The 230037-nt window shown below is 59.8% G+C and carries 211 protein-coding genes and 2 pseudogenes (1 of these 213 only partly in view); 126 read left to right on the top strand and 87 right to left on the bottom strand.

Going from position 1 to position 230037, the window contains the following annotated elements; translation table 11 throughout:
* Together DTA24_RS16725 and DTA24_RS16720 are read left to right on the top strand one after the other, a co-directional pair.
* Positions 1-1131 carry the 3' portion of a M20 aminoacylase family protein gene (locus DTA24_RS16725; RefSeq protein WP_008805236.1) on the top strand. 39 nt of this gene lie to the left of the window's left edge, so 1131 of the gene's 1170 nt are visible here — the last part of the coding sequence; the start codon falls outside the window, past its left edge; the stop codon is at positions 1129-1131.
* A 25-nt stretch (positions 1132-1156) separates the two neighbouring features.
* Entirely contained in the window at positions 1157-2548 is a 1392-nt protein-coding gene (locus DTA24_RS16720; RefSeq protein ID WP_123836969.1) for an MFS transporter, read from the top strand.
* Here the strand turns inward: DTA24_RS16720 and pspF are convergent.
* Positions 2539-3528 carry a phage shock protein operon transcriptional activator gene (gene pspF, locus DTA24_RS16715; protein WP_162893558.1) on the bottom strand — a complete coding sequence of 330 codons (990 nt, stop codon included), beginning with the start codon at positions 3526-3528 and terminating at the stop codon, positions 2539-2541. The genes DTA24_RS16720 and pspF overlap by 10 nt on opposite strands.
* 152 nt (positions 3529-3680) lie before the next feature.
* Here pspF and pspA point away from each other — a divergent pair, with 152 nt between their 5' ends.
* The 8 genes from pspA to DTA24_RS16675 all read left to right on the top strand — a co-directional run bounded on the left by pspA (position 3681) and on the right by DTA24_RS16675 (position 10715).
* Positions 3681-4349 (top strand): phage shock protein PspA, encoded by a 669-nt coding sequence (gene pspA / locus DTA24_RS16710; RefSeq protein WP_004203910.1) that lies wholly within the window; start codon positions 3681-3683, stop codon positions 4347-4349.
* A gap of 55 nt (positions 4350-4404) precedes the next feature.
* A complete protein-coding gene (gene pspB, locus DTA24_RS16705; RefSeq protein ID WP_002901911.1) occupies positions 4405-4629 on the top strand; it encodes an envelope stress response membrane protein PspB in 225 nt (74 codons plus the stop codon).
* The gene (gene pspC / locus DTA24_RS16700; protein ID WP_123836968.1) at positions 4629-4988 is read left to right on the top strand and encodes an envelope stress response membrane protein PspC; all 360 of its coding nucleotides are present in this window, start codon (positions 4629-4631) and stop codon (positions 4986-4988) included. The genes pspB and pspC overlap by 1 nt, the downstream gene beginning before the upstream one ends.
* A gap of 28 nt (positions 4989-5016) precedes the next feature.
* Complete coding sequence (pspD, locus tag DTA24_RS16695; protein ID WP_002901915.1) at positions 5017-5235, top strand: phage shock protein PspD; 219 nt, start codon at positions 5017-5019, stop codon at positions 5233-5235.
* A gap of 102 nt (positions 5236-5337) precedes the next feature.
* Positions 5338-6735: a YcjX family protein gene (locus DTA24_RS16690; protein ID WP_023297458.1), complete on the top strand. Its 1398-nt coding sequence runs from the start codon at positions 5338-5340 to the stop codon at positions 6733-6735.
* Entirely contained in the window at positions 6732-7793 is a 1062-nt protein-coding gene (locus DTA24_RS16685) for a YcjF family protein (RefSeq protein ID WP_008805232.1), read from the top strand. Before DTA24_RS16690 ends, DTA24_RS16685 begins: the two co-directional genes overlap by 4 nt.
* Positions 7794-8020: 227 nt before the next feature.
* Positions 8021-9562, top strand: coding sequence for a transcriptional regulator TyrR (tyrR, locus tag DTA24_RS16680; RefSeq protein WP_012542019.1), 1542 nt, complete (start codon positions 8021-8023; stop codon positions 9560-9562).
* 100 nt (positions 9563-9662) lie between these two features.
* The gene (locus DTA24_RS16675; protein WP_008805230.1) at positions 9663-10715 is read left to right on the top strand and encodes an AbrB family transcriptional regulator; all 1053 of its coding nucleotides are present in this window, start codon (positions 9663-9665) and stop codon (positions 10713-10715) included.
* Between the two features lie 71 nt (positions 10716-10786).
* Here DTA24_RS16675 and tpx read toward each other — a convergent pair whose 3' ends face one another.
* The gene (gene tpx / locus DTA24_RS16670) at positions 10787-11293 is read right to left on the bottom strand and encodes a thiol peroxidase (protein WP_008805229.1); all 507 of its coding nucleotides are present in this window, start codon (positions 11291-11293) and stop codon (positions 10787-10789) included.
* A 102-nt stretch (positions 11294-11395) separates the two neighbouring features.
* On the opposite strand from tpx, the gene ycjG reads away from it, so the two are divergent.
* Positions 11396-12361 (top strand): L-Ala-D/L-Glu epimerase, encoded by a 966-nt coding sequence (gene ycjG, locus DTA24_RS16665; RefSeq protein WP_123836967.1) that lies wholly within the window; start codon positions 11396-11398, stop codon positions 12359-12361.
* Here the strand turns inward: ycjG and mpaA are convergent.
* Positions 12358-13065, bottom strand: coding sequence for a murein tripeptide amidase MpaA (gene mpaA / locus DTA24_RS16660; protein WP_008805227.1), 708 nt, complete (start codon positions 13063-13065; stop codon positions 12358-12360). The genes ycjG and mpaA overlap by 4 nt on opposite strands.
* Before the next feature lie 72 nt (positions 13066-13137).
* On the opposite strand from mpaA, the gene DTA24_RS28270 reads away from it, so the two are divergent.
* Positions 13138-13254, top strand: coding sequence for a hypothetical protein (locus DTA24_RS28270; RefSeq protein ID WP_012542015.1), 117 nt, complete (start codon positions 13138-13140; stop codon positions 13252-13254).
* Positions 13251-14867 carry a peptide ABC transporter substrate-binding protein gene (locus DTA24_RS16655; RefSeq protein ID WP_008805226.1) on the top strand — a complete coding sequence of 539 codons (1617 nt, stop codon included), beginning with the start codon at positions 13251-13253 and terminating at the stop codon, positions 14865-14867. The genes DTA24_RS28270 and DTA24_RS16655 overlap by 4 nt, the downstream gene beginning before the upstream one ends.
* Positions 14868-14904: 37 nt before the next feature.
* Here DTA24_RS16655 and DTA24_RS16650 read toward each other — a convergent pair whose 3' ends face one another.
* From DTA24_RS16650 to DTA24_RS16635, 4 genes are read right to left on the bottom strand one after another with little or no spacing between them, the layout of a single operon-like run.
* Positions 14905-16311, bottom strand: a complete 1407-nt coding sequence (locus DTA24_RS16650) for an MmgE/PrpD family protein (protein WP_123836966.1) — start codon at positions 16309-16311, stop codon at positions 14905-14907.
* 6 nt (positions 16312-16317) lie between these two features.
* Complete coding sequence (locus tag DTA24_RS16645) at positions 16318-16992, bottom strand: amino acid ABC transporter permease (protein ID WP_012542012.1); 675 nt, start codon at positions 16990-16992, stop codon at positions 16318-16320.
* On the bottom strand, positions 16992-17783 hold the full coding sequence (locus DTA24_RS16640; protein ID WP_044612817.1) for an amino acid ABC transporter ATP-binding protein: 792 nt from the start codon (positions 17781-17783) through the stop codon (positions 16992-16994). The genes DTA24_RS16645 and DTA24_RS16640 overlap by 1 nt, the downstream gene beginning before the upstream one ends.
* 5 nt (positions 17784-17788) lie before the next feature.
* On the bottom strand, positions 17789-18577 hold the full coding sequence (locus DTA24_RS16635; protein WP_016160850.1) for a substrate-binding periplasmic protein: 789 nt from the start codon (positions 18575-18577) through the stop codon (positions 17789-17791).
* A gap of 95 nt (positions 18578-18672) precedes the next feature.
* Between DTA24_RS16635 and DTA24_RS16630 the strand changes: the two genes are divergently transcribed.
* Positions 18673-19560 (top strand): LysR family transcriptional regulator, encoded by an 888-nt coding sequence (locus tag DTA24_RS16630; RefSeq protein ID WP_008805221.1) that lies wholly within the window; start codon positions 18673-18675, stop codon positions 19558-19560.
* Positions 19561-19732: 172 nt separating this feature from the next.
* Positions 19733-20677, top strand: a complete 945-nt coding sequence (locus tag DTA24_RS16625; RefSeq protein ID WP_012542009.1) for a LysR family transcriptional regulator — start codon at positions 19733-19735, stop codon at positions 20675-20677.
* On the opposite strand, the gene DTA24_RS16620 is transcribed toward DTA24_RS16625, so the two are convergent.
* Complete coding sequence (locus tag DTA24_RS16620) at positions 20674-21741, bottom strand: ABC transporter substrate-binding protein (RefSeq protein WP_063106101.1); 1068 nt, start codon at positions 21739-21741, stop codon at positions 20674-20676. The genes DTA24_RS16625 and DTA24_RS16620 overlap by 4 nt on opposite strands.
* Positions 21742-21964: 223 nt before the next feature.
* Here DTA24_RS16620 and DTA24_RS16615 point away from each other — a divergent pair, with 223 nt between their 5' ends.
* Genes DTA24_RS16615 through DTA24_RS16605 form a run of 3 tightly spaced genes read left to right on the top strand, consistent with a single transcriptional unit; the run spans position 21965 to position 26084 of the window.
* On the top strand, positions 21965-23533 hold the full coding sequence (locus DTA24_RS16615; protein ID WP_123837187.1) for an ABC transporter permease: 1569 nt from the start codon (positions 21965-21967) through the stop codon (positions 23531-23533).
* Positions 23530-24273, top strand: a complete 744-nt coding sequence (locus tag DTA24_RS16610; RefSeq protein ID WP_008805217.1) for an ABC transporter ATP-binding protein — start codon at positions 23530-23532, stop codon at positions 24271-24273. Before DTA24_RS16615 ends, DTA24_RS16610 begins: the two co-directional genes overlap by 4 nt.
* Before the next feature lie 23 nt (positions 24274-24296).
* Positions 24297-26084 carry an aryl-sulfate sulfotransferase gene (locus tag DTA24_RS16605; RefSeq protein ID WP_123836965.1) on the top strand — a complete coding sequence of 596 codons (1788 nt, stop codon included), beginning with the start codon at positions 24297-24299 and terminating at the stop codon, positions 26082-26084.
* A gap of 144 nt (positions 26085-26228) precedes the next feature.
* Here the strand turns inward: DTA24_RS16605 and DTA24_RS16600 are convergent, their stop codons facing one another.
* A complete protein-coding gene (locus tag DTA24_RS16600) occupies positions 26229-26615 on the bottom strand; it encodes a VOC family protein (protein WP_012968423.1) in 387 nt (128 codons plus the stop codon).
* Positions 26616-26946: 331 nt separating this feature from the next.
* Positions 26947-27831 (bottom strand): LysR family transcriptional regulator, encoded by an 885-nt coding sequence (locus DTA24_RS16595; RefSeq protein WP_023340007.1) that lies wholly within the window; start codon positions 27829-27831, stop codon positions 26947-26949.
* Between the two features lie 172 nt (positions 27832-28003).
* Here DTA24_RS16595 and DTA24_RS16590 point away from each other — a divergent pair, with 172 nt between their 5' ends.
* From DTA24_RS16590 to DTA24_RS16580, 3 genes are all read left to right on the top strand, one after another.
* Positions 28004-29140 carry an alpha/beta hydrolase gene (locus DTA24_RS16590; protein ID WP_032746716.1) on the top strand — a complete coding sequence of 379 codons (1137 nt, stop codon included), beginning with the start codon at positions 28004-28006 and terminating at the stop codon, positions 29138-29140.
* A 65-nt stretch (positions 29141-29205) separates the two neighbouring features.
* The gene (locus DTA24_RS16585; protein WP_123836964.1) at positions 29206-30408 is read left to right on the top strand and encodes an MFS transporter; all 1203 of its coding nucleotides are present in this window, start codon (positions 29206-29208) and stop codon (positions 30406-30408) included.
* Between the two features lie 78 nt (positions 30409-30486).
* Positions 30487-31356 carry an aldo/keto reductase gene (locus tag DTA24_RS16580; RefSeq protein ID WP_049139188.1) on the top strand — a complete coding sequence of 290 codons (870 nt, stop codon included), beginning with the start codon at positions 30487-30489 and terminating at the stop codon, positions 31354-31356.
* 24 nt (positions 31357-31380) lie between these two features.
* On the opposite strand, the gene DTA24_RS16575 is transcribed toward DTA24_RS16580, so the two are convergent.
* From DTA24_RS16575 to DTA24_RS16545, 7 genes are read right to left on the bottom strand one after another with little or no spacing between them, the layout of a single operon-like run.
* The gene (locus DTA24_RS16575) at positions 31381-33579 is read right to left on the bottom strand and encodes a glycoside hydrolase family 2 protein (protein ID WP_086893082.1); all 2199 of its coding nucleotides are present in this window, start codon (positions 33577-33579) and stop codon (positions 31381-31383) included.
* A complete protein-coding gene (locus DTA24_RS16570; protein ID WP_123836963.1) occupies positions 33569-36262 on the bottom strand; it encodes a response regulator in 2694 nt (897 codons plus the stop codon). Before DTA24_RS16570 ends, DTA24_RS16575 begins: the two co-directional genes overlap by 11 nt.
* A 2-nt stretch (positions 36263-36264) precedes the next feature.
* Positions 36265-36699, bottom strand: coding sequence for a globin (locus DTA24_RS16565; protein ID WP_117143473.1), 435 nt, complete (start codon positions 36697-36699; stop codon positions 36265-36267).
* Entirely contained in the window at positions 36696-38090 is a 1395-nt protein-coding gene (locus tag DTA24_RS16560; protein ID WP_049009835.1) for a DUF3131 domain-containing protein, read from the bottom strand. The genes DTA24_RS16565 and DTA24_RS16560 overlap by 4 nt, the downstream gene beginning before the upstream one ends.
* A complete protein-coding gene (locus DTA24_RS16555; protein WP_008805206.1) occupies positions 38075-39622 on the bottom strand; it encodes a DUF3131 domain-containing protein in 1548 nt (515 codons plus the stop codon). Before DTA24_RS16555 ends, DTA24_RS16560 begins: the two co-directional genes overlap by 16 nt.
* Entirely contained in the window at positions 39619-40950 is a 1332-nt protein-coding gene (locus DTA24_RS16550; protein ID WP_023297470.1) for a DUF3131 domain-containing protein, read from the bottom strand. The genes DTA24_RS16555 and DTA24_RS16550 overlap by 4 nt, the downstream gene beginning before the upstream one ends.
* Complete coding sequence (locus DTA24_RS16545) at positions 40947-42764, bottom strand: glycosyltransferase (RefSeq protein ID WP_048964659.1); 1818 nt, start codon at positions 42762-42764, stop codon at positions 40947-40949. The genes DTA24_RS16550 and DTA24_RS16545 overlap by 4 nt, the downstream gene beginning before the upstream one ends.
* A 276-nt stretch (positions 42765-43040) precedes the next feature.
* Between DTA24_RS16545 and opgC the strand changes: the two genes are divergently transcribed.
* The 5 genes from opgC to DTA24_RS16520 are packed head-to-tail and all read left to right on the top strand — an operon-like array spanning position 43041 to position 47182.
* Positions 43041-44258 carry an OpgC domain-containing protein gene (gene opgC, locus DTA24_RS16540; protein WP_012541994.1) on the top strand — a complete coding sequence of 406 codons (1218 nt, stop codon included), beginning with the start codon at positions 43041-43043 and terminating at the stop codon, positions 44256-44258.
* Between the two features lie 10 nt (positions 44259-44268).
* Positions 44269-45168, top strand: a complete 900-nt coding sequence (locus DTA24_RS16535) for a hypothetical protein (protein WP_023297472.1) — start codon at positions 44269-44271, stop codon at positions 45166-45168.
* Positions 45169-45176: 8 nt separating this feature from the next.
* Positions 45177-46391 carry a PP2C family protein-serine/threonine phosphatase gene (locus DTA24_RS16530; RefSeq protein WP_023340013.1) on the top strand — a complete coding sequence of 405 codons (1215 nt, stop codon included), beginning with the start codon at positions 45177-45179 and terminating at the stop codon, positions 46389-46391.
* Positions 46381-46719: an STAS domain-containing protein gene (locus DTA24_RS16525; protein ID WP_012541991.1), complete on the top strand. Its 339-nt coding sequence runs from the start codon at positions 46381-46383 to the stop codon at positions 46717-46719. Before DTA24_RS16530 ends, DTA24_RS16525 begins: the two co-directional genes overlap by 11 nt.
* Positions 46712-47182 (top strand): ATP-binding protein, encoded by a 471-nt coding sequence (locus tag DTA24_RS16520; RefSeq protein ID WP_039103190.1) that lies wholly within the window; start codon positions 46712-46714, stop codon positions 47180-47182. The genes DTA24_RS16525 and DTA24_RS16520 overlap by 8 nt, the downstream gene beginning before the upstream one ends.
* A gap of 53 nt (positions 47183-47235) precedes the next feature.
* Here the strand turns inward: DTA24_RS16520 and DTA24_RS16515 are convergent, their stop codons facing one another.
* Together DTA24_RS16515 and DTA24_RS16510 are read right to left on the bottom strand one after the other, a co-directional pair.
* The gene (locus tag DTA24_RS16515) at positions 47236-47424 is read right to left on the bottom strand and encodes a hypothetical protein (protein WP_008805199.1); all 189 of its coding nucleotides are present in this window, start codon (positions 47422-47424) and stop codon (positions 47236-47238) included.
* A 302-nt stretch (positions 47425-47726) separates the two neighbouring features.
* Positions 47727-48641: a LysR family transcriptional regulator gene (locus DTA24_RS16510; RefSeq protein ID WP_032735381.1), complete on the bottom strand. Its 915-nt coding sequence runs from the start codon at positions 48639-48641 to the stop codon at positions 47727-47729.
* Between the two features lie 108 nt (positions 48642-48749).
* Here DTA24_RS16510 and DTA24_RS16505 point away from each other — a divergent pair, with 108 nt between their 5' ends.
* Complete coding sequence (locus DTA24_RS16505) at positions 48750-49511, top strand: SDR family NAD(P)-dependent oxidoreductase (RefSeq protein ID WP_123836962.1); 762 nt, start codon at positions 48750-48752, stop codon at positions 49509-49511.
* Positions 49512-49668: 157 nt separating this feature from the next.
* Here DTA24_RS16505 and DTA24_RS16500 read toward each other — a convergent pair whose 3' ends face one another.
* Positions 49669-50235 carry a DJ-1/PfpI family protein gene (locus DTA24_RS16500; RefSeq protein WP_008805196.1) on the bottom strand — a complete coding sequence of 189 codons (567 nt, stop codon included), beginning with the start codon at positions 50233-50235 and terminating at the stop codon, positions 49669-49671.
* Between the two features lie 629 nt (positions 50236-50864).
* Between DTA24_RS16500 and tssB the strand changes: the two genes are divergently transcribed.
* The 23 genes from tssB to DTA24_RS16385 all read left to right on the top strand — a co-directional run bounded on the left by tssB (position 50865) and on the right by DTA24_RS16385 (position 79143).
* Positions 50865-51356 (top strand): type VI secretion system contractile sheath small subunit, encoded by a 492-nt coding sequence (gene tssB / locus DTA24_RS16495; RefSeq protein WP_110195087.1) that lies wholly within the window; start codon positions 50865-50867, stop codon positions 51354-51356.
* 42 nt (positions 51357-51398) lie between these two features.
* On the top strand, positions 51399-52943 hold the full coding sequence (gene tssC, locus DTA24_RS16490; protein WP_008805195.1) for a type VI secretion system contractile sheath large subunit: 1545 nt from the start codon (positions 51399-51401) through the stop codon (positions 52941-52943).
* A gap of 9 nt (positions 52944-52952) precedes the next feature.
* Positions 52953-54296 carry a type VI secretion system baseplate subunit TssK gene (gene tssK / locus DTA24_RS16485; RefSeq protein WP_164481342.1) on the top strand — a complete coding sequence of 448 codons (1344 nt, stop codon included), beginning with the start codon at positions 52953-52955 and terminating at the stop codon, positions 54294-54296.
* On the top strand, positions 54293-54982 hold the full coding sequence (tssL, locus tag DTA24_RS16480) for a type VI secretion system protein TssL, short form (RefSeq protein ID WP_117130573.1): 690 nt from the start codon (positions 54293-54295) through the stop codon (positions 54980-54982). Before tssK ends, tssL begins: the two co-directional genes overlap by 4 nt.
* Positions 54979-56682 (top strand): OmpA family protein, encoded by a 1704-nt coding sequence (locus DTA24_RS16475; RefSeq protein WP_023340017.1) that lies wholly within the window; start codon positions 54979-54981, stop codon positions 56680-56682. Before tssL ends, DTA24_RS16475 begins: the two co-directional genes overlap by 4 nt.
* A gap of 4 nt (positions 56683-56686) precedes the next feature.
* The gene (hcp, locus tag DTA24_RS16470) at positions 56687-57178 is read left to right on the top strand and encodes a type VI secretion system effector Hcp (protein ID WP_023340018.1); all 492 of its coding nucleotides are present in this window, start codon (positions 56687-56689) and stop codon (positions 57176-57178) included.
* Between the two features lie 265 nt (positions 57179-57443).
* Positions 57444-60098, top strand: a complete 2655-nt coding sequence (gene tssH, locus DTA24_RS16465) for a type VI secretion system ATPase TssH (protein ID WP_123836961.1) — start codon at positions 57444-57446, stop codon at positions 60096-60098.
* Between the two features lies 1 nt (position 60099).
* Entirely contained in the window at positions 60100-62469 is a 2370-nt protein-coding gene (locus tag DTA24_RS16460) for a type VI secretion system Vgr family protein (protein WP_164481369.1), read from the top strand.
* The gene (locus DTA24_RS16455; RefSeq protein ID WP_012541978.1) at positions 62470-63249 is read left to right on the top strand and encodes a DUF4123 domain-containing protein; all 780 of its coding nucleotides are present in this window, start codon (positions 62470-62472) and stop codon (positions 63247-63249) included.
* Between the two features lie 63 nt (positions 63250-63312).
* Positions 63313-63840: a T6SS immunity phospholipase A1-binding lipoprotein Tli1-KP gene (tli1, locus tag DTA24_RS16450; RefSeq protein ID WP_012541977.1), complete on the top strand. Its 528-nt coding sequence runs from the start codon at positions 63313-63315 to the stop codon at positions 63838-63840.
* 67 nt (positions 63841-63907) lie between these two features.
* Positions 63908-64438 (top strand): T6SS immunity phospholipase A1-binding lipoprotein Tli1-KP, encoded by a 531-nt coding sequence (gene tli1 / locus DTA24_RS16445; RefSeq protein WP_012541976.1) that lies wholly within the window; start codon positions 63908-63910, stop codon positions 64436-64438.
* Positions 64439-64505: 67 nt separating this feature from the next.
* Complete coding sequence (gene tli1, locus DTA24_RS16440; RefSeq protein WP_123836960.1) at positions 64506-65036, top strand: T6SS immunity phospholipase A1-binding lipoprotein Tli1-KP; 531 nt, start codon at positions 64506-64508, stop codon at positions 65034-65036.
* Positions 65037-65104: 68 nt separating this feature from the next.
* Positions 65105-65692, top strand: a complete 588-nt coding sequence (locus DTA24_RS16435; RefSeq protein WP_123836959.1) for a DUF3304 domain-containing protein — start codon at positions 65105-65107, stop codon at positions 65690-65692.
* A gap of 68 nt (positions 65693-65760) precedes the next feature.
* Positions 65761-66282, top strand: coding sequence for a T6SS immunity phospholipase A1-binding lipoprotein Tli1-KP (tli1, locus tag DTA24_RS16430; protein ID WP_012968404.1), 522 nt, complete (start codon positions 65761-65763; stop codon positions 66280-66282).
* Complete coding sequence (locus tag DTA24_RS28635; RefSeq protein WP_123836958.1) at positions 66270-68723, top strand: T6SS phospholipase effector Tle1-like catalytic domain-containing protein; 2454 nt, start codon at positions 66270-66272, stop codon at positions 68721-68723. Before tli1 (DTA24_RS16430) ends, DTA24_RS28635 begins: the two co-directional genes overlap by 13 nt.
* A gap of 20 nt (positions 68724-68743) precedes the next feature.
* Positions 68744-69001 (top strand): PAAR domain-containing protein, encoded by a 258-nt coding sequence (locus DTA24_RS16420; protein WP_002902252.1) that lies wholly within the window; start codon positions 68744-68746, stop codon positions 68999-69001.
* Entirely contained in the window at positions 68998-70137 is a 1140-nt protein-coding gene (locus DTA24_RS16415) for a hypothetical protein (RefSeq protein WP_123836957.1), read from the top strand. Before DTA24_RS16420 ends, DTA24_RS16415 begins: the two co-directional genes overlap by 4 nt.
* Entirely contained in the window at positions 70121-73549 is a 3429-nt protein-coding gene (locus tag DTA24_RS16410; RefSeq protein ID WP_123836956.1) for an ImcF-related family protein, read from the top strand. The genes DTA24_RS16415 and DTA24_RS16410 overlap by 17 nt, the downstream gene beginning before the upstream one ends.
* The gene (tssA, locus tag DTA24_RS16405; protein WP_044613367.1) at positions 73546-75138 is read left to right on the top strand and encodes a type VI secretion system protein TssA; all 1593 of its coding nucleotides are present in this window, start codon (positions 73546-73548) and stop codon (positions 75136-75138) included. The genes DTA24_RS16410 and tssA overlap by 4 nt, the downstream gene beginning before the upstream one ends.
* Before the next feature lie 79 nt (positions 75139-75217).
* Complete coding sequence (tssF, locus tag DTA24_RS16400) at positions 75218-76972, top strand: type VI secretion system baseplate subunit TssF (protein WP_110196345.1); 1755 nt, start codon at positions 75218-75220, stop codon at positions 76970-76972.
* On the top strand, positions 76936-78021 hold the full coding sequence (tssG, locus tag DTA24_RS16395) for a type VI secretion system baseplate subunit TssG (RefSeq protein WP_008805176.1): 1086 nt from the start codon (positions 76936-76938) through the stop codon (positions 78019-78021). Before tssF ends, tssG begins: the two co-directional genes overlap by 37 nt.
* Positions 77999-78541 (top strand): type VI secretion system lipoprotein TssJ, encoded by a 543-nt coding sequence (gene tssJ, locus DTA24_RS16390; protein ID WP_123836955.1) that lies wholly within the window; start codon positions 77999-78001, stop codon positions 78539-78541. The genes tssG and tssJ overlap by 23 nt, the downstream gene beginning before the upstream one ends.
* A gap of 107 nt (positions 78542-78648) precedes the next feature.
* Positions 78649-79143, top strand: a complete 495-nt coding sequence (locus DTA24_RS16385) for a hypothetical protein (protein ID WP_023340034.1) — start codon at positions 78649-78651, stop codon at positions 79141-79143.
* 66 nt (positions 79144-79209) lie between these two features.
* Here DTA24_RS16385 and bdcA read toward each other — a convergent pair whose 3' ends face one another.
* The gene (gene bdcA / locus DTA24_RS16380) at positions 79210-79923 is read right to left on the bottom strand and encodes an SDR family oxidoreductase (RefSeq protein ID WP_008805173.1); all 714 of its coding nucleotides are present in this window, start codon (positions 79921-79923) and stop codon (positions 79210-79212) included.
* A 73-nt stretch (positions 79924-79996) separates the two neighbouring features.
* Here bdcA and DTA24_RS16375 point away from each other — a divergent pair, with 73 nt between their 5' ends.
* Complete coding sequence (locus DTA24_RS16375; protein WP_048289886.1) at positions 79997-80590, top strand: TetR/AcrR family transcriptional regulator; 594 nt, start codon at positions 79997-79999, stop codon at positions 80588-80590.
* 4 nt (positions 80591-80594) lie between these two features.
* On the opposite strand, the gene DTA24_RS16370 is transcribed toward DTA24_RS16375, so the two are convergent.
* Entirely contained in the window at positions 80595-81350 is a 756-nt protein-coding gene (locus tag DTA24_RS16370) for an SDR family NAD(P)-dependent oxidoreductase (RefSeq protein WP_032735404.1), read from the bottom strand.
* Positions 81351-81508: 158 nt separating this feature from the next.
* Here DTA24_RS16370 and DTA24_RS16365 point away from each other — a divergent pair, with 158 nt between their 5' ends.
* Positions 81509-82387: an AraC family transcriptional regulator gene (locus tag DTA24_RS16365; RefSeq protein ID WP_012968392.1), complete on the top strand. Its 879-nt coding sequence runs from the start codon at positions 81509-81511 to the stop codon at positions 82385-82387.
* Between the two features lie 50 nt (positions 82388-82437).
* On the opposite strand, the gene DTA24_RS16360 is transcribed toward DTA24_RS16365, so the two are convergent.
* Together DTA24_RS16360 and DTA24_RS16355 are read right to left on the bottom strand one after the other, a co-directional pair.
* A complete protein-coding gene (locus DTA24_RS16360) occupies positions 82438-82644 on the bottom strand; it encodes a DUF1471 domain-containing protein (protein WP_004179576.1) in 207 nt (68 codons plus the stop codon).
* Between the two features lie 25 nt (positions 82645-82669).
* Positions 82670-83599: an aromatic alcohol reductase gene (locus DTA24_RS16355; protein WP_117139048.1), complete on the bottom strand. Its 930-nt coding sequence runs from the start codon at positions 83597-83599 to the stop codon at positions 82670-82672.
* Between the two features lie 138 nt (positions 83600-83737).
* On the opposite strand from DTA24_RS16355, the gene DTA24_RS16350 reads away from it, so the two are divergent.
* A complete protein-coding gene (locus DTA24_RS16350) occupies positions 83738-84643 on the top strand; it encodes a LysR family transcriptional regulator (RefSeq protein ID WP_046882205.1) in 906 nt (301 codons plus the stop codon).
* Between the two features lie 19 nt (positions 84644-84662).
* Here DTA24_RS16350 and DTA24_RS16345 read toward each other — a convergent pair whose 3' ends face one another.
* Positions 84663-85586 (bottom strand): LysR family transcriptional regulator, encoded by a 924-nt coding sequence (locus DTA24_RS16345; protein WP_123836954.1) that lies wholly within the window; start codon positions 85584-85586, stop codon positions 84663-84665.
* Between the two features lie 87 nt (positions 85587-85673).
* On the opposite strand from DTA24_RS16345, the gene DTA24_RS16340 reads away from it, so the two are divergent.
* Both DTA24_RS16340 and DTA24_RS16335 read left to right on the top strand, forming a co-directional pair.
* Entirely contained in the window at positions 85674-86543 is an 870-nt protein-coding gene (locus DTA24_RS16340) for an MBL fold metallo-hydrolase (protein ID WP_164481341.1), read from the top strand.
* Positions 86536-87447, top strand: coding sequence for an NmrA/HSCARG family protein (locus DTA24_RS16335; RefSeq protein WP_032732883.1), 912 nt, complete (start codon positions 86536-86538; stop codon positions 87445-87447). The genes DTA24_RS16340 and DTA24_RS16335 overlap by 8 nt, the downstream gene beginning before the upstream one ends.
* Positions 87448-87503: 56 nt before the next feature.
* On the opposite strand, the gene DTA24_RS16330 is transcribed toward DTA24_RS16335, so the two are convergent.
* Positions 87504-88052, bottom strand: coding sequence for a TetR/AcrR family transcriptional regulator (locus tag DTA24_RS16330; protein ID WP_101825104.1), 549 nt, complete (start codon positions 88050-88052; stop codon positions 87504-87506).
* Positions 88053-88140: 88 nt separating this feature from the next.
* On the opposite strand from DTA24_RS16330, the gene DTA24_RS16325 reads away from it, so the two are divergent.
* The gene (locus DTA24_RS16325) at positions 88141-89175 is read left to right on the top strand and encodes an NADP-dependent oxidoreductase (protein WP_096834745.1); all 1035 of its coding nucleotides are present in this window, start codon (positions 88141-88143) and stop codon (positions 89173-89175) included.
* 46 nt (positions 89176-89221) lie between these two features.
* Here DTA24_RS16325 and DTA24_RS16320 read toward each other — a convergent pair whose 3' ends face one another.
* Positions 89222-90397, bottom strand: coding sequence for an aminotransferase class I/II-fold pyridoxal phosphate-dependent enzyme (locus DTA24_RS16320; protein WP_123836953.1), 1176 nt, complete (start codon positions 90395-90397; stop codon positions 89222-89224).
* Between the two features lie 220 nt (positions 90398-90617).
* Between DTA24_RS16320 and DTA24_RS16315 the strand changes: the two genes are divergently transcribed.
* Genes DTA24_RS16315 through DTA24_RS16305 form a run of 3 tightly spaced genes read left to right on the top strand, consistent with a single transcriptional unit; the run spans position 90618 to position 93107 of the window.
* On the top strand, positions 90618-91424 hold the full coding sequence (locus DTA24_RS16315) for a MetQ/NlpA family ABC transporter substrate-binding protein (protein ID WP_012968382.1): 807 nt from the start codon (positions 90618-90620) through the stop codon (positions 91422-91424).
* An 8-nt stretch (positions 91425-91432) separates the two neighbouring features.
* Positions 91433-92446: a methionine ABC transporter ATP-binding protein gene (locus DTA24_RS16310; RefSeq protein ID WP_032733457.1), complete on the top strand. Its 1014-nt coding sequence runs from the start codon at positions 91433-91435 to the stop codon at positions 92444-92446.
* On the top strand, positions 92439-93107 hold the full coding sequence (locus DTA24_RS16305) for a methionine ABC transporter permease (protein WP_004892563.1): 669 nt from the start codon (positions 92439-92441) through the stop codon (positions 93105-93107). The genes DTA24_RS16310 and DTA24_RS16305 overlap by 8 nt, the downstream gene beginning before the upstream one ends.
* A 44-nt stretch (positions 93108-93151) precedes the next feature.
* Here the strand turns inward: DTA24_RS16305 and DTA24_RS16300 are convergent, their stop codons facing one another.
* The 3 genes from DTA24_RS16300 to DTA24_RS16290 form a co-directional block, all read right to left on the bottom strand.
* Positions 93152-94351 carry an amino acid aminotransferase gene (locus DTA24_RS16300; RefSeq protein ID WP_012968380.1) on the bottom strand — a complete coding sequence of 400 codons (1200 nt, stop codon included), beginning with the start codon at positions 94349-94351 and terminating at the stop codon, positions 93152-93154.
* Between the two features lie 38 nt (positions 94352-94389).
* Positions 94390-95004 (bottom strand): YitT family protein, encoded by a 615-nt coding sequence (locus DTA24_RS16295; RefSeq protein ID WP_002902402.1) that lies wholly within the window; start codon positions 95002-95004, stop codon positions 94390-94392.
* Positions 95005-95254: 250 nt separating this feature from the next.
* Positions 95255-95734, bottom strand: coding sequence for an Lrp/AsnC family transcriptional regulator (locus DTA24_RS16290; protein ID WP_008805158.1), 480 nt, complete (start codon positions 95732-95734; stop codon positions 95255-95257).
* A 334-nt stretch (positions 95735-96068) separates the two neighbouring features.
* Here DTA24_RS16290 and DTA24_RS16285 point away from each other — a divergent pair, with 334 nt between their 5' ends.
* Together DTA24_RS16285 and DTA24_RS16280 are read left to right on the top strand one after the other, a co-directional pair.
* A complete protein-coding gene (locus DTA24_RS16285; protein WP_008805157.1) occupies positions 96069-97445 on the top strand; it encodes an amino acid permease in 1377 nt (458 codons plus the stop codon).
* A gap of 235 nt (positions 97446-97680) precedes the next feature.
* The gene (locus DTA24_RS16280; RefSeq protein ID WP_023297497.1) at positions 97681-98430 is read left to right on the top strand and encodes a hypothetical protein; all 750 of its coding nucleotides are present in this window, start codon (positions 97681-97683) and stop codon (positions 98428-98430) included.
* A gap of 115 nt (positions 98431-98545) precedes the next feature.
* On the opposite strand, the gene DTA24_RS16275 is transcribed toward DTA24_RS16280, so the two are convergent.
* The 3 genes from DTA24_RS16275 to DTA24_RS16265 all read right to left on the bottom strand — a co-directional run bounded on the left by DTA24_RS16275 (position 98546) and on the right by DTA24_RS16265 (position 100801).
* Positions 98546-98740, bottom strand: a complete 195-nt coding sequence (locus DTA24_RS16275) for a hypothetical protein (RefSeq protein WP_008805155.1) — start codon at positions 98738-98740, stop codon at positions 98546-98548.
* A 236-nt stretch (positions 98741-98976) separates the two neighbouring features.
* A complete protein-coding gene (locus DTA24_RS16270; RefSeq protein WP_023297498.1) occupies positions 98977-100095 on the bottom strand; it encodes an oxidoreductase in 1119 nt (372 codons plus the stop codon).
* Positions 100058-100801, bottom strand: coding sequence for a DeoR/GlpR family DNA-binding transcription regulator (locus DTA24_RS16265; protein WP_012541956.1), 744 nt, complete (start codon positions 100799-100801; stop codon positions 100058-100060). Before DTA24_RS16265 ends, DTA24_RS16270 begins: the two co-directional genes overlap by 38 nt.
* Positions 100802-101079: 278 nt before the next feature.
* Between DTA24_RS16265 and zntB the strand changes: the two genes are divergently transcribed.
* The 3 genes from zntB (at position 101080) to dbpA (ending at position 103962) form a co-directional block, all read left to right on the top strand.
* Positions 101080-102063: a zinc transporter ZntB gene (gene zntB / locus DTA24_RS16255; RefSeq protein ID WP_008805152.1), complete on the top strand. Its 984-nt coding sequence runs from the start codon at positions 101080-101082 to the stop codon at positions 102061-102063.
* 334 nt (positions 102064-102397) lie between these two features.
* Positions 102398-102574 carry a hypothetical protein gene (locus tag DTA24_RS29010; protein ID WP_369707647.1) on the top strand — a complete coding sequence of 59 codons (177 nt, stop codon included), beginning with the start codon at positions 102398-102400 and terminating at the stop codon, positions 102572-102574.
* Positions 102575-102588: 14 nt separating this feature from the next.
* Positions 102589-103962, top strand: a complete 1374-nt coding sequence (gene dbpA / locus DTA24_RS16250; RefSeq protein ID WP_008805151.1) for an ATP-dependent RNA helicase DbpA — start codon at positions 102589-102591, stop codon at positions 103960-103962.
* Between the two features lie 45 nt (positions 103963-104007).
* Here the strand turns inward: dbpA and ttcA are convergent, their stop codons facing one another.
* The 5 genes from ttcA to nifJ all read right to left on the bottom strand — a co-directional run bounded on the left by ttcA (position 104008) and on the right by nifJ (position 111057).
* Positions 104008-104943 carry a tRNA 2-thiocytidine(32) synthetase TtcA gene (ttcA, locus tag DTA24_RS16245; protein WP_002902422.1) on the bottom strand — a complete coding sequence of 312 codons (936 nt, stop codon included), beginning with the start codon at positions 104941-104943 and terminating at the stop codon, positions 104008-104010.
* A gap of 231 nt (positions 104944-105174) precedes the next feature.
* Positions 105175-105609, bottom strand: a complete 435-nt coding sequence (gene uspF / locus DTA24_RS16240) for a universal stress protein UspF (protein WP_008805149.1) — start codon at positions 105607-105609, stop codon at positions 105175-105177.
* Positions 105610-105691: 82 nt separating this feature from the next.
* Complete coding sequence (locus tag DTA24_RS16235; RefSeq protein ID WP_008805148.1) at positions 105692-105904, bottom strand: KTSC domain-containing protein; 213 nt, start codon at positions 105902-105904, stop codon at positions 105692-105694.
* A gap of 142 nt (positions 105905-106046) precedes the next feature.
* A complete protein-coding gene (gene ompK37, locus DTA24_RS16230; protein WP_022066059.1) occupies positions 106047-107171 on the bottom strand; it encodes a porin OmpK37 in 1125 nt (374 codons plus the stop codon).
* 358 nt (positions 107172-107529) lie between these two features.
* On the bottom strand, positions 107530-111057 hold the full coding sequence (gene nifJ / locus DTA24_RS16225; protein ID WP_123836952.1) for a pyruvate:ferredoxin (flavodoxin) oxidoreductase: 3528 nt from the start codon (positions 111055-111057) through the stop codon (positions 107530-107532).
* Positions 111058-111419: 362 nt separating this feature from the next.
* On the opposite strand from nifJ, the gene DTA24_RS16215 reads away from it, so the two are divergent.
* The gene (locus DTA24_RS16215) at positions 111420-111683 is read left to right on the top strand and encodes a DUF333 domain-containing protein (protein WP_008805145.1); all 264 of its coding nucleotides are present in this window, start codon (positions 111420-111422) and stop codon (positions 111681-111683) included.
* Positions 111684-111728: 45 nt separating this feature from the next.
* Here DTA24_RS16215 and hslJ read toward each other — a convergent pair whose 3' ends face one another.
* The 3 genes from hslJ to DTA24_RS16200 all read right to left on the bottom strand — a co-directional run bounded on the left by hslJ (position 111729) and on the right by DTA24_RS16200 (position 113929).
* Entirely contained in the window at positions 111729-112169 is a 441-nt protein-coding gene (hslJ, locus tag DTA24_RS16210) for a heat shock protein HslJ (RefSeq protein WP_110196358.1), read from the bottom strand.
* 122 nt (positions 112170-112291) lie between these two features.
* Positions 112292-113281 (bottom strand): 2-hydroxyacid dehydrogenase, encoded by a 990-nt coding sequence (locus DTA24_RS16205; RefSeq protein WP_008805143.1) that lies wholly within the window; start codon positions 113279-113281, stop codon positions 112292-112294.
* A gap of 147 nt (positions 113282-113428) precedes the next feature.
* Positions 113429-113929: a DedA family protein gene (locus DTA24_RS16200; RefSeq protein WP_008805142.1), complete on the bottom strand. Its 501-nt coding sequence runs from the start codon at positions 113927-113929 to the stop codon at positions 113429-113431.
* Between the two features lie 206 nt (positions 113930-114135).
* Here DTA24_RS16200 and DTA24_RS16195 point away from each other — a divergent pair, with 206 nt between their 5' ends.
* Genes DTA24_RS16195 through DTA24_RS16185 form a run of 3 tightly spaced genes read left to right on the top strand, consistent with a single transcriptional unit; the run spans position 114136 to position 117288 of the window.
* Positions 114136-116775 (top strand): YdbH family protein, encoded by a 2640-nt coding sequence (locus tag DTA24_RS16195; RefSeq protein ID WP_123836951.1) that lies wholly within the window; start codon positions 114136-114138, stop codon positions 116773-116775.
* The gene (locus DTA24_RS16190; RefSeq protein ID WP_016160896.1) at positions 116772-116957 is read left to right on the top strand and encodes a YnbE family lipoprotein; all 186 of its coding nucleotides are present in this window, start codon (positions 116772-116774) and stop codon (positions 116955-116957) included. Before DTA24_RS16195 ends, DTA24_RS16190 begins: the two co-directional genes overlap by 4 nt.
* A gap of 7 nt (positions 116958-116964) precedes the next feature.
* Positions 116965-117288, top strand: a complete 324-nt coding sequence (locus DTA24_RS16185; RefSeq protein WP_012541948.1) for a YdbL family protein — start codon at positions 116965-116967, stop codon at positions 117286-117288.
* On the opposite strand, the gene feaR is transcribed toward DTA24_RS16185, so the two are convergent.
* On the bottom strand, positions 117289-118191 hold the full coding sequence (gene feaR, locus DTA24_RS16180; RefSeq protein WP_016160897.1) for a transcriptional regulator FeaR: 903 nt from the start codon (positions 118189-118191) through the stop codon (positions 117289-117291). It lies immediately after the preceding gene.
* 235 nt (positions 118192-118426) lie between these two features.
* Here feaR and DTA24_RS16175 point away from each other — a divergent pair, with 235 nt between their 5' ends.
* Together DTA24_RS16175 and DTA24_RS16170 are read left to right on the top strand one after the other, a co-directional pair.
* Positions 118427-119926, top strand: coding sequence for an aldehyde dehydrogenase family protein (locus DTA24_RS16175; protein WP_012541945.1), 1500 nt, complete (start codon positions 118427-118429; stop codon positions 119924-119926).
* Positions 119927-120050: 124 nt separating this feature from the next.
* The gene (locus DTA24_RS16170) at positions 120051-120941 is read left to right on the top strand and encodes an oxidoreductase (RefSeq protein WP_110193197.1); all 891 of its coding nucleotides are present in this window, start codon (positions 120051-120053) and stop codon (positions 120939-120941) included.
* 17 nt (positions 120942-120958) lie between these two features.
* Here the strand turns inward: DTA24_RS16170 and DTA24_RS16165 are convergent, their stop codons facing one another.
* The 4 genes from DTA24_RS16165 to DTA24_RS16150 are packed head-to-tail and all read right to left on the bottom strand — an operon-like array spanning position 120959 to position 124969.
* Positions 120959-121690: a class II aldolase and adducin N-terminal domain-containing protein gene (locus DTA24_RS16165; protein WP_004224462.1), complete on the bottom strand. Its 732-nt coding sequence runs from the start codon at positions 121688-121690 to the stop codon at positions 120959-120961.
* A gap of 5 nt (positions 121691-121695) precedes the next feature.
* A complete protein-coding gene (locus DTA24_RS16160; protein WP_123836950.1) occupies positions 121696-122526 on the bottom strand; it encodes an ABC transporter substrate-binding protein in 831 nt (276 codons plus the stop codon).
* A gap of 23 nt (positions 122527-122549) precedes the next feature.
* Positions 122550-123422: a phytanoyl-CoA dioxygenase family protein gene (locus tag DTA24_RS16155; RefSeq protein WP_004224469.1), complete on the bottom strand. Its 873-nt coding sequence runs from the start codon at positions 123420-123422 to the stop codon at positions 122550-122552.
* Between the two features lie 26 nt (positions 123423-123448).
* Positions 123449-124969, bottom strand: a complete 1521-nt coding sequence (locus DTA24_RS16150; RefSeq protein ID WP_004190429.1) for an amino acid ABC transporter permease/ATP-binding protein — start codon at positions 124967-124969, stop codon at positions 123449-123451.
* Positions 124970-125457: 488 nt separating this feature from the next.
* Between DTA24_RS16150 and DTA24_RS16145 the strand changes: the two genes are divergently transcribed.
* The 7 genes from DTA24_RS16145 (at position 125458) to DTA24_RS16115 (ending at position 131929) form a co-directional block, all read left to right on the top strand.
* Positions 125458-126372 carry a LysR substrate-binding domain-containing protein gene (locus DTA24_RS16145; RefSeq protein ID WP_004190428.1) on the top strand — a complete coding sequence of 305 codons (915 nt, stop codon included), beginning with the start codon at positions 125458-125460 and terminating at the stop codon, positions 126370-126372.
* 168 nt (positions 126373-126540) lie between these two features.
* A complete protein-coding gene (locus DTA24_RS16140) occupies positions 126541-127800 on the top strand; it encodes a flavin-containing monooxygenase (protein ID WP_049010036.1) in 1260 nt (419 codons plus the stop codon).
* 24 nt (positions 127801-127824) lie between these two features.
* Positions 127825-128259, top strand: coding sequence for a RidA family protein (locus DTA24_RS16135; protein ID WP_004190423.1), 435 nt, complete (start codon positions 127825-127827; stop codon positions 128257-128259).
* Positions 128256-128930: a DUF1028 domain-containing protein gene (locus DTA24_RS16130; RefSeq protein WP_008805132.1), complete on the top strand. Its 675-nt coding sequence runs from the start codon at positions 128256-128258 to the stop codon at positions 128928-128930. The genes DTA24_RS16135 and DTA24_RS16130 overlap by 4 nt, the downstream gene beginning before the upstream one ends.
* On the top strand, positions 128908-130080 hold the full coding sequence (argE, locus tag DTA24_RS16125) for an acetylornithine deacetylase (RefSeq protein ID WP_413773787.1): 1173 nt from the start codon (positions 128908-128910) through the stop codon (positions 130078-130080). The genes DTA24_RS16130 and argE overlap by 23 nt, the downstream gene beginning before the upstream one ends.
* A 24-nt stretch (positions 130081-130104) precedes the next feature.
* The gene (locus DTA24_RS16120; RefSeq protein WP_012541938.1) at positions 130105-130923 is read left to right on the top strand and encodes a phytanoyl-CoA dioxygenase family protein; all 819 of its coding nucleotides are present in this window, start codon (positions 130105-130107) and stop codon (positions 130921-130923) included.
* A gap of 22 nt (positions 130924-130945) precedes the next feature.
* Positions 130946-131929: a zinc-dependent alcohol dehydrogenase family protein gene (locus DTA24_RS16115; RefSeq protein ID WP_162535955.1), complete on the top strand. Its 984-nt coding sequence runs from the start codon at positions 130946-130948 to the stop codon at positions 131927-131929.
* A gap of 2 nt (positions 131930-131931) precedes the next feature.
* Here the strand turns inward: DTA24_RS16115 and tynA are convergent, their stop codons facing one another.
* Positions 131932-134199 carry a primary-amine oxidase gene (tynA, locus tag DTA24_RS16110; protein ID WP_123836948.1) on the bottom strand — a complete coding sequence of 756 codons (2268 nt, stop codon included), beginning with the start codon at positions 134197-134199 and terminating at the stop codon, positions 131932-131934.
* A 640-nt stretch (positions 134200-134839) separates the two neighbouring features.
* Positions 134840-136885 carry a phenylacetic acid degradation bifunctional protein PaaZ gene (gene paaZ / locus DTA24_RS16095; RefSeq protein WP_123836947.1) on the bottom strand — a complete coding sequence of 682 codons (2046 nt, stop codon included), beginning with the start codon at positions 136883-136885 and terminating at the stop codon, positions 134840-134842.
* A gap of 286 nt (positions 136886-137171) precedes the next feature.
* Between paaZ and paaA the strand changes: the two genes are divergently transcribed.
* From paaA to paaY, 13 genes are all read left to right on the top strand, one after another.
* Positions 137172-138101 carry a 1,2-phenylacetyl-CoA epoxidase subunit PaaA gene (gene paaA, locus DTA24_RS16090; RefSeq protein ID WP_004176377.1) on the top strand — a complete coding sequence of 310 codons (930 nt, stop codon included), beginning with the start codon at positions 137172-137174 and terminating at the stop codon, positions 138099-138101.
* 11 nt (positions 138102-138112) lie between these two features.
* The gene (gene paaB, locus DTA24_RS16085; RefSeq protein WP_004224492.1) at positions 138113-138400 is read left to right on the top strand and encodes a 1,2-phenylacetyl-CoA epoxidase subunit PaaB; all 288 of its coding nucleotides are present in this window, start codon (positions 138113-138115) and stop codon (positions 138398-138400) included.
* A gap of 7 nt (positions 138401-138407) precedes the next feature.
* The gene (paaC, locus tag DTA24_RS16080) at positions 138408-139163 is read left to right on the top strand and encodes a 1,2-phenylacetyl-CoA epoxidase subunit PaaC (RefSeq protein WP_123836946.1); all 756 of its coding nucleotides are present in this window, start codon (positions 138408-138410) and stop codon (positions 139161-139163) included.
* Between the two features lie 11 nt (positions 139164-139174).
* Entirely contained in the window at positions 139175-139672 is a 498-nt protein-coding gene (gene paaD / locus DTA24_RS16075; RefSeq protein ID WP_123836945.1) for a 1,2-phenylacetyl-CoA epoxidase subunit PaaD, read from the top strand.
* 7 nt (positions 139673-139679) lie between these two features.
* On the top strand, positions 139680-140750 hold the full coding sequence (gene paaE / locus DTA24_RS16070) for a 1,2-phenylacetyl-CoA epoxidase subunit PaaE (RefSeq protein WP_008805122.1): 1071 nt from the start codon (positions 139680-139682) through the stop codon (positions 140748-140750).
* Positions 140747-141514 carry a 2,3-dehydroadipyl-CoA hydratase PaaF gene (gene paaF, locus DTA24_RS16065; protein ID WP_109956336.1) on the top strand — a complete coding sequence of 256 codons (768 nt, stop codon included), beginning with the start codon at positions 140747-140749 and terminating at the stop codon, positions 141512-141514. The genes paaE and paaF overlap by 4 nt, the downstream gene beginning before the upstream one ends.
* Positions 141515-141516: 2 nt before the next feature.
* Positions 141517-142305, top strand: coding sequence for a 2-(1,2-epoxy-1,2-dihydrophenyl)acetyl-CoA isomerase PaaG (paaG, locus tag DTA24_RS16060; protein ID WP_123836944.1), 789 nt, complete (start codon positions 141517-141519; stop codon positions 142303-142305).
* The gene (locus tag DTA24_RS16055; protein WP_164481340.1) at positions 142306-143730 is read left to right on the top strand and encodes a 3-hydroxyacyl-CoA dehydrogenase; all 1425 of its coding nucleotides are present in this window, start codon (positions 142306-142308) and stop codon (positions 143728-143730) included. It begins immediately after the preceding gene.
* Positions 143720-144142 carry a hydroxyphenylacetyl-CoA thioesterase PaaI gene (gene paaI, locus DTA24_RS16050; RefSeq protein WP_012541929.1) on the top strand — a complete coding sequence of 141 codons (423 nt, stop codon included), beginning with the start codon at positions 143720-143722 and terminating at the stop codon, positions 144140-144142. The genes DTA24_RS16055 and paaI overlap by 11 nt, the downstream gene beginning before the upstream one ends.
* Complete coding sequence (gene pcaF / locus DTA24_RS16045; protein WP_123836943.1) at positions 144142-145347, top strand: 3-oxoadipyl-CoA thiolase; 1206 nt, start codon at positions 144142-144144, stop codon at positions 145345-145347. Before paaI ends, pcaF (DTA24_RS16045) begins: the two co-directional genes overlap by 1 nt.
* Before the next feature lie 26 nt (positions 145348-145373).
* Positions 145374-146690, top strand: a complete 1317-nt coding sequence (gene paaK / locus DTA24_RS16040) for a phenylacetate--CoA ligase PaaK (RefSeq protein ID WP_008805116.1) — start codon at positions 145374-145376, stop codon at positions 146688-146690.
* 99 nt (positions 146691-146789) lie between these two features.
* The gene (paaX, locus tag DTA24_RS16035) at positions 146790-147716 is read left to right on the top strand and encodes a phenylacetic acid degradation operon negative regulatory protein PaaX (RefSeq protein WP_162535956.1); all 927 of its coding nucleotides are present in this window, start codon (positions 146790-146792) and stop codon (positions 147714-147716) included.
* A 9-nt stretch (positions 147717-147725) separates the two neighbouring features.
* The gene (gene paaY, locus DTA24_RS16030; RefSeq protein WP_008805114.1) at positions 147726-148322 is read left to right on the top strand and encodes a phenylacetic acid degradation protein PaaY; all 597 of its coding nucleotides are present in this window, start codon (positions 147726-147728) and stop codon (positions 148320-148322) included.
* A gap of 32 nt (positions 148323-148354) precedes the next feature.
* Here paaY and nadS read toward each other — a convergent pair whose 3' ends face one another.
* The 3 genes from nadS to azoR all read right to left on the bottom strand — a co-directional run bounded on the left by nadS (position 148355) and on the right by azoR (position 149822).
* Positions 148355-148639: a NadS family protein gene (nadS, locus tag DTA24_RS16025; RefSeq protein ID WP_012541926.1), complete on the bottom strand. Its 285-nt coding sequence runs from the start codon at positions 148637-148639 to the stop codon at positions 148355-148357.
* A 1-nt stretch (position 148640) separates the two neighbouring features.
* Positions 148641-148973, bottom strand: a complete 333-nt coding sequence (locus DTA24_RS16020; RefSeq protein WP_016160915.1) for a type II toxin-antitoxin system RelE/ParE family toxin — start codon at positions 148971-148973, stop codon at positions 148641-148643.
* A gap of 243 nt (positions 148974-149216) precedes the next feature.
* Positions 149217-149822: an FMN-dependent NADH-azoreductase gene (gene azoR, locus DTA24_RS16015; RefSeq protein WP_002902889.1), complete on the bottom strand. Its 606-nt coding sequence runs from the start codon at positions 149820-149822 to the stop codon at positions 149217-149219.
* 203 nt (positions 149823-150025) lie between these two features.
* On the opposite strand from azoR, the gene hrpA reads away from it, so the two are divergent.
* Positions 150026-153928 carry an ATP-dependent RNA helicase HrpA gene (hrpA, locus tag DTA24_RS16010; RefSeq protein ID WP_023340060.1) on the top strand — a complete coding sequence of 1301 codons (3903 nt, stop codon included), beginning with the start codon at positions 150026-150028 and terminating at the stop codon, positions 153926-153928.
* Positions 153929-154169: 241 nt separating this feature from the next.
* A complete protein-coding gene (locus tag DTA24_RS16005; protein ID WP_227500903.1) occupies positions 154170-154970 on the top strand; it encodes a hypothetical protein in 801 nt (266 codons plus the stop codon).
* Between the two features lie 100 nt (positions 154971-155070).
* On the opposite strand, the gene DTA24_RS16000 is transcribed toward DTA24_RS16005, so the two are convergent.
* From DTA24_RS16000 to DTA24_RS15975, 6 genes and pseudogenes are all read right to left on the bottom strand, one after another.
* Complete coding sequence (locus tag DTA24_RS16000) at positions 155071-155730, bottom strand: O-methyltransferase (protein WP_012968357.1); 660 nt, start codon at positions 155728-155730, stop codon at positions 155071-155073.
* A 103-nt stretch (positions 155731-155833) separates the two neighbouring features.
* Positions 155834-157204, bottom strand: a complete 1371-nt coding sequence (locus DTA24_RS15995) for an efflux transporter outer membrane subunit (RefSeq protein ID WP_012968356.1) — start codon at positions 157202-157204, stop codon at positions 155834-155836.
* On the bottom strand, positions 157201-158286 hold the full coding sequence (locus tag DTA24_RS15990; RefSeq protein ID WP_008805107.1) for an HlyD family secretion protein: 1086 nt from the start codon (positions 158284-158286) through the stop codon (positions 157201-157203). The genes DTA24_RS15995 and DTA24_RS15990 overlap by 4 nt, the downstream gene beginning before the upstream one ends.
* Positions 158287-158314: 28 nt before the next feature.
* Positions 158315-159967, bottom strand: a pseudogene (locus DTA24_RS15985) (MFS transporter).
* The gene (locus tag DTA24_RS15980; RefSeq protein ID WP_008805105.1) at positions 159967-160398 is read right to left on the bottom strand and encodes a MarR family winged helix-turn-helix transcriptional regulator; all 432 of its coding nucleotides are present in this window, start codon (positions 160396-160398) and stop codon (positions 159967-159969) included. Before DTA24_RS15980 ends, DTA24_RS15985 begins: the two are co-directional and overlap by 1 nt.
* Before the next feature lie 137 nt (positions 160399-160535).
* Entirely contained in the window at positions 160536-161450 is a 915-nt protein-coding gene (locus tag DTA24_RS15975) for a LysR family transcriptional regulator (RefSeq protein WP_023322523.1), read from the bottom strand.
* A gap of 100 nt (positions 161451-161550) precedes the next feature.
* Between DTA24_RS15975 and DTA24_RS15970 the strand changes: the two genes are divergently transcribed.
* The 7 genes from DTA24_RS15970 (at position 161551) to DTA24_RS15940 (ending at position 169034) form a co-directional block, all read left to right on the top strand.
* Positions 161551-162549, top strand: a complete 999-nt coding sequence (locus DTA24_RS15970) for an aldo/keto reductase (protein ID WP_032732908.1) — start codon at positions 161551-161553, stop codon at positions 162547-162549.
* Between the two features lie 49 nt (positions 162550-162598).
* Positions 162599-163786, top strand: coding sequence for an MFS transporter (locus tag DTA24_RS15965; protein ID WP_008805102.1), 1188 nt, complete (start codon positions 162599-162601; stop codon positions 163784-163786).
* Complete coding sequence (locus DTA24_RS15960) at positions 163783-164847, top strand: aldo/keto reductase (RefSeq protein WP_008805101.1); 1065 nt, start codon at positions 163783-163785, stop codon at positions 164845-164847. Before DTA24_RS15965 ends, DTA24_RS15960 begins: the two co-directional genes overlap by 4 nt.
* 61 nt (positions 164848-164908) lie before the next feature.
* Positions 164909-166393, top strand: coding sequence for an FAD-dependent oxidoreductase (locus DTA24_RS15955; protein WP_046622571.1), 1485 nt, complete (start codon positions 164909-164911; stop codon positions 166391-166393).
* 2 nt (positions 166394-166395) lie between these two features.
* Positions 166396-167601: an acetyl-CoA C-acyltransferase gene (locus DTA24_RS15950; RefSeq protein ID WP_039103271.1), complete on the top strand. Its 1206-nt coding sequence runs from the start codon at positions 166396-166398 to the stop codon at positions 167599-167601.
* A 13-nt stretch (positions 167602-167614) separates the two neighbouring features.
* Positions 167615-168400 carry an AfsA-related hotdog domain-containing protein gene (locus tag DTA24_RS15945; protein WP_012541915.1) on the top strand — a complete coding sequence of 262 codons (786 nt, stop codon included), beginning with the start codon at positions 167615-167617 and terminating at the stop codon, positions 168398-168400.
* Positions 168381-169034, top strand: coding sequence for an HAD family hydrolase (locus DTA24_RS15940; protein WP_064160344.1), 654 nt, complete (start codon positions 168381-168383; stop codon positions 169032-169034). Before DTA24_RS15945 ends, DTA24_RS15940 begins: the two co-directional genes overlap by 20 nt.
* Before the next feature lie 64 nt (positions 169035-169098).
* Here DTA24_RS15940 and DTA24_RS15935 read toward each other — a convergent pair whose 3' ends face one another.
* Both DTA24_RS15935 and DTA24_RS28255 read right to left on the bottom strand, forming a co-directional pair.
* Entirely contained in the window at positions 169099-170373 is a 1275-nt protein-coding gene (locus tag DTA24_RS15935; RefSeq protein WP_008805096.1) for a Glu/Leu/Phe/Val family dehydrogenase, read from the bottom strand.
* Between the two features lie 212 nt (positions 170374-170585).
* Positions 170586-170732, bottom strand: a pseudogene (locus DTA24_RS28255) (hypothetical protein).
* A gap of 169 nt (positions 170733-170901) precedes the next feature.
* On the opposite strand from DTA24_RS28255, the gene DTA24_RS15930 reads away from it, so the two are divergent.
* From DTA24_RS15930 to DTA24_RS15905, 6 genes are read left to right on the top strand one after another with little or no spacing between them, the layout of a single operon-like run.
* On the top strand, positions 170902-172107 hold the full coding sequence (locus DTA24_RS15930; protein WP_012968351.1) for a bifunctional succinylornithine transaminase/acetylornithine transaminase: 1206 nt from the start codon (positions 170902-170904) through the stop codon (positions 172105-172107).
* Between the two features lie 18 nt (positions 172108-172125).
* Entirely contained in the window at positions 172126-173148 is a 1023-nt protein-coding gene (gene astA / locus DTA24_RS15925) for an arginine N-succinyltransferase (protein WP_164481339.1), read from the top strand.
* Positions 173139-174605 (top strand): succinylglutamate-semialdehyde dehydrogenase, encoded by a 1467-nt coding sequence (gene astD, locus DTA24_RS15920; RefSeq protein WP_123836941.1) that lies wholly within the window; start codon positions 173139-173141, stop codon positions 174603-174605. Before astA ends, astD begins: the two co-directional genes overlap by 10 nt.
* Before the next feature lie 21 nt (positions 174606-174626).
* Positions 174627-175967 (top strand): N-succinylarginine dihydrolase, encoded by a 1341-nt coding sequence (gene astB, locus DTA24_RS15915; RefSeq protein WP_004148240.1) that lies wholly within the window; start codon positions 174627-174629, stop codon positions 175965-175967.
* 10 nt (positions 175968-175977) lie between these two features.
* Complete coding sequence (astE, locus tag DTA24_RS15910) at positions 175978-176973, top strand: succinylglutamate desuccinylase (RefSeq protein ID WP_123836940.1); 996 nt, start codon at positions 175978-175980, stop codon at positions 176971-176973.
* 9 nt (positions 176974-176982) lie between these two features.
* A complete protein-coding gene (locus tag DTA24_RS15905; RefSeq protein ID WP_008805091.1) occupies positions 176983-178413 on the top strand; it encodes an amino acid permease in 1431 nt (476 codons plus the stop codon).
* Between the two features lie 1069 nt (positions 178414-179482).
* On the opposite strand, the gene DTA24_RS15900 is transcribed toward DTA24_RS15905, so the two are convergent.
* Positions 179483-180808: an MFS transporter gene (locus DTA24_RS15900; RefSeq protein WP_123836939.1), complete on the bottom strand. Its 1326-nt coding sequence runs from the start codon at positions 180806-180808 to the stop codon at positions 179483-179485.
* Between the two features lie 380 nt (positions 180809-181188).
* Between DTA24_RS15900 and DTA24_RS15895 the strand changes: the two genes are divergently transcribed.
* Positions 181189-181989 carry a YdcF family protein gene (locus DTA24_RS15895; protein ID WP_109909980.1) on the top strand — a complete coding sequence of 267 codons (801 nt, stop codon included), beginning with the start codon at positions 181189-181191 and terminating at the stop codon, positions 181987-181989.
* A gap of 61 nt (positions 181990-182050) precedes the next feature.
* On the opposite strand, the gene DTA24_RS28250 is transcribed toward DTA24_RS15895, so the two are convergent.
* The gene (locus DTA24_RS28250) at positions 182051-182188 is read right to left on the bottom strand and encodes a hypothetical protein (RefSeq protein ID WP_055323486.1); all 138 of its coding nucleotides are present in this window, start codon (positions 182186-182188) and stop codon (positions 182051-182053) included.
* Here DTA24_RS28250 and aldA point away from each other — a divergent pair.
* Positions 182187-183626: an aldehyde dehydrogenase gene (aldA, locus tag DTA24_RS15890; RefSeq protein ID WP_042947953.1), complete on the top strand. Its 1440-nt coding sequence runs from the start codon at positions 182187-182189 to the stop codon at positions 183624-183626. The genes DTA24_RS28250 and aldA overlap by 2 nt on opposite strands.
* Positions 183627-183674: 48 nt before the next feature.
* Here aldA and gap read toward each other — a convergent pair whose 3' ends face one another.
* Positions 183675-184673, bottom strand: coding sequence for a type I glyceraldehyde-3-phosphate dehydrogenase (gap, locus tag DTA24_RS15885; RefSeq protein WP_016160929.1), 999 nt, complete (start codon positions 184671-184673; stop codon positions 183675-183677).
* A 282-nt stretch (positions 184674-184955) separates the two neighbouring features.
* Here gap and DTA24_RS15880 point away from each other — a divergent pair, with 282 nt between their 5' ends.
* Positions 184956-185114, top strand: coding sequence for a YqaE/Pmp3 family membrane protein (locus DTA24_RS15880; RefSeq protein WP_002903230.1), 159 nt, complete (start codon positions 184956-184958; stop codon positions 185112-185114).
* 38 nt (positions 185115-185152) lie between these two features.
* Here the strand turns inward: DTA24_RS15880 and DTA24_RS15875 are convergent, their stop codons facing one another.
* The 4 genes from DTA24_RS15875 to DTA24_RS15860 form a co-directional block, all read right to left on the bottom strand.
* Complete coding sequence (locus DTA24_RS15875) at positions 185153-185545, bottom strand: DUF1398 domain-containing protein (RefSeq protein ID WP_008805086.1); 393 nt, start codon at positions 185543-185545, stop codon at positions 185153-185155.
* Between the two features lie 260 nt (positions 185546-185805).
* Positions 185806-186039, bottom strand: coding sequence for a sulfurtransferase-like selenium metabolism protein YedF (yedF, locus tag DTA24_RS15870; protein WP_022066006.1), 234 nt, complete (start codon positions 186037-186039; stop codon positions 185806-185808).
* Entirely contained in the window at positions 186036-187247 is a 1212-nt protein-coding gene (yedE, locus tag DTA24_RS15865; protein ID WP_012541906.1) for a selenium metabolism membrane protein YedE/FdhT, read from the bottom strand. Before yedE ends, yedF begins: the two co-directional genes overlap by 4 nt.
* 103 nt (positions 187248-187350) lie before the next feature.
* Positions 187351-187704 (bottom strand): DUF1304 domain-containing protein, encoded by a 354-nt coding sequence (locus DTA24_RS15860; RefSeq protein WP_022066007.1) that lies wholly within the window; start codon positions 187702-187704, stop codon positions 187351-187353.
* Between the two features lie 236 nt (positions 187705-187940).
* On the opposite strand from DTA24_RS15860, the gene DTA24_RS15855 reads away from it, so the two are divergent.
* Complete coding sequence (locus DTA24_RS15855) at positions 187941-188420, top strand: hypothetical protein (RefSeq protein WP_162493319.1); 480 nt, start codon at positions 187941-187943, stop codon at positions 188418-188420.
* Between the two features lie 69 nt (positions 188421-188489).
* Here DTA24_RS15855 and ydfZ read toward each other — a convergent pair whose 3' ends face one another.
* Positions 188490-188693 carry a putative selenium delivery protein YdfZ gene (gene ydfZ, locus DTA24_RS15850; RefSeq protein ID WP_004151566.1) on the bottom strand — a complete coding sequence of 68 codons (204 nt, stop codon included), beginning with the start codon at positions 188691-188693 and terminating at the stop codon, positions 188490-188492.
* Positions 188694-188992: 299 nt separating this feature from the next.
* Here ydfZ and DTA24_RS15840 point away from each other — a divergent pair, with 299 nt between their 5' ends.
* Positions 188993-190021 (top strand): CorA family divalent cation transporter, encoded by a 1029-nt coding sequence (locus DTA24_RS15840; protein ID WP_008805082.1) that lies wholly within the window; start codon positions 188993-188995, stop codon positions 190019-190021.
* A 13-nt stretch (positions 190022-190034) separates the two neighbouring features.
* Here DTA24_RS15840 and DTA24_RS15835 read toward each other — a convergent pair whose 3' ends face one another.
* Positions 190035-191207 (bottom strand): MalY/PatB family protein, encoded by a 1173-nt coding sequence (locus tag DTA24_RS15835; protein ID WP_012541902.1) that lies wholly within the window; start codon positions 191205-191207, stop codon positions 190035-190037.
* Between the two features lie 52 nt (positions 191208-191259).
* On the bottom strand, positions 191260-192852 hold the full coding sequence (malX, locus tag DTA24_RS15830) for a maltose/glucose-specific PTS transporter subunit IIBC (RefSeq protein ID WP_123836938.1): 1593 nt from the start codon (positions 192850-192852) through the stop codon (positions 191260-191262).
* 173 nt (positions 192853-193025) lie between these two features.
* Between malX and DTA24_RS15825 the strand changes: the two genes are divergently transcribed.
* On the top strand, positions 193026-194054 hold the full coding sequence (locus DTA24_RS15825; protein WP_008805079.1) for a Mal regulon transcriptional regulator MalI: 1029 nt from the start codon (positions 193026-193028) through the stop codon (positions 194052-194054).
* Between the two features lie 39 nt (positions 194055-194093).
* On the opposite strand, the gene DTA24_RS15820 is transcribed toward DTA24_RS15825, so the two are convergent.
* Both DTA24_RS15820 and manA read right to left on the bottom strand, forming a co-directional pair.
* Positions 194094-195653, bottom strand: coding sequence for a YdgA family protein (locus DTA24_RS15820; protein ID WP_117138221.1), 1560 nt, complete (start codon positions 195651-195653; stop codon positions 194094-194096).
* 87 nt (positions 195654-195740) lie between these two features.
* Positions 195741-196919, bottom strand: a complete 1179-nt coding sequence (gene manA, locus DTA24_RS15815; protein ID WP_008805077.1) for a mannose-6-phosphate isomerase — start codon at positions 196917-196919, stop codon at positions 195741-195743.
* A gap of 201 nt (positions 196920-197120) precedes the next feature.
* On the opposite strand from manA, the gene fumA reads away from it, so the two are divergent.
* Entirely contained in the window at positions 197121-198767 is a 1647-nt protein-coding gene (fumA, locus tag DTA24_RS15810; protein WP_043875365.1) for a class I fumarate hydratase FumA, read from the top strand.
* 337 nt (positions 198768-199104) lie between these two features.
* Positions 199105-200505, top strand: a complete 1401-nt coding sequence (gene fumC / locus DTA24_RS15805; RefSeq protein WP_012541897.1) for a class II fumarate hydratase — start codon at positions 199105-199107, stop codon at positions 200503-200505.
* Here fumC and tus read toward each other — a convergent pair.
* From tus to rstA, 5 genes are all read right to left on the bottom strand, one after another.
* The gene (tus, locus tag DTA24_RS15800; RefSeq protein ID WP_032735479.1) at positions 200495-201427 is read right to left on the bottom strand and encodes a DNA replication terminus site-binding protein; all 933 of its coding nucleotides are present in this window, start codon (positions 201425-201427) and stop codon (positions 200495-200497) included. The two genes, fumC and tus, sit on opposite strands and share 11 nt — an antisense overlap.
* A 74-nt stretch (positions 201428-201501) precedes the next feature.
* Positions 201502-202803, bottom strand: a complete 1302-nt coding sequence (gene rstB, locus DTA24_RS15795) for a two-component system sensor histidine kinase RstB (protein ID WP_008805073.1) — start codon at positions 202801-202803, stop codon at positions 201502-201504.
* Between the two features lie 240 nt (positions 202804-203043).
* Positions 203044-203418 (bottom strand): SDR family NAD(P)-dependent oxidoreductase, encoded by a 375-nt coding sequence (locus DTA24_RS15790; RefSeq protein ID WP_012968337.1) that lies wholly within the window; start codon positions 203416-203418, stop codon positions 203044-203046.
* A 244-nt stretch (positions 203419-203662) separates the two neighbouring features.
* Positions 203663-204025, bottom strand: a complete 363-nt coding sequence (locus DTA24_RS15785; RefSeq protein WP_008805071.1) for a hypothetical protein — start codon at positions 204023-204025, stop codon at positions 203663-203665.
* A gap of 252 nt (positions 204026-204277) precedes the next feature.
* Positions 204278-205000 (bottom strand): two-component system response regulator RstA, encoded by a 723-nt coding sequence (gene rstA, locus DTA24_RS15780; protein WP_008805070.1) that lies wholly within the window; start codon positions 204998-205000, stop codon positions 204278-204280.
* Positions 205001-205128: 128 nt separating this feature from the next.
* Between rstA and DTA24_RS15775 the strand changes: the two genes are divergently transcribed.
* The gene (locus tag DTA24_RS15775; protein WP_008805069.1) at positions 205129-205464 is read left to right on the top strand and encodes a GlpM family protein; all 336 of its coding nucleotides are present in this window, start codon (positions 205129-205131) and stop codon (positions 205462-205464) included.
* Here the strand turns inward: DTA24_RS15775 and folM are convergent.
* The 3 genes from folM to ydgH form a co-directional block, all read right to left on the bottom strand.
* Positions 205461-206183, bottom strand: a complete 723-nt coding sequence (gene folM, locus DTA24_RS15770; RefSeq protein ID WP_012541894.1) for a dihydromonapterin reductase — start codon at positions 206181-206183, stop codon at positions 205461-205463. The two genes, DTA24_RS15775 and folM, sit on opposite strands and share 4 nt — an antisense overlap.
* A 36-nt stretch (positions 206184-206219) precedes the next feature.
* The gene (locus tag DTA24_RS15765; RefSeq protein ID WP_008805067.1) at positions 206220-207602 is read right to left on the bottom strand and encodes an amino acid permease; all 1383 of its coding nucleotides are present in this window, start codon (positions 207600-207602) and stop codon (positions 206220-206222) included.
* Positions 207603-207779: 177 nt separating this feature from the next.
* Positions 207780-208730 carry a DUF1471 family protein YdgH gene (ydgH, locus tag DTA24_RS15755; RefSeq protein ID WP_008805066.1) on the bottom strand — a complete coding sequence of 317 codons (951 nt, stop codon included), beginning with the start codon at positions 208728-208730 and terminating at the stop codon, positions 207780-207782.
* 521 nt (positions 208731-209251) lie between these two features.
* Here ydgH and pntA point away from each other — a divergent pair.
* The 3 genes from pntA (at position 209252) to DTA24_RS15735 (ending at position 212517) form a co-directional block, all read left to right on the top strand.
* A complete protein-coding gene (gene pntA / locus DTA24_RS15745) occupies positions 209252-210781 on the top strand; it encodes a Re/Si-specific NAD(P)(+) transhydrogenase subunit alpha (protein WP_032700976.1) in 1530 nt (509 codons plus the stop codon).
* Between the two features lie 10 nt (positions 210782-210791).
* Positions 210792-212180 (top strand): Re/Si-specific NAD(P)(+) transhydrogenase subunit beta, encoded by a 1389-nt coding sequence (gene pntB / locus DTA24_RS15740; RefSeq protein WP_012541888.1) that lies wholly within the window; start codon positions 210792-210794, stop codon positions 212178-212180.
* 148 nt (positions 212181-212328) lie between these two features.
* Complete coding sequence (locus DTA24_RS15735) at positions 212329-212517, top strand: YdiH family protein (RefSeq protein ID WP_004887037.1); 189 nt, start codon at positions 212329-212331, stop codon at positions 212515-212517.
* A 117-nt stretch (positions 212518-212634) separates the two neighbouring features.
* Here DTA24_RS15735 and uspE read toward each other — a convergent pair whose 3' ends face one another.
* From uspE to ogt, 3 genes are all read right to left on the bottom strand, one after another.
* The gene (gene uspE, locus DTA24_RS15730) at positions 212635-213585 is read right to left on the bottom strand and encodes a universal stress protein UspE (protein WP_008805063.1); all 951 of its coding nucleotides are present in this window, start codon (positions 213583-213585) and stop codon (positions 212635-212637) included.
* Positions 213586-213723: 138 nt separating this feature from the next.
* On the bottom strand, positions 213724-214476 hold the full coding sequence (gene fnr, locus DTA24_RS15725; RefSeq protein WP_002903394.1) for a fumarate/nitrate reduction transcriptional regulator Fnr: 753 nt from the start codon (positions 214474-214476) through the stop codon (positions 213724-213726).
* 194 nt (positions 214477-214670) lie between these two features.
* The gene (gene ogt, locus DTA24_RS15720; RefSeq protein ID WP_123836937.1) at positions 214671-215186 is read right to left on the bottom strand and encodes a methylated-DNA--[protein]-cysteine S-methyltransferase; all 516 of its coding nucleotides are present in this window, start codon (positions 215184-215186) and stop codon (positions 214671-214673) included.
* Between the two features lie 257 nt (positions 215187-215443).
* Between ogt and DTA24_RS15715 the strand changes: the two genes are divergently transcribed.
* On the top strand, positions 215444-215602 hold the full coding sequence (locus tag DTA24_RS15715; protein WP_012541886.1) for a hypothetical protein: 159 nt from the start codon (positions 215444-215446) through the stop codon (positions 215600-215602).
* A gap of 32 nt (positions 215603-215634) precedes the next feature.
* On the opposite strand, the gene abgT is transcribed toward DTA24_RS15715, so the two are convergent.
* From abgT to DTA24_RS15700, 3 genes are all read right to left on the bottom strand, one after another.
* The gene (gene abgT, locus DTA24_RS15710) at positions 215635-217161 is read right to left on the bottom strand and encodes a p-aminobenzoyl-glutamate transporter (RefSeq protein WP_022065675.1); all 1527 of its coding nucleotides are present in this window, start codon (positions 217159-217161) and stop codon (positions 215635-215637) included.
* 123 nt (positions 217162-217284) lie between these two features.
* Positions 217285-218730, bottom strand: coding sequence for a M20 family metallopeptidase (locus tag DTA24_RS15705; RefSeq protein WP_117138220.1), 1446 nt, complete (start codon positions 218728-218730; stop codon positions 217285-217287).
* Entirely contained in the window at positions 218730-220040 is a 1311-nt protein-coding gene (locus tag DTA24_RS15700; RefSeq protein ID WP_032735491.1) for a M20 family metallo-hydrolase, read from the bottom strand. The genes DTA24_RS15705 and DTA24_RS15700 overlap by 1 nt, the downstream gene beginning before the upstream one ends.
* A gap of 166 nt (positions 220041-220206) precedes the next feature.
* On the opposite strand from DTA24_RS15700, the gene DTA24_RS15695 reads away from it, so the two are divergent.
* Entirely contained in the window at positions 220207-221115 is a 909-nt protein-coding gene (locus tag DTA24_RS15695; RefSeq protein WP_008805057.1) for a LysR family transcriptional regulator, read from the top strand.
* Between the two features lie 101 nt (positions 221116-221216).
* The gene (smrA, locus tag DTA24_RS15690) at positions 221217-221780 is read left to right on the top strand and encodes a DNA endonuclease SmrA (protein WP_008805056.1); all 564 of its coding nucleotides are present in this window, start codon (positions 221217-221219) and stop codon (positions 221778-221780) included.
* Here smrA and DTA24_RS15685 read toward each other — a convergent pair.
* Positions 221777-222583: an IclR family transcriptional regulator C-terminal domain-containing protein gene (locus tag DTA24_RS15685; RefSeq protein ID WP_049155794.1), complete on the bottom strand. Its 807-nt coding sequence runs from the start codon at positions 222581-222583 to the stop codon at positions 221777-221779. The two genes, smrA and DTA24_RS15685, sit on opposite strands and share 4 nt — an antisense overlap.
* A 169-nt stretch (positions 222584-222752) precedes the next feature.
* Between DTA24_RS15685 and DTA24_RS15680 the strand changes: the two genes are divergently transcribed.
* The 6 genes from DTA24_RS15680 to pcaC are packed head-to-tail and all read left to right on the top strand — an operon-like array spanning position 222753 to position 227817.
* The gene (locus DTA24_RS15680) at positions 222753-223439 is read left to right on the top strand and encodes a 3-oxoacid CoA-transferase subunit A (protein WP_008805054.1); all 687 of its coding nucleotides are present in this window, start codon (positions 222753-222755) and stop codon (positions 223437-223439) included.
* Positions 223440-223449: 10 nt separating this feature from the next.
* On the top strand, positions 223450-224106 hold the full coding sequence (locus tag DTA24_RS15675; RefSeq protein ID WP_012541879.1) for a 3-oxoacid CoA-transferase subunit B: 657 nt from the start codon (positions 223450-223452) through the stop codon (positions 224104-224106).
* Positions 224107-224116: 10 nt separating this feature from the next.
* Entirely contained in the window at positions 224117-225319 is a 1203-nt protein-coding gene (gene pcaF / locus DTA24_RS15670) for a 3-oxoadipyl-CoA thiolase (RefSeq protein ID WP_008805052.1), read from the top strand.
* A gap of 9 nt (positions 225320-225328) precedes the next feature.
* Positions 225329-226681, top strand: coding sequence for a 3-carboxy-cis,cis-muconate cycloisomerase (locus tag DTA24_RS15665; RefSeq protein WP_043875363.1), 1353 nt, complete (start codon positions 225329-225331; stop codon positions 226679-226681).
* Complete coding sequence (gene pcaD / locus DTA24_RS15660; RefSeq protein ID WP_123836936.1) at positions 226671-227438, top strand: 3-oxoadipate enol-lactonase; 768 nt, start codon at positions 226671-226673, stop codon at positions 227436-227438. Before DTA24_RS15665 ends, pcaD begins: the two co-directional genes overlap by 11 nt.
* A complete protein-coding gene (gene pcaC / locus DTA24_RS15655; RefSeq protein WP_008805049.1) occupies positions 227428-227817 on the top strand; it encodes a 4-carboxymuconolactone decarboxylase in 390 nt (129 codons plus the stop codon). The genes pcaD and pcaC overlap by 11 nt, the downstream gene beginning before the upstream one ends.
* Before the next feature lie 563 nt (positions 227818-228380).
* On the opposite strand, the gene DTA24_RS15645 is transcribed toward pcaC, so the two are convergent.
* Positions 228381-229997, bottom strand: coding sequence for a mechanosensitive ion channel family protein (locus tag DTA24_RS15645; RefSeq protein WP_012968328.1), 1617 nt, complete (start codon positions 229995-229997; stop codon positions 228381-228383).
* Positions 229998-230037: the final 40 nt, after the last annotated feature.

The following is a 230037-nucleotide window of genomic DNA, read 5'->3' as shown; positions in this document are numbered from 1 at the left end:
GCGCAATTTATTGCCCTGCGTCGCCAGTTCCACCAGCAGCCGGAGATCGGCTTTGAAGAACATCAAACCAGCAATGAGGTCGCTCGACTGCTTGGCGAGTGGGGATACGAGGTTCACCGCGGCCTGGCGGGCACCGGAGTGGTGGGCACGCTGCGCGTCGGCCACGGAAAAAAACGCCTCGGCCTGCGGGCGGATATGGATGCCCTGCCGATGCAGGAGCGGAGCGGGAAGCCGTGGGCAAGCCAGGTTGACGGGCGTTTCCACGGCTGCGGCCATGACGGGCACACCACCACGCTGCTCTACGCGGCTGAATATCTGGCGCGCACCCGCCAGTTTACCGGGACGCTGCAGCTGATTTTCCAGCCCGCGGAAGAGCTGTTGTACGGCGGGCGAGTGATGGTCGAGGACGGTCTGTTTGACCGGTTCCCCTGCGATGCCATCTTCGGCTTGCACAATATGCCGGGTCAGCCGCTGGGCAAGATCGGCCTGCGCGACGGGGCGATGATGGCCTCCTCCGATACGCTGCATATTGAGGTGAAAGGCGTTGGCGGCCACGGCGCGGTACCGGAGCATACCGTGGATGCCACGCTGGTCGCCTGCCATATCACCCTCGCGCTGCAGTCGATCGTCTCGCGGAATATCACCCCGTTCGAACCGGCGGTGGTCACCGTCGGCAGCATCCAGGCCGGACACGCGCCCAATATCATTAACGATCACGTGCTGATGAAGCTCACGGTGCGCACCCTCAATGAGCAGGTGCGCGAGACCGTGCTGCAGCGGATCCATGATATCGCCGTGGCTCAGGCGGAGAGCTTCAACGCCACGGCCACGCTGACGCACGTCAACGGCAGCCCGGTATTGCGTAACGATCCGGCGGCCAACGCGATGGTGCGGGAGGTGGCGACATCGCTGTTTGGCGCAGAGCAGGTGGGCGAGGTGAAGCCGTTTATGGGCAGTGAAGATTTTGCCTTCATGCTGGAACAGCACCCGCATGGCAGCTATTTCACCATCGGCGCTGGCGATGAGCCGGATCGCTGCATGGTCCATAACCCGGGCTATGACTTCAACGACGCGCTGTTGCTGACCGGGGCGGCGCTGTGGTGCGGTCTGGCGGAACACTATTTGCGTTAATCACCGGAAACAGGAGGGCCATGCGATGAGCACTGTCACCGTGAGCGACACCCCCTTTGTCGGCAGCGATCGCCTGCTGGTGGGGATTGTGCTAAGCGTTTTAACCTTCTGGCTGTTTGCCCAGTCGGTGATTAACGTGGTGCCGGCGATGAAAAGCAGTCTTGATATCTCCCTTGAAACCTTAACCCTGGCCGTCAGTCTCAGCGCGCTGTTCAGCGGCTGTTTCGTGGTCGCCAGCGGCGGCCTGGCGGACAAGTTTGGCCGGATGCGGATGACCACCCTCGGACTGGGGCTGAGTATCGTCGGCAGCGCCATGCTGGTGGTCGCTCAGGGGCCGGGGCTGTTCCTGGCCGGCCGGGTGCTGCAGGGGCTGTCGGCGGCGTGCATTATGCCGGCGACGCTGGCGCTGATTAAGACCTGGTATGAGGGGCGTGCGCGGCAGCGGGCGGTCAGCTTCTGGGTCATCGGCTCGTGGGGCGGCAGCGGTCTCTGTTCCTTCGTTGGCGGAGCCATTGCCACCGGGCTCGGCTGGCGCTGGATCTTCGTCTTCTCCATTGCCGTCGCTCTGCTGGCGCTGTTTTTGCTGCGCGGCACGCCGGAGAGCCGCAGCGCCAGCGCCAGCCAGCATAAGCTGGACGTCGGCGGTCTGCTGAGCCTGATTGCCGCGCTGGTGCTGGTGAATTTGTTTATCAGCAAGGGCCATGGCTGGGGATGGAGCAGTCCGCTGTCGTTGACCATGCTGGTCGGGGCGCTGGCGGCGGGGGCGGTATTTATCCGCAACGGCATGCGCAAAGGCGAGGCGGCGCTGATTGATTTTGCGCTGTTTCGTAACCGGGCCTACGGCGCGGCAGTGCTGTCGAACTTTCTGCTCAATGGGGCGATTGGCACCATGATGATCGCCAGCATCTGGCTGCAGCAGGGGCACCACCTGACGCCGCTGGAGAGCGGGATGATGACCCTCGGCTATCTGGTGACCGTCCTGGCGATGATCCGGGTGGGCGAGAAGCTGCTGCAGCGCTATGGCGCCCGGCTGCCGATGATGGCCGGGCCGGTGCTGACCGCGATTGCCATCGGCCTGATATCCTGCACTTTTCTCGATAAGGCGCTGTATATCGGGGTGGTGTTCGCCAGCAACGTGCTGTTTGGCCTCGGGCTGGGCTGCTACGCCACACCCTCAACGGATACGGCGGTGGCCAACGCGCCGGAGAACAAAATCGGCGTCGCCTCGGGGATCTACAAGATGGGCAGCTCGCTGGGCGGGGCGATGGGTATTTCCGTGACGGCGTCACTTTTCGCGCTGTTTTTGCCGCTGGGCATGGCCCATGCCGCCCAGTATGCCCTGTGGTTTAACGCCGTCTTATGCCTGGGGGCGATGGCGGTGAGCGCGCTGCTGCTGCCGCGCGCCTCTCACAGCTGATGTTTTTTCAGTAGCGCGCGGAGCTGGTGATAGGTTAACCCCAGCAGCTCCGCCGCCTGCTTCTGATGATACTTCGCCTGCTGCAGACTCCGCTGCAGCAGGCGTTTTTCCTGCTGGAGCTGAAAATCGCGCAGATCCAGCGGCAGAGCGGGCAGCTCGTCCCCGGACGCGGCCTCCGGCACGGAGGCCGCGGTCTGACGGAAAGGGTTGAGGATAATGGCGTCCAGCTCGTGCTCGCTGTCGCCGTGGCGATAGACCGAGCGCTCGACGACATTCTTCAGTTCACGAATATTCCCTGGCCAGCGGTAGCCGAGCAGCGTTGCGGTGGCACGTTCGCTGAAGCCGGGAAACAGCGGCAAACCGAGCTCGCGGCACATCTGAATGGCAAACTGGTTGGCGAGCAGCATGATGTCGCTCTGCCGTTCACGCAACGGGGGGAGCTGTACCACGTCGAAGGCCAGACGGTCGAGCAGGTCGGCGCGAAAATGGCCTTCCTCTACCATTTGCGGCAGATCGGCGTTGGTGGCGCACACCAGCCGGACGTTAACCTGCAGCGGCTGGCTACCACCTACGCGCTCCAGCTCGCCATATTCAATGACTCTTAATAGCTTCTCCTGCACCAGCATCGGCGCCGTCGCCAGCTCATCAAGAAATAACGTCCCGCCGTCGGCGCGCTCGAAGCGCCCGGGATGGCGCTTGCTGGCCCCGGTGAAGGCCCCGGCTTCGTGGCCGAATAGTTCCGAATCGAGCAAATTGTCGTTCAGCGCCGCGCAGTTCAGCGAGATAAACGGCCCCTGCCAGCGGCTGGAGAGGTAGTGGAGACGGTTAGCGATAAGCTCTTTCCCGGTGCCGCGCTCGCCGATGACCAGCACCGGCTTATCCAGCGGAGCCAGCCGGGAAACCTGTTCCAGCACCTCGAGAAAGCTGTTGGCCTCGCCCAGCAGATTATCCTTGTACTGCGCCATGATGAATTTCGCCATTAAGTAGTGTGATTAACCAGGTGACTGTAGCAATGCCCTGCACAATTCGCAACCACTCTGTTTAAAATCAATAAGATAAAAAGTTGGCACGTCATTTGTATTAGCTAAGCCACAGGTGAATGCCTGAAACCAGAACTATGAGGAATGAAATTATGGGTATTTTTTCTCGTTTTGCCGACATCGTGAACGCCAACATCAACTCCCTGCTGGAGAAAGCGGAGGACCCGCAAAAGCTGGTGCGTCTGATGATCCAGGAGATGGAAGACACGCTGGTGGAAGTGCGTTCCACGTCGGCCCGCGCGCTGGCGGAAAAGAAACAGCTGACCCGTCGTATTGAGCAGGCGGTCGCCCAGCAGGCGGAATGGCAGGAAAAAGCCGAGCTGGCGCTGCGTAAAGAGAAAGAGGATCTGGCCCGGGCGGCGCTGATCGAAAAGCAGAAGCTGACCGACCTTATCGCTCAACTTGATCATGAAGTGCAGCTGGTGGATGAAACGCTGGCGCGCATGAAGAAAGAGATTGGCGAGCTGGAGAACAAACTCAGCGAAACCCGCGCTCGTCAGCAGGCGCTAGCGCTGCGCCATCAGGCGGCGAGTTCGTCCCGCGATGTGCGTCGCCAGCTGGACAGCGGTAAACTGGATGAGGCGATGGCCCGCTTTGAATCCTTTGAGCGTCGCATCGATCAGATGGAAGCGGAAGCGGAGAGCCACCGCTTTGGCAAGCAGCAGACGCTGGATCAGCAGTTTGCCGAACTGAAAGCGGACGATGAAATCAGCGAGCAGCTGGCGGCGTTGAAAGCCAAAATGAATCAGTCCAACCAGTAAGTATGATTGCGCGGCGCGGCGTTGCGCCGCGGCTCACCCCCTGTAAGGAGTACACATGAGCATGCTTTTTCTCGCCATTCCGCTGACGCTGTTTGTGCTGTTTGTTCTGCCGGTCTGGCTGTGGCTGCACTACAACAATCGCGGCGCCAACGGCAGTCTGACGCAAAATGAGCAGCAACGGCTGCTGCAGTTGACCGATGACGCGAAGCGGATGCGCGAACGTATTCAGGCGCTGGAAGCGATCCTGGATGCTGAACATCCGAACTGGAGAGACAAATAATGGCCGGACTGGATCTGAATAAAAAACTGTGGCGTATCCCGCAGCGCGGGATGGTGAAGGGCGTTTGCGCGGGCATTGCTCAGCATCTTGATGTCCCGGTGAAGCTGGTGCGTCTGATTACCGTGCTGGCGATGATTTTCGGCCTCTTTTTCTTTGTCCTGGTGGCCTACATCATTTTGACTTTTGCTCTGGATCCGATGCCGGACAGTGAACTGTACGGTCACAAGGCGCCGAGCAATGGCGATCTGCTGGCCGCCGTGGATGCCGAACTGGCCTCCGGTGAACAGAGCCTGCGTGAAATGGAGCGGTATGTGACCTCCGACACCTTTACGCTGCGCAGCCGCTTTCGCCAGCTGTAAATCCTGTTTTTAACGAGTGAGGCAACGCATGAATAGCAAATGGCAACGCGCCGGGCAGCAGGTGAAGCCCGGTCTGAAAATCGTCGGTAAGCTGGCGCTGCTGACCGCGCTGCGTTACGGCCCGGCGGGCGTTGCCGGCTGGGCGGTCAAATCGGTCGCGCGTCGGCCGCTGAAAATGCTGCTGGCGGTGGCGCTGGAGCCGCTGCTCAGCCGGCTGGCCAACCGCGTCACGCGCGGGATGAAATAATGCCGCCGTGGGGAAGGCGCAAAAGGATTAACGTTGTCCTGCTTATCCCCGGCAGATAGCTTATGATGACGAGACATACCTTCAGGGCATAACGGACTGGCGATGAAGCGACTGAAAACTGAATTGAATGCGCTGGTCAACCGCGGGGTTGACCGGCATTTACGTCTGGCGGTGACCGGCCTGAGCCGGAGCGGTAAAACGGCGTTTATCACCGCGCTGGTCAATCAACTATTGAATATCCACACGGGCGCCCGCCTGCCGCTGCTGAGCGCCGCACGCGAAGAGCGGCTGCTCGGCGTCAAGCGCGTGCCGCAGCGGGACTTTGGCATTCCCCGATTCACCTACGACGAAGGGCTGGCCCAGCTTTACGGCCAGCCCCCCATGTGGCCAACCCCGACGCGCGGGGTGAGCGAGATCCGTCTCGCGCTGCGCTACCGTTCGAATGACTCCCTGCTGCGCCATTTTAAAGATACCTCCACGCTGTATCTGGAGATCGTCGACTATCCGGGCGAGTGGCTGCTCGACCTGCCGATGCTGGCACAGGATTATCTGAGCTGGTCACGACAGATGACCGGGCTCCTGCAGGGACAGCGTGCGGAGTGGTCGGCCCGCTGGCGGCAGCTGTGCGCCGGGCTGGATCCGCTGGCCCCTGCCGACGAGGCCCGTCTGGCAGACATCGCCGCCGCCTGGACGGACTATCTGCACGCCTGTAAGCGCGAAGGGTTGCACTTTATCCAGCCCGGGCGCTTTGTTCTGCCCGGTGAAATGGCGGGCGCGCCGGCGCTGCAGTTTTTCCCATGGCCTGACGTCGACGCCGTCGGCGAAGCCAAGCTGGCGCAGGCGGACAAACACAGCAACGCCGGCATGCTGCGCGAACGCTACAAATACTATTGCGAAAGGGTGGTGAAGGGGTTCTACAAAGAGCACTTCCTGCGCTTCGACCGGCAGATTGTGCTGGTGGACTGTCTGCAGCCGCTCAACAGCGGGCCGCAGGCTTTTAACGATATGCGTCTGGCATTGACCCAGCTGATGCAAAGTTTCCATTACGGGCAGCGCACCTTGTTTCGCCGGTTGTTTTCGCCGGTTATCGACAAGCTGCTGTTTGCCGCCACCAAAGCTGACCACGTCACGGTCGATCAGCACAGCAATATGGTGTCGCTCCTGCAGCAACTGATTCAGGACGCGTGGCAGAACGCCGCCTTTGAGGGGATCAGTATGGATTGCCTGGGGCTGGCGTCCATTCAGGCGACCCAGAGCGGGCTGATTGAGGTGAATGGCGAGAAAATTCCCGCCCTGCGTGGCGATCGGCTGAGCGATGGCCAGCCGTTGACCATCTATCCCGGCGAGGTGCCGGCGCGTCTGCCGGGCCAGGCCTTCTGGCAGCAGCAGGGATTTCAGTTTGAAAACTTTCGTCCGCAGGTCATGGATGTCGATCGGCCTTTGCCGCACATTCGCCTCGACGCGGCGCTGGAATTTTTGATTGGAGATAAACTGCGATGAGCGAACCGTTAAAACCGCGGATTGATTTTGATGGTCCGCTGCAAGCGGAAAAAATTCCGCCGCTGAAAAGCGCCCGCGCCTTCGACACCCTGGAGGCGGACAACTTCGCGCCAGCGCGGCTGGTGACCGGCGAAGAGGAAGAGGGAGCGGCGGAAGCGGTGGTGGAGTCGGTCCTGCGACCCAAACGCAGCCTGTGGCGGCGGATGGTCAGCGCCGGACTGGCGATCTTCGGCGTCAGCGTCGTGGCGCAAGGCGTGCAGTGGACGGCCAACGCCTGGCAGACCCAGGACTGGATTGCGCTGGGCGGCTGCGTCGCCGGGGCGCTGATCGTCGGGGCCGGCGTCGGATCGGTGGCCACCGAGTGGCGCCGTCTGTGGCGACTGCGCCAGCGCGCCCACGAACGCGATGAAGCGCGCGATATGCTGCACAGTCACGCGGTCGGTAAAGCCAAAGCCTTTTGTGAAAAGCTGGCGCAGCAGGCGGGTCTGGATCAGTCGCATCCGGCGCTGCAGCGCTGGTATGCCGCGATCCACGAAACGCAAAGCGACCGGGAAGTGGTGAGCCTTTATGCGCAGCTGGTGCAGCCGGTGCTTGATGCCCAGGCGCGGCGGGAAATCAGCCGTTCTGCGGCGGAGTCGACGCTGATGATTGCCGTCAGCCCGCTGGCGCTGGTGGATATGGCGTTTATCGCCTGGCGTAACCTGCGGCTGATCAACCGAATTGCCACGTTGTACGGCATTGAGCTCGGGTATTACAGCCGTCTGCGACTGTTTCGCCTGGTGTTGCTGAATATCGCTTTCGCTGGCGCCAGCGAACTGGTGCGCGAGGTGGGGATGGACTGGATGTCGCAGGATCTGGCGGCCCGGCTGTCGGCGCGCGCCGCACAGGGCATCGGCGCCGGACTGCTGACCGCCCGCCTCGGGATCAAGGCGATGGAGCTGTGCCGCCCGCTACCGTGGATCGCCGATGATAAACCGCGACTCGGCGATTTTCGTCGCGAGCTGATTGGGCAGTTGAAAGAGACCCTGCAGAAAAGCAAAACCAGTCCGGAGAAGTAACCTCCGCTCAGAGACATTGCCGGGCGGCGGCTTCGCCTTGCCCGGCCTACCGGGCAGGTTGGATCCCGGCTCGCCCAGGCGTTCATTTAACCACTGATCGCCTGACTTTACGGCACAACGCCCATTTTTCCGCCATGCTGTCAATAATTGTTGACAGTTAGCTTCCCGAAAACTCATTCCTGTCCTATTATTCTCCCGTCATTGGCACTTTTAGGGTGAACACTCCCATGCGTCTTGAAGTCTTTTGTGAAGACCGTCTCGGTCTGACTCGTGAATTGCTCGATTTGCTGGTGCTGCGCGGCATTGATCTACGTGGTATCGATATTGACCCTATAGGCCGAATTTACCTCAATTTTGCCGAACTGGAGTTCGCCACGTTCAGCAGCCTGATGGCAGAGATCCGCCGTATCGCCGGCGTGACAGACGTGCGCACCGTGCCGTGGATGCCGTCTGAGCGTGAACACCTGGCGCTCAGCGCGCTGCTGGTGGCGATGCCGGAGCCGGTGCTGTCGCTGGATACCAAAGGCAGGGTGGAACTGGCCAACCCCGCCAGCTGCCTGCTGTTTGGCCAAAGCCAGGCGAAGCTGCGCAACCATCCGGTGGCCCAGCTGATCGCCGATTTTAACGTTCAGCGCTGGCTGGAGAGCAGCCCGCAGGAGACGCATGCGGAGCATGTGGTGGTGAATGGACAGAACTATCTGCTGGAAGTGACCCCGGTCTATCTGGAAGGGGAGCATAACGAACGGGTGCTGACCGGCGCCGTAGCGATGCTGCGCTCAACCGTGCGCATGGGACGCCAGCTGCAGACCATGACCAGCCAGGACACCAGCGCCTTCAGCCAGATCCTCGCGGTGGGGCCGAAAATGCGCCACGTGGTGGAGCAAGCGCGCAAGCTGGCGATGCTCAGCGCGCCGCTGCTGATTGTCGGCGACACAGGTACCGGCAAAGATCTGCTGGCCCATGCCTGCCATCTGGCCAGCCCGCGGGCGGGCAAACCTTATCTGGCGCTCAACTGCGGCTCCATTCCCGAGGACGCGGTCGAGAGCGAGCTGTTTGGCGACGCGCTGCAGGGTAAGAAGGGCTTCTTCGAGCAGGCCAACGGCGGCTCGGTGCTGCTGGATGAAATTGGCGAGATGTCGCCGCGAATGCAGACTAAGCTGCTGCGCTTCCTCAACGACGGCACCTTCCGCCGAGTTGGCGAGGATCATGAAGTGCACGTCGATGTGCGGGTGATCTGCGCGACGCAGAAAAACCTGGTCGAACTGGTGCAGAAAGGGCTGTTCCGCGAAGATCTCTACTATCGCCTCAACGTCCTGACGCTGTATCTGCCGCCGCTGCGCGACTGCCCGCAGGACATTATGCCGCTGACGGAGCTGTTCGTGGCCCGCTTTGCTGATGAGCAGGGCGTCCCGCGGCCGAAGCTCTCCGCCGATCTCAGTACGGTGCTCACCCGCTACAGCTGGCCCGGCAACGTTCGCCAGTTGAAGAATGCTGTCTATCGCGCGCTGACCCAACTGGAGGGATTTGAGCTGCGTCCACAGGACATTCTGCTGCCGGACCATGACGTCGCGTCGCTGCCGGTGGGCGAGGAGGCCATGGAAGGGTCGCTGGACGACATCACCCGGCGCTTTGAGCGCTCGGTGCTGACCCAGCTCTATCGCAGCTACCCCAGCACCCGTAAGCTGGCGAAACGGCTGGGGGTGTCGCATACCGCCATCGCCAATAAACTGCGTGAATATGGTCTGAGTCAGAAAAAGGGCGACGAATAATCCCGCCAGGCCGGCGACCCACGTCGCCGGCATTCGGCCTGCAAAGCGGGCCAAACCTGTATATACTGGTTTTTTAATCCTTTTTCCGGGGTGGTGCATCTTGGCGTCGCGTCGCGCGATCGGGCACTGGCTGACATTGCTGCTGCTCTCTGTTCTCTTTTCCTCGCTGCTGTTACGCCTTCATTTGCCGGCAGCGCTACTGCTGGGGCCGCTGATCGCCGGTCTCATTTTGAGCCTGCGCGGGGTGAAGCTGAGCATCCCTCGTCCCTGTTATCTGGCGGCGCAGGCCATCGTCGGCTGCATGATCGCCCGGGCGATTAATCCCTCTGTTTTTGGCGTGCTGTTCAACAACTGGGCGCTGGTGCTGGCGATCCTGTTGACCACCCTGGCGATTAGCGGCCTCACCGGCTGGTTGCTGGTTCGCTACAGCGCGCTGCCGGGCGCCACCGGCGCCTGGGGAAGCTCTCCCGGCGGCGCGTCGGCAATGGTGGTGATGGCCCAGGAGTACGGGGCCGATGTGCGGCTGGTGGCGCTGATGCAGTATCTGCGGGTGCTGTTTGTCGTCGGCGCGGCGGCGCTGGTGGTGCGCTATGCGTTGGGCAATGAAGCGCAGGAAATGACTCAGGATATTGTCTGGTTTCCATCGTTGACCCTGAATTTCCCTTTCACGCTGCTGCTGACGGCGCTAGCCTGTTGGCTGGGCATGCGGCTGCGCATCCCCTCCGGGGCCATGCTGTTGCCGATGCTGCTCGGCGCGCTGGTCCAGGGCAGCGGCTGGATGATGCTGGAGCTGCCGGAGTGGCTGCTGGCGATGGCCTATGCGGTGCTGGGCTGGACGGTGGGGCTGCAGTTTAATAAAGCCATTTTTCTGCTGGCGCTGAAGACGCTGCCGCAGATTATCGCCTCTATTCTTGGGCTGATCCTGATGTGCGCCCTGATGGCCCTTGCCCTGACCCACATTCTGCAGATGGACTTTATGACCGCCTATCTGGCCACCAGCCCTGGCGGTCTGGACACGGTGGCGATTATCGCCGCCGGCACCCGGGCGGATATGTCGTTCATTATGGCGCTACAGACGTTGCGGCTGTTTACCATTTTACTGACCGGCCCGGCGATGGCGCGGGCTATCTCCCGCTATGCGCCACGGCAATAAAAAAGCCCCCGCAGTGCGGGGGCTGAGTACATAGATTGTCCGCGGGCGTGATGCGCCCGGGCACTCTGTTATCAGGCTTTCAGGGCGGCCAGCGCGGCGTCGTAGTCCGGCTCTTCGGTGATTTCATTCACCAGCTGGCTGTAGACGACCTGATCATTTTCATCGATAACGACCACGGCGCGAGCGGCCAGGCCAGCCAGCGGACCGGCGGCGATGGCGACACCGTAGTCAGCGAGGAACGACGCACCGCGCAGCGTGGAAAGGGTCACCACGTTGCTCAGGCCTTCCGCGCCGCAGAAGCGGGACTGGGCGAACGGCAGGTCAGCGGAAATGCACAGCACCACAGTGTTGTCCAGTTCAGCGGCCAGCTGGTTGAATTTACGCACTGATGCGGCACACACGCCGGTATCAATGCTCGGGAAAATATTCAGTACTTTACGTTTGCCGGCGTACTGGCTCAGCGCGACGTCAGAGAGATCTTTGGCGACCAGCGTAAACGGCTGCGCTTTAGCGCCTGCCTGCGGAATGGTGCCCTGAACAGAAACGGGGTTGCCCTGGAAATGCACGGTTTGTGACATGGTTATCTTCCTGTTTACATATAGTTAACGTCACGAGTAGTGTATGACATCCGCCAGCTACACGGCAAACCCTATTTAACATTGACCAGAGAGGACAAGGGAATGCGCAACGTGCGAGTGTATGAGGAAGCCTGGCCGCTACATACCCCTTTTGTGATCGCCCGCGGCAGCCGCAGCGAGGCAAAAGTGGTGGTGGTGGAACTGGAGGAGGACGGTGTGAAAGGGGTGGGCGAATGCACGCCTTATCCCCGCTATGGCGAGAGCATCGCTTCGGTCATGGCCCAGGTGATGGCGATCGGCGAGCAGCTGGAAGCGGGCCTCACCCGCGAACAGCTGCAGCGGCTGCTGCCGGCAGGCGCCGCGCGCAATGCCGTTGACTGCGCGCTGTGGGATCTGCAGGCGCGGCGCGAAGGCAAAACCTTGTCCCAGTTGCTGGGCGTGGCGTTGCCCAACCGGGTGATCACCGCCCAAACGGTGGTCATTGGTACGGCGGATCAGATGGCGGCCAGCGCCGCGGCGCTGTGGCAGAAAGGTGCCCAGCTGTTGAAAGTGAAGCTTGACGACCGGCTGATCAGCGAGCGGTTAATCGCTATCCGTCAGGCGGCGCCGGAGGCTACGCTGATTGTCGACGCCAATGAATCCTGGCACAGCGAGGGGCTGGCGGCGCGCTGTCAGCTGCTGGCGGACCTCGGCGTGGCGATGCTCGAGCAGCCGCTCCCGGCTGACGCCGATGCGGCGCTGGAAAACTTCGTTCATCCGTTACCGATTTGCGCCGACGAGAGCTGCCATACCCGGGAGAGCCTGCCGCGGCTGCGCGGGCGCTATGAGATGGTCAATATCAAACTGGATAAAACGGGCGGTCTGACCGAAGCGCTGGCTCTGGCCGGGGAGGCGGAACGGCAGGGGTATGCGCGGATGCTGGGCTGTATGCTCTGCACCTCGCGCGGGATCGCCGCCGCGCTCCCCCTGGTGCCGCTGGCGCGCTTCGCCGACCTCGACGGCCCGACATGGCTGGCGGTGGACGTTGAGCCGGCGCTGCGGTTCAGCACCGGCGTGCTTCATCTTTAAGCCTGCCAGCGCAGCAGATCGGTCATCGCCGGCAGGTAACGCTCCGTTGCCTCGTCGGCGGAGACCGGCGGGAACTCGGCGGTGATGCAGGGGAGCCCGATATCCGCGCACCAGCTGCCAAAGGAGCCCGGCGTGTCGTAGCCCACGCTGCCCACCAGCGGCAGGGAGAAGGCGTCGGCCAGCCAGTGCCCCAGCGGGCTGTGGCCCGGGTCTTCGATACAGGCCAGCGGATCGTGAAAGGAGACCACCCACGCCGGATGGATCTGGTGGATCAACTGACACAGGGCCTGGGTCTCCCGCTCCGAACCCGGCTGCTCGCCGGTCAACAGCACCACGTCGCGCTCCTCTGCCGCGCTGTTCCAGCGATAAACCGTTTCCCCTTGTTTCCAGTTAGCGGCCGGAAAGTTACGGTTGAGGTCAACGCCGCGGGCGTTGGCACGTAGCCCGAGCTGGCAGCCGTCAGGATTGACCGTCAGCACCACGTGGTGGCGGCGCAGCTCGGGTTTCAGAGTGCGCAGGGCGCAGGAGAGGGTCACAATCGACGAATTTTCATCACCGTGGGTGCCGGCAATAATCAGGCCGCTACGGCTGTCGGCCTGCGGCGCAGGAAACCACAGCAGCGGCGCGCCCAGTTCCGAGCTGCCGTACTGCCGGGTTCCCGGCGGAAAGTCGCCGCGCTGGGGGCGAGGGCGTGAAATAGACATAGGGCTTCCTGTGTGTCGTTATTATTGAGTGTTGGCGAAAAGCGTGTCGGGATCAAACCCATTCCCTGAGGCGTGAAATCCGACGACACATCAATTTTCTATCATATGTCGTTTGCAATTTCAGGTGATGAAACAAATAATTATCGCTCTGTTGGCGGTATTTTTTTCATTTTAAAGGGGATCTTATGAAGTATCCTGTCGCTTTGACATGCGGCGCGCTGTGGTTAGCCAGCGTATCTTCTTTGGCCTGGGCGGCGGACGTACCGCCGGGCACGGTACTGGCGGAAAAACAGCTGTTAGTACGCCATATCAAAGATGAACCCGCCTCGTTAGATCCCGCCAAAGCGGTGGGCCTGCCGGAAATCCAGGTGATCCGCGATCTGTTTGAAGGTTTAGTCAATCAGGATGCGAAAGGCAACCTGGTTCCAGGCGTGGCGACCCGCTGGCAGAGCAACGATAACCGTGTCTGGACCTTTACCCTGCGCGATGACGCGCGCTGGTCCGACGGCACGCCGGTTACCGCCGCGGATTTCGTCTATAGCTGGCAGCGTCTGGTGGATCCGAAAACCACTTCGCCGTTCGCCTGGTTCGCGGCGCTGGCGGGGATCGCCAACGCGCAGAACATTATCGACGGCAAAGCCGCGCCGGAGACCCTGGGGGTTACCGCCGTCGATGCCCACACTCTGCGGGTGCAGCTGGATAAACCACTGCCGTGGTTCAGCAACCTGACCGCCAGCTTTGCCTTCTACCCGGTACAGAAGGCGAATGTCGACAGCGGCGCGAACTGGACGCGGCCCGGCAGCCTGGTGGGCAACGGCGCCTATGTTCTGAAAGACCGTGTGGTCAATGAGAAGCTGGTGGTGGTGCCGAACACGCACTACTGGGATAACGCCAAAACGGTGATCCAGCAGGTCACCTTTGTGCCGATTAACCAGGAGTCCGCCGCCACCAAGCGCTATCTTGCAGGGGATATCGATATCACCGAGTCTTTCCCGAAAAATATGTACCAGAAACTGCTGAAGGATATTCCGGGGCAGGTGTATACCCCGCCGCAGCTGGGTACCTACTATTACGCTTTCAATACCCAAAAGGGGCCGACGGCGGATGAGCGGGTACGGCTGGCGCTGAGCATGACCATCGATCGCCGGGTGATGGCGGAGAAAGTACTGGGGACCGGGGAAAAACCGGCCTGGCGCTTCACGCCGGACGTGACGGCGGGCTTCACCCCCCAGCCGTCACAGTTTGAGAGCATGAGTCAGGCTGAGCTTAATGCCCAGGCGAAAGCCCTGCTGGCTGCCGCTGGCTATGGCCCGAATCGTCCGCTGAAGCTGACGCTGCTGTATAACACCTCTGAGAACCACCAGAAAATTGCCATCGCGGTGGCGTCGATGTGGAAGAAAAACCTCGGCGTGGAAGTGAAGCTGCAGAACCAGGAGTGGAAAACCTATATCGACAGCCGTAACACCGGCAATTTCGACGTGATCCGCGCTTCGTGGGTGGGGGACTACAACGAGCCGTCCACCTTCCTGTCGCTGCTGACCTCCACCCACAGCGGAAATATTTCGCGCTTTAACGATCCGGCGTACGACAAAATCCTCGCCCAGGCGGCGGTAGAGAATTCGGCCAAAGCGCGTAACGACGATTACAACGCGGCGGAAAAGATCATTATGGTCAAAGCGCCGATCGCGCCGATCTACCAGTACACTAACGGCCGGTTGATTAAGCCGTGGCTGAAAGGCTACCCGATCACCAACCCGGAAGATGTGGCCTACAGCCGTACCATGTATATCGTGAAGCACTAATCGGTCGAGGTTGCCTGACAATGTCAGGCAACCCTTGCTACGCCGGTAGCGAAAAGCCCATCAGGTCTGCCGAAGAGGAGTAATACCGAGCCGTTGCCTCCTCCATCACGCTCGTAAGCAGTTCGTTAACCTTTATCTTATGTCCGGGCAAATTTCGCCGCGCTTTGGCAATAATTTCCCCATCGCTAAGCGGCCGCTCGGCGCTGCCGAGGGGTTTGTAGCGTTCCTGCACTGCACATTCACCACGGCTGTTTGTGACCACAACGCGCGCGCCAGGCTGGCGTGCCGGACCGTTCATTCGTTGTGTAAATTCAGGTGTGACAGTGGCCGTGACTTTATCCGCCAGCGCCAGCAAGGCTGGGTTTTGCATATTGTCTTCAGTATACCAGTCGGCACCCGGCGCCAGGCCAGCGGCGATCGCTGCCAGCGTCCACGGCAGGCTGAACTGCGCGTCGGTCACCGTTTGCGGCCGATAGTCCATCATATCATTGACCAGGCGGGGGAAGCTTTGTACCTCAATGGTGCGGAGATCCGCAACAGACCAGCCGGTCTGCTGCATGATGCCCTCCATGCATTCCAGCGCGCAGGCCAGCCAGCGGCAGGCGGGATATCGCTTAAAGCTACCGTAGCCAGCGTACCAGTGACTGCCGAGCTCATCGGTCAACCTGTCTGGCGCGAACTGGTCGGAGCCAATCATCCGCCAGAAACCCTGTTCGCCATCGAGTACATCAAGGCTGCCGCTGAGGCCTTGCTGCGCCATGATCACCGCCTGCACGGCGGCTTGCGCGGCGGGCGCCACGGCATCTTTGAGCGACAACAGCGGCCGTTGTCGCCAGTTATACTGGTGCAGGCTGGGGAGCGGTGTTAACGCGGCGGCCAGGCCCACCGCGTGATGTAATTGCTCAGGGTTTAACCCCAACAACCGACCGGCCACCACGGCTGCGCCGATGGATTGATGCTGCGCCACGCCGTAGACCTGGCTGAAGCGTTCTGCCGAAGGCTGGATGGCGTGGATGAGCCGGTTATTCACCTCGAAACCGGCCGCCAGGGTGGTAATCAGCACGTCCTGAGCTACCGGCTCAGGATTGAGGTCAAGCGCAACCATCGCGGCGGCAACCAGTGTGGCCCCCGGATGGCCGAGCCCTTTGCCGTCGATCTCCACACCGTCATCGTGATCCAGGCCGTTTATCATGGCGGCGTTCGCGAACGCGGCCGCCAATGGGCTGAAACCGGACTCACCGAAGACGCTACAGTGACCGTTTCCACCAAATAGCCGGGAGGCGCGTATCATCGGTTCGCTGACCCGGTGGCCACTGGCCGCCCAACCGCAGGCGAGAGCATCCAGTAAATGCAGTCGAATTTTGCGCCGAACGGGAGCCGGGATAGCTGGCGCAGATAAGGTACTGGCAAAATTGACCAGCTGGCGTGTTGCGGAAATAGTCATGGTTACTCAACGTTTGAAGTAGCGGCTGCGGATCCGGCGCTCGGCATAGCTTGCCAGCAGTGACAGCGGAAGAATGGTGGCGACGAAAAACAGCGCCACAAAAGTCAGTGTCTCCAGAGGGCGGAAGGTGGCGGTACTCAGCCGTTGCCCTTGATAGAGGATCTCACCCGTTGCGATATAACTCGCCAGCACGGAATTCTTAACCGACATCACGCACTGGCTGACAAACGCCGGTAAAATTCGCAAAAAGGCTACCGGCGCGGTAATGCGAACTAATACTTTCAGCGGTGACATCCCCACCGACAGGCCCGCTTCGACCAGACCATGATCGACCGATTGCATACCAGAACGAAATATTTCAGCGAAAAATACGCTGCCATATAACGAGATGGCGAGGACACAGGTCAGATACGAGGAGAGGGTCAGGCCGAACAAAATGGGCAGACAGTAGTAGGCCCAGACAATCAGCACCAGAGGGGGGATTGAACGCACAATCTCAATCAATCCCTGGGTGGGTAAGCGGATTACCGCCCTGGACGCGCCGCGCAACGGGGCCAGCAGCGCTCCGCCAAGAATGCTTAACGTGACTGAGGCCAGTACAATTTTAAAGGTGGTCAATATCCCTTCCAGCAAAACCGCGTGATATTGCCACAGTATTGAGAAATCCCAGTGATATGACATTAGCGCAGCTCCTCTGCCGTTACGCCGGACAGCGTCATAAAGCGTCGGATAGGGGCATCGGGCGGCCGTGACCAGATCTCCTGAGGGGATGCTTCTTCCACCAGTTTGCCATTATCCATCAACAGCAGCCGACTACATACCTGCAGGGCAAAACGCATTTCATGGGTAACCACCAGCATGGTGGTGCCGCTGGCCGCCAGTTCGGAAATAACGGACAGCACCTCCCCGACAGATTCCGGATCGAGTGCGGAAGTGGGTTCGTCGAACAGGATCACTTGCGGCGCCATGGCCAGGGCGCGGGCGATAGATACCCGCTGCTGCTGACCGCCTGAAAGTTGAACCGGGAAGTCTCCGGCTTTTTCTTGCAGGCCCATACGTGTGAGCAGCGCCATGGCTTTTTCGATGGCTTTTTTACGCGGCACGCCCTGGACCTGTACCGGACCTTCAATAATATTCTGCAATACACTGCGATGTGGCCACAGATTAAAGTGCTGGAATACCATCGTCATTGAGGCACGCTGACGCGCTAATGTGCGCTGTGTGACCTGTTTTCTCTGCGCGCCGTGAAAGCCTATTTCTTCCTCACCCAGCCAGATATGCCCACTATCCGGAACTTCAAGCATGTTCAGGCAACGCAGCAGGGTGGATTTACCCGCGCCGCTGCGGCCAATGATGCCAATCACCTCCGAGGGACGAACCGCGAAAGAAACATCATCTATAATTTTATTACCTGAAAATGATTTGCTAAGCGCTTCAATTTTCAGTAACGGTAATAATGATTGTGGGTTCATCAGAGTTATTTCGCTGGGTGAGTATATTTCTGCCATATTTTTTTCAGCGTGCCGTCTTTATCCAGCTGTTCGAGCCGTCCATTCAGCCACGCCTGTAATTCCGGTCGTTCTTTACGCAGGCCCATATTGGTTGCCTGTTCTTTGACCGGCTGTGGAATAATCATCGTGCCCTGATGACGCTTTTGAATATATTGCGCCATCTGGATATCGTTAGTGACGATGGCATCCGCGCGGCCGCTCTCCATCTGGAGCTGCATGTTGTCGCTATCGGGAACGATAATCCACTGGGCTTTGTCCAGTTGAGGCTGCAGCAGCGTGACGGCTGCCGAGCCATCAATCGCGCTGAGCCTGGTCTGCGAAGTGTTGATGGTGTCCCAGCGCTGATATTTCTGCGTCTCTTTTTCCAGAGTCAGGACGCCCATCTGGTGCGAGCCCATAGGGCGGGTAAAGTCGACGGCTTTGGCCCTTTCTGGCGTATTATTAAAACCACCTAAAATATCGAAGCGGTTGGACTGTAAACCCGCGACGGCGGTGCCCCATTGCGTATCAACGTATTCAATCTTGATATCGGTGTTTTTAAATATCGCCTGCACAACATCCGGAACCAGCCCGGTCCACTGGTTGGTCAGCAGATCTTTCTGATACCACGGCGGTGCGTTGACCGCACCGACGCGGATCACATGGTCTGGCAGAATCGTATTGATTTCTTCCCCGGCCTGAGCAGGAGACTGGGCTAAGAACATCCCCGGTATAAGCAACAATATCGACATGAAGCGTGACGTGAAAAATTTCATTTTATGCCCCCTGGTGAATATAATTATGGATTCTATAACCCTGAGTGCATATTTTTTAAATGCATAATCAGCATATCGTTATCAGGAAAATGGCAATGACACCCAAGCAACTCGAGGTCTTTATCAGTATCGTTCAGCTAGGTTCAGTGACAGCGGCAGCGGCGCAGCTGGCCATGTCGCAGCCTTCGGTGAGTAAAAGCCTGGCGCTTATCGAGCAGCAGATGGGGTTCAGCCTGTTTGAGCGCTATCAAGGGAAGATGCAGCCAACCGCGGAAGCCAGAGCGCTGTATAAAGAGGCGCTGCGCGTGCATCAGGACCGGCTTCGTTTTGAACGTTTTGTTGATCACATCCGCCAGTATCGCGTTGGTCAGTTGCGGGTCTGTGCCACGCCTGCGCTGGCGCTGAATATATTGCCGCTGGCGGTGGCGCGTTTTCGGCAGAGCTTTCCGGATTATGGTGTGGTGGCGGATATGTGTCTCAACAATGAAATTGAGACGGCGGTTGAAGAAGGGCGTTACGATCTCGGTTTTCTGGTGAAACCCGGCTACGAACCAGAGGAGAACCCGTTGGCCATCTGCCGGGGTGAAATGGTGTGTGTGCTGCCCGGGCAGCATCCGCTGGCGCAGCAGACGGAAATCCATTGGCAGGATATCCCGACACGCGACCTGGTGTATATCACGACCGACGCGCGGCTGGTTGCCATGATTGCCGAAGAGGTGCCGGCGTTCCGCCAGCGCCAGGTGGCGGCGGTAGAAACCAACCGCTACAGCATGGCGATTAATCTTGTCAGACACGGCAACAACAGTATGACTATTGTTGACAGTTTTTCTCTACAGGGCGTCGACACCAGCGGTCTGGCGGTGCGGCCGTTCCGTCATGCGTTGCCGGTGTCTGTCGTGGCGGTGACGGATGGACATAGCACCCTGTCGCAGCCGGGCGAAGTGTTTGCGAAAGTGATGACGGAATTAATGGCTGAAACGTGAGATCAGCGTGAGGCTCTGTGGCTGGCCGCTCATGCAGGTTCATCACTATTCTGCAACGCGAACTTTCACCCCCAGTCACTGCGCGTTAACCCACCGGGAGTGGTGTCTGTGGTTTACCGCCAGGCCGCCTTCCAGTACTTTTGTTGAATAGTAGAGGGAAGGGAGCGGATCGATGCATCTGGATTTTCGCCAGTTACGCAATTTTGTGGCGCTAGTGGAGTACGGCAGTTTTAATCGTGCGGCGGAGGCGGTTTGCCTGTCGCAATCGGCGTTTAGCCGCAGCATTCAGGCGCTGGAGCAGAGTGTCGGTCATCCTTTATTCGACCGCCAGAGCAAGCTACCGACGCTCACGCTGCATGGGCAAAAGCTGCTGCCTTATGCGCGCCGTTTTCAGGAACTCAATATTGAGCTCAGTAGCCAGCTGCGTGAGGCGGACGATGCGCAAAATGGCGAGGTCGCTTTTGGCTGCGGCCCGGCTCCCGGCGCGAGGCTGATTCCGGCGGCCATCGGTGAGTTTCATCGTCTTTTGCCGCAGGCGAGGGTGCGTTTTCACATTGATAACTGGCTTGCTCTGCATCAGGCGCTTACCTCCCAGCACTATCCTTTTGTGGTCGCCGATAGCTGGCAGGCCGAGCTTGACCCGCAGTTACGCGTGCAGCCGCTTAGCCCACAACGCTGTTTCTTTGTCTGCCATGCCGAACATCCGCTGGCAAAACAGGGGACGATCTCGATTCAGGAGATGTTGCGCTACCCTTTTGCCGCCCCCTATTTGCCGCCGGGGGTACGCAAGGTACTGGCGACCCTCAGCCAGCAACAGGACTTTACGCCCGCGATCCAGTGCGACCATATTTACGCGCTGCTTTCCACTCTGGCGCAAACCCACGCGATAAGCTTCGCCAGCGAGGACGGCTTCGCGTTGTGCCAGCACAGCCATCGGCTGGTGAAACTGGAACTTAGCGATCTGCCAGATGAGTGGCGGCTAATGCAGACCCGGTTTGCCATTATCTCCCCGGTTCACGCGATTCAGCCGCCGCTGGTTGAGAGGCTGATTGAGATTATCCTCCACACCGACCGTCAGCATCAGCTTCAGCTGCTGGCGCAGGAGGAGGGGGATTAACCGGCGTTTTTCGCCTCACCTTTGGCATCGTACGGTGGCCAGCGGTTTTCCAGTTGCTGCGTTTTCAGCGCCTGCTCGACAAACTGGCCGTCCACCCACTGCTTAACGTCAAAAGCGCTGCGGATCAGACGACCCGATTTAGCCTGCTCGACGCTACTGCTGAAGCTGTCGGTCAGGAACGGGTCAATACGCGGTGAGGTGGTAAAGTTCAGATCCTGTGGCTGCAGCGCTTCCAGAAATAACGCCTTGGGGATCTGGCTTTGCTGCGCCATCTCGGCAGACCAGGCGTCTCGATTCGCCGGATCGCTGATTTCAGCGGCATTCTTCACCAGCACATTAACGATCTGCTGAGTCGCCTGCGGCCAGGTCTCGATAAACGTCTGCGTGCCGAGGAACCCCGCCTGAGTGGTGTTCTGGCGGCCTGAATCGCCGCTTTTAACCACCACATCAATTTTGTCGCCGCGTAGCGCCAGCAGGGAGACGCCTCCCCATACCGCATCGACGCGACCGGCCGCCAGCGCCGCTTTACCCGCGTTCCAGTCAAGGTTGATGACCTGCAAACTGCGCTCATTGAGGCCGGCGGTTTGCAGCGCCCGGTCAAAGGCCAGCTGGTCCGCCGTACCGCGATAGACCGCCACCCGTTTGCCTTTCAGGTCGGCCAGCGTTTTAATACCCGAGGCTTTGGTTACCGCGAGCCAGGATTCCGAGCCGCGGCTGCCCAGAAGCAGGCGTGTCGGCAGACCATTGGCCTTACCGATAATCGCCGCCAGATCGCCGAGGTAAACAAAATCAAGCTGTCGGTTGGCTAACGCTTCATTCACCGCCGGGCCTGCCCCCTTGAAAAACTGCCACTGTACTTCCACACCCTGCGGTTTAAACACCTCTTCCAGCTGATGGCGGATAAACGCCATGCCGACCGGCCCCTCAATAAAAGGTTGACTGCCGGCGCTCTGATCCGGCACGCCGATGCGAATGGTTCGTAGCGTCTCGGCTTGGGCGTTTACCGCCAGACCGATGACCGCGACCAATGCCATCAAGCTGCGGCTAAAAAATGCTTTCATCATAACGTATTGCTCCCTTGAGTTTTTTTCTCACCCTAAAGAGCCGGCGGGCCGTGTGTTAAATGCTTTTATTCGCCAAGCATGGGTGAAAAAAAGCTAAATCAGACGCCGCGTGCTCGCCAGGCTGAAATGCATTCGATGCATCGGGATTATTCGCCTTACGCAATAGCGGGGCAGCGTGAGTCACGTTTTCATAGCGGCATCACTTTCCGATGAGTGGACCGATATGTCGCAGATGATCTTAAGAACCGATGCCCCTGGCAGGCCGTGTTTCCGGCTTAACGGCTGGCCGTGGCTGCTGCCAGCGCTACTGTTGTTGCTGTGGTACATCGCCGCCCGCGAGGGATGGATGCCCGCGCAAATTTTGGCCGCCCCGTCGGTGGTTGCCGATACCGCATTGTCGCTGCTGAGCGGCGATCTGCTGGCGCAGTGGGGATTTAGTCTCCAGCATCTGGCGCTTGGCCTGCTGCTGGGCGCCATCGCCGGCACGCTGCTCGGGGCGCTGTTTGGCCTGGTGCCAGCGGCCGCGCAGCGGGTGGAACCGCTGTTCTACGCGCTGGCGCAAATTCCGACGCTCGGTTGGATCCCGCTATTGATGGTGCTGTTCGGGATTGATAACGGCCTCAAGCTGGCGGTTATCGTGAAAACCACTGTGGTGCCGATGACCATCAACACTCAGCAGGCGGTAGCCAGCGTGCCGCAGACCCTGAGCGAAGCCGGCAGGGTGATGAACTTCTCCCGCTGGCAGCGGCTGCGCTGGCTGGTGATCCCGGCAAGCCTGCCGGGCTGGTTTACCGGTCTGCGTCTGGCGCTTTCGCAGGCCTGGGTATCGCTTATCGTTGTCGAGCTGTTGGCTTCTTCCGAAGGTATTGGCTACCTGATGGTCTGGGGCCGCCAGCTGTTTCAACTGGATATCGTCTTTGTCACCATCGCGGTGGTTGGCCTGAGCGGCATGCTGATGGAGTGGGCGGCGAATCGGGCCTGTTCCCGACTGGTGTTCTGGCCGCAGCCAGCCGCCGGACGCCTGGCGTGGAAACCGCAGGCCAGCTGGTGGGCGTTACCGCTGCCGATAGTCCTGCTGGCGCTGTGGCAGCTGGCCAGCCAGTGGGGCTGGATTGATAGCGGATTATTCTCTTCGCCGCTGGCGGTGGCGGCACGTTTTGTTCAGGGGATCCTGAACGGAGAGCTGAGCGCCGCGATGCTGGCCAGTCTGGGGAGAGCGGTTGTCGGCGGCGCGCTGGGGATTGCCGGCGGTTTGCTCTGCGGACTGCTGCTGGCGCTGCGCCCACGCGCCGGACAAATTTTTACCCCCACGCTTAACGTGCTGCGCCATATTGCTCTGTTTGCCTGGCTGCCGCTGCTGACGGCATGGGTGGGTAACGATAACGGCGGCAAAATCGTCTTTATCGCGCTGGCGTCGTTCTTTCCTATGTTCTTCAGCACTCTGCAGGCGGTGCTTCAGCGAAACCCGCAACTCGATGAAGTCGCCAGGGTGCTGCGGCTGGGCGAATTCGCACGCCTGCGCCGGGTCATTCTTCCCGGTGCCGCGCCTGGGATCTTTGCCGGTCTGCGGCTGGCGCTGATTTACGCCTGGCTTGGCAATATCGGCGCGGAATATTTCATGTCCTCCGGCGTCGGGATCGGCAGCCTGATGATCAATGCCCAGCAGCTGCTGGATATGCCCACTATTCTCTGCGGCATGGTGCTGGTCGGTATCACCGGCGCGGCGCTGGATAAAGCCGGACGTTTACTGGAAATGCGCGCCACCCGCTGGCGTCAACAGGAGCAGTTATGACCTCTTCAACTCTGGTCTCTTTTCGCCACGTGCGTAAATCCTGGCAACAGGTGACGGCGCTACAGAATTTCAACCTGGATATCGCCGCCGGTGAACTGGTCGCGCTGGTGGGCAGCAGCGGCTGCGGTAAATCGACGCTGCTACGGATGCTGGTGGGCCTTGAGTCTGCCACCCAGGGGGATATTTGTATTAACGGCGAGCCGGTCACCGGCGTGGGCAAAGAGCGCGGCATTGTGTTTCAGGAGCCGCGCCTGTTCCCGTGGCTTAACGTGCTCGACAACGTGATGCTCGGTCTGGCGGATGAAAAGCTCACCCGGGCGACGAAGCGCCAGCGGGCACTGGAGATGCTGGCGCGCGTGCAGCTCAGCGAGTTCGCCAGCGCGCTGCCCGCGCAGCTTTCCGGCGGCATGGCCCAGCGGGTGGCTATTGCCCGCGGTCTGGTGGCCCGCCCGCAGATCCTGATGCTCGATGAGCCTTTCGGCGCGCTGGATGCCCTGACGCGTCACACCCTGCAGCAGGAACTTTTACAGATCCACCAAAGCGCGGGAACCACCACGTTACTGGTGACGCACGATGTGGAAGAGGCCGTCGCCCTGGCCGATCGCGTCGTCGTGCTCTCCCCGCGTCCGGGGCGGATACGAGAAATCGTGAACCTGGCGCTGCCTCATCCGCGCCAGCGTGATGATGACTCGTTTACCGCCGCCTGCCGCCACATTCGCAACCTGATTACTTCTGTCTGATTTTATTATTTAAGGAGCAACATATGGGACATCCTTCCGTTTACCCGACCAGCGCCACCCTTTACGATCCGCAGCGCGCCTGGAGCGGCTACACCCTTTTCCAGGCCACCGAACACGGCGCGGTACTGGTGGATATGAATGGTCACGTGGTGCGGGAATGGCCTGAACTGCATGGGTTTCCCAACAAAATTCTGCCCGGCGGCGCCATCCTTGGCCACAGCGGCGAGCGCGACCCGCGCTATGGCATGCAGGATATGCTCGATCTGATCCAGGTGGACTGGGAGGGCAACGTGACCTGGAAATTCGACCACTACGAACAGGTCAGCGACCCTGGCAATGAAACGCGTTGGATGGCGCGCGCTCATCACGACTATCAGCGAGCGGGTAACCCCGTCGGCTACTACGCGCCGGGGCTGGAGCCGCAGGTCGATGGCGGCAATACCCTGATCCTCGCCCACACCAATCTGGTGAATGAAGCGATCTCCGACAAGCTGCTGCTGGACGACACCATTATTGAAGTCGACTGGCAGGGCAATGTGGTCTGGGAGTGGCGCTGCAGCGACCATTTTCATGAGCTGGGCTTCGACGATGCGGCGCGCACCGCGCTGTACAATAACCCGAATATGCGCGCCAGCGGCGGCGGAATGGGCGACTGGATGCATATCAACTCGATGTCGGCGCTGGGGCCGAATAAATGGTATGACGCCGGCGATGCGCGCTTTCATCCCGACAACATTATCTGGGACGCCCGCGAATCCAATATTATCGCCATTATCGATAAGCAGAGCGGCAAAATAGTCTGGCAGCTCGGCCCGGACTACAGCAAACCGGAGCTGAAGCACATCGGCTGGATCATCGGCCAGCATCATGCGCATATGATCCCCCAGGGGTTGCCGGGCGCGGGCAATATCCTGATTTTCGACAACGGCGGTTGGGCCGGATACGGTGCGCCTAACCCGGCATCGGCGGATGGGGTGAAAAACGCCTGGCGCGATTATTCACGGATCCTTGAGATCAACCCGCTGACCCTCGATATTGAGTGGCGCTACTCGCCTTATGAAGCGGACCTGCCGCAGCCGACTGATTCATACCGCTTCTACAGCCCGTATATCAGCAATATGCAGCGCCTGGAAAATGGCAATACGTTGATTAACGAAGGTTCGAACGGCCGTATTTTTGAAGTGACCCGCGATCACGACATTGTCTGGGAATATATTTCGCCGTTCTGGGGCAAGACGCTGAATAATAATATGGTTTACCGCGCCTACCGCATTCCTTACGCGTGGATCCCGCAGCTTGCGCAACCGCAGGAGACGCCGATTGCGGCAGTTGATGTCCGCACTCTGCGTCAGCCGGGCGCGGCGGCGGCGGGCCCGGCGCAGAGCGTGGTGCGCGTGGCGGGCGTACAGCCGTACAGTAAAAGCGCCGATGCGCTGTGCGTCGCAACCGATAACGATACTCTGCGCCGCAGTCCGAAGCTGTTCCGCGTTGCGGAAAGCGCATTCCGGCCGATAAGCGCGGCGAGTGAACTGGAGGGTGAACGACCCGTGCTGCTGTTCGTTGGCGCGGAGCGCTGTGTGCACTGCCGTAAACTCTGGCAGCTACTGGCCCATGAAAAACTCAGCCAGCGGATTGCTCAGTTTGAAACGCGCTATCTGGATGCCGACCTGCATCAGGAACTGGCCAGCGACCTCGGCGTACGCGGCCTGCCGACGCTGCTGTTGATAACATCGGGGCAGCCGATATCGCGCGCACCGACGCAATACTCAGTGGAAAGTCTGCTCAACTGGTTGAACAGTGTCAGTTTGTGATGCTGCCCGGGTAAGAGGATAACTGTGGCGCTGCGGCTTGCAGCGCCAGTTTCTCCCTCTCTCCCTCTCTGGCTACAGCAGAAAGCGCACTTTTCTGGCAGTATGGCCGACTGATACCAGGTCCAACCCTCTGAAAGCGAAGCATCAGAAGATCTCATCTGCTGGGTTTTTGTCATGATGCTCAACGTATTCGGCAATCATGCCATCCGGATGCCGAACCAGCATGTTCCAGCCGGTGGGCACGGCCTTCACCGGATTGATAATCGTTGCTCCGGTGGAAGGCAGATGTTTCTCCCAGGCGGTAATGTCGTTGACCAGGAAAGTGGCCTCGGTGGCGCGAAAAGGCGCCAGGCTTTGCTCGGTTCCGCCGATTAAAAGCACTGAACCCACCTGCGCCAGTTTGAGATCGTATTCGGGATAGTCGAAACGCAACCTTGCCTTCTGCGCGATAAGGTTTTCATAAAACGAAACGGTCTCTTCAAAGCGGGTAATCAGCACGCATCGACGGACCAGGATATTGAGGACTTTCATTACGCCTCCTTCGCCATTGACTGAGAGTTAGCGTAGCAGCCCTGAGGTGGAAAGGAATGCTTAAGCGTTTTGGAGGTATTTCAACAACAGGCGTGGGTAGGCGAAGAAAAAGGGTTTGCGTAGCAGGGAAATATGCGTTTTTTTAACTCGTTACGAAGCGGTGCTGTATTATAACTTTATGATCACATAGGTAAGTCGCAAAATTGATACTGATATCAGATCATTTCCGCCTCGCCTAACAATTTGCATGGTTCGGAATTAAGCGAAAGCTCTGAGTTCAGACCCCTCCACCAACCGCTACCGGTGGTCTGCTGCCTGCAGGCAACCTCAGCTACATTCGCAATGTATCAATGACCGCTCTCAGCGCGGGCGACACATTGCGGTGCGGGTAATAGAGAAATGAACCTTCCAGACGCTGGCTATAACGCTGGAGCACCCGGATAAGTGTGCCCTGGGCTAGATCGTCGGTAATCAGCTCTTCCGGGACATAGGCCAGCCCCAGACCGAGCCTCGCCGCTTTGGCCTCCATATAGCTATCGGCGAAAGCCCACTGTCCCTGAGGCGGGTGGGCGATTTTTTTGCCATCCACATTAAGTTCCCAGGCGTAAAGGCTGCCGTCGCCGAACTGATAAGCGATGCAGGGGTGGGCGACTAAATCGGCGGGCGTTTGTGGAAAGCCGTAGCGGCGAAAATGTTCCGGGGTACCGACAACAGCCATCTCCATATCGGGCGAAATGCGTACCGCAATCATACCACTCCCGACTTCCGGGCCCAGACGCACGCCCGCATCGAATCGCTCCGCAATAATATCGACAAACCGGCTTTCGCTGATCAGTTCCAGTCTGATATCGGGATAGCGGTGTTTAAATACTGCCAGCTTCGGCAGCAGGACTTTATCAATGGCATGCTGGCTGGCATTGATGCGTACCGTACCGGAGGGCGTTTGACGATAGTGGGCCAGCGTGGCGAGTCCCATATCTAAGGCGTCGAAACCGGATTCGACATTGTGATAGAGCTGCTCACCCGCCTGAGTGAGCGACAACCGGCGGGTGGTGCGCACCAGAAGCTGAACGCCCAGCCGCTCTTCGAGTTCGCGAACCGCACGGCTTACCCCGGACTGCGCCAGGCCAAGTCGTTGCGCTGCGGCGGTAAAACTGCCTTCCCGCACCACCTGCATAAACAGATAAAGGTCATTATAGTTTTCCCGTTTCGCCATTCTCCTGCCTCGTCATCCACATGCCATTTAGAACAATATGGTATTAATCTTAGCATTTTTCACCCCCTAATAAGAACCATTACTGCTGGCTACACTAAGCGCACGACAACAAAGCACAGCAGCGTTGTCTACTGGAGACTTGCATTGATCACGTTTATTTAGGGGAATTTTGATGACGGTTTTCACCAAAAAACTGACAGCCGCGATACCCGCCATGCTGCTTTGCGCCTCATTAACTGGAGTCACAACGATGAGCTCTGCTGAGACAACTAACCCGAATGCGCCTGTTTCATTGATTGAAAAATGGGATAAAACGTTTGCTGAGAGTTCGAAAGTGGATCACCGTAAGGTGACCTTCCAGAACCGCTACGGGATAACCTTAGTTGGCGATCTCTACCTGCCGAAGGATCGCGGTGAACGCAAACTGGCAGCTATTGCCGTGAGCGGTCCCTTCGGCGCGGTAAAAGAGCAGTCCAGCGGCCTGTATGCCCAGACGCTGGCCGAACAGGGGTTTGTCACCCTGGCGTTTGACCCATCCTATACGGGCGAAAGCGGTGGCTACCCACGCAACATGGCCTCACCGGATATCAATACCGAGGATTTCAGTGCCGCGGTGGACTTTCTGGGCCTGCAAAAAGAGGTGGATCGCAACCGTATCGGTTTGCTCGGCATTTGCGGCTGGGGCGGTATGGCCCTAAACGACGCGGCGATGGATACCCGCGTCAAAGCGGTGGCGACCAGCGTCATGTATGACATGAGCCGCGCGATGGGTCATGGGGTAGGCGATGGCAAAGACCGCTACACGACAGCCGACCGCCGAGCGGTACTGCAGTACTTGAACGCGCAGCGCTGGAAGGATGCGGCAAACGGCACTTCCGCCCCCGGTGGGCATGACATATATGTTGATGAGAAAGGCAACGTCAGCGCTGCCGATCGTATTTTGCCGGAAACCTTGCCCGCCAACCCCAATCCGGTCCTGAAAGAGTTCTTCGATTATTACCGTATGCCGCGAGGTTTCCATGCGCGTTCGGTTAATTCAACCGGGGCTTGGAATGCGACGATGCCGCTGTCGTTTATGAATATGCCGCTGCTGAGTTACGCCAGCGAAGTGACTATTCCGACGCTTATTGTGACCGGCGAACAAGCCCATTCACGCTATTTTGCCGAAGATGCCTTTAAGGCGATCGGCAGTAAAGAGAAAGCGCTGGTGATTGTCCCTGGCGCAAACCACGTCGATCTCTATGACAACGTCGCGGGCAAAATTCCCTTTGCTACATTCACTCAATTTTTCAAAACCAACCTGCAATAGCTCTCCTGTGCCGGAGACATCCCCAAAGCCGCCTGCAGGCGGCTTCGTTTTGTCGGAGATAAATAATGTCTGGATTACATAACACCCGCGCATACTGGAGCGGCGTCCTGGCGATGACGCTCTGCGTATTTGTGCTCATTGCCTCAGAATTTATGCCGGTCAGTCTGTTGACACCCATCGCGGGTGATTTACACATTACCGAGGGATTAGCAGGCCAGGGGATCGCGCTTTCTGGCGCGCTGGCGGTATTGACCAGCCTGACGATTTCCCGTCTTACCGGGTCGCTGGACCGTAAATGGCTGTTGCTGGGGCTCACGGCGTTGATGGCGGCCTCAGGATTGATGATTGCCCTGGCGTCCAGTTTCCCGGTTTATATGCTGGGCAGAGCGCTCATCGGGATCGTCATCGGCGGCTTCTGGTCGATGTCGGCGGCAACGGCCATTCGGCTGGTGCCGCAGCGCCAGGTCCCCCGCGCACTGGCCATCTTTAACGGCGGTAACGCGCTGGCCACCGTTGTGGCAGCGCCGCTGGGCAGCTACCTGGGGGCCACCGTCGGCTGGCGCGGCGCCTTTTTATGTCTTGTTCCGCTGGCGATGGTAGCCTTCATCTGGCAATGCGTTAGCCTGCCGTCGATGAAAAGCCAGCGCGCACCACAGCGGCAGGGAACCGTGCTGCGTCTGTTCCGCCGCTCGACGGTATCCCTTGGATTGCTGGCCTGCGGGCTGTTCTTTATGGGGCAGTTTACCTTATTTACCTATGTGCGACCGTTTCTGGAGACGGTGACCCGGGTCAGTTCTTCTGGTCTGCCCCTGATATTACTGGCGATTGGCGTCGCTGGTTTTGTCGGCACGCTGCTCATTTCGACCGTTCTGCACGCCCGGTTTTATCTGACGCTGGTGGCTATCCCTTTGATTATGGCTGCGATTGTCGGAGCGCTTTTGCTGGCCGGGCACCATACCGGTGCCGTCACCGTACTGTTAATCCTGTGGGGCCTGCTGGCGACGGCGGCGCCCACCGGCTGGTGGACATGGATTGCGCGGACGCTGCCCGAAGATGCGGAGGCGGGCGGTGGTCTAATGGTTGCTGTGATCCAGCTATCGATTGCCCTCGGGTCAACGGCAGGCGGCCTGGTGTTTGATAGTCTGGGATGGCACAGCACGTTTGCACTGAGCGGTCTGTTATTGCTGGGCGCGGCAGGGGGGACTTTTCTGCTCTCTATCAAAATCAGATCATCTCAGCGCACTGCGATTAATGAATTGAATACATAAGTCAAATCAGGAATGACAGGCTAATCGTGACCGCGCTCCTGTCTTACCATGGTGTTTTAACAAGAGGGGAGCTTCATCGTGGAATATTCTGTATTAAGTAACAACCTTAAAATGCCGATGCTGGGTTTTGGCGTTTTTAAGGTGACCGATAAAGCAGAGTGTAAGCAGTCAGTGCTGAACGCCATTCGTACCGGCTACCGCCTTATCGATACCGCTGCCGTCTACGATAATGAAGATGCGGTGGGTGAAGCCGTTCGCGAAGCCATCGCCGAAGGTCTGTGTACCCGTGAGGCGCTTTTTATAACCTCCAAACTGTGGGTCCAGGACATGGCCAACACCGGGATGGCGAAAGCCGGGATTGCCGCGTCCTTAAAAAAATCCGGGCTGGAATATTTCGATCTCTATCTGTTGCATCAGGCGATGGGCGATTATTTCAGCGCCTGGCGTGCGCTGGAGGAGGCTTATGAGGTCGGTACCCTGAAAGCGATTGGCGTCTCCAATTTCTACCCCCATGTGTTAGCTAACTTCTGCGAAACCGTCAGAATTAAGCCGATGGTGAACCAGGTTGAACTGCATCCTTATTTCGCGCAGCCTGCGGCGCTGGAAACCATGAAGCATTATCACGTTCAGCCTGAAGCCTGGGCGCCGTTAGGCGGCGGAAGACATCACCCGTATGAAGATGAAATGCTGCAGGGGATTGCCGATGCCCATCAAAAAACCATTGCGCAGGTCATCCTGCGCTGGAACGTGCAGCGTGGTGTCACGGTGATCCCTAAATCCACCCGCCAGGAGCGTATTGAAGAGAACTTTGCCATCTGGGATTTCTCGCTCACCACGAGCGAAATGGCGCAAATCGGCGCCCTGGATTTAGGCTATGTCGGCGAAGCGGTAAAACACTTTAATCCTGAATTCGTTCGTGGCTGTCTGGGGGTGAAAATCCACGACTGACCGCGGCACCGATTGGCTCCATCTTCATCTCCCCGCCTGCGCCGCGGCGACGGGCTCGGTATGCTGATTAGCGCCCACGCGTTTGCCGCGACGGTTGTCAATGCGGTAGTCGATCGTCACGGGCTGCGGGCCGGCGGGGGTGACGGTCAACTCCCTGACCATTTGGCCAGCGTCGGGCGGCAGGGTCAGCGAGGTTTCTCCCTGAGCGAGCATCTGGCCATTTTGCCTGACCTGCCAGGTCAGGCGGCAATCCTCGCAGGCTGCCCAGGTATCGTTAACCGCCCACAGGCGCACCGTCGCCGGGCTTCCCTGACGCCAGCTGGCGGTCACCGGCTCGATGGACGGCAGGATCGGCTGATAGGCGCGCTGCAGGGCATAGTAACCGGCCTTCGGCTGGCGCAGATAATCCACCACCCCCCAGTTGATGGAGGGCCATGTCTCGACAAACATAAAGTGGAACAGGGCGGTCACCGGCTGATAACGCTGGCGGCGATAGCTCTCCGCCGCCAGCGCCACCAGTCTGGCCTGATATGCCTGGGTGTTTTCAATCATCTCCTGAATATTGTTGCCTCGTGGAATACCGGCAAATTTAAAGGTCTGGAAAGGCTGAAAATTATGGTACTTCCATCGCACCCAGCCGGGGTCGTCGGCAGCGGTGGTTTTCGGCCACAGCAGACGGGCCGGGATAATGGTCTTCAGGGTGGAGAGGCGGGGCAGCGCCTGGGCGCCAAACTCGGTAATAATCCCGGTTTTCGCCGGGGCGAGCAGGTCGCGCAGGGTGCCGAAATACCAGCCTGCCCAGTAGTGCTCTTCGACAGCGGAAAAGCGATGCACGATGCGGGAGGTATCTTCCGCCAGCGCATCGCCCACCCGCTGCGTCAGGGTCTGATTTAAGGTTTTACGCCAGTCGGGGAAGCGTTTTTCCATCCACGGCGAGTTCCACGGCGGCTCGTTGTGGCCGCCCCAGACAATAATCGCCGGTGAATTGCCGAACTGGTCCATCATCGCCCGGGTCTGGCGCACAGCGTTCTCGGCGAAGGCGGCGCTGTCATCGTAACCCCATTGCAGGGGGACATCCTGCCAGATCATCAGTCCCATCTCATCGGCCACCTCATACAGCGCGCGCCCCGCCACGTGGCCGTGAACGCGGATGGCGTTGGCGTTCATCGCCGTGACAAGCCTGAAATCCCGACGGTACTTTTTCCGCGTCATGGTGCTTAGCCATGGGGAGCCAATATAGTTGCTGCCCTTAATGAACAGCCGTCTGTCGTTGATGCGCCAGCCCTGATTATCCGCCAGCGCTTCCACCTTACGTAATCCGGTGCGGGTGACGGCGGTATCCATCATCCCCCGGTTATCCGTTAGGGTGGCGCGCACCCGGTAGAGGTTCGGCTTGCCTGCGCCCACGGGCCACCAGAGCTTCGCGGACGGCATGGGCAGCGAGACGTGCAGGACGCCTGCGGTTTTCTCCAGAGTGACCGCGAAGGCCTGGTGAAAACGTGGGCCGGAAAAATTGTCCGGGGTAGCCGTCAGGCGTAGCGTGACGGGGCCGGGCGTCACAGCCCGATAGCGGATTTCGGCACGCAGCATGGGCTGCTCCAGCCCCTGTTGCCAGTCCGGGCGCAGGATCACCTCGTCGATGGTGACGCCGCGGCTCAGATGGAGCTTCACTGGCGCCCAGATCCCCCCGGAGTTGGCATCCTGCCCCTGAACCGACCAGGCGCCGCCCGGGCGGGTGTCGTGCTGATTCAGGATCCCTTTCATCAGCGTTTTGTGCAGCGGCCAGATCTTTTGCGGGTCTTCATAGGGGCTGTCGACCCGCACGGCGAGCTGATTATGGCGGCGTACGGCCCCGCTGATGTCCACCGGGAAGCGCTGAAAATAGCCCTCGTGTCGGGCCAGCGTCTTGCCGTTGAGCGCCACCTCGGCAAAGTAATCGACGCCGTCAAACACCAGGGTAGCCATGGCATCCGGCGACAGGCCATGCAGGGTAAACTGATGGCGATACCACAGGGCGCCCTGATGATCGTATCCAGCGCTGTACCAGTTTGCCGGTACTCGCAGCGTGCGCCAGTCGCCATCCGAAGCCTGCGCGCCGTCGAAGGCGCTGTCGTTGGCGTCATGCACCCGCCATTGTCCGGCCAGTGACCAGGTCACCGGCGCAGAACCGGCATGCGCCAGCGGCAGGCAAACCATCAGCAGCAGAAGGCGTTTAACGATCACGGAGGACCTCCTGCGATCTGCGATGTAGCCACCGGTGGCAGCCTGTGGTTGCCTCGGCCAGCGCGTCGCGCAGGTCATCTGGCACGGTCTGGCCGGGCGACGTCGCCCGGCTCTCCATTTGCTGGAGCACCCCGGCAAGGCGTTGAAAGCCGAGGGTGACCGCCTCGCCACGCAGTTTGTGGGCGATACGGCGCCACGTCTCCCTGTCATTAGTATCAATGGCGTGGGTGAGGGCGATGATCGCAGCATCAAGCCCTTCAGCGAAGAGTCCCAGCAGCTCCTCGACCAGCTCAGGATCGTCTGCGCACTGTTTTAGCAGGTGGGCCTCGTCCGGCAGGCCTTTCTCTTCCTCCAAACCGCTATCTTCCGCTGCGCCGACGCGGGCGATGGCTTCCCGTAGCGCCTCAAGACTCACTGGTTTGGCGATATAGCCGTCGAAGCCCATCGCCAGACAGCGCTCTCTATCGCCCTGCATGGCATGGGCGGTCATGGCCATCGCGAGCTGATGTTGCCTGCCCAGCGCCGGCGTCTCTTCGCGCAGCAGGCGGATGGCGGTTTCACCGTCCATCTCCGGCATTTGCAGATCGATCAGCAGTAAATCCCAGCAGGCGGCGCGCCAGCGCTCCAGCGCCTCCCGGCCGTTGCTCACCACCTCGCAGCGGTGACCCAACTGCTCCAGCAGCCGTCTGGCGACCTTTTGATTAACCAGGTTGTCCTCAGCCAGCAGGATATGCAGCCCGGTCTGGTCCCTGACCGGTTCCGCAACGGGGGCTGGCGCTGTCGCCACCACAGGCGTGGGAAGGAGAATACCGGCGATAACCTGATGCAGTTCGCGCTGCGCCACCGGTTTATGCAGATAGTGGGCGATACCGATGCGCTTAAGCATATTGGCGTCAAAATGGCGGCTCATGGAGCTGAGCATAATGATCTGGCTCTGCCGGGCCTCGGGCAGGGCGGAGAGCTCCAGTGCCAGGGATACGCCGTCCATATCCGGCATCTGCGCGTCGAGCAGGATCAGCGGCCAGGGCGGCCCTTCGGCGGCCCGGCGTAGCGCCTCGCCGGCGTTGTCCACGCAGCTTGGCATCAGCCCCATCTGGCGAAGCATGGTGTCGAGCAGGCGCAGGTTGGTGCTGTTGTCGTCAACCACCAGCACCCGCTGGTTGTTGAAGCGGCTCAGCGGAGCGCTACCGGAGGCCGCGGCGTGCAGGCCTTCCAGCGGCAGGGTGAAGGCAAATTCGCTGCCCGCCCCGGGCTGGCTCTCCACCATCAGCTCGCCGCCCATCAGGCTGACCAGGCGGGCCGAAATGGTTAACCCCAGCCCGGTGCCGCCGTAGCGGCGGGTGGTAGAGCTATCGGCCTGGCTGAAGGCCTCGAAGATCGCCTTTTGCTTCTCCGGGGCGATGCCGATGCCGGTATCGCGTATGCGAAAGCGCCAGCGGCTTTCGTCGTCGGCCGGCGCAATCGCCAGCAGAACCTCCCCCTGATGTGTGAACTTCAGCGCATTACCCAACAGGTTAGTCAGGATTTGCCGCAGCCGGGGGCCATCGACGATCAGCACCTCCGGTACCGCAGGTGAGATGTCCACCAGCAGCTCAATGCCCTTTTCGCTGGCGGCAGGCATATGCGGGCGGATCAGCGACTGGATAAAGGGGCGGATCTCCAGCGGCTCTTCGTCCACCTGCATCTTGCCCGACTCAATGCGTGAGAAATCAAGAATGTCGTTAATAATGTGCAGCAGCGACTGGGCTGAGCTCATCACCAGCGAAAGGTACTCCCGCTGCTCCGCGGTCAGCGGCGTATCGAGGCAGAGCTGCGTCATACCGAGAATGCCGTTCATCGGGGTGCGGATTTCGTGGCTCATATTGGCGAGGAAGGCGCTTTTCGCTTCGTTCGCCTCGCGGGCCTCCTTCGCCGCCTCAATGGCCAGCAGCTCTGCGGCTTTGCGCCGGGTAATATCCTGCAAGGTGCCGATCACCCGCTCTGCCTGCTGCTGCATGTTGAGGGTGACGATCTGCCCTGAGAGCAGCATCCAGCGCCAGCCCTGCGTCGGGTGCTGGACACGAAGTTCACATTCAAAAACCGGCATATGCTCGTTTTGCGAGGCGATCATCGCCTGTTGCAGGGTAGTGCGATCGTCCTCGTGGACCAGATTGAGCATAAAACGCAGCGGATAGCGCCACTGGGCCCGCGACTGGCCGACCATCGCCAGCAGGGTGTCATTCACCTGCAGGTTGTCGTGGGAGACCTGCCAGTCCCAGATACCGATCTGGATCGACTCCGCGGTGAATAAAAAGTCGTCATGAAGCTGGTGACGTGAGCGCCGGGCCTCGTCAAGCTCGGTGATGTCGGTATGCAGGCTGACAATCCCGCCATCCGCCAGCCGCTGATGCTGAATGTAAATCCGGCGGTTGCCCGACTGGCGGACCTCGCAGTGGTTCGTCTGGCGGCAGTTGCGGATAATCGCCTCGCGCAGCGTCTGTTGCCGGCCTGGGTCGATGTTATATCCGGCATCGATAAACTTCTCGGCCAGGCTCTCAATAGTGGCGCCGACGGCGAGCCAGGGTGCGATCGTTGGATAAAACAGCGCCACCTTATCATTCCAGGCCTGCAGCCGTTCGCGATCATCGTAGATCATCACCGCTGAGGGCAGGAGGTTGAGGTCGGTACGGTTAGCGGCATGCATGATTACTGGCCAACAGTTTGATAGTGGAGCTCCGCCTGGCGGCGCAGATACTCAAGACCAGGGGCGATCGCCATTGCCCATGCAGTGAGGATCTCTTCATCGCACAGTGGATCGCTGGCGCGGACGGTTTTGAGCATCGCTTCCCGCCAGAGGGCAAAAAACCGCGGCGGTAGACGCAGGCCTTCCTCGCTCTGCTCGCGTGCCAGCCGTTCCAGAAAATCGGGTACGAAGAGGTCGCCGTTGACCGCCAGCATGGCGAAAAAGCTTTTAAAGATCATCTGCTGGCCTTCCTCGCCCGGGCGTCGTGAGAAGTGCTGCTCCGTCTCGGGCGACATATGGATAAAGGTGCTGTAGAAGGCCTGAAAAAAGCGCTTTTTATCGTGCTCCGGTACGACGCGATTCAGGCTGGCTTCAAAAAGATCGCGATAAAACTTCATGGTGCGTTCCTCATGACCCGTTCGCCCGGCAGGCAGCGGCGGGGCGGGTTAAATTCGTCCGTCGCGCGGTGGGCAAAGTAGCTGTTGTCATCCGCGAGGCCGTTTTTGAACAACGGCCCGGCGTTGTGTTTGTAAAACAGCGCCTCCAGCACCATAGCGTTAGTGGAGAGGGTGAGGGTGGCGTTGACGTCGCCGGTGGCCTCGACCCGTCCTTCAAACCAGCCGCGCTGCGAGTCGTTAAGATGGGTAGTGACCGCCATCAGCGCATCGGTATACTCGGTTTCCCACAGCGTCCACAAGACAAAGACCGCTTTGGTGGTCACCTGCGCCAGCCGGGGGTAGTACTTCCCGTCGTCCCCGAGCGTATTCCAGGCGTAGCCATTCCCCCAGACGGTGTCTTCCACGTGCCAGGGCGCCTGGGTAAGCGAAAAATCGGCCCGGGCGGTTAGCACTTTATCCTGTGTCCAGCGCGTTTTCTGGCTGAGCCATATCCCTTCCGCCCGTTCGCGCATGGCTTTTTGTACCTCTTCCGGTACGCCGGGCGGCTGCCAGCCGAACTCCAGTCCCGGTAGCATGGCGGGCAGAGTGGAGAGCACCACGGGTTGCCAGGTGGTTCGCGGGTCGCGGTCGTCAACGGCGAGGCGACGCTGATACATAATCACATTCCGCGCCGGGGGAGAGAAGGCCTTGCCGGCCGGGAATCCCCACAGGCGAAACGCGCTGGCGGCGTATTCACTGTCTCCCAGCCGAAGCTCCTCGCGGATCGTCCGCTGGCCGTTCTGCAGTGAGGCGGACCACAGCTCTCCGTCTTTATCGATCACCGGACAGAAGTTCCAGCGCAGGATAATTTTATCAATGTACTCGCCGTACTGCGGCGCGCGTTCGGCGGTGAGCCGCAGGGCGAGCATGAGTCGGGCCATATCTTTTGCTGACCAGCCGCTGGCCGCCGGTTTGCCGCTGAAGTCGACAGGGGTCGCCGTCTGAGTGGAGTATAGCCTGCCCGGCGAACCGCCGTCGGTCAGCGTCAGGCGATTGAGGGTGCCGAGCAGGGGCGTCAGGCGGGCGTCGAATTCCGCTTCCTTTACCAACCCCAGCTCTCTGGCGGCGAGCAGGGCGATAAGGGTGTCGCCCATCTGCCACAGCGTCGCGCGCGGCTGTTTGTCGCTGCCGTTGACCAGGCCGGTTTGCGGCTGGGTATTGTTCTCGACGTACCGCCAGGCGATCTGCGCCCACGTCCGCTCCTGCGGCGTCAGGCTGCTGATACGGGCGGTGGTGTGCCAGCCGCCTTTGGTCAGCCAGCGCCACCCCGCGCCTTCGCGACTGAACAGCGCCAGGGCGATAAGCAGCAGGAGGATGGCGACGGTCAGCCAGCGAGCTAGGGTTTTAAGCATTGCGCGGTCACCGGCGGAAGTTTAACGGGCTCGTCAGCCTTGCAGGCGGCGCACTGGCAGGCCTGGCAGGCGGGTTGGGTGCGCTGCGTGGTTCCGGTCTGTTCGCACCATGTCTTGACGGCAGGGGTATTGCTCAGGAAGGGGCGGTTGCGCGGGCCGTTATTGGGCTCAAAGAGATCCACCAGCTTTTTGTCCCACAGCGACGGCGCGAAATCGCGGTTTTTCGGATTGTCGCTGGAAAACTGCAGCAGTTTGCCTTCTTTTTTAAACAGCAGCGCTTCCAGCATGATGCCGTTATTGTTGGCGGTGAACTCATTGATTGGCCCGTCGCCGTTTTCATACAGTCCCTCGTAATAGCCTTTTCCCGCTTCGTTCGCATTTTCAATGGCGTCCAGCAAACGATCGGTATAGGGCGAGTTCCACAGCACCCACATCCCCATCGCCGCTTTGAGCGACACCGCGGCGCTGTTCGGTACGAACTGGCCTTTGTCGGTTATGGTGTTCCAGTTAAAACCGTCGCTGAACACGGTGTCATAGACAAAGTACGGGGATTTATCGAGCTGATGCTCGGAGCGAGCGGTGAGGATCCCAGTGATGGCGTAGCGATTCTCCTGGGCCTGGTAGACCCGGTCGGCAAAGTTTTTCATCCATGGATGGGAGTACTCGCGCGGGCTATCGTTCCGGTCAGCAGGATTATCAAAGCCAAACTCCATGCCATACAGCACGTAAGATTCACTGACCACATAGTTATGCTGGCTGGTTTGCCGCGGGTCGCGAGAATCATAGGGGACCATCACGCAGTAAATTTCCGCCAGCTCATAAGGCTGGGGCCGGCTGGCCTGACAGGTATTAAATCCCCACAGTTGAAAGCCCGCCGCGCCGTACTCCTCGTAGCCGAGGCGTCCTTCCTGAACGTATTTGGGCTGGCCGTTTTCCAGATAAGCCCCATACAGCGTGCCGCAGGGGTCGACCACATGGCTGAAATCCCACCCCAGCACCACGTTATCGATGCTGTTGCTGTATTCCGGATAGCGCTCCTTGATCACCTTCAGCCAGACCAGCATTCTGCCGATATCCAGCGCCGAATAGCCGATTTCACCCGGTTTATTCTGGTAGTTCACCTTTTGTCCGCTCACGGTGTTATAGGCTTTGTTAGGTAATTCGTTACGGAATAAATCGAGCTTATTCAGCGTGGCGAGAAACTTCAGCATCCGACGGTCGAACTCCGCCTTGTCAATAATTCCCAGCTCACGGGCCGCGGTCATGGCGGCCAGATAGGAGGCGCTGTCCCACATGGTGGTCGAGGGGTATTTGTTTACCGCATTGACCAGCCCGGTGGTGGGCTGAAAGTTGGCGACGAAATATTGCCAGGCATTTCTGGCGATAGTCATCTCCCTCGGCGTCAGCTCCCCGCTACGCGGGGCGTATTCCGCAGCCGGCAGACCGGTCGCGGCCTGCGCGCCGGAGAGTGAGAGCCACAGCGCCATGAGTCCGGCCAGCAGGGGAAAACGGGAAAAATAGGTCAGCTTCATGGCGTTGCTCCTGCTGAGGACGAGGGTAGAGGGGCAGGGCTCAGGCAGGCCAGACACAGCATCTGCCCCCGGGAAATGTAGGCCAGGCTTTCCAGCACGATCGCGTTGGTATCGCCGTCAACAACGTCGTTGACGCTGCGGTTGAGATTTAACCCACGCTGCCAGCCCTTGCCCGGGACCTGCAGCGTCTGGACCTGCTGGCGCAGCGCTTCGCTCCAGCTATTGCGGAACAGGGCGTACCAGGCAAAGGCGGTGCGGGTAGAGGTGATCGCCGTTTGCTCCGGGGTGGCACTGCGCGGGGCGAAGGCGCTCTGCGGCTGCCGGTCCGCCAGCGCGCTGGCATAATCCGGCGCGGGCTCGGCGTAGTCGGTGCTGATCGGCGGCTTGCTGACCCTCAGGCTATGACGGCGCTGCTGGATTTGCATGATGCGCCAAGCGATCTCCGCACTCTGCGCGTCAAAGCCCAGCTCAAGCCCGGTGAGCAGGTACGGCAGGCTGATCAGCGAAGGTTGCCGCCCCCACGGCGTGCGCAGCCCCTCGTCGGGCACCATGATGCCGTCGATGTCGATCATCTGCTGCCCCTGCGGCGGGTTGGTCACCGCCAGCCCCGCGGCGCTGTCGATCAGCCGCAGCGTATGGCTGGCATACAGCCGGTAGCCAAAGCTGTCCCGCGGTTCATCCGCCGCCAGCGCCCAGTGGTGCAGCGGCGCCGCGGCCTGGCTGGCAAGGCTGTTGCTGATGAGCGCGCCGACCCGCCACTGATTAAACAGATCCCGCACCGCGGCGGCGTGCTGAGGATAGCGCCAGAGCAGCGTTTGCAGGGCGGTGAGCAGGCGTCCCATACCGATGGCGGAGGAGTCCGGGTTGCCGAGGATCTGCAGCGTGTCGGCATGGTACTGAGCGGCGGGCAATCCCTGGGCGTTGAGGGGCAGTTGACCGAGCGTAAACAGGGCGGCGGCAATGCGCTCATCGCCTTCGGCGGCGGTCACAATATGCAGCTGCTCTGCGGCGACCACGGCGAAAAGATAGCTGCCGACGCTCCACAGGCTAAGCCAGGGTTCGTCATCGTGCGCATTGGCCAGACCGTTTGGCTGAGTATTATTCACATAATACTGCCAGGCCACTCGCGCCCAGATCGCCTCGTCAAAGGTCAGCTCGCGCGGGGCAGGGAGCGGCGGAAAATCCTGGCTCAACGTCATCCCACCGCTGCTCTCGACGCGCGCAGGCATTTGTTTTTCCACCCATACGACAATCGCAAAACCCAGCAGGAAGCCAATGAGGATGGTGAGATAGCTGCGGGCGGAGAGCAGGGCGTCGCGGATCCTCATCGGCTCGCCTCCTGCTCTTCGGGGGGCGTCCACATGGCGGCGAAAATCAACGGCAGCATGGCGGCAATATTCACCGCGCCCCAGAAAATGTTGATGACGTACCCGGAGGGGTCGTCAACCTCACCGCGCGCCACCTGAATGCCGCCCCATATCAGCCCTGTCAGGGTGAGCAAAACGATGGCAATTTGCGGCTTGACGAGATAGAGAAAACGGCCCGTCTGTCGCTCTTTCGGCGTAACGTGAAATTTGATCTGCTCCCCGCGCAAAACGGTGTCCAGCGCCCGCAGATTCATCGAGAAAAAGGAGAGGTAAGAGGCCCGGCCGTCCCAGGCAGAAATGCCCCAGGTGCCGAACATAAAGGCCAGTTCGGAGGCAATAAAAAAGGGTAAAAAGTGCAGATAGAAAGGGGTAGACCACGCCGACACTGGGGGAATGCCGGTGAAGAGATAGATAACAGGCGAGATCAGGAACACGGTGTTCCACACGCAGGCCAGATAGGACCAGAAGGTGGTCGCGTACATCAGCGTTTGCGGCAGCGAGAGTTTAAAGCGGCGTCGGCTGAAGATGTTGTCATGGAACAGGATATCCAGCGATCCGGCGGCATACTTAAAGCGCTGGATCATCCACGTCAGCATATCCTGCGGAGAGAGCATTTTGGACTCGATCCGCGGGTGCATTACTGAGCGCCAGCGGCGAGCAGCGTCGCCGTGCAGCAGGATGGAGGTATAAATATCTTCTGAGACGTGGAACTTATAGGGCGTCAGTTCAGTATCAAAGGCCACGTGGGGGCGCATGGCGTCCTGCAGCGCTTCCCGCGTTACCGGGTCGCGAATATCCCGCGTATGACGGTCGATCTCGGCGTCAACGCTCCAGACGTAGCTGCGCAGTGCCGCCTGCATCACCGCTTCCCGTCGGTGAACGGAGGCGGCACCACAGCAGAACGCGGCGTTAGCCCAGTTACGGCGCCGTAAAATCACGTCGTAAAACATGCGCGGATCGTTGAAAAACGGATCGCGACCGATGGTCATCGGACCGACGATTTTCTGCGCCAGCCAGCCCACCCCGTAGCCTGCGCCGCCAGCTTTACGCCGCAGCCAGCATGCCAGATCCTCCCCCTCAGGGAGATCGAAAAACCACTGCGGGGTCTGCACCCAGGCGACGTCCGGATCGCGAAAGTAGCCGAGCGTGTGGCTCAGCAGGGTTGGGAAAACGCGGGTATCGGCATCACAGATGATCAGAAAGTCGCCATCGGTATGTTCCAGCCCGTTGCGCAGGTTACCGGCTTTATAGCCGATATTACTCTGACGGGTGATGTAGTTCGCCCCCTCCTGCTCGCAGACCGCCTTCATTTCCGGGCGACGCCCGTCGTCAAGGACATGCACCTTATAGTCGAGCGGACCGGGATAGGTCATCTGCATGGCGTCACGGATCGACAGCCTGACCAGTTCCACGTCTTCGGAATAGGTGGCGATAAACAGATCGACTTTAATCGGCCTCGACTCCACCGCTTCATCCGCTCGCAGACAGTCGTTGATCTCCGTCGGGGGGACGCCTGGCGGAGGATCTTTTTCCTGCCATAAATTAATGGTGAACAGAACTGTGCCAATCCACGCCAGGGTTTCCGCCAGCACCAGAGGGATTGCATACCACAGTGCGTCAGTGTTTAAGGACGCGGTCCAGCGCCAGTAAATATAATTGGCACCAAGAACCAGGGCGGCCACAGCGAATACCTGCCAGATCATTCTTACCCAGCTCGGAGTGCTGAGCGGCTCAGGCGGTCGACGATGTTCAAAACGGGAAAAATAAAAATCCATAGCAAGGATATCCTGATTCCGCGCTGAGTTTGAGTGACAGGTCTGTTATCGACCTGGTGCATTCAGCAGGACGCATTATGGCAGGTAAATAACAGTAAAATGAGTGTAGATGGCGGCGTAAAAATTTCAACAGCGTGAATTGAGAAGTGCCTGGATAGCTTAACATAGTGTGATGCATGCAGGGGGAATTTATAAAAAGGGCATTGCAAGATAGCGCATTCTACACTATCTAAATAATTTGTAATAAATGTTGCAGGGTAGACGACAGGATCCTCCATGAGCCAGGTTGCCTCAGCGATTTCGCAAAAAGAAACTGATAAATCAATAGCCTGGCGTTATTCTCTGGCGGGTGAACGCGACCTGCGTATCGACTTTATGCGCGGCATTGCTCTCGTTATGATGGTGGTGGCGCATACGGAAGTGATGTCGATATTTAATATTTTCAGCTGGGAGCGTTTTGGTTTGACCACTGGCGCCGAGGGTTTTGTGATCCTGTCGGGCTTTATGTTAGGGATGCTAAATCGTGTCAGATTACAAAAAGCTGTATTACTGACGGTGGGCTGGGGACTTTATCTGCGCGCATGGAAAATATATCAGGTTAATATTATTATTATTGTCTCTTTTCTTTTGCTGAGATATTTTCCGTTTATTAATGCCTTTGAAGTCACTCACTTTACCGATCGTTTTTCCGGGACCAGCTGGTCGCTCTATCCACTCACCCCGCAAATAAAAGAGACGTGGTTTAACATTATCCTCTATCTGCAGATTGGCCCACACCAAACGCAGATCCTCGGTCTCTATATTTTTCTGTTGTTACTCAGCCCGTTGTTTCTGGGAATGCTGCAAAAGGGTCACGTCTACCCCTTACTGGGCGTCTCGCTGCTGATCTACGGCTGCTGGCAACGCTGGCCGGTACGGGTGACGCCCTGCGAATTTGAATTCGCCTTTCCCCTGCTGGCCTGGCAATTTATCTTTGTGCTGGGAATGTGCTGCGGCTGGTACAAAGCGGAACTGATCTCTTTCGCCCGCACGCCACCCGGCAAAGTCGCCGTCGCGGCGCTGGTGTTCATCGCGCTTATCCTTGCGTTTGTCGCCCAGAACCATACCAATCCTTTTATGCCGCCCGCGCTGCTGATGCACGTGATCCCTCCGGCGGAGTTTAACGCCTTTTATCATACCTGGGCGGCGAAAAACGGCCTCGGGCCGGTACGGATCCTCAATGATATCAGTCTGATGGTCACTATTTATCTGTTATTGACCTGGTGTTGGCGTCCCCTGAACTGGCTGGCTGGCTGGTTCCTGATCCCGCTCGGGCAGCGTTCGCTCTACACCTTCATTTTGCATGTTTATATCGTGCTCGCCGTAAGCCAGTTGGTCACCTTCGATCTGTGGCACCAGGCGTGGATAGTGAACACCTTGATCCATGCCGCCGCGCTGGGTGTACTGTGGCTGATGGCCAAATACCGCGTCGCCGCACGCTGGATACCTAACTAAGGAAGGGCAAATGCGGGAGAAGTATATGCTGGCCTGCGCGCTATGGTGCGCCATCGCAGGTGCGGAAGGAGCAGAGAAGAACGACGCACAACCGCTGCGTGATAAAAATGGTGAACCGGTGCAGGCCGGCGTGTTTACCAGCCGCTGGGGACGGCTTTTTTCCGGGAATGACAAGGTGTTTTCGGGAGCGCTGAGCTTTAGTTCGGGTTTAAAAGAGCAGTGGATGACCGTCCCCAACAGCTCAGACAGCGCAGAACAGAAGAAAAAATATAATCAGACGCTGAACCTCAGCCTGCAATACTCGCCTTACAGCTTCTGGTTCGCCAACGTGACATCCCGTTTACCGGTGACTGATACCAGCCGCTATACCGCCGATTTTCGCTATAGTTTTGGCTACGACGACTGGCATGCCAATACCGTCAGCCTGGTTTACAGTAACTATGGCGATAACCACTTCTGGACCTCAGGCAGCAAGCGTCACACCTATTTTGAGCAGGGAGCCATCACTCTGGCATATAAATTTTCCCTGCCGAAGCCCATGGAGAATACGCTGCTGATCAACAAAGGCGACGCCATCATGTGCCAGGTGGGCTACAGTTGGGTGCCGCGTTATTACGATCTGGAGAGTGACGATATACGCAAAAACAAAAACGTACTGCTCGGGGGGTGCGGATATACCTTTAAGCAACATTTCTTTATCCGTGCGACAGCGTTCTGGTACCCCGACAGCAGCCAGCAGCAACCGTGGAATGGCGACTACAGCTACAGCTTCGGTTACGCGGGCTATACGCCAGGATCGTTCTCTGTGCAGTATGCCAACTATGCCGGTACCCGCTATCCGGGGCACGACAGCGGCAGCGGCAAGTTTCGTGAAGGCACGATCAGCCTTATCTGGTTCTTGCCGATTTAGGAGGCGCGATGTCGGCACAGCACGTCCTGATTGTTGAAGATTCGCTGGTTTATCGTCGGCTCTTGAGCCGAATGTTGACGCAGTGGGGCTATATCGTCAGTGAGGCGGAAAACGGCGTCGCCGCGCTGGCGATCCTCGAAAACCAGCCCGTCAGCCTGGTGATTAGCGACTGGGAAATGCCGGAGATGAATGGCCTGACGCTGTGCCGGGAAGTTCGCCGTCGCCAGTTTGGTCACTACGTTTATCTGATATTGCTCACCGCTCGCGAAAATCCGGGCGATTTAACGCAAGGGTTTGCGGCAGGGGCCGATGATTTTCTCAGTAAGCCGGTGGAGCAGAGTGAACTGCGGGCGCGACTGCACGCCGGGGCGCGGATCCTCTCCCTTGAAGCCGACCTCGCCGCGCGCAATACGCGGCTAAGTGAAGCGCTGCGGCAGATTGAACAGGATCTGGAGCTGGCGGCGCGCATTCAGCAGTCGGTTCTCCCGGCTCATCAGCTGTGCTATCAGGGTTTTTTCTCCGACTGGATTTTCCTGCCGTCGGCCTGGGTATCGGGGGATATTTTTAATGTTTTCCCGCTGGGGGAGCATCTCGGATTTTACTGCGTGGATGTCTCCGGGCACGGCGTGGGGGCGGCGATGATGTCGCTTGCCGTCGCCCGCCAGTTTCTACATGGCAGGGCGGTTGAGCGTTTTCTTTTCTCTGCTGATAACCAGCCGGCATCACCTGCCGAGGTAGTGCAGATCCTGAATGGTCGTTTTTGTAGCGACGAGGCAGAGATTGTCAGCTATTTCACCCTGATCTATGGCGTCATCGACCTCACAACCGGTGAGGGGAAACTGTGTCAGGCCGGGCATCCCACGCCGTTTATCGTCACCGTTGATGGAAGTGTGCGCTCGGCCGGTAGCGGTGGGGCGCCGGTGGGGTTGATAAACCATCTCTCATGGGCAGATGTCAGTTTCTCGCTGGCGCCAGGAGAGCGGCTTTGCCTGTTCAGCGACGGTATCACCGAATGTGAAAACCGGAGCGGTGAACAGTTTGGCGAAGCGCGTTTACAAGCGTGGCTGCAGGACAGTGTGACGCAGCCGCTGCCCGCGCTGCTGCCGCGGTTTGCCCGGCACTTGATCCACTGGCGCAATGGCGACGCGCAGGAGACCCAGGCGATGGCCGATGATGTTTCACTCTTGATTATTGAACGTACAGGGGACAGTGATGAAAATTGAAACCGAACGGCAGGCCTCGGTGACGATCCTGACGCCGGCGGTGCGTCGGCTGGATGCTTCCGTCGCAGTAGCCTTTAAATCGGCAATCGCCCAGGAGATAGGCGAAGCGCCCGGCGATCTGATTGTTGATTTCAGCGAAATTGATTTTATCGACAGTAGCGGTCTGGGAACCCTGGTTTCTCTGATGAAGATGATGAACGGGAAAGGGGAGATGACGCTGTGCGCGCTGAATCCTGGCATCCGCAATATGTTCACGCTGACCCGTATGGATCGTATTTTCCGCATTTGCGAGGATCGCACCTCGGCACTTGCGCAGTTAAATGAGTGACGTGCCCGTGAATAGCAACATGATGTTTCCTGCCGAACTCACCTCGCTTTCACCGCTGGCGGAGTGGCTTGCCCAGCAAATGGCTTCGCTGCCTGTCGGGGAGGAGTGGCGTTTCGCGCTCGATCTCGCCGCTTGTGAAACGGCAACGAATATTATTCGCTATGCGCTGCATGAGGATCGGGAAAGTCGTTTTGGTGTGGAGTTTAGGGTCGCGGACCGACGGGTGACGCTGCGCTTTACCGACTCGGGGGAAACCTTTCCCGCCGAGCGCCTGGCGCTGGCGCGTGGTAATGAGCATTTCGATGTCGATCCGTTAGCGGAAAGCGGTAGAGGCTTGCGGCTTATTCTGCGTGCGGTGGACTTTTTTGACGTTGAAATGAATGCAGGGAAAAATATTACCACCCTGATAAAAGCGTTGCCTGATCCCGCTGTTAATTATTCAGCCGACAAAAACGGCGGTTGAGAAAAAGACGTCATCCGCCTGGCGGATAACAGGCATGCTTTACCCGCGCATACTTATTGTTGTGCCTGCGCAGTAGACTGCGCGCCCAGATGACGAGGGCGGATAGCATCAAATGTCATCATCGCCGATTTGCAGAAAATGCATTTCGCACCAAAGGGATTTTTTTCCGTCACATCAAACTGGGACGTTCTGTACTGGGAGCCATGGCAGCATGGGCATCTAAAATGGATATGTTCAATCATAATGTAAACCTTGTATGGGTAATGTTCTGTTGAAAAGACAAAGGTCGTTTTCAGGAAAATTAACGCGGCTGATTTTTGTTAGTGGTAAGCCGGGTATTGCGTCAGTCGGAGGGCTTTATTAACGAGCCAACAGGGATCTGACAGAGCCTGTTTACAGAAAAAGCAAAATACTAACGGGACTGCTCAAAGGAAGGTGGTATCAGGGATAACGCCTGGAGATGAGAACGCGTACTTAGATAATAACTTTTCGTCTGGTAAATCGACTTAACGATTAACGCACGAGCCGCAAATAATAGCAAATATTATTTTAGCCTTCCGGATGCCTGCTGCGCCAGGGGAGGCTTCATCAGCGCCGTCACCCAGTCGATAAATACCTGTACCCGGGCAGAGAGCTGCCGATTACTGGGATAGAGTAGGGAGAGCGGCAGCGGCGCAGGGCGAAAATCGGCCAGCACTTCCGTTAACGCGCCCGACGCCAGATCGGCCTCAAGGCGGGGCAAGGGGGCCTGATACAGGCCAAAGCCAAGCCTTGCCGCTTCGGCGCCGACGTCGGCATCGGAGGTCAGCAGCCGACAGGGCAAACTGACCTCGCTCTGGCGGCCATCCTGGGTAAAGCTCAGCGGCAAGGTACGTTGCGTGCGCGATGAAACAAACCCGATCATCACGTGGCCCGTCAGTCCTTCAATCGTATGCGGGGTACCGTACCGGACGAGGTAGGCCGGACTGGCGCAGGTGATTTCCTGCAGCCTGGCGAGCGGCCGGCAAATCATCTCGCTGTCGGGGAGATGGCCGCCGCGAATGACGCAGTCGACCCCTTCGCGAACCAGATCGACGTCGCGCTCGCTTTCACCGATCTGCAGCGTCATGGCAGGATAGCGGGCGAGAAACTGTGGCAGCGCGGGCAGCAGCAGGGTTCGCGCCAGATTGCCCGCCACGTCCACGCGGATAATACCGGCAATGCTCCCCCCGGCGCTGCGGTTGGCCTCCTCAAGGGCCGCCAGAATAGCCACGCAGCGCTGATAATACAGCGAGCCCTCCGCCGTCGGTCGTACGTGCCGGGTGGTGCGCTGCAGCAGCCGCGCCCCGAGACTGGCCTCCAGCGCCTTAATGGCCGCGGTCGCCACCGGCCGGGAAAAACCCAGATCCGCGGCGGCGGCGCTGAACGAACCTCGTTCGACGATGCGCACGAACAGGGTCAGGGTATCCAGTTTATCCATGACATTGTTCCAGCTGGCAAAACAATCCTGTCGGGCAATGCGATCTTATCGTCGGCATGCAGAAGCCTATAATCGCTCATGTTTTCAGCAGAGAGAAAAGGGGGAAACATGAACAATAGCGCAAAAATTGCCCTGGTGACAGGCGGCAGCCGCGGCCTGGGGCGCGCGACCGTTGAAGCGCTGGCTCAGCGCGGCGTGAATGTGGTATTGACCTACAACGCGCATTTTGCCGAGGCGAACGAGGTGGTCGCACGGGTTGAAGCTCAGGGTTCGCGGGCGATTGCGTTGCCCTTCAGCGCCGGCGAAACCGACACCTTTGACGCGTTTGTTAGCGCCTTTCAGGAGGCGCTGACGGAGCTAGGGGCCGATCGGTTTCATTACCTGGTCAATAATGCCGGCAATGCCAGCGGCATGGGTTTTCTTAACGCCACGGAAGCGGAATTCGATGCGCTGTATCGTATCCACGTGAAGGGCGTTTTTTTCCTCAGCCAAAAACTATTGCCGCTGCTGGCCGATGGCGGGCGAATAGTGAATGTCTCGTCCGGGCTAACCCGTATCGTGATGGCGAACCGGGCGCCCTATGCGATCATGAAGTCCGCGGTGGAAACCCTGACCCGCTATATGGCGTTTGAGCTGGGCAGTCGCGGAATTACGGTGAACTGCGTGGCGCCCGGCGCCATCGCCACCGATTTCAGCGGCGGGGTGGTGCGGGATAACCCGCAGGTCGCTCAGGCGGTGGCGAACATGACGGCGCTGGGTCGACCGGGGGGGCCAGAGGATATCGGGCCGATGATCGCCTCGCTGTTATCCGATGATCATCGCTGGGTTAATGCCCAGCGCATTGAAGTTTCCGGGGGAATGCGCATCTGAAGCGAGGGGACTATCCGGCCAACGTTTTGCTGAGTTGAGTCAGGTTAAGCTGCTGCGGGAACGGCTGATCAAACACCGCCGTGCCGGTGGGAAGGAGAGCACCAGCGCGGCGATGGCCAATTCCCTTCGCCAGAGAAAACGCTTTCTCTACAGGCCGTTATTCCGCCAGCAGGGCGGCGAATTTCGCCAGCCACTGCGGGTGGGCCGGCCAGGCGGGGGCGGTAACCAGGTTACCGTCCACATGCGCCTGATCGATACCAATATCCGCATAGTGCCCACCGCTCAGGCGCACTTCCGGGGCACAGGCGGGATAAGCGCTGCAAGTGCGGCCCTGGAGAATACCAGCGGCGGCCAGCAACTGTGGGCCATGGCAGACGGCGGCGATAGGTTTACGCGCGGCGTCGAATGCCTGTACCAGTTTAATAACCTCCTCGTTCAGGCGCAGATACTCCGGCGCCCGGCCACCGGGGATCACTAGCGCGTCATAGTCCTCGGCCTTCACCGCGGCAAAATTGGCGTTCAGGGTGAAGCGGTGCCCCGGCTTTTCGCTATAAGTCTGGGCGCCGTCAAAGTCATGGATCGCGGTCATGACATAGTCGCCAGCGGCTTTATCCGGGCAGACGGCATCGACCTGGTGGCCAATCATCTGCAGTGCCTGAAAAGGGACCATCGTTTCGTAATCTTCGGCATAATCGCCGACCAGCATCAGGATCTTCTTGCTCATCATTTTTACTCGTTGTGGAAGAAAGGTGTCTTAGATATAGCCTGGCGATCCGCAGAATGCGACCCCCTCAGGATGCCGAAGACGGTAGCGTGTGCATCTTGCTATCGGGGTCATGTTTTTTCTGGTAGCGACAACTTTTGCCGACATCGCCGTGTGGTCAGTCACCCGGGAAAATAGCCTTTTTCAACTACTGACGGCTGTCTGTGGTGGAAAATATCGCGGGTTCCGCAGGCCTGTGTGCCAGGGCTGTTGACGGTTCAGCGTGGACGAAAACAGGAGAAGTGGCTTAAATGCGTGCCTGATCTGCTAACGATGATATCAATTATCTCATGACAATATTATTCACGGGAATTGTCGCTATCATATTCATTTAATCTATTTTTTTATCGCCTTGATGATATGTGATGTGAACATTCATGTGTTCAATGTTGATTGAAGGTGTTGGCTCTGAACTTTATATTTGGCTGTAAATCATTCATTGTCGTTACTAATAAAATAATTTTGTTTGCCTTGTGAATGCATTAAAGAAATATTCTTGTTAAGTTGATCGATAATCTGTTTTTGCTCTATTATCATCCGGTTTTTATCGTCAACTCTTCAATAATTATTCCTTAAGGAAAGGAACTGCTATGACTGATACGTTCCAGAATGAAGTCCCCAGGGCGCGCATTAATCTCAAATTATCTCTTCATACCGGCGGCGCGCAGAAGAAGGTTGAACTGCCGCTGAAGCTGCTTACCATTGGCGATTTTAGTCATGGTAAGGAAAACCGGCCTTTATCGGAAAGAGAAAAAATCAACGTCAATAAAAATAACTTTAACAGCGTACTTTCGGAATTTAGCCCGGAAGTTAACCTCTCGGTGCCGAATACGCTGTCCGGCAACGGCGAAGAGGAGAACGTCAGACTGCGTTTTACCGATATCAAAGATTTTGAACCGGAGCAGGTTGCCCGGCAAATTCCGCAACTCCGCGCCATGCTGGCGATGCGTAATTTATTACGCGATCTCAAATCCAATCTGCTTGATAACGCCACTTTCAGAAAAGAGCTTGAGGCAATCCTGAAAGATCCGGCGCTGTCCCAGGAATTACGCGACGAAATGAGTGCGCTTGCCCCGAAATAATGGCGGGGCAAGTCTGTTAATGGATTAACCGGGAAAATGCTAATGTCTGTTACCACAGAAAACGCCCCTGTTCAGGGGCAAACCACGCTGCAGGAAAATAGGGCGGGCGAGGGCGTTTACGCCTCGCTGTTTGAAAAAATTAATCTCGCTCCGGCGTCTCACCTCGGGGATATCAACGACTTTCTGGACGATGCCGCGCTCTCCGAGGCGCCGGCGGCGGAGCGTCTCACCGCGGCGATGCAGGTGTTTATGGAGCGCATTCGTCAGTCCGGTCAGCGGGTGGAAAAGCTCGACAAAACGCTGATTGACCACCATATCGCCGAACTGGATTTCCAGATAAGCCGTCAGCTGGACGCGGTGATGCACCATCAGGAGTTTCAGCAGGTCGAATCCCTGTGGCGCGGCCTCAAACAGCTGGTGGACAACACCGACTATCGGCAGAACGTCAAAACGGAGATCCTGGACGTCGCCAAAGACGATCTGCGCCAGGACTTTGAGGACGCGCCGGAGCTTATCCAGAGCGGCCTCTACTGGCACACCTATACCGCGGAGTATGACACTCCCGGCGGCGAGCCGATCGGCTCGGTGATCTCGGCCTATGAGTTCGACGCCAGCCCGCAGGATGTGGCGCTCCTGCGCAATATCTCCCGCGTCTCTGCGGCCGCCCATATGCCGTTTATCGGCGCCGTCGGCCCGGCCTTCTTCCTGAAAGAGACCATGGAAGAGGTGGCTGCTATTAAGGATATCGGCAACTACTTCGATCGCGCGGAATATATCCGCTGGAAATCATTTCGTGAAACCGACGATGCCCGCTACATCGGTCTGGTGATGCCGCGCGTGCTGGGTCGTCTGCCGTACGGTCCGGACACCGTGCCGGTGCGCAGCTTCAACTATGTCGAGCAGGTGAAAGGTCCGGACCACGAAAAGTATCTGTGGACCAGCGCAGCGTTCTCCTTCGCTTCCAATATGGTGAAGAGCTTTGTCAATAACGGCTGGTGCGTGCAGATCCGCGGTCCGCAGGCCGGCGGCGCGGTGAAAGATCTGCCCATCCACCTGTACGATCTGGGCACCGGCAACCAGGTGAAGATCCCTTCCGAGGTGATGATCCCGGAAACGCGGGAGTTTGAGTTTGCCAGCCTGGGCTTTATCCCGCTGTCGTACTACAAAAATCGCGATTACGCCTGCTTCTTCTCGGCCAACTCCGCGCAGAAACCGGCGCTGTACGATACCGCTGACGCCACCGCCAACAGCCGCATCAACGCGCGTCTGCCTTACATCTTCCTGCTGTCGCGCATCGCGCACTACCTGAAGATGATCCAGCGCGAGAATATCGGCACCACCAAGGACCGGCGGCTGCTGGAGCTGGAGCTGAACACCTGGGTGCGGAGCCTGGTGACTGAAATGACCGACCCCGGCGACGAGCTGCAGGCCTCCCATCCGCTGCGCGATGCCAGCGTGGTGGTGGAAGATATTGAGGATAACCCAGGCTTCTTCCGCGTGAAGCTTTACGCGGTGCCGCACTTCCAGGTCGAGGGGATGGACGTCAATCTGTCGCTGGTTAGCCAGATGCCAAAGGCGAAGGCGTAGGTTCGGACGATGATGAAAACGGAACGTCCGTTGTGGGGCCGGGGCATTATGGTGTCGCCCCAGCATTTTCAACAGCAGGCTGCGTATGCAGCCTGGACTGCGGAAGTGATTGCCCGGATGGGGCTTAACCATCCCTGGGGAGTGGTTGAGGCGACCTTCGAACCAGAGATGCTCAAACTGGGCCGCCTGCAGGCTCACAGGCTGCAGGTCCGGTTCCAGGATGGCACGATGATTGATACGGACAATGCCGATGCGCTGCCGTCCGCGCTGTCACTGGACGGCGCGGACGGCGAGGCGGTGATCGTGCTGGCGCTGCCCCTGATGCAGGCGAATGGCGGCAACTGCCTGAAGCCGGAGGAGGTGGCCGAAAGGCCGGTGCGCTTCCGGCAGCGCTGGCGCGATGTCCGCAACCAGTTCGGGGATGATACCCGGCAGATTGCCGTCATACAGCCGGAGCTGACCCTCCGCTTCGCCCACCTGGACAACAGCGATTACCTGACCTGTCCGCTTGTTCGCCTGCAGCGGGATTCGCAGGGGGCCTGGCTTATCGACGAGACGTTTCTCCCGCCGCTGCTGCAGATCCAGGGCAGCCGCTGGCTGGCGACGCAGCTTGAACAGCTGCTCATCCAGCTCCGGGCTCGTCTGACGCGCCTGATGGCCATGCGTCGCGAAAGCAATGAACGGATGGCTGATTTTGCCGTAGCCGATGTCTCTCTGTTCTGGTTGCTGAATGCGCTGAACAGCGCCGAGCCGGTGCTGGGGTACTTTCTGCGTTACCGGCAAAGCCCGCCGGAACGCCTCTACCCGGAGCTGGCGCGCCTGGCTGGTAGCCTGCTGACCTTTTCGCTCACCCATCAGGCGAATGCCGTCCCGATCTATCAGCATGACCAGCTGAACGCGGTTTTTCCGCCGCTGTTTGATTTACTGAGCGACCTGCTGGAGGCGAGCCTGCCATCGCGGGTGGTGGCGATTGCGCTGGAGCATGATGCCCGGCTGCACTTCTGGCAGGCGCGTCTGCACGATGCCCGGCTGCGGGAAGGGGCTGATTACTACCTGTCGGTTCGTTCGTCGGTACCGGTCGCCCAACTGCAGGAGCAGTTTCCGCGACAGTGCAAAGTGGGCAGTCCGGATCATGTCAAAGCCATCGTCAACTCCTCGCGGACAGGGGTGCCCCTCACGCCATTGCGTCATGTGCCGGCGGCGATCCCGCTACGTCTGGAAAATCAGTATTTCAGCCTCGATGTGTCCCACCCTCTGGCGACGGAAATGCTGCAGAGCGGCACCTGTATGTTTTACGTCCCGGGGATGCTCGGTGAGCCTGAACTTGAACTTTTTGCGGTACTACGAACGTGAATGAGCCTAAACGCGGCAACGCCGCGTCCATTGATATTGATGCGCTGCTGCAGAACACCTGGCTGCAGGTTATCAGCCTGCGCCACGGCCCGCAGTTCCGCGATGAGGAAGGGTACACGCTATGGCAGCGCTGTATTGCTGATGTCGAGCGCGTGCAACATGAGCTGAAGGCGAGCGGGCTTGATGACGCCAGCTGTCAGCATATTCTCACCGCCCAGTGCGCGCTGCTCGATGAAGCCGTGAAAGGGCGCGGCGTGGAGGATGAGGCCTGCCTGCAGTGGTATGACATTCCGCTGCAGGGGCACTTCCTCGGCACCATGGACGCCGGCGACACCCTGTGCGAGCGGATGCGTGATGTGTTGCGTGAACCGGCGCCCAACCGGGCCGTGGTCACCTGTTTTCAGCGGGTGATGCTGCTGGGTTTTATTGGCAGCTTTCGCTCCCTCCACGACCCCGAGCGCCTGAAGCTGGTCAACGCGCTCGGTGAGCGTGTTCCTCCTTTTCAGTGCCCGGCTACCGCTCCCGTACTGGTAGAGAGTCGCGCCGGTCTGGGGATAAGCGGCTGGCTGGCCTCCTGGCCCGTGCGAATTGGCCTGAGCGTGATGGTGGTACTCGTCCTGTGGTGGGGGCTGAACCACTGGCTCGATCACCTGCTGCTGACCCTGTTACCGGGGGCGGTGAAATGAGCCCCGCGCAGCAGCGTGGGTTGGCGCTGTGGGCCAGTCTGCTGAGTGCGCTGGTGTGCCTGCTATTTTTGCCGGTTCCCCGCTGGGGGGCGTGGCTCATTCTGCTGGTCACGCTGGCCCTGATCATCGGGATCTGGCGCATCGCCAGTCGTCGTACCGGACGTAACGTCGCATCAACCCTGGCCCCTCTCCCGGAGGGCGCTTATCGCCAGCCGGTGGTCCTCGTTTGCGGCGACCTGCCGAGTGTCTGGCCGCCAGCGTCACCGGTGCGAGTCGTCAAACAGGGCTGCTGGATCCGCGTGGAAAAGACGGAGGAGCTGCAGCAGGTCGCGCGCCAGGTATTGAGCCAGCGGCCGGAATGGGGGCCTCAGCTGTCGGTGCTGCTCTGCGTCTGCCCGCAGCGGCATGTGCAAAGCGATGCGCTGACCAGCGCTCTGCTGGCCCTGCGCTGGCAACTCAGCCAGCTGCGTCAGCAGACGGGGTATGCCGTACCGCTGGCGCTGCAGGGGCAGGTGGGCAGCGCGATGAGTCGCGACCTGTTGTGGCAGGCGGCGATAACGGGTGAGGCGGTGAAAGTCTGGCAGCCCTCCTGCGCCCCCTGTTCCGTACCGGCCTGGGTAAGCGCCGGCGGGGCGGCCGCGCTGGAGCAGCAGGTGCTGATGAACAGCCTGATGGGCTGGTCTGAACAGCACGTCCATGCCGTGTTGACGGAAGAGAATACCGACCTGCCGCCTCTGACCCCTGCGGCCGTGCTGTGGGGTCTCGGGCCCTCGCTGCCTGGAAGTCTGGCATCGTCGGCCTGGACGACGTGGTTATCCCGACATAGCGGCCTGACGCGGGTAGCTGGCTGGCAGCCAGATGAGAGCGACACCGGGGACGCTTCAGCTTTGCCGGAATTCATCCTGCCGCAGTTACCGGCGGGACGGGGACTCACGCCACGAGGCAGGGCTTGGCGCGCGGCGCTCGCGATTTTCACCCTCGCGGCTGTCGCCGCGCTGCTCAGCAGTGGCTGGAACAATCGACAACTGCTGCAGCGCGTGGGCGTCGATATTGCCCGTTATGAGCGGATTGCAATGGATGATTATCGGCCAAAAGCCAGCGCTGTCAGGGTGCTGCGTGAAGATGCCGCGCTGCTCGATAGCTGGGCGCGTAACGGCGTCCCGCTGCGCCTGAGTCTGGGCTTGTATCGCGGGGAGCAGATTCGCCTGCCGTTGCTGGAGGCGATTCGCGGTTACGTGCCGCCTCCGCCACCCAGGCCGGTGCAGCGCGTCGCGCCGGACGTCATCCGCCTTGACAGCATGTCGCTATTCGATACCGGGAAATGGGTACTGAAGCCTGGTTCGACAAAGCGGCTGGTCAACTCGCTGATGGACATTAAGGCCAGGCACGGGTGGCTGATCGTGGTGGCGGGCCACACCGACAGCGTCGGTGAGGAAAAAGCCAACCAGCTATTGTCGCTGAAACGTGCGGAATCGGTCCGCGACTGGATGCGCGATACCGGCGACGTGCCGGACAGCTGCTTTGCCGTTCAGGGCTATGGCGAAAGCCGACCAATTGCAACAAACGATACGCCGGAGGGCCGTGCGCTGAACCGTCGTGTCGAAATCAGTCTGGTGCCGCAGGTAGACGCCTGCCGGCTACCGGACCAACCCTCTGCGTCATCCCAGGATGATGGCGCTTCACTACACAATGGAGAGTAATTCCATGGCAATTCCTGTTTATCTTTGGCTGAAAGACGATGGCGGCGCGGACATTAAAGGGTCTGTCGACGTTCAGGATCGTGAAGGCAGTATCGAAGTGGTGGCCCAGGAGCACAACCTGTACATCCCGACCGATAACAACACCGGCAAACTGACCGGCACGCGTATCCATACGCCGTTCCTGTTCACCAAGGAGATCGACTCCTCCAGCCCCTACCTGTACAAGGCAGTGACCACCGGCCAGACCCTGAAATCCGCTGAGTTCAAGTGGTACAGAATCAACGATGCCGGCCAGGAAGTGGAGTATTTCAATACCAAACTTGAGAACGTCAAGGTGGTGAAAGTGAATCCCCTGATGCACGACATCAAAGACCCCGCCTACGAGAAGCACAACCATCTGGAACAGATTGAGCTGCGCTACGAGAAGATCACCTGGACCTATAAAGACGGCAACATCATTCACTCCGATAGCTGGAACGAACGCGCCACCGCGTAATTGCCCGTCATATTTCGCGCCGCTGGCGCGCAGGCGACGTTCGCTCACTCCGGCCGCATCGTTATCGCTGCGACCGGGGTTTATTGCGGACTATCGCCTGATGCGGGCAGCGTTTCTCTGCCCGCCGTTTTTTGCTGAGTGCCTGAGATGCGGGTTCTCAGCAAAGAAAAACACAATCTGTCTGCCTGACCTTGTGCGCTTTGGGTTCCCTGTTCGGGAACAGCGACGGGCGGTAGCGTGTCCGGAACCAATAAGAGAGGATCTCATGGAAAATCCAGCCAGCCTGTTACGCCGTCTTAATCCCTGCTGTGCCCGCGCGATGGAGGGGGCGGCCTCCCTGTGTCAGACCCGGGCGCATGCCGAGATCCTGCCCGAGCACTGGCTGCTTAAGCTGCTGGAACAGGGGGAAGGCGATCTGACGGTGCTGGCGCGGCGCTATGAATGGGATATGGATGCGCTGTGGCAGGATCTGCTGAGCTGGCTGGATAAACAGCCGCGCTCGGTACGTCATCGTCCCCAGCTCTCTGATCCTATCCAGATGTTGATGCAGGAGGCCTGGCTGATTGCCTCGCTCAGCGGCGAAACGCAGATCCGCAGTGTTCACCTGCTGATGGCGCTGGTTGAAAAACAGAATCTGATCCAGTGCGATGGCCTGTGGCCGCTGTTAACGCTGGGCCAGCGTCAGCTGGAACGCCTGCGCCCCTTGCTTGATGCCCAGTCCGACGAACGTCCGCCAGCGCAGCAGGAAGCGGCCCTGGCGCAGCCCCATGGCGGGGACGTGGAATTTGTGGGGCGTCCTGCGAGCGGTGAACTGAATGCGGATGGGCTCAACCCGGCGCTGCAGAACGCGCTGGACAAATTCACTCTCGACGTCACCGCCAAAGCCAGAGATGGCCAGATTGACCCGGTGTTCGGACGCGACACGGAAATCCGCCAGATGGTGGATATTCTCTCCCGTCGGCGTAAAAACAACCCGATCCTCGTCGGTGAGCCGGGCGTGGGCAAGACCGCGCTGGTGGAAGGCCTGGCGCTGCGCATTGCCGAAGGCAACGTCCCCGACGCGCTGAAGCCGGTGTCGGTGCGCACTCTCGACCTCGGTCTGCTGCAGGCCGGCGCCGGGGTCAAAGGCGAGTTCGAGCAGCGGCTGAAAAATATCATTGAGGCGGTACAGCAGTCGCCTTCGCCGGTGCTGCTGTTTATCGACGAGGCGCACACGATCATCGGCGCGGGTAATCAGGCGGGCGGCGCGGATGCCGCCAACCTGCTGAAGCCGGCGCTGGCCCGGGGCGAGCTGCGGACCATCGCCGCCACCACCTGGTCTGAATACAAGCAGTACTTCGAGCGCGACGCCGCGCTGGAGCGCCGCTTTCAGATGGTCAAGGTGGATGAGCCGGACGACGACACCGCCTGCCTGATGCTGCGTGGCCTGAAGTCCCGCTATGCCGACCACCACGGCGTGCATATCACGGATGATGCGGTGCGCGCCGCCGTGACGCTGTCACGACGCTATCTCACCGGCCGCCAGCTGCCGGACAAGGCAGTGGATTTACTCGACACCGCTTCCGCCCGCCTGCGTATGAGTCTCGATACCGTGCCTGAGCCGCTGACCCGCATGAAGGCGCAGCTCACCGCGCTGGCGATGGAGAAGCAGGCGCTGCTGGAAGATATTGCGCTGGGCAACAGCGCCCACGGCGAACGGCTGGCGGCCATTGAGCAGGAGGAGATCCGCCTTATTCTGGCGCTGGATACCCTCGAAACTCAGTATGGTCAGGAGCTGCAGCTGACGGAGGCGCTGCTCGCCTGTCGCCGCGATATCTCCCGCCAGGCGGAAATTAGCGATCTACAAAACGCACTTATTGCTGTCCAGCAGGGCAATCCGCTGCTCGGGCTGGACGTCGACGTCCGCACCGTGGCGACGGTGATTGCCGACTGGACCGGCGTGCCGCTCTCCTCGCTAATGAAAGATGAGCAGACGGAGCTGCTGAGTCTGGAAGAGAGTCTCGGCAAACGGGTGGTTGGCCAGGAGGCGGCCCTGAGCGCTATTGCCCGGCGCCTGCGCGCCGCGAAAACCGGCCTGACGCCGGAGAACGGTCCGCAGGGGGTGTTCCTGCTGGTCGGGCCGAGCGGCACCGGCAAAACGGAAACGGCGCTCGCCCTGGCCGAGGCGCTGTTCGGCGGCGAGAAAGCGCTGATCACCATCAATCTCTCTGAGTACCAGGAGCCGCACACCGTCAGCCAGCTGAAGGGTTCTCCGCCCGGCTACGTCGGCTACGGCCAGGGCGGGATCCTGACCGAGGCGGTGCGCAAACGCCCCTACAGCGTGGTGCTGCTCGATGAGGTGGAAAAGGCCCATCGCGATGTGATGAACCTGTTCTACCAGGTCTTCGACCGGGGGGTAATGCGCGACGGCGAGGGGCGTGAAATCGACTTTCGCAACACCGTGATCCTGATGACCGCCAACCTCGGAAGCGACCTCCTGATGCAGTTGCTGGATGAACAGCCGGAGGCCAGCGAATCAGACCTGCACGAGCTGCTGCGCCCGGTGCTGCGCGGCCACTTCCAGCCGGCGCTGCTGGCCCGCTTCCAGACGGTGATTTACCGTCCGCTGCCGGCGGTTGCGCTGCGCGCCATTGTCGGGATCAAGCTCGGTCAGGTGAGTCAGCGTCTGGCTTGCCATTACGGAATCACCACCACCCTCAGCGAGAGCCTGTTCGACGTGCTGACCGAGGCCTGCCTGCTACCGGACACCGGCGCCCGCAACGTCGACAGTCTGCTGAATCAGCAGATCCTGCCGGCGCTGAGCCAGCAGCTATTGAGCCATATGGCGGCGGGGCAGAAACCGCGCCAGGTGACGCTGGGGTATCACGAAGAGGAAGGCATCGTGATGGCGTTTGACGAGGGGGCGATCGCCGATGAGTAGCGTGAAATCGTTGTTGTTCAGCCACAACCACCACCTGCTTTCGGTGAAGGGATGTGAAGCCGGGCTTGATGTGCTGGCGTTTGAGGGCGATGAAGCCCTGAGCCAGCCGTTCCGCTACCGTATTGAATTCACCAGCGCAGACCATGCCATCAGCAAAGAGATGATGCTGATGAAGGCAGCCTCCCTGACGCTGCAGGCGCCGGTGGCTCAGGGCTTCGGCATCAATGTTCAGCAACCCGTGCGGGTGATCCAGGGCGTGGTGACGGGGTTTGAACGGCTCAGTACCTCCAGGGATGAAACGCACTACGCGCTGACCCTCCAGCCGCGCCTGGCGCTGCTTAACCGCTCGCACCAGAACGCCATTTACCAGGACCAGTCCGTTCCGCAGATTGTGGAAAAAATCCTCCGCGAGCGCCACGGCCTGCGCGGTCAGGATTTTCTGTTCTCACTGACAAAAACGTATCCGCGCCGCGAGCAGGTGATGCAGTACGGCGAGGATGACCTGCGCTTTATCACCCGGCTGCTGGGTGAGGTGGGGATCTGGTTTCGCTTTACCGCCGACACGCGGCTGCACATCGACGTCGCTGAGTTCTGCGACAGTCAGCAGGGCTATGAGAAGGGGCTGACGTTGCCTTCGGTCCCGCCGTCAGGGCAGCAGTCGGCCGGGGTGGACGCGGTGTGGGAGATGGCATGCCGCCACCGCGTCGTGGAGCAGCAGGTCAGTACCCGCGACTACAACTACCGCGAGGCGACGGCGGACATGAACGCGCAGGTGGATGTCACCCGCGGGGAGACCACCACCTTCGGTGAGGCTTACCACTGGGGAGATAACTACCTGACGGCGGGGAATGCCCATGACCGGCATCCGGCGCCGGAGTCCGGGGCGTTTTACGCCCGCCTTCGCCATGAGCGTTATCTGAACGGCCAGACCCGGATGCAGGCCACCACCAGCTGCCCGACGCTCTGCCCGGGGCAGGTGCTGAAGGTCACCGGCGGAGAGGAGGTGGCCGGGGAGTTTGCTGATGGCGTGCTCGTCACGGCGATGCACAGCCACGCCCGGCGCGATGCGGACTTTGCGCTGGAGTTTGCCGGCATACCGGACAGCCCGGACGTCGGCTACCGGCCTGAGCCCGGCGCGCGTCCGGTGATGGCCGGGACGCTGCCGGCCCGCGTGACCAGCACCCGGGAAAACGACTCCTACGGGCATATCGACAAACACGGACGCTACCGGGTGAATATGCTGTTTGACCGGGCGCGCTGGGAAACCGGGTTCGAGAGTCTGTGGGTCCGTCAGTCGCGACCGTATGCCGGAGACACTTACGGCCTGCACCTGCCGCTGCTGGCGGGGACGGAGGTGGCGATTGGCTTTGAGGATGGTAACCCTGACCGGCCGTATATCGCGGGCGTGCTGCACGACTCGGCGCACGGCGACCACGTCAACATCCGCAATGACAAACGCAACGTTCTGCGCACCCCGGCCAACAACAAAATCCGCCTCGACGATGAGCGCGGGAAAGAACATATCAAGGTCTCGACGGAGTATGGCGGCAAGAGCCAGCTGAACCTGGGGCACCTGGTGGACAGTGACAGGCAGCCGCGCGGCGAAGGCTTTGAGCTGAGAACCGACAGCTGGGGAGCTATCCGGGCACAGAAAGGGATATTTATCAGCGCGGACGGGCAGGCGCAGGCTCAGGGGCAGGTGCTGGCGATGGAGACGGCGGTCAGTTTGCTGAAAGGTGCGGTGAATCAGGTCACGGAATGGGGAAGCATTACGCAAACCCATCATAATGTTATCCCAGACACCGGCCCATTAAGCGCACTGACCACAGGCACCAGCGATCTTAAACAGCCGACATTGCTGATGTCGGCCCCGCAGGGGATTGCCGCAGTCACGCCGGAAACAACCCTCCTGCACAGCGGTAACGGGCTGTATCTGCAGAGCCTGGGGGAGGTCAACATCACCACGGCACAGCGCTGTTCTCTGAATGCCAGCCAGGCTATTTCACTGCTGGCGCAACAGGAGGGGATGAGGCTGGTCTCCGCCAAAGGTCCGCTGGAAGTAGAGTCGCACGGCGAGATTCTGTCGCTGACCGCGCTAAAAGATATCACCGTCCAGTCAACCCAGGGGCATCTGCAGTTGACGGCTAAAAATGGCATCACCCTGGGTTGCGGCGGCGCATATATCCGTCTTACCCCGCAGGGAGAGGTACAGATCCACGGACCGGGGGTGATTAGCCTTAAGGGACAGCATGATTTGCAGGGGCCGGTCAGCGAGGCGTTTCCCTTGCCTGAGCTACCGGCATCGGTGTGTAAAGAGTGCCTTAAAAAAGCCCAGGCGCTGGCGCAGGGCTTCGTGCCGCGGGAGGCATAGATGACCAGACAATGGATTGAAGAGGTCGCCGGAACCTGTCGGGCTTTCGAAACGGATTATCTGCATGTCATTATCGATCAGGCGGGGGTGGATTTTTCCGTTATTCCGGCGCTGAATTCGCTGTCAGTTGAGTGGCAGTCGCTTTTTCATGGACTTCCGGAAGCATTTATTGTCGATGATGCTCCGCTGGTGGCGCGCTTTACGCTTGATGATCATGAGCAAATGCGCTGGTTACAGGATATCAGCCAGCAACTTGCCATCCAGGCGCCGCTGCTCCTGTTCTGCACATACTGGCCCTTTTCGGCGCTGGCGAACTGGCTCACGCAGTGTATGGATATTCTGCAGGAAGGGCGCAGCGGAATTTTACGCTTTTACGATACCCGGGTATTTCCGCTGTTGTTTACACACATTCTCAGTGAAGAGCAGCAAGAGCCATTGATGCGTCCGGCCCTGTTCTGGGCGTGGCAGGATTTTGACGGCCAGGCGAAAGGCATCAAAGGCAGTGGTCTCCCGCCGGAACGCGATGAAAATGCGCCCAAAATAGAACTCAGCGATCGCCAGCTTGAGCATCTGATGTGTATCAGCGATGTCATCGTCATGTTGTCGCACTGTGCTCCGCCTGCGGGCATGTTTGACTCAAGACAGTCACTGTTTTCGGCCTGTTACCAGGGCATGGTGGAGGCGACACGCCAGGGTCTTCTTCTGGATGACGCTCGTGAAGACTGGGTAATGAAGAAGTGGTTTGCGGACGTAAAAACCAGTGAGAGACCTTCAGAATGAAAAGCCTGGTCTGGCTGAGTACACCCCTCTCTTCATTACCCTCAAACCGACAGGGAGAGTCCGATGAAATCTGCATTAATCAGCCCGCTGCTGGCGGGTCTGCTGCTGTTAACCGGCTGTGCACAGCCAGCCGCACAGGCCGGAGGCGGCGGTGGCACCATTGACGCCATCAACCACACAAAATGGGCAATTAACCACTTCAGTATCAATGGCCAGTCGGGCATCGACATTATAGGTCCGTTTCAGGGCGGCGGAGGCGGCTGCTGCTTCAGCGTGCCCGCCCGCTGGACGCCGGGTATGACGGTGCGCGTTGACTGGGAAAGTGGTGAGGCATCGACTGAAGGCTTTCCTGGATTTGCTGATTACGAAAAATATAAAGTCTGGGAGAAAAAAATGAGCTCTCAGAACCGTCAGCACAGTAAAACCGTCCCGTTGCCCGACTATAACGGCCAGGATGTGTGCGGCATTACGGTGCACTTTTTACCCTGCGATGACGTGAAGGTGACCACCAGCTGCTGGTCACCGAGAAATGCGAACTACCCGATAAAAGAGCCCGTCAGGATGAAGGAGCCCGCCGTATGTCCGAAGTAGCACGCCTTCGTTTCCCCGGGGTGACATCACCATCCCTTCATTACCCTCACCCGACAGGGAGAGTCCGATGAAATCTGCATTAATCAGCCCGCTGCTGGCGGGTCTGCTGCTGTTAACCGGCTGTGCACAGCCTGCCGCACAGGCCGGAGGCGGCGGTGGCGGAACAATAAAAGCCATCAACCACACAAAATGGGCGATCAACCACTTCAGTGTCAACGGCCAGTCGGGGATCGACATTATAGGCCCGTTTCAGGGCGGCGGAGGCGGCTGCTGCTTCAGCGTGCCCGCCCGCTGGACGCCGGGTATGACGGTGCGCGTTGACTGGGAAAGTGGTGAGGCATCGACTGAAGGTTTTCCTGGATTTGCTGATTCAAAAAAATACAGAGAGTGGAGAGATAATTTAAAACAAAACAACCGCCAGCACAGCAAAACTGTCCCGCTGCCCGACTATAACGGCCAGGATGTGTGCGGCATTACGGTGCACTTTTTAGCCTGCGATGACGTGAAGGTGACCACCAGCTGCTGGTCACCGAGAAATGCGAACTATCCGATAAAAGAGCCCGTCAGGATGAAGGAGCCCGCCGTATGTCCGAAGTAGCACGCCTTCGTTTCCCCGGGGTGACATCACCATCCCTTCATTACCCTCACCCGACAGGGAGAGTCCGATGAAATCTGCATTAATCAGCCCGCTGCTGGCGGGTCTGCTGCTGTTAACGGGCTGTGCACAGCCAGCCGCACAGGCCGGAGGCGGCGGTGGCGGCACAATAAAAGCCATCAACCACACAAAATGGGCAATTAACCACTTCAGTGTCAATGGCCAGTCGGGGATCGACATTATAGGCCCGTTTCAGGGGGGCGGAGGCGGCTGCTGCTTCAGCGTGCCCGCCCGCTGGACGCCGGGTATGACGGTGCGCGTTGACTGGGAAACCGGGGTGGGGTACACCATGGACTTTCCGGGGTATCAGGATAGGGAAAAATACCTTGCCTGGAAAAAAGGAATTGATGCCCAAAAGAGGCAGCACAGCAAAACCGTCCCGCTGCCCGACTATAACGGCCAGGATGTGTGCGGCATTACGGTGCACTTTTTACCCTGCGATGACGTGAAGGTGACCACCAGCTGCTGGTCACCGAGAAATGCGAATTATCCGATAAAAGAGCCCGTCAGGATGAAGGAGCCCGCCGTCTGTCCGAAGTAGCCCGCCTTCGTTTATTCAAGATGGCATCACCTTCACTTAATCACCCTCAAACCGACAGGGAGAGTCCGATGAAATCTGCATTAATCAGCCCGCTGCTGGCGGGTCTGCTGCTGTTAACCGGCTGCGCGCAGCCTGCCGCACAGGCCGGAGGCGGCGGCACCATTGACGCCATCAACCACACAAAATGGGCGATCAACCACTTCAGTATCAACGGCCAGTCGGGCATCGACATTATAGGTCCGTTCCAGGGTGGCGGTGGCGGCTGCTGCTTCAGCGTGCCCGCCCGCTGGACGCCGGGTATGACGGTGCGCGTTGACTGGGAAAGTGGAGTCGCATTTGCCAGAGACATTCCTGAAATTCCTGAACCTGCTTATCCGAATTATAAAGGGCAGGATAATAAAGTCTGGACCGAAGAAATAGCAGAATATAACCAACAAAAAAGAGTTTGGTATAAAAAAATCAAAGCACTAAAACGTCAGCACAGCAAAACCGTCCCGCTGCCCGACTATAACGGCCAGGATGTGTGCGGCATTACGGTGCACTTTTTACCCTGCGATGACGTGAAGGTGACCACCAGCTGTTACACCTACGGCAGTCCGTCGTACCCGATAAAAGAGCCTGTCAGGATGAAGGAGCTCGCCGTATGTCCGGAGTAGCTCGCCTCCGTTTCCCCGGGATGGCATCACCCTCACTTAATCACCCTCAAACCGACAGGGAGAGTCCGATGAAGTCTGCATTAATCAGCCCGCTGCTGGCGGGTCTGCTGCTGTTAACTGGCTGCGCACAGCCAGCCGCCCGGGCCGGCGGCGGCACCATTGACGCCATCAACCACACAAAATGGGCAATAAACCACTTCAGTGTCAACGGCCAGTCGGGGATCGACATTATAGGCCCGTTTCAGGGTGGCGGTGGCGGCTGCTGCTTCAGCGTGCCCGCCCGCTGGACGCCGGGTATGACGGTACGCATTGACTGGGAAAGTGGGGAAGCTTCAACTGATGATTTCCCGGGATATGAAAACTGGAATAAATATCTTGAATGGGAAAAGAAAATAAAAGCCAGTCATCGGCAGCACAGCAAAACTGTCCCGCTGCCCGACTATAACGGCCAGGATGTGTGCGGCATTACGGTGCACTTTTTACCCTGCGATGACGTGAAGGTGACCACCAGCTGTTACACCTACGGCAGTCTGTCGTACCCGATAAAAGAGCCCGTCAGGATGAAGGAGCCCGCCGTATGTCCGAAATAACCGAAACCCATGCCGCCTGGGTCCCGCCGCCGTTTCCGCCGCAGGGACGTCTGCCGGGCCGGGCGCTGCAGGTTGGGCAGAACTGCCATCAGCAGAACAGCGACGAGCGGCGCTATCACCAGGAACTGTGCCTGGCTGCCGGACGGCGCGTGGAGCCGCCGTGCTGCAAGACACTGCACATCAGCCTGTTTTTCGACGGTACCGGCAATAACTTAAATCATGACTTTTTTATCGCGAACCCGAAGCACCCGACCAATATCGCGCGTTTGTTTCGCGCCACCATTGGCGACGGCACCGCCGGCGGCGTCACTGATACCAAAAAGATGCCGCTGGATGGGGTAAAAGACAGTGGAGGAAAATACTTCAAGTTTTATATTCCCGGCGTGGGCACCCCGTTCCCGGAAGTGAATGACCCGGACTATTCCACCATGGGTCTGGTGGGGGCAGTTAAGGGTGAGGATCGGATTAACTGGGCGCTGCTGCGGATTATTGATGTGCTAATGCGCCTGAGTAAGGACAAGGAAAACAACAGCATAAAGCTGTCCGAAGGAGCCAGCCGTGAATCCCTCAAAAAAATGGGTACCAGCTGGAACCGGCTGTGGTTTGGCGGCAGCCATAACCGCTATGAAGAGTTCACTCGTTTGCTGAATGATTTGGCCTCTGATTTGAAGCCCCTGATTATTCAGCCTGAGCCGGGCAAGCCGAAACTGACAGGCATCAAGCTGTATGTCTATGGTTTTTCCCGCGGCGCGGCAGCGGCGCGCACCTTTGTGCGCTGGCTGAGCGAACTGCTGCCCCCGCCGGCGGCGGAAGGTGAAAAACCGCCGCAGTGCCTGCAGACAGGCGGGATGCAGCTGCCCGTCAGCGTGGAGTTTCTCGGGCTGCTGGATACGGTGGCCTCCGTCGGGGTGGCGCATGTGGTGCCGGTTGCCGACGGGCATATGTCCTGGGCAGACGGCACGATGGAGCTGCCGGATGATGAAACCTATGGCGGGCTGATAAAAAAATGTGTTCACCTGGTCTCCGGGCATGAGCAGCGTCTCTGCTTTCCGCTGGACTCGGTGCGGCGGGCAAACGGCAAATACCCGCCCTGTGCCAGAGAGGTGGTTTACCCGGGGATGCACTCGGATATCGGTGGAGGATATCCGCCGGGGGATCAGGGGAAGGCGAATGCTAAACATGATGGCTATCTGTTGTCACAAATAGTGTTGCATGACCTGTATTCAAGCGCTTTTTCTGCTGGCGCGCCACTGAAAGTCAATAAATTTAGTTTACCGGAGAGTTTAAGAAAGGATAGTTGGCGCGCTCTTGATGCTGAGCAAATTAGAGATTTTGTCGCTGCACCGGAATTAATATCACGCTTCAACGCCTGGCGTGAACTCACCCTGGGCCAAACCACGCCGAAAACGTTCGATCCCGAAGCAGCCTCTCACTACGAACCACCTGCCGCCGGCGGCAGTCTGGAAACCGTCATTGCTGAGCAGATGGCCTGGATCACCGCCTGGCGCATCGACCGCTATGCCAGAGGCTCGATGCTGAAAACGCCCTTCTATCAGCGCGCCACGAATACCGAAGCGCTGCCTGCCGCGCGGAAGGCGGCAGAAGAGGTTCGTGATGAAAAACAGGCGGCGGTGCTCAGGGCTCGCCAGAACCAGATAGCAAACCAGCCTCCTGACAGGATGGACGAACTCGTTCTGCAGCCGGGCGTGAAGGATTTTGACCCAAAGATGGATCAAACCCAGCTGTTCGACGCGGCGAAGGAGTTCGGAAAGGATTACCACGACGGTTACCGTATTCCGGATAACCTGGCGCAGCTGGTGCTGGATACCGTGCTGCAGCCGGTGATTTTCGTTCTCAATACCGATGATGAAGCGCAGGAATACCGGCGCATGAAGCGTGACGGAGAGGCCCGGGTGGCCGTCCTCTTTCCCGATGCCGGCGAGGCCAGCAACGCGGAGCAGCCTGCCGGGCTGGTGAGGGCGCTGTTTGATGATCAGGTGCATGATTCACGCGCCTGGTTTATGTATGCCGCGCTCGGCACGCGCGAGATGTGGACCGGTTACTTCCGCTACCGGATGATTTACTTCAGCGAGCGCTGCAGTAAACCGCTCTCGCCGCTGGTGCTCGCCGGAGACCTGGTGGGTTTTGCGACCGTGACCGCGGGTGTCGTGCTCAGTTTCCGGCAAAAGCGCCTGACCGGCAAGCTGGCCGGGCTGGCCGCGACAGGCGCCGTGCGCTCGCTGGAGGTGGCGGTGCTGGACAAGATAACCGGGGAAGCGCTGCCGGAGCTGCCCGGAGGGGCGCAGCTGCGGGCATTTACCCACGAGCCGGGAACCGTTGTCGCACAGCAAAAGGCGCGGAAAGCGGAAGAGCAGCTGGCGCGGGGGCAAGCCGCGCTGCCGGCCAGCTGGCTGGAGGACGTTCTGACGACAACGGTCTGAACGCGGATAAGGAGGATCCGATGAATAAAGTCATTCGCAAAGGCGATACCCTGCGGGAGTATGGGGGCAGGGTGCTGATGGGGCATTATCAGTGTTTTGGTCTGGGATTCGCCTGCAAGGGCGACCCGGTCAAGTGTAACAAACACGGTATGACGACCATTGCTGAAGGCAGCGCGCGAACCACGATTGATGGCCAGCCGGTTGCGCTGCACGGTCATCGCTGCGCCTGCGGCTGCACGCTGGTCAGCTCTAACCCAGACTGCGGGGTTGATCAGTGAGGCCGGTACCGGAGTATCCCCCGTACGGAGACGCGCGACCGCCTGGTACGGCCAGGTGGCTATCGGCTTCGGCCCTGCTGGTCCTGCTTAGCGGCGGGGTCAGCGCTTTACTTCCCTCGGCAGAAGGAAAAAGCGCCCTGGCCGCCACCGGGATCCTGTTGGCTCTGGTGCTGGCGGGTACCGGCTGGTTGATCCGGCTGCTGTACTACCGCATGAGCGTGCATAACGCCAGGTTCTATGACCAACTGGTAGCATACGAACAACAGCAATGGTGGGCGGAGCATCGGCAGCCGATCGGGTTACAGGAAGTTCTGTTGCTGGGGCCCATGGGCAAAACGACCACTGACTGGCTGCGGGTGCTAAGCCGTCACCAGCGTCCGCCAGAGGAAGAGAACGAGGGCGGCGGCAGGGCGCTGCGAGCGCCATACCTTTCAGTTTCTGAGGCTATCGCCCGCGAAAAACGGCTGGCGGAACTACTGGTGATGGAATGGCAACGACAGCGCAGTGAAAGAACGCTTACGCCGCCGCTGCGTTGCTACTGGCAGGGAACGGAGCTCGCCTGGCAGGCGTTTCGTGCACAGATGACCCTCACTGTTGCGCAGATGACACTACCCTCACGCCCGTATGCCTGGCGTGGGGAGGCCAGCCTCGCGGAGATAGCACACACTCTGGCGGAAGCTGACCCCGATGACACTGTGCTTATCGCCGGATGTCAGGTGGTTGTCGCCCGGACGGGGGCGGTGCAACCCGCCGGAGAGTCTGCGGTACTGTGGCTCGCCGGACGGGACGGTCCGGTGCACCTGACCAGGGGGGAAACCTATTGCGCAGAAAAAGGGGAGGCCCTGACTGCTGTAGCCGCTCGTGTGCTGGAGCAGAACGAACTGAGCGGCCCCCCGGAAGCCTGTGCGCTGTTTTTTCAGCCGGGACTGGAAGCGCTGGCGCATAGCGGTTGGGATATTAACCTATATCGCCAGGATGCCTGTTGGGGAGACATCGGCGAGATGGAAGGCTTGACCGTTCTGTCGCTGGCGGCGAACTACGCCGCGCACTACCAACAACCGTGTGGCTGGCTAGCCCGCGATCCCTTGAATACCCTCGCAATTGGAATTGTAAAACCTGATGGACAACGTCAATAAACCTGCCGCTATCTCTGTGGCGGCTACGGTTATCGTCTGTATTGCTGCGGTCACGCTTCTGGTGCTCCTGGGCGAGCTGGCATGGTGGCTGTGGGCGATGGATCGTGCCACGCAGTGGGAAACGCTGCGCCCGCTTATCGCCATGGGCTTTATTATCTGGGGGATGGCACTCAGCCTGCTGGTACTGGGGTTTATGGCCTTTCGACTGCTGATAAAAGATAAGGTTAAGCCTTCAGCAGCGCCTGTGCGGCAACCCACCAGGCCCGCCGGGCGCGAAGCCCTTTATGCCCCGCTGAAAAAGCACCTTCACGCACGTTACCGCCTGCGCTGGCGCCGCAAAGTCCGCCTGCTGCTGGTTACCGGGGACGATGCAGCAATCGAACAACTGGCGCCTGGTCTGCGTCAGCAGCAGTGGCTTGAAGGTAACCGCACTGTGCTGATTTACGGCGGTAACCTGATCACAGAGCCCGACCAAGAAAAATACGCCGCGCTGCGCAAGCTGCGCCGCGGCCGTCCTCTGGACGGGATTGTGCGGGTGATGCCGTCGTCTCTCACCCTGACGCCGCAGATAAGCGAGAGCGACCTGCGCGGGCTGGAAAAAATCAGCGAACTGCTGCGCTATGCCGCCCCGGTCTGGCTGTGGAAACTGTGCGACAGTGAGTGGCCGCAGGCTGACCGCGCGGTGCAGGCGGTAGGGGTTAGCTTCCCGTTACGCGCTACCGAGGACGATGTCGCCCGTCAGCTTGCGCAGATGCTGCCCACGCTGCGGGAGCAGGGGATGCGCCAGATCGCGGAGGAGACCCGCCACGACTTTCTGCTGCGTCTGGGGCAGCGGCTTATCGACGGGGGGATCGCGCAATGGCGCTGGCAGCTGGCGCCGTGGCTGACCGCCTCGCGGCAGCGGCTTGCGCTGCGTGGCCTGATGTTTAGCCTGCCAGAGCCTCGCGCCAAGGATCCTTATCAGGAGGCGGATACCTCGCCTGCGGGCCAGCCTCATCTCCTGACGCTGCCCGCGACCTGGCAGGGGATCGTCGATGACTGCCGCCGTTTACGCGGGCATCACGTGGGAATGGCATGGGAGCGGGGCCTGGCGTGCGGTCTGTTGGCCATCCTCGGCCTGTGGGCGGCGGGACTGCTGCTCTCCTTTGCCCTTAATTACAGCCAGATTGCTACAGTCGCGGGAAAAGCCCGCGACCTGGTGGCCCACCCCTCCGTTTCTGACTATCAACTGACGGCCCTCCATGCCCTGCGCAATGAGGCCGGCCGTCTCGTGCACGATGGGCAGAATGGCGCTCCCTGGTATCGGCGCTTTGGTCTGGACCATCATCAGCAACTATTAGACGCCGTCCTGCCCTGGTACGGTGTGGCGAATCATCGCCTGATACGTGACCCGGCCAATGCCGCGTTGCAGCAGGCGCTCAGCGCGCTGGTCAACTCTGCCCCCAATAGCGACCAACGAGCCCAGCTGGCGAAACCGGGCTATGACCAGCTGAAAGCCTGGCTGATGATGGCTCGTCCGGATAAAGCCGATGGCGCATTTTTCGCGCAGACCATGAAAACGGTCCAGCCGACGCGAATGGGGATCTCGACCGGTCTGTGGCAAAGTCTGGCGCCGGATTTGTGGGCCTTTTATCTCTCCCTGCTGCCCGAGCGGCCAGAGTGGAAGATCATCCCGGATGCGCAACGGGTGAGTCAGAGCCGTCAGGTTCTGTTGCAGCAGCTAGGTCGCCGCAATGCCGAAAGCACCTTATATGAGAACATGCTCAAATCCGTGCGTCGTAATTTTGCCGATGTGTCGCTGGAAGACATGACCAGTGGCACCGACGCGCGCCGCCTGTTTACCACCGATGAAGTGGTCCCGGGGATGTTTACCCGCCAGGCATGGGAAGGCGGCATTCAGCAGGCCATTGATAAGGCAGCCAGCTCGCGCCGGGAGGAAATCGACTGGGTGCTGAGCGATTCGCGCAAAACGATGTCGACAGACCTGTCGCCGGAGGCGCTGAAAGCGCGTCTGACCCGACGCTACTTCACCGATTTCGCCGGCAGCTGGCTGAATTTTCTCAACAGTCTGCGACTCAACCCGACGACCAATATCGCCGATGTTACCGACCAGCTCACGCTGATAAGCGATGTCCGTCAGTCACCGCTGATTGCCCTGATGAATACCCTTGCCTGGCAGGGGCAGGCGGGGCAACAAAGGGAGGGGCTGTCGGACAGCCTTATTAAATCGGCCAAAGATCTGGTGGGCGGGAAAGACAAGCCGGTCATCGACCAGTCGGCCGCCGGCCCGCAGGGGCCTCTGGATGACACGTTCGGCCCACTGCTCCAGCTGATGGGGAAAAACACGGGCAGCAACGTCATGTCGGCCGATAGCACCCTGAGCCTGCAAACCTATCTGACCCGTATCACCCGCGTGCGCCTGCGCCTGCAGCAGGTTGCGAATGCCTCCGATCCGCAGGAGATGATGCAAACCCTGGCGCAGACCGTCTTCCAGGGGAAAAGCGTCGACCTGACCGACACGCAACAGTACGGTAGCCTGATTTCGGCAAGCCTTGGCGAAGAGTGGAGTGGCTTCGGTAATACTCTGTTTGTGCAGCCGCTGACTCAGGCCTGGGAAACCGTGCTTCTGCCGTCGGCGGCCAGTCTGAATGACAAATGGCGCCGATCGGTGGTCGCCAACTGGCACACCGCCTTTGACGGACGCTTTCCGTTTGCCGCCAGCAAAAGCGATGCCTCCCTGCCGATGCTGGCTGAGTTTGTGCGCAAAGACAGCGGGCGGATCGAACGTTTTCTCACGACGGAGCTGAACGGTGTCCTGCATAAAGAAGGCAGTCAGTGGGTGCCGGATAAGGTCAACAGTCACGGCCTGGTCTTTAATCCGGCCTTTCTGCGCGCCATCAACCAGCTAAGCCAGCTGTCCGACATTCTTTTTACCGACGGCAGCCAGGGGATCAGCTTTGAGTTACAGGCCAGGCCTGCCCCGGAGGTTGTGGAGACACAGCTGACGATAGACGGCCAAAAGCTGCGCTATTTCAATCAGATTGCCGACTGGCAGACTTTCCGCTGGCCGGGGGAGACGTATAAACCCGGCACTCTGCTGACCTGGACCACCGTCAATGCGGGCACGCGCCTGTTCGGTGACTACAGCGGTACCTGGGGCTTTATTCGCTGGCTGGAGCAGGGTAAACGCCAGCAACTCGAACGCAGCCAGTGGATGATGAGCTTCACCGCTCCGGATGGCCGCACCCTGCAGTGGGTATTGCGCTCCCAGCTTGGGAGCGGCCCGCTGGCGCTTCTGGCGCTGCGCGGATTGACCCTGCCGGATCAGATTTTCACTGTCGATGCGGCTGAGAGCGCACAGGCCCTGACGACGGGGGTAGGGAATAGTGACATGGATGAGATGGAATTATGAGCATTTTACAAAATTTGGTTGCCGCCAGTCAGTTGGATGAAAGCGTACTGCAACAGCAGGCCCGGTCACGTCAGGCGCAGTGGCAGTCCTGGCTTGCGCCAATCAGTGACGCCCAACCAACCGGGGACGATCCGGGCTATGACGATGATTTTCAGCGTATCCGCGAGGAGGTCAATAAGATCTCCGGTGTCGATACCGAACTGATTTGCCAGCTGGCAGAAAAACTGCTGACTCAGACCTGCAAGGATCTGCGCGTGATCACCTTTTACGTGTGGGCGCGTCTGCAGCGGGAAGGCGAGAGCGGTCTGGCGGAAGGCGTTACGCTGCTGGCGGCAATGCTTGAGCGGTTTGGGGCTATGCTCCATCCCCAGCGTGAACGTAGCTGTAAATCGGCGCTGGAATGGCTTGGCAGTCGCCGGATGTCGGACAGTCTGTCTCTTTATCCGGAAGTCGACATGACCACTATGCAGGTCATTATCGGGGCGTTATTGCTGGCGGAAGCCTCTTTTGCCGGCTTGGCTGAGGCATCCCGCCCCGATCTTTCCGGGCTATATCAGATACTGGAGAACCGCCTGGTGCAAAACGGCGGAGCCCGCAGTCTGGTGCCGCAGACCAGCCGCGAAGAACACGATCTGCTACCCCAACATGCGGACACCGCGCCGGTAATGCATACCGTCACGTCAGGTCGTGATTTGCTCGATCAGGCTAAGGTGCTGGCGAAATATCTGCGCGAGTGTCCCGGCGGATGGCTGGCAGGTCATCATCTGATGAAGAGTGTGCGTTGGGATACGTTAACGGAGTTACCGCCGCTGGATGCCTCCGGCCGGACACGGCTATTGCCTCCCAAGCCTGAGAGTAAAGCCCATCTTAAGCGGTTGTATTTACAGAAAAGCTGGTCGGAACTGCTGGAGCATACGGACACGCTGTTGGCGCAAGGCGTCAACCATCTGTGGCTGGATGTGCAGTGGTACGCCTGGCAGGCGCTGCTGAAACTGGATGCTGACAGTGTACGTGCCGATATCCTGTGCCGGGATATGAAAGGGCTGCTGGCTCGTCTGCCGGGGCTGGAAACCCTGGCGTTTAACGATGGTACGCCATTCGCCGATGAAGTAACGCTCAACTGGCTTAACGAGCGTATTCTGGATGAGATGGCCGGATGGCAAGATGAGCCGGTAATGGCGGCGACCAGCGCTGATGAGGTGCTGTCGCTGGAGCCAGAAGTGCTCACCCGCGCGGACGATGAAGGTATTGAGTCGGCGCTGAACTGGTTACAGGCGCAGCCGGGCTATACCACCAGCCGCAATCGGTGGCTGATGCGCTTATTGATGGCGCGGGTCAGCGAGCAGTACGGAAAAAATGAAATGGCGCTGCATCTGCTGGCGGAACTCGACAGCCGCGCCCGGGAAATGACGCTCGAACAATGGAAGCCGGAGCTTATCTTTGAGGTCAAAGCCCGCCGACTCCGGCTGCTCAGAGGCAAGGCCGGGCGCAGTGAGGCAGAAAAAAATCGCTTGCTGCCAGAAATGGAGTCATTGCTTGCCGGGCTTATCGCTCTGGATCCCCCTCGCGCTGCGGTGCTGTGCGCATAATTCACGCATCATTCACATTGCACTCCCTGCACCTGCGGTTCTCTGCATATCTGAAAGATATTACTTCTTCTGGTGATTTATGGACGATTTAACCCTGCGTTATTACGACGCTGAAATGCGCTACCTGCTGGAAGCGGGTGAAGAGTTTGCCCGTGCTCATCCTGAGCAGGCGGCAATGCTCAATCTCGACAAAGCGGGCGCCCGCGACCCCTTTGTCGAGCGCCTGTTTGAAGGTTTTGCCTTCCTGATGGGGCGCATGCGCGAGAAGCTCGATGACGATCTGCCTGAGCTGACCGAAGGCGTGGTCAGTCTGCTGTGGCCCCATTATTTACGTACCATTCCCTCGATGTCGGTCGTGGAGTTCACCCCCGACTGGCAGGAAATGAAAGAGCCGATGACGATGGCTAAAGGCTTTGAAGTGCTTTCCCGGCCGATCGGTGAAAAGGGCACGCGCTGCCGGTACACCACCACCAAAGCGATCGCTCTGCAGCCGTTATCTCTTGAGCACGCCCGGCTGGCCACCGATACGGATGGCCGGTCGGTGATCACGCTGCGCTTTACCTGCAGCCAGCTGACGGACTGGAGCCGGGTCGATCTCAGTCATATCCCGCTCTACTGTAACGCCGATGCGCCGCTGGCCTGCGCCATGCACGAGGCCTTTACCCTCAATGTGGCCCGGATGTGGCTGCGCATGTCCGATGAGGTGGACAGAAGGCCGCTGGACGGGTATTTCAGCGCGCTGGGATTTGGCGAGGAGGACAGCCTCTGGCCTGAAGATGGCCGCAGTTTTCGCGGTTACCAGCTGCTGCTGGAGTATTTTACCTTCCGCGAAAAGTTCATGTTCATCGATCTGCGCGGGCTGGAGACGGTGGCTTTTCCGGCCGGACTGGCGTGGTTTGAAATCGACGTCGTGCTGGCGGAACGCTGGGAACATGACTTCCGCTTCAGCGAAAAGCAGCTGCGCCTGCACTGCGTGCCAGTGATCAACCTGTTTCCGCTGGAGTCCGATCCGCTGACCATCAATTCCCTGCAGACCGAATACCCGCTGCGCCCGATGCGCGTGCAGGACGGCCACACCGAAATTTACACCGTCGATTCCGTGATCTCCTCGCACCAGCAGGTTTACGCGCCGTTCTCAAGTTTTCGCCACAAAGGCGGCATGATACGTCATGACGCGGCGGACTATTACTATCATACCCGGGTGCGCCGTGGCCCCTCCGGGCTGTACAACACCTGGCTTATCGTCGGCGGGGAAGCCTTTGACAATCATACCGTACCGGAAGATGAAAGCCTGTCGCTGACCCTCACCGGAACTAACGGCCAACTGCCGCGTCGCGCGCTGCAGAGCACCGTACTCGATACGGTGATGAAAACCACTTCCGCCAGCGTCGCGGTGCGTAACCTCTGCGCACCAACGCTGCCGTGCTATCCCCCGGCCCAGGACCGCTTTCACTGGCGGGTGCTGAGCCATCTGGGCAGCAGTTTTCTTTCCCTGATGGACAACGCTGAAGTCCTGCGCGGCACCCTGGCGCTGTATGAATGGACCGACAGCGAGATGAATCGTCGGCGTCTGGAAGCCATCCTCGACGTGAATCACCGCGCGACAGAGCGCTTTGCTCAGGGCCATCTGGTGCGCGGCGTGCAGATTGAAGTCACCCTCGACAGTCACGGCTTTGCCGGACGAGGCGACATATGCCTGTTTGGCGAGATGCTTAGCCGCTTCTTCGCGCTCTACACCGACATCTATTTGTTCAACCGCCTGATTATCATTCTGCAACCAACCGGAGAACGACTGGAATGGGAAGAGAAGCACAGCCGACGCATTCCCGGCTGAACCCGCGGCTGGAGGCCGACCTGCCGCGGATCAATTTTTACCGCTTCTGCCAGCTTCTGGAAAAACGGCGTCCTGGCCAACCGCTGATGGGGGCGACCAGCCATCCGGCTGACGATCCGGTGCGTTTTTACCCGCATCCGGGGATGGGATTCCCGGCCAGCGAACTCAGAGCCGTGGAATACGATGAGGCCGATGACTGCGGGCCGCCGGTCATTCGCACCACCTTTATGGGGTTGTACGGTGTCGATTCGCCGCTCCCGACGGCATATCTCGATGATATCGCCCAGCGCAGGGAAGGGCATGAAGCGCTGCAGGGCTTACTGGATATCTTCAGCCACCGGATCATGACGCAGTTTTACCGCATCTGGCGGAAATACTCCTGGCCCGCCACCTTTGAGCCTGGCGGCACCGATCGTCTCTCGCAGTCGCTGCTGGGCCTGGCGGGGTTGGGCATCCCCGGCACGACGCAGCATATCGCTTCGCCGGCGTCGCGCTTTCTGGCGCTAACTGGCGTGCTGCGGCAGCCTGGCAAAACCCAGCAGGGGATCCAGGCGCTGGTCACCCTGCTGGCCCCGGAGACCACCGTCAGGGTGAGCCCGTACAGCCTGCGTCCGGTGGCGATCAGTCAGCCGCTGGGGTTTTACGGCGATGACGACTTCTTACTGGACGGCAATATGCCGCTGGGTGACGAAGCGATGGATGCCAGCAGCCAGCTCCTCGTCGCCCTTACCACCGACAATCCCGCGGAGGCGCAGGGCTGGAAGCCTGACGGCCCGCTGTTTCGGGACTTTCTCATCCTGCTGCGGGTATACCTCGGCTGGCGATTCCGGGCCGACATCACCCTGACCGCGCCGACCCGACTGCTGGCTGTCCCGCCGCTGGGGGACGAGCCGTTCTGGCTCGGTATGAACGGCGTGCTGGGCGTGGGTGAGGGCGAGAGTGAGGACGATATTCCTCAGACCTTTACCACCGAGCTGGGTACCTATACGGGCCTGCAGCCTGCCACCTTTCTACAAGGAAACCGACGTGTTACGTACAAGTTTGACTAAAACCGCCTGCCTGCTGCCCCTGCTTGCGCTTTGTCTGAGCGGGTGCGGGCTCACCCAGCGCGTCTCGGAGGGGACCAAAAATGCCTTCAACGCCGTTTTTTATAAGAAAATTACTACGCTGCATCTGGACTTTACCGCGCGCGAAGCGCTCAACACCGATGCCAGAGAGAATCACTCGCTCTCTGAACCGGTTGTGGTGCGCATCTATCAGCTTAAAGATCGCCAGACCTTTGACCGGCTGGTTTACCAGCAGTTGCTGGAGGAGGGGGATATTCTGCTCGCCGCCGATCTCCTCGCCAGTCGCGATGTGGTGATCAGTCCCGGAGGGGATGCCAGTCTGAATATGCAGCTGGAAGCGGAGGCGACGTTCGTGGCGGTTGTCGGCCTGTTCCGCCATCCGGACACAGACAGGAATACCTGGAAGCAGGTGCTGGGGCGTGAGGAATTGGATCCGGACAAGCCGCGCATTTTCACCGCCGAACGCAACCAGCTACGGCTCAGGCCTGAAGCGGCGAAGTAACGTCGAAAACAAACATTTGTGGCGGGGCTATCGCGCCAGTTCGCCCTCAACCTTCGTTAACCAGCGAACGGGCGATAACCATCTTCACCACAGCACAGGGAGATAACGTGACAGCGAGGGAACGTTTTTTTAAGAAACTGCAGCAACAGCAAAATCCGCGGCGGACAGCGGCCCTCGACGGGTCGGTCGCCGCGGATATCGCCAGGTTTCGCCAGCAAATGGCGGGGCTGGCTCAGCAGGTAAGTCAGTGGTTTGACGGAACGGGTATCGAGGTGGTGATGTCGACCCGCCACCTCCACGATCTGAGTACCCTTGGCTACAGCCTCAACAGCGGCATCTGCCGCTACGATATCCCGGCCATTCGTCTGCAAAACGGCGAGCGCAGCGTCAATATCGTGCCGCAGCAGCTGTTGGATGGCGTGGAAAAGGGGATCGTGACGCTGAGTCTCGAGACACCCGGCGGTACGGGCTCCCGGGAGGTGTTTTATCTTAGCCTGGCCCCGGAGGAGGGCTGGATGATCCGCAAGGCGCACCAGCCCCCGCAAGCGCGGCTTATGCTTACCGAAGATCGCTTTTTTATGGCGGTCGACAGCCTGGCCTGACAATCCCTGACAGGCGATGACGTTCCCGCGGCGGCGGTGCAAAGCGCGCATCGCCGCCCGGGGATATCAGGCGCCAAACGCGCCGTCGATGGTGTGCATGGCGCCAGTGACAAATGACGCCTCCGGACCGGCCAGCCACGCCACCATTCCCGCCACCTCTTCCGGGCGGCCATGGCGCTTAATGGCCATAAAGCTGTGCATCAGCTCTTTCATCGGACCGTTCTCCGGGTTGGCGTCGGTATCAACAGGGCCGGGCTGGACGACGTTGACCGTGATGCCGCGCGGGCCAAAATCACGCGCCAGGCCACGCGCCAGCCCCTGCAGGGCCGATTTGCTGACCGCATAGGCTGCCATTCCCGGCACCGGCATGCGATCGCCATTGACCGAACCGATGACAATAATGCGCCCGCCTTCCGGCATGCGGCGCGCCGCTTCCACGGAGGCATGGTAGGGGGCATGAATATTGATGCGGAACAGGCGATCGATGGCATCGCTGTCCTGCTCGAGGGCATCGCCGAAAATGGCGATCCCGGCATTGACCACTAACACGTCCAGCGGGCCGCTGTCGCGGACCAGGCTTATCACCGCATCGCGATCGGCGCTATCCGCCTGCACCGCCGTGCTGCCGGTCTCCGCCGCCAGCCGCTCGGCCGCTTCCGGCGAACCGGAATAGCTAAACACCACCGATGCGCCATCGGCGACAAAACGCCTGACAATCGCCGCGCCAATTCCCCGACTCCCGCCTAAAACCAGCACTGATTTGTTGTGAAACGCTGTCATATCCCACACCTCATGATATTGTAGTGATGATTACAATATGCTGCGGCTAAACAGGCTGTCAAGGATTAATATAGTGACCACTACAAAACAAGGGCGTACTCCGGGACGTCCCCGCCAGTTTGATGCGGAACAGGCCATTGAAACGGCGCAACGCCTCTTCCACGCGCGAGGCTACGACGCGGTGAGCGTGGCCGATCTGACCCAGGCTTTCGGCATCAACCCCCCGAGCTTTTATGCCGCTTTCGGCAGCAAGCTCGGGCTGTATACCCGCGTCCTGCAGCGCTACAGCCAGACCGGGGCCATTCCCATCGACGCCCTTCTGCGAGACGACCAGCCGGTGGCGGCATCGCTCATCGCCGTGCTGCAGGAGGCGGCTCGCCGCTATGTGGCCGATCCGGCCGCTGCTGGCTGCCTGGTGCTGGAGGGGGTACATTGTCAGGATGCTGATGCCCGGGTGGCGGCAGGCGAATGGCATGCTGCGGCGAGAGCCAAAATCCAGCAGTATATCGCCCGTCATCGCCCGCAGGACGCGCTGCGGGTGACTGACTATATGGATACACTGATGCTTGGCCTGTCGGCGAAAGCGCGGGAGGGAGATAGCCTGCCGCGTCTTATGGAGACCGTGCGGCTGGCAGGCCTGGCGCTGGAGCGCATCCTGCCAGCCTGAGTCGTCAGATGGTTTGTCCGCCCGACACCTCGATCCGCTGGGCGGTCACCCAGCGGTTATCGTCGCGCAGCAGGCTGGCGATCATCGGCCCAATATCCTCAGGAACGCCCACCCGTCCCAGCGCCGTCATGGCGGCAAACTGCGCGTTAACCCCCGCGTCGTCCCGCACCAGCCCGCCGCCAAAATCGGTGGCGATAGCCCCGGGGGCGATGGTATTGACGGTGATGCCGCGCCCGCCCAGTTCGCGGGCCATGTACACGCTCAGCATCTCCACGGCCGCTTTGGCCGCAGCGTAGGCGGAGAAGCCAGGATAAGAGACGCGGGTCAGACCGGAGGAGAAGTTAACGATCCGCCCGCCGTCTGCCAGCAGCGGCAGCAGGGTTTGTACGAGGAAAAATACCCCCTTAACGTGGACGTTAAACAGCCCGTCGAACTGCGCTTCGCGCGTTTCGGCCAGCGGGGCGAATTCGCCGTGCCCTGCGTTATTGATCAGGTGGTCGAAAGTGGCCCGCCCCCAGACGCTGGCCAGCGCGCTGCCGAGGCTGTCGGCGAAAGCCGGGAAGCTGGCGGTTTGCGCCATATCCAGCGGCAGGGCGATGGCCTTGCGCCCCAGGGCGCGGATGTCGGCGACCACCTCTTCCGCCTGTTCGAGATTGCCACGGTAGGTGACGATGACATCCCCACCCTGGCGGGCGATATCCAGTGCAGTCTGACGGCCAAGGCCGCGGTTGGCGCCGGTAATAAGTGCAATCTTAGTCATGTTCGGTCCTCTCTGGTATGTTGAGGCTCTACAATAGGGGCCGCGCGTCAGGCCGGGTTGCCCAATCCTTGTTATTTTTTGCCCATTTCTCTCCGTTCACTCCCTTTTCCCGGGATATAGCGCATACTCAGGCTTTAAAACTTGCCTGAAAGGATCTTATGCGCGACGCCCTGTTCGATCTCTGCCGCCGGTTTGCCGATGCTCATGTCGATAGCAGCGGGGTGGCGGTTACCCCGGTTCCCGGCATCACCCTGGTGCGGGCCCTGCATCCTGGCGACCTGCAGGCGGCCATCGCCAGGCCGCTGGTGGCCATGCTGCTCCAGGGGCGCAAGAGCGTGACCACCGGCCTGGCGAGCTTTGACTATGGCCCGGGCGAGGCGATGGTGATTGCCGCGGATGTCCCCACCACCAGCCAGATCACCGAGGCCAGTCAGCGTTTTCCCTATTACGCGCTGGTGCTGGAGCTGGACCTGGCTATCCTGCGCGAGCTGCAGGAGGCCGGGCCGTCAGGGCCGGATGAGGCGCCCCGCGTTGGTATCGAACCGATGAACGCCGATGTGACGGATGCCGCTTACCGGCTGGCAAGGCTGTTTGAACAACCGGGGGCGCTGGCGGTGCTGGGGGAAGGTCTGCGGCGGGAGCTGCATTACTGGCTGTTGCAGAGTGTCCATGGGCCGGCCATTCGGGCGCTGGGCGCCGTAGACAGCTATTCGGCGCGGATCCGCCGGGCGGTGGCGATGCTGCGCCGGGATTTTATGCAGCCAGTCAGCGTCGACGCCCTGGCCGACGCCGCCGGGATGAGCGTCTCTGTCTTTCACCGTCATTTCCGCGCCATGACTACGCTGTCGCCGCTGCAGTTTCAGAAGCAGTTACGCCTGATCCACGCCCGCCGCCTGATGTTGGCGGAAGGGATGAGCATTGCCCAGGCTGCCGGGGAGGTGGGCTATATCAGCGTGTCGCAGTTCACCCGGGAATACGCTCGCCTGTACGGCGCGCCGCCGGGCCGCGATCGTCGACGGGAAAAAATGAGCGCCTGACCTGGCGCGCGGGCTGGCGGCAGCTCATCCCTGAGCCTGACGCCGGTGGTTTAGTCCGCGATTTTCGCCGTGATATGCACTTTGTTGCCCATCCGCGCTTCAGTGATGCGATAGGTAGTCGCGCCCTCGCGGGCGGCCTGCTGGCGGATTTTGCTCTCCGCATGGTCCAGGGTATCGCCGGTGGCGGTGATGGTTCTGGCATTTGCCGCCAGGGGCAGCAGACAACTCAATACGATCAGTGGAATCAACTTGTTCATCGTCATTCTGTCCTGTGAGAGAAAATCAGCGCGCGGTCTGCAGCCAGCCGGCAATGTCCTGGGTCGGCTGCTGGTGGCGGGCATTCCAGGTGTCGCCCATCGGCCACCACACGCCATCCCCCCGGGCGAAGGCGGCGCGATAGCGCAGCATGGCGTCATCCGGGTTTGTCCGCAGCTGCTCCAGCAGGGCGGGCAGGGTGTGGACGGCTTTGCTGAACGTCTGCTGCGTTACACGCTCCACGGTATCTGCCAGCTGCCGGTAAGAGGTTGTTTCGCCGGCAACAAACACCACCTCGTTGACGATCCGCGGCTGATGCAGATAAATCGCCGTGGTCAGGCGGCCAATATCCGCCGGTGAGGTGACGGTCACCTGGGTATCCCAGCTGCCAAGGGCGTGAAGGGTTCGGTTGGATAAATTCACTACATCGAAGTCTGGTTCGAAGAGAAAGCTGGTAAACATCCCGGTGGAGACAATGACCCACTCCGTGGCCCGCTGCGCGCGCAGCAGGGTCCGGACATCGTACTGCTCGTCCCAGACCGGCTGACCGCTGCCTTTGCCAACCACATCGTAATTGACGCCAAACTGCCAGGGAAAATAGCGGGGTACCCCGGCCGCCAGCACCGCGCGGGTAATTTTCAGCTGTGTCCCCGGACCGGCGACAAACCCCATGCAGTTAATCACGGTGGTGAATCCGCGAAACTGATCGGCCAGCGTCTCCATGGCGCTACCGGCGATGTCGACGGCGAGGAGGGTGGCTTCGGCGTCGGCCAGCGCCTGATGGTTTGCCGACCGCAGCTGGCCGGCTTCATCCCTGGCCGCCGGCGAGACGATAACCGAGACCGTGCCCTGGCGCTGGATCACCGCAGGCACCAGCGCATCGAGAACGGCGGCGCCCAGTTGTCCCGCTCCCAGCACCAATACCTTTTCCTCATGATTAAGATTATCAGTTTTCATTTTGACTCCTTGCTCAGTTAATCCTTGTATTGACGGGCTACAGGCTCAGTGTAGGGGGGCGGGCATCATTCGATAAGAACAGGATTTCGGGTTAGACTGTTCGTGATAATGGGATAATAATTGCCGGGGGAGTACGAAATGGACAGACTGGATGCCATGCAGTTGTATGTTGCGGTTGTGGATGCCCACAGCTTCGCCCGTGCGGCGGAGGTGCTCGGGCAGCCGCGCTCCACGGTATCGCGGGTGGTGAAGGAGCTGGAAGCCTGGCTCGGGGCGCAGCTTCTCCAGCGCACCACCCGCAAGCTCAGCGTGACGGCGGAGGGTCGCCGGTATTATGAGGAGTGTAAAAGGCTGCTGGCCGAGATGGCGGCGATGGAAGCCTCTTTTCCCGGGCGCTCGGCTCAGCCCGCCGGGCGATTCAAAGTGGGGATGCCGCAATCCCTTGCCCGCCACTGCATTCTGCCGAGGATCGGCGAGTTTTTGCAGCAGTATCCCGACCTGGAGCTGATCCTCTGCTCAAGCGACAACGTTGAAGATATTATCCAGGAGGGGTATGACTGCGTGATCCGTACCGGGCGGATCGAAGATTCCACCACCCTGGTGGCGCGTCCTCTGGCTCGCTACCGCTGGATGGTCCTCGCCTCGCCGGCCTGGCTCGCGGCCCACGGCCGGCCGCAGAGCATCGACGATCTGCACCACCACCGGGCGGTGGGCTACCTGAACCACCGTACCGGGCGGACCATCGACTGGCTTTTCTCCCTCGATGACGGCGACTGCGCGATCCGTATGCAGGAGACGCTGGTGGTCGACGATACCGATGCCTACATTCAGGCCGGCATTCAGGGGCTGGGCCTGATCCGCGTCGCCAGCTATCTGGCGCAACCTTATCTGCAGAGCGGGGCGCTGGTCGCCTGTCTGGAGCAGGCCGCTTCTGATCTTCCCTTGTCGCTGGTCTATCCGCAAAACCGCTATCTGCCGCCGGCGGTGCGCGCGTTTTATGACTGGAGCAGGCGCGTTCTGCAACCCCCGCTCAGCGAGGCCTGATGCCGGGGCATCGGCCCGGTTATTGACCGCGCATGGCCTGTTTTAACTTCGTCACCAGCCAGTTCAGCGCCGGATCCTGCGCCCGGCGTTTGTGCCGCAAAATGCACAGCGTAAATTCCGGATACGCTACCGGCGGAGCGTCCGCGCGCAGCGCATACTGCGCCTGCCAGCGCTGCGCCAGCCCCTGCGGGACGGTGGCGAACAGCGGCAGGGTGGTCAGCAGCAGGGGAAAGGTGGAGAAATTCTGCGTGGCAAAGCGCACGCGCCGCTCGAGTCCCTGGCTGGCGAGCTGGCGGTCTATTTCCCCGTGGCCGGTTTCGCGATAGGCCACCATCACATGTTCCCAGGCGACAAAGTCGCTCACCGACAGCGGCCCGCGACAGGGGATCTGCTGCGGCGACCACAGGGTGGTGACTCCCATGGTCATCACTGGCTCGCTGACCACCTCCCCGCGGCTCTGTTTGTTGACAGACACCGCGACATCAATGCGCTCCTCCTCCAGCAGCTGGCGAACCTGGAAGGGGTCGGCGGCTATCGACTGCAGTGAGACCCCGGGCGCCTCCTGCATCATCCCGGGTAACAGCTGGGGCATCAGCCAGTGTTCGCTCCAGTCGCTGAGGCCGATGCGAAAAAGCTGCTGTGCGCGCGCCGGGACGAACTCCCCGGCGCCAAACATCGCCGAATGCAGGTTTTCCATCAGCGGCTGCAGGTCGGTCATCAGCGCTTGCGCCCGCGGCGTCGGCAGCATGCCTCTGGCGCTGCGCACGAACAGCGGGTCGTCAAACATCTCGCGCAGCCGCTTCAGCGCCCCGCTGATAGCCGGCTGGCCAAGGTGCAACACCTCTGCGGTGCGGGTGACGCTCGCTTCGCGGTACAGCACCATCAAGACCGTCAACAGATTCAGATCGATACGACTAAAATCATTTTCAATGATTTTCTTCATTATGATAATCAATTTGAATGTGGGTTATCCCGGCAGCATAGTGAATCTCACCCCGATAAATCAACCAGCGCAATGCGCGCGGAGGGTGTGATGCAAACTTACCAGACAGGCGATAACCTGATTTTCAAAGTGCCGGAGCGCGAGATTACCCTGCAGCCGGCGGCGCTCTATCCAGAGGCGTTCCCGGTAGCGGAGGCGGACAACGTTAGTCAGTCGATTGCGCTGTCGATCCACAGCTGGGTGGTGCAGACTCCCCACGATCTGATTGTTATCGATACCGCCACCGGCAACGGTCGGGAGCGCGGCGGCAATCCGCTCTATCATCAACTTAACACGCCGTATCTGGAGAATCTCCGCGCCGCGGGAGTGAACCCGGAGGACGTGACCCTGGTGCTACTGACCCACCTGCATACCGACCATGTCGGATGGAATACCGTCTGGCAGGACGATCGCTGGGTGCCGCTGTTCCCCAACGCCCGCTACCTGTGCTCGGCAAAAGAGCTGACGCGGGTGAAAAACAGCGAACGCTACCGGGCGCTGTGGCTCGACAGCCTGCTGCCGGTGATCGAGGCCGGCCAGCTGGAAACCGTCGATGTGGCGGCCCGGCCGCGGGTCGGCGGGCGGATCGCCTTTGTTCCCACCCCCGGCCACAGTCCGGACCATGCCGCGCTAATCCTCGCCGCCGGAGATGATTACGCCTGTTTCTCCGGCGATCTCCTTCATTCCCCGCTCCAGTTTGCCCATCCGCAGTGGAACTCAGCGTTCTGCGGCGATCCCCGGCAGGCGGAAGCCTCGCGACGGGAGATGATGGCGTGGGGAGCCAGCCATCATGCTCAATGGTTCACCGGGCATTTTGCCGGGTCTTCCTGCGGCTGGCTGGAGGAGGATAAGCAAGGTGACTATCGCTGGCGAGAGGCCGGGCAACAGGCTGCAGATAAGGGGAACAGTGATGAATAATGCGCAAAGCGTGTTGGTTTTTGGCGCGACCGGTCAGCAGGGCGGCTCGGTGGCGCGGGCGCTGCTGCACCGCGGCTGGCGGGTTCGGGCGCTGGTCAGGGATCCTTTCTCCGCCGGGGCCGCTGCGCTGGAGGTGCGGGGAGCCGAACTGGTCGTGGGTACCTTTGAAGACCGGGCGGCAATGCGGTCGGCAATGGCCGGGGTCGACGGCGTCTTCAGCGTCCAGCCTAGTTCGCCGGGAGGGACGGTGACCGATGAGCAGGAGGTACGCTACGGGATAACCATCGCCGATCTCGCCGTCGAGTGCGGGGTGAAGCATCTGGTGTACAGCTCCGGCAGCGCGGCGGGGGAGACGCCCACCGGCGTAGCGCATTATGACACCAAAGCGGAAATTGAACGGCATATCCGCCGCCTGCCGCTGGTGGCGACCATCGTGCGTCCCGCCACCTTTATGGAGCTGTTGGTGATGCCCGGTTTTGGTCTTGATGAAGGTCATTTTCACTTTTTTATGCTGCCGGAGGGGAGGATGCAGGTGCTGGCGGTGGAGGATATCGGCCATCTTGTCGCGGCGGTTTTTGCCGCGCCAGCGCGGTTTGCCGGCAAGACGTTTGAGATCGCCAGCGACAGCGTGACCGGCCGTCAACTGGAGGCGTTATTCTCCGCGGCGGCGGGACGGCCGATCCCCTATTCGCGATTTTCCGATGAGGTGCTGGCCGCCAGCCCTTTTCTGCACAAGCTGACCGGGCTGGTGGACGACGGGCGGCTGGCCGGGCACGCCGACCTCGACGCCATGCGCCAGCTGCACCCGCAGCTGCACACCTTCGCCGGCTGGCTGTCCGGCCCTGGCCGTCCCGCCTTCGAGCGGGCGCTGACCAGCGGGGCCAACTGGGCGTTTAATCGTTAAAGGCGGGCGTACCGGTCACTCTCGAGGCGCGCTGTCTCGTCGGTGGCTGGCCGCCGCTAGGCGGCAGTCAGGATCGCGTCGGCCAGCACCGCTAAAATCCGCTCTGCGCGCGGGGCATGGGACGGCTGCTCCCGTAGCCAGGCAAGCGCGGCAATCAGATCGAACAGTTCGTCTCCGCTGAGATCTGGCCGTGCCTGCCCGGCCTGCTGCGCGCGGGTCAGCAGCGACGTACCGGCGGCGCGCAGGGCAACGCAGGCGCTGTGCAGGGCGGACTCAGGATCGTCGATGGCGCTCATCAGCGGGGCGATGATCCCGCGATGCTGGTGGGTAAACGCCACGCTCTCGGCCAGCCACTCCAGCAGCCCCGCGGCAGGATCGGCGACGAGCAGAAGCGACTCAGCCCGGGCGGTTAGCGCCGCAAAGCGGCTGCGGAGCAGGGCTTCCAGCAGGCTGTCGCGGTTGGGAAAGTGGCGGTAGAGGGTTCCCATTCCGACCCCCGCCCGGCGGGCGATATCGCGCAGCGAGGCCTCGGCGCCTTGCTCCACAAACACTTCCCGGGCCACGTCGATCAACAGATCATAATTTTTTCTGGCATCAGCTCTCATTGGCGTTCCTTGACAATCGGAGCACTGCTCCATATATTCGGAACAGTGCTCCGTTAAATGTAACGCATTTCCATATGAGGAGAAAGCGATGTCGACGCAGATGATGAAAGCCGTTCAACAGCACGCCTTTGGCGGGCCGGAAGTCCTGAGCTATGACGATGCGCCACTGCCGGTGCTGCAGGCCGGCGAGGTGCTGGTGCAGGTGCACGCTGTGGGCGTGAACCCACCGGACAGCTATCTGCGCGATGGCTATCAACAGCTGCCCCCGGAATGGCGGCCCGAGGTCCGCTTTCCCTTGATCCTCGGGACCGATCTCTCCGGGATGGTGGTGGCGCGGGCGGATGACGTCCGGGAGGTGGCGGTCGGCGACGAAGTCTACGCCATGGCGCGTTTTCCCGAAGGGGCGGCAGGGGGCAGCCGCGCTTACGCCGAGTACGTTAGCGTGCCGGTCAGCGACCTGGCCCGCAAACCCCTAACCCTGAGCCATCAGCAGGCCGCCGCGGTGCCGATGTCGCTCCTCACCGCCTGGCAGTTCATGATCGATCCCGGGCATGAGGTGGCGAATCCGCTGCAGCCGGGGCCGCATCGGCCTGCGCCGCTGGCGGGTAAACGCGTCCTGGTCAACGGCGCGGCGGGCGGCGTTGGTCATTTCGCCGTACAGCTGGCGAAGTGGCAGGGCGCCGAGGTGATTGCCGTCGCCGCGGGCCGCCATGAAGCCTTTTTGCGTCAGCTCGGCGCCGATGCTTTTATCGACTATACGACCACTGCCGTTGAGGAGGCGGTGCGTGACCTGGATCTGGTCATCGATGCCCCGGGCGGGCCGGCCAGCGGCCGTTTTCTGCGTACCCTGCGGCGCGGCGGCGCGCTGTACCCGATTTTTCCGCTCGGCTTTGCCGGGGCGGAAGAGGCGCGACAGCGCGGAGTGACGGTCTCCACTACCCAGGTACGCTCCAGCGGCGCGCAGCTCGCCCGGCTTGCCGACCTGCTGGACGCCGGAGTCATCCGGGTGGCGATTGACAGCGTTTTCCCCCTTGCGCAGGCGCAGATGGCGCACGAGCGAGCGGTGCAAGGTCGTCTGCAGGGCAAAATTGTGCTGTCGGTGATGGACTCCTCAGCGGAGTAACCCCCGGCGGCCTGGGTTACGTGTTTTCACTTCCCCCGGCGGCGGACTAAAACAGCGCCAGCCGGGCGAGACGGTCCAGCGCGTTGCTCAGCGCGTCGTCGCCTGCCGTGAGGCTGATGCGAATAAACCCTTCACCCCCTTCGCCAAAACCAGTGCCCGGCGCCACCAGAATATGCGCTTCCTGCAGCAGCAGGCGGGCAAACTCCTGCGAACGGTAGCCGGGCGGCACGCCGAGCCAGAGGAAGAAAGTGCCTTGTGCGGCACGCGCCGGCCAGCGCAGCGCGGCCAGTCGACGCAGAACCCACTCCCGACGTTGATGATAGACCGCCGTCAGCTGCGCAATCCGTTCGGCCGGCAGGTTGAGCGCGGCGATCGCCGCATCCTGAATCGCGCCAAACACCGTGCTGTAGCTATGGGTGTGCAGCTTTTTAAACGCCCGGATAATCGAGGCGTTGCCGACTGCGAAGCCGAAGCGCCAGCCGGCCATATTAAAGGTCTTGGAAAAGGTATAGGTTTCCACTCCCCATGCTTTCGCGTCGGGCTGGGAGAAGAGGCTCAGCGGCGCATCGCTGGCCGCGCTGCCGATGGCCGCATAGGCAAAATCATGGAGGATCGTCACCTGGTGACGACGGGCAAATTGCAGAGCGCTGGCGAACAGCGCCGGCGTGGCGAGGGCGCCGGTTGGATTATGCGGGTAGTTAAGCACCACCAGCCCGGCCTTGTCAGCCACCTCCTGGGGGAGGTCGTTAAAATCCGGCAGGAAATGGTTCTCCGCCCTGAGCGGCAGGCCATAAAACGTTGCCTGGGACTGCAGCGCCGCTGAGCGGTAAATCGGATAGCAGGGATCGGTGGAGATCAGATATTGACCGGGGCTGAGCAGCGCCCGCGGGATGCCGCCAATGCCGATATGCGAACCCTGAAACACGGCGACTTCGCTGTGCGGATCGAGTTCCACATCATACTGCCGGCGATAGAACTGGGCGATCGCCTCGCGGACCTGTGGTTTGCCCCAGAACGACGGGTAGCCATGGTTTTCACGACGATGAATGGCGCTCTGCAGCGAGTCAATCACTTCCGGCGGGGTGGGTTGATCCGGACTGCCGCTGGAAAGATCGATCAGCGGTAGCGCTTCGGTGTTGACCTCCGCGGCCAGTTTTTCCAGCAGGCTGAACAGATTCTCTTCCAGCGCGTCCACCAGCGGCGAAGCAGTAAAATCAGGCATAACATTCCCGGTTTAAGTCACGAATAATTAGCCATCTTTAAGGGATTTATTGCGCCTGGCTAAATAACAAAAAACGCAAAGGATTCTTGTTTTTAGGATATGTCGATATAGCAAAAGTTAATGAGGAATTAGCAAAAGGAAATCCGGCGTTCTGGCTTACAACCCACAGTCGGCTGTGATTTAATCGCTCAATATCGCCAACCTTCCAGGAAAATACCTTATGAACAAGTCAGTTGCGCTCGGGATGACTCTCGCCCTGTTGTCGGCCACCTCTTTTTATGCCGCCGCCGACGAACATCTTATTCGCGTCGGCTTTAACCCCGGGCCGTACAAAGAACAATTTGAGAAAGGCGTTGCGCCCTATTTATTGAGTAAAGGATATAAAATCGAATATAAGGATTTCAGCGACGGTATTCAGGTGAATGATGCAGTAGCCCGCGGGGATATCGAAGCGAATATTATGCAGCATCCGGTATATCTGAAAGCAATTAATGAGCGGCTGGGGATCGATAACGTGGGCATTGTGCAAGTCCCCACGCCGCCGATGGGGCTGTACGGCGGTAAACTGACCACCCTGGGCACTCCGGCGGCAGGGACCGTCGTGTCGGTACCGAACCAGCCGTCGAACGAATATCGCGCGGTGCTGGTGTTACAGAGTCTGGGCTGGGTGAAGGTCAAACCGGACAGCGACCCCGCCACTTTTTCGCAGCGCAATATCGTTGACAATCCGTACAAAATTGTCCTTAAAGAGATGGATAATGCCCAGCAGGTTCGCGCTCTGCCGGACGTCGACTATGGCCTGATTCAGGGCAATTTCGCCGTCTCCAGCGGTATGTCCCTGACCTCGGCATTAAAGCTGGAGGCAGCCACCAGCCATTTTATTAATGTTGTGACCGTCGCCGGTAAAAATCAGAAGGCGCAGTTTGCCAAAGATATTATCGATGGCTACCACTCTGCCGATTTCAAAAAATATATTCTCAGCCATCCACAGTATGATGGTTACCTGCTTCCTGATTATTTAAAATGAATAGCGCGATGATAGAGTTTCGCCACGTCAGTAAAAGCTTTTTCAGGAAAGGACATCCGGTTCTGGCCTTGCAGGATATTAATCTCAGCATTGAACGAGGCGATATTTTCGGCATTATTGGCTACAGCGGGGCAGGAAAAAGCACCTTATTACGGCTGATTAATCGTCTGGAAACGCCTGGCGAGGGCGAGGTGCTGTTAAACGGCGAGCCGCTACAGGCCTGCAGCGGCCAGCGCCTGCAGGCCATCAAAAAAGATATCGGCATGATCTTTCAGAATTTTAATCTGCTGAATTCGAAAACCGTTTTCCATAACATCGCCATCCCGCTGATTTTACAAGGCCGCGACAAGGCCTTTATCCAGGCGCGGGTGGCGGAACTGCTGGCGTTCGTCGATCTGAGCGACAAAATCCACAGCTACCCTAATGAGCTGTCGGGTGGACAAAAGCAGCGGGTCGGTATTGCCCGGGCGCTCGCCACCAACCCGTCGGTGCTGCTGTGCGATGAAGCCACCTCGGCGCTCGATCCTCACACCACGGTGCAGATCTTACTGCTCTTGCAGGAGATTAATCGCCGCTATGGCATCACCATTGTACTGATCACCCATGAGATGTCGGTGATCCAGAAAATCTGTCACAAGGTGGCGGTGATGCAGGCGGGCCGTATCGTTGAGCAGGGGACGGTTTTCGACCTCTTTGCCCAGCCGCAGCATCCGGTAACGGCCAGTTTCGTGCAGTCGGTGGTGCACGATCGTCTGCCGCAGCGGGTGGCGTCGCTCCTGCAGCGCGATAACGGCGCCCGGGCTATACGCCTCGAATTTATCGGCGCGACGGCGCAGCAGCCGATCATTAACCACCTGATCCGCGAGTATGCTGTTGAGGTGAATATCCTGTTTGCCAGCATGTCTGAAGTTCAGGGCCGGATTCTGGGATTTATGATTGTGCAGCTCCTCGGCGAGCCTGACGAAACCGACCGCGCCATCACCCATCTGGCCGATGCAGGAGTGAAAATCACCCATGTTTGATCTTATTGATACCGCCATTACCGGCGATCAGTTTCTGCTGGCGCTGCATGACACGCTGATTATGGTCGCCGTCTCGCTGGGCTTTGGCGCGCTGATCGGCGTACCGTTAGGGATTGTGCTGGTGGTTTGCCGTCCCGGCGGCATCGTGGCCAACCCGGTGGTGCATCAGGCGCTGAATCCGCTGATTAACGTGCTGCGTTCGCTGCCGTTTATCATTTTGCTGATTGTGATCCTGCCCTTTACCCGACTGCTGGTGGGCACCACTATCGGCACCGCGGGGGCCATCGTGCCACTGATCGTTTTTGTCGCCCCCTACATTGCCAGGCTGGTGGAGAGCTCACTGCTGGAGGTGGATGAGGGGATCCTCGAAGCCGCGGATGCGATGGGCGCGACCCCCCTGCAGACGGTCTGGCATTTTATGCTGCCGGAGGCGGCAGCGTCGCTGATTCTGGCCCTTACCACGGCGACCATCGGCCTGCTTGGTGCGACCGCCATGGCAGGAACGGTGGGCGGCGGCGGAATTGGCGACCTGGCGATCACCTATGGCTATCAGCGCTTCGACGCCTTTGCCACCCTCACCACCGCCCTGGTGCTGATTGTGATTGTCCAGCTCATTCAGACGCTGGGCACCCGCCTGGCTCGCCGACTGCGTCGCGAATAACCGTCGTCCCGCCCCGGGGTAACCGCGGTTCGCGGGACAGCGGCTTAGCGCGTGGAGACCGCGGCAAAGGCATGGGCGACTCGCGCAATATTACCGTGGTTGAGCCCGGCCACGCAGACCCGACCGCTGGCGATCAGGTAAATGCCGTACTCTTCACGCAGGATGTCCACCTGCCGGGTGCTAAAGCCGGTATAACTGAACATGCCGCGCTGGGTCAGCAGATAGGAAAAATCACCCTCCGGCTGGGCGGCCTGCAGGGCCGTCACCAGCGCGACGCGCATGGCGCTGATGCGGGTGCGCATGGCTTCCACTTCTTCCTGCCACAAGGCGTTCAGCGCGGGAGCGTTGAGCACCTGCGATACCACCTGAGCGCCAAACCCCGGCGGGCTGGAGTAGTTGCGCCGCACGGTGGCTTTCAGCTGGCCCAGCACGCGCCCGGCGATATCGGCATTGTCGCAGACCACTGACAGGCCGCCAACCCGCTCGCCATACAGCGAAAATATCTTGGAAAACGAGTTGCTGACCAGCGCCGTCAGCCCGGCGCTGGCGATGGCGCGAATGGCATAGGCATCCTCGTCCAGTCCGCGGCCGAAGCCCTGGTAGGCGATATCAAGGAATGGGATCAGCTCCCTGCCGATCAGCACCTCAATCACGCGATCCCACTGCTCGCGGGTGAGATCGGCCCCCGTCGGGTTATGGCAGCAAGGGTGAAGCAGCACAATGCTGCGCGGCGGCAGTTGCTGGAGGGCGGCGAGCATAGCGGGGAAATTCACCCCGCGGGTGGCGCTGTCGAACCAGGGATAGGTATGTACCTCAAAGCCGGCGCCGGCAAAGATGGCAACGTGGTTCTCCCAGGTTGGATCGCTGACCCAGACCGCGGAGTCGGGGAAGTAGCGCTTGAGGAAATCAGCGCCCACCTTCAGCGCGCCGGAGCCCCCCAGCGTCTGGATGGTGGCGATGCGTCCGGCACGCAACGCCGGATGATTGTCGCCAAACAGCAGGGTCTGGACCGCACGGCGATAGGGCGCCAGCCCCTCCATCGGCAGATAAAGGCTGGCCTTTTGCTGCTGACTCTGCAGCCGGTCAGCGGCCTGACGGACCGCCTCCAGCTGGGGAATAATGGCCTGCTCGTTATAGTACAGCCCGATGCTGAGGTTAACTTTGTCTGCCCGGGGATCCTGTTGAAAGGCTTCCATCAGCGACAGGATAGGATCGCCCGCATAGGCGTCAACGTTCTGAAACACAGTGGTTACTCCTGAAATGACCGTCAAAGGTGAAGCCATTACACCGCGTAGCGTCCGGGACGGTGGTTCATGGCGATAATCGAATTCAAAATCACGGCGCCGAGGATAGAGACCAGCAGCATCGGCAGGCTTACTACCCACAGCGAGGCGGTGACGATGCAGGCGTCAACCACCATCTGGAATTTACCGGCGCGAATGCCGCTTTTGTCCTGCAGATAGAGGGCCAGAATATTAACGCCGCCGAGGCTCGCTTTATGGCGAAACAGCACCACAAAGCCGATGCCGACCATGATGTTGCCGAAGAGGGTGGCGTAATAGGGGTTCAGGCGATCGACATGGATAAAGTAACCGTGCAGGTCAGAGAACAGGGACACCAGTCCGACCGCGCAGAAGGTTTTCAGCGTGAAGGCGGCGCCCATCCGCCGGACGGAGAGCCAATAGAAAGGCAGGTTAATGACGAAGAAGACCACGCCAAACGGCAGGTGGGTGGCATAGTGGATCAGAAAGGCCATACCTGCCGTTCCGCCGGTCAGGGCACCGGCCTGGCGAAATAAAATAATGCCAAAGGAGATCATCAGCGTGCCGAACAGCAGCGCCAGGGTATCCTCCAGCCAGGTGTGGGTCAGTTTTTCGGGGGAAAGGATATTATCCATAAATAAGCACTATCTTTTCGTTAACAAGGATAAGTCCTTGTTTGCAAAAATCGCACCAGAGGAGGGAGCCGGGCGATCGTTTGCGGAAAAAACAGGCGCTATTCAGCCTAACGTATTGTTATGCCAAAAAGAGAAAATTGCACGACTCATGCGATTTTCTGCGTTACATTGCGCAAACCGTGCAAATTATCACGCTGTGATGCATTGACTAACCCTGCGTTTGCACCAGCGCAGGGCATCATGCCCTGATTCAGCGCAGCGGATCCGGGCCCGGCATCAGCTGGCCATTCTCTTTAAGGCGGTTGAGTATCACCGCGGTTTTCAGGTGGGCGACCCCTTTGTTTTGCGCCAGAATATGGCTGATCAAATGGCTCAGACCGGGCAGGTCCGGGACCGTCACCCGCAGCAGATAATCGGCGTCGCCGGTGGTTTTCCAGGCATCCAGAATGGCGTCCACTTCACTGAGCATCTGGTGAAAGCTCTCCACGCATTGCGGGGTGTGATTCAGCAAGCGCACTTCTATCAGGCCCAGCATTTCCTGCCCGGCAGCATCCGGCGCCAGCCGCGCATGATAGCCGAGGATAAGCTGCGCCTGTTCAAGGGCGATGCGGCGCCGTGAACACTGGGAGGCGGACAGGCCGATGAGATCGCTCAGTTCCTGATTGGTCAAACGGCCATTGGCCTGCAGCAGGGTGAGAATTTTCAAATCATAGTCGTCGATGTTGTACATGGTGGCCACTAATGGAGCGTCAGAGTGATTAACAGCCTAACAGCTTTTTGCCCGCCGTGAAGTCTGACGACAGGGCGGCGACGCCGGCGCACCAAAACGGGTCAGCTTTATGCATGAGGAGGCTATTTTTCTCATGAACTGTGCGATTTCAGGCGGTTTATTGCGCGTTATGTTTGGCCTGGCGGCGCATGGCTTACGCCACAGAGCAGACGGATAAATAATATTTTAATAAAATTCAATATATTGCTCTTGCTCTTATGGCGGGATGCTGCGCCCTGGCCTGAAAGTTGCTATCGCCGAAGGTGACTTTTTTACAGACAGGGGCAGGTCAGAGATGACAACGCAGCAAGAGCATCAGTTAAAACGTGGGTTAAAAAACCGCCACATCCAGTTGATCGCCCTCGGGGGCGCGGTCGGCACCGGACTGTTTTTAGGTATCGCGCAGACGATCCGTATGGCAGGCCCCTCGGTCCTGCTGGGCTACGCCATCGCCGGAGCGATCGCCTTCTTCATCATGCGACAACTTGGCGAGATGGTGGTAGAGGAGCCGGTGGCGGGGTCGTTCAGCCATTTCGCCAACCGCTACTGGGGGCCTTTCGCCGGGTTTATGTCCGGCTGGAATTACTGGGTGTTGTATGTGCTGGTGAGCATGGCGGAGCTGACGGCGGTGGGGATCTATATTCAGTACTGGTGGCCGGAAGTACCCGCCTGGCTGTCGGCGGCGATCTTCTTCGTGGCGATCAACGCCATCAACCTGACGAATGTCAAAGTGTATGGCGAGCTGGAGTTTTGGTTCTCGATTGTCAAAGTGGCCGCCATCATCAGCATGATCGCCTTTGGCAGCTATCTGTTATTTAGCGGCCACGGCGGCCCGGCGGCGACGGTGGCCAACCTGTGGCAGGACGGGGGATTTTTCCCTAACGGTATCACGGGCTTAGTAATGGCGATGGCGGTAATCATGTTCTCCTTCGGCGGGCTTGAGCTGGTGGGGATCACCGCGGCGGAAGCCGACGAACCGCATAAAACCATTCCTAAAGCCACCAACCAAGTGATCTATCGCATTCTGCTGTTTTATGTGGGTTCGCTGGCGGTCCTGCTGTCACTCTATCCCTGGCGTAACGTCGTGGAGGGGGGTAGCCCCTTTGTGCTGATCTTTCATGCCATTGACAGCAATATTGTGGCCAACGCTCTCAATCTGGTGGTGCTCACCGCCGCGCTGTCGGTCTACAACAGCTGTGTGTACTGCAACAGCCGGATGCTGTTCGGCCTGGCTCAGCAGGGCAATGCTCCGCGGGCGCTGCTGCGGGTTAACCGCCGGGGGATCCCGTTGACCGCGCTGGCGGTATCTGCCGTCGCCACGGCGCTTTGCGTGGTGATTAACTATGTGATGCCTGGTAAAGCGTTTGGCCTGCTGATGGCGCTGGTGGTGGCGGCCCTGGTGATTAACTGGGCGATGATCTGCATCACCCATCTCAAGTTTCGTCGCGCTATGCAGCGGGCCGGGAAGGTAACGGCCTTCCAAAGCCTCGGCTATCCCCTGACTAACTGGCTGTGCCTGCTGTTTCTCGCCGGGATCCTCGTGGTGATGTATCTGACTCCCGACATCCGCATCTCCGTCTGCCTGATCCCGGTATGGCTGCTGATCCTCGCCGCAGGCTATCTGCTGCGGAAGAAAAGCGCCCCGGCGCTGGTGGCGATGAAAGAAGGTTAATCGCCAACACCCTGCCGGGCGGCAGGGTGATATTCTCATCGTGAAAATAACGTCAATACTTCTAGTGGATTTTATAATTCCTATAAATGATAACCGGACATGTTAATCTGGGAATAGATGACATGAACATGCTTTTTATTGATCTTGCGTGGCGCTTTGGTAATATCCCGACGGCATTCAGGTTTATTTTATAATGCCACCGAATGGAATAGTAAAATACATAATGGAGTATGGGATGAAGCATGTTCATAAACTGGTCTGGATAGGCCTGTTCGTCAATATTATTATCTGTTTTGTCGCGCGAAATTTATTACTCGATGAAGGACAGCTGAACTTTCATCATCGGGCGGACAGCATGTGGTCCTGGCTGGTGCTCGCTCTGTTTATCGCCGTGGTGGTTCAGGCCGTCAGTATTATGTTGTCGGGCCGCTATCCTTATCTGGCCATCGTGCTGGCATTTATTGGCGGTATCGTGATGGTGCCCGCCAGCATGATCTTTCTGGTTGGCTGTATGTTCAGCTTTCAAACGCGGATTAACGCCGGTTTTACCCCGTGGCGGTCAACAACCGGGGCGATGGGCCGCGACGATAATCAACAGCTATTAACCTTTAATGCATCCGGTTTTTATCCGCAGGGGGCGCTGGCGCTCATCGCCGGCATTATTATCTTAATGATTGGCATGGGTATTGGCGGGGTATTTATTGCCGCCGGCATTGTTGCGCTGTGCAATGGCTATCGTCTGCAGAATCGGGTGGTGATTGGCGTGAGCGGCGAGTCGATGATATTTACACCGGGGCTCTATGCCGATACCTACGTTATTCCGTTAGGTGACGTTGTGCTGGCTGAGCGCGGGAATAATGATGCGAAAGTTCGGCTACGGATCCGTTCCAGCGGCAGAAGCTTCACGTTGCGTAAAAAACTGCTCGCCGGCGATAACGTTAATGATGCCTTCGCCGCCATTCTGGCCAAACTGTCCACGGTTTAAGGCCGACGGGGAAGGGAAGCCGCCAGGAGAGAAACACCTGGCGGCGAAAGCGTGGGTTAGCATGCGCGTTCATCGCGCCAGCCTGCACCCACGCCCTACAACACCCGGTTGCATGTTAATCCACGTTGGTAAAATAATCGCGCGCGGCGGTCTCGACGCGTTTCGCATCCAGCCCGGTCTTCTCAGTGATCTGTTCGATAAACGGTTTAAATTTCTCGTCCATCACGTTACCCCCGTCCCAGTGGGCGACGTAAAATTTGCACTGATAGCGATAAAAATGGAGAGTGGTATCTCCTAACGTGTAGTACATGAGCTTCTCCTGTCCATTAATGCGGTCGCCGCGTCCACAGCGTCAGCAACCCTTTTCTCATCACGATCGATCTGCTCTCTATCCTCCTCCCAATTGGCTGAAATTTCCAGCGGTGCTTTGCGCTATAAAGCAGGATAAAGGAGGGTTAGATTGCGGACGAGTAGTGATTTTTCCTGAAATGGATCGGAAGAACCGGTTACCTGCGGGATGCGCAGATAACCGGAGAGCAGGCAGGATTAGCGCAGCGCGTTGCGCTCCTCGTCGGTCAGGTCCAGGGTCTGCACCATGCCGCTTTCTGCAGCGCGCACCGCCGCTTCCAGAACGGCCATTACCGCCAGCGCTTCAACCGGCGGCACCGGATTGGCGATCTGACCGTTCAGCGCGTCGCGGATCTGCATATAGTACTGGCGCTGATCGCCCGACGGGGTGGCCTGAGAGTGGGTCTGCAGCGAGGCGTCATAGACAACCAGCGCATCGTTATCCTCGCCCCAGCCGGCGCTTCCCGGCTCCACGCCCGCCAGCAACTGGCTCTCCTGCTGGTCGGCCCGCGCTTTGACAACGCTGCCTTTATCGCCGTGCACGGTGAAGCGCGAGGAGCCGCCCGCGACCAGCATGCTGCAGTGCAGGATCACTTTATGCGCCGGGTAGTTTAATACCACATGCGCCCAGTCGTTGATCTCCGCGCCGTCGCGCAGGGTGGCGATATTGCCTTGTACCGACTGCGGCAAACCAAACAGCTGCAGCGCCTGGTCGATCAGGTGGGGCCCCAGATCGAACCATAAACCACTGCCCGGGACGTTCTGCTCACGCCAGCGGACGCGAACTTCCGGACGGAAGCGGTCAAAATGCGACTCGAAGTGTTTCACCGTGCCAATGGCGCCCTGCTCAATGACCTGACGGATCCCCAGGTAGTCGCTGTCCCAGCGGCGGTTATGGAAGACGGAGAGCAGGCGCTGTCTCTCCTCAGCCAGGGCGATCAGCTCCCGGGCTTCCTGCATATCGAGGGTAAAAGGTTTGTCCACCACCACATGCTTGCCGGCGTTCAGCGCCAGGCGGGCCAGCGGCGCGTGGGTGGCGTTGGGGGAGGCGATGACCACCAGATCGACATCCGGATGCTGAACCGCTGCCTCCGGGGAAGCGATGACCGTGACATCCGGCAGGTCGCGTTTGACTTTCTCTTCATCGCGCGAGGCGACGAACGCCAGATTCAGACCCGGCACTGAACGGATAAGCGGCGCGTGGAAGGTCTTACCGACGAAGCCATAGCCAATCAGGGCGATATTTATTGTGTTGTTACTCATCAGGTTCTCCACGCGGTTAAGCGTCAGCAATGTGTACAGAGAGGGCGGGGTCATCCCCCAGCTCAGCCCAGGGACGATCAAGAAAAAGATGGTGAATATCGCTGAGCCCGGCCACCAGCCACGGCTCGCAATGGTTGACTTTGGTATGGTCTGCCACCAGCCAGTGCTCTGCGCTGGCGGCCAGCATGGCGCGCTTCACGTCAGCATCGGCCTCCTGGCTGGCGCTCAGCCCCAGCCCGGCATGAAGCGCGCAGGCGCCGAGAATGGCGATGTCGGCCCGGTAGCGGGCGACCAGCGACAGCGTAGCGCTGCCGGCGAACAGCCGCTGTTCACTGTCCCACTGGCCGCCAAGCAGGATCAGCTGGATATCGGTACGGTCGCTAAACAGCTGGGCGATATCCAGCGAAGGCGTGATCACGGTCATCGGCCCTTTAAGCTGAGCGGCGACCGCCAGCACCGTGCTTCCGGCGTCGAGAAACAGCGTCGAGCCGAGGGGGATGCGCGCGGCGACCTGCTGACCCAGGCGCTGCTTGGTCTGGGGGAGCAGGGCGTTTCGACCCTGGCGGGTCATCGCCGGGACGTTAAGAGCGATGGCGCCGCCGTGGCTTTTCTGCAGGACACCCTGTTTTTCCAGCTCGCTCAGATCCCGGCGAATGGTATCGGCGGAGACCTGTAGCCCTTCGACCAGTTCGCTGATGCTTAGCTGGCCGTTTTCACTCAGCCTGTCGAGGATGTGTTTTTGTCTGGCGAGCTTATGCATGGCAAGCGACTCCGCAAATTAACGCAATAAACAGCATAATACAGCAATGAGTGGCAAAATAAACCGCAAAAAGACGCATTGAGATCGGCAAAACGGGAAGAACTTGATTTCACTACGCTTTAACGTTAAATGAGGAGTGCAGCGCGACCCGGGGCGAAAGCGCTTTTTAATGAAGCTATTAGCCCTACTTACCGGGCAATAAAAAGCGAAAAAGCGCGCTTTCGCGTACCTTATAGAGAGTGCGCGCAATGTGACAGGTATGGATTAACGGAGGTTGAGTGGACGCGATTAAAGGCTCGGAGTTGCAAATACCGGACGCGATCTTCGCGTGGGTGCTCGACGGGCAGGGGGGCGTGAAGCCGCTCACCGATAACGATATTATCGACAAAGACAAGCCCTGCTGGCTGCATCTGAATTATACCCACAGCGACAGCGCCGACTGGCTGGCGGCCACCCCGTTGCTGCCCAACAACGTGCGTGACGCCCTGGCGGGGGAGAGCACCCGGCCACGGGTGACGCGGATCGGCGACGGGGCGCTGATCACCCTGCGCTGCATTAACGGCAGTACCGATGAGCGTCCCGACCAGCTGGTGGCGATGCGTCTGTATATGGACGAGCGGCTGATCGTCTCCACCCGTCAGCGCAAGGTGCTGGCGCTGGACGATGTGCTGGGTGACCTGAAGGAGGGCAATGGCCCGACGGACGGCGGCAGCTGGCTGGTGGAAGTCTGCGATGCGCTGACCGATCATGCCAGCGAGTTTATCGAACAGCTGCACGACCGCATTATCGACCTGGAAGATGACCTGCTTGACCAACAGGTGCCACCGCGGGGTTTTCTCGCGCTGCTGCGTAAGCAACTGATTGTGATGCGCCGCTATATGGCGCCGCAGCGCGACGTTTACGCCCGACTGGCCAGCGAGCGGCTGCCGTGGATGAGTGACGATCAGCGGCGGCGGATGCAGGATATCGCTGAGCGGCTGGGGCGCGGTCTGGATGAGATCGACAGCTGTATCGCCCGGACGGCGATCATGAGCGACGAGATCGCCCAGATTATGCAGGAGTCGCTGGCGCGGCGGACCTACACGATGTCGTTGATGGCGATGGTGTTTCTGCCCAGCACCTTTTTAACCGGCCTGTTCGGCGTCAACCTTGGCGGGATCCCGGGAAACAGCTGGCATCTGGGGTTTAGCCTCTTCTGCCTGATGTTAGTTGTTGTCATCGGTGGTGTTGCGTGGTGGTTACATCGCAGTAAATGGTTGTAAAGAATCGCCTTTTAGCGGCCGCATTGCCGGGAAAACCCGGCAATGTTTGAGCGAAATCAATAAACCACCTACCCATTCAGGGCAATATCTCTCTCGCAGGTGAATGCAACGTCAAGCGATGGGCGTTGCGCTCCATATTGTCTTACTTCCTTTTTTGAATTACTGCATAGCACAATTGATTCGTACGACGCCGACTTTGTTGAGTCGGCTTTTTTTTTGCGCTCTCCGGACCAGCTTCTACGCTTACTAAGACACCCGACGGTCTTCAGGCCGTTAAGCCTGCGGGTACGCCCGTATTACTCTCCGGGAGGCCTCTATGCATTACGCTTCAGGGCTGACAGCCCAGTCTATCCCCATCTCACCCGAGCCGAACGATCCGGCTCCTTTACCCGACCCACGACCGCGTCCGCAGCCGCAGCCCGATCCGCCGCCTGACGAAGAGCCGATTAAATTGTCGCATCAGGCGCGGAGATCTGCGAGGATACGCGCCTGCAGATTGTCCGTCCTTTAATACGAGAATACATTGTGACCGCTTTTTCTACCCTGACTGTTTTACCTGCCGCCCAATTAGCCAACCTTAATGAGCTGGGTTATCTGTCGATGACCCCGGTTCAGGCCGCCGCCCTGCCGGCGATCCTTGCGGGGAAAGATGTGCGCGTGCAGGCAAAAACCGGCAGCGGAAAAACGGCCGCATTTGGGCTGGGTCTGCTGCAGCATATCGATCCGGCGCGCTTTGAAACCCAGTCGCTGGTCCTGTGTCCGACCCGCGAGCTGGCCGATCAGGTTGCCGGTGAGCTGCGTCGCCTGGCGCGCTGCCTGCCGAACATCAAGATTCTGATGCTCTGCGGCGGGCAGCCCTTTGGCGCCCAGCGAGATTCACTCCAGCACGCCCCGCATATCATCGTCGCCACCCCGGGCCGTCTGCTCGATCATCTGCAGAAGGGGACGGTCTCCCTTGACGCGTTGCAGACCCTGGTGATGGATGAAGCGGACCGCATGCTCGATATGGGCTTCAGCGACGCCATCGACGAGGTGATCCGCTTCGCGCCGGCTGACCGGCAGACCCTGCTGTTTTCCGCCACCTGGCCCGCGGCAATCGCGGCGATCAGCGGCCGGGTACAGCGCAATCCGCAGACAATTGAGATCGACACTGTCGATGCGCTCCCGGCGATTGAGCAGCAGTTCTTTGAAGTTTCCCGCCACGGTAAGATTGCCCTGCTGCAGCGCCTGCTCAGCCAGCATCAACCCGCATCCTGTGTGGTGTTCTGCAACACCAAACGCGATTGCCAGGCGGTCTGCGATGCGCTCAACGCCGCCGGGCAGAGCGCCTTGTCGCTGCACGGTGATCTCGAGCAGCGCGACCGCGATCAGACGCTGGTGCGCTTCGCCAACGGCAGCGTCCGGGTTCTGGTGGCGACCGACGTCGCCGCCCGCGGCCTCGACATCAAATCCCTCGCGCTGGTGGTGAACTTCGAGCTGGCCTGGGATCCGGAGGTGCATGTTCACCGCATCGGCCGTACCGCCCGCGCCGGCGAACAAGGGCTGGCCATCAGCTTCTGTGCGCCGGAAGAGGCGCAGCGCGCCACGATCCTGGCCGACATGCTGCAGCTCTCCCTGAACTGGCTGCCGGCGCCGACGGGCAACACCATCGCACCGCTGACGGCGGAGATGGCCACGCTGTGTATTGACGGCGGTAAAAAGGCGAAAATGCGCCCGGGAGATGTGCTGGGAGCCCTGACCGGGGATATGGGTTTTGACGGTGCCGATATCGGCAAAATTACCGTCCATCCGGCTCATGTCTATGTGGCGATCCGCCAGAATATGGCGCAGAAGGCGTATAAGCAGTTACAAAATGGCAAGATTAAGGGCAAAGCCTGCCGCGTTCGACTGCTGAAGTAAGGGCAGGTTAGTGCGTCTCAGGCGGCTGCCTGAGACGCGTGAGGGTTACTTCACTTCCACCACGTTCAGACGCAGTTCATCGAGACGGGCGTCTTCTTCTTCGGGCTGCCAGCCGGCAGGCTGCAGGGGAATATCTTCCCGGTCAAACGCCAGATCGCCACCGTCCACTACCTCGGAGCCGTGGGTGATACCTTTAAAGTCAAACAGATTGACATCGCTCAGATGTGAAGGCACCACGTTCTGCATCGCGCTGAACATGGTTTCAATGCGCCCAGGATAACGCTTATCCCAGTCGCGGAGCATATCGGCGATCACCTGACGCTGCAGATTTGGCTGCGAACCGCACAGGTTGCACGGAATAATCGGGAAGCCTTTGGCCTGGGAGAAGCGCTCGATGTCCTTTTCGCGGCAGTACGCCAGCGGGCGGATGACGATGTGTTTGCCGTCGTCGCTCATTAGCTTCGGCGGCATCCCTTTCATTTTGCCGCCGTAGAACATATTCAGGAACAGCGTTTGCAGGATGTCATCGCGATGATGGCCGAGGGCGATCTTGGTCGCCCCGAGCTCGGTGGCGGTACGGTAGAGGATGCCGCGACGCAGGCGAGAGCACAGCGAGCAGGTGGTTTTCCCTTCCGGGATCTTCTCTTTGACGATGCCGTAGGTATTCTCTTCGACAATCTTGTATTCCACGCCCAGTTGCTCAAGATACGCCGGCAGAATATGCTCCGGGAAACCAGGCTGTTTCTGATCGAGGTTCACCGCCACCAGCGAGAAGGAGATGGGCGCGCTTTTCTGCAGATTACGCAGGATCTCCAGCATGGTATAGCTGTCCTTGCCGCCAGAAAGACAAACCATAATGCGGTCGCCCTCTTCAATCATATTGAAGTCGGCAATCGCCTCACCGACGTTGCGGCGCAGACGTTTCTGCAGCTTATCGATGTTGTATTTTTCTTTTTTACTGATTTCTTGGTTTTGCAGCATGTAATAGTGGCTCAATTCATAGTGTGGCATCAGAAGAGCACGCGTTCTGCCAGCCTGGACAACGTGGCGCTGGCGCGTAGCAATTAATGAGGTCTGACAGACAACCGTGGCGTGTATGGTACGGATTCAGGCGCGGAATGTCAGCATCTTTCCGGCACTTTCCGCTGCGGGCAGGCAGGCGGAGGCGGTGTAAGCGGAAATAAAAAGCCCGCCGGGCGGCGGGCTGTGGCGTTAACGCACCACCAGGACTGAGCACTCGGCGTGGCGGACCACCGCGGCGGCGTTGGAGCCCAGCAGATAGGTGGTGATATCTGGCCGGTGCGACGCGATGATCACCAGGTCGGCGGGTAGCGACTTGGCCAGCGCGAGGATCTTATCTTTTGGCGACCCTTCGGCGACGTGAAAATGCATCCGATCTTCCGGGATGGAAAATTGTTTGGCGATCTCTTTAAGCTGCGTTTCCGTTCCTTCGCGCAGCTCATCCATACCCGGCAGTTCGGCGGTGTAAGCCATTCCCAGTGAGGCATAATAGGGCAGGGAAGGGATCACGGAGAGGAAATGGACCTCGGCGTCGTCAATCCGTGCTTCCGATTCAACGTGACTGATAATGCGTTCAGTAAATTCTTTATCAGAGATATCGATAGGGACAAGAATCATTCTGCTCATAAAAACCTCCTGTTTAAGTATCCCCTCACATTGTACGGCATTAGAGCACGTTTTGTATCATGACCGTGGTCACACTTTGACATTAACGTGGCTTGCGTTCGGGGAATTTCCCTTTGATCACGCCGTCATAAAATCGTCCTTTTGACACCACCTGTAAAAAATCGCGGAAAATACGCGGTGGCACGCCGGTATATTGCAACGGCGGCTGGTGATAAAAATAGATTTCCAGTGTGGCGGAGGCGTCATCGTAGGCGACAGAGATAATTCGGGATGATTTTACCGGGTGATGATGCATAGTGGACGTCCTCGGGCAAGCACTGACTGAGCACGACTATATCACTAAATGGACGGCTATTTTAACCAGCGGGATATATTGTTTTGTTTTATCTACTGTACGGCGGGAGGAAGAAGCCCGCCGGAACCGGCGGGCTGGCGCATCAGAACTGGTAAACCAGGCCCAGGGCGACGATGTTGTCGGTAGAGATACCGTTGTCTTTGTAGAAGCTGTCGTTGTCATCCAGCAGGTTGATTTTGTAATCAACGTAGGTAGACATATTACGGTTGAAGTAATAGGTAGCGCCAACGTCCATATATTTGACCAGATCTTTATCGGCGTAGCGGCCGTTATTATAGAGATCTTTGCCTTTGGACTGCAGGTAGGAGATGGCCGGACGCAGGCCGAAGTCGAACTGATACTGCGCGGTGACTTCGAAGTTTTGCGTTTTATTGGCCACGCCGTCATTGCCGTACGGGGTCATATTGCGGGTTTCTGAGTACATGGTCGCCAGGTAGATATCGTTGGCGTCGTACTTCAGGCCGGCGGTCCAGGCTTCGGCTTTATCGCCGCGGGCGTTGGTCTGGGTCATCTGATCGTTGGTACGGTCAGAAGAGGTGTAGGCCGCTGCCGCGCTGATGCCCATGCCGAAGTCATAAGAGGTGGAGAGACCGAAGCCATCGCCATTGTCGAAGCGAACATCGCTGTCGCTGCTGCGGTTATTGGTGCCGACGTTGATATCCTGCGCGTTCTGACCTTCGTTTTTACCCTGATACTGCAGGGCAAAGTTCAGACCCTCCACCAGGCCAAAGAAATCGCTGTTGCGGTAGGTCGCGACGCCGTTGGCGCGGCCTGCCATAAAGTTATCCGCATAGGTGTAGGAGTCGCCGCCGAACTCCGGCAGCATATCGGTCCAGCCTTCGACGTCGTACAGCACGCCATAGTTACGACCGTAGTCGAAGGAGCCGTAATCACCCACTTTGATACCCGCGAATGCCAGACGGGTCCACGCCTGATCGCTGGAGCTCTCGGTGTTGTTGGCCTGAACGTTATATTCCCACTGACCATAGCCGGTAAGCATATCGTTGATCTGGGTTTCGCCTTTAAAGCCGAAACGCAAATAAGTTTGATCGCCGTCTTTTTTCGAGTCGCTGGAGAAATAGTGCAGACCGTCTACCTTGCCATAGAGATCTAATTTATTTCCGTCTTTATTATAAATTTCCGCCGCATGGACGGCACCGGCGGCTAATAAAGCCGGAATAACGAGGGCCAGTACTTTTCTTTTCATGAAGAAATTCCTTTAACTGTTTTTATGTTTTAGCTTCCGGGAAGGAAGTGAACTCATGCTAAAGGAGCGGTCTGAGATATGGTAAGACTCAATTGTTACGATATAAGTAAAATCTAAAATAAATAATACCAAAGAAATGGTGATAATTATGCTGAATATATCCGTGGATAATATACAAAATAAAAATTATACATGCCCAGGGTAATCACGTATTATTCGCACGTTATATGCCTTTATTGTCATGCCAATTATTTATTGTTGCCGTCTCATTCTGCGGAATGATTTTGTTTATCGGTAAAACGACAAGCCCGAACAACATGTTCGGGCTTTTTTTATGGCTGCAGGATGGAAAATAACCTTAGCCTTCGCTCGGTGATTTCTCCGCTTTGCCGGCCAGCTGGGCGAGGAAGTCATACCGTTTCTGCAGATCGGCGGCGGCGTCTTTCCACAACTGCTCCGCCACCTCCGGCTGCTGGGCGTTCAGGCGACGGAAGCGTTGCTCGTTTAGCAGCGTCTCGGCCAGCGCGTCGGACGGCGGACGAGAATCCAGCGCCAGCGGCAGTTTGCCTTCGTCGGCGCGACGCGGGTCGAAGCGGTAGAGCGGCCAGAATCCAGTGGCGGTCAGCTGACGCATCTGATCGTGGCTGAGCGCCAGATCGTAGCCGTGCTCTTCGCAAGGACTGTAGGCGATGATCAGCGACGGTCCCGGATAGGCTTCCGCTTCCTGAATCGCTTTCACCGTCTGGTTCAGCTGCGCGCCCAGCGAAATCTGCGCCACATAGACATGACCGTACATCATCATGCTGACGCCAAGATCTTTGCGCGCCTTGCGTTTACCGTGTTCGCCAAACTTGGTGACTGCCCCCAGCGGGGTGGCTTTTGACGCCTGGCCGCCGGTGTTGGAGTAACACTGGGTATCCAGCACCAGAATGTTGACGTTTTCCGTCAGGCTCAGCACATGATCCAGACCGCCGAAGCCAATATCGTAGGCCCAGCCGTCGCCACCGATCAGCCAGACGGATTTCTCCACCAGCGCGTCAGCATCGGTCAGCAGCTCTTCAGCGCCGTCCACGCCGGCCAGCGCCTGGCGCAGGGCCGCCACCTGTTCGCGGCGTACTTCCGGCGTCGCCTCGGCATGCAGCGCCGCGTTCAACTCTGCCGGCAGTTTGTCGGCAAATTCGCTCAGCAGGCGCATCACGCGCTGACGGTGCTGGTCGACGGTTAAGCGGATGCCGAGCCCGAATTCAGCGTTATCCTCAAACAGCGAGTTGGCCCATGCCGGGCCGCGGCCGTTGGCGTCGGTCGTATACGGCGTCGAGGGCAGGTTGCCGCCGTAAATGGAGGAGCAGCCGGTAGCATTGGCAATCAACATCCGATCGCCATACAGCTGGGTCAGCAGTTTGATATACGGCGTTTCGCCACAGCCGGAGCAGGCGCCGGAGTATTCAAACAGCGGGCTGATCAGCTGCGAGGTGCGAATATCTATCCGCTCCAGTTTTGTGCGGTCGATTTCCGGCAGGTTGAGGAAGTAATCGTAATTGACCTTCTCCTCTTCCACATGCTCCAGGCGCGACATCATATTGATAGCCTTGATCTCCGGGTTCTGGCGATCTTTCGCCGGGCACACTTCAACGCACAGGTTGCAGCCGGTGCAGTCTTCCGGGGCGACCTGCAGAACGTATTTTTGTCCGCGCATATCGCGGGATTTGACGTCCAGCGAGTGCAGACTGGCAGGGGCGTTCTCCATCTCTTCCGGCGCGACCACTTTGGCGCGGATCGCCGAGTGCGGGCAGGCGGCGACGCAGTGGTTGCACTGCGTACACAGCGCTTCCTTCCAGATGGGGATCTCTTCGGCGATATTGCGTTTCTCCCAGCGCGTGGTGCCCATGGGCCAGGTGCCGTCCGGCGGCAGGGCGGAGACCGGCAGCGCATCGCCGAGGCCGGCCAGCATCGCGGCGGTGACCGTTTTGACGAAATCCGGCGCGGCGTCGGAGACCACCGGCGGGCGGTTCGGACTGCTGGCGTTCACTGGCTGGAGCGGCACTTCCGCCAGCGATTCCCGGGCCAGGGCCAGCGCCTGCCAGTTGCGTTCCACCAGCTCCTGGCCTTTGCTGCTGTAGCTTTTGGCGATGGCTGCCTGCAGTTCCGCCAGCGCGCTGTCGCCCGGCAGGATGCGGGTGAGATGGAAGAACGCCATCTGCATCACGGTATTAATGCGCGCGCCGAGGCTGCACTCGCGGGCGATTTTCGCCGCGTTGACCACGTAAAAACGCGCTTTTTTCTGATTCAGGGTGGCCTGGACTTCCTGCGGCAGGCGAGACCAGACCTCATCGGCGCCGTAAGGCGTGTTGAGCAGGAAAATACCGCCGGGCTTCAGCCGCTCGGCCATCTGGTATTTATCGATAAACTGTAGCTGGTGGCAGCCGACGAAATCAGCCTGCGAAATCAGATACGAAGAACGAATCGGTTTTTCGCTGACGCGCAGATGCGACACGGTGAGGCCGCCCGCTTTCTTCGAGTCATAGACAAAATAGCCCTGTGAGAACCACGGGGTCGAGTTGCCGATGATTTTGATGTTGTTTTTGGTGGCTGACACGCTGCCATCGCTGCCGAGACCGTAGAACAGGGCCTCGAGCTTGGCCTCTGCGGGCAGGGTATTTTCTCCCAGCGGCAGCGACAGATTGGTCACGTCATCATAGATACCGACGGTAAAGCGCGGCTTCGGCTGAGCGGACTGCAGTTCACTGAATACCGCCAGCACGCATTCCGGGCCGAACTCCTTGGAGGAGAGGCCATAGCGGCCGCCGATGGTGCGCGGCAGCGTCTCGCGCTCGCCGCGGTTAAAGGCTTCCGCCAGGGCGGTCATCACATCGAGATACAGCGGCTCGGCAAGCGCGCCAGGCTCTTTGGTGCGATCGAGCACCGCTACCGCCCGGGCGCTCTCCGGCAACGCTGCCAGCAGGTGGGCGGCGGAGAACGGGCGATAGAGGCGCACTTTCAGCACGCCGACTTTCTCGCCGCGGCTCAGCAGTTCATCAACCACCTCTTCGCAGGTACCGATGGCCGAACCCATAATGACGATCACGCGCTCTGCCTGCGGGTGGCCGTAAAACTCAAACGGTTTGTACTGACGGCCGGTGGCGGCGGCGAAGTCGTTCATCGCCGTCTCAACATGGTCATAGACCGCGTCGTACCACGGATTGGTGGCCTCCCGGGACTGGAAGTACGTGTCGGGGTTGGCCGAGGTTCCGCGGATCACCGGGTGTTCCGGATTGAGCGCGCGCTGGCGATGCTCGGCGATTTTATCCTGCGGTAGCAGGGCGCGAATGGTGTCATCCGCCAGCGGGGCGATTTTGTTGATTTCGTGCGAGGTGCGGAAACCATCAAAGAAATGAATAAACGGCACCCGGCTTTGCAGGGTGGCGATATGCGAGATCAGCGCAAAATCCTGCGCCTCCTGGACGCTGCTGGCGCACAGCATGGCGCAACCGGTCTGCCGCACGGCCATCACATCGGAATGATCGCCGAAGATCGATAGCGCGTGGGTGGCGACGGTGCGGGCGGCGACGTGCAGCACAAACGGCATCAGCTGGCCGGCCAGTTTGTACAGCGTGGGGATCATCAGCAGCAGACCCTGCGATGAGGTAAAGGAGGTGGAGAGGGCGCCGGTCTGCAGCGCGCCATGTACGGCGCCAATGGCGCCTGCCTCCGACTGCATTTCGACCACGCGGGGAACATCGCCCCAGACGTTTTTCAGCCCATTGCCGGCCCAGGCGTCGGCCTGTTCCGCCATCGTTGAACTGGGCGTGATCGGGTAGATGGCGATAACTTCACTGGTGCGAAACGCGACGGAAGCGACCGCGCCATTACCATCAATCGTAATCATATGAAGACACCCTTACATTGCGCAAAAGAATGGACACGTGAAACCGCGACGCGCCCTGTAATTATATAAGGGGTAGTTTAGCAAACCGTTGGCGCGGCCATTTTTGCATTTGTGTCCTCAATGCGCCGGCCACCCGTGACCAGATCAATATTTTGCATGGTTCGCGGAGAAAATGGCTTCCTGCCGAGTGTCGAGTCACGTGCGCCCGGCGACCAGGCCGGAGCAGATCAAGCTTTCTGCGAAAATTTGCTAGAAAATGTTAATGAGGCGCATAAATACGTACTTCCCCCCTCGACGCCGCCCGCCACGCTGCCTATTATTCTGGGGTTTGCTTTTTTAAGACGTTTCCGAGGGGAGAGAGAATGCGAGCTGCGATATTAGTTGGTTGTGCGGCGCTGTTGCTGTCGGCGTGCAGTAGTGAACCCGTTCAGCAGGCCACGGCGGCGCACGTCACGCCAGGCATGCGGGCGGCGATGAGCGACGCCGGTCAGGCCAACTGCGCCATGATAGGCGGCTCGTTATCGGTGGCTCGTCAGCTCGATGGTTCGGCGATTGGCATGTGCGCGCTGCCGAACGGCAAACGCTGCAGCGAGCAGGCGCTGGCGGGCGGCAGCTGCGGCTACTAACGGCGGCCCCATCGCGGGGCAGCGTCAGCGGCACCTCAAGGCCGGCTAATGCATCAGGTCGGCGAGCTTATAGACCAGCGTCTGGTCGGCGGTCGCCAGCGTCAACTGGTTTTCCGTCAGATCGACCTGCGAGCCTTCGCGCAACATCTTGCCGATCGTCGCGTCAAGGGTATTAAGCTGGGCATCGTGGCACAGCATCCGGGTCATCGCCAGCGACTTCACCTTCAGCTCGCCGTCCGACACCTTGCCTTCCCCGCTAAAACCGTTGCACATATTGCCCGAAACATACATCTTGCCCGTAATAGCCATCTTCTCGCCGAAGCTCAGCTCCAGCGGCCGGTCGCCGGCGTTGACCGCCTGGCCGTTGACGCTGGTCAGCACGAAGCGATGATGCTGCAGCTGTTCCGCGCCGGTGGACACCTTACTGTTATAGACACAGCCGGACAACAGCATACCTGCCGCCAGTAGCGCCGCCAATTTGTTCATTTTCACTCCAAAACATTCACATTACTAATAAAACCAAGCCAGTGTAACGGTATCGCAGCGGGGATCTGTGGGGATTATCTGAATGTGCTCCCCCCGGGAGAGGAGCACAAAAGGGAAAGGAATCAGACGATGGCGTTCGGGCAGGTTTCGCCGTTGGCGACCTGCTGCAGGTTGCCCAGGGTGGTCTCCGAAATGCTGATCAGCGCCTCAGCGGTGAGGAACGCCTGGTGGCCGGTGAACAGCACGTTGTGACAGGCGGAGAGGCGGCGGAAAACGTCGTCCTGGATCACATCGTTGGATTTGTCTTCAAAGAACAGATCGCGTTCGTTCTCATAAACATCCAGCCCCAGCGCGCCAATTTTCTGGTGCTTCAGGGCGTCGATGGCCGCCTGGGAGTCGATCAGCGCGCCGCGGCTGGTGTTAATCACCATCACCCCGTCCTTCATCTGGTCAAACGCCTCGCGATTGAGCAGATGGTAGTTTTCGTCGGTCAGCGGGCAGTGCAGGGAGATCACGTCCGACTCCTTGTACAGTGTAGCGAGGTCGACATATTCCACCCCCAGCTCCAGCGCGGCGGCGCTTGGGTACGGGTCGAACGCCAGCAGGCGCATGCCGAAACCTTTGAGGATCCGCAGCATCGCCACGCCAATTTTCCCGGTGCCGATCACCCCGGCGGTTTTACCATACATGGTGAAACCGGTGAGGCCTTCGAGGGAGAAGTTGGCATCACGGGTACGCTGATAGGCGCGGTGGATGCGACGGTTGAGCGACATCATCATACCGATCGCATGCTCAGCGACGGCTTCCGGCGAGTACGCCGGGACGCGGACCACGCGCAGGCCAAGCTCCTTTGCCGCCTCGAGGTCGACGTTGTTAAATCCGGCGCAGCGCAGAGCGATATACTTCACGCCGTGGGCCTTCAGCTCTTCCAGCACCGGGCGGCTGCCGTCGTCATTGACGAAGATACACACCGCTTCGCAACCGTTGGCGGTTTTGGCGGTCTTCGCTGTCAGCAGGAAGTCGAAGAATTCCAGTTCAAAGCCGTAGGTATCATTCACGTGCTGCAGGTACTTTTTATCGTACTGCTTCGTACTGTAAACCGCGATTTTCATAAGACTTTTCTCCAGTGATTATAACGTCACGGTAGTATATTTAAAATAATCGTACAATTATTAAAAAATAGTTTAAGTGTCAGGTGCTTATGCTAATTCTAGAGCATATCGCGGATTTGCGGAATCTCTTTGAAAGACAAAGTTTTTTCACCACAAACTGAGGCTTAAAGCGCCGGGGGAGAGCAGCAGAAACGGCCACAGCAGACCGGAGCTGACGTTAGCTAGCTGAAACGACCACAGCGGCAGGCCGCTGGCGCCGCTGACCAGGGGCAGGGTGGCGCGCAGGGGAGAGAGGAAGCGACTGAAAAAGACCGCCCACAGCCCGCGGCGCTGAAAAAAGAGTCGGCTGCGGGCCAGCCGCTCGGCGGTCAGCCAGCGTAACTGTGTGAGGCGGTGACGATAGCGAACGCCTAACCACCACGAGAGCCAGAATCCGCCGATGGCGCCGAGGCTGGCGCTGGACCACATTAACAGGAAATGACCGAGACTGGCGGAAGCGAATGTCCCCAACAGCAGCAGGCCGGAGGTGCCCGGGATCGCCAGCGACACCAGCGCGCAGGATTTAGTGAAGGTGAGCAGGAAAACCATTAGTAATACCAATGGATAGTGGCCCTGTGCGCTCTCAAAGAGCGAGATAATTAACGACACGGTCTCTCCCGCAAGCCATTTCTGTCTGGCTGGAGTGTGGCAGGCGCTGCTTAAACAAAAGCTAAATGATGACGGCCGATCGCCGCGCCGCGAGTCCGGCTGGCAACTATGCTTTAACAGGTCGCAAACTTTCACTCACTGGTCGAACGTGTCACAATGGGCGCCATTCGGCTTTTACTTATGTTGAATCAGGATATTAACTGCCCATGAAGGGTAAATATAAAGCCGCCATCGCGCTGGTGTTAGTGCTGGTGTTATTGCCGCTAACGCTGCTGTTGACGCTGACCCACTGGGTGCCGACGCTGGCGGGCATCTGGCTGCCTGTGGGCACTCGTATCTCGTTGCAGGAGAGCCCGCGTCTGACGCGGTCGGCTCTGCTGATCCCCGACCTGCGCTATCTGGTGGGCGACTGTGAACTCGCCCGGGTGACCGATGCCCGTCTCTCGCGTCCCAGCCGCTGGCGGCTGCATATTGGCCAGCTGGACATCAACAGCGCTTGTCTGAGCAAACTGCCGGCCAGCGAGCCCACGCCGGGATCGCCGCGCACCCTCGCCGAATGGCAATCGATGTTGCCCTACAGCTGGTTAACCATTGACAACCTGCGGCTGTCGCCATGGGAGAAATGGCAGGGGCGGCTGGTGATGTCGTTGACGCCAGTGCAACAGGACATCGGCTTTGCCGGTAAGGAACTGAGTCTGCAGGCGCGCCTGCGCGGCCAGGCCCTCACCGTCAGCCAGTTCAGCGCCCGGCTGACTGACGATCAGCCGCCGGTGAAGCTGGTGGGAACCTTCCACCTGCCGCTGGTACCGGATGGTCTGCCGGTCGACGGCCAGATGCAGGGCACCTTTGAATTTCCACAAACCGCGGAATGGATCGATGCCGAGCTCGAGTGGCAGCACAATCGCGGCCAGCTGCTGGTGACGCCGCGCGGCGAGGTAGAGCCGATCCTGGACCTGCCGTGGGAGATCACCCCGGAGCGGATCACCATCAGCGACGGCCGCTGGCGCACCCGCTACCAGAACTATCCGCTCAGCGGGCGCGTCGCATTGTCGGTGGGTAACTGGCAGCAGGGGACCGAGCAGATGACCGTCAGCGGTCGCTTAAATGTCCTCACCGAGGGGCATGCCGGCAAAGGCAACGCGGTGCTGAATATCGGTCCGGGCAAGCTAAGCATGGATAACAGCGACATGCCGCTGCGGCTCACCGGCGAGGCCAAGCTGGGGGAGATGATCTTCTACGCGGCGCTGCCGGCGCAGCTCAGCGGGTCGCTGGTCAGCCCGCAGCTGGCGTTTCATCCCGGGGCGCTGCTGCGTTCGCGCGGACGAGTGATCGATGCGCTGAATATTGATGAAATTCGCTGGCCGCTGGCTGGGGTGAAAGTGACCCAGCAGGGCGTCGATGGCCGCCTGCAGGCGATCCTCCGCGCCCATGAGCAGCAGATGGGCGACTTTACGCTGCATCTGGACGGTCAGGCGAGCGATTTTCTGCCCGACAGCGGCCGCTGGCAATGGCGCTACTGGGGTGAGGGACACTTCACCCCGATGCAGGCGCGCTGGGATGTGAAGGGCAGCGGGGAGTGGCGCGACAATGCTATTACCCTGAGCAGCCTCTCCACCGGCTTCGATAAGCTCGAGTACGGCACGATGCGGGTCAGTACGCCGCGTCTGACGCTCGAGCAGCCGATCCGCTGGCTGCGTGATGCCCAGCACCCGCGGCTGACCGGCGCGCTGTCGCTGGACGCGGCAAAGACCACCTTCTCCGGCGGCAGCTATCTCCCGGCGTCAACGCTGAAATTTGCCCTCGACGGCCGGGACCCGACGTGGTTCCAGTTCACCGGCGCCCTGCACGCCGATACCATTGGCCCGGTGCGGCTGACCGGGCGCTGGGATGGCGAACGGCTGCGCGGCCAGGCGTGGTGGCCAAAACAGTCGCTGACGGTGTTCCAGCCGCTGGTGCCACCGGACTGGAAGATGAATCTGCGGGAAGGCAGTCTCTATGCGCAGGTGGCCTTTTCGGCAGCAGCCGGGCAGGGATTTGAGGCGGGCGGCCACGGCGTGCTGAAGGGCGGCAGCGCCTGGATGCCGGACAATCAGATTAACGGCGTCGACTTCGTGCTGCCATTCCGTTTCAGCGACGGCCACTGGCAGCTGGGCACCCGCCGTCCGGTCTCCCTGCGTATTGGCGAAATCGTCAACCAGGTTACCGCGCGCAATCTGACGGCGGACCTGCAGGGCACCTGGCCGTGGAGTGAGGCCAATCCGCTGCAGCTCAGCGACGTCAGCGTCGATCTGTTAGGCGGAAAACTGACCCTGCTGCAGCTGCGCATGCCGCAGCGCGACCCGGCGCTGATCCGTCTGCAACATATCTCCAGCAGCGAACTCACCAGCGCCGTCAAGGTGAAGCAGTTCGCTATGTCCGGGGCGGTGAGCGGCGCGCTGCCGCTGTGGCTGGAAAACAACCAATGGATCATCCACGACGGCTGGCTGCGTAATGACGGGCCGATGACCCTGCGGCTGGATAAAGACACTGCCGATGCGCTGGTGGCGGACAATGTCTCCGCCGGGGCGGCGATTAACTGGCTGCGCTATATGGAGATCTCCCGCTCGTGGACGCGGATTAACCTCGACAATCTGGGCGTGTTGACGCTTAAGGCCACCGTCAACGGTACCAGCCGGGTGGACGGAAAAAGCAGTACCGTGCATTTAAACTACGCTCATGAAGAGAATATTTTCGATCTGTGGCGCAGTTTACGCTTCGGCGACAATTTACAGGCGTGGCTCGAACAGAATGCCATGCTGCCCGTGCGGCACTGTACGGACGGTAAGACATGTAAGGAACCTAAATGAAGAAGTTGCTAGTGGCCATGGTGGCGCCGATGCTGCTCGCCGGCTGTACGCCGCGTATCGAAATTGCGGCATCGAAAGAGCCCATCACCATTAATATGAATGTCAAAATTGAGCATGAGATCCATATCAAGGTCGATAAGGATGTGGAAAATCTGCTGAAATCCCGCAGCGATCTGTTCTGAGGCGACGATGAGAAAACGACTGTTAAGCGCAGCGCTGGCGCTGACCTTACTCAGCGCGCCCGCGCTGGCGTTGACCCTGAGCGAAGCGCGGCAGCAGGGGCGGGTGGGGGAAACGCTGAACGGCTATCTGGCGCCGCTGCGCCAGGATAAAGAGACCTTAGCGCTGGTGAAGCAGATCAACGCCGCGCGCAGCGAAAGCTACCAGCAGCTGGCGGATGACAACAATCTGCCGGTAGATGAAGTGGCGAAAATGGCCGGGCAGAAGCTGGTGGCCCGCGCTCAGCCCGGGGAGTACGTCCAGGGGCTGAACGGCCAGTGGCGGCGTAAATGATCAGCGGCAGCGCTTGCGGTATTCGCCCGGCGAGACGCCAAAGCGCTGCTTAAAGGCGGTGGAGAAATGGCTGTGGTCGCTGAAGCCCCAGCGGTAGCCGATCCCCGCCAGCTTTTCGTCGTCATGGGCGTTCTGTAGCGCCCGGGCGCACAGATCCAACCGCCGGTTCTTAATATACTGCGCCACCACCAGCCCTTTGTCGGCAAACAACCGGTACAGGCTGCGTACCGACATCCCCGTCTCGCTGGCCAGCCACTCCGGGCGCAAATGCTCCGACTGAATGGACGCATCGATTAAGGCAATAATCTTCTGAAACTGCTTTTCCCGCCGGGAAGGGGCAGGCTCGCGCTGATGCAGCACCGGGCGCAACAGGCAAGCGATCGCCTCCAGCGCCGCTTCACTCTCGCTGGCGGAGAGCGCCGTGCCGCCCATGCTTTCCAGCAGCAGTCGCTGGCTGAGCTGCACCATTGGCAGGGATTTGTCCAGCCGGCAGGCGGTGGCGATGTCGCCTGATGGCGCCACCCGCTGGCGCGGCAGCAGCAATGAGGCCTGACGCGAGGTCTGCTGCCAGACAATCGAGCAGGGGCGGGCGGCGTCGATTAACGTGATATCGCCTGCCGCCAGCGTCACCTGGCGATCGTCCTGTTCGATGATGGCTTCGCCGGCAAGCTGAAATACGGTGTAGAACCAGGCGTCGTTATCGCGTTTTATCTCATTGTGTGTGCGGTAGAGATTAACGCCGGCGGCGGTGACCGTGCTGACCTTGAGGTTACCAGCGTAGCGGGCGTCAATCTCTCCGTGGAAGCGCCCCTCCAGCGGCCGGGCGGCGAAATGGCCGCAGACCTGATTGATCGTCGCCAGCCAGCGCTGGTACGCCAGCCCCCCCTCTGCCGTGGTCATCATTCGCCCTTCTCCTGTAATAACAATGTTTCCGCATTGTTGCATTTATGCCGCCTCAGGCAAGGCCGCGATGGCGGGTATATGAAAGAACTATTACCTGCGGCACATTTCTGCCAGGGTAAGCCGCGGATTTGCGGCGACTGTCACAGCGGCGCAAACGAATGTCACAGAGAAAAAAGCGCCAGCCGCCAACCGGACATAGACTGAAAGCACTATCCGCGAAGAATAAGGAAAGGGTATGTCCACCTCTCAGATAGCGCTGCTTGCCAGCGTCCAGCAGTTTTTAGACCGTCAGCATGGCCTGTATATCGACGGCGCTCCCTGCGCCGCGCAGAGCGAAAACCGGTTAACCGTCTGGGATCCGGCCACCGGGCAGGCGATTGCCACCACCGCCGACGCCAGCCCGGCGGATGTCGACCGGGCGGTAATGTCCGCCTGGCGCGCTTTTGTCGATCGCCGCTGGGCCGGGCGCACCCCGGCCGACCGTGAACGCATCCTGCTGCGTTTTGCCGACCTGGTGGAGCAGCACGGCGAAGAGCTGGCGCAACTGGAAACCCTTGAGCAGGGCAAATCCATTGCGATCTCTCGCGCCTTTGAGGTCGGCTGCACCCTGAACTGGATGCGCTACACCGCGGGGCTGACCACCAAGATCAGCGGCCGGACGCTGGACGTGTCGATCCCGTTCCCGCAAGGGGCGCGTTACCAGGCGTGGACCAAAAAAGAGCCGGTCGGGGTGGTGGCGGGCATCGTCCCGTGGAATTTCCCGCTGATGATCGGCATGTGGAAGGTCATGCCGGCCCTGGCGGCAGGCTGTTCGATCGTCATCAAACCTTCTGAAACCACCCCGCTGACCCTGCTGCGGGTGGCGGAGCTGGCGACCCTGGCGGGCATACCTGACGGGGTATTCAATGTGGTCACCGGCAGCGGCGCCGGCTGCGGCGCGGCGCTGACCGCCCATCCGCAGGTAGCGAAGGTCAGCTTTACCGGCTCGACGGCGACCGGGAAACAGATCGCCCGCGTGGCCGCCGACCGCCTGACTCGCGTGACGCTGGAGCTGGGCGGCAAGAACCCGGCGATTGTGCTCAAAGATGCCGATCCCCAGTGGGTTATTGAGGGGCTGATGACCGGTAGCTTCCTCAATCAGGGGCAGGTCTGCGCCGCCAGCTCGCGGATCTACATCGAAGCGCCGCTGTTTGACACCCTGGTCAGCGGTTTCGAGCAGGCGGTAAAATCGCTGCAGGTGGGGCCGGGGATGCAGGAGACGGCGCAGATCAACCCGGTGGTCTCCCGGGCCCACTGCGACAAGGTGGCGGCCTACCTCGAAGAGGCTCGCCAGCAGAAGGCAGAGCTCATCAGCGGCAGCGCCGGACCGGATGCGGGGGGGTATTATATTCCGCCGACGCTGGTGGTTAACCCCGACGCCGGGCTGCGCCTCACCCGTGAGGAGGTGTTTGGCCCGGTGGTGAACCTGGTGCGGGTGGCCGACGGCGAGGAGGCGCTGCGTCTGGCCAACGACAGCGATTTTGGCCTGACCGCCAGCGTCTGGACCCGCGATCTAACCCAGGCCCTGAACTACACCGACCGTCTGCAGGCGGGAACGGTATGGGTCAACAGCCATACCCTGATTGACGCCAACCTGCCTTTCGGCGGCATGAAGCAGTCTGGTACCGGCCGCGATTTCGGCCCTGACTGGCTCGACGGCTGGTGCGAAACCAAATCCGTCTGCGTGCGTTACTAGACCGCTGTCGGGGAAAGCGAATGGCTTTTCCCGACGCGCCGCTTGCCGACCTCCGGTCTTTCTCGCTACTGTGGAGGGCAATCTTTGCCCAACCAGGGCGGTGAATCATCAGGAGGTCTTCGGCATGTCAGCATTTCCTAAGGTTGCACTTATTGGTCCCGGCGCCATCGGCACGACTATCGCCGCCGCCCTGTTTGAGGTGGGGAGGGCGCCGATGGTCTGCGGGCGTACCGCCCATTCGGCGCTGGTGCTGCGCACTGACGAGGGCGAGATCGTGGTGCCCGGCCCGGTGCACACCGACCCAACGGCGATAGCCGCCCCCTTCGACCTGGTCTTTGTCGCGGTGAAAACCACCCAGACGGAGGCCATCGCCCCCTGGCTGACGGCCCTGTGTTCCGCGGACACCGTGGTGTGCGTGCTGCAAAACGGCGTCGAGCAGCGCCAGCAGTTTGCTCCCCTGACCGGCGGCGCGACGGTGTTGCCCTCGGTGGTCTGGTTTCCGGCGCAGCGCGATGCCGATGCCTCTGTCTGGCTGCGCGCCACACCGCGCCTGACCCTCCCGGATCTGCCGGGGGCAGAGCGAGTGCAGCAGGCGCTGGCGGGGACCCGCTGCGCGGTGGACCTGGCGGCGGATTTTACCACCGTGGCCTGGCGTAAACTGTTGCAGAACGCCGTCGCCGGACTGATGGTGCTGACCGGACGCCGCGCCGGGATGTTTGCCCGGGAAGACATTACTGCCCTCGGACTGGCTTATCTGCGCGAATGTCTGCAGGTGGCGCGGGCGGAAGGGGCCGCCCTGGGCGACAGCGTGCCGGAGGAGATTATCGCCGGCTTTCACCGGGCGCCTGCCGACTTAAGCACCTCTATTCTGATCGATCGCCTGAATGGCCGACCGCTGGAGTGGGATATTCGTAACGGCGTGGTGCAGCGTCGCGGACGTCAGCACGGCATTCCGACACCGCTCAGCGATATCATCGTGCCGCTGCTGGCGGCAGCCAGCGACGGCCCGGGCTGACCCGGGCAGGCGCGGGGTTAGTCCACCAGGGAGGGATCGAGGTCGATCATTAACTGCTTCATTTCGGCAAAATGCTGCCGCGAGAAATCGGCAATCTTCTCCCAGTCCTGGGCCGTTTTTTCCGCTACCGCGTCTGACAGAACCTTCAGCGGCTGGCCGGTGGACCAGGCTGTGATCAGGATCTGACAGGCGCGCTCCAGGGTCCAGATATCATCGAACGCCTCGCCGATGGTCGGGGCGGTCACCAGCACCCCGTGATTCCCCATCAGCAGGCGGCGTTTGTCCGCCAGCAGGCCCGCCAGCCGGGCGCCTTCTGCCGCGGTGTCCGCCATCCCGCCGTACAGCGTATCGACGGCGACCCGGTTAAAATAGCGGGCCGTGTTCTGGTCGATGGGCAGGATCTGCGGCGTCGCCAGACAGGCGAGGCTGGTGGTGTACACCGGGTGCAGATGCAGCACCACCCGCACGTCCGGGAGCCGCTGATGGATCTGCCCGTGAATAGCCCACGCGGTGGCGTCGACGTCAGGGCGCGCGGCGCAACCTTCATCATCGGCGTTCAGCACCAGCAGATCGCTGGCGCGGATGCGCGAAAAGTGTTTCCACTTCGGGTTGAGTAAAAACGTTTTCCCGTCGGCGGAGAGCGCGGCGCTGAAATGGTTGGCCACCGCCTCATGCATGCCAAGATGGGCAATGATGCGAAAGGTGGCCGCCAGGTCGATGCGGATCTGCTCTTCATCGGAATCGCGCATGGGCATTACTCCGCTTTCGGCATCAGGGTCTGCAGATCGTCCGCCGTCGGCGCCTGGAAGTGATATTTCTTCAGCAGGGCGGCATATTCCGGCGTCGCGCTGTATTTTTTCAGCGCCTCTTCGAGGGCGGTTTTCACCTCAGTATTGCCTTTTTTAACGCCAAAGCCGTTCAGCACCGGATAGATCAGCGTGTCAGAGGAGATAACCACCCGGTCACCCAGTTTTTCCACCACCCCGCGCGCCACGGCGGCGTCGGTGATCTGCGCATCCACCGCGCGCGACAACAGCGCCTGGGTGGTCTGCGGGTCGGTGGTATAAACGCTCAGCGCAATCGGCTTCAGCCCCTTCTTCACGCAGTAGTCGGTGGAGAGCTTCTGCAATTGCGCCAGCCAGGAGGTGGCGCCCATCGAGCCGATTTTATGGCCGCAGAACGCTTCCGGGGTCTTAGGCTGGTAGTCGCCGCCTTTGCGGGCGAGGATCGCTTCCCCGCTTTTCAGGTACGGCACCATATCGATCACCTTCAGGCGTTCGGCGGTAATGTACATCGACGAGTTGGTGATATCGAAGCGCCCGCCCTGCAGCCCGGGGATCAGGTTGGGGAAGCGGGTATCGATATTCACTGCTTCACGGCCCATAGTCTTCGCCAGACCATCGAGCAGCTCGATGTCAAAACCGGCTGGCTTATTGTTTTCCATGTACTCGTAAGGAAAAAAGGTCATGTCCGAACCGGCGGTGATCTTACCGCTTTGCTGAAAGGCCAGTGCGCTAAAGGATGTCAGAGCAGCCGCTGCGCAGAGCAGCAGGGTCAGCGGGCGTGGTACGAAAATGCGTGTCATAAAACCTCCGGAGTGTGGGCAAATTACATGCTGGCGCGATCGGCGCCGGCCTGCTGAACAAAAAACGAAGCGCCGCGCGGCTTCTGCGGCAGACGAAGCTGGTTATTGGTGCTGCGCACCAGACCGCTCTCTTCTCCCGCGACCAGTTGGCCGGCATGGCGGCTCGGCAGCGGGTTTTCGCCGTAGGGTAGCGCATCCTCCGCGGCGTAGACGCTGATGAACAGGGTGCGCGGCAGGGCGGTTTCGTTGGGACTGGAGGCGTGCAGCAGGCGGGTATGCATAAAGCAGACTGAGCCCGCCGGGCCAAAACAGGCCTGCGGCTGCTGGCAGTGCGTCGCCACCACCTCATCATCCACCGCCCCCGTGAAGCGCCCCTCCTGCCAGTGGGACCACAGCGGCCCCTGATGACTGCCCGGCACCACGTTGAGCGGGCCATTCTCTGGCGTCACCTCGCTGACCATCAGCAGGGCGGTGATGATGTCGTCATTGCTGTGCGGGGTGAAAAGGAAATCCTGATGCCATTTCACCTCGGTGGCGGTGTGCGGCAGCTTGGAGTTAATTTTGCTGTGATGAAAGCGGGTGCCGCTGCCGCCGATCAGCTGCGCGGCGATGGTCGCCATCCGCGAGTTCAGCGCAGTATGGCGATAGGCCTCGGAGATCTCCGTCGGGGAGGCGACCCGGCGCAGCGACGGATGGTCAGGAGCATGATCGCGCTCGATATCGAAGCGCGGCCGCCCGTCGAGGGTTTCTCCCCACACCGTCGCGTGACCGCGGCTCTCCTCGACCCAGCCGTCGAAATCGCTCTGCAGGGCGGCGATGTCGGCGCTGGAAAGCACCTCTTCGACCACCAGAAAACCCTGCTGATGAAACTGATCAATTTGCCACTGCGCAATCATAGTTTTTCCTCTTCACGTTCCGATAGTTAAGCCAGAGAAACATCTTTGAGAAAGGCCTCGACCCGCGGGTGTTGCCCGCTACGCATCGCCTGCGGCGTGTCATCGCACACCACCCGGCCTTTCTCCATAAACACGATCCGGTCGGACACTTTGAAGGCGAAGTTCATCTCGTGGGTGACGATGACCATGGTGATGCCTTCGTGGGCCAGGGATTCGATAACCTGCAGCACTTCATTCACTTTTTCCGGATCCAGCGCCGAGGTGGGCTCATCGAACAGCATGATCTGCGGACGCATCATCAGGGCGCGGGCGATCGCCACCCGCTGCTGCTGTCCGCCGGAGAGCTGGTGTGGATACTTCCAGGCGTGCTCCAGCATGCCCACTTTGTGCAGCAGTTCGCAGGCGTGCTGGCGCAGCTCCGCGTCACTTGCCAGATGGTGATAGCGCGGGGCCAGCAGCAGATTGCCGAACACGGTCAGATGCGGGAACAGGTTAAAGCTCTGGAACACCATGCCGATGTTCAGGCGATGTTCGGCATTCTCCATAAAGCGCGGCTTCTGCTGCCCCTGACGGTCGAGGTGAATAAAGGGTTGGCCGTTAATCTGAATTTCGCCGTTATCGATCTGCTCAAGACCGTTCAGCAGGCGAATGAGGGTGGTTTTCCCCGAGCCTGACGGACCGATGACCGAGACCACCTCGCCGGGCTGGATCTGCAGGCTCACCGCCCCCAACACTTCGACGTTGTTGTAGGCCTTATGCAGCTTAGAGGCCTGCAGCGCCGGCTCATGACTCTGGGTGACGCTGCGCGCCATCGCCGGGCGGCGGGCGCTGGCCAGCCGCTGCATCTCGGCATCTACCGGACGAGCGGTATTGCGCTGGGTCACGTCAAGGTAGTTCTCCAGCCGTTTCAGCAGAAAATCGAACACCGTGACGATAAAGATGTAATAAAACGCCACGGCCGTCATCGTCTCCATGACCAGAAAGTTCTGCGAGTAGAGCTGCTGGCCGACCATCAATATTTCGGTCAGGGAGATCACCGACACCAGCGAACTGAGCTTCACGATGGCGATATATTCATTGGCCAGCGCCGGCAGGGCGACGCGCAGCGCCTGGGGGATGATCACCCGCCACTGGATCCCGGCGTAGCGCAACCCCAGGGCCCGTGCGGCTTCGCTCTGCCCGCGAGGGATGGAGAGCAATCCGCCGCGGTGGATCTCGGCGATATAAGCCGCTTCGCTGAGGACCATCGCCAGCAGGCCGGCCCAGAAGGGATCGTTCAGCACCGGGGCGAAGGAGGGCAGCGCCTGCGGCATGTTGTAGACAAAAATCAGCAGGACCAGCAGCGGCATACTGCGAAATAACCAGATATACAGCCGGGCTGGGGTGGATAACCAGCCGCGCGGCGACTGTTTGGCCAGCGCCAGAATAAATCCGAGCACAATACTGCAGCCCCAGGTCAGCAGACTTAATTTAATGACGGTCCAGGTGGCCCACCAAAAATCGGCATCGCTGAGCAGGCTTAACATGTAGTTCCAGTTAAACGTCATGGGCTATTTCACTCGTCATAATTATCAAAAATGAAAGTGGCTCGGCTGTGCCGTAATGAGGAGCCACCGGTATTCATCGTGCGAATACACTATGCTGGCAGGATGCTTTCAGAGGCAATTAGTAAATTTTTGGCCTTTAAGTTTAAAAAAACTATACAGCGATATTAACGATATGGAATTTAAAGTGATTGTTAAGATACTTTGCGTAAACAATTTAAAAACAATGACTGTAATTCAATAACGCTATTTTGCGCAGACAGGTTATTTTGCGCGAAACTGGGGCAGACGCTGCCAGTCTGGCGTGCAGCGTGGCGCATGATGGTGCAATGGTGGAAATAAACCACGCGGGCGTAGAGCAATAATAAATATTGCCGCCCCTTGTCGGGCAATGCGCCGTTCTTTTCCGGGGGTGGCACGCGGATTGCTTGGGACTTAGAGGAAAACTATTCCCCGTGTGCGCCGGACCATATTTTATCAATGGTGATGCTATGAACCGATTTACCCTGAAGCAGCTCAAATATTTCGTCACCGTGGTGGAGACGGAGAGTATCGCCGAGGCCTCCCGCCAGCTGCACATTGCGCAGCCGTCGATTTCGATTGCCATCAAGAATCTGGAGAGCACCTTCGACCAGCAGCTGTTTATTCGCCACCATGCGCAGGGCGTTTCGCTCACCTCCAGCGGTCGGCGGATCTACGATAAAGCGAAAGAGCTGCTGCGCCTGTCCTGGGAGTTCGAACAGAATTCGCGAGCGGATAAAGAGCTGGTTTCTGGCATGATCTCCATCGGTTGCTTCGAATCGGTGGCTCCGCTGTATATGCCGAAGCTGGTGGCCGGGTTTAAGAAATGCTATCCGGAAATCACCCTGCATCTGTACGACGGCGAACAGCATGAGCTGATGCATGGCCTGCACCGCGGCCGCTTCGACCTGGCGCTGGTTTACGATCTGGAGCTCGGCCATTCGATCAATAAAGAGCGGCTCAATGCCCCGCATAAACCCTACGCGCTGCTGCCCGCCGCGCATCCGCTGGCGCAGAAGGCGCAGGTGACGCTGCAGGAGCTGAGCCGCGAGCCGATGATCCTCCTCGATGCGGTCCCCAGTAAAAATTATTTTATCTCCATCTTTAAGGAAAAGGGTTATCACCCGGAAGTGGCTTACAGTTCCCCCTCCATTGAAATGGTGCGCTGTATGGTGGGTCAGGGGTTGGGTTTTTCGGTGCTGGTCACCCGGCCCTGCTGCGATATGACCTACGATGGCGAAAGAGTGGTGCAGCGGGATATTGCCGACGAGATGCCCGCCTCGACCTTAATTATGGCGCATCTCGCGAATAATGAGCCCACGCGGCCGACGCAACTGTTTATGGATTATTGTCGCAGCATCGAATTAACCCCAACTCACGCCTGAAATAACGCCTGTCGATCCGGCAGGCCTTATTTTTTGTCGTCACTCAGCCTCGTAAAATTCTATTCAGTCGATCGTTTTATAATATTTTACCAATTCGTCACAGTTAAATAACCTGAAAGCCGTCAATTCCGGCGACGTCGTCGGCAACTGTGCTTGAAGGATAGCGAAATGACTGAACAGATTACCGAGATCGATACCCTGGTGGTGGGCGCGGGGCAGGCGGGCGTCGCCATGAGCGAGCATCTGACCCGGCTGGATATCCCCCACCTGGTGCTGGAAAAGCAGGGTATTGCCCAGGCCTGGCGCAGCGGACGCTGGGATTCGCTGGTCGCCAACGGCCCGGCCTGGCACGATCGGTTCCCGGGCATGGTGTTCCCGGACTGCCCGGCAGACAGCTTTGTCGGCAAAGAGCAGGTGGCAGACTATTTTGCCGCCTATGCCCGCAGCTTCAATGCGCCGATCCGTACCGGGGTGGAGGTTTTCAGCGCCGAACGCCTCGTCGGACGGCCGGGCTTTCGTATCGACACCTCGCAGGGAGTGATTGAAGCGCAGCGGATTGTGGCGGCCACCGGGCCGTTTCAGCGGCCAGTGATCCCGGCCATCGCCCCGCAGAGTCAGGCTATTCAGCAGCTCCACTCCGCGCACTATTTTAACCCGCAGCAGCTACCGGAGGGCGGTGTGCTGGTGGTTGGCGCAGGATCCTCCGGCGTGCAGATTGCCGATGAGCTACAGCGAGCCGGACGCGCGGTGTGGCTGTCGGTGGGAGCGCACGACCGCCCGCCGCGTCGCTATCGTCAGCGCGATTTTTGCTGGTGGCTCGGGGTGCTGGGAATGTGGGATGCCGCGGCCAATGCGCCGGGTAAAGAGCATGTCACTATCGCGGTGAGCGGCGCGCGCGGCGGCCATACCGTCGATTTTCGCCAGCTGGCGCATCAGGGAGTCACGTTAGTGGGGCAGACCCGTGGCTTTGACGGTGACAAGGCACTGTTTCACCACGACCTGGCGGAGAATATCCGCCGCGGCGATGCCTCCTACCTTGCGCTGCTCGACGCCGCGGACGCGTGGGTGGCCCGCAACGGTATGGACCTGCCCGAAGAGCCCTCCGCCCGCGAATTTCTGCCCGATCCGGCCTGCGTTACCGACCCGCTGCTCAGTCTCAATCTGGCGGAGGCCGGGATCGGCACCATCATCTGGGCGACGGGCTACACCACCGACTATCGCTGGCTGAAGGTCAACGCCTTCGATGACGCACAGCGGCCACAGCATCACCGCGGCGTATCGACGGAGCCTGGCGTCTATTTCCTCGGCCTGCCGTGGCTCTCGCGGCGCGGGTCCACCTTTATCTGGGGCGTCTGGCACGATGCCAAATATATTGCCGATCAGATCGCCATTCAGCGCCAGTACCAGCGTTACCAGCCGTCCTGTTAACCGTTTTCCTTAAGGAGTGCTTTGATGCCAACTCATACCCGTATTCGCATGTTTAACACCAAAGAGACCTACCCGAACCAGGCGCTGAACAACGATCTGTGCCAGGCGGTGCGGGCCGGCAATACCGTCTACGTTCGCGGCCAGGTTGGCACCGACTTCGCCGGCAATCTGATTGGCCTCGGCGACCCGCGGGCGCAGGCGGAGCAGGCAATGAAGAATGTTGAACAGTTGCTGAAAGAGGCGGGAAGCGACCTCTCGCATATCGTCAAGACCACCACTTATCTGATCGATCCCCGCTATCGCGAGCCGGTCTATCAGGAGGTGGGCAAATGGTTAAAAGGCGTCTTTCCCATCTCCACCGGGGTGGTGGTGTCGGCCCTCGCGCAGCCGCAGTGGCTGATGGAGATTGACGTTACGGCGGTGATCCCTGACGACTGGCAGGGGGAGGCAGCAGAATGACTCTCTCTATTAGCGCCCGCTGCCCGGAATCAGGTCAGCTGGGCATTGCCATTAGTTCGTCGAGCATGGCCGTGGGATCGCGCTGTCCGTGGCTATTGCCCGGCGTCGGCGCGGTCGCCAGTCAGAACATAACCTTACCGTCGCTGGGGCCGCATATTCTTGGTGCGCTTGAGGCGGGGGCCTCCGTTGAGCAGGCTCTGAACCTGGCCCTGGCGGAGGACCGCTTCCGCGAATATCGCCAGGTCGCGGCGATTGATGCCAACGGTGAAGTGGCGGCGTTCAGCGGGGAACATACTCTCGGGATCGGTGGCACCCTGGCGGGAGATAACTGCGTGGCGGCGGGCAACATGCTGGCCAGTCACGAGGTGATCGCCGCGATGGTGGCCGCCTTCGAGACGGCGAGCGGTGAACTGGCCAGCCGGCTGCTGGCCGGGCTGCGCGCGGGGATTGCCGCCGGGGGCGAGGCCGGCCCGGTCCACTCGGCGGCGGTGAAAGTGGTGGACGATTACCCGTGGCCGGTGGTCGATCTGCGTATTGACTGGGCGGAGACGGATCCGCTGGCGGCCCTTGAGCAACTGTGGCTGGCCTGGGAGCCGCAAATGGACGCCTATATTACCCGGGCGCTCGACCCTCGCGATGCGCCCGCCTATGGCGTCCCCGGCGATGAATAACATCCTCGCCGCGCTGCTGGCTTTTGACACCACCAGCCGCCATTCGAACCTGGCGATGATCGACTGGATCGCCGATTTTCTCGCTGCCCGCGGCGTGGCGTCCCGCCGCTTTTATGACCCGTCGGGCGGTAAGGCCAATCTCTACGCCCGGCTGGGGCCGTCCGGCGGCGGTGGGGTGATGCTCTCGGGCCACACCGACGTGGTCCCGGTGGACGGCCAGGCCTGGAGCGTTCCGCCTTTCAGCCTCACCGAGCGCGATGGCCGCTACTATGGCCGCGGCAGCGCCGATATGAAGGGGTTTCTCGCCTGCGCGCTGGCGGCAGTGGATGACTTTCTGGCGGCGCCGCTGCGCATGCCACTGCATATGGCCTTCTCCTATGACGAAGAGGTCGGCTGTCTCGGCGTGCGCAGCCTGGTGGATTTTCTGCAGGCCTCGCCGGAGAAACCGGCGCTGTGCCTCATCGGCGAGCCAACGGAGATGCAGCCGGTGTTCGGTCATAAAGGCAAACTGGCCATGCGCTGCTGCATCGAGGGGCAGGCCTGCCATTCGGCCTATGCCCCGCAGGGGGTGAACGCCATCCGCTACGCGGCGAGACTGATCAACCACCTGGATCGGCTGGGCGTGCGTCTGGCCCGGCAGCAGGACAGCCGCTTTTCGCCGCCCTTCAGCACGCTGCAGGTGGGCACCATTCAGGGTGGGGCCGCGCTGAATATTGTTCCGCAGTCCTGCCGCTTTGATTTTGAGATCCGCTACCTGCCGGGGATGCGTCCCGAAGCGGTCACCGAGGCGCTGGCGGCCTACGCCCGTCGCCAGCTGCTGCCGGAGATGCGCCGGGTAGGCAGCGGGAGCGACATCCAGTTCCAGCTGTTAAGCCACTATCCGCCGCTGCTCAGCGATCCGCAGTCCGACTTCGCCCGCTGGCTGGCGCAGTGGTGCGGCAGCGACCGCTTCTCCACCGTGGCGTTCGGCACCGAAGGGGGGCTGTTCGATGAGATGGGCGTCGCGACCCTGGTCTGCGGACCGGGCAGCATGGCCCAGGGCCATAAGGCCGATGAGTACATCAGCATCGCGCAGACCGAGCGCTGTATGACGATGCTGAGACAGCTTTGCGCGTGGATGCGTGCCGAACCGGCGGAACCGCCCACCTGATCCCTCAACACAGGAACCCAAGCGATGCACAATCAACACTCTCCCCACATCGATCAAGCGACCATCGACCGCTGGCAGGCGGATGGCGCGGTGTTATTAAAAGGCGTCTTTACCCCCTGGGTCGATCGCCTCGCCGAGGGGGTCACGGCGCTGATGGCCAGCCCCAGCGAGTATGGTCATGCGCGCACGGTGATCCCCAAAGATGGTTCGCCGCCTTTTTTTCAGGACTACTGCAACTGGTCGCGGATCCCGGCGTTTAGCGAGTTTGTCTTTCAGTCAGCGGCCGCCGAGATCGCGGCGGCGCTGATGCAGTCGCAGACGGCGAAATTTTTCCATGAACATACGCTGGTCAAACCGGCCGGAGGCAGCACGGTGACTCCCTGGCATCATGACCAGCCTTACTATTGCGTCTCCGGCAGGCAGAACGTCAGCTTCTGGATCCCGCTGGACCCGGTGGCGGAGGCCACCTCGCTGCGTTGCATTCGCGGGTCGCATCGCTGGGAGGAGGAGTTCAGTCCTACCCGTTTCAATGGCACTAAGCTTTACGAGCACACCCGGTTCAGCACCCTGCCGGATATCGACGCCCATGAGGACGAATACGATATCGTCAGCTGGGCGCTGGAGCCGGGGGATGCGGTGGCCTTCCATTTCCGCACCGTCCATGGCGCCCGCGGCAACCCCGGCGCGCGGGCGCGACGGGTCTTCTCCGCCCGTTGGGTGGGGGATGACGCCGCGTTTGCCGATCGCGGCGGCGTGACGTCGCCACCGTTCCCCGAGCTGACCCTGCGGGACGGCGACCCGCTGGATTCCCCGCTGTTCCCCCAGGTTTGGCCGCGGGCGTGAGCTACTGGCGGCGGGATCTGCTATGATCCCGCCTTTCGCTGTCTGGAGCCTGTCGATGTTCAACGACGCCATTGTTTATGATCGCTACGGGCCGCCGGCCGCGGTGCTGACCCTGAAACGCCTGCCGCTGGCGCCGCTGGCGGGCGGACGGGTTCGGGTCAGGATGCGCTATGCCCCGGTGAATCCCTCGGATTTGATCCCCGTGACCGGCGCCTATCGCCACCGCACCCGACTGCCGGCCGTCGCCGGCTATGAAGGCCTTGGCGAGGTGGTCGCCGCGCCATACGGCAGCCGGCTGTCCGCGGGACAGCGGGTACTGCCTCTGCGCGGAGGCGGCACCTGGCAGCGGTTTATCGATCTGGATGAGACCTGGCTGGTGCCGGTGCCGCCAGCGGTTGACGATCTGCTGGCCGCCCGCGGGTATATCAATCCGCTGACGGCTATGCTGATGCTCAAGCGCTGGCCGGTTGCCGGAAAACACCTTGTGCTGACCGCGGCATCGTCCTCCTGCGCCAGTCTGCTGGGACAGTGGGCGCTGGCGATGGGCGCCCGCTCGGTGAGCGGGATTATTCGCTCGCCGCAGCACCGGGCGCGCCTGGAACAGGCCGGGATCTATCCGATCCTCGATACCGACCGGGCGCTGATGGAGAAGGTCAGCCAGCACAGCGATCTGGTGTTTGACGCGGTGGGCGGCGAACTGGCGAATACGCTGCTGTCGGTGCTGCCCGCATCGTCGATCCTGATCTCCTATGGGCTGTTATCCGGGCAGCCGCTGACCCAGACGCGCGGTAGCGCGACGGTGCGCAAGTTTCATCTGCGGGAGGCGCTGCCGACACTCAGCGTGGCGGCGTGGCGGGCGGCGTTTGACGAGATTTGGCTGCGCTTGCCAACGACCACCCAGCCGCCGGCCCAGCGCATAGCGTTGAACGACTGGCGGGAGGCAATTGCCGCCGCCGACCAGCCGGGAAGAGGCGGTAAAATCCTGCTCGATTTCACCGCGGGCTAAGATTACTTTTTCTTCTCGCCAAGGGTTGGGGTTTCGTCAAAGAAGTTCCACGGCTTCAGCAGGGCGTGCGCCCACTCGGTCGGCATGATCGGCCACTCTTCGGCGCGCGCCACGTGGGTGGTGCCGGTGGTGATCCACACGACGTCATCGTGGTTAGTCAGCGACTCATCATCCTTTGCGTACTGCCCTAAGCCGGTATCCTGGGCGGAACGGTTCGGGTATTTCCCTTCCGGATAACGCTCTGTCGGGTGGTAGCGCGTTACCCACAGCTGTTTATCCATAAAGCTCAGGCGATGGTAGATCCACTCGTCCGGGGCGAACTTCGCGCCGGTCGCCGCCGGGTGCGTACCGCCGGCATACGGGATGATCTGATAAGAGACCGGGTTGCCCATGCGGTTCTCTTTGCTGGTGTTGCTCAGCAGGCGAATGGTTCCCGGGTCGAATTTCTGCGCCGCTTTCTGCTCGCTGTCAATGGTGTACTGATTCACCTGCATGGTACTGGTGCGCGGGCCACCGGCGGTGTTGGGCTTCACTTCAGGATCCATCGCCACCAGGGTGTTGTTTTCGCCGTCCACGTCGAGGTCGAGGCGGAAGTTATAGATGTGCTGATGGGTGGTGCCGACAATATTATGGTCGATCAGCGTCCCGTAGCGGGTATCCTCTTTGGCGCTGGGGTCATGCATGGTCTTCGCCATCACGCCTTTAACGGCTTCAATGCCGGTGGCGCCGGCGTCGATACCGATGGTGCCGTTGTCGTGGAACACCCAGTCAAAGATATAATCATAGTTCCCGACGGTACTGATCCAGCGTACCACCAGTTCCCGGCGTTCGGTGCTGACGTTGGGTTTGCCCATTTCCAGGTGCTTATACTCAGGCCCGGCATAGCGTTCGAATATGGCGACCGCGCCTGGAATCGTGGTCGGTTTGCCGGTGTAATCGGCGATGGTTTCATCCAGCAGCACCGCATTCGATGGCGCATCTTTACCTCGCACAATCGGCGAGGTCAGGGTGCCCATGCCGTAATCGCCGGAGTCGAGGTAGGCTTTGAAATACCAGCCGACGTCCGGGTCGCCGTAGGGGACGATCATCCCGCCGAGGGAACCTTCATACATCACCTGGCGTTTTGTGCCGTTATCGTTGTAGGTCACCGTCGAGAGGATTGGCCCGACGCGCGAGTTCAGGCGCAGGTGGAAATCCCAGTTCTGCCAGTGAATGGTATCCCCGGTGATTGTGTAGTTTTTGCCTTCCGGTTCGGTTATCTCCAGCGGTTTCACCGCCGGGGCGTTGCGGTCGCGGCCATCATACGGACGTGGCTCCATCGGTACCGGGATAACCGGGCCTTCCTCAATTTTGATAATTTTCTTCGCTTCAAGGTCGACCACCGCCACCAGGTTTTCAATCGGGTGCGCCCAGTAGTTGCCGTCGCCGGTATCGAGATAACTGACCACCTTCAGCAGACGCGCATCCTGCTGCAGGCCATCTTTGCCATCAAAATAGCCAACGGTGAGCGGGGTAGTGACCACTTTGCTGGGATCGGTAATACCGTGTTTTTTCAGCACCTCAGCGAATTCGCTGCTGGCGTTGATGATGTTCTGCACGCTGACAAAATCATCGAGCAGTACCATCCCGTGGGCGCCTTTAACTGGCGTCCAGGAGAGGATTTTTTTGTTTTGCAGATCGACGACGGCTTCAATCACGTGTTTGCCATCCAGCATCACCACATCGGCGGTGCGCGGTGAATCGACCGGCGTACCCTGCAGGGCAAAGGCCCATACCGCCGCTTTATCCGGCTCGTGCAGGGAAATTTCGGTAAAGCGGGTATTGGGCTGGAATTCCGGCGCGGCTTTAACAATGGTCACCGCTTCACTGATTTCCGCCGCCGAGAGCGAGTTTAACGGGTGAGGGCGCTTTTCCACCTGGAAGGTCTGATCGAGACCGGACTGGAAGACATCGTTGATAAAGGTATCGGAGACCCAGGCTTTTCCTTCCTTCATTACCACCGGCACCTGCAGGTCAAGGGTTTTACCGTTGACGATCGCGGTTTTGGCGCCGGGCTTCACTTTGACGTAAGCGCCGTCTTTTATCAGGGTAAACATCTGCGCGTAGTCATCCCACTGCACATCGGCGCCGAACGCCTGCAGCGTTTTATCCAGCGGTACCATGTGGGCTTCGCTGCCGTGGGCGAAGACCGGTGATTGCCAGGCGCAAACCACCGCCACGGCCAGCGCCAGCGCGGTTTTACGAGGAGAAAATTTCAAGCCGTTTGCCATTGTGACCTCATCTTATTGTTGTGTTGTCTCTTGCCGCTGCGAATGTCGGCTTTGTTACCCTTAAGCTACCAGCCAGCGGCGCCGGGGCGTTTGTTTGCTTTTGCCAGCTTGTTTGTCAGTTTTGCCAGACGGGCGTAAAAAATGCCTCCGCAGAGGCATTGAGAACGTGCGCCGATTTTTTTGCCGGGTGGCGGCTGACGCCTTACCGGGCCTACAGCCCCTACAGATCCAAATCATCGCTGGCGCTGGGGCCGCTGAAACTGCCGGTGCTGGCGGCCTCAAAATCGCTGAGACGTTCCCGGAAGGCCGGGGCAGCCCGCATGGATGCGGGCTGAGGGCCGTGTTTTGCAGGGACGCTGCCTCGGCCCGACCCGCAGCCTGCAGGGAAAAGTCGAAGGCACCACGCAGTGGGGATTTTGCTGGCCGGAGCCCGGGGGTACAGGGGGCGGCGGCGACTGGCCGCCCCCTGTGCGCTCCCTGCGCCATGAGTGACATAACGCAGACGATTAATCGGGAGCGCAATGTGCGCTGAAGCCACAGATAACATAAAGGACTTCCCGGGGCGAAACCGTTGCATACCGATTGCAGGATCAATGGCTCAAGGATCGGCCAACAGAGCGCCAGCGGTCTATTTTCCGCATTACGCCGGAAAATCCCCTTGCTGGCGCGCCACCAGGGTCAGAATGGAATACAGCGCCACCGCCTGCTGGTGCTGGTTGAAAATCTCCACCGCCCATTCCACCACGCCGGTGGCTTTCTCATCGGCGCTGCGTTGACGTTTGACCGTTTTCCGCTTACAGGTCAGGCGAACCTGAATGGTGTCTCCCGGTTTGACCGGCTCAACAAAGCGCAGGTTTTCCATGCCGTAGTTGGCGATAACCGGCCCGACGCCGGCATCGACGAACAGCCCGGCCGCAGCGGAGATCAGGAAATAACCGTGGACCACCCGCTCGCCGAAAATCGACTCGGCGGCGGCGATTTTGTCCATGTGCGCATAGAAATGGTCGCCGCTCAGGCTGGCGAAGTTAACGATATCCGCTTCGGTGAGGGTTCTCCGCGGGGTTAATAAGCTATCGCCAGGCTGGATCTCTTCGAAGTATTTACGGAACGGGTGAATGCGGTCTTCGCTAACCTGCGCGCCACGCACCCACTGCTGGCCGATGGTCGCCAGCATCGTTGGGCTGCCCTGGACCGCGGTACGCTGCATATAGTGTTTCACCGAACGCAGTCCGCCGAGTTCTTCTCCGCCGCCAGCACGGCCGGGGCCGCCGTGTACCAGCTGCGGCAGCGGCGAACCGTGGCCGGTTGATTCTTCGGAGGATGCTTCGTTCAGTATCTGAATACGGCCATGCGCGCGCGCGGCGCCAAGGATAAACTCGCGCGCCAGCTCGCCGCTGGCGGTGACCAGCGTACCAGCCAGGCTACCGCCGCCGGCGCGTGCCAGCGTGAGCGCATGCTGGCGGTCGCGATACGGCATCAGCGTTGCCACCGGGCCAAAGGCTTCAATGGCGTGAACCTCTGGCGTTTCATCCGGCTGCGGGCAGTACAGCAGGGTCGGCGGGAAGAACGCGCTATCAGCATTAAGATCTGCCTGTCCGCCGAGCAGCGCTTCACAGCCGGCGGCAATCAGTTTATTGACGTTATCCTGCACATCCTGACGCTGTTCGCGATTAACCAGGGCCCCCATCTTAATGCCCTCCTGCGCAGGGTCACCGACGGTTACTTTATGCAGGCGGGAGATCAGTGCATCGCTAACCGCATTAATCTGAGCCAGTGGCACGATGATTCTGCGGATAGCGGTACATTTTTGCCCGGCTTTCGCCGTCATCTCGCGGACCACTTCCCGAATAAACAGCGCGAATTCCGGTTGTTCCGGGGTGACATCTTCGCCTAAAACGCAGCAGTTGAGCGAATCTGCTTCCATGGTAAAGGGAATCGATTTGGCCACCAGGTTAGGATGCGACCGTAGCTGCTGGCCGGTGGCGGCAGAGCCGGTAAAAGTCACCACGTCCTGGCTATCGAGATGGTCGAGAAGATCGCCCGCGCCGCCGCAAATCAGGCTGATGGCGCCTTCCGGCACCAGGCCGCTGTCGACAATCGCTTTCACCATCGCCTGGGTAAGCTGGGCGGTAGCGGTGGCCGGTTTAATGATCGCCGGCATGCCGGCAAGCCAGGTCGGCGCCAGTTTTTCCAGCATTCCCCAACAGGGGAAGTTGAAGGCGTTGATATGGACGGCGACGCCTGATTTCGAGGTCAGCACGTGACGCGCGGCAAAACCCCCTTGTTTGGAGAGCGGGATCAGCTCGTCCTCCGGCCACAGGATATCGTCCGGCAATTCGCGACTACCGAGCCCGGCATAGGTGAAAAGGGTGCCGATGCCGCCTTCAATATCCACCCAGCTATCGGCGCGGGTCGCGCCGGTTTGCGCGGAGATGGCGTAGAACTCGTCTTTCTTCTCCAGTAGCCGTTTTGCTACCGCTTTTAACATCGCGCTGCGTTCAATAAAGGTCATGGCTTGCAGAGCTTTACCGCCGCGCTCAATCGCGAAGCGGCGCGCCTGCGCCATATCCAGGCCTTCACTGGTCACCTCCCACAGCGCCGCCCCGGTAATGGCGTGATGGATAGTACGGGCGCGGCCCCGGCCGGTCTGCCAGGCGCCGGATAAGTAACTGGCTAACTGCTGCATCGCAAATCTCCAAATGTGTTACGTGTGATATCTATAAATAGTTCTTTTATGAATCATAAAAATCAAGCCTGTATTTAATAATTTATTAACATTGTGATCGGCGGTCGATGGGGCGTTTCGTTTATACTACTGATTTATCGGCTGTTTACAAAAGGTTTTGCGGTTAGCATCACAAAAAGAACAAACAAAATTTGTGGTTTTATTTAACCAATATGTAACCTTCAATAAACAAAGTGATTCACATAAATGTTTTTGTTGTGAATATCGGAATCATAAAGGTGATGACGTGACAGAAGAACAACGCTTTGACCAGCGCATCGCGCAGGAAACGGCCATCGAACCGCAGGACTGGATGCCGGATGCCTACCGTAAGACCTTGATTCGGCAGATAGGCCAGCACGCGCACTCGGAAATCGTCGGCATGCTGCCGGAAGGCAACTGGATCACCCGCGCGCCGACGCTGCGCCGCAAAGCGATCCTGCTGGCTAAGGTACAGGATGAGGCCGGGCATGGGCTTTATCTCTATAGCGCCGCGGAAACGCTGGGCTGCGCGCGGGAAGACCTGTATCAGAAAATGCTCGACGGGCAGATGAAATATTCCTCCATTTTTAACTACCCGACCCTGAGCTGGGCGGATATCGGCGTGATCGGCTGGCTGGTCGATGGCGCGGCCATCGTCAACCAGGTGGCGCTGTGCCGGACCTCCTATGGCCCCTATGCCCGGGCGATGGTCAAAATCTGCAAAGAAGAGAGCTTTCACCAGCGTCAGGGTTTTGAAGCCTGCATGGCGCTGGCGCAGGGCAATGACGCGCAGCGGCAGATGCTGCAGGACGCCATTAACCGTTTCTGGTGGCCGGCGCTGATGATGTTTGGCCCCAACGATGACAACTCGCCGAACAGCGCCCGCAGCATGGCGTGGAAAATCAAACTGCACTCCAACGACGAGCTACGTCAGCGCTTCGTCGATAACACCGTGCCGCAGGTAGAGATCCTCGGTATGACCGTCCCGGACCCGGATTTGCAGTTTGATGAAGCCAGCGGCCACTACCGCTTCGGCGAAATCGACTGGCAGGAATTTAACGAGGTGATTAGCGGCCGTGGGATTTGCAATCACGAGCGGCTGGCCGCCAAGCGTAAGGCCTGGGAAGAGGGCGAATGGGTGCGCGAAGCCGCGCTGGCCCATGCGCAAAAACAGCAGGCCCGCAGCGCGGCATGAGGAGAGACAACATGAGCAAAGTTTACTGGCCGTTATATGAAGTGTTCGTTCGCAGCAAACAGGGGTTATCCCATCGTCACGTCGGCAGTCTGCACGCCGCCGATGATCAAATGGCGCTGGAGAATGCCCGCGATGCTTATACCCGCCGCAGCGAAGGCTGCTCAATTTGGGTGGTGAAGGCCAGCGAAATCGTTGCTTCGCAGCCGGAAGAGCGCGGCGAATTCTTCGACCCGGCGGAAAGCAAAGTCTACCGTCATCCGACTTTCTATACCGTGCCGGATGGCATGGAACACATGTGAGGCGGCGATGAATACCCCTAACCCCGTAGCCACCTACGCCCTGCGGCTTGGCGACAATGGTCTGGTTCTGGCCCAGCGTTTAGGCGCCTGGTGCGGCCATGCTCCCGAGCTCGAGATCGATCTTGCGCTGGCCAACATCGGCCTCGACCTGCTCGGCCAGGCGCGCAATTTTTTAAGCTATGCCGCCGAGCTTAACGGCTGCGGCGACGAAGATACGCTGGCCTTTGGCCGCGATGAGCGCCAGTTCAGCAACCTGCTGCTGGTGGAGCAGCCAAACGGCAATTTTGCCGACACTATCGCCCGCCAGTTCTTTATCGATGTCTGGCACGTCGCTCTGTTCAGCCGCCTGGTGAACAGCCGCGACACGCAGCTGGCGGCCATTGCCGCCAAAGGGCTGAAAGAGGTGCGTTACCACCAGCGCTTCAGCCGCGGCTGGCTGGAGCGTCTGGGTAACGGCACCGAGTTATCAAATCGCAAAATGCAGCAGGCGGTCGACAATCTGTGGCGCTTCACCGGCGAACTGTTCCTTGCCGATGAAGTGGATCTCAGCCTGGTTGAGCAGGGTATTGCGGTTGATCCGCGTGAGCTTCAGGCCGAATGGCAAAGCGCGGTACACACGGCGCTGCTCGACTCCGGCTTACAAATCCCGCAGGAAGCGGCCTTCCGCAGCGGCGGCAAACAGGGGCTGCACAGTGAACATCTCGGCCCGCTGCTGGCGGAGATGCAATATCTGCAGCGTTCGCATCCCGGACTGCAGTGGTAAGTGAGGTGACTATGCAACGTCTTGCCGACATCGCTCCTGCTGAAGTTCGTACCATCTGGGGATTATTAAGCGTGATCCCGGATCCGGAAGTGCCGGTACTCACCATCACCGACCTCGGTATGGTGCGCAGCGTCGCGCGCCACGGCGACGGGTGGGTGATTGGCTTTACCCCGACCTATTCGGGCTGTCCGGCGACGGAGCATCTGCTGGGGGAGATCCGCGCGGTCATGAGCGAGCATGGTTTTCAGCCGGTACATATCGTCCTGCAGCTGGATCCGCCGTGGACCACCGACTGGATGAGTCAGGATGCCCGCGATCGCCTGCGCCAGTATGGCATCAGCCCGCCCCAGGGGCACGCCTGCCATGCGGGCATGCCCGCTGAGGTGAGCTGTCCGCGCTGCGGCAGCACCCATACCTCGCTGATTAGCGAATTCGGTTCCACGGCCTGCAAAGCGCTCTATCGCTGCGACAGCTGCCGCGAACCTTTTGATTACTTTAAATGTATTTGAGGTTGCCATGACGACGTTCCATTCGCTTAAGGTGGCGAGAGTCGAGCCGGAAACCCGCGATGCGGTGACCATCACTTTTGCGATCCCGCAAGCCCTGCAGGCGGAGTACTGCTTTCGCCCGGGCCAGCATCTGACGCTAAAAGCCCGTCTGGGCGGCGAAGAACTGCGCCGCTGTTACTCCATTTGTCGCAGCCGCACGCCAGGCGAAATTAGCGTCGCGGTCAAAGCTATCGACGGCGGGCGCTTTTCGCGCTACGCCCAGCACGATATCCAGCAGGGTATGGAGCTGGAAGTGATGGTGCCGCAGGGGCATTTCGGTTATCAACCGCAGGCTGAACGGCAGGGTGAATATCTGGCGATTGCCGCCGGTTCCGGGATCACGCCGATGATGGCGATCATGAGCGCGACGCTGGCGACCGAGCCGCAAAGCCGCTTCACGCTGATCTACGGCAACCGCAGCAGCCATAGCATGATGTTCCGCCAGGCGCTGGCCGATTTAAAAGACCGCTATCCGCAGCGCCTGCAGGTGATACATCTGTTTAGCCAGGAGTCGATGGACAGCGATCTGCTACAGGGGCGCATTGACGGCGACAAACTGCGCCAGCTCGCTGACCATCTGCTGGATTTTAGCCGTTTCGACGAGGCTTTTATCTGCGGTCCGGCGGCGATGATGGATGAGGCGGAAGCGGCGTTACGTGAACTTGGCGTAGCGGAGAAATCGATTCATCTCGAACGCTTTAATACACCAGGCGGCAATGTGAAGCGCGCCGCCGGCGTGCAGGCGGAAGGGCGCACGGTGACCATCCGCCAGGACGGGCGCGATCGGCTGATCGCCCTCAGCGCCGAAGACGACAGCATCCTGGATGCCGCATTGCGTCAGGGCGCCGATCTGCCGTTCGCCTGTAAGGGCGGGGTATGCGCCACCTGTAAATGCAAAGTGCTACGCGGTGAAGTGGCGATGGCCGCCAATTACAGCCTGGAAGCAGATGAGCTGGCGGCGGGATATGTCCTGAGCTGCCAGTCGTTGCCGACCAGCGGCGATGTGGTGGTCGACTTTGACGCGCGGGGGATGGCATGAGTGACCTGCTGATCCACCGTCATGGCCGGGTGCTTCAGTTGACGCTAAACCGCCCGCAGGCCCGCAACGCGCTGAACAATGCCCTCTTAACCCAGATTGCCGAGGCGCTGGAGGTTGCGGCAGTTGATAACAGCGTCGGCGTCTGCGTTATCAGCGGCAACCCGCGTTTTTTTGCCGCCGGGGCTGACCTCAATGAGATGGCGGAGAAAGATCTGCCTGCCACCCTGGATGATATTCGCCCACGGTTGTGGGCGCGAATTGATGCTTTCACTAAACCGCTCATCGCTTCGGTCAACGGCTACGCGCTTGGCGCCGGCTGCGAGCTGGCTCTGCTTTGCGACCTGATTGTCGCCGGCGACAACGCCCGCTTTGGCCTGCCGGAAATTACCCTCGGCATTATGCCGGGCGCTGGCGGCACCCAGCGGCTGATCCGCAGCGTTGGCAAGGCGCTGGCCAGCCGGATGGTGCTGAGCGGCGAGAGTATTGACGCCCGCCAGGCGCAACAGGCCGGGCTGGTCAGCGATATCCATCCGGCGGCGTTAACCGATGAGTATGCCCTGAAACTGGCAACCACCATTGCCCGCCATTCGCCGCTGGCGCTACGGGCGGCAAAACAGTCGCTGCGCCTGTCGCAGGAAGTCAGCCTGCAGGCCGGTCTGCAACAGGAGCGCCAGCTGTTTAGCCTGCTGAGCGCCACCGAGGACCGCCGCGAAGGCATCGACGCCTTCTTACAAAAACGTACACCGGACTTTAAAGGACGCTAATCGTGGAAGCTTTCATTCTCAGCGCAGTGGAACAGGGCGTCATGACCATTACCCTCAATCGCCCGGACCGCCTCAACAGTTTTAACGATCTGATGCATCACCAGCTGGCGGAATGTCTGAAGCAGGCCGAGCGTGATGACGGCGTACGTTGCTTGCTGATCACCGGCGCTGGTCGCGGCTTTTGCGCCGGCCAGGATTTGAACGATCGCAATGTCGACCCCAGCGGCCCGCCGCCGGATCTCGGCCTGTCGGTAGAACGCTTTTACAACCCGTTAGTGCGCCGTCTGGCGGCGCTGCCGAAGCCGGTTATCTGCGCGGTCAACGGCGTTGCCGCCGGAGCGGGCGCTACCCTGGCGCTGGGCTGCGATATCGTGCTGGCCGCGCGTTCGGCCAAATTTGTGATGGCGTTCAGCAAGCTCGGCCTGGTGCCGGACTGCGGCGGTAGCTGGTTCCTGCCGCGGGTGGCCGGCCGCGCGCGCGCGATGGGGCTGGCGCTGCTGGGCGATAGCCTCAGCGCGGAACAGGCCGCGCAGTGGGGAATGATCTGGCAACTGGTGGACGATTCAGAACTGGCGGATACCAGTCTGCAGCTGGCGCGCCATCTGGCGGCGCAGCCGACGTTTGGTCTTGGGCTGATTAAAAAGGCGCTGCTGGCTTCTGAAACCAACAGTTTCGATGCGCAGCTGGATCTGGAGCGCGATTATCAGCGCCTGGCCGGACGCAGCGATGATTACCGCGAAGGGGTCAGCGCGTTTCTGGCCAAACGGCCACCACAGTTCAGCGGGAAATAGATGATGACGAGATCCTTAGCCAATGTGGCGGTGATCGGCAGCGGCACCATGGGGGCCGGCATCGCCGAAGTGGCTGCCGCCGCCGGACATCCGGTGCTGATTTACGACATCGATCATCAGGCCATTGCCCGGGCGATCGACGGCATTGCCAGGCGTCTCGCCTCACGGGTCGAGCGCGGCAAACTGGCGTCAGAGCAGGCCGACGCGCTGCTGGCGCGCCTGCATCCGGCTCACGATTTAGCCGCGCTTGCCGACGCGGATTTAGTGATTGAAGCGGCCTCTGAACGGCTGGAGGTCAAAACGGCGCTGTTCGCGCAGCTGGCGGAGATCTGCGCGCCGTCAACGTTGTTGACCAGTAACACTTCGTCTATTTCGATTACCGCCATCGCCGCCGGGGTCAAAAACCCGGAACGGGTGGCCGGGCTGCACTTTTTTAATCCGGCGCCGGTGATGAAGCTGGTCGAGGTGGTCAGCGGCCTGGAGACGTCTGCTGAGGTAGTAGAGCAGCTGTGCCAGTGCGTAAGCGGCTGGGGGAAACAGCCGGTACGCTGCCGCTCAACGCCCGGTTTTATCGTTAACCGCGTAGCGCGTCCGTTCTACGCCGAGGCCTGGCGCGCGCTGGAAGAGCAGGTTGCCGCCCCGGAGGTTATCGATGCCGCTTTGCGTGACGGCGGCGGTTTTCCGATGGGACCCCTGGCGCTGACTGATCTGATTGGCCAGGACGTCAATTTCGCCGTGACCTGTTCGGTGTTTAACGCCTTCTGGCAGGACCGCCGCTACCTGCCATCGTTCCTCCAGCAAGAGCTGGCGCTGGCCGGGCGGCTGGGTAAAAAGAGCGGTTACGGCGTCTATCGCTGGCCCGCTGAGACACTGCCGGACGCGGCGTTGCCGCCGGTTGCCAATGGCGCTCAATCCGTGATGACGATAAGTGACAGTGTCACTGAGCTGGACGAACTGCTGTTGCTGGAGACCGAAGGTGAGACCGCGCTGGCGCTAAGCGTTAAGCATCACCGCCCGGTGGTGGTGTATGACCTGTGCGCCAGCGATACGGTGGTGCTGGCCGCAGCGGCGACCAACGCGCCTGCGGCCACTGATAAGGCCGTGCATTACTTCCAACAGCAGGGCAAGAAAGTCCTGCATATTGCCGATTATCCCGGCCTGCTGGTGTGGCGCACGGTGGCGATGCTGATTAACGAAGCGCTGGATGCGCTGCAAAAAGGCGTCGCCAGCCCGCAGGATATCGATACCGCGATGCGCCTTGGCGTCAATTATCCGCACGGCCCGCTGGCATGGGGAGAACGCCTTGGCTGGCGACGGGTGCTGCAACTGCTGGAGAACCTGCAACACCATTATGGCGAGGAGCGCTATCGTCCCTGTTCCCTGTTGCGCCAGAAGGCGCTGATGGAGAAGCACCATGAGCAATGATGCGTGGCGCAACGCGCGCGTGATGTACGAAAAAGATACCTGCGCCAGAAAGATGGGGATCGAACTTATCGAAATGGACGACGGCTTTGCGCAGATGAGCATGACCGTCTCGGCGGACATGCTTAACGGTCATCAAACCTGTCACGGCGGTCAGCTATTTACGCTCGCCGATACCGCTTTCGCCTACGCCTGTAACAGCCAGGGGCTGGCGGCGGTGGCTTCGGCGGCAAACATTGATTTTCTTCGTCCGGCGTTTGCCGGCGACCGGCTGGTCGCCACCGCCCGAGTCAAACAGCAGGGCAAGCTGACCGGCGTCTACGACATCGAAATTGTTAATCAACAGCAAAAGATTGTGGCCCTGTTCCGCGGCAAATCGCACCGCATCGGCGGCACAATCACAGGAGACGTGTAATGCGCGACGCCTTTATTTGTGACGGGATCCGCACGCCGATTGGCCGCTACGGCGGCGCGCTGGCCGGCGTCCGCGCCGACGACCTGGCGGCGATCCCGCTACGTGAGTTGCTGAGCCGTAACCCCGAGCTCGACCCGGCAGCAATTGATGATGTGATTTTCGGTTGTGCTAACCAGGCCGGTGAAGATAACCGCAACGTAGCGCATATGGCGACGTTGTTGGCAGGTTATCCGCATACCGTGCCGGGCACCACGATTAACCGCTTGTGCGGATCGGGTCTGGATGCAATCGGTTTTGCCGCCAGGGCGATCAAAGCCGGCGATGCCGATCTGTTGATTGCCGGCGGCGTGGAATCGATGTCTCGCGCGCCGTTCGTGATGGGAAAAGCCAGCGCGCCTTATCAGCGTCAGGCGGAACTCTTCGATACCACGATTGGCTGGCGTTTTGTGAACCCGCTCATGGCGCAACACTTCGGAACTGACAGCATGCCGGAAACGGCCGAGAATGTAGCTGAATTGTTAAATATCAGCCGGATCGATCAGGACGCTTTCGCCTGGCGCAGCCAGCAGCGTACGGCGCAGGCCCAGCGCGACGGCATTCTGGCGCAGGAGATCGTGCCGGTGCAGATCATCGGCAAGAAAGGGGCGGTCAGCGCGGTACGCGATGATGAGCATCCCCGCCCGGAAACCACGCTTGAGCAGCTGGCGAAACTGAAAGCGCCGTTCCGCCAGGGCGGCGTCATTACCGCGGGCAATGCTTCCGGCGTCAACGATGGCGCCGCGGCGCTGATCATCGCCAGCGAACAGCAGGCCGCTATCCAGGGGCTCACGCCGCGGGCGCGTATCGTGGCGATGGCGACGGCGGGTGTTGAACCGCGCCTGATGGGGCTGGGGCCGGTACCGGCGGTGCGTAAAGTGCTGGAGCGAGCCGGGCTCAATATTAACGATATGGATCTGATTGAGCTGAATGAGGCCTTCGCCGCGCAGGCGCTGGGGGTGCTCAGACAGCTCGGCGTGCCGGATGATGCGGCGCATGTGAATCCCAACGGCGGCGCCATCGCGTTAGGCCATCCGCTGGGCATGAGCGGCGCTCGGTTAGCGCTGAGCGCCAGCCTTGAGCTGCAACGCCGGGGCGGGCGCTATGCGCTGTGTACGATGTGTATTGGCGTGGGTCAGGGCATTGCCATGATCCTCGAGCGAGTGTGAGCTAATTTACCTGCGAGTACCCTACAATGATAACTACTACAAAATTAGATCCGATTGAAACCGCATCGCGTGACGAACTGCAGGCCCTGCAAACCCAGCGCCTGAAATGGACGCTGAAGCATGCGTATGACAATGTGCCGATGTATCGCCGCAAATTCGACGCCGCCGGCGTGCACCCTGACGACTTTCGGGAATTAAACGATCTGCAAAAATTCCCCTGTACCACTAAACAAGATCTGCGCGACAACTATCCCTTCGATACCTTTGCGGTGCCGATGGAGCAGGTGGTGCGCATTCACGCCTCTTCCGGCACCACCGGCAAACCGACGGTAGTGGGCTACACGCAGAACGATATTGATAACTGGGCCAATATCGTCGCCCGTTCGCTGCGCGCCGCCGGCGGCACGGCGAAAGATAAAATTCACGTCGCCTACGGCTACGGCCTGTTTACCGGCGGCCTTGGCGCGCACTACGGCGCGGAGCGTTTAGGCGCGACGGTGATCCCGATGTCCGGCGGACAGACCGAAAAACAGGCGCAGCTGATCCGCGATTTTCAGCCGGATATGATCATGGTGACGCCGTCCTACTGCCTGAATCTGATTGAAGAGCTTGAGCGCCAGATGGGCGGTGACGCCCGCGGCTGCTCGTTACGCGTCGGCGTGTTTGGCGCCGAGCCGTGGACGCTGGCGATGCGCGCGGAGATCGAGCGCCGCCTGGGGATCACCGCCCTGGATATTTACGGTTTGTCGGAAGTCATGGGGCCGGGCGTAGCGATGGAATGTCTGGAAACCGTTGACGGCCCGACCATCTGGGAAGACCACTTCTTCCCGGAAATCGTCAACCCGGACGACGGTACGCCGCTGGAAGATGGCGAGCATGGCGAACTGCTGTTTACCACGTTGACCAAAGAAGCGCTGCCGGTGATCCGCTATCGTACCCGCGATCTGACTCGCCTGCTGCCGGGCACCGCGCGGACCATGCGCCGCATGGATCGCATCAGCGGGCGCAGCGACGATATGTTGATTATCCGCGGGGTTAACGTCTTCCCCTCGCAGCTGGAAGAGGAGATCCTCAAGTTTGAACACCTGGCGCCGCACTATCAGTTAGAGGTCAATCGCCGCGGTCATCTTGATTCGCTGGCGGTGCGCGTTGAACTGAAAGAGAGCGGGCTGGCGCTGAGCCACGAACAACGCTGCCAGATTTGCCATCAGCTGCGCCACCGCATTAAGTCGATGGTCGGGATCTCTACCGACATTACTATCGTCAACTGCGGCAGCATTCCTCGCTCGGAAGGGAAAGCCTGTCGGGTATTCGACCTGCGTAAAGCGGTGGTCAGCGGTTAATTCTCTCCCCGGTAGCCCGGCTGAGGCCTTTACGCCGTAAGCCGGGAATTTCCTGTGCTATGATTCATAAAGGAAAAAAATAACAACAGAATGAATCAGATGAGTAAACTCGACGCCTTTATTCAACAAGCGGTGACGGCGATGCCGATCAGCGGCACGTCATTAATTGCCTCGCTGTATGGCGACGCTTTATTGCAGCGCGGTGGGGAAGTGTGGCTGGGCAGCGTTGCGGCGCTGCTGGAAGGATTAGGCTTCGGCGAGCGCTTTGTCCGCACCGCGCTATTTCGCCTCAATAAAGAAGAGTGGCTCGATGTCATCCGTATCGGCCGGCGTAGCTTCTATCGCCTGAGCGATAAAGGGCTGCGCCTGACCCGGCGCGCGGAGCATAAAATTTATCGCGGCAGTGCCCCGGAATGGGACGGTACCTGGCTGCTGCTGCTTTCGGAAGGCCTGGAGAAAAATGTGCTCGCCGACGTCAAAAAGCAGCTGCTGTGGCAGGGCTTTGGCGCGCTGGCGCCCAGCCTGCTGGCCTCGCCGTCGCAAAAACTGGCCGATGTCCAGTCGCTGCTCCACGAAGCGGGCGTCGCCGAAAACGTCATCTGTTTTGAAGCCCATTCGCCGCTGGCGCTCTCCCGTGCGGCGCTGCGCAGCCGCGTGGAGGAGTGCTGGCATCTCACTGAACAAAACGAGATGTATGAATCTTTCATCTCGCTATTCCGACCGTTACTGCCGCTGCTGCGCGACTGCGACCCGGCCGAGCTGACGCCTGAGCGCTGTTTCCAGATCCAGCTGCTGCTGATCCATTTTTATCGCCGGGTGGTGCTCAAAGATCCGCTGCTGCCGGAGGAGCTGCTGCCGGCGCACTGGGCGGGGCAAACCGCCCGCCAGCTGTGTATCAATATTTATCAACGCGTGAATCCCGGCGCGCTGGCGTTCGTCAGCGAGAAAGGGGAAAGCTCGGTGGGCGAGCTTCCGGCGCCGGGCCCGCTCTATTATCAGCGCTTTGGCGGTTTGCCGGGCGCATAAGGAGGTTGCATGCCGATTTATCAGATTGATGGACTGACGCCAGTGGTGCCGGAGGAGAGCTACGTCCACCCAACCGCCGTGCTGATTGGCGACGTGATCCTCGGCAAAGGGGTCTATGTTGGGCCCAACGCCAGTCTGCGCGGCGATTTTGGCCGCATCGTGGTCAAAGACGGCGCCAATATTCAGGACAACTGCGTCATGCATGGATTCCCCGGCCAGGATACGGTGGTGGAAGAGGATGGCCACATCGGTCACGGCGCTATTCTGCACGGCTGCGTGATTGGCCGCAACGCGCTGGTGGGCATGAGCGCGGTGATTATCGACGGGGCGGTCATTGGCGAAAACAGCATTGTCGGCGCTTCGGCCTTTGTCAAAGCCAACGCCGAGATGCCCGCCAACCATCTGATTATCGGCAGCCCGGCAAAAGCGATTCGCACCCTGAGCGAACAGGAGCTGGCGTGGAAAAAACAGGGTACCCGTGAATACCAGGTGCTGGTGGAGCGCTGTAAGCAGACGCTGCATCAGGTGGAGCCATTACGGGAAGTGGAAGCAGGGCGTAAGCGACTGGAATTTGATGAAAACCTGCGGCCAAAAACGCAGCGCTAACTTTCCAGGGCAACCCGGAGGGGCTCGGTGGATTAGTGCTCAGCCAGTTCACGAAAGAACGCCGGGTTGGCCTGGATAACCGCCAGTACTTTTGCTGCCAGGCCTGTCGGGTTGCGCCGCCTGGACTCCCAACTTTTGATAGTATCCACGCTGGTACCCAGCGCTTTTGCCATCTCCGCCTGCGAAACATTAAGCTGAGTGCGGATGGCTTTCACATCAGCAACTTCATAGCGCGTCGCTCGGGCTGGGGCCTTGTTGCCGTCTTTGATCTCAACAGCCTCTTCCAGGGACGCTTTAAGTTCGTTGAAGTAACCCATTTCAAACCTCATTTTTTAGTCGCCGGGTCAGTTTCCTGAGTTCGTTTTTTTCCGCTGCGCTCAGGCTCTCTTTGGTGTGCTTGGGGTAGGCTAAGACGAGATAGATGATCTCGCGGGTTGCCAGAAAATAAATCACCCGCACGCCGCCGCTTTTTCCCTGTGAGCCTGTCGCCATTCTTATTTTCCGTAACCCGCCGGTATCCTGGATAAGATCGCCGAAATCCGGATTGCCTATGAGTTGCCTCTGCAGTCCCCTCAGATCTTCATCGCTGGCCAGCTGTTTTATCTGGCGGGTAAATAGCGACGTTTCGATAAATTCAATGGCATGACACACGAAAACGCTCCTTGCTAAGGTACCATGTACACCATCGGGTGTACATAGTACGCACTCCTGTTTTTGACCATGACAACGGTTGCCGTCAGCGACCGGGAGTGAGCCAGATTCGCGCGGCGACAGCCATGGTACAGGCTGGTGGCTTAAGGCGTTGGAATGATGTGTGAATTTACGAGGCGGCTCGTAAAAGGGGGATGGGCGAGGGGAAAAAAACACTCCCACCGGGCGGCGGGAGTGGAAATCTTAGGCTGCAACCACGCTGTCGATGGCCGCTTTCGCGTCGGACTGCGCTTTGGCCGCCACTTCCGGGCCGTAAGCGATACCTTCGGCGAACACAAAGTTCACGTCGGTGATGCCGATGAAGCCGAGGAAGGTGGACAGGTACGGGGTGACCAGGTCGGTCGGGGTATCTTTGTGGATACCGCCGCGGCTGGTCACGACGACCGCACGTTTACCGGTCACCAGACCTTCCGGCCCTTTCTCGGTGTAGCGGAAGGTGACGCCGGCGCGAGCCACCAGGTCAAAATAGTTTTTCAGCTGCGTCGGGATGTTGAAGTTGTACATCGGCGCAGCGATAACAATCACATCATTGCCTTTCAGTTCGGCGATCAGCTCGTCGGAAAGGGCCAGCGCTTCCTGCTGACGCGGAGTCAGCGGCGCGTCGCTCGGACGCAGGGCACCAACCAGTTCACCATCCAGAACCGGGATCGGATTAGCGGCCAGGTCACGCACGGTGATCTCGTCGCCCGGGTGTTTTTCCTGCCATTGTTCAACAAAATAGTCGGAAAGCTGACCAGATTGTGAGTACCCTGCCAGAATACTGGATTTCAGAACTAATACTTTGCTCATGGGTGTTTCCTTTTTTAATGTGATTGACGGGTCAATGCCCTGGTGCTTGTTGACACTGTATTCACAATCGCGCCACAGAGATAGCGCAATATATCGAATCCTATGTTCAGATTTTTTGAACAAGGCACGGATGACACAGATGTGGTACTCTAAGGCAATACTTCAAAAGAGATTTTCCCGGCAGAGCTCTGCCCGATAACGCTATGACAGAACAACAAAAAATCACCTTCCCCCAGCTTTATCAACAGCTCGACGGCCTGATGCTGCGCGATAAAACGCGCTTCGCCCGCCGTCTGCACGGTGTGAAGAAGGTTAAAAATCCTGAATCGCAACAGGCCATCCTCCAGGAGATGGCGCAGGAGATAAGCCAGGCAGCCGGTAAAGTCCTGCTGCGCGAAGCGGCGCGTCCGGCCATCACCTATCCTGAAAACCTGCCGGTTAGCCAGAAAAAACAAGAGATTCTCGAGGCGGTGCGCGATCACCAGGTGGTGATAGTCGCCGGAGAGACCGGTTCGGGTAAAACCACCCAGTTACCAAAAATCTGCATGGAGCTGGGCCGCGGGCTGAAAGGGCTGATCGGCCATACCCAGCCGCGTCGTCTGGCCGCGCGAACCGTCGCCAACCGTATCGCCGAGGAGCTGCAAACGGAGCCGGGCAGTTGCATCGGCTATAAAGTTCGCTTTAGCGATCACGTCAGCGACAACACCATGGTCAAGCTGATGACCGACGGTATTCTGCTGGCGGAGATCCAGCAGGATCGCCTGCTGATGCAGTACGACACCATCATTATCGATGAAGCGCACGAGCGCAGTCTGAACATTGATTTTCTGCTCGGCTATCTGAAAGAGCTCCTGCCGCGCCGCCCGGACCTGAAAATCATCATTACCTCGGCGACCATCGACCCGGAACGTTTCTCAAAGCATTTCAATCATGCGCCCATTATCGAAGTCTCCGGGCGGACTTACCCGGTGGAAGTCCGCTACCGGCCGATAGTGGAAGAGGCGGACGACACCGAGCGCGATCAATTACAGGCGATTTTTGATGCGGTTGACGAACTGGGGCGCGAAGGGCCCGGCGATATTCTGATCTTTATGAGCGGTGAGCGGGAAATTCGCGATACCGCTGATGCGCTGAATAAGCTGGATCTGCGCCATACTGAAGTGCTGCCGCTGTATGCCCGCCTGTCCAACAGCGAGCAGAACCGCGTCTTCCAGCCGCACAGCGGACGACGCATCGTGCTGGCGACCAACGTGGCGGAAACTTCGCTGACCGTGCCGGGCATTAAATACGTTATCGATCCCGGTACTGCGCGTATCAGCCGTTACAGCTACCGCACCAAGGTGCAGCGCCTGCCGATCGAGCCGGTTTCCCAGGCGTCCGCCAACCAGCGTAAGGGCCGCTGCGGCCGCGTTTCGGAAGGGATCTGTATTCGTCTTTATTCGGAAGACGATTTCCTGTCGCGCCCGGAGTTTACTGACCCGGAAATTCTGCGTACCAACCTGGCGTCGGTCATCCTGCAGATGACCGCCCTGGGCTTAGGCGATATCGCCGCCTTCCCGTTTGTCGAAGCGCCGGATAAGCGCAATATCCAGGACGGCGTGCGCCTGCTGGAAGAGCTGGGCGCCATCACCACCGATGAGCAGGCCACCGCCTATAAGCTGACGCCGATGGGCCGCCAGCTCAGCCAACTGCCGGTGGATCCCCGTCTGGCGCGCATGGTGCTGGAGGCGCAGAAGCACGGCTGCGTGCGGGAAGCGATGATCATCACCTCCGCGCTGTCGATTCAGGACCCGCGCGAGCGGCCGATGGACAAACAGCAGGCCTCCGATGAGAAGCACCGCCGCTTCCACGATAAAGAGTCCGATTTCCTCGCCTTCGTCAATCTGTGGAACTACCTTGGCGAGCAGCAGAAGGCACTGTCGTCGAATCAGTTCCGCCGCCAGTGCCGGGTCGATTTTCTTAACTATCTGCGCGTGCGCGAGTGGCAGGACATCTACACCCAGTTGCGCCAGGTGGTGAAAGAGCTCGGCCTGCCGATCAACAGCGAGCCGGCGGAATATCGCGAGATCCATACCGCGTTGCTGACCGGTTTGCTGTCGCACATCGGCATGAAGGATGCCGATAAGCAGGAGTTTACCGGCGCGCGCAACGCCCGCTTCTCCATCTTCCCGGGTTCCGGTTTGTTTAAAAAGCCGCCAAAATGGACGATGGTGGCGGAACTGGTGGAAACCAGCCGGCTGTGGGGGCGCATCGCCGCCCGCATTGAGCCGGAGTGGGTTGAGCCGGTCGCGCAGCACCTGATCAAGCGCTCATACAGCGAACCGCACTGGGAGCGGGCGCAGGGCGCGGTGATGGCGACGGAGAAGGTCACCGTCTACGGCCTGCCGATCGTTGGCGCACGCAAGGTCAACTACAGCCAGATCGACCCGGCGCTGTGCCGCGAACTGTTTATCCGCCACGCGCTGGTGGAGGGCGACTGGCAGACGCGGCATGCCTTCTTCCGGGAAAATCTGAAGCTGCGGGCGGAAATCGAAGAGCTGGAGCATAAATCGCGCCGTCGCGACATCCTGGTGGATGACGAAACCCTGTTCGAGTTCTACGACCAGCGCATTAGCCACGACGTCATCTCCGCCCGTCATTTTGATGCCTGGTGGAAGCAGGCCAGCCGCGAAACGCCAGACTTGCTCAATTTTGAAAAGAGCATGCTGATTAAAGAAGGGGCGGAGCAGGTCAGCAAGCTGGACTACCCGAACTTCTGGCATCAGGGGAATCTCAAGCTGCGGCTTAGCTACCAGTTTGAACCGGGCGCCGATGCCGATGGCGTGACGGTGCATATTCCGCTGCCTCTGCTGAACCAGGTGGAGGAGGCCGGATTTGAGTGGCAGATCCCAGGCCTGCGTCGCGAGCTGATTATCGCGCTGATAAAATCGCTGCCGAAGCCGGTGCGGCGCAATTTCGTCCCGGCCCCTAACTATGCGGAAGCGTTTCTCGGCCGGGCGACGCCGATTGAGCTGCCGCTGCTTGATTCGCTGGAGCGTGAGCTGCGTAAGATGACCGGCGTGACCATCGACCGCGAGGCCTGGCAATGGGATCAGGTGCCCGATCACCTCAAAATCACCTTCCGGGTGGTGGATGACAAAAACAAGAAGCTGCAGGAAGGGCGCTCGCTGCAGGCGTTGAAAGACGCGCTGAAGGGCAAAGTTCAGGAGACGCTGTCGGCGGTGGCCGATGACGGCATTGAGCAGAGCGGGCTGCATATCTGGAGCTTTGGTACGCTGGCGGAAAGTTACGAACAGAAACGCGGCAACTATAAGGTGAAAGCCTGGCCGGCGCTGGTGGACGAGCGCGACAGCGTGGCTATCAAGCTGTTTGATAATCCACAGGAACAGCAGCAGGCCATGTGGCGTGGTCTGCGCCGCCTGCTGCTGCTCAACATCCCGTCGCCAATTAAGTATCTGCACGAAAAACTGCCGAACAAAGCCAAGCTTGGGCTCTATTTTAACCCGTACGGTAAAGTGCTGGATCTGATTGACGATTGCATCTCCTGCGGCGTTGATAAGCTTATCGACGAGGCGGGCGGTCCGGTGTGGGCGGAAGAGGGCTTCAGTCAATTGCACGAGAAGGTTCGCGCCGAGCTCAACGACACGGTGGTGGAGATCGCTAAACAGGTCGAGCAGATCCTCACCGCGGTGTTCAATATCAACAAACGGCTGAAAGGCCGCGTGGATATGACCATGGCGCTGGGGCTGTCGGATATCAAAGCGCAGATGGCGGGTCTGGTGTATCGCGGTTTTGTCACCGGCAACGGTTTCCGCCGTCTTGGCGATACGCTGCGTTATCTGCAGGCGATTGAAAAGCGTCTCGAGAAGATGGCTATCGATCCGCACCGCGATCGCGCGCAGATGCTGAAAATTGAGAGCGTGCAGCAGGCGTGGCAGCAGTGGCTGAATAAGCTGCCGCCGAACCGCCGTGAGGACGACGATGTCCGGGAGATCCGCTGGATGATCGAGGAATTGCGGGTGAGCTTCTTCGCCCAGCAATTGGGCACCCCGTATCCCATCTCGGACAAACGCGTCCTGCAGGCGATGGAACAGATCACGCCGTAATCCCCTCATTCCCCAGCCCGGTGGCGCTGTGCTTGCCGGGCGGGGGCATATCCTGAGGCTGATACTCATCAGTACGCCGCACCCGATAATCTTCCCGCCCCGGATGTGGCCCATACTGGTTCTCCCGGACGTAAAATTAACGGATTCTGAAAATCAACCCGGTGGCTTGGGGAACCTGCTTTATTGGCGTATGTTTAGCCTCGCTTTGCCGGATAAACAGGACACGGAGTCTATTTTTACGATGATGGCTATGTACAGACTATTTATGCTGGTGTCGGCCATTCTTGTTATTACGGCGTGTAAGCCTTTCGTTGACGCTTTTTCCTGTGATGAAACACAGCGGGCGATCAACGATGCCAATTTTTTTATTTTGACCTATCTTCCGCCGCTCAATGGTGAGGTGCAGAGCGTAAAAATTGACGGTAGCCAAAATAACGACGCAGGCACGCTGCGTTTTGCCCGGTGCCGCCGGCTGGAAAGTTACGAGCGAGCAAAAACTTTTAATACCGCGAATGACTCCACGATAGTCAGAGATAATGTTCACTGGCGAAATGATAAAGGATGGATGCGGGAATATATCCGACAGACCCGGAGCGCGACGGGAAATATCAGAAAAATGGTCATGCGTGAGCAGTTCTACACCGATAATCTCGGGCGCATTGTACGTTCAGAGAATCTACTCGTGTCGCAGCAACCGCCCAAAGCCATGAGCACAACCACCTATCACTATGACGACCGCCATCGGCTGGTGCGTAAAACGGTCAATGGCGGCATGATGGCCATGCTTGCTGTCAATTATCGCTACGCGGAAGGGCATTTAAGCCGCATTGCCGACTCGGATGCGACCACGACGCTGCGTTGGGATGAAAAAGGGCGGTGGTTATCCGAGGAAAGAACTACCACGTATAGTACAAAACACCAGTCGCGCTGTTTAGGCTGGGACCCCGAGGGGAACTGTACCGGGGAATATGGCGAGCAAGAAGGATACGGCGGAAAAAGCGACGCGTCTCTGCACTATCAGTATACGTATTATCCCCAATGATCGTCAGCGGACGAATGCCGCTGGTGACGCGTCCCGGCGCGGGTTTTCTCCCTCTCCCTGGGGGAGAGGGCCGGGATGAGGGCATCAGGCCGCCCGGATCTTACCCATTCACCAGCGCCAGCGTAAACCCATCCCATCCCTTGATGCCCACCGTCTGCAGCGCGGTGGCAGTGAGCCGCGGGTTATCCCCGATCATTTCGATAAACCGACGCACGCCCTGCACGCGCGCATCATCGCTTTGTCCGTTAATCACTTCGCCATCGCGCACCACGTTATCGCCCACGATCAGCGTCCCGGGGCGCGAATAGTGCAGCGCCCACTCCAGATAGCGAGGATTATTAGGTTTATCGGCATCAATAAAGATCAGGTCGAACGGCTGCACATTCGCGAAATTTTCCAGCGTGTTCAGCGCCGGTCCTTCAATGAGTTCAATGCGCTCGTTTAGCCCCGCAAGGCGGATATTCTGGCGCGCCACCCCGGCATGGCCAGGATCGGCCTCGAGGGTAATCAGCTTTCCGTCGGCGGGCAGCGCACGCGCCATCCAGATAGCGCTATAGGCGCCGAGTGTGCCAATTTCCAGGATCCGCCGCGCCTGTGTTATACGCACCAGCAGCGCCAGAAATTGCCCCTGATTGGCCGCAACATCATGTTCAGGTAGCCCGGCGCGTTTGTTGTTTTCCAGTACCTGACTCAGTATGTCATCTTCAGGAATAAGCGAAGAAATCATGAAATTATCGACGGCAGACCACTGTTGTTGCATAGATTGACTCCCTGGTGGTTGTTGCCGGGTAGCGCTGCGCTACACCGGCCTGAATATGGGTTTCTGCGCTCTCCACGGTTGTGGACCGGCGCGCAGAGGGTATTCACGCGTTCATCCAGCCGCCTCCCAGCGCCCGGTACAGATCGATCTGCGCCAGCAGCAGGTTGTTCTTCACCTGCACTACGCTAAGCTGGGTGGAGAACAGCGTTCGCTGGGCATCAAGCACATCCAGATACGAAGAGTAGCCGTTACGGTAGCGGTTCTGCGCAATGCGCAATGTTTCCTCCGCCACCGCCACCTGCCCCTGCAGTTCGGTCAGCTGTTCACCGTAGCGGCTAATGGCGTCAAGGCTGTCATTCACCTCTTTGAACGCGCCGCGCACCGTTTTCTCGTAGCTATAGAGCGCCTGGTTGCGCTGGGCCATGGAGACATCCACCTGGGCATTTAACGCCTGGCGGTTAAGCAGCGGCGCCAAAATACTGCCGCCGACGCTCCACAGCCGCAGCGGGTTGTCCAGCAGGTCCGGCAGTGTACGATCCTGCAGGCTGCCGGTGGCGGTGAGGTTGATAGACGGCAGCAGCTGCGCCTGCGACGAGGCCAGGGTGGCATCGGCGGCCACCAGCTGACGCTGAGCCTGTACGATATCCGGGCGGCGGTTGAGTAAGGTGGACGGCAGTTGCGACGGCAGACGCAGCGGAGTGAGCTGGGCGAACTCGCCGCGTTTTACCGCGCCGGGGTTATCACCCAGCAGCACGCTGAGCGCATTTTCCTGCTGCGCAATCTGGTGCTGTAGCGGCGGGATCTGCGCCCGCGTTGAGCGCAGCTCCGAATCTGCCTGCATCAGCTCAAGGCGTGAAGTATACCCGGTTTCAAACTGACGCTTCGCCAGGCGCCACGCGTCTTCCCGTGATTTCAGCGTCTGTTGGGTAACCCGCAGCTGCTCATCCAGCGACAACAGGGTCACGTAGCCGACGGCCACCGAGCTGGCGACGCTCAAATTGGCCGCGGCTGCAGCGGCTTTTTGCGCCTCGAGGCTGGCTCCGGCGGCGCTGGCCGCGCTGCGGTTGGCGCCCCAGATATCAACATCATAGCTGGCGGTCAGGCCGCCTTTGTACAGCGTGCTATGGATCGGCAGGCCGGTGGCGGCGGACTGCGCGCGGGCGCGGGTACCGCTCAGGCTGGCGTCCAGCGAGGGGAAAAGGCTGCTGTCGGCGGCATAGGCCCGCGCCTGATACTCATTCACCCGCTCCCGGGCGATCAGCACATCGCTGTTATAGCGCAGCGCCCGGTCGACATACTGATTGAGCGTGCTGTCATGAAAATTGCGCCACCAGACGCCTTCCACCGGGCTGGCCGGGCCAACGTCGGCCCGCCAGGCGGCAGGGATGGTCAGGGTCGGCTGCGCGCGCTGCACGTCGGCGGATTGACAGCCGACCAGCGCGAGGATGACGGCAAGGGTGACCGGGCGGATCATGGCTGTTTCTCCGCGCGGGTATCAATGGTCACCTGCACCGACATACCGGGACGCAGGTGTTCGCTGTACTTCTGCCCGTCGTTGACCGTAATGCGCACCGGGATCCGCTGGGCGATCTTGACGAAGTTGCCGGTGGCGTTGTCCGGTGAGATGGCGCTGAATTCCACCCCGGTCGCCGGGGAGATGCTCTGCACCTTGCCATGGAAACGCTCACCGTTAAGCGCGTCGACGGTGAAGGTGACCGGCTGGCCGATACGCACCTCGGCAAGCTGGGTCTCTTTCAGGTTGGCGATCACCCAGTGCTGCGGCGGGACCAGCGAGGTCAGATGGGTTCCGGCGCTGACGTAGGCGCCAAGACGTACCGAGATCTGCCCCAGCTGGCCGCCGGTGGGGGCGATGATCTGCGTATTCTGCAGGTCGATCTGCGCCAGCTCGAGGGCGGCTTTGGCGCTGGCCACGTCGGCTTCCAGCGAATCGCGATTGACGATGGTCGATTCACGGTCCTGGCGCGACATCTCCAGCGCCGCTTTCGCCTGTTCAATATCCGCAGCCCCTTGCGCCGCGCTGGCGCGCGCCGAATCACGCTCGCGGATCGACAGCGAACCATCGGCAGTCAGCTCCTGTACCCGTTTTAAATCGGCCTGGATTTTCAGATTCTGCGCGCGGGCGTTTTGCAGCGCGGCTTCATTTTTGGCGATCGTCGCCTCGGCGCTTTTGCGCTGCTGCAGATTGTTGCGCAGCGCGGCCTCCTTCATCGCCAGAGTCGCCTGGGCCTGATGCACCCGCTGCTTATAGATGCGATCGTCTATCTGGAACAGCACCTCGCCCGGCTGGACAATTGCGAAATCTTTGACGTTGACGGCGGTGATGTAGCCGTTGACCTGCGGGCTGATAAAGGTGGTCTGCCCGCGCACATAGGCGTTATCGGTAAACTGGCTATGCCGGGTGAACGGCGGCAGTTGCCAGGCGTAGAGGATCACTAATACGCCGACGAGGCCTATCGCTGCGGCGGTAAAAATGGAGACCACGCGAATGTTGTTCCGGGTGTTGGCCTGTTGTTTGGCCGCATCCTGCTGACTCATAACGACTCCAGAGATGAAATGATGATAATTATTTGCTGCCGGTGGCGCGTTTTAAGGCGATACGGGCGGTCAGTCGTAAGCGAATTAAGCGCCAGAAAACCCACACTAATGTGCCGGCGGAGATGGCCGCCGTCAGCAGATAGGTGTCATTCCAGGCGAGAATATTGGCCTGCAGCGTCGCGGCGTTTTGCAGCAGGGTGGTGGCCTGAACGTTAAGCAGGGTGCTGTCGCCGATCTGGCTCTGATACATCTGGCTATACTGCTGCAGCCGCTCGACGATCAGCGGGTTCAGGGTGGTGATCTGGTCCGCCAGCTGGCTGGAGTGAAATTTTTCCCGCCAGGTCTGGAAGGTGCCGAGGATCGCCGACCCCAGCAGACCGCCGATGTTCTGGCTCATGCCGAATAGCACCGAGAAGCTGACCAGGTTGCGCGGATCGGCAAACACGCCGCCAATGCCGGCGAGCATCGCCGGGGCCAGAAAGAAGGCGCTGCCGAAGCCGAGTAAAAACTGGCTGAACATTAATTGTTCCGGACGGGTGAGGGCGTTGGACTGGCTGTCGAGCAGCGAGGCTACCATGATCAGCGCCAGGGCGGTGGCGGTCGGCCAGTAGAGCTTCTGCGGGTTGAGCGTCAGACAACTGGCGATGATCCCGCACAGAATGCCGGCGAAAATTGACCATGCGAGGTTAGTCATCTGTTCGTTTTGCAGACCAACGTACTGCAACCAGCCGATGACCCCGGTGTTTTGCTCCGCCAGCACGATGCGGATCAGCAGCATAATCAGGCCGAGGCGTACGATGCTGCCGCTGGAGAGCCACTTGGTATTGAGCAGGGGATTGCTGCGGTTATGCTCAAAGGCGATAGCGGCGACGATCAGCACCACCGCTGCCGCCAGCGACCAGCCGATCCACGGCGCTTCAAACCACCACTCGAGCCGCCCCAGCGACAGCACGGCGCACACCAGCGCCATGCCGGGCGCCAGCAGAAAGAAGGTGATAAAATCCTTCTTCTCGAACACCTTTTTACGATCGCTCGGCGGCAGTTTCAGCGCGATGACGCAGGCCAGCGACACCAGCGCCAGCCCCAGTTCAAAGAAGTAAAGGCCGCGCCATTCATCGATCTGCAGCAGTTCGGTGGAAAAGAGACGCGCCAGCGGAATGGCCAGCGACGAGCCGGTGATGCCGATGGTTAGCCCTTTCAGGCGGTGGCGTGCGGGCCAGGCCTGCACCTGGTAGTAGATCCCCAGCGAGCTGAGCGCTGCGGCCACCATGCCGTGGGCGGCGCGGACCATCATCGCCGAGCTGAGATCGTTGACGAACAGGTGGAAAAAGGTGACCAGCACATAGAGCACCAGAAAGCCTTCGGTAAAGGCACGCAGCCCAAACTGCTGGCGAAATTTCACCAGCAGCAGGTTGATGGAGACGTTGGTCATGACGTACACCGCCGGCAGCCAGGCGATCTCGGTCGACCAGGCGGCGAAGGTGCCCTGCAGCAGCTGCAGGTTGGCGGTGACCACCGCGTTGCCCAGCGCGCCGGTGAGGCACACCAGCAGGCCGACCACGCCATAGGCGAGACGTTTCTGCGGACTGTGCAGCGGCGTCGAGGGCGAGCCAAGCAGGGCTGGTTTTTCATGCGGCGCCCAGTCATGCGGGGCATAGGGGTTATCCTGGCGACGGGGCATTATTTCTTCTCCACTTCGCGCAGCAGTTTTTCCAGCACCCGCTGAGTTTGCTCCCGCTCCTGCGGGGTAATCGCCGTCAGGATCTCTTCGCGCAGATCGTCCGCCACCGTTTTGACCTGCTCATACAGCGCCATTCCCTGCTCGGTGGCGACCAGCAGCCGCTTACGTTTATCGCTGGCGGTCGTGACACGCTCCACCAGGCCGAGGGCGACCAGCCTGTTGATCAGCGGCACAATGGTCGGACTCTCTACCCCCAGCTCCTGCGCCAGTTCGCTTTGCGACAGCGGCTGTGGCTGGCGGGCAATGGCCGCGACCGCCACCCAACTGGCCTGGCTCAGGCCAAGGTCCTTTAGCCGACGGTTGACCGCCAGCCGCCAGTGATGGGCGGTGAGGTATAAAAGATGGGAGAAGTTAAGCTGTCGATTGTCCATAGGTCGTCTGTCAATATCGTTAGAGCTCTAACGAGTTTATGTCGGGCGACCGCCATAATTCAAGGCGAAGGAAAAAAATTGGTTAACGGTATGTGCGTTTATTGTGGCTAATAGCGATGGGTTAACCCGCGAACCCTCTACTCACTGAGGATGCTCTTATTCTGCGCCATGACCCAGGTGATAAAGGCCCGCAGCGGCACCGGTATATGTTTCCGGCTCGGGTAGTAGACGCAGAAATGGTCGGCAGGATAGTGGTAGTCGGGTAACAAACGGACCAGGCTGCCCGCGCTCAACTGCTGCGTCACCAGCGACTGATAGACAAAGGCGATGCCTAATCCGCTCTCCGCCGCCTGGATCATCGCCGTATCGGAATCAACGACCAGATCGCCTCTGACCGAAACTTCACTGGGCTCACCGCTGGGGCTAATAAACTCCCAACGGTACTTTTCACCGCTGGGAAAACAGCGGTTGATGCAGCGGAAATTGACCAGCGACTGCGGGGTGTCGGGCTCGCCGGCCTCGCGGATATAGGCCGGGCTGGCCACCGGGATCAGCGACAGCTTCTCGCCAAAGGGGATGGCAATCATATCTTTGGGCACATCCTGCGAATAGCGAATACCGGCGTCAAAACCGGACTCAATAATATTGACTTTCCGATCGGTGGTATACAGTTCGAGCGTTACATCGGGATAGGCGGTTTTAAAGGCAATAAAATAGTGTTGAAAAAACAGGTCAAGAACAATACGCGGTAAATTGACTTTCACCACGCCTTCCGGCGTCAGGCGATGATAATTCAGGCTGTCAACCACCCGGCGATAATCATTGACCACCGGCGTCATATTATTAAGAAATTCCTCACCCACGGTAGTTAATGACAAACTGCGCGTCGAGCGATTCAGCAGGCGTACGCCTAACTTTTCTTCCAGATGATTAATAGCGCTGGTGAGGGCCGGTGGTGAAAGATTTAATGCCCTGGCGGCCTGGCGAAAACTGCCATGTTTCACTATGAGTATTAATATTTCAATTTGTTGCAAATCCGGCAAGGTTTTCATTGTTAATTTCCAGCTAACACCGCGTTCGGAATAGATTAATTGTTATCAATGTAAAAGGGAAGTATATATTTAATAACATTCAGCACGTAAGGAAAATAAGGTGAAAACACGTTATCTCGGAAAAGAGAAGTTCCAGGTTTCCGCATTGGGTCTCGGATGTATGGGAATGAGTTTCGCCTACGGCGGCGCCGAGGAGTCGCAGGCGATTAATACGATTCATGCCGCGGTGGACATGGGCGTGACCTTCCTGGATTCTGCCGAAGTGTATGGTCCTTTCGATAATGAAGTTCTTGTCGGGAAAGCGATAAAAGGTATCCGCGATAAGGTGCAGATTGCCACCAAGTTTGGTTTTCGTATTTTGCCGACCGGCCAGGGACTGGAGCGGATGGCCGGCGTCGACAGTCGTCCGGAACATATTCGCGAGTCAGTGGAAGGGTCGCTGAAGCGGCTGAATATCGAGACCATCGATCTGCTCTATCAGCACCGCGTCGATCCGGCGGTGCCGGTGGAAGACGTGGTGGGCACCATGGCCGACCTGGTTAAAGAGGGGAAAATTCGCCATATCGGACTGTCGGAAGTCTCAGCCCAGACGCTGCGCCGGGCCTGCAAGGTGTATCCGATTACCGCCGTGCAGACGGAATACTCGCTGTGGACCCGCGAGCCGGAGGCCGGTATTCTCAACGCCTGCCGCGAGCTGGGGGTGGGCTTTGTCCCATACAGCCCGCTGGGCCGCGGCTTCCTGACGGGAAAAATCACCGATCCTGGCGTCTTCGCTGAGGATGATTTCCGCCGCAATCTGCCGCGCTTCCAGGCCGAGACCATGCGCAAAAACCAGCTGCTGCTTGAGCGCCTGCAGCAGGTGGCCACGCGCTATGACGCGACCCTTGCGCAGATTGCCCTTGCCTGGGTCATGAGCAAAGGCGAGGATATCGTGCCTATCCCGGGGGCGAGAAAAATTGCCCATCTGCGTGATAATGCCGGAGCCGCCAATATTACCCTCTCTCCTGAGGATATTCTCACCATCGAAGATATTTTCACTCCCGATAACGTCACTGGCTTACGCTATAACCAGGGCGACTTTAACTTAATCGAAAAATAACTCCCTGAATACTATTCTCCCGCCGTCCTGGCGGGAGATGAGGTTACTTATGACTATTGCTGTTTCCCGTTCGGCGGGATTGCCTGCGGCAGTTTATGCGCTTTCCGTGGGCTCATTTGGTATTGGTACCACCGAATTTGTGATTATGGGATTATTGCTTGATGTGGCCCATGATTTTCATATATCCATTACGCTTGCCGCCTGGTCTATTACCGCTTATGCCTGTGGGGTGGTGATTGGCGCGCCGCTCCTCACACCGCTATTAAGCCGCTACCCCAAAAAACCGGCGTTGTTATTTCTGATGATCTTGTTTTCCATCGGTAATTTAGGTTGCGGTATTGCCGGTAATATGACCATGCTCATTATTTTCCGGGTAATAACCGCCTTAGCTCACGCCTCATTCTTCGGCATCAGTTCGGTCTATGCCGCGGAGCTGGCGCCGGTGGATAAACGGGCTTCGGCGGTCTCCGCCGTCTTTCTCGGCGCCACCCTGGCCAATATTCTGGGCGTGCCCCTCGGCGCCTGGGTAGGGCAATACCTTGGCTGGCGCTACACCTTCTTTATGGTCACGCTGATTGGCATTCTTTCCGCCCTGGCAGTCATTGCCCTGGTGCCCGGCCGTCAGGCCCAACCGGCGGTGCAGAGTCGGATCCGCGACGAGCTGAAGGTGCTGCGCCATCCGACGGTGCTGCGCAGCCTGCTGATCACCGCGCTCGGGTTTTCCGGCGTCTTCGCCGCCTTTACCTACATTGCGCCCATGCTGAAAACCGTCACCGGGATGAGCGAACATCTCATTCCACCGGTGCTGGTGCTGTTTGGCGTCGGGATGGTCGCCGGGAATCACCTCGGCGGCCGCCTGACCGACGGTGGGGTCCGCCGGGCGCTGCTGCTGACCCTGGCCTTGCTTATCGTCGTCCTGTGCCTCTTTCCGTTCGCCATTCAGACGCTACCCGGCGCCTGCGCGGCGGTGTTTCTGCTGGGGGCGGCGATGTTCTCCACCATTCCGCCGCTGCAGATGCAGGCGCTGGACAGCAGTGAGACCGGCAAAAGCATGGTCTCCTCGTGCAATATCGCCGCCTTTAACCTCGGCAATGCCGCTGGCGCCTGGTTTGGTGGGCTGTTGCTCACCGCCGGCGTCTCCCTCTCGCATATTCCCCTGGCCGGTGCATGCCTGACCGCCAGCGGATTTGTTATCGCTAGCGTGACGTTGTCACCTTTAAAAGGAAGTCAAGCATGAAGTATCGGTATTTAGGTTCCACCGGGCTGTCGGTGTCGGAGCTCTGTTTTGGCGCCATGACGTTTGGTGAAAAAGGGGCCTTTCTCGGCGCGCCGGGACGCAACTGGTCGGAATTCGGCGTGGTGCCTGAGCATACGGCATACGATCTGGTGTACAAAGCGCTGGACGCCGGGATTAACTTTTTTGATACCGCGGACTGTTATAAAAACGGCCAGGGCGAAGAGCTGCTCGGTAACGCGCTGAAGGGGAAACGCCAGCAGGTGATTATCGGCACCAAAGGACGCTGGCAGACCGACCCCAATCCGAACGCGCTGGGGGCGTCGCGCTACCATATTATTAATGCCGTCGACGCCAGCCTGCAGCGGCTGAAAACGGATTATATCGATATATATCATCTCCACGGGTTCGATCCGCGCACCGCGCTGGAGGATACCCTGCGGACGCTGGATGCGTTGATTCGCGCCGGGAAAATTCGCTACATCGGGGTCTCCAACTACGCGGCCTGGCAGCTGGCGAAGGCGCTGGGGATCTCAGAGCGCCTCGGACTGGAAAAATTCTGCGTCTATCAGGGCTATTACAATATCGCCGCGCGAGAACTGGAGCATGAGATTATCCCGCTCAGCGTCGATCAGAACGTCGGCATCACCGTCTGGAGCCCGCTGGCCGGGGGCTTCCTCACCGGTAAATACCCTCGCAATCAGGCGTTTCCTGAGGGCAGTCGGCTGGCGAACGCCACCCCGTTTGAGTCGGCGCCGATCGCCAATCGCGAACAAGCCTGGCAGACTCTGGAAGTGATGCAGGAGATTGCCCGTCAGCGCAACGCCAGCGTGGCGCAGGTGGCGCTCAACTGGTTGCGTACCCGCCCGGGGATCACATCGCTGGTGATCGGCGCGACCAAACTCGCCCAGCTGGAGGATAACCTGGCGGCACTGAACTGGACGCTGAGCGACGAGGAGGCGGCGATCCTCAACAGCGTGAGCGAAAAAGAGAAGCCTTATCCCTACTGGCATATCTGCAATGTCGCCGGCGATCGCCGTCTGGCCGACGATATCTACCCCTAACTCACCCTGCACCCAGGCAACACGCGTATGCCCCCCTGGGGGCATACAGAGAGGCTCGATCGTGAAAAAAGTACTCATTGTTGGCGCCGGCCCGGTAGGGTTAATCATTGGCTGCTATCTGAATAAGTATGGAATTGATTTTGATATTATTGATAAAAATACACACAGCACCACCTGGTCCAAAGCGCTGAGCGTCAGTCCGGCGACGATTAAAGCCTTCCACGGCTTAGCCCTTGCCGGGGAGCTGACCGCCCAGGGCAAGCAGGTTCAGTCAATTTACGCCTGGTATAAAAACCGCAAGTTTCTGCATATTGATAACCGCCATCTCCCCACCTGCTATCCCTTCCATGTCAGTATCCCGCAGCCGCGGACGGAGAAGATCCTTGAAACGGCGCTGGCCGAGGCCGGTCAACTGGTGAAACGCGGACATCAGCTGGTCTCCTGGCGGCGGGAGGAAGGGCGCTATCACGTCTCTCTGCTCGACGATGCCCGCCGGGCCTGTTCCGCTACTTATGACTATATTATCGGCGCCGACGGCGCGGCCAGCACCGTCCGGGAGCTGGCCGGGATTGGCTTTAGCGGCCATGATTACCCGCTGCATTTTGTAATGGCGGACGTGCAGTTCGCCAGCGCGGCGACGCTCCCGGGAACCTCTTACTATATTGACGAGCTGGGCTTTCTGATCTTTCTGCCCATGCCGGACAATCAGGTCAGGATCGTGATTAAAAGAGCCGGTCGATTACCGTCGCCGCGTCCGGTGCCGGATCTGCAGGAGATCAACGTGGCGCTGGCGCGCTTCTGCCCCGAGGTTCCTCCGGCGCAGGCGCTGACCTGGTCCTCCAGCGCCAACTTCTATAACCGGATCGCCGATGACAATCTGCAGCACAATATCATGCTGGCAGGCGATGCTTTCCATCTGTTCAGTCCGATTGGCGGGCAGGGGATGAATACCGGTATTCAGGATGCGATTAACCTGGCCTGGAAGCTGGCCTTTTACCTGCATGGCGTCGCCAGCGACCGGCTGCTGGCATCCTATCGCACCGAGCGCTTCGCCGCGGTGAGCGGCGTGCTGCATGCCACCGATCACGATACCGGCCTGATTGCCGGTCTGGTGCCGAAAAATCATATCGACGCGGTCTACTTTCCGGAGTTTTGCAATCGTCACTATTATCGCCACCAGCTGCCGCTGCAGTACGCCGGCTTTGCCGCGCCGCAGAGCGCTCACCCGAACGGCCTGATGGGCCACCATGTCCCGTGGTACGTCTTTACCTCGCCGCAGGCGAGGTTTCGCAACAGTTATGACGCCTTCGCCAGCGGTAAGGTCGTGGTCTTTTCCGCGCGCGTCGACTGTCCTCCCTTATCCCGCCTGAAACCTGGCGGCTGGTTTATATTCTGCGCCCTTGACCCGGCGGACGAGGCGTTTCTCGAGGCGCTACAGATTGGCCGCGATGACTATGCGGTGATCAATCCCGATGGCTATGTGGGCTTTACCGGCAGCGAAGCCGGGACATCGCAGTATCTTTCCTCGCTCTACGTAATGGAATAATCATGAATAAAGTGTATATCGTCGCGGCCTGCCGTACGCCGGTGGGGCGTTTTCTTGGCGCCCTGAAAACGGTCTCTGCGGTGGAACTGGCCGCGCTCACCGTCCGCCACAACCTGCAGCAGGCCGGGATTGACCCGGCGTGGATTGACGAAGTGATCTGCGGCTGCGTCCTCGCCGCCGGGCAGGGGATGGGGCCGGCGCGTCAGGTCGCGCTGCGGGCGGGGATCCCGGTGCAAAAGCCGGCTTACACCCTGAATATGATCTGCGGTAGCGGTATGAAAAGTATTACCGAAGGGGCGATCCATATCCAGAGCGGTTATGCCGACATGGTCGTCGCTGGCGGGATGGAAAACATGAGCCAGGCGCCGTTTTTGCTGCGGGGAGAGATAAGGGGCGGCATGAAATTTGGCGCGTTCAGCAGCGAGGATCTGATCCAGAGCGATGGCTTAACCGATCCGCTGTTGCATATTCCGATGGGGGAAACGGCGGAGGCCATCGCCGCGCATGAGCAGATCTCGCGCGCAGAACAGGACCAGTACGCCCTCGACAGCCATCAAAAAGCCTCCGCCGCCAGCCGCGCCGGCCATTTTGCCGAGGAGATAGTGCCGGTGACGGTCAGCGCGAAGCGGGGCGTCAGCGTGGTCCGCGAGGATGAGCAGATCCGCCATGACCTTAGCGCCGACCAGCTGGCGGCGCTGAAACCGGCTTTTCGTCGCGACGGGAGCGTCACGGCGGGCAACGCCTCGGGGCTGAACGACGGCGCGGCGTCAGTGATCCTCGCCTCGGCGCGCGCCGTTGCGCAGTACGGCCTGCGGCCGCTGGCTGAGATAGTCGCCTTCGGCGAGGGCGGCGTCGACCCGGCGATGATGGGGCTTGGGCCGCTGCCGGCCATGACGTGCGCTCTGCGCCGCGGGCGTTTTCAGCTCAGCGATATGGCGCGACTGGAAATTAACGAAGCCTTTGCCGCGCAGGTGCTGGGGGTGGTCAAGGGGCTGGCCCGCGAGCATCAGATGACGGCGGAGGAGATAGCCGCCCGCCTGAACGTCAACGGCGGCGCGATTGCCCTCGGGCACCCGCTCGGCAGTTCCGGAACCCGGATTGTCGTGAGCCTCCTGCACGCGCTGCGCCGGGAGAATAAACCGACCGGCCTGGCCTCGCTGTGTATCGGCGGTGGGATGGGTATTGCGTTAATTGTGAAAACGATCTGAGGAGACAAGCGCCATGGAAAAATTAATTGTGGTGGGTGAGAAATTTACCGATTTTGCCCGGCGGCATCAGAACGTGCTGACCGTCAACGAGTTTGAGCGTTTTGTCTGGAGCGGCGAGCTCGCCGGCGTCGATAAAATCGTCATTGGTCAGGGCGTGCAGCTCGACGACATCTCCCGCACGGTCTGCATTATTCGTCAGCACTATCCGGATAAAATCCGCCAGATCGTCAATCTGCAGGATCTCTATTATCAAAACAACCGCGATCATCAGCGGCTGGTGCATAAACGTAAAAAAGAGAACATCCTCATCACCTCGCCGGAAAAACGCGATGAAGATAGTTATTGCGCGCGTCTGATCCTGCAGGACGCCTCGGAGCTGCTCTGCGACCACCAGACCGGGCAACACATCCAGGGGATGGTGCTGATCGAGGCGGCGCGGCAAACCATCATCGCCACCTCGGAGAAATTTCTGCTGGCGGAGGCGGGCGTGGCGATGGACGAGAAGTACTTCACGCTGAGCTCGCTGCAGGTAGCTTTTTCCAGCTTTGTTTTCCCGCTGCCGGTGACCATTGTGCTGAATGTGGTGTCGCGCAAAAGCTCAGCCCACGGCCGCTTTACCTGCGAGTGTTCGGTCGGTTTTGACCAGACCGGCACCCGCAAAGCGGAAGTCGGCTTTAGCTTCAGCGTCTATGACCTGAACTACATTACTCGTAAGGAGTGTGAGCAGGCGGCGCTCTGCCATCAACATTATCTGGTCAGTATTGAGCAGGGGGACGGGGATGAGCATCGCCTTTTTTGACGTGGATGAAACGCTGATTACCGGCAAAAGTATGTTCCTGTTTCTGCACCGCTATGCCGAGGAATATTCGCTGCAGTGCGGTTTGACGGCCGCGGCGATTGTCCGCCAGCTCCAGGCGCTTAGCAAAGCGGGTCAACCGCGGGAGGCGATCAATCGCTACTACTATTCGCTGTTTCGCCATGAGCCGCGCGCCCAGGTACGGGCGGTTGCTGAGGCACTGTATCGCGAAGGTGGGTACGGTTTTCACCGAGAGGTGGTGGCGATCCTCCGGCAACATCAGGCGCGCGGGGATGACGTGGTGTTTGTCTCCGGATCGATGACCGACATTCTCTGGCCGGCGATGGCGGCGCTGGGGGTGGAGCATGCCCTGTGTTCAGAGCCGGTGGTGGTTGACGAACACTATACCGGGGAACTCTGGCGGACCGCCATTGGCGAACATAAGGCGTTGCATGCTCAACGCTACGCGCAGGAACGGGGCCAGCCGCTGGCGGCGTGCTATGCCTTTGGGGACCATATCTCGGATCTGCCGCTGCTCGCGCTGGTTGGCAACCCCTGCGCGGTCAATCCGTGCGCAGCGCTGCTGGCGGAGTCGCAGCGTCGGGGATGGCCGGTGCTGTGGTCTAACGGCGGTTGACGGCACGATAGCGAAAAAAAGGGGGCGGCGCTACGCCACCCCCTGATTCACACCCTGACGGGGATCAGCCCGGGTAGATGCCGCGGTCTTTACGCGCCATCAGGATGCGCTCGCAGGCCACGATATAGGCGGCGGTACGCAGCGTACACGCTTTCTCGGCGGCTTTATCGCAGACGTGAATAATGGCGTCGGTCATGATGCGGTCCATCTTAGCGTTGATCTCTTCTTCGCTCCAGAAGAAGCTGGCCATATCCTGCACCCACTCAAAATAGCTGACGGTCACCCCGCCGGCGTTACAGATAACGTCCGGCACTACGATCACGCCGCGCTCGGCCAGCACGTCGTCCGCTTCCGGATAGGTTGGGCCGTTGGCCCCTTCCAGCACCAGTTTGCAGGTCAGCTTCTCCGCGCGCTCGCGGGTGATTTGCCCTTCCAGTGCCGCCGGGATCAGAATGTCCATCGGGGTGGTCCAGAAGGCGTCTTTATCGATCTCCTGGGCGCCAGGGAAACCGGCAATCTGCTTTTTCTCCGCCTGCCAGGCGGTGAGGGCGGCCATATCAATCCCGCCTTCGTTATACAGGGTCGCGGTATGATCCTGAATGACCACCACGCGGGCGCCGACGCCGGCGAACAAGCGGGCTGCTTCGCTACCGACGTTACCAAAGCCCTGCAGCGCCACTTTGGCGCCTTCAATTTCGATACCGGCGCGACGAGCCACTTCCCGGCCGGTGACAAATACGCCACGCCCGGTGGCCTTTTCACGGCCGAGGGAGCCGCCGAGGTGGATCGGTTTGCCGGTGACCACGCCGGTGATGGTGGTGCCATGGTTCATGGAGTAGGTGTCCATCATCCACGCCATTACTTTACCGTTGGTGCCGACGTCCGGCGCCGGGATATCTTTCTGCGGCCCGATAATAATGCCGATTTCGCTGGTGTAGCGGCGGGTCAGACGCTCCAGTTCACCTTCTGACAGTGAGAAGGGGTCGACGCGAATGCCGCCTTTGGCCCCGCCGTAAGGAATATTGACCGCGGCGCACTTAATGGTCATCCAGGCAGAAAGTGCCATGACTTCGTTAAGATCGACATCCGGATGGTAGCGAACACCACCTTTACCCGGTCCACGCGACAGATTGTGCTGAACGCGATAGCCCTCGAAGTGGCGGATGGTGCCGTCGTCCATTTGCACAGGAATGTCGACGATCAGCGCACGCTTCGGATGGCGCAGGGTTTCCACCCAGTAGGCAAGATCGCCGAGATAAGGCGCGACACGGTCGATCTGGCGCAGGTAGGTGGTCCATGGAGATGTACTACTTTCAGATGCGTAAGATAACTTTTCCATAAGAGTCCTGTTTCTCAGTGTTATTTATGTCGTGTAAAACCGTGGAATAGCTACAGCAGTAAACTCTGTGCAATGAATGGTATCACCAATTTTATAAAGCGGTATTTGACGGCAATTCCGATTTTTAAATTTTTGTTAGATTTTTTATTTTTTAAGTGAATAACTACGCACGCCAACCACCCGCAAGCTGTGCATTTTAATTCACTTTTTATTCACTTAAGTGCATAGGAAAATATTTTTTCTATGTTTTTCATTATCTTGATGATCTTCAAAAAGTGAATAAATTGCTTCCCCCCGTATTGACAATCTTATTGTTCACAGGCCAGCATTAGCCCACACAACAACATGACGTTAACCATGAATTAACAAATACCCGCAAAATAAATAGGGCTTATTTTTCCTGTGGTGAATATATTTGCCATCACAGCGGGCGCGCTCGTGCCCAAAATAAGCCGAGGGTCAGGGTTAATGTCGATTGTCCAACGCGGCGGGAGCGTTTTCCGTCGTCTTACGTTCCGGAGATGAATGATGTCAGGCACTATGACTCGCGAAGATTTTGACGCTTACCTGGTTCCCTGTTTTGCCCCCGCGCCGTTTATTCCGGTCAGGGCGGCGGGTTCCCGCGTCTGGGACCAGCAGGGGAAAGAGTATATCGATATGGCGGGCGGCATTGCGGTGAATGCCTTAGGCCATGCCCATCCGGCGCTGGCTCAGGCCCTGCAGGATCAACTGGCGAAACTGTGGCATATCGGCAATGGCTATACCAACGAGCCGGTGCTGCAGCTGGCGAAAACCCTCGTGCAGTCGACCTTTGCCGATAAGGTGTTTTTCTGCAACTCCGGCGCCGAAGCCAACGAGGCCGCTCTCAAACTGGCGCGGAAATACGCTCACGATAAGTTTGGTGGTGAAAAAAGCGAAATCATCGCCTTCAACCATGCCTTCCATGGCCGGACGCTGTTCACCGTCTCCGTCGGCGGCCAGCCGAAATATTCCAGCGATTATGCTCCGCTGCCGCAGGGCATTACCCATCTGCCCTATAACGACATCGAGGCGGTCACCGCGGCCATCTCTTCGCGCACCTGTGCGGTGATCGTCGAGCCGATCATCGGCGAAGGCGGCGTGATACCCGCTGACCCGGCGTTCCTCCAGGCGCTGCGCACCCTCTGCGATCGCCATCACGCGACCCTGATATTCGATGAGGTGCAGACCGGGGCGGGCCGTACCGGCCATCTCTACGCCTACCAGCACTACAACGTCGTCCCGGACATCCTCACCAGCGCCAAAGGGCTGGGGGGCGGCTTCCCAATCGGCGCGATGCTGGCGAAAGAGGCCTGGGCGCAGGTCTTCCAGCCCGGCACCCATGGCACCACCTTCGGCGGCAACCCGCTGGCGGCGACCGTCGCTAACGCCGTGCTGGCCCATCTCGATGCGCCGCTGCTGGCGGGCGTTGGCGAGCGCCATGCGCTGATTGTTGACCAGTTGAATGCGATCTCTGCCCGTTACGATGCGTTCAGCGCCGTGCGCGGCACCGGTCTGCTGATCGGCGCTGAGCTGGCGGGGCCGCTGCGCGGCAAGGCCAAAACGTTGACCAACCTGGCGGCGGAAGAGGGGCTGATCGCCCTGATTGCCGGCCCGGACGTGCTGCGCTTCGCGCCGGCGCTCAATATCCCGCTGGCGGATATTGCGGAAGCCTTCGTGCGCCTTGATCGCGCCGTTGCTCGCTTAACCCGCTAACCGGGAGGACGGCCTGTGATGCTATTTCGTCCCGTACGGGAAAACGATCTCGACGACATCGTCCGCCTTGCCGCGCGGGCGGGGGTCGGCATGACCTCCTTACCGCATGATGCCGGGCGCCTGGCCGCCCGTATCCAGCGCAGTATCGAGACCTTCGCCGGCGAACTGCCGCGCGGCCAGCAGGGTTTCCTGTTTGTGCTGGAAGACACCGCGCTGGCGCGGGTGGTGGGGGTGAGCGCCATTGAGGTCGCGGTGGGCCTGGACGAGCCGTTTTACAATTTTCGCATTCAGAAAACGGTTCGCGCCTCGAAAGCGCTGGGAGTCTATAAGCCTCAGGAGCTGCTTAATCTCAGCTATGACCACACCGGGCACAGCGAACTGTGTACGCTGTTTCTCGACCCGGCCTATCAGCGCAACCGCAATGGTCTGCTGCTCTCCAAGGCGCGCTTTTTATTTATCGCCGCCTTCCGCGAGTGGTTTTCCCCGTACCTGTTTGCAGAACTGCGCGGCTGCAGCGATGAGCAAGGGCAGTCGCCGTTCTGGGATGCGCTGGGCCATCACTTCTTCGACATCCCGTTTGCCGATGCCGACCGGCTGACCGGCACCGGCATGAAAACCTTTATTGCCGAACTGATGCCGGCTTACCCGATCTATATCTCACTGCTGCCGGAAGCGGCCCGCGAGGTCATCGGTCAGGTGCATCCCAATACCGCCCCGGCGCGGGCGATCCTCGAGAAAGAGGGATTCAGCTGGCGCGGCTCGGTGGATATTTTCGATGCCGGTCCGGTGCTGGAGGCGAACACCGATCAGATCCGCGCCGTGCGCGACAGCCAGTGTCTGCCGGCCCGGCAGCTGATGGGTACGCTGTTGGCGCCGACGCTCGTCGCCAACGGTCAGTTCGACAATTTCCGGGCGCTGCTGGTGGCCCACGAAGAGCAGGTCTCACTGGATGCCGCCGCGCTGGACGCGCTGCAGGTCAGTGATACTGACCGCGTTTATACGGTAACCCTGAATCCAGAGGAAAACAGATCATGGCGGTAAAAGCACAGTTTATAGCCGGGCAGTGGCAGGCGGGCAGCGGGGCAACGATGAGCAAACTGGCCCCGGAGGATCAGTCGCTGCTGTGGCAGGCGGCCAGCGCGGGTGCCGACGACGTCCAGGCGGCCTGCGCCGCGGCGCGCGCGGCGTTTTACCCCTGGTCGCACCGGCCGCTGGCCGAGCGTATTGCCGTGGTGGAGCGTTTTGCCGCGCTGCTGGAGACACATAAAGAGGCGCTGGCGACCCAGATTTCCCGCGAGACCAGCAAGCCGCTGTGGGAGACCCGCACCGAAGTACAGGCGATGATCGGCAAGGCCGCGATCTCCATCGAGGCCTATCACCAGCGGACGGGCTTTCATGAGTCGACGCTGCCGGACGGAAAAGCACAGCTGCGCCACAAACCGCACGGCGTGATGGCGGTCTTTGGTCCCTACAACTTCCCGGGCCACCTGCCCAACGGGCACATCATTCCGGCACTGATTGCCGGGAATACCATCGTGTTTAAACCCAGCGAGCTGACGCCGGCCACCGCCGAAATGACGGTCCAGCTGTGGCAGCAGGCGGGCGTTCCCGACGGGGTGATCAATCTGCTGCAGGGCGGAAAAGCCACCGGCCAGGCGCTGCTGGAAAATCGTGATGTCGACGGCGTGCTGTTCACCGGCAGCGCGGCGGCCGGTTTCCACTTTCATCGCTATTTCGGCGGCCAGCCGGAGAAGATGCTGGCCCTCGAGATGGGCGGCAACAACGCGCTGATCGTCGCCGACGTGGCCGATGTCGATGCGGCGCTGCATGTGATTATCCAGTCGGCGTTTATCTCCGCCGGGCAGCGCTGCACCTGCGCGCGCCGGCTGATCGTGCCGCGCGGCGAGCAGGGGGATGCGCTGCTGCAGCGGCTGGTCGCGGCCAGCGCGCAGATCCGCGCCGGCAAGTGGGATGACCAGCCAGCGCCGTTTATGGGCGGAGTGATTTCTCTCGACGCCGCGCAGAACATGCTGGCGGCGCAGCAAAAACTGGAGGGGCTCGGCGGCAAGGTGCTGCTGCGCATGCGCCAGCCCGACCCGCGTTCCACGGTGCTGACGCCGGGGATCGTCGACGTCACCGGTATCGAGGTGCCGGATGAAGAATACTTTGGCCCGCTGCTGACGGTTATCCGTTATGACGATTTCCCGGAGGCCATTCGCCTCGCCAACCAGACCCGCTATGGCCTGGCCGTCGGGCTGATCTCCAGCGATGCGGCGCAGTTTGACCAGCTGGCGGACGAGGCGCGGGCCGGGATCGTCAACTGGAACAAGCCGCTGACCGGCGCCTCGAGTAAAGCGCCGTTTGGCGGGGTGGGCGCCTCCGGCAACCATCGCGCGGCAGCGTGGTACGCCGCCGATTACTGTGCCTGGCCGATGGCCTCTCTGGTCAGCGATACGCTGACGCTTCCGGCGACGGTATCGCCGGGCCTGCCATTCTGATAACGGATCCTGTGAGGACATATGTCTGGTTTTGAAGCAAACTTTGATGGCCTGGTCGGCCCGACGCACCACTACGCCGGACTCTCCGTCGGCAATGAAGCCTCGCAAAATAACCGCGATGGTCTCTCTAACCCTAAAAAGGCGGCGCTGCAGGGGCTGTATAAAATGAAAGCCCTTGCCGATCGCGGATTCGTGCAGGGCATTCTGCCGCCCCAGCCGCGGCCGAATCTACGTCTGCTGCGCGAAGTCGGTTTCCAGGGCAGCGATGAGCAGGTCATCCGGCAGGCGGCCCACGCGGCGCCGCAGCTGCTCTCCGCCTTCAGCTCCGCCTCGTCGATGTGGACCGCCAACGCGGCGACCGTCTCACCGTCGGCGGACAGTGCCGATGGCAAAGTCCATTTCACCGTCGCCAACCTGAACAATAAGCTGCACCGTATGCAGGAGGCGCCCACCACCTCGGCGATCCTGGGCGCCACGTTCGCCGATCCGCGCTACTTCGCCCACCATGCGGCGCTGCCGCAGCATGGCGACCTCGGCGATGAAGGGGCGGCCAACCATAACCGCTTCTGCCGGGAGTATGACCGACAGGGGGTGCAGTTTTTTGTCTACGGTCGACGCGCCAGCGGCGGGATCGCCCCGGTGAAGTATCCGGCGCGGCAGACCCTCGAGGCCAGCGAGGCGGTGGCCCGCCTGCATCAGCTGGATCCGCGCTACACGGTGTTTGCCCAGCAGGCGCCGCAGGCTATCGATCGCGGCGTGTTTCACAACGACGTCATCGCGGTCAGCAATCGCCATGTGCTGTTCCACCATCAGCAGGCGTTTGTCGATCAGGCGACGGTGCTGGCGACGCTACGGGCTAAAAGCGACAGTCTGGATATCCCGTTCACCAGCGTGGAAGTGCCGGACGAGCGGGTGTCGCTCGATGACGCGGTGGCCTCTTACCTGTTCAACAGCCAGCTGCTGAGTAAACCTGACGGCAAGATGCTGATCGTGGTGCCGGAGGAGTGCCGCCAGCGGGAAAACGTCTGGCGCTATCTGAGCGACCTCGCCGCCGACAGCGCATCGCCGATCGATGAAGTGGCGGTCTTTGACCTGCGGGAAAGCATGCGCAACGGCGGCGGCCCGGCCTGTCTGCGGCTGCGGGTGGTGCTCAACGAGGCTGAACGCCAGGCGGTCAACGCCCACAGTCTGATGAACGACGAGCGTTATCAGCAGCTGACGGCATGGGTGGAAAAACACTATCGCGACCGGCTGCACGCCCGCGATCTGGCGGACCCGCAGCTGCTGCGCGAGGTTTATCAGGCGCTGGATGAGCTGACGCAGATCCTGCGCCTGGGCGCGGTCTATGATTTTCAGCGTTAAGGAGCGGCAGATGGAGCACCTGGTTAACGATTTACTGCACTGCCGCCTGCAGGAGTGGAGCTTCCCGGCGGGCATCGAGGCCCGCTGGCTGGGCGAGGGGATCCTGCAGTTGCTGCCGACGGCGCCGTGGCGCCAGGCGACGATCCTCTCCGCGGGCGTGCATGGCAATGAGACCGCGCCGACGGAGCTGCTGCTGCAGTTGACCCACGATCTGAGCCAGGGGCGGCAGCCGCTCACTCAGGCGCTGCTGATCGTCTTTGGTAACCTGCCGGCGATCCGCGCCGCACGCCGCTATCTGCACAACGACCTGAATCGCCTGTTCGGCGGCCGCCATCTGGCGGTCACCCCGGGGAATGAGTCGCGGCGGGCTTTTGCGCTGGAGCAGGCGGTGCAGGCCTTCTATCGCGCCGCCGATGTGGCGGGTCCGGTCAACCGTAGCCATCTCGATATGCACACCGCCATTCGCGGGTCGCTGTATCGCCAGTTTGCGCTGCTCCCGGCCCACGCGGAGGATTTTTCGCCTGGCTTCTACCAGCTGTTGCAGGCCAGCGGGATGGACGCCATCGTGCGCCATACCGAAGCGGGCGGCACCTTCACCCATTTCACCTGCGAAAAGTTCGCCGCGCAAAGCGCCACCCTGGAGCTGGGGGAAGTGATGCCGTTCGGCGCCAACGATCTCAGCCTGTTCGCCGCCACCGACGCGGCGATCCGGGCCTGGATTTCTGACGCGCCGCTGCCGCCGCGCGACAAAGCGCCGGTGGATTACTTCCTGGTCGAGGAGAGCATCATCAAGCGCGAGGGGGAATTTATGCTTAATCTCGCGGCCAACGTTGAGAACTTCACCGCGCTCCCGGCGGGGTACGAAATCGCTCGCCAGGCGGAGAAACGGTGGGTGGTGCAGGCCCGGGCCCCCTATATCCTCTTTCCCAATGCCGGGGTCGCCACCGGTCAGCGCGCCGGGCTGCTGCTGCGCGCCGCGGCTCTTCGCCTCCCACAACCAGCCTGAGGAAACACCATGACTGAACATCAACATCAGGCGTCTCCTGCCGCCGGAGGTGAGGGCGCGTCACAGCTTAAACGCGGGCTCGGCGCCCGCCACATTCAAATGATTGCCCTCGGGGGCGCCATCGGCACCGGGCTGTTTATGGGGGCGGGGCGCAACATCGCCGTTGCCGGCACCTCGATTCTGGTGATCTATGTGCTGGTCGGGTTCTTTACCTATATGGTGATGCGGGCGATGGGGGAGCTGCTGCTCACCCGCCATGACTACCGCTCGTTTGCCGACTTTGTCGGCGAGTATCTCGGGCCGCAGGCCAGCTTTTACCTCGGCTGGACCTACTGGCTAAGCTGGGTAGTGACCTGCATTGCCGACGTGGTGGTCTGCGGGAGCTATATGCAGTACTGGTTCCCGGAACTGTCGGCATGGATGCCGGCCCTCAGCATGCTGGCGATCCTGTTCCTGCTTAACCTGCTGTCGGTGAAAATGTTTGGCGAGGCGGAGTTCTGGTTCGCCCTGATCAAGGTGATCACCATTATCGCCCTGATCGGCACCGGCGGCTGGATGATTGCCACCGGCTGGACTTCTCCGGACGGCGTGACGGCTTCTCTCAGCCATCTTACCGACCCGACGGCTTTTATGCCTCACGGTATCACCGGTTTTTTCGCCGGCTTCCAGATAGCGATCTTCTCCTTTACCGGCATTGAGCTGCTGGGCACCATGACGGCGGAGACCCGCGATCCGCAGCGCATTTTGCCCAAGGCGATCAATGCTCTGCCGCTGCGGATTATCATCTTCTATCTGCTGTCGATGGTGGTGATTATCGCCGTCGCCTCCTGGCCGGGGGTATCGGCGGAGACCAGTCCGTTCGTGACGCTGTTTGCCAAAGCCGGGCTGCCCGCGGCGGCGGCGGTGATTAACTTCGTGGCGCTAACCTCGGCGATGTCCTCGGCCAACAGCGGCGTCTTCTCCAGCACCCGCATGCTGTACGGCCTGTCGGTGGAGAAGCATGCGCACTGGCAGTTTCGCATCCTGTCGCGCAATACCCGCATCCCGGTGCGTAGCCTGCTGTTCTCCTGCTTCTGCATGCTGATCGGCACGCTGCTGCTGTTCCTGGTACCGAATGTGATGACCCTGTTCACCATCGTCTCGACCCTGGCGGCGATTATGGTGGTGTTCAGCTGGGGGATGATCCTCGTGGCCTATCTGGTCTATCGCCGTCAGCGTCCGGACCTGCACGCCGGGTCGATCTTTAAGATGCCTGCCGGGGTGGTAATGAGCTGGGTGAGCCTGCTGTTCTTCGCCTTCGCCATCTTCATCATGATCTTTGACCCGGACACGCTGCTGGCGCTGTTGGCTTCTCCGCTGTGGTTTATCGCGCTGTGGGGCTTCTGGAAGCTGAAGCAGCGGCGTGAGGGGCAACTGACACTGGATAACCAGAGCGCCTGACACTCGCCGGCCAACCTGGCCGGCTAAGCAGGAGGTGAAGACGTTACGTCTGTTTCTGCCCGGTGGCGGCTGGCGCCTTACCGGGCCTACTGTCTTACTGAGCCTGGGATGAGCAGTTTCCCCCGCGGCGTGATCCCCCTCTGTAGGCCCGCGCAAGCGCCGCGCCGCCGGGCAGGATACTCGGCTCCGTAGCGGCTTTACTGCCCGGTGGCGGCTGGCGCCTTACCGTGCCTACATGCTACCGGACCTGGAAGGTGCGGTTTCCCCCGCGGCGTGATCCCCCCAGGCACGCGCAAGCGCAGCGCCGCCGGGCAGGATAGTCGGCTCCGTAGCGGCTTTTCTGCCCGGTAGCGGCTGGCGCCTTACCGGGCCTACATGCTTACCGGACCTGGGATGAGCGGTATCCCCCCGCGGCGTGATCTCCCTCTGTAGGCCCGCGCAAGCGCAGCGCCGCCGGGCGGGATAGTCGGCTCCGCAGCGGCTTTACTGCCCGGTGGCGGCTGGCGCCTTACCGGGCCTACATGCTTACCGGACCTGGGATGAGCGGTATCCCCCGCGGCGTGATCTCCCTCTGTAGGCCCGCGCAAGCGCAGCGCCGCCGGGCAGGATAGTCGGCTCCGTAGCGGCTTTTCTGCCCGGTAGCGGCTGGCGCCTTACCGGGCCTACTGACTTACTGAGCCTGGGATGAGCGGTTTCCCCCGCGGCGTGATCTCCCTCTGTAGGCCCGCGCAAGCGCAGCGCCGCCGGGCGGGATAGTCGGCTCCGTAGCGGCTTTACTGCCCGGTGGCGGCTGGCGCCTTACCGGGCCTACTGTCTTACTGAGTCTGGGATGAGCGGTTTCCCCCGCGGCGTGATCCCCCTGTAGGCCCGCGCAAGCGCAGCGCTGCCGGGCGGGATACTCGGCTCCGCAGCGGCTTTTCTGCCCGGTGGCGGCTGCTGCCTTACCGGGCCTACATGCTTACGGACCTGGGATGAGCGGTTTCCCCCGCAGCGTGATCCCCCCAGGCACGCGCAAGCGCAACGCCGCCGGGCGGGATAGTCGGCACGCTACCTGCCCAGACGGCTGCGGTTAGGCGCTTTCCGCCCGGGAAGGGGCTGCACCCGGCGCGGACTTCATCCGGCTGGCGCAGAAAATTGCCAGCAGCGAAATCACCACCGTAACGCCCAGATAAACGGCCACCGGCCGCCAGTCCCCGTCATATTTTGCCAGCAGACCGGTGGCGATAAGCGGCGCGGTGCCCCCGGCCAGCGCGGCACCCAGCTGGTAGCCGAGGGTGATCCCGGTATAGCGCACATTGGCGCTGAAAATCTCAGAGCACAAGGTGCCGAGCACCGCAGTTACCGGCGCCCACAGGATGCCGAAGGCAACGACCGTCGCCAGCATGATGCCCCAGCTGGTGCCGGTGTCGAGCAGCAGGAACCACGGAACGATAAACAGACCCAGCAGCACCACGCTCAGGGTATACATCTTTTGCCGCCCCACCTTGTCTGACAGCAGCCCCATCAGCGGGATCATCACGGTGGCCACCAGCGCGCCCAGGGTCACGGATTCCAGCGCCTGCGACTTCTGGTAGCTCAGGGTGGTGGTGGCATAGCTGACCACAAAGGTGGAGAAGATATAGAATGGGGCGGTCTCCACCACTTTCAGACCGGCGGCAATCAGCACTTCCCGCCAGTGGTGCTTGAGCGTTTCGCGCAGCGGGGCCTTCGCCACCTGGCCGGATTTTTTCACCTGCTTAAAGGCGGGCGTTTCGTCGATATCTTTGCGGATCCACAGGCCGAGAAAAACGAGAACGGAGCTGAGCAGGAACGGTATACGCCAGCCCCAGGCGAGAAACTGTGTCTCGTCAAACAGGGTCATCAGCGAGACGATAAACGTCGCCATCAGCATGCCGATGGTCACGCCGGCTTGGGGAATGCTGCCGAAAAAGCCTTTCCGCTTCTCCGGCGCGTATTCGTAGGCCATCAGCAGCGCACCGCCCCATTCACCGCCGATACCCATGCCCTGAATAATGCGCAGGGTTATCAGCAGGGCGGGCGCCCAGAGGCCCACCATCTCATAGGTGGGAAGCAGGCCGATCGCCACCGTGGCGCTGCCCATCAGCGACAGGGTCAGCACCAGCGTCTTCTTGCGGCCGATGCGATCGCCGATATGAGCGAAAATGACGCCGCCGATGGGGCGGATAAAAAACGTCAGCGAGAAGGAGAGCCAGGAGAGGATCAGGCCGATGACCGGGTCGACCATCGGAAAGAAGATTTTGTTGAACACCAGCGCGGCGGCGGTGCCATAGAGAAAATAATCGAACCATTCGATGGCGCTGCCTGTCAGGCTGGCGATCAGGACCTTCTTGTTTTTCTGCAGAATGGATGCAGTGTTGTCTTGTGGATTGCTCATTACGAAACGTTCTCCCGCCACGGTAAATAGGTCAGGTGTCACTCTGTGTAAACAGGGTGCAACCTGGTGTGAAAAGGTTGTGTAATTGTTAAGCAACTTAGGGATGAAGGTTACAATTGGCAAGTTCATCGCTGGCAAACTGGGCGTTATGACGCGGTTTGGACTGGTGTAACCGCGACGCTATTTTTTATTTTCCACCTGATTTTGCTGTTTTTTGTTATTTTCATAGTGAGTTGTTCAGGTGCAACCCGCCTGTTTTTAGATGTTTCTTGTTATTTCAAAATGGTTACAAATTAACGCCGCTTTGCCTCCCGCGAGGCGGCGTTTATGATGGCGAAAGCATCCTCTCCGATCGGCTGAGAGGGAATTAAGGAGACAGAATGGCAGAACAATTTCCCCGGCTGTCGGCGGCGACGCTGGCGGCGGCTAACCAGGTCGGCGCCTGGCTGGCGCAGGACGATCTGGCGATGCTACCCGCGCTGCCGCAGGTGGACGTGGTGGTGCTGGCCGGCAACGCCGTGATCCCGACCATCGACGCCGCCTGCCGGCTGGCGGCGGAACGGGAAGTCCCGCTGCTGATCAGCGGCGGCGTGGGACATTCTACGAACTATCTCTACGAGGCGGTGCGCCAGGATACCCGTTACCGTATGTTGCCGGTGGTGGGGCGTCCGGAAGCGCATATTCTGGCCGATATTGCTCATGACTACTGGCAAATTCCGCGCTCGCGGCTGGTGGTGGAGGACCAGTCGACCAACTGCGGCGAGAACGCCCGTTTTACCCGGACCACGCTGGAGAACGGGGGGATCCTGCATCGTCGCGGGATCGTCATTCAGGACCCCACCATGCAGCGGCGAACCATGGCCACCTTCGCCCGCGTCTGGCAGGGAGTGACGACGCCGCCACAGTGGCTGAGCTTTCCCGGCTGCTCGCCGGTGCTGGAGCAGACCGATGGTCAACTGGGGTTCGCGGGCGGCGGGGCGGGGCTGTGGCCGGTCGCCCGCTACCTGGGGCTGCTGCTGGGCGAGCTGCCGCGCCTGCAGGATACGCCTGAAGGATACGGTCCGCGGGGGAAAGACTTCATCAGCCACGTCACCTTCCCGCCGGAGATCCTCGATGCCTGGCGACAGCTGCGGGAGGACGGCCAGCTTGCCGGGGCGCTGCAGGCCCGCACCCTCGGCTGAAAACTGCCCGTTTGCGGCAGATTTATCGCAAACGGGCAATTTGTGTTATTGAAATGTAACCTCAACCGGGCATTTTTGGCCCGGTTTTATGAATCAGCTCACAGAACTGCGCCAACGTGCTGCGAAGCCACGGCTTATCCGCCCGATATTTAACAAAAAAATCACTTGTTAAATACAAATGCACTACAGGAGCAGCCATGACAGCACCCGTTCAACACCAAATGTATATTGATGGCCAGTTCGTTTCCGGTCGCGGCGACGGCTGGATCGACGTACTTAACCCGGCGACCGAAGCGCTGCTGTCGCGGATCCCGGACGGGACTGCCGAAGAGGCGCGGCTGGCGATTGACGCGGCTGAGCGCGCCCAGCCCGCCTGGGAAGCGCTGCCGGCCATTGAGCGTGCGGGTTGGTTACGCAAAATTGCCGCTGGTATCCGCCAGCGTGCTGAAGAGATTGCCGGGCTGATCGTGGCTGAAGGCGGCAAGATCCAGCAGCTGGCTGCGGTGGAAGTCGCATTCACCGCGGACTATCTCGACTATATGGCCGAATGGGCGCGCCGTTACGAAGGCGAGATCGTGCAGAGCGATCGCCCTGGGGAGAATATCCTCGTCTTTAAACGCGCGCTGGGGGTGACCACCGGGATCCTGCCGTGGAACTTCCCGTTCTTTCTTATCGCCCGCAAGCTGGCGCCGGCCCTGATCACCGGGAATACCATCGTCATTAAGCCCAGCGAATTTACGCCCAATAATGCCATCGCCTTTGCCGAGATTGTCCATCAGGTAGGGTTGCCGAAAGGGGTCTTTAACCTGGTGCTCGGCCGCGGAGAAACCGTTGGTCAGGAGCTGGCTGGCAATCCAAAGGTGGCGATGGTCAGCATGACCGGTAGCGTGGCGGCAGGAGAGAAAATCATGGCCGCTGCGGCGAAAAATATCACCAAAGTGTGCCTCGAACTCGGCGGCAAAGCGCCAGCCATTGTGATGGATGATGCGGATCTGGAGCTGGCGGTGAAAGCGGTGGTGGACTCGCGGGTGATTAACACCGGGCAGGTGTGTAACTGCGTCGAGCGGGTCTATGTTCAGCAGGACATTTACGACCGCTTCGTCAACCGCCTCGGCGAGGCGATGAAGGCCGTGCAGTTTGGCGACCCGGCGACGCGGGATGACATCGCGATGGGGCCGCTGATCAACGCGGCGGCGCGGGACCAGGTGGCGGGCAAAGTGGCGAAGGCGGTGGCGCAGGGGGCGCGGGTGGCGCTGGGCGGGCAGCCGCTGGAGGGCAAAGGCTATTTTTATCCGCCGACCCTGCTGCTGGATGTGCGTCAGGAGATGGACATTATCCACGAGGAAACCTTCGGGCCGGTGCTGCCGGTGGTGGCGTTTTCGACCCTCGATGAGGCGCTGGCGATGGCCAATGACAGCGACTATGGCCTGACCTCCTCGATCTATACCCGCGATCTGAACGTGGCGATGAAGGCGATTAAGGGACTGAAGTTCGGCGAAACCTATATCAACCGGGAAAACTTTGAGGCGATGCAGGGTTTCCACGCCGGCTGGCGCAAATCGGGGATCGGCGGCGCTGATGGCCGCCACGGGCTGAATGAGTACCTGCAGACCCAGGTGGTCTATCTGCAGGCCTGAGGTACTTAACTCCGAGCCGGCGGGCAGCTCAGGCGGCCCGCCGTTCGCTTAGCGGGCGAATTTCTCCAGCACGCGGATCAGCTGGGTGACGAAGCCGTATTCGTTATCATACCAGGCGACGGTTTTCACCAGCTGTACGCCGCCGGCCTCCACAATCTCCAGCTGGGTGGCATCGTAGATCGAGCCGAAATGGCTGCCGATGATGTCGGAAGAGACAATCTCTTCTTCGGTGTAGCCGAAGGATTCATTGCCCTCAGCCGCCTGCTTCATCGCCTGATTGACCTCATCCGCAGTCACTTTTTTCTCCAGCACCGACACCAGCTCTGTCACCGAACCCGTTTTTGTCGGCACACGCTGGGCATGGCCCTTCAGTTTACCGCTCAGGGCGGGGATCACCAGGCCGATGGCCTTTGCCGCACCTGTGGTGTGCGGGATGACGTTTTCTGCCGCCGCTCTGGAGGCGCGCAGATCTTTGCCGCGCGGCCCGTCCACCAGCGACTGGGTGCCGGTATAAGCATGGATGGTGGTCATGGTGCCCACGGTGATGCCGAAGGCATCCTGGAGGACTTTGGCCATCGGCGCCAGGCAGTTGGTGGTGCAGGAGGCCACGGAGATGATGGTGTCATCCGGGGTCAGGGTGTCATCGTTGACGTTGTAGACGATGGTTTTCATCTCGCCAGCGGGGGCGGAAATCAGCACTTTGCGCGCGCCGGCCTGGAGATGGGCTTGCGATTTCTCGGCCGAGGTGTAAAACCCGGTACACTCCACAATCACCTCTGCGCCTGCCGCCTGCCACGGAATATGCTGCGCCTCTTTTTCGGCATACACCGTAATGGTTTTGCCGTTGACGATCAGCGCATCTTCCGTAAAGTCGACGCTCCACGGAAAGGGGCCGTAGTTTGAATCATGCTTCAACAGGTAGGCCAGCACCTTTGGCGAGGTGAGGTCGTTGATAGCCACCACTTCCAGGCTGCTGTCGACTTCTAATAAACGGCGTAACACCAAACGTCCGATACGACCAAATCCATTAATCCCAAGTTTACTCATGGACATTCTCCGGTTGGTAAAACGACTCGATGTGATAAAACTCCTCCAGGCTTAGTCCTGTCCCCCTGATTGGTCAACTGACAATCTGTGCGATATGCCAGCGTTTCCGGGCCGGGGAGGAAAAAAGTGGATGTTTTCCCGGCCTTTTTTAGCGCTGACGGCAGGGAATAATTTTTGTTACCGGAGATGAGGGGGCCGCCTGCTGGCGAAGCGGTGAAAAGCGTCTATGCTTAACTATTGAATAGCTTAGTAAAATATTGACGTTAGACGAAGGGAGAGGTTATGGGATTCTGGAGAATCGTTTTCACTATTATTCTGCCGCCGCTGGGCGTACTGCTGGGGAAAGGCTTCGGCTGGGCGTTTATTCTCAACATTATTCTGACCCTGCTGGGCTATATTCCTGGCCTGATCCACGCCTTCTGGGTGCAGACACGCGACTGAGGGGCGAGCAGATAACCACGCCTCCCCCTGGGACCCGCTCAGGGGGGCATCAGGCTCTCTTTATACAGCAGCGTATTATCCTTCGACCAGTAGTGCCGGGTCTCCTCTTCCAGATCAACAATCCACTTAAACACGCCGGCGCTGGCGAGATCCTTGCAGTACTGTTCAAAGTTGATGGCGCCGGCAAAATGGCGGATGACCGCGGCCGAGGTCAGCCGATGGCTGGGGGCGCTGCGCACGCGTAGCAGGCCGCGAGCGCTTTTTATCGAAATCACCTCGTCGTTTGCCATCACGAAATTCATATTGCCGGTGGAGACAAAATAGATGTAGTAGGAGACCTGATGCCGGCGGAGTTCACTGGCGAAGGTGGTAAAATCGGCATCCGCGCGAACCTGTTCGAAAAAGTGACCCAGCCTTGCCAGCAGTTCCATTTCAATCCTTGTTGTGTTGTTGCTGCGCATGGTTTCGGCGTCTGTCGGCATAAACCATTCACACGTTTACTTATTCGTATTTTAATAATATAGGCGCGTTATATTAATGGTTATTATGTAACTGGAACATCGTTTCAAGTGTTACAAGCTATTGCAAAGGTTCGCAGGGGATCCTCGAGGCAGGCAGAAGGTGGGATAAGACGGGAAGGGGCGAAATTAGCGCCGGCGATGTTCGTCGCCGGCGGGGCCATGAGCCGCGGCTATTTCTGGATCAGATAGCGAATGGTTGGGCCATCCTGCTGAATATCCAGCACCGTATAGCCGTGGTTCCTGACATCGAGTGGAATGTTATTGATCGACTGCGGACAGTCGCTGACCACTTCCAGGATCTCGCCTTTTTGCAGGGAGGGCATCGCTTCCAGAGTGGCCACGGCCGGATAGGGACAAGGTTCGCCGACCATATCCAGGCGATAATCAGGGATGATGTTTTTCATGCGCTCTCCTTCACGGTCCGGACCGCCGTCGACTGGCGGCGGAAAAAATGTCTTTCCCAGGCGATCACCAGCAGCAGGGCGATCAGCAGCAGCAGATAGGTCGCCAGCAGCCCGCCGAAGGGACCGAAGGCGTTCAGCAGGTTGATTTTCTGCCAGTGGGTGGCGAGCGGAGCGGCGATATCGTCCCAGCACCAGGCGAGCAGCGTTGAGCCAATGACATTGCCCAGCCCAACCCACCAGTAGTGAACCTGGCCCTCCACCGCACGATACATCCAGCCGGTTTCACAGCCGCCGGCCAGCACGATGCCAAAGCCAAACAGCAGCCCGCCAATCGCCGCATTGGGACCGGCCCACATAATTTTCGGCGCCATCCCCAATTGCACATAGCTAAAGATACCGATGGCGCTCGCCGCCATGCCGAAGATAATCGCCTTCGCCATCACCGTCCGGCCGGTGATCCACATATCGCGAAAGGCGGAGGTAAAGCAGATCTGCGCGCGCTCAATAAGCAGACCGAAGCCGATGCCGAACAGCATCGCCAGGCCGAGCGCCGGGTGGTCTGCGGCGGTGAGCAGGCCCCAGCCGATCATGGCGAAAAAGATCACCATGCCCAGCCGGAAACGGCGGCGCGCCTGCTGCGGTTTTTGGGTTAACGGCGAGGCGGCGGACACCTTTTGCATTTTTACCGGGATGCGAAAAAGGGGCAGCAGCGTGAAGCGGGCGCCAAACCAGGAGCCGATGGCGGTGGCGATGGCAAACAGCCAGGCGTGCAGGGAGAACTGCGGAATACCGGTGAAAAAAGCCGCCAGATTGCAGCCCATCGCCAGACGTGCGCCGAACCCGGCGATGATGCCGCCTGCCACGGCCTGCACAATGCGGATCCGGCTGCGTGGAAAGCGCAGTTTGACGTTATTGGCCCACAGCGCGGCGGCCAGGCAGCCGCCGAACATGCCGATGATCATCCTGCCATCGATGCGGGTCAGCGGCGTCCCTTCGAGATGAATCAGCTGGTAATAGCCCCACTGTTCGCTGTGGACGCCCAGCAGTTGCAGCAGCTGACCACCCCAGCGGGTGAATTCGCCGGTCACCGCCCAGAAGGTGCCGGTGATGCCAAAATAGTAGGTAGAGAGGATGCCCGCCGCGATGACCGCCGGGACAGGGGACCAGAACCGGATAAGCCAGGCCTGTTTGAAGGATTGCCATGTCATAAAAATGCCTCTGAACTCAGAAGGTATTAAAGGTCGATGACCGACCGAAGGGGGCAAATAGTACCCGCCTCAGCGCCTGCTTTCTCTGTTTTGGATCAAGGCCCTACGCTTGCGCCACCACGGCAAGCAGCGCCAGCAGTGCGGGCAGCGCCTGAATATAGAGAATTTTGCGGCTGGCGGTTAGCGCGCCGAAAATCCCGGCGACCAGCACGCAGGCCAGGAAAAAGATAACCACCTGCACCCCCGGCGCCCCCAGCCACAGCCCCCACGCCAGGCCGGCGGCCAGAAAACCGTTATACAACCCCTGGTTGGCCGCCAGCACCCGGGTCTCCCGGGCGAAATCGGCGCTGAGGTTAAAGGCCCGGCGCCCGGCGGGGGCTTCCCAGAGAAACATCTCCAGCACCAGGATGGCGAGATGAATAATAGCGACCAGCGCAACGAGGAGAGTGGCTAACACAGCAGTCCTTAATCAATAAGATGAATGTGTCTGCAGTATAGCTGCAAGCGCTAACGAAGCGGGAGCGCCGCTGCTATAGTGCAGATAGGGTCATGTTTTCTGCCGCGACCAGCGTCGGTTATCTGATTGCCCTTCGGTTTAGTTTAGCGGTGCTAGTATGCCGGGTTCTTTTTTACGGGTGTGGTGTAGGTTGCTGAATGTTAAATAAATTATGGATTGTGTTATCAGGGCTACTGGTGGTTGCCATGCCGTCGGCGCAGGCCGGGGAATTAAACCTCTATTCGATGAATACCGGCTCCTATGTTTATCATATGACCGGTAACCACGGACAATATAACGAGCATTTCAATAACAATTTTTTCTCGGTGGAGCGCAAGTTTTCTCAGGATTCAAAATACAGCGTGCTGGTCGGAACGATGAAAAACAGCTTTGACGATCGCTGTTTGACCCTCGGCGTGCGCCGCGACTGGCTGAAAAACGATACCGGCTGGGTGCTGAAAGGGGTGTATGCCTATACCGGGGAATTTTTCTTTGACGCCTTCAGCCACTGTGGGGATTCCGGCACCTACCGCACCGCCAAAAAAATCACCGGCGTCGGTTTTTCGCCCTACCTCTATCATGGTCTGCAATATAACTTCACCGATTATTTCGGTGTGGAAGGCGGCATTATTGTGCCGGCGATCTTTGTGATGAGTATTCAGTGGAGCTTTCGCTAGCCGCTTTATTATCCGGGAAAAGAGCAGGCCGCCTCAGGTGGCCTGCTACTGATGACCTGGCGGCAGGAATTAATGGAAGCCGAGACGGATCAGATCTAACGGGCAAAAGCGGCCCTCGCAGCCGTCGATTTCAACGCAGTCCGCCCGGCGAAGCTGCTCGGCGGTTTTCCCTTCACCATGGATAGCTTTAATCACGCCTGTTGTGCCGTTACCGGCGATCATTACCATGCTGCCGGTAGCAATAGCGTTACGATTACGGTCATAGGTTTTCATGGTCTCCTCCTCAATAAACCAGGGTAAGCAATGATTAAGCGGCTAAAGTAATACGCTTTTTTTCCTAAAAAAGTTTTGAGGATAATCAAATTTATTTTAATAACTCCGGAGCGAAAAGGGCCACAAGTCCCCTCTATTCGCGCCGATCGCATCGCCTGCGTGGCGCGCGACACTGACGGCAATATGTCATTCAGGTTACTGTTTTATGACCAGATTATTAACCTTGCCAGCCCGAGGAAAATAGCGAAAGATGGCGCTATTCGGGCATCAACAGTGCCAGTGCGTGTCCTGAGGGAGCCATGAGTCAAGACGTCACCGCGAAGATGTTAAAGCCCGATTTTGATAGTGAAGTTTCCGGTCTGGTGCATGGTTATCTGTTTCATGAACAGCGCCCCCCGCAGCCCATCGCCTCTGGCGAGGTGTGCGCCCGTTATCAGGCGCTCGCCGATGACAAGGCGTTTATCTGGTTACACCTGAATCTCAATCATGCCACCGCCGAAAAATGGTTAACCAGCCACTTTCCGGTGGCGGACTTTTTCTTCGAGGAGATCCGCAGCGGCTCGCACACCACCCGCATTGAGCGACAGGGGGAGAATCTGTTCGCTGTGCTCAACGATGTGCTGTTTCGTCCGCAGGATACCAGTGCGGAAACCGCCACGCTGTGGCTCTACTGTAGCCCTAAGCTGGTGGTGACGGCGCGCTTCAAACCGTTGCGGTTTATCGAATGGATGCTGCCGCGTCTGCAGACGCTCAGGGTGAATACCTCTACCGAGCTGCTGGCTTTTCTGCTGGAGGAGCAGGAGGAGGTGCTGGAGCAGGTCGTCCGCCAGGCCAGCCGCCATGTCGACCTTATTGAAGAGCGTCTCCTGAGCAATCACGTGCAGCGCAACCGGGCCGATCTGGCACGGCTGCGGCGGATGCTTTTGCGTTTTCAGCGGCTGCTGGCGCCGGAGCCGGCGGCGATGTTCCGTCTGCTTAACCGGCCGCCGGCGTGGATGGATCGTGCAGTGGTGCAGGCGTTTCGTCAGTTCACCGAAGAGTTTAGCGTGGTGCTCAACGACCTGTCCGGCCTGATCGAGCGTATCAGTCTGCTGCAGGAGGAGATTGGCGCCCGCCAGCTGGAGCAGAGCAACCGCACCCTCTACACCCTGACGGTGATCACCGTTCTCGCGCTGCCGATTAACATCGTCGCCGGTTTCTTCGGCATGAACGTCGGCGGGATCCCGCTGGCGAGCAACCACCACGGGTTTATTCTGCTGGTGGTGATAGTCGCCATCTTTACCCTCGGCGCCGGCTACCTGGCATTCCGCCGGCGCGATGACCTGTAGATTGCGCGTCGAATCAGCTGAGGCTGCGCAGGGCGGCAATCAGTCCTTCGACACCGCGTTCCAGCTTCTCGCGCGGGCAGCCGACGTTGAGGCGCAGAAAGCCGTTGCCCTCAGGACCATAGGTATAACCCGGCATAATCGCCACCTTCTGTTCGGCGATCAGCGCCTGCTGTAGCGCGTGGTCGTCGATGTTCAGGGGGCGCAGGTCGATCCACGCCAGGTAGGTGGCCTCCGGCGGCTGCCAGCAGAGTGCGGGGAAGGCATTGTTAAGCGTAGCGGCGACATAGCGCATATTCGCCTGCAGATAGTCACGCAAGGCGTCGAGCCAGGGAGCCCCGTCGCGGTAGGCGGCGATATGGGCGACCAGCGCCGGCACGGAGGGAGAAGAGAGCCCGTCGCGGGCCTTCAGCGCCTGCAGGTAGCTGTCGCGCGCGTTCGCCTCGGGGATAAAGCCATAGGCCCCGGTAAAGGCCGGAATATTAAAGCTCTTTGAACCGGAGGTGAACAGCGCCCATGGCCCCTGAGCGACCTCGCTCCACGGGATATGGCGGTGTTCGCCCCAGGTCATGTCCATATGAATTTCGTCGCTAATCACCCTGACGCCATGTTTTTGACACAGGGCCGCCATGGTTTGGAGCTCCTCGCGACGCCAGACTTTCCCCGTTGGGTTGTGCGGGCTGCACAGCAGCAGCAGGGTATTCTTCGGTTCCGCCAGCGCGGATTCCAGGCGGGCCATATCGCAGTGCCACTGATTATCCGTCAGGGTCAATGGCACCGGGGCAATCTCCCGGCGGTTAGCGGTGATGGTCTTATAGAATGCATCGTAGGCAGGGGTATGGACGACGACGCCGTCGCCTTCGCTCGACCACTGGCGGATGGTTTCCGCCACCATGTAGATAACCGACGGCCCGTAGACCACCGTTTGCGGATCGATGACGCTGTTAAACCGGCTGGCGTACCAGTGGGCAATCGCCCCGAGAAACGCCTCGTTCTGCCAGCGACTGTAGCCGAACACCCCGTGGGCCAGCCGCTGGCTGACGGCGTCGAGAATGCAGGGCGCGGTGGCGAAATCCATATCGGAGATGGTGAACGGCAGCAGGTCGGCGGCGCCAAACCGGTCGGCGACATAGTCCCACTGTGTGCACCAGGTACCGTGGCGGTCGATGGGGGTGGCAAAATCAAACATCGGAACTTCCTTAGCGAATGTCCCCCTCCGCGCGGAAGGGGGACCAGTGGGGTCAGGCCTGAACAGTATTCATCAGTACGGCCATTTCATCTTTTACCGACTGCACCTGCGGGCCAATAACCACCTGCAGGTTATGCTGATTGAGCTGAACCACCCCGATGGCGCGATGGGCTTTCAGCGCGGCGGCGTCCACTTTGCTCATATCGTGTACCGACAGACGCAGACGAGTAATGCAGTTATCCAGCGAAACAATGTTCTCGGCGCCGCCGAGCGCCGCCAGAATCGCCGGCACGTTATAGCCGGATTTGCCGATGGTACCGGCGACGGCTTTCTCCACGCTGGCGGCGGTGTCGATATCGCGGCCCGGCGTTTTCAGATTGAAGCGGGTAATGGCGAAGCGGAAGATGGCATAGTAGACCGCGAACCAGATAGCCGCTACCACCGGCACCAGATACCACTTGGTCGCCAGGCCATGCAGGATGCCAAACACCACGAAGTCGATGATATTGCCGTCGGTGTTGCCGATGGTCACCCCGAGCACCGCCATGATGGTAAAGCCGAGACCGGTCAGCAGCGCGTGGATGACATACAGGACCGGCGCGACGAACAGGAACAGGAACTCCAGCGGCTCGGTGGTGCCGCCGACCACGCAGGCGATGACCCCGGAGATCAGCAGGCCTTTAATTTTATGCCGGTTTTCCGGACGGGCGCAGTGGTACATCGCCAGCGCGGCTCCCGGCAGGCCGCCGAGGAAGGCCGGCATTTTACCCTGCGACAGGAAGCGGGTGGCGCTTTCGGAGAAGCCGTGGGTGGTTGGGCAGCTTAGCTGCTCCTGGAAGATGGTCAGTGCGCCGCTGACGCTGTGGCCGCAGACGTCGAGGGTACCGCCGGCTTCAGTGAAGCGGATCAGTGCCACCAGGATGTGGTGCAGGCCAAACGGCAGCAGCAGTCGCTCGCCGGTGCCGAAGATCATCGGGCCAAAATCCCCGGCGCTGTTGATCATCTTCCCTAGGGCGTTGATCCCCATGGCGAAGACTGGCCACACCAGCGGGATAGCCAGCCCGACCAGACCCAGCACCACGGTGGTGATGATCGGCACGAAGCGGGTGCCGCCGAAGAAGGCCAGGGCGTCCGGCAGGCGAATGTTATGGAAGCGTTCATGCAGCAGCCAGACGATAATCCCGGCGATAACCGCGCCGAGGATCCCGGTATCGATCGACGGAATACCGATGATGTTCTGGATATTGTTGGCCTTCAGGATCGCGGCGTCGGTGGTGGGCAGAATGCCTTTCGCCGTCAGCCAGAAGTTGACCGCCAGGTTCATGACCGTGTAGCCGACAAAGCCGGCGAAGGCGGCGACGCCTTTGTTCTCCCGCGCCAGCCCCAGTGGGATGGCGATACAGAACATGACCGGCAGGAAGCTGAAGGCAAAGGAGCCGACTTTGCTCATCCAGATAAAGATGGCCTGCAGCAGCGGCATATCCAGCCACGGCAGCAGCGTCAAAACATCGTGACTGCTTAACGAACTGCCGATCCCCAGCATGATCCCACAAAACGAGAGCAACGCTACGGGCAGCATAAAGGTTTTTCCGAGCTGCTGGAAAAACTCCCATAAAGTGATTTTTGGTGCTGTTTTCGCCGTCATAACACGGTTCCTGATTCTCAAGTGGTCGGGAAGAACTAACGCCACGGCAAGATAAAACGTTTTACCAGTTTTTAGTGCGATAAAAATCACATAATCAAGCGATAATAAGGTTTATAAAGATTGCACAATGATAAAACGTTTTATCGACAGGCAAGGGAGTCAGCCAGCACGTTATGGCTATCGCAAAAAAGATCACCATCAATGATGTGGCGCAGGCCGCCGGGGTCTCCGTGAGCACCGTCTCGCTGGTGCTGAGCGGTAAAGGGCGCATCTCCAGCGCCACCGGCGAGCGAGTTAATCAGGCCATCGAACAGCTGGGATTCGTGCGCAACCGCCAGGCCGCCTCGCTGCGTGGCGGGCAGAGCGGGGTGATTGGCCTTATCGTTAGCGATCTGTCAAAGCCGTTTTACGCCGAATTAACCGCCGGCCTCACCGACGCCCTGGAAAGGCAGGGGAAAATGGTGTTCCTCACCCAGGGCGGGCGCAGCGGCGAGAAGATAGATCAGCGGTTTGATACCCTCGCGGCGCAGGGGGTCGACGGGGTGATCATCGCCGGGTCGATCGATCGCGGGAGCGAACTGCGCGAGCGGGCCGCGCAGGCCGGCGTGCCGCTGGTGTTTGCTTCCCGCGCCAGCTACCTTGACGATGTCGACCTGATCCGCCCGGACAACATGCAGGCGGCGCAGCTGGTGACCGAGCATCTTATCCGCCGCGGCCATCAGCGGATCGCCTGGCTTGGCGGGCAGAGCTCGTCGCTGACGCGCGCCGAGCGGGTCGGCGGCTATTGCGCCACCTTGCTGAAATACGGTCTGCCGTTTCACAGCGAATGGGTGCTGGAGTGCGAGTCGAGCCAGAAGCAGGCGGCGGAGGCGATGGCGGGGCTGTTGCGCCAGAACCCCACCATCACCGCGGTGCTGTGCTACAACAACGTGGTGGCCACCGGCGCGTGGTTTGGTTTACTGCGGGCCGGAAGGCAGAGCGGAGAGGATGGCGTCGAGAGCTATTTCGAACAGCGGGTGGCGCTAGCGGCCTTCGCCGACGTGCCGGAGGCGGCGCTGGATGACCTGCCGCTCACCTGGGTAACGACCCCGGCGCGCGAGATGGGGAAAACCCTGGCAGAGTCGATGCTGCGACGGCTGGAGGAAGGCACCGGCGAGGCGCGAAACCAGATTATGCCGCCGCGGCTGGTGACACGGAAATGAGGGAGACGGCGCGCGATGGCCGTCTCCTGAGACGATAAGTTACGGCTGCGGGGCGGCGTCGTCCTGCTGAGGAGCGGCGTCATCCTGTTGCGGCTGGCCTTCCTGCGGCGCCGCGTCCGGTTGAGCAGGCGCTTCCAGACCAAACATCGCGGCAAAATCCTCCAGCGGCATTTTCTGTCCGTTCAGCGTCACCTGGCCGTTAGCGTACTGCAGGCTGCTGCTGATGGCGTTATCTTCCATGGTGGTGATGCGGAACATCTGGCCCATCGCCGCCAGGCCTTTGACCTGCTGATCGGCGAGTTTGGCCGCATCGGCTGGCTGGTAACCTTCCAGACCGGCGATTTTGGTCATCAACTCCGTCGCCATATCCACCGGGATCACCACCTTGCCGTCAAGGGACTGCACCACGCGATCCAGACTGTCCGCCAGGGTCTGCGGTGGGGTGGTCACCTGGGCCGGATCCTTCAGCAGAACCGACAGATTCAGGGTACTTTCCCCTTTGGCATTGCGCCAGCTCAGCGGCGAGATGGTCACCGATGGGTTGCCTTTAAGCAGGATCGGCAGCGCATTGAACAGGGTTTCGGTTAACGCCTGCTGGTACAGTTCCGGGTTTTGCGCCAGTTCCGGTTTTGCCAGCAGCGCCTGAGACTGTGCACTGTACTGCTGACTAAACTGGTGCCACGCCTGACCGTCGACATTATCCACTTTCAGCGTCAGTTTGCCGCTGCCCATATCCTGCCCCTGCAGCTTGAGGCTGTTCACGGTGTAGTTCACCTGGCTGTTCACGCCTTTGCCGTCCTGGGTCAGCGTCGAGCCGCCGTCCAGCGCCATCCCGTCAACCAGCGCCAGCTCTTTGCCTTCGACGCTGATGGCCAGTTTATCGAGGGTCATTTTTTGCTGGCCGATACGTTCGTTGAAGCTGGCCAGTTCGGTGGCGCCGTCGGTGGTCAGGTTGACGAAGCGCAACTGTACCTTCTGATTATATTCGTTGAGCGCATCGATCTGCCCGCTGCCGGCCTGGCCTTTCAGGCTGATGTTTTTGCCGTCGCGGTCGGCGTCGAGCTGGAACTGACCGCCGCTGAAGGTGACTTTCTCATCACCTTTGGCATAGTCGAGGGCATTGAGCACGATCGCCGACTGGCTGTCGCCGCTGTAGGCGATGCGTGTATCGACGGTAAAGGGAGTGTTGCCTTTGGCGATCTCGAACAGCGCCTGGCTGGCATCATTTTTCACCAGCGTGGTGTGGACCGAGGCCATCGCCGGCGCCAGATTAAAGGTTTTTAATGAGGCCAGCGGGAAGGGTCCATGATCGACCACCTCGTCAAGTACCACGCTCTGTCCGGTGGCCAGCCAGCTGTTGGCCTGACCGGCGATCGGCTTAACCACCAGCTGCAGATGGCTGCTGAACAGCCCGCGCCGGTAATCCTGATAGCTCAGCTCCAGACCTGATTCCGGCGCGCTGCTGCGTAGCTGCGCGTTAGCCTGCTGCACCATATCGGCGATCCGGCCTTCCAGCTGTTTGCCGGTGTACCAGGCGCCGCCTGTCCATACCACGCCCAGCGCCACGATGATGCCTGCTGCGACCAGCGATTTTTTCATAGCATTTGTCCATAAATGAAGCCAGGCGGAGAGACCGCCTGGCTGAGTTGTCATCATTCAGTAAGCGCGACCTGAAAGGTCAGTCACTTACTGGAGCTTATTGAACACGCGCGCCACGCGGCCGCGTCCGCTGACCTGCACCGGTGATTCGTTGGCGGCCACGAAAGCCGACTCGCCCGGCTTGAGCGTCAGGCTCTGGTCACCTTTGTGCAGTACGGCTTCGCCGTCGACGCAGAAAATAATCGCCGCGCTCGCCTGAGCCAGATCGCTGGCCTCGGCGGAGAGGTCGTGCAGCGAGAAGGCAAAATCTTCCACCGGGATCGGGAAGTCCAGCTCTGCGCCGTGCTGCTGCGGCTGGGTCAACAGCTCACCCGCCGGTTTGGCTTCGAACTTGACGTTAGCGACCAGCTCAGGAATATCAATGTATTTCGGCGTCAGACCGGCACGCAGTACGTTATCCGAGTTGGCCATCACCTCCAGCGCCACCCCCTGCAGATAGGCATGCGGCGTTTCGGCGAACAGGAACATGGCTTCGCCAGGGTTCAGCTTCACCACGTTCAGCAGCAGCGGCGAGAAGAGGCCGCTGTCGTCCGGATAGAATTCCGCGATCAGACGGATAGTCTGCCACGGTTCGCCCTGTTCACGGGCCAGTACGTCGCGCAGCACCTGCAGCGCCTTGGCTTTTTCCTCACCCTGCATATTGAGCAGGCTGGCAAACAGCTGGCTCAGGTGAGTCGCGTCCGGCTGCTGCAGGAAGGCGCCAATCGCCGGATGCGCGCTAGCCACCGGCTGCAGCAGGGTGACAATCTCGCTGAACTCGCGAAACGCATTCATCGCCAGGAACGGCGTCAGGGCAAAAACCAGCTCCGGCTTGTGGTTTGGATCTTTATAGTTACGCTCGGCGGCGGAGAGCGGGATGCCGGCGGCGTTCTCGCGGGCGAAACCTTCTTCCGAGGCCTGCTTGTTGGGATGGACCTGAATAGAGAGCGGCTGAGCGGCGCACAGCACTTTAAACAGGAACGGCAGCTCACCAAAGCGGGCGGCAACCTTGTCGCCGAGCAGGGCGGTTTTATCCGCGTCAATCACCTCGCGCAGCGAACGCGGCTGGCCGTCGGCCGCCAGGATCTGCGAGCTGCTCTTCGGATGCGCCCCCATCCACAGCTCCGCCATCGGCAGGTTGTCCGGGTTGGCAATGCCATACAGTTCAGTTAAAGCGGTGTGGCTTCCCCATGCGTAGTTCTGTACGGCGTTGATCAGCTTTTGCATTCTCATTCCCTGTATCAATCAAAGTAAAAATTATCGCTCTATTAAACCAGTAAACCGTGGAGAAGCAACTGCTGAAAGAAAAAGTCGTCCCTGTCTCAGTTTTTGTTAAAAAATTGTGTAAGATTGATCGACTCGCTTTTCTACAGGCACATGGAGTCCCTGCCTGAAACATAATCAGCCAAAGCAGTAAGTGAGAGTACAATGTCGAATAAACCGTTTGTTTACCAGGATCCTTTTCCCCTCAAAAAGGATGACACCGAGTATTATCTCCTCAGCAGTGATTACGTCTCCGTCGCCGAATTTGCCGGCCAGGAAGTGCTAAAAGTCGACCCTCAGGCGCTGACCCTTCTGGCGCAGCATGCTTTCCACGACGCCTCCTTTATGCTTCGCCCGGCGCATCAGCAGCAGGTGGCGGATATCCTTAACGACCCGGAAGCCAGCGAAAACGACAAATACGTCGCCCTGCAGTTCCTGCGCAACTCGGATATCGCCGCCAAAGGCATTCTGCCCACCTGCCAGGACACCGGCACCGCGATCATCATGGGTAAAAAAGGCCAGCGCGTGTGGACCGGCGGCGGTGATGAAGCCGCTCTGGCGCAGGGTGTGTACAACACCTATATCCAGGACAACCTGCGCTACTCGCAGAACGCGCCGCTGGATATGTATAAAGAGGTTAACACCGGTACCAACCTGCCGGCGCAGATCGATCTTTATGCTACCGATGGCGATGAGTACAAATTCCTCTGCATCGCCAAGGGCGGCGGTTCGGCGAACAAAACCTATCTGTACCAGGAAACCAAAGCGCTGATCACCCCGGCGAAGCTGAAAAACTATCTGGTTGAGAAGATGCGCACCCTCGGGACCGCCGCTTGTCCGCCGTACCATATCGCCTTTGTGATCGGCGGGACTTCGGCGGAAGCGACGCTGAAAACCGTCAAGCTGGCCTCCACCAAATACTACGATGGCCTGCCGACCGAAGGTAACGAGCATGGCCAGGCGTTCCGCGACATTCAGCTGGAGCAGGAGCTGCTGCTGGAAGCGCAGAACCTTGGCCTCGGCGCGCAGTTCGGCGGGAAATACTTCGCCCACGATATCCGGGTGATCCGTCTGCCGCGTCACGGCGCTTCCTGCCCGGTAGGGATGGGCGTCTCCTGTTCCGCCGACCGCAACATCAAAGCCAAAATCAACCGCGACGGCATCTGGATCGAGAAGCTGGAGAGCAATCCGGGGAAATATATCCCTGAGCATCTGCGCCAGGCCGGGGAAGGCGAAGCGGTGAAGGTGAATCTTAACCAGCCGATGAGCGAGATCCTGGCGCTGCTGTCACAGTACCCGGTGTCCACCCGTTTGTCGCTGAGCGGCACTATTATCGTGGCCCGCGATATCGCTCACGCCAAGCTGAAGGAGCTTATCGACAGCGGTGAAGCACTGCCGCAGTACGTCAAAGATCACCCGATCTACTATGCCGGTCCGGCCAAGACACCGGACGGTTATGCCTCCGGCTCTCTGGGACCGACCACCGCAGGGCGCATGGATTCATACGTTGATCTGCTGCAGTCGCACGGCGCGAGCAAGATCATGCTGGCGAAAGGCAACCGCAGCCAGCAGGTCACCGACGCGTGCCACAAACACGGCGGCTTCTACCTCGGCAGTATCGGCGGCCCGGCGGCGGTACTGGCCCAGCAGAGCATCCGCAGCCTCGAGTGCGTGGCGTATCCGGAGCTGGGTATGGAGGCTATCTGGAAAATTGAAGTGGAGGATTTCCCGGCGTTTATCCTCGTCGATGATAAAGGCAATGACTTCTTCCATCAGATCCAGACGTCGCAGTGCGCCCGCTGCGTGAAGTAACCCAGACCGCCCTTCGGGGCGGCTCTGGCCGATGACAAACCGGTTTTCGTTATTGTGATCGCCTTTCTGCCGGGTGGCGGCTTTCGCCTTACCCGGCCTGCGAAAAACAGCAATATTAAATAGTTAGGCAATTCTCTGTAGGCCCGCGCAAGCGCAGCGCCGCCGGGCAATCCCGACGATTGCATTTTGTCAGCGGTCTGGGCCGCCCTTCGGGCGGTTTTTTTATGTCGCTTCGCGGCACGAACCACCAAAACAACTTATAAATCTGGCCAATACTTAGTCTTTTAAGCAGGTGAGCTTTGTCGCTATGACGCACTTTGAATCCAAGGAGAAAGTAATGACAACGCATCGCAGTGAAAAAGACTCGATGGGCGCCATCGACGTCCCGGCCGATAAACTCTGGGGCGCCCAGACCCAGCGCTCGCTGGAGCATTTCCGCATATCAAGCGAAAAAATGCCCGGGGAGCTGATTTACGCCCTGGCGCTGACCAAGCGGGCGGCGGCGAAGGTTAATCAGGATCTCGGGTTGCTGACGGCGGAGAAAGCCGGGGCGATCGTCGCTGCCGCTGACGAAGTCCTCGCCGGAAAGCACGCGCAGGAGTTTCCGCTGGCTATCTGGCAGACCGGCTCCGGCACCCAAAGCAATATGAATATGAACGAGGTGCTGGCCAACCGCGCCAGTGAACTGCTGGGCGGTGAACGGGGGATGGCGCGAAAAATTCATCCCAATGACGATGTGAATAAGAGCCAGAGCTCAAATGACGTGTTCCCCACCGCCATGCACGTCGCGGCGCTGATTGCCCTGCGGGAAAAAGTGATCCCGTCGCTGCAGGCGCTGCGGGCGACGCTCAATGAAAAAGCGGTAGCCTTCAGGGATATCGTCAAGATCGGCCGCACCCATCTGCAGGACGCCACGCCGCTCACGTTAGGCCAGGAGATCTCCGGCTGGGTGGCGATGCTGGACCATAGCCTGAAGCACATCGAAGCCAGTCAGCCGCATCTTGCCGAGCTGGCGCTGGGCGGGACGGCGGTAGGAACCGGGCTGAATACCCATCCGGAGTATGCCGTGCGGGTGGCGGCAGAGCTGGCGTCGCTCAGCGGACAACCATTTGTCACCGCACCAAACAAATTCGAAGCGTTGGCCACTGTGGATGCCCTGGTCCATGCCCACGGCGCGCTGAAAGGCCTGGCGGCGTCCCTGATGAAAATCGCTAACGATGTCCGCTGGCTGGCCTCCGGCCCCCGCTGCGGCATTGGCGAAATCGCCATCCCGGAAAACGAGCCAGGGTCATCGATTATGCCCGGCAAGGTTAACCCAACCCAGTGCGAAGCCCTGACCATGGTCTGCTGCCAGGTGATGGGCAACGACGTGGCGGTGAATATCGGTGGCGCCTCCGGCAACTTTGAGCTTAACGTCTATCGCCCGATGGTCATCCACAACTTCCTGCAGTCGGTGCGTCTGCTGGCGGACGGCATGGCAAGTTTTAACGAGCACTGTGCGGTGGGTATTGAACCGAATCGCGAGCGGATCAGCCAGCTGCTCAATGAGTCGCTGATGCTGGTCACTGCGCTGAATACCCATATCGGCTACGACAAGGCGGCGGAAATCGCTAAAAAAGCCCACCATGAGGGGCTGACCCTCAAAGCCTCGGCGCTGGCGCTGGGCTACCTGACGGAAGCCGAATTCGACAGCTGGGTGCGCCCTGAGGAGATGGTTGGCAGCCTGGCTACTCGCTAGCCAGCCAGAGGTGCAGGCGCGGGATAAGTAATCTCAGCGACTGCGCCTCCGGTTTGTAGCGGTACTGGACATTGTCGGCGTCATAGTTCAGCAATTCGCCGATATCCGGGACGCTGACCCCCTGGCTGCCGGATATCAGCGCGATCAGCGGGCTGGGGCAGGCGTACTGCACCTGTTTCTGCTCGCTGGCGTACCAGACGCGGGCAATCGGCTGCACTTTCACCGGCCGTTTGATTTTCAGCCGCGCCCGCTGCGGCAGGGCGGCGATGTCCTGATACTCCCTCTCAAGCTTGCTCTGCCACTGCTCACGGGTCCACGGCGGCACCGCTCGCGGTGATTGCAGGCTTTTCTCCAGCATCATCAATACCTGGTCGCGGGTCAGGTTCTTGATCACGTGTTTATTGGCCCAGCCGAAGCGGATGGTGCTGGGGTCGATAAGGGGCGTCAGCGTGCGGTAGGCGCTGAGGGTGATCAAGCCCGGCAGGTGGCGATGCACCCATTCAAAACGGGCAGTGGGGGGCAGGCCAGAATCGACGGTGACGATTTTCTCGAAGGTAGCCTTCAGGGCGTTAATATGCTGAATGCGCGCCTGCAGATCCTGCTGCTCCGCAGCGGTGACCTGCAGGCAGATAGCCCCTGGCAGGCGGACGGCGGCCTTGCTGCTGCGGTTTTCCGACTGCTGCTGGATAAACAGATGGCTGAAGTGGCGCAGGGCGAGGGCCAGCGCCGCCTTGCCGCTGTGCTGCACCACCGGTATGTTGGCCAGCGGATCGTGCTCGGCATCCTTACTGACCGCCGGCAGTTCAAATACCCTGGCCGCCAGCAGCCGACAGCTGCTTAATGCCTGCTGGAGCGTCTGCAGCTCCAGCTCGATCTGGCGAAAGGTATCATTCAGACGTTCAACAAGATCGTAGCTGGCCATCATTTCACCTTAGTTACAACATACTATTTGATTTTTACAGCATACGCAGCGCGCGGCCGCTGCGCAAGTTTTATTCAGGCAGAGGTAAAATCGGGCAACTGATGATAAACCGGCCAGCTAAAGCAGAAGCGGGCGCCGCCGAGAGGGCTGGCCTCACAGCGTACGTCACCGCCCATCGCCTGGGCAATACTGTGCACAATCGCCAGGCCGAGGCCACAACCTCCTGTCGCCCGATCGCGGCTGGGGTCAAGACGGACAAAGGGCTCAAACACCCGCTCGCGCTCTTCGGGAGCGATTCCCGGGCCGTCATCCTCGACCTGCAGCGACGCGCGCGGACCCTGCAGGGTCAGGCTGACCGCCACCCGCTGGGTGCTGTAGCGCAGGGCGTTATTCACCAGATTATCCAGTACCCGCTCCATCAGCCGCATATCCAGCGCGCCGTAGTTGCCGTGGGTCAGCGTCGCCAGAGCGACCTCGCGCTGCGGGTTGACCATCTGGATATCCTCGACGTGATCGCTGATCCAGGCGGGAAAGTCAGGCGTCGTCAGGCTGAGTTCCGTCTGCGGGCGGTCGAGGCGGGCGTAGGTCAGGAGCTCTTCAATCAGCGCCTCCAGCTGGCCGATATCGCGGTTCAGCGCTTGCGATTCCGCCTCGGTGAGGTTTTCGCTCATCTCCAGACGGTAGCGCAGGCGGACCAGCGGCGTCCTGAGCTCATGGGCGATACCGTCAATCAACTGCTTCTTACTGGCAATGAGGGCGTTAATGTTATCGGCCATCTGGTTAAAGGCCACGCCGAGCCGTTCAAAGCTGGACATGCTGTCAAAATGAATGCGCTCGCTGAAGTGGCCCTCGCCAAAGCGCTGGGCAGCGGTTTCAATGCGCAACATGTCCTGCCAGTGCGGACGCATCCAGATAAACACCGGAAAGGCCAGCGAGATAGCAATAAACGCCATCAGCGCCACGTCCAGCAGGCGCATTTCATGCAGAAAATAGAGATAAGGCACCGGGCCCACCGACAGCACATAATGGCTGCGGGGAATACGCTGAATAAAGGTGTACTGGTCATCCAGCGCGACAATATCGCCGGCGCGCAGGTGCTGCATCGAGCTTTCCGACAGCTTAAATTTGCTCATTGGTTCGATGTGCAGATCGAACGACAGGTTCAGATCCAGCTCTTTGAGCGTCTTGCTCCAGTCGCGCGGCGGAATTTCCCGCAGCTCGCTGCGCATCAGATACAGCGAACTTTTCATCAAATCGTCCAGCGACTGTCGTCCGGCGCGCTCAGCGGTAAATTTATAGACCAGACCGACCAGCATGGTCATTACCAGAAAGCAAACGAAGAGCAAAAGATAGAACTGCACAAACAGCTTTTTCATTAAATCTCACTTAAATCAGAATGTTAATTACCTATCTTTTGCCTTCATGGCGCGGTGTGGTATGTGTCTTTCCGCTAAAGCGGTGATGCAGGAACGAAACCAGACCGCAGTCCAGGGCGTTTGTCACGGCAGAATATACCGCAAAATCACTTCTACGTTTCACGCCCGGTTTAATGCGCTATCAAAGCAGGGTTCACCCTCACTGACAACATCCCTTACGCATAAATAATGACGGAGCCCTTATAAGCGCAGCAGTCCGCCATCCACCACATACTGGGAACGGACGTTGTTGGCCATGATGGTATCGAACTGCGTTTCGGTGGTATTTTCCACCGTAGAAAAGGCGAGCTGCCCGGCGTTCAGCCACAGGCCATCCAGCATGCCAAATGATTCTACAGACTCGGCGAGGGCATGTGCTGCCTCAGGTTTCGCGCCATCGTTCTGAAGAAACCAGGCGCGCTCGGGCAGCAATGTGCGTAACGACGCCAGTTTTTGCTGATGGCGTCCGGTCAGCATCACTTCGCCCCCTTCATCAATAATGCGCATTGCCCCCGCCAGACCAATACCGCTGCTCGCCCCTGTAATCACAATTTTCTTACCTGAGAACCGTCCCATTGTCTCTCCCGTACCGCGTGAGTGTTGAGTTAACTCACACTAGAACAATGAAAATTTATTGTAAAACGACCATCTTTGGGGGCCCGGCGTGTTGCGCTTTGCCATCTTTGTGGCGCCGGTATACCCGGTATAGGTCGCGTCATCCGGGATGATATCGGCCGGGAATATCTGAATTAGTGACGTTGTCACAAATTAATTATAACCACCAGACCTGCATTACCCTGGAGCGTTGAGCGGGGTATCGCTACTCGCGAAAGTAGGGAATATCCACCGGATAGAGGGTCGTCAGACTCAGCAGACGACAGCGCACCAGCTTTTCCGTTTTGGCATACCAGTAAGCAAATTCGCCGGTGGTCTGGTGGTAAATCATCTGATCGAGGTTGGCAAACGGGATCACCAGCAGCGGTCCCTGGCGAACGTGGCCGCCTCCCGTTTCAAAGTGATGCTGTCCCCAGGATTGCTGGGTATGTTCATAGCGGTGGAGGATCACCTCGATTTGCCCGCGCTGTGGACAGAGGAGTCGAATATCGGCGTTGTCGAGGGAAAAAGCCCAACCAGAGAGTGAAGTGAAGAGTGAGAGTGCCAAAAGTACAACGTATTTCATCATGCAAAAGTCCTGTGTTTTCAGGCTTTATGCCACTCTGATAACAGTAAGTCCTTGAGCACAATCATATTGAAGGCTTATGTGATGGGGAACTGTACGGCTAAATCTATTGATTTACGCAATATGACTAATTCGCAGCGGGCAGCGGGCGCGCAGAGGGAAACCCGCGCAGTTGCCCTAAGCAGTAAAAGTTGAGGTGGTTACTGTCGGGGAGTGCGCCATAAAACGGGCCCCTCGCAGGGCCGCGGGAGAAGCTTAGTTGTCCCAGGCGTGTGGGGCGAACAGGTAGCCTTTGTTGCGAACGGTCTTAATACGATAGGGCTCCGTGGCGTTGTCGAGCAGTTTTTTGCGCAGGCGGGAGATAGCCACGTCAACGCTGCGATCCATCCCGTCGTAGGTGACGCCGCGTAAATTTTTCAGCAGCGCGTCGCGGTCCATAATTTGCCCGGCGTGGGTGGCCAGTTCCCACAGCAGATCGAAATCGGCCGTCGACAATGCGACGTTTTCTCCGCCAAGCAGCACCTGGCGGTTGACCGGGTCAATGGTCAGCGAACCAAAGGAGATGGTTTTGTGCGGCGTGAGCGTTGCCGGGGTACCGGCGCCGGCGCCCGCCGGAGCGATATGCTGGCGTAAATGCAGACGCAGTCGCGCGAGAAGCACCGCTGGCGGTGTGGTTTTCAGGATATAATCGCTGGCGCCCATCTCCAGGGAGAGGATATGGTTCATGTCGCTGTCGAGTGAGGTCAGCAGGACAATGGGCCCTTGCCATTGCCCGCGCAGATCGCGGCAGAGCGTCATCCCGTCTTTGCCGGGCAGCATAATGTCCAGCAGCACGAGGTCCGGTTTCTCCCGCGCGATCACGTCCTCTGCGCGGTCGCCGCGAGGCTCGACCACCACCTCCATATCATGCTTGCCGAGATAGGCGGCGATCAGCGCCCCAACCTCAGGGTCATCCTCAACAAAAACGATTTTATTCATGTCTATTGCACATCAGTAAAAGAAGTAACATACACTGCGTCTATTTTACCCGCCATTACTCTTTTATAAACAGCGCTATTTCCGCTATGCTGCGCTAACTTGTTGATTCAATGTTAAGGCATAAGGACATGGGGCTGTTAATCAAAGGGCTGCTGGGTGCGCTGGTGGTGGTGCTGATTGGCGTGCTGGCAAAAACGAAAAATTACGCTCTCGCCGGGCTGATCCCGCTGTTTCCTACCTTTGCGCTCATCGCCCACTATATCGTCGCCAGCGAGCGCGGTATTGAAGCCCTGCGCGCCACCATCGTGTTCGGCATGTGGTCGATTATTCCCTATTTTGTCTATTTGGTATCGCTGTGGTATTTCACCGGGATCATGCGCCTGCCGTTGGCGCTGGCAGGCGCGGTGGGATGCTGGGGGCTATGCGCCTGGCTGTTAATCCTGGGCTGGAACCACTTCCACTAGCGCAGCGGGCGGCCGCCGTCGACGGCGAATGACCGGCCGGTGACGTAGCGGCTGGTAAACAGATAGTCGATAAGGTCGCTAATCTCTTTTTCTCCTGGGGCGATTTTCATCAGCGATTTATCCAGCGCCTGCTGACGATAGGCTTCGTCATCACCCTCATTAAACATAATCAGCGACGGGGCGATGGCGTTGACCTTGATCTCCGGCGCCAGCTTGCGGGCGAAGGAGCGGGTCATATTGTCCAGCGCGGCTTTGCTGGCGGCGTAGGCGATATGTTTATCGCTGCCGCGCTCCACGACGTAATCGGTAATATGGATAATATCACTGGCGGCATGGCCGTGGCCGCGCAGCAGATCCTCCAGCGCGTGGTTGAGCAGATAGGGGGCATGGACGTGGATCTGCATCATGCGGTTGATCACTGTGCTCAGCGCAACCCCCGGCTTCTCCGCCATCCAGTCGCTGGCGTTGTGGATGATGGCGCGCAGGCCGCTGGTGTGCGACTTGACCGCTTCGGCGAAGGTGAGTATGCCGTCGTCGCTGCTGAAATCAGCCTGCAGACAGAGGGCGCCCGCGTCGCGCAGGCCATCGATCGCCGGATAGGGCGTGCGATAGCTGACGATGACCGGCTGGTGTTGCAGCAGAAAATGGTGTGCCAGCGCGAGACCGATGCGGCGGCCTCCTCCTGTGATCAGAACCGGGCGGGGCTGTTGTTCAGCCATGGGTATCTCCTATGCGTTCTGCGGCAGGGCGAGCGCTTACCCCACCAGCATCCACGTTGCCGGCACAGCGGCAACCAGCAATAAACCAATTAGCGCCAATTCGCGGCGTTTGAGCGAACGATCGTGCTGGTGCGTACGTCGAGCGTACAAAAAGACCAGAAGACCCGGAGCGTAAAGTACCACCGACAACAGCAAATGCACAGGGCCCGACGCGTATAATAACCATAAGCCATAAATGCAGGCGCCGATACCCACCGCTTTGTGCAGCGGGCGAGTGGCGATTTTCAGCAGAAAGGCGCCGACCAGCAGATAGGGGACGAGGATCATCTCTGAGGCGATGGTCAGCAGGGTGCCGTAGTCCGACCCGGTCAACCAGATCAGCACCAGCGATACCTGAACGCTGATATTGGTCAGCCACAGCGAGGCGGACGGGGCATTGTTGCGGTTCTGGCGGGCAAACAGGCGCGGGAAAGCTTTATGAGTGGCGGCCAGGAAAGGCACTTCCGCAGCCATAATCGTCCAGCTCAGGTAGGCGCCACACACCGACACGATCAGGCCCGCCGCAATCACGATTTCTCCCCACGAACCCATCATGTTGACCATCAGTCCCGCCATCGACGGGTTACGCATGCCGGCCAGTTCGCTGCGCGGCACCACGCCCAGCGACAGCAGGGTGACCAGCAGATAGACCGTGAGGGCGGAGAGCACCGCCAGCAGCGTTGCGCGACCGACATCGCGCTTGTGTCGGGCGCGGGCAGAAACCACGACGGCACCTTCCACGCCAATAAACACCCACAGGGTGATCAGCATGGTGTTTTTAACCTGCTCCCACACGGGAATTCCCAGCGCCAGTCCGCGGAAATCGAGGCGGAACGTATCCAGCTGGAAGGCCAGGGCGGCGAGCGCGATAAACGCGCCCAGCGGCAGGAGTTTGGCGAGGGTGGCCACCAGGTTAATCCCCGCCGCCGTCTGCACGCCGCGCAGGACCAGAAAATGGACAACCCACAGCAAAACCGAAGCGCCAGCGATAGACTGCCAGGTGTTGCCATCGCCAAACAGGCGCAGCTCAGGGGTATCGGTGAAGAAACTGAGCGCCGAAAAGACGATGACCAGATAGGAGACGTTGGCGATCACCGCGCAGAGCCAGTATCCCCAGGCGGAACAGAAGCCAATCAGCTCACCGAATCCTTCGCGGGCGTAGGTGAAGATCCCGCCGTCGAGGTCGGGGCGAATGCGGGTTAACAGCAGCATGGCGAAGGCGAGGAACAGGATCCCGACGCCGGTGATGGCCCAGCCGATAAGCAAAGCGGAGGGGCTGGCTACGGCAGCCATATTTTGCGGCAAACTGAATACGCCAGCGCCGAGCATTGAGCTAAGGACCAGGGCGGTCAGGGCGCTCAGGCCCAGTTTCTTTTCCATTGCATTCCCGAGGTGAAAATGGCTGTTCCAGAATATTTATTTTGCGAAATCGCATAAAAATGGAGGATTGCGCTAAGGCGCGGGATTTTACGGAGTGTCCGGGAGCCATGCAATGGCGGGGGATGAAAAAAAATGAAAAGGCGGCATTGCGCCGCCTTTTTAGCCAGCCAGCAGTGATTATTTGTACAAATCAGCGCTGATGGTGATGTTGCCGCCGCGTTCCTGCCACTGACGGGTGATGTGGTAGTACTTCGCCCCTTTCTTCGCCGCGCGTTTCGCCGTCTGATAGGAGATTTCCGTCATGTTGCCGTAGTTGCCGGTGAACTGGATATTATCGAACGGCACCATTTGCGCCGCGGTCACTTTGTTCACTTCTTCCACTTTGGTGCCGTCCGGCAGCGTGACAGTGTAACGCCCGCCTTTGGAAGACTGGGTCTCGAAGAAACGACCGACGCCAGTGCCTGAGCCTACAGCTGCGGTGGTGGCGACGCCCGGGATTTCCACGTTTTTCGCGGCTTCACCGCCTTTGGCCAGCGCCGCGCGACCGGCGTCAGAGTCTGCCGGGATGGCGTCCGGGCTCTGCAGCACGCGTTTTTCAGCATCTTTTTTATAGATATAAGCGGTAATGCGCTGGTTGCCGCCCTGGTTGGCATCCACCTGGCGCACGATAAAGAACGCATAGGCGCCTTTCGCTTTTGCCGCTTTGGTGATGGCATCATTGACTTCCGGCTGGCTGCGATAGAAGCCCTGAACGGTGACAGTGTCGTAAGGCATCAGCGTCACGGCCTGATCTTTCGGCAGTTCTACCACGCCATTGATGATGCGATTTTTCGGCGCATCCGCTTGCGGCGCGTTGTCTTTATAGAGGTCAGCCGTGACGCGCCAGTTGCCGCCATTGCCGTAGTCCGACGTGTCGACAACATAGAATGAGGCCGCGCCGTCTTTGTCGGCTTTACGCGATACCGCCTGTACCGCGTCGCCAATGGCATTAAACCGGCCGGTGACGACAACGCGATCGTAGGGCTTCAGCGCAGCCGCCTGCTCCGGGGTCAACTCGGTCGCTGCATGGGCAGACAACGTGGCGGTTGTCAGGAGAGCAGACGCCAGGAGGGTGTTTTTAAGCTTCATAAAAATAATCCTTTGCCTTGCGCAAACCATATACTGGTGTTGTTGTTGACTGAAAACGTTTGATTATTGCATTTAATCGTTGTGACTGTCTGCGTCATTTTTTGCTTGCCGCCCGAATCGTATACTACGGAAAGATAACATTTTTCGATATGTTGAAAAAACAGCCGCTTGACCAGCAAAAACGATAATCGATACCACTTTTATTAGTTAACGTAATGTTAATACAATGATCCCAATGGCGATAAATGGCGTTTTATCACGCTGGATAAGCGGATTATCAGGCCTGAGTGAGAAATTCAGGTAAATATTGCTGCCCGGAACCATCTGTGCTGACAATAAGCAATAAAATCAAAATTTCTGTTTTATCGCTGTAGATCACAATCGCTATTTTCAGTAGGTTATAAAAAGTTTGTTACTGTTTCATTTTGCAGACAGCGGAAGATGGCGAGGAAGATTTCGCCGTCTTGTCGTTGTTGGTCAGAAAAGTAAACCATCATCAAAAACCGATGGAAGGGAAAACTATGCGTATTGGTGTACCACAAGAGAGGCTAGCCCAGGAGACCCGGGCCGCCGCCACGCCGAAGACCGTTGAGCAATTGCTTAAACTCGGCTTTAGCGTCGCGGTAGAAAGCGGTGCCGGGAAACTGGCCAGCTTTGACGATGCCGCCTTTACCCAGGCAGGGGCTGAGATCGTCACGGGCAACGAGGTGTGGCAGTCTGACGTCATCCTCAAGGTCAATGCTCCAAATGACGATGAAATTGCACTGCTGAATCCGGGAACCACGCTGATAAGTTTTATCTGGCCTGCGCAAAACCCGCAGCTGATGGAAAAACTGGCGGCCCGTAATATCAACGTGATGGCGATGGATTCGGTGCCGCGTATTTCTCGCGCCCAGTCGCTGGATGCGCTCAGTTCAATGGCAAACATTGCCGGCTACCGTGCAATCGTGGAAGCGGCCCATGAATTCGGCCGTTTCTTTACCGGACAGATTACGGCGGCAGGCAAAGTTCCGCCCGCGAAGGTGATGGTCATCGGCGCCGGGGTGGCCGGTCTGGCTGCGATTGGCGCCGCCAACAGCCTGGGCGCTATCGTCCGCGCCTTCGATACCCGTCCGGAAGTGAAGGAGCAGGTGCAGAGTATGGGCGCCGAGTTCCTCGAGCTGGACTTTAAAGAGGAAGCCGGCAGCGGCGACGGCTACGCCAAGGTGATGTCTGAGGCCTTTATTAAGGCCGAAATGGCGCTGTTCGCCGCCCAGGCGAAAGATGTCGATATCATCGTCACCACGGCGTTAATTCCGGGTAAACCGGCACCGAAACTGATCACCCGCGAGATGGTCGACTCCATGAAGTCGGGCAGCGTGGTGGTCGACCTCGCCTCGCAAAATGGCGGTAACTGTGAGTACACCGTGCCCGGCGAAGTGGTCACCACCGGCAACGGCGTGAAAATTATTGGTTACACCGATCTGCCGGGCCGTCTGCCGACCCAGTCTTCCCAGCTCTACGGTACCAACCTGGTTAACCTGCTGAAGCTGCTGTGCAAAGAGAAAGATGGCAACATTGTTATCGATTTCGATGACGTGGTGGTGCGCGGCGTGACCGTAGTGCGCGAAGGCGAAATCACCTGGCCGGCGCCGCCGATTCAGGTCTCCGCTCAGCCGCAGGCTGCAGCGAAAAAAGTGGAAGCGCCGAAAGAAGCGGCAAAACCGGTGTCCCCATGGCGTAAATATGCCCTGATAGCGCTGGCGATTATCCTCTTCGGCTGGCTGGCGAACGTCGCGCCAAAAGAGTTTCTTGGCCATTTCACCGTCTTCGCGCTGGCCTGCGTAGTAGGTTACTACGTGGTATGGAACGTCTCACATGCGCTGCATACGCCGCTGATGTCGGTGACGAACGCGATTTCGGGCATTATCGTTGTTGGTGCGTTGTTGCAGATAGGCCACGGGGGCTGGGTCAGCTTCCTGAGCTTTATCGCGGTACTGATCGCCAGCATTAATATTTTCGGTGGTTTTACCGTGACTCAGCGCATGCTGAAAATGTTTCGCAAAGGATAAGGGGTAGCACATGTCTGGTGGATTAGTTACAGCTGCATACATTGTTGCCGCAATCCTGTTTATTTTCAGCCTGGCGGGTCTGTCGAAACACGAAACGTCGCAGCAGGGCAACTATTTCGGCATCGCCGGGATGGCTATCGCCCTGATCGCCACGATTCTGGGGCCGGACGCCGGCAACGTCGGTTGGATCATCCTCGCGATGGTGATCGGTGGGGCGATCGGTATTCGTCTGGCGAAAAAGGTCGAGATGACCGAGATGCCGGAGCTGGTGGCTATCCTGCACAGCTTCGTGGGCCTGGCGGCGGTGCTGGTGGGTTTTAACAGCTACCTGCAGCATGAAACCGGGATGGAGCAGATTCTGGTCAATATCCATTTGACCGAAGTGTTCCTCGGCATCTTCATCGGTGCAGTCACCTTCACCGGTTCGGTGGTGGCGTTTGGTAAACTGCGCGGCAAAATTTCCTCGAAGCCGCTGATGCTGCCCAATCGCCATAAGCTGAACCTGGCGGCGCTGGTGGTCTCCTTCGTGCTGATGGTGATTTTTGTTCGCGCCGACAGCACTGGTACCCAGGTCCTGTGCCTGCTGGTGATGACCGCGATCGCGCTGGCCTTCGGCTGGCACCTGGTGGCTTCTATCGGCGGCGCGGATATGCCGGTGGTGGTTTCCATGCTCAACTCCTACTCGGGCTGGGCGGCAGCGGCAGCGGGCTTTATGCTGAGCAATGACCTGCTGATCGTCACCGGCGCGCTGGTGGGTTCTTCCGGTGCCATCCTCTCTTACATTATGTGTAAGGCGATGAACCGCTCCTTTATCAGCGTGATTGCTGGCGGCTTCGGCACCGATGGGTCTTCCAGCGGCGGCGATGAAGAAGTGGGCGAACATCGCGAGATTAGCGCGGAAGAGACAGCGGAGATGCTGAAAAACTCGCAGTCGGTGATCATCACCCCTGGCTACGGTATGGCGGTGGCCCAGGCGCAGTATCCGGTGGCAGAAATTACCGAGAAGCTGCGGGCGCGGGGTATCAAAGTACGCTTTGGTATTCACCCGGTGGCCGGGCGTCTGCCGGGGCATATGAACGTGCTGCTGGCGGAAGCCAAAGTGCCTTACGACATCGTGCTGGAGATGGATGAGATCAACGATGATTTCAGCGATACCGACACCGTGCTGGTGATTGGCGCCAACGACACCGTCAACCCGGCGGCGCAGGACGACCCGAAGAGCCCTATCGCGGGTATGCCAGTGTTGGAAGTCTGGAAAGCGCAGAACGTGGTGGTCTTTAAGCGTTCGATGAACACTGGCTACGCCGGCGTACAGAACCCGCTGTTCTTCAAAGAGAACACCCATATGCTGTTTGGGGATGCGAAAGCCAGCGTCGATGCGATCCTGAAAGCGCTGTAATGTAGCACGCTTGTTTTACAACGTTTGTTTATAAGCCGTCTCCTGTGAGACGGCTTTTTTATATGCGGAGAGATGCCTGGAATTGTTCATAAAATAAGCGGTGAGAGATGATATAATGTCCCGGTTATTACATCAGACAGAGGATATTATGGATACCGAGTTAACCCCAACGCAGATGGCCATCGAATTCTTACGCCGCGACACTACCGTCATGACCCCAGCGCAGTATCTGAAAAAGCTGAAACTGCTGGAGCTGGAGTTTGCTGACCTGATGGCGCTCTCATCGCTGGAGCTGAAAGAAGAGATCGATCTGGCCTGGCGTCTGGGTATCCACTAAGCCATTCTCGCTGGACAGTGACAGGGGCCGCCAGCGGCCCTTTTTTTGTGCCTGACTGGCAGCAAGCAAAAAAAATCCCCCGCGAGGCGGGGGAAGATGAGCGGTACGAGAAGAGGGTTAATCGTCGTCGTCGTCGTCCAGTTCCACCGGCGTCTGGTAGGCCTCCGGTTTGAGTACCAGCAGGTCACAGCGCAGATGATCGACCACCTGTTCCGCGGTATTGCCGAGGAACGCCGCTGACAGGCCGGTACGTCCGACCGTTCCCAGCACCACGATCCCCGCCTGCAGATGCTCGGCGAGATCCGGGATCACCTCCTCAGGTAGGCCTTTTTCCACGTGGGTGAATTTCTCATCGATGCCAAACTTCTGCCGCAGCGCTTTCATCGCCAGCAGGTGCTGACCGCGAATGGCGTCGTTGTAGACGCTGGGATCAAAATCCGGGAGCTCAATCGCGATATTGATGGGGGTTACCGGGTAGGCGCCGATGAGATGTACTTCGGTATGGTTGACTTCTTGCGCCAGCGACAGCGTTTCCCGAACCAGCTTTTCGTTCAGGGTGTTGTGATAATTCTCTTCGCTGGCGAGATTGACCGCGACCAGCGCTTTGCCACCTTCCGGCCACGGTTGGTCTTTTACCATCCACACCGGGCAGGGGCACTTACGCAACAGATGCCAGTCGGTGGGTGTGAAGATCACTGCCTCCAGTTTGTCGTGCTGGTGGGCCATCTTCAACAGCAGGTCGTGTTTCTCGCTAATAACTTCCTGAATAATGGCTTCGAAGGGGCGGTTGTGCCACACCACTTTTACGTCGATCGGCACACCCGATTCAATATAGAATTTCGCCTGCTCGCGGATCCAGGCTGTACGTTGGGCAATAACGCCCTGGCGCATCGCCGTGCGTTCGTCCGGCGACAGCAGGGTGGTCATTTCATAAGAAAAATCATAGATCGGCAAAAAGGCTTTGATGCGTCCACCAATCCGTTGGTGCAGGTACACCGCGCGCCTAAGTGCCGGCTGGTCGTCCTGGTTAGGATCGATTACTACCAGCATGCTCTGATACTTCGCCATACAGGGTCTCCTTACAACTGCAGCTACCGTCAGTTACTAAAAAGATAACCTATATGGATGAATTGAAACAGGGGAGGAGCCTGGTCAGATCAACAAATCTTAAAAAATTGCCGATCGTGACCAGGTGGTGCGCAGAGATTAAGCGACGTTGCGCGCCTGACCGGCCAGCTGGGCCAGCAGATCGCTGTTTTCAATGGTGATGTATTTGCCTTTCACCGCCAGCATGCCGCTTTTCTGGAAACGCCCCAGCAGACGGCTGATGGTTTCGACAGTGAGGCCGAGATAGTTGCCAATGTCGCCGCGGGTCATGGTCAGGCGGAACTCACGCGGTGAGAAACCGCGCTGGGCGAAACGACGAGAGAGGTTGTAGATAAACGCCGCCAGACGCTCTTCGGCATTCTTTTTGGAAAGCAGCAGGATCATATCCTGGTCGCCTTTAATCTCACCGCTCATCAGGCGCATCATTTGCTGACGCAGATTCGGCATTTTTCCGGAAAGATCGTCAAGGGTTTCAAAGGGGATTTCGCAGACCATCGAGGTTTCCAGCGCCTGCGCAAAGCTCGGGTGCAGACCGGTGCCGATGGCGTCGAAGCCCACCAGATCGCCCGCCAGATGGAAGCCGGTGATCTGCTCATCACCTTGCTCAGTGATGGTGTAGCTTTTGATGGTCCCGGAGCGAATAGCGTACAACGACTTCAGCTCATCACCGGCTTTGAACAAGGTTTGACCTTTCTGGATAGGCTTTTTCCGCTCGATAATATTATCCAGCTGATCAAGCTCATGCTCGTTCAGAGTAAAGGGGATGCAGAGCTGGCTGATACTGCAATCCTGACAATGGATAGCACAACCGCCAGACTGAATGCGTCGAATAATTCGCTTCTCAGGGATCATATGTCTGCTCAGGCCTTAATTGATATTGGTCAATTTTAACATCTTTTTGATCAGCAGGTAAGTCTTCAGACCCGGAAACACGTAATATCAGCAGGGTAAATCAAAATGGCTGTATATCTGATTGATAAGCAATAGATTATTTCGCTATGTTTGATTGTAAAATTACCTGAAGATTCCAGAAAAGGCATTTTCAGTCAAAGTAAAAGATACCCTTCATGGCGCAATAACCACTCTTTTCGCTGCACGCCCCCGGCATAGCCGGTCAGGGTGCCGTTACGCCCGATGACCCGATGACAGGGCACCACGATACTCACCGGATTGGCGCCATTGGCGGCCCCCACGGCGCGAGCGGCGCCGGGGCGTCCGAGCGCCTCGGCTAGCTGGCCATAGTGCATCACCTGGCCACAGGGGATATCGCGTAACGCCTGCCAGACCTGACGCTGGAACGGGGTGCCAGCGGTGGCGGTAGGCAGGGTATTGATAATCGCCAGATCGCCGGCGAAATAGTCGTTCAGCTTACTGCTGAGGCCGCCTGGGTTGCGGCAGTCGACGCGCTGATAGCCTTCCCGTCGATAGTGAACGTCGAGCAGGGTTTCCATCCGACCGCGGTGCTCGTCCCACTCGACGGCGCGCAAATTAAACTGTTCGTCGCAAAGTACCCACAGCGGCCCCAGCGGGGTATCCATTTTATCCTGCAGCAAGGTCAACATCGTTTCTGTCATCCACCATCGTACATGAGGGGCACACGATACCACGCGCTGACGACAGTCAACTATACTCCCAAAAGATAAAGCCGCATCACGGGCTGGCGCTCTGCCTAAGCCACGATGATTTATTTTTGGATCGATCCTGGCGGGTTATCGGGCATGGTTTTTGCTACTTTTTAACTGACGATACCGGTGCTTCACGCGCCTGGTAGGGTGCCGACGCCTCAGCGCGGCGCTGTTAATCACTCAGAGGTGGGGCTATGCAATATATACTGACTGGCGTACTGGTATTGATCATCAGCGGCTTAGCGATCCACGGTCTGACCCTGGTGTTTGAAAGGGTGTACAAAGCGCTTTTCTATAAATTAGCCAGTGTGGATCATGCGGCCAGCAAAGTGAAAACGAAGGTGTCGCGTTAAGGCTATACGGCCATCCCTGGCCTGCCAGCAGGTTAAGGAAGACGCGGATAGATGCCAGGGCCGATCGGCAGTCCCACCAGATACCATCCCACCAGCAACAGCAGCCAGACGGCGAGAAAAATCAGCGGGTAAGGGAGCACCAGCGAGTAGTAGGTGCCGAGGCGGGCATCCGGTCGGTAGCGCTGTAGGAAGCCGAGAAACAGCGGCACAAACGGCGACACCGGCGCCAGCGGCAGCACCGATGAATCGGCGATGCGAAACAGGATCTGCGCAAAGGCCGGGTGAAAGCCCAGCAGCATAAACATCGGCACGAAGATCGGCGCCAGAATCGACCAGATGGCCGAGCCGCTGGCGATAAACATACACAGAAAAGCCGACAGCAGCGCGAGCCCGACAAACGCCGGGACGCCGTTCATCCCGGCGCTCTCCAGCAGGTCCGTCAGACCGACGGCCATAAACTTGCCCATGTTGCTCCAGTTGAACATCGCCACGAACTGCGCCAGCGGGAAGACCATCACGATAAACCCGGCCATCTCTTTCATCGGCTCAATCATCAGCTGCGGCAGGTCGGCCTGGCGGCGAATTTTGCCGGTGGCGATGCCGTATGCCAGCGACACGACAAAGAAGAAAAAGATAATCAGCGGCACGATGCCTTTGATAAACGGCGAGGGCATGACCGTGTGTTGAACCGGGTCGCGAAGAATACCGTTCTCGGGGACCACCATCAGGGCGACGACCGCCACGAATACCAGCGTTGCCACGCCGGCGATGCGCAGGCCGAAACGCTCCTCGGGCGTCAGCGTCTGCAGCTTTTCATCACGACTGCCTTGCCACTGCCCCAGCCGCGGCTCCACCAGCTTATCGGTGATCAGTCCGCCGACGAGCGTCAGAACGATCACCGAGGTCGCCATAAAGTACCAGTTGTCGATCACGCTGACGTGCAAAGAGGCATCGATGGATTTTGCCGCCTCGGTGCTGATCCCCGAGAGCAGTACGTCGGTGGTGACGATCAGTAAATTGGCGGTAAAGCCGCAGCCCACACCGGCAATCGCCGCCAACAGGCCGGCGACAGGATGCCGACCGACGGCGAGGAACATCAGCGCGCCCAGCGGCGGCATAATTACCAGCGCCGCGTCAGAAGAGATATGGCTGAAGAAGGCGATAAACAGCACCATATAGCTGGCATATCGGGCGCTGACGTGAGAGGCCATCTTCACCATCAGCGCGGGTAACAGGCCCACCCGCTCGGCGAAGCCGGCGCCCAGCACCAGGGCGAGGATCGCCCCCAGCGGCGCGAAACCGCTGAAGTTTTTAATGACGTTGGGCAAAAACCAGTGCAACCCTTCCACGCTGAGCAGATTTTTGACCACCACCCGTGAACCATCCGTAGGGTTCTGCACCCCGACGTTGAAGGCGGAAAGTATCGCCGTGGCCGCGATCAGCGCCACGATAAGATAGATAAACAGCAAAAACGGGTGCGGGACTTTGTTACCGATCTTCTCTACCCAGCCATAGCGCTTTCCGCCGGGGGAAGACGACGGTATGGATGACATACTCATGGGCGTTCCTCTGTTGTCGTTGTTGTGTTGGGCAGGCCTGCTCCCGTACTGCCGGCGGTTATTATGGTCGGTGCGTGCCGCGATGCCGGTCAGCGTTGGCCAGGAGTAGCCTGTCTTAAGTGGTTATCGTAAAACGGACGGACTCACCTCCGCCGGGATCGGGCAACGATAGGGGCGTTCGGCCAGTACCTGCCTGAGTTCTTGTTGGCTGGCCGCCAGCAGGGCGCTGTCGCTGAATAAACGGATCGCGGTCGCCGCGAGCACTTTCCCCGCCAGCAACATCCCTTTATGGGCAATGGAGGTTCTGCCCTGGCTCACCAGCTGCCAGCTGTGCAGCGGGGTTCCCACCGCGAAGCACGGGCTGAAGCACTGAGCCACCGGCGCTTTCCAGCTGACATCGCCGACGTCAGTGGAGCCGGCGAGGACGTTATCCGTGGCCGCCCAGGGCGCCACCTCATCAATCAGCAGCGTGTCGCGGTGGCGACGAGCGAACGTTTTGCCTTCCTCCCCACTGGTGCCGGCAATATTGTTCAGGCTGTTGTTAATATCGTTGGCGCTGAGGGTGGCGCGTATCGCCGCGGCAAAAGCGCGCTCCTCGTCGCTCCAGGCGGGGGTACCGTAATGACAGACCGCCTGATACATCGCCGCCTCAAGCGTGCGGTTGGGGAGATAGCTGGAGCAGGCTTTTTCAAAGCGGCAGCTGACCTGGGTCTCGGTCATCAGCGCGGCCCCCTGAGCAATCTTCTCGATGCGGGCGAAGATCTCCTCCGCGTCGGCCATCTCCGGCGCACGGATCAGATACAGAACTTCCGCCTGAGCCTGCACCACGTTGGGCGAGACACCGCCGGTATCGGTAATGGCATAATGGACCCGCGCCTTCTCGATGATATGTTCATTGAGGAAGTTGCTGCCGGTGGTCATCAGAGTGACGGCATCCAGCGCGCTCCGGCCCAGGTGCGGCGAATTCGCAGCGTGGGCGGCGGTGCCGGTAAAACGCCATGTCGCCTGAATATTGGCGAGGGTGCGGGTGCTGAACATCCCGGCCCAGGCTTCCGGATGCCAGGTCAGCGCCGCATCGACATCATCAAACAACCCTTCGCGCACCATAAAGGTTTTTCCCGATCCGCCTTCCTCGCCGGGACAACCATAGAAGCGCAGCGTGCCCGCGCCGCCATGCTGTTGCAGCCAGGCTTTGGCGGCGACCGCCGCGGCGAATGCCGCCGTACCGAGCAGATTGTGCCCGCAGCCGTGGCCGTTGGCTCCCGGTGTCGAGGGTGTCGGTTCCGCGCAGTGCGCCTGCTGGCTGAGGCCCGCCAGGGCGTCAAATTCGCCGAGCAGGGCAATCACCGGTTGGCCTTCGCCGACGCTGGCGATAAAGGCATTCGGGATCCCACCCGCATCGCGAGTGAGCTGGAAACCTTCTGCCTCCAGCGCATCCGCCAGGCGTTGGGCGGACCAGTACTCCTCAAAGCGGGTCTCCGGGTGATCCCAGATGTCATCGGCGATGGCGCAGTACGCCTCGCGTCGCGTCTCAATCATCTCGTCCACAAACTGAAAAATGGCTTCCATTACACCCCCCGCTGCCAGGGAAAGTTAAGCGCGATACGCGCCAGAGTTTCTACCGCTAGCGCCATGACGCTCTCGTCGAAGTCAAACTTCTCGTTGTGGTGACCGGCGCTCAGTTGGGTGCCGAAGATCATGTACGAGGCGAGGCCGCCGCGCGCCTGGACCCGGGCCATCATCAGGGTGGCGTCTTCCGAGCCCGCCGGGGCGGCGATACGATCCACCGCCTGTTGCACGCCGGGCACACGGGCGGCCTGTTCGCGCAGATAGTCCACCCACGCCGGCGACGGCGCGCTGGCGGTCGCCGCACCCATCATGCGTAGTTCGTAGCGGGCTTCGTACATCGCCGCCGCCCCGGCGATGACGTGCTGCGCCCGCTCGAACACGTACTGGTTAATGGCTTCGCTTTCACCGCGGGTTTCCACTTTTAACAGCGCGGAAGAGGGCACCACGTTGCGCCCGGTGCCCGCCTGCATCACCCCGACGTTGACCCGCGAGGCGCCGGCGCTGTGCGGCGGGATGGCGTGCAGGCCAAGAGCGGCCTGGGCGGCGGCCAGCAGCGCGTTGCGCCCCTCCTCCGGCTTGCCGCCGGCGTGGGCGGCCACGCCGCTGAACTGCACGTCGAATTTAGTAGTGGCCATAAAGTTGTCGCCACCGCAGACGACGGTACCTGCCGGCACACCGGTCCCGATATGGATCGCCGTGAAATAATCCACGTCATCCACCACGCCGGCGGCCACCATCGCCCGGGCGCCGCGGGTGCCCTCTTCAGCGGGCTGGAAAATCAGTTTGATCACCCCGTTGAGCTGCGCGGCATACTGCTTCAGGACATGCGCCAGGCCCAGCCCGATGGCGGTATGGCCATCATGGCCGCAGGCGTGCATCATGCCGGCGTTGCAGGAGGCGAAATGGTCGCGATGAGGGCGGTGGCTGTCGTCGTGCTGTTCATTGAGGTCAAGGGCATCCATATCGACGCGGAAGGCCAGGGTTGGGCCGGGCCGCCCGGTGTCGAGCGTGGCGACCACGCCGGCGAAACCGCCTTCAAACGCCGGCAGCCAGCGTTCCGGCGCGCCCTGTTCGCGGGCGCGCTCGAAAGCCTGGGCCAGGGTATCCTCGTCCGGCAGCCCCATCCGGCTATCGGCATCGATGACATCGCGCCCCAGCGCCAGCTGATAGCCGAGCCCGTCGAGGATCTCCGCCACCTTGCTGGCAGTGCGGAATTCCAGCCAGCCGGATTCCGCGTGCAGGTGAAAATCACGGCGCCATTGGATCATGGCCGGCGCCAGCTGGTGGAGGTATTCATCAAGTTGCGGCATAGCTCATCCTGTCATAAGTAAAAAATGTGACGGTGTTCACGATGTGATAGCTTTTGTTTATCACTTGCGTTTTACAGGCCGTATCCCACTTAACCTGCCACAGCCTGATGGATTACAGTAGATGTGAATTTCTTCTGTCTGATAAACAATGGTTATCACCGAAAGCATGGCATTTCAGATTAAATTTCATCATATCCGCGCCTTCGTCGAAGTGGCCCGGGAAGGGAGTATTCGCGGTGCCAGCCGGGCGCTGGCGGTCTCGCAGCCGGCCCTGACCAAAGCGATTAAAGAGCTGGAGGAGGGGCTTTCCGCCCAGCTGTTCGTGCGCCGCAGTCAGGGGGTGGCGCTGACCGAAAACGGCGAAAGCTTTTACCAACATGCGAGCTTGATCCTTGAGGAGCTGCGGGCGGCGCAGGACGAACTGCTGCAGCGTCAGGGCGAGCAGGCCGGGCAAATTAATATTGGCCTTGGCGCCAGCGTCGCCCGGTCGCTGATGCCGTCGGTGATCTGTCGCTTTCATCAGCAGCATCCGCAGGTAAAGGTGCGGATCATGGAGGGCCAGCTGCTGGCGATGATCAATGAGCTGCGCCAGGGAGAGCTGGATTTCACCATCAATACCTATTACCCCGGGCCGTACGACCATGAGTTCAGCTTTGAGAAACTGTTTGAGAAACCGTTCGCGGTGTTTGCCCGCGCGGGACATCCGGCGGCGCAGGCCACCTCGCTGGGGGAGTTGATGGATCACCACTGGACCATGCCGACGCCGCGCGGCAGCTACTTTAAACAGCTGCAGGACCGGCTTAATCAGGCCGGGTTAGCGCCTAAGGTAGATATTGTTTGCGAAACCTTCTCGTCGTGCATTAGCCTGGTGGTGAAAAGTGATTTTCTCAGCATCCTGCCGGTGGAGCTCGGCAACGATCCGCTGATGGCGGACAAGCTGGTGATGATCCCTGTCCGCGACGTCTTGCCGACGGCCACCTATTATCTGATCCAGCGGCGCGATACCCGTCAGACGCCATTAACGGCGTCGTTAATCACGCTGTTTCGCCGCCAAAGCCGACAATTGTTTCCTTAATCGCCCGTCGCGCTCACTTTGCCAGCGAACGCGGCTAAACGCGTTGAGGGGGGAGCGCCGGGCGGCTATAGTAGCTGGCGACAGCCGCTGGAGGAGAGCCCATGAACCTTGATGACAAATCCCTGTTTCTTGACGCCATGGAAGATGTCCAGCCTCTGAAACGTAAAAATGACGTGCACTGGCATCCCGGGCGCAACAGCCGGGCCCCGCAGCGCGTCGATACCCTGCAACTGGATAATTTTCTCACCACCGGCTATCTCGATATCGTGCCGCTCGCCACGCCGCTGGAGTTTAAGCGTGAAGGGCTGCAGAGCGGCGTGCTGGATAAGCTGCGGCGGGGGAAATACAGCCAGCAGGCGAGCCTCTCCCTGCTGCGCCAGCCGGTGGAACAGTGCCGACAGATGCTCTTCGCCTTTATGGTGCAGGCGCAGAAAGAGGGGTTACGTAATGTGCTGATCGTTCACGGCAAAGGCCGCGACGACCAGTCCCACGCCAATATTATCCGCAGCTATCTGGCGCGCTGGCTGGAAGAGCTGCCGGAGGTGCAGGCCTTCTGCGCCGCGCTTCCACATCATGGCGGCAGCGGCGCCTGCTATGTCGCGCTGCGTAAATCGGCCGAGGCGAAGCAGGAGACCTGGGAGCAGCACGCCAAGCGCAGTCGTTAGCGCAGAAGCAGCGTCAGCTCGTGGGCGGCTTTTTGCAGCTCCGGCAGCACGCGATCGATCATCTCGCGGGCCGACATCTGGCCCGCATGCACCCCAACGTTCAGCGCCGCCTGGACCTGCCCCTGAGCGTTAAACAGCGGTACCGCGAGGGAGCGCAGGCCCATCTCCAGCTCCTGGTCGTTGAGGGCATACCCCTGCTGATGCACCCGTTTCAGTTCGGCGCGCAGCTTCGCCACCGAATCCACCGTCTGCGGGGTGTAGCGGATCATGGTCACCCGAGCCAGCATGTCGTTGAGCTTCTCCTCCGGCTGATGGCTGAGCAGCACCCGGCCCATCGAGGTCGCCCAGGCCGGAAGGCGGCTGCCGATATCCAGGTCGATGGTCATAATCCGCGAGCTGGAGGCGCGGGCGATATACAGAATATCGTCCCCGTCGAGGGTGGCGATGGAGCAGGACTCGTTGAGCATTTCGCTCAGATGTCGCAGCACCGGCTGCGCCGAACGCGCCAGCGGCGTCGAGGCCAGCCAGGCGTGGCCCAGCGCCAGGATCCGCGGTCGCAGCTGGAAATTCTTACCGTCTTCGGCATACACGAACCCCAGCTTGCTCAGGGTATACAGGCAGCGGCGCACCGCCGCGCGCGGAATGCCGGTCTTCTGGCTGATCTGCGAGATAGACAGCAGGGGCCGCTGCGGCGTGAACGCCTGAATCACCTCCAGGCCGCGCGCCAGGGAGGCCATAAAGTTAGGATCGCCCTTAAACGGATCGCCGTCGCCGGTCAGTAAATCGTCTGGATGCTTGTCCATTTCTGTTCCCCATATTTGCCATCGATCACATTCTTTCGCTAAAGATAACCGATGTTCGATTATCGCACCATATTTCGATTATCGCCCTTGACCGACATCGTTAAGCGGGTCACATTTTGTGCGAACAACGAATAAAAGTGCGATTACCGCACATCACTGGAGCGACCTGATGATTGATAAAAGCGTATCGACGCTGAGCGAGGCCATCGCCGGGATCCACGACGGGGCGACTATTATGATCGGCGGCTTTGGTCCCGCCGGCCAGCCGACCTTTCTGATTGACGCCCTGATTGACCAGGGCGCCCGCGACCTGACCATCATTAATAACAACGCCGGCAACGGGGAAGTGGGTCTCGCGGCGCTGCTGAAAGCCGGGCGAGTACGCAAGATGATCTGCTCCTTCCCGCGCCAGGTGGATTCCCAGATTTTCGATGACCTCTATCGCCGCGGCAAAGTGGAGCTGGAGCTGGTGCCGCAGGGTAACCTCGCGGCGCGGATCCAGGCGGCTGGCGCCGGGCTGGGGGCAGTGTTTACCCCCACCGGCTACGGCACACCGCTGGCGGAAGGCAAGGAGACGCGGGAAATCGATGGTCGCCATTACGTACTGGAATATCCGATTAAAGCCGATTTCGCGCTGATTAAGGCCCATCAGGGCGACCGCTGGGGCAACCTGGTCTATCGCAAGGCGGCGCGCAACTTTGGCCCGATCATGGCGACGGCGGCGAAAACCACCATCGTCGAGGTCTCGCAGCTGGTGCCGCTGGGCGACCTCGACCCGGAACACATCATCACCCCCGGCATTTTCGTCCAGCGTGTCTTCTCGCTGGAAAACCTGACTGCCGCACAACGCGCCTGAGGAGCCCGAGATGCAAAAACTGACCCGTGACGAAATGGCCCAGCGCGTGGCCCGCGATATTCCCGAAGGCGCTTACGTCAACCTCGGCATCGGCCTGCCGACCCGCATTGCCAATTACCTGCCCGCCGACAAAGAAGTGTTCCTGCACAGCGAAAACGGCCTGTTGGGGATGGGGCCGAAACCGCAGCCCGGGGAAGAAGATCCCGAGCTGATCAATGCCGGTAAAGAGTATGTCACCCTCCTGCAGGGCGGCTGCTATTTCCACCACGGCGACTCCTTCGCCATGATGCGCGGCGGCCATCTCGATATCTGCGTGCTGGGGGCCTATCAGGTCTCCGCCAGCGGCGACCTCGCCAACTGGAGCACCGGTGCGCCGGATGCGATCCCGGCCGTTGGCGGGGCGATGGATCTGGCCATCGGCGCCCGCCAGGTGTTCGTGATGATGGACCACCTGACCCGTGACGGCGAGTGCAAGCTGGTGGCGCAGTGCAGCTACCCGCTGACCGGCGTCGGCTGCGTCAGCCGGATCTATACCGACCTGGCGGTGATCGACATCACCGACCGCGGCCCGGTGGTACGTGAAATCTTTAACGGTCTCTCTTTTGAAGAGCTGCAGCGCATCACTCCGGTGGCGCTGACCTTTGAACAACTGGCGGAAAGCGCGTAAGGAACCTATGATGAATCAGGCATTTATCTGTGATGCGGTACGTACACCCTTTGGCCGTTTCGGTGGTACCCTGGCGACGATGCGCGCCGACGACCTCGCGGCGCTGCCATTAAAAGCCCTGCTGGAGCGTAACCCGGGACTGGATCCCTCGCGCATTGACGATGTGATCTTTGGCTGCGCCAACCAGGCCGGGGAAGATAACCGCAACGTGGCGCGGATGGCGCTGCTGCTGGCCGGGCTGCCGGAGAGCGTGCCCGGGAGCACCATCAACCGCCTGTGCGGTTCCAGCCTCGATGCGATCGGCGTCGCGGCGCGGGCGATTAAAAGCGGCGAGACGCAGCTGATGATCGCCGGTGGCGTGGAGAGCATGTCCCGCGCGCCGTTTGTGATGGGGAAAGCGGAGAGCGCCTTTAGCCGCAGCATGCAGATGGAGGATACCACCATCGGCTGGCGCTTTATTAACCCACAGATGAAAGCCCTGTACGGCGTGCATTCCATGCCGGAGACGGCGGAAAACGTCGCCGATGAGTTTGCCATTTCCCGTGCCGATCAGGACGCGTTCGCCTTACGCAGTCAACTGCGTACCGCCGCGGCGCAGGAGGCGGGGCGTTTCGCCGATGAGCTGATCGCCGTCCAGGTGCCGCAGCGTAAAGGCGAGCCACTGCTGTTTAGCCGCGATGAGCACCCGCGCAGTACCTCGCTGGAGGCGCTGGCTAAACTGCGCGGCGTGGTGCGCGCCGACGGCAGCGTCACCGCCGGAAACGCCTCCGGCGTTAACGATGGCGCCTGTGCGCTGCTGCTGGCCAGCGAGACGGCGCTGGCGGCTCACGATCTTCAACCGCTGGCCCGGGTGGTCGGCGTGGCGACGGCGGGTGTTGCGCCGCGGATCATGGGCTTTGGCCCGGCGCCCGCGGTGCGTAAGGTGCTGGCGCAGACCGGCCTGACATTAGCCCAGATGGATGTCATCGAACTGAATGAAGCCTTCGCCGCTCAGGCGCTGGCGGTGACCCGTGATCTGGGCTTACCGGATGATGCCGCCCACGTGAACCCTAACGGCGGGGCGATCGCGCTGGGCCACCCGCTCGGTGCCTCCGGCGGCCGGCTGGCGATGACCGCGGCTTATCAGCTGAAACGGACCGGCGGCCGCTACGCCCTGTGCACCATGTGCATCGGCGTCGGACAGGGGATCGCCCTGATTATTGAACGTGTTTAAGGAGCCAGAATGAGTTTGTTGACCCCAATGCTGCGCAGCAGTCCGCTGACCGACTGGTTCAGCGACGCGCAGCGGGTGCAGGGCATGCTGGATTTTGAAGCGGCGCTGGCGCAGGCGCAGGCCGTCTGCGGGATGGTGCCGCCGGAAGCGGTCGGGCCGATTGTCGCGGCCTGCCGCCACGAGACCATCGATTTTGCCGCGCTGGGCGAGGCGGCGGTGGGGGCCGGTAACCTGGCGATCCCGCTGGTGAAACAGCTGACGGTACAGGTAAAAGCGCGAGATCCCGAGGCTGCGCGCTACGTCCACTGGGGAGCCACCAGTCAGGACGCCATCGACACCGGACTGGTGCTCCAGCTGCGCGGGGCGCTGGATGCCGCTGAGACCTTGCTTGAGCAGCTGTTGGCTGCCCTGGCTCTCCAGGCGGATCGTTATCGCGATACTGTCATGCCGGGTCGGACCTGGATGCAGCATGCGCTGCCGGTGACCTTTGGCCTGAAGCTGGCGGGCACCCTCGACGCGCTCCTGCGCTGGCAGCAGCGGCTGCGCGAGATGCGTCCGCGGCTGCGGGTGCTGCAGTTTGGCGGCGCCGCGGGCACTCTGGACGCGCTAAAAGAGAAAGGGCCGGCGGTTGGCCAGGCGCTGGCGCAGATCCTCGGTCTGTCGCTGCCGGATACCCCGTGGCACAGCCAGCGCGATCGGCTGCTGGAGGCGGGCGCCTGGTTTGCCGGTGTCTGCGGTACCCTGGGGAAATTCGCTAACGACTTCTCTCTGCTGATGCAGACCGAAGTGGCTGAGGTCGGCGAGCCGGTGGCGGAAGGCCGCGGCGGCTCATCGACGATGCCGCATAAGCGCAATCCGGTGGCCTGCGCGGCGATCCTGACCGCCGCCCAGCGTACGCCGGGGCTGATGGCGACCCTCTACGCCAGCCAGCTCCAGCAGCACGAGCGGGCGCTGGGCGGCTGGCAGGCGGAGTGGGAGACGCTGCCGGATCTGATTACTCTGGTGGGCGGGGCGCTGGCGCAAAGTGAAGCGCTGGTGCGCGATATGCAGGTCTTCCCGCAGAAAATGCGTGCCGATCTCGATATCACCCACGGGCTGATCATGGCCGAGGCGGTGACCCTGGCGCTGGCGGAATTCATCGGCAAAGCCGAGGCGCATCATCATATCGAGGCGCTGTGCCGTCAGGCGCTGGACCGTCACTCTCCGCTGGTCGATCTGCTCGCGGCTGACCCACAGGTCAGTCAGTATCTCTCTCGTGAACGCTTAACCACGCTGCTGGACCCGGCAACGGCGACCGGCAGCGCCGAACGCTTTGTGCGCCAGGTGCTGGCGCGTTATCAGGAGCAACGTGATGAATCTTGATTATCAACTCGACGGGCCGGAGGGCGCGCCGGTTATCGTCCTCTCCAACTCGCTGGGCACCTCCCGGGCGATGTGGCAGCCGCAGATCGAGGCGTTAACCGCCCATTTTCGGGTGCTGCGCTATGACACCCACGGTCACGGTAATACGACGAAAAATGGCAAAGTGACCCTCGCCCAGCTGGGGGAAGATGTGATTGCGCTGCTCGATCACCTGAATATCGACCGCGCCTGGTTCTGCGGGATCTCGATGGGCGGTCTGACCGGCCTGTGGCTGGGACGCTTTGCGCCAGAACGTTTTTATGGTCTGGCCGTTGCCAACACCGCGGCGCGCATTGGCGATCAGGCCAGCTGGCTGTCGCGGGCGCGGGCGGTACGCCAGGAGGGAATGGCGGTGGTGGCCGCCGGGGCGGCGGATCGCTGGTTCACTCATGCGTTTCGCCAGAAGGCGCCGGAGGTGGTGGAGGCGCTATGCCACCAGTTAACCCATACCGACGTCGAAGGCTATGCCGCCTGCTGCGAGGCGCTGGCCGCCGCCGACCTGCGGGGCGAAGTGGGGCAGATCCCGCTGCCGACATTAATTATCGCCGGTGAAAGTGACCCTGTCACTACGGTCAGTGACGCCAGTTTCCTGCAGCAGCAGATCCCCGCTTCCCAGGTGGTGGTGCTGGCGGCATCGCATCTGTCAAACATTGAGGCGCCGAAAAGCTTTACTTCGGCGCTGCTGAGCTTTTTCCAGGGGGAACGCCATGGAGGATAAACAGCGCTATCAGGACGGAATGACGGTACGGCGCAAAGTATTGGGCGACGCCCACGTCGACCGTACCCTGCAGCATCTGACGCCGTTGAATGACGAGTTTCAGGACTTTATCACCCGCTACGCCTGGGGTGAGACCTGGACCCGTCCGGGGCTCGACCACCACACCCGCAGCATGATCACCATTGCCATGCTGATTGCTCTCAATCGCGAGGCGGAGCTGAAGATGCATCTGCGCGCGTCGTTTAACAACGGGGTAACCCGCGATGAGCTGAAAGAGTTGATCATGCACTCTGCGCTGTACTGTGGGCTGCCGGCGGCGAATGCCACGATGCATCTGGCGCAGCAGGTGTTTGACGACATCGACGCCGCGCAGGGTTGAGTCGTCGTCCGAGTCGGATTGCCCGGCAGTCGTTGTAGGCGGGGTAAGGCGCAGCCGCCACCCGGCGAAATAACGGCACAACCGGAAATGTCCCTGTTCGCACTATGTTTGGCAGGGCTACAACTTCTATGTTAATTCCGGGCAGATTGCGCTCCCGGTTGATCTTCTGCGTTATGTCACTCATGGCGCGGGGAGCGCACAGGGGGCGGCCAGTCGCCGCCGCCCCCTGTACCCCCGGGCTCCGGCCAGCAACATCGCCACTGCGTGGTGCCTTCGACTTATCCCTGCAGGCTTCGGGTCGGGCCGAGGCAGCGTCCCTGCAAAACACGGCCCTCAGCCCGCATCCATGCGGGCTGCCCCGGCCTGCCGGGAACGTCTCAGCGATTTTGAGGCCGCCAGCATCGGCAGTTTCAGTCGCGCAAGTGGGTAAATGAGTGACAGGTCGCACGATCCGTAGGCCGGGCAAGGCGTTAGCCACCGCCCGGCACAAACGCGGCTCTGCGCTGGCTGTTCTTGCTCAGCGGTGAAGCCGCCACCCGGCGGAAATGCCGCTATATTAGCCCTTATTTCTCAGGCTCCTGCGGCGCGACGGCTGGGGCGGCGTACCAGGCCTCCTGCGGCACCACCACCGCCGCCTTGGGCTGCATCACAAAGTTCGGCGACATAATCTGCACGCCGAATTCGTTAAACACATCAATAATACTGCTATGCAACGCGTTGCGGCCATCCGGCAGCTTAGTTGTGGGGAGCAAGCGCACCTGCAGCTCATACGCGGTGTACCAGTCAAGCAACCCCAGCTTGCGAACTATCGGGGCGATTTGTTGATCCACCCCAGGGGTGCGTCTTGCCGCCAGCTCCAGCAGCGCATGCACCTGACGCCACGGCGTATCGTAGCCGATGGTGACGCTGGTGGTGAGATTGAACCCGCCGTCGGTGCTCTCGGCGCTGAGATTAATAATTTTCCCGCTCACCACCACGGCGTTCGGGACGGTGACAATGTAATTCTCACGGGTGAGGATCTTGGTCGCCAGCACGCCAATCTCGCTGACCTGTCCCTCATTGTCGGCGAGGCGGATCCAGTCGCCTTTGCGCAGCGCCCGGGAGTAGATCAGCACCAGGCCGCTCATCGCATGGGTCATCACCCCGGTCGACCCGAGAGTCAGCATCAGGCCGAAGAACACGCTAATGCCTTTGAAGGCGAGGGAGTTGGCGCCGGGGAGGAACGGGTAGGCGGCGGACAGGGCAAACAGCCAGATGACCACCGAGATCAACCGGCGGGTGGCGCTGACGGTTTCCGGATGGATGCCCGGCACCTGAATGCGGCCGGCGGCGACCTGGTCGAGAGCCACTTTCACCAGGCGAATGATGAGCCAGGTGATCAGGAAAATAAGCACCACGATCATCAGCCCCGGCAGGGAGGCGACAATCGACAGGGAGAGATCGCGGATCACGCCCAGCGACCAGTCACCCAGCGATTCACTCCACACCCGTGTCCAGGGAAACAGGCTGAAGGCCCAGCTCAGCCAGAGATAACTGGCCAGCATGCCGACGAGAATGACCAGCACAGCATAGAGTCGAACTTCAATATTGCCGAGATAGCGCCGCCAGTGCTGCGGGATGGCGCTGCGTTTTTCAAGGATCCGCAGCAGGAAAAAGCGCCGCACCCGCCGCCAGGCGCGGAAGGCGCCGTAGTAAAACAGCGCCAGCAGCAGCCCACCGGCCAGCGCTTTGCCGGCTGAAAGCAGCAGATAACGGTCGTTGAACTGTTCCTGCAGGCTGGTGCGCTGGGCCTCCATTCGCGCCAGCACCCGCTGGGCCGCCTGGTCGAGGGTTAAATCATCGCCCTCATCGAGATCCGCCTGGCTCAGCAGCAGCACCGGTTTGCCGTTCATCAGAAACAGCCGGCCCGGCTGACCATAGCGGTTGACCGCAACGACCCGCAGCGGTTGGCGAATATCGTCTTCAGTAAAGGCGCGTAAGGCGCTGCGGGTACGCAGGACGCGCTCTTCGGGCGTGGTCTGGCCGAAAGTAGCCTGCAACATGACGACAGGTTGATGGAAAATCGTGACTGTGCGTGCCTGCTCGCGGGCGGTCGGCTGTTGTCGCGGTTCGGCAGCCAGCGCCGGCTTTAGCACCAGCAGCGCCAGCGCCCAGAGGATCACCACGCTCATCCTGTTCATAGAGGCACCTGAGAAAGAGAATTATTGTTATTTTTCAGCA

This window comes from Klebsiella sp. P1CD1, assembly GCF_003790505.1.
Lineage (GTDB): Bacteria > Pseudomonadota > Gammaproteobacteria > Enterobacterales > Enterobacteriaceae > Klebsiella > Klebsiella variicola.
The sequence above is the reverse complement of the archived record's forward strand: the minus strand, read 5'-3'. Positions and strand labels throughout refer to the sequence as shown.

Coding starts and splice junctions, on each gene's coding strand:
- nadS (WP_012541926.1), bottom strand. CDS start 148,639: ATGGGTTACTTCAACGAACTTAAAGCGTCCCTGGAAGAGGCTGTTGAG.
- manA (WP_008805077.1), bottom strand. CDS start 196,919: ATGCAAAAGCTGATCAACGCCGTACAGAACTACGCATGGGGAAGCCAC.
- uspE (WP_008805063.1), bottom strand. CDS start 213,585: ATGGCGAAGTATCAGAGCATGCTGGTAGTAATCGATCCTAACCAGGAC.
- DTA24_RS16585 (WP_123836964.1), top strand. CDS start 29,206: ATGTCTGGATTACATAACACCCGCGCATACTGGAGCGGCGTCCTGGCG.
- DTA24_RS16720 (WP_123836969.1), top strand. CDS start 1,157: ATGAGCACTGTCACCGTGAGCGACACCCCCTTTGTCGGCAGCGATCGC.
- DTA24_RS16515 (WP_008805199.1), bottom strand. CDS start 47,424: ATGATTGAACATATCCATTTTAGATGCCCATGCTGCCATGGCTCCCAG.
- DTA24_RS16165 (WP_004224462.1), bottom strand. CDS start 121,690: ATGCGCGATTCCGATGAAGAGCAGATCCGCATCGACCTGGCGGCCACC.
- DTA24_RS16140 (WP_049010036.1), top strand. CDS start 126,541: ATGACTGAACAGATTACCGAGATCGATACCCTGGTGGTGGGCGCGGGG.
- DTA24_RS16685 (WP_008805232.1), top strand. CDS start 6,732: ATGAGCGAACCGTTAAAACCGCGGATTGATTTTGATGGTCCGCTGCAA.
- DTA24_RS16545 (WP_048964659.1), bottom strand. CDS start 42,764: ATGGATTTTTATTTTTCCCGTTTTGAACATCGTCGACCGCCTGAGCCG.
- DTA24_RS15715 (WP_012541886.1), top strand. CDS start 215,444: ATGCAATATATACTGACTGGCGTACTGGTATTGATCATCAGCGGCTTA.
- DTA24_RS16305 (WP_004892563.1), top strand. CDS start 92,439: ATGTTTGATCTTATTGATACCGCCATTACCGGCGATCAGTTTCTGCTG.
- DTA24_RS16635 (WP_016160850.1), bottom strand. CDS start 18,577: ATGAAATTTTTCACGTCACGCTTCATGTCGATATTGTTGCTTATACCG.
- pcaD (WP_123836936.1), top strand. CDS start 226,671: ATGAATCTTGATTATCAACTCGACGGGCCGGAGGGCGCGCCGGTTATC.
- DTA24_RS16505 (WP_123836962.1), top strand. CDS start 48,750: ATGAACAATAGCGCAAAAATTGCCCTGGTGACAGGCGGCAGCCGCGGC.
- DTA24_RS15935 (WP_008805096.1), bottom strand. CDS start 170,373: ATGGAAAAGTTATCTTACGCATCTGAAAGTAGTACATCTCCATGGACC.
- DTA24_RS15960 (WP_008805101.1), top strand. CDS start 163,783: ATGAAGTATCGGTATTTAGGTTCCACCGGGCTGTCGGTGTCGGAGCTC.
- DTA24_RS16475 (WP_023340017.1), top strand. CDS start 54,979: ATGAGCCCCGCGCAGCAGCGTGGGTTGGCGCTGTGGGCCAGTCTGCTG.
- DTA24_RS15675 (WP_012541879.1), top strand. CDS start 223,450: ATGCAAAAACTGACCCGTGACGAAATGGCCCAGCGCGTGGCCCGCGAT.
- tyrR (WP_012542019.1), top strand. CDS start 8,021: ATGCGTCTTGAAGTCTTTTGTGAAGACCGTCTCGGTCTGACTCGTGAA.
- DTA24_RS15900 (WP_123836939.1), bottom strand. CDS start 180,808: ATGAGCAATCCACAAGACAACACTGCATCCATTCTGCAGAAAAACAAG.
- DTA24_RS15940 (WP_064160344.1), top strand. CDS start 168,381: ATGAGCATCGCCTTTTTTGACGTGGATGAAACGCTGATTACCGGCAAA.
- DTA24_RS28250 (WP_055323486.1), bottom strand. CDS start 182,188: ATGGCTGCTCCTGTAGTGCATTTGTATTTAACAAGTGATTTTTTTGTT.
- DTA24_RS16435 (WP_123836959.1), top strand. CDS start 65,105: ATGAAATCTGCATTAATCAGCCCGCTGCTGGCGGGTCTGCTGCTGTTA.
- DTA24_RS16610 (WP_008805217.1), top strand. CDS start 23,530: ATGACCTCTTCAACTCTGGTCTCTTTTCGCCACGTGCGTAAATCCTGG.
- astD (WP_123836941.1), top strand. CDS start 173,139: ATGGCGGTAAAAGCACAGTTTATAGCCGGGCAGTGGCAGGCGGGCAGC.
- DTA24_RS16275 (WP_008805155.1), bottom strand. CDS start 98,740: ATGTACTACACGTTAGGAGATACCACTCTCCATTTTTATCGCTATCAG.
- DTA24_RS16360 (WP_004179576.1), bottom strand. CDS start 82,644: ATGAACAAGTTGATTCCACTGATCGTATTGAGTTGTCTGCTGCCCCTG.
- paaB (WP_004224492.1), top strand. CDS start 138,113: ATGAGCAAAGTTTACTGGCCGTTATATGAAGTGTTCGTTCGCAGCAAA.
- DTA24_RS15875 (WP_008805086.1), bottom strand. CDS start 185,545: ATGGAACTGCTGGCAAGGCTGGGTCACTTTTTCGAACAGGTTCGCGCG.
- nifJ (WP_123836952.1), bottom strand. CDS start 111,057: ATGATTACGATTGATGGTAATGGCGCGGTCGCTTCCGTCGCGTTTCGC.
- ttcA (WP_002902422.1), bottom strand. CDS start 104,943: ATGCTGCAAAACCAAGAAATCAGTAAAAAAGAAAAATACAACATCGAT.
- DTA24_RS15685 (WP_049155794.1), bottom strand. CDS start 222,583: ATGGACAAGCATCCAGACGATTTACTGACCGGCGACGGCGATCCGTTT.
- tli1 (WP_123836960.1), top strand. CDS start 64,506: ATGAAATCTGCATTAATCAGCCCGCTGCTGGCGGGTCTGCTGCTGTTA.
- DTA24_RS15775 (WP_008805069.1), top strand. CDS start 205,129: ATGGGGCTGTTAATCAAAGGGCTGCTGGGTGCGCTGGTGGTGGTGCTG.
- hslJ (WP_110196358.1), bottom strand. CDS start 112,169: ATGAACAAATTGGCGGCGCTACTGGCGGCAGGTATGCTGTTGTCCGGC.
- DTA24_RS15680 (WP_008805054.1), top strand. CDS start 222,753: ATGATTGATAAAAGCGTATCGACGCTGAGCGAGGCCATCGCCGGGATC.
- uspF (WP_008805149.1), bottom strand. CDS start 105,609: ATGAGCAGAATGATTCTTGTCCCTATCGATATCTCTGATAAAGAATTT.
- DTA24_RS16500 (WP_008805196.1), bottom strand. CDS start 50,235: ATGAGCAAGAAGATCCTGATGCTGGTCGGCGATTATGCCGAAGATTAC.
- paaD (WP_123836945.1), top strand. CDS start 139,175: ATGCAACGTCTTGCCGACATCGCTCCTGCTGAAGTTCGTACCATCTGG.
- pcaF (WP_123836943.1), top strand. CDS start 144,142: ATGCGCGACGCCTTTATTTGTGACGGGATCCGCACGCCGATTGGCCGC.
- DTA24_RS16630 (WP_008805221.1), top strand. CDS start 18,673: ATGACACCCAAGCAACTCGAGGTCTTTATCAGTATCGTTCAGCTAGGT.
- tli1 (WP_012541977.1), top strand. CDS start 63,313: ATGAAATCTGCATTAATCAGCCCGCTGCTGGCGGGTCTGCTGCTGTTA.
- ompK37 (WP_022066059.1), bottom strand. CDS start 107,171: ATGAAAAGAAAAGTACTGGCCCTCGTTATTCCGGCTTTATTAGCCGCC.
- tli1 (WP_012541976.1), top strand. CDS start 63,908: ATGAAATCTGCATTAATCAGCCCGCTGCTGGCGGGTCTGCTGCTGTTA.
- tssC (WP_008805195.1), top strand. CDS start 51,399: ATGTCTGTTACCACAGAAAACGCCCCTGTTCAGGGGCAAACCACGCTG.
- paaX (WP_162535956.1), top strand. CDS start 146,790: ATGAGTAAACTCGACGCCTTTATTCAACAAGCGGTGACGGCGATGCCG.
- DTA24_RS16535 (WP_023297472.1), top strand. CDS start 44,269: ATGCGGGAGAAGTATATGCTGGCCTGCGCGCTATGGTGCGCCATCGCA.
- DTA24_RS16130 (WP_008805132.1), top strand. CDS start 128,256: ATGACTCTCTCTATTAGCGCCCGCTGCCCGGAATCAGGTCAGCTGGGC.
- paaK (WP_008805116.1), top strand. CDS start 145,374: ATGATAACTACTACAAAATTAGATCCGATTGAAACCGCATCGCGTGAC.
- DTA24_RS16235 (WP_008805148.1), bottom strand. CDS start 105,904: ATGCATCATCACCCGGTAAAATCATCCCGAATTATCTCTGTCGCCTAC.
- pspF (WP_162893558.1), bottom strand. CDS start 3,528: ATGGCGAAATTCATCATGGCGCAGTACAAGGATAATCTGCTGGGCGAG.
- tssG (WP_008805176.1), top strand. CDS start 76,936: ATGGGAAGAGAAGCACAGCCGACGCATTCCCGGCTGAACCCGCGGCTG.
- DTA24_RS15990 (WP_008805107.1), bottom strand. CDS start 158,286: ATGAGTCAGCAGGATGCGGCCAAACAACAGGCCAACACCCGGAACAAC.
- DTA24_RS16310 (WP_032733457.1), top strand. CDS start 91,433: ATGATAGAGTTTCGCCACGTCAGTAAAAGCTTTTTCAGGAAAGGACAT.
- pcaF (WP_008805052.1), top strand. CDS start 224,117: ATGAATCAGGCATTTATCTGTGATGCGGTACGTACACCCTTTGGCCGT.
- DTA24_RS15700 (WP_032735491.1), bottom strand. CDS start 220,040: ATGCCGCAACTTGATGAATACCTCCACCAGCTGGCGCCGGCCATGATC.
- feaR (WP_016160897.1), bottom strand. CDS start 118,191: ATGATGACCACGGCAGAGGGGGGGCTGGCGTACCAGCGCTGGCTGGCG.
- DTA24_RS16335 (WP_032732883.1), top strand. CDS start 86,536: ATGAATAATGCGCAAAGCGTGTTGGTTTTTGGCGCGACCGGTCAGCAG.
- DTA24_RS16355 (WP_117139048.1), bottom strand. CDS start 83,599: ATGAAAACTGATAATCTTAATCATGAGGAAAAGGTATTGGTGCTGGGA.
- DTA24_RS16370 (WP_032735404.1), bottom strand. CDS start 81,350: ATGACTAAGATTGCACTTATTACCGGCGCCAACCGCGGCCTTGGCCGT.
- mpaA (WP_008805227.1), bottom strand. CDS start 13,065: ATGTCTATTTCACGCCCTCGCCCCCAGCGCGGCGACTTTCCGCCGGGA.
- DTA24_RS15695 (WP_008805057.1), top strand. CDS start 220,207: ATGGCATTTCAGATTAAATTTCATCATATCCGCGCCTTCGTCGAAGTG.
- smrA (WP_008805056.1), top strand. CDS start 221,217: ATGAACCTTGATGACAAATCCCTGTTTCTTGACGCCATGGAAGATGTC.
- DTA24_RS16420 (WP_002902252.1), top strand. CDS start 68,744: ATGAATAAAGTCATTCGCAAAGGCGATACCCTGCGGGAGTATGGGGGC.
- pspD (WP_002901915.1), top strand. CDS start 5,017: ATGAATAGCAAATGGCAACGCGCCGGGCAGCAGGTGAAGCCCGGTCTG.
- paaI (WP_012541929.1), top strand. CDS start 143,720: ATGAGCAATGATGCGTGGCGCAACGCGCGCGTGATGTACGAAAAAGAT.
- DTA24_RS16530 (WP_023340013.1), top strand. CDS start 45,177: ATGTCGGCACAGCACGTCCTGATTGTTGAAGATTCGCTGGTTTATCGT.
- DTA24_RS16170 (WP_110193197.1), top strand. CDS start 120,051: ATGTCAGCATTTCCTAAGGTTGCACTTATTGGTCCCGGCGCCATCGGC.
- DTA24_RS16280 (WP_023297497.1), top strand. CDS start 97,681: ATGAAGCATGTTCATAAACTGGTCTGGATAGGCCTGTTCGTCAATATT.
- DTA24_RS15790 (WP_012968337.1), bottom strand. CDS start 203,418: ATGGGACGGTTCTCAGGTAAGAAAATTGTGATTACAGGGGCGAGCAGC.
- pntA (WP_032700976.1), top strand. CDS start 209,252: ATGCGTATTGGTGTACCACAAGAGAGGCTAGCCCAGGAGACCCGGGCC.
- DTA24_RS16690 (WP_023297458.1), top strand. CDS start 5,338: ATGAAGCGACTGAAAACTGAATTGAATGCGCTGGTCAACCGCGGGGTT.
- DTA24_RS15975 (WP_023322523.1), bottom strand. CDS start 161,450: ATGAAAACCTTGCCGGATTTGCAACAAATTGAAATATTAATACTCATA.
- ydgH (WP_008805066.1), bottom strand. CDS start 208,730: ATGAAGCTTAAAAACACCCTCCTGGCGTCTGCTCTCCTGACAACCGCC.
- DTA24_RS16595 (WP_023340007.1), bottom strand. CDS start 27,831: ATGGCGAAACGGGAAAACTATAATGACCTTTATCTGTTTATGCAGGTG.
- abgT (WP_022065675.1), bottom strand. CDS start 217,161: ATGAGTATGTCATCCATACCGTCGTCTTCCCCCGGCGGAAAGCGCTAT.
- tssB (WP_110195087.1), top strand. CDS start 50,865: ATGACTGATACGTTCCAGAATGAAGTCCCCAGGGCGCGCATTAATCTC.
- DTA24_RS16350 (WP_046882205.1), top strand. CDS start 83,738: ATGGACAGACTGGATGCCATGCAGTTGTATGTTGCGGTTGTGGATGCC.
- DTA24_RS16330 (WP_101825104.1), bottom strand. CDS start 88,052: ATGAGAGCTGATGCCAGAAAAAATTATGATCTGTTGATCGACGTGGCC.
- DTA24_RS16650 (WP_123836966.1), bottom strand. CDS start 16,311: ATGACTATTTCCGCAACACGCCAGCTGGTCAATTTTGCCAGTACCTTA.
- DTA24_RS15645 (WP_012968328.1), bottom strand. CDS start 229,997: ATGAACAGGATGAGCGTGGTGATCCTCTGGGCGCTGGCGCTGCTGGTG.
- DTA24_RS15945 (WP_012541915.1), top strand. CDS start 167,615: ATGGAAAAATTAATTGTGGTGGGTGAGAAATTTACCGATTTTGCCCGG.
- rstB (WP_008805073.1), bottom strand. CDS start 202,803: ATGAAAAAGCTGTTTGTGCAGTTCTATCTTTTGCTCTTCGTTTGCTTT.
- DTA24_RS16520 (WP_039103190.1), top strand. CDS start 46,712: ATGAGTGACGTGCCCGTGAATAGCAACATGATGTTTCCTGCCGAACTC.
- DTA24_RS16195 (WP_123836951.1), top strand. CDS start 114,136: ATGAAGGGTAAATATAAAGCCGCCATCGCGCTGGTGTTAGTGCTGGTG.
- DTA24_RS16115 (WP_162535955.1), top strand. CDS start 130,946: ATGATCCCGCCTTTCGCTGTCTGGAGCCTGTCGATGTTCAACGACGCC.
- DTA24_RS16605 (WP_123836965.1), top strand. CDS start 24,297: ATGGGACATCCTTCCGTTTACCCGACCAGCGCCACCCTTTACGATCCG.
- DTA24_RS15665 (WP_043875363.1), top strand. CDS start 225,329: ATGAGTTTGTTGACCCCAATGCTGCGCAGCAGTCCGCTGACCGACTGG.
- ycjG (WP_123836967.1), top strand. CDS start 11,396: ATGCGCAACGTGCGAGTGTATGAGGAAGCCTGGCCGCTACATACCCCT.
- DTA24_RS16135 (WP_004190423.1), top strand. CDS start 127,825: ATGCCAACTCATACCCGTATTCGCATGTTTAACACCAAAGAGACCTAC.
- pntB (WP_012541888.1), top strand. CDS start 210,792: ATGTCTGGTGGATTAGTTACAGCTGCATACATTGTTGCCGCAATCCTG.
- tssF (WP_110196345.1), top strand. CDS start 75,218: ATGGACGATTTAACCCTGCGTTATTACGACGCTGAAATGCGCTACCTG.
- DTA24_RS15825 (WP_008805079.1), top strand. CDS start 193,026: ATGGCTATCGCAAAAAAGATCACCATCAATGATGTGGCGCAGGCCGCC.
- tynA (WP_123836948.1), bottom strand. CDS start 134,199: ATGGCAAACGGCTTGAAATTTTCTCCTCGTAAAACCGCGCTGGCGCTG.
- pspB (WP_002901911.1), top strand. CDS start 4,405: ATGAGCATGCTTTTTCTCGCCATTCCGCTGACGCTGTTTGTGCTGTTT.
- DTA24_RS15880 (WP_002903230.1), top strand. CDS start 184,956: ATGGGATTCTGGAGAATCGTTTTCACTATTATTCTGCCGCCGCTGGGC.
- DTA24_RS16175 (WP_012541945.1), top strand. CDS start 118,427: ATGTCCACCTCTCAGATAGCGCTGCTTGCCAGCGTCCAGCAGTTTTTA.
- DTA24_RS16510 (WP_032735381.1), bottom strand. CDS start 48,641: ATGGATAAACTGGATACCCTGACCCTGTTCGTGCGCATCGTCGAACGA.
- folM (WP_012541894.1), bottom strand. CDS start 206,183: ATGGCTGAACAACAGCCCCGCCCGGTTCTGATCACAGGAGGAGGCCGC.
- tus (WP_032735479.1), bottom strand. CDS start 201,427: ATGGCCAGCTACGATCTTGTTGAACGTCTGAATGATACCTTTCGCCAG.
- astA (WP_164481339.1), top strand. CDS start 172,126: ATGCTATTTCGTCCCGTACGGGAAAACGATCTCGACGACATCGTCCGC.
- DTA24_RS16570 (WP_123836963.1), bottom strand. CDS start 36,262: ATGCATGCCGCTAACCGTACCGACCTCAACCTCCTGCCCTCAGCGGTG.
- DTA24_RS16320 (WP_123836953.1), bottom strand. CDS start 90,397: ATGCCTGATTTTACTGCTTCGCCGCTGGTGGACGCGCTGGAAGAGAAT.
- ogt (WP_123836937.1), bottom strand. CDS start 215,186: ATGTTGACCTTGCTGCAGGATAAAATGGATACCCCGCTGGGGCCGCTG.
- DTA24_RS16455 (WP_012541978.1), top strand. CDS start 62,470: ATGACCAGACAATGGATTGAAGAGGTCGCCGGAACCTGTCGGGCTTTC.
- DTA24_RS15995 (WP_012968356.1), bottom strand. CDS start 157,204: ATGATCCGCCCGGTCACCCTTGCCGTCATCCTCGCGCTGGTCGGCTGT.
- pcaC (WP_008805049.1), top strand. CDS start 227,428: ATGGAGGATAAACAGCGCTATCAGGACGGAATGACGGTACGGCGCAAA.
- DTA24_RS16615 (WP_123837187.1), top strand. CDS start 21,965: ATGTCGCAGATGATCTTAAGAACCGATGCCCCTGGCAGGCCGTGTTTC.
- DTA24_RS16055 (WP_164481340.1), top strand. CDS start 142,306: ATGATGACGAGATCCTTAGCCAATGTGGCGGTGATCGGCAGCGGCACC.
- DTA24_RS16315 (WP_012968382.1), top strand. CDS start 90,618: ATGAACAAGTCAGTTGCGCTCGGGATGACTCTCGCCCTGTTGTCGGCC.
- DTA24_RS16005 (WP_227500903.1), top strand. CDS start 154,170: ATGATGGCTATGTACAGACTATTTATGCTGGTGTCGGCCATTCTTGTT.
- DTA24_RS16290 (WP_008805158.1), bottom strand. CDS start 95,734: ATGTACAACATCGACGACTATGATTTGAAAATTCTCACCCTGCTGCAG.
- tli1 (WP_012968404.1), top strand. CDS start 65,761: ATGAAGTCTGCATTAATCAGCCCGCTGCTGGCGGGTCTGCTGCTGTTA.
- paaC (WP_123836946.1), top strand. CDS start 138,408: ATGAATACCCCTAACCCCGTAGCCACCTACGCCCTGCGGCTTGGCGAC.
- DTA24_RS16160 (WP_123836950.1), bottom strand. CDS start 122,526: ATGACACGCATTTTCGTACCACGCCCGCTGACCCTGCTGCTCTGCGCA.
- DTA24_RS16285 (WP_008805157.1), top strand. CDS start 96,069: ATGACAACGCAGCAAGAGCATCAGTTAAAACGTGGGTTAAAAAACCGC.
- bdcA (WP_008805173.1), bottom strand. CDS start 79,923: ATGACAGCGTTTCACAACAAATCAGTGCTGGTTTTAGGCGGGAGTCGG.
- DTA24_RS15705 (WP_117138220.1), bottom strand. CDS start 218,730: ATGGAAGCCATTTTTCAGTTTGTGGACGAGATGATTGAGACGCGACGC.
- DTA24_RS28635 (WP_123836958.1), top strand. CDS start 66,270: ATGTCCGAAATAACCGAAACCCATGCCGCCTGGGTCCCGCCGCCGTTT.
- DTA24_RS15840 (WP_008805082.1), top strand. CDS start 188,993: ATGAGTCAAGACGTCACCGCGAAGATGTTAAAGCCCGATTTTGATAGT.
- paaF (WP_109956336.1), top strand. CDS start 140,747: ATGAGTGACCTGCTGATCCACCGTCATGGCCGGGTGCTTCAGTTGACG.
- DTA24_RS16655 (WP_008805226.1), top strand. CDS start 13,251: ATGAAGTATCCTGTCGCTTTGACATGCGGCGCGCTGTGGTTAGCCAGC.
- yedF (WP_022066006.1), bottom strand. CDS start 186,039: ATGAAAAACATCATCCCTGATTATCGCCTGGATATGGTCGGCGAACCT.
- DTA24_RS15820 (WP_117138221.1), bottom strand. CDS start 195,653: ATGAAAAAATCGCTGGTCGCAGCAGGCATCATCGTGGCGCTGGGCGTG.
- DTA24_RS15965 (WP_008805102.1), top strand. CDS start 162,599: ATGACTATTGCTGTTTCCCGTTCGGCGGGATTGCCTGCGGCAGTTTAT.
- paaE (WP_008805122.1), top strand. CDS start 139,680: ATGACGACGTTCCATTCGCTTAAGGTGGCGAGAGTCGAGCCGGAAACC.
- hcp (WP_023340018.1), top strand. CDS start 56,687: ATGGCAATTCCTGTTTATCTTTGGCTGAAAGACGATGGCGGCGCGGAC.
- tssA (WP_044613367.1), top strand. CDS start 73,546: ATGAGCATTTTACAAAATTTGGTTGCCGCCAGTCAGTTGGATGAAAGC.
- DTA24_RS15930 (WP_012968351.1), top strand. CDS start 170,902: ATGTCAGGCACTATGACTCGCGAAGATTTTGACGCTTACCTGGTTCCC.
- paaZ (WP_123836947.1), bottom strand. CDS start 136,885: ATGCAGCAGTTAGCCAGTTACTTATCCGGCGCCTGGCAGACCGGCCGG.
- DTA24_RS16590 (WP_032746716.1), top strand. CDS start 28,004: ATGACGGTTTTCACCAAAAAACTGACAGCCGCGATACCCGCCATGCTG.
- DTA24_RS16155 (WP_004224469.1), bottom strand. CDS start 123,422: ATGATTGCGCAGTGGCAAATTGATCAGTTTCATCAGCAGGGTTTTCTG.
- DTA24_RS16625 (WP_012542009.1), top strand. CDS start 19,733: ATGCATCTGGATTTTCGCCAGTTACGCAATTTTGTGGCGCTAGTGGAG.
- DTA24_RS16190 (WP_016160896.1), top strand. CDS start 116,772: ATGAAGAAGTTGCTAGTGGCCATGGTGGCGCCGATGCTGCTCGCCGGC.
- fumC (WP_012541897.1), top strand. CDS start 199,105: ATGACAACGCATCGCAGTGAAAAAGACTCGATGGGCGCCATCGACGTC.
- pspC (WP_123836968.1), top strand. CDS start 4,629: ATGGCCGGACTGGATCTGAATAAAAAACTGTGGCGTATCCCGCAGCGC.
- fnr (WP_002903394.1), bottom strand. CDS start 214,476: ATGATCCCTGAGAAGCGAATTATTCGACGCATTCAGTCTGGCGGTTGT.
- DTA24_RS15980 (WP_008805105.1), bottom strand. CDS start 160,398: ATGGACAATCGACAGCTTAACTTCTCCCATCTTTTATACCTCACCGCC.
- DTA24_RS16205 (WP_008805143.1), bottom strand. CDS start 113,281: ATGAAAATCGCGGTTTACAGTACGAAGCAGTACGATAAAAAGTACCTG.
- DTA24_RS16600 (WP_012968423.1), bottom strand. CDS start 26,615: ATGAAAGTCCTCAATATCCTGGTCCGTCGATGCGTGCTGATTACCCGC.
- astE (WP_123836940.1), top strand. CDS start 175,978: ATGGAGCACCTGGTTAACGATTTACTGCACTGCCGCCTGCAGGAGTGG.
- astB (WP_004148240.1), top strand. CDS start 174,627: ATGTCTGGTTTTGAAGCAAACTTTGATGGCCTGGTCGGCCCGACGCAC.
- DTA24_RS16565 (WP_117143473.1), bottom strand. CDS start 36,699: ATGAAGTTTTATCGCGATCTTTTTGAAGCCAGCCTGAATCGCGTCGTA.
- DTA24_RS16150 (WP_004190429.1), bottom strand. CDS start 124,969: ATGACGTTTAACTGGAACTACATGTTAAGCCTGCTCAGCGATGCCGAT.
- opgC (WP_012541994.1), top strand. CDS start 43,041: ATGAGCCAGGTTGCCTCAGCGATTTCGCAAAAAGAAACTGATAAATCA.
- malX (WP_123836938.1), bottom strand. CDS start 192,852: ATGACGGCGAAAACAGCACCAAAAATCACTTTATGGGAGTTTTTCCAG.
- DTA24_RS16410 (WP_123836956.1), top strand. CDS start 70,121: ATGGACAACGTCAATAAACCTGCCGCTATCTCTGTGGCGGCTACGGTT.
- DTA24_RS16620 (WP_063106101.1), bottom strand. CDS start 21,741: ATGATGAAAGCATTTTTTAGCCGCAGCTTGATGGCATTGGTCGCGGTC.
- DTA24_RS15895 (WP_109909980.1), top strand. CDS start 181,189: ATGGCAGAACAATTTCCCCGGCTGTCGGCGGCGACGCTGGCGGCGGCT.
- DTA24_RS16640 (WP_044612817.1), bottom strand. CDS start 17,783: ATGAACCCACAATCATTATTACCGTTACTGAAAATTGAAGCGCTTAGC.
- DTA24_RS16525 (WP_012541991.1), top strand. CDS start 46,381: ATGAAAATTGAAACCGAACGGCAGGCCTCGGTGACGATCCTGACGCCG.
- tssH (WP_123836961.1), top strand. CDS start 57,444: ATGGAAAATCCAGCCAGCCTGTTACGCCGTCTTAATCCCTGCTGTGCC.
- fumA (WP_043875365.1), top strand. CDS start 197,121: ATGTCGAATAAACCGTTTGTTTACCAGGATCCTTTTCCCCTCAAAAAG.
- DTA24_RS15785 (WP_008805071.1), bottom strand. CDS start 204,025: ATGATGAAATACGTTGTACTTTTGGCACTCTCACTCTTCACTTCACTC.
- DTA24_RS16365 (WP_012968392.1), top strand. CDS start 81,509: ATGCGCGACGCCCTGTTCGATCTCTGCCGCCGGTTTGCCGATGCTCAT.
- DTA24_RS15950 (WP_039103271.1), top strand. CDS start 166,396: ATGAATAAAGTGTATATCGTCGCGGCCTGCCGTACGCCGGTGGGGCGT.
- DTA24_RS16555 (WP_008805206.1), bottom strand. CDS start 39,622: ATGAAGCTGACCTATTTTTCCCGTTTTCCCCTGCTGGCCGGACTCATG.
- tpx (WP_008805229.1), bottom strand. CDS start 11,293: ATGTCACAAACCGTGCATTTCCAGGGCAACCCCGTTTCTGTTCAGGGC.
- DTA24_RS16295 (WP_002902402.1), bottom strand. CDS start 95,004: ATGGATAATATCCTTTCCCCCGAAAAACTGACCCACACCTGGCTGGAG.
- DTA24_RS16265 (WP_012541956.1), bottom strand. CDS start 100,801: ATGCATAAGCTCGCCAGACAAAAACACATCCTCGACAGGCTGAGTGAA.
- DTA24_RS16550 (WP_023297470.1), bottom strand. CDS start 40,950: ATGAGGATCCGCGACGCCCTGCTCTCCGCCCGCAGCTATCTCACCATC.
- DTA24_RS15735 (WP_004887037.1), top strand. CDS start 212,329: ATGGATACCGAGTTAACCCCAACGCAGATGGCCATCGAATTCTTACGC.
- DTA24_RS16560 (WP_049009835.1), bottom strand. CDS start 38,090: ATGCTTAAAACCCTAGCTCGCTGGCTGACCGTCGCCATCCTCCTGCTG.
- azoR (WP_002902889.1), bottom strand. CDS start 149,822: ATGAGCAAAGTATTAGTTCTGAAATCCAGTATTCTGGCAGGGTACTCA.
- pspA (WP_004203910.1), top strand. CDS start 3,681: ATGGGTATTTTTTCTCGTTTTGCCGACATCGTGAACGCCAACATCAAC.
- DTA24_RS16270 (WP_023297498.1), bottom strand. CDS start 100,095: ATGACCCCGCCCTCTCTGTACACATTGCTGACGCTTAACCGCGTGGAG.
- DTA24_RS16215 (WP_008805145.1), top strand. CDS start 111,420: ATGCGAGCTGCGATATTAGTTGGTTGTGCGGCGCTGTTGCTGTCGGCG.
- DTA24_RS15765 (WP_008805067.1), bottom strand. CDS start 207,602: ATGGAAAAGAAACTGGGCCTGAGCGCCCTGACCGCCCTGGTCCTTAGC.
- rstA (WP_008805070.1), bottom strand. CDS start 205,000: ATGAATAAAATCGTTTTTGTTGAGGATGACCCTGAGGTTGGGGCGCTG.
- paaY (WP_008805114.1), top strand. CDS start 147,726: ATGCCGATTTATCAGATTGATGGACTGACGCCAGTGGTGCCGGAGGAG.
- tssK (WP_164481342.1), top strand. CDS start 52,953: ATGATGAAAACGGAACGTCCGTTGTGGGGCCGGGGCATTATGGTGTCG.
- DTA24_RS16000 (WP_012968357.1), bottom strand. CDS start 155,730: ATGCAACAACAGTGGTCTGCCGTCGATAATTTCATGATTTCTTCGCTT.
- aldA (WP_042947953.1), top strand. CDS start 182,187: ATGACAGCACCCGTTCAACACCAAATGTATATTGATGGCCAGTTCGTT.
- DTA24_RS15905 (WP_008805091.1), top strand. CDS start 176,983: ATGACTGAACATCAACATCAGGCGTCTCCTGCCGCCGGAGGTGAGGGC.
- DTA24_RS16145 (WP_004190428.1), top strand. CDS start 125,458: ATGAACCGATTTACCCTGAAGCAGCTCAAATATTTCGTCACCGTGGTG.
- DTA24_RS16345 (WP_123836954.1), bottom strand. CDS start 85,586: ATGAAGAAAATCATTGAAAATGATTTTAGTCGTATCGATCTGAATCTG.
- ydfZ (WP_004151566.1), bottom strand. CDS start 188,693: ATGAAAACCTATGACCGTAATCGTAACGCTATTGCTACCGGCAGCATG.
- DTA24_RS15835 (WP_012541902.1), bottom strand. CDS start 191,207: ATGTTTGATTTTGCCACCCCCATCGACCGCCACGGTACCTGGTGCACA.
- DTA24_RS16325 (WP_096834745.1), top strand. CDS start 88,141: ATGTCGACGCAGATGATGAAAGCCGTTCAACAGCACGCCTTTGGCGGG.
- argE (WP_413773787.1), top strand. CDS start 128,908: ATGGCGTCCCCGGCGATGAATAACATCCTCGCCGCGCTGCTGGCTTTT.
- gap (WP_016160929.1), bottom strand. CDS start 184,673: ATGAGTAAACTTGGGATTAATGGATTTGGTCGTATCGGACGTTTGGTG.
- hrpA (WP_023340060.1), top strand. CDS start 150,026: ATGACAGAACAACAAAAAATCACCTTCCCCCAGCTTTATCAACAGCTC.
- DTA24_RS16185 (WP_012541948.1), top strand. CDS start 116,965: ATGAGAAAACGACTGTTAAGCGCAGCGCTGGCGCTGACCTTACTCAGC.
- DTA24_RS16120 (WP_012541938.1), top strand. CDS start 130,105: ATGCACAATCAACACTCTCCCCACATCGATCAAGCGACCATCGACCGC.
- yedE (WP_012541906.1), bottom strand. CDS start 187,247: ATGACATGGCAATCCTTCAAACAGGCCTGGCTTATCCGGTTCTGGTCC.
- DTA24_RS16645 (WP_012542012.1), bottom strand. CDS start 16,992: ATGTCATATCACTGGGATTTCTCAATACTGTGGCAATATCACGCGGTT.